This window comes from Petroclostridium xylanilyticum (assembly GCF_002252565.1).
Lineage (GTDB): Bacteria > Bacillota > Clostridia > SK-Y3 > SK-Y3 > Petroclostridium > Petroclostridium xylanilyticum.
In genome coordinates this window covers 1-230,686 of record NZ_NPML01000019.1, presented here as the reverse complement: position 1 = coordinate 230,686, position 230,686 = coordinate 1, and the positions used below count along the sequence as shown (strand labels likewise).

Here is a 230,686-nt window from a genome sequence, read left to right as displayed (position 1 = left end):
TAATAGGTGGCGCAGGAAGCACTTTTGGTCTGGATTACTATGTATTGCCTGTACTAAAGAAACTATGGAAGAAAATAGGAATTGTAAGAAAGTACTATCTATATGTAGACAATATCAGTTATCCGTTCAATAAACAAGTTAAACTTTGATATATTTGATATAATAGCGAAAAAAGTCCTCTTAAAGGATACTTTAAGAGGACTTTTTTGTGTTATCAGATATTTTAAAAAATATTATAGCAAATAAAAATGACAGAAAAATGTCAAAATGGTATAATGAATAAAGTATTATATTAATTATATTGAAGTAAAGGCTTGTTGCATTATGTTAATGAGGAAGGGTGGCGTACTTGAAAAGAAAGACCATCTTGATTTTAACCGTATTATTAACAGTTGGACTAACAGCTTGTACATCAAAAAGAATACATTATCAGGCAGGAAGCTATGAAGGAGTTGGGGAAGGTCATCATGGACCTATAAAAGTAATGATAACCACAGATCAATACAGGATAAAAGAAATTAAGATCATAGAAGAGTACGAAATGCCTGAGCTTAGCAAAATAGTATACGAAAAAATTCCAAAAAGGGTTATTAAAGCCAATAGGGCAGACGTAGATGTAGTAGCGGGAGCAACGTATACCAGTAAAGGGCTTATAGAGGCCATTACTGATGGACTTAGTAAGGCAAAGATAAAGGAAAAGTAGCAACAAGAGGTGGAGGTTATTGAAATTACAATATAAGATAACTTTATTTATGACCATTATATTAGTTATAGTTATTGGTGGAATAGGAATTTTAACCCATAAACAGCTGGAAAAGACAATTGAAACCCAGATGGGAAATAATGCAATGGATTTAGCAGTAACCATTGCAGCCATGGATACAATTAAAGAAACGTTAGCCACTACAAAAGACTACAGGATTATTCAAAATACTATAGAAAGTTTCAAGCACAAGACCCGGTTCCAATACATCATTGTTATGGATATGGATGGAATAAAATATTCATATCCTATTGAATACGACCTGGGGAAAAAATATATAAGTGGTGGAGAGGAGCGGGTGCTAAAAACAGGGGAAGCCTATGTCTCTAAGGACAAAAATGTTTTGATTTCTGCAATCAGGGCTTTTGCGCCTATCCATTATAATGGGAAGCAGGTAGGGGCAGTTTTAGTAGGACTTTTAACCAACAAAGTGTATGAAGAAATCAGGTCTCACATATTTATTTTTGAGCTGACGTTAGTTTTAGGCCTGTTAATTGGAGTTATTGGGGCTGCAATACTATCTTTTAACATTAAACAAACCATATTTGGATTAGAACCAAAGGAAATTGCATTGCTTTTAGGGCAGCGGGACATCATTTTGCAGAGTTTAAAAAATGGTATTTTGGCAATAGATCAAAAGGGAGATATAATATTATTTAATAAAGCTGCCAGGAAAATTTTTGGCTTCGAGTCCGATGACATAGGTAAAAATATCTCAAGTTTCAACTCTAATTATACCGATTCCATTATGGATGCATTAAAAACACAAAAATCCGTATATAATCAGGAAATCAGGATAAGTCCCGGCAAAACTTTGTTATGTAGTCATACCTTGCTGAGAAATCATAAAAAGGACATTATTGGGGTAGTATCTAGTTTTCAGGATTTGACCGAGGTAAAGCAAATGGCAGAAGAGTTAACTGGTATAAAGAAACTGACATCGGCTTTGAGAGCACAAAACCACGAATTTATGAATAAGCTTCATACTATATCTGGGTTGATCCAGCTGGGAGAATATGATAAAGCTATAAAATATATTTCAGACATATCTAATCAAAGACAAGAGATTTTGGGAATATTGAATTATAAAATAAGAAATGCACATATAGCCGGGATTCTTCTGGCAAAATATAATAAAGCTATAGAAGCAAAGATTAACTTGGTGATGGATCCTAACTCAAATTTAACGAAAATTCCTGAAAATATTACGGTGGATGAAATTTGTTCGGTGATTGGAAATTTAATTGAAAATGCTATAGATGAATTAGTGAAAGTTGAAAATGGTAAGATTATTGTTAAATTGATTTCAGATGATGAAGGTTTAAGGATATGGGTTGAAGACAATGGTCCCGGTATCCGTGAAGAGATCAAAGATAGGATTTTCGATAGAGGATTTACTACCAAAGCTAAAAGCAGGGGTTACGGACTTAATATTGTCAAGCAAATTGTAGATAATGCAGGAGGAACAATTAAACTTTTACAAGATAACGGAACAATCTGGGATATCTTTATACCAATGGAAAGGGGACGTTAAAGTGATCCAGGTTTTAATTGTAGAAGATGATCCAATGGTAAGAGAAATCAATGAAAAGTTTTTAAGAAAAATAGAAGGTTATACCGTCCATGATAGTGTTAACTCCATCGAAAGGGCAAAAGAGTCTATATTAAAAAGGAGGCCGGATTTGGTACTATTAGATGTCTTTTTCCCTCAGGGAAGAGGAATAGATCTATTAAAATGGATCCGTAAGGAGGACATAAAATGCGATGTCATATTGATCACGGCAGATAAAAGTATGAAAACTGTAGAGGAAGCCTTTCGCTATGGAGCAGTAGATTACCTGATAAAGCCCTTTACCTTTGACAGGTTTAAAGAAGCAATGCTGCAATATAAAAATAGAAAAAATAATTTGGAAAACATCACTAGTGTAGAACAGGATGTTATAGATAAATATATTTTAAATGAAAAAGTAACTGTATCAGAGGAAGATGATATTAGAGACATTAAGGGTTTTAATCCGCACACATATAAAAAAATCTTAGAAAGCATAGAGGAGATGCGTGGAGAAACCTTTACCGCCAGCCAAATTGCAAAAAAAATAGGTGTTTCCAGAATTACTGCCAGGAGATATTTGGACTATCTGGAAAGAAAACAAAAGGTTGTAGTTGAACCGGAATATGGAAACATAGGGCGACCCAAAAATAAATATAAATTAAAAGAAGAGTAGTAATTGATTGGTTGGAAGGAAAAGAAATAGTAGCAGAGTTTTAAGATGAGTATTTTAATTAGAAGTTTAACAAAAACAAAAAGGTTAAGAGCTCTGATAAAAATAACATTTATCAGAGCTTTTTCATTGTGCAGCTATTATCTTTTTTAATTATAGAATTTCTTATTACCAGTTGGGTTGGTAATATAACTTGTTTTGGAGGATGGCCGGGGTTTTTGATTTGTTCAAGCATAATTTCGGCAGCAACCTTTCCAAGTTCGTAGATGGGTACTCTTACAGTAGACAAAGGAGGCTCAACCATCTGGGCAAAATCATAATCATTATGTCCCATGATAGATAAATCTTCTGGGACCTTTAATCCAAGACTATATGCTGCTTTCATAACACCTATTGCTTTAAGGTCATCTGTTGCAAATATTGCTGTAGGAGGATTTTTCTGTTGCAATATTATTCTCGCTGCCTTTTCAGCGTCCTGCCACGAATATCCTCCATCTACAATAATGCTGTCGTCAACAGGAATTTCAGCGTGACGTAAAGCTATACAATAGCCGGAATATCTATCCTGGCTTACCACATATTTCAAAGGAGCATGAACACAACCAATTCGTCTGTGTCCTTGGCTGATCAGATAGGATACAGCTGCCATGCTATCGTTGATACTATCCGTATCTACGTGGTTAATCTGTGCACCTTCCGGGATAGCATCTTTTAGGACACGACCTATCAGTACAAAAGGAAATTTTATTTCTATCAATTTATTAATTAACTTATCATAGACACGTGAACCAAGAAGAATCACTCCTTGTATACTTCCGGCATCAATAAGGGACATACATTTATCAACTTCCGTCTTTTCATCTTCTGCCAAAGTCAATAACACTTCGTAATCAGAATTTTCAATAACACTACCTAGCCCCTGGAACATTATGGTAAAATATGGATTAACGAAAGCCAGCTGTGAAGAACGGGCAAGGACTACGGCAATGTTTTTTAACCTCCCAGAACCGAGGCTTTGAGCGATGATGTTAGGTTTATATCTAAGTTGTGCAATAGCCTTTTCAACTTTTTGTCGGATTTCCGGCGTTATATTCGGAGCGCCGTTAATTACCCTGGAAACAGTGGAAATAGATACTTGGGCTAACTTTGCAACATCTTTTATTGTAACGTTCATTTTATTCCACCTCTAATTATTGATTTAAGTCTATTATACAATAAGCACAAAAAAAAATAAATAGTTAAAAAAACGTTTTATAAACTTTATACAAAAACTGCAAAAAAATTAAGAAAACAAAGAAATCTCAAAATAATGAAGCGAGAATGGGAAAAGGATAATTTGAAAAAACGTTTTTTTAATGGTATACTGAGAATTGTAAAAAATAACTATACTTTTTGTAGGTAAAAAAGTTAATTAATATTTACAATTAGGATAATAGAAGAAAAAATGCATCTAAATATTTGAGTGAGGGGCTTAAGCATGAGTATTACAGGTTTTGAAGAAAAAATATATCATAAACTACAGCTTTTATATGGTACAGAAGAAGCGCAAGAATTTTATTGCAAATTGATAGAAGTGATTAATAGGTATAAAAATAAGCAACAGCAGGATAAAATAAAACGTTTTCATAAAGAACTATGGCTGGATGAGCGGGATGTCTTTTTAATAACCTATGGAGACCAGGTGAAAGAGCAAGGCGTCCCCCCGTTAAAAACTTTAGAACATTTCCTAAATAAGTATTTTAAAGGGGTAATATCTTTTGTCCATATACTTCCATTTTATCCTTATACCTCAGATGATGGCTTTTCTGTTAGCGATTATGCTAAAGTCAATCCGGAATTTGGAGAATGGGAGCATATTGAGGAAATTAGTAAGCAGTTTAACCTGATGTTTGATGCCGTTATTAATCATATCTCTTCAAAAAGTGAATGGTTTTGCAGATATCTAGAGGGTGATAAGGATTTTGACAATTTTTTCATTGAAATGGATAAAAATACGGATGTATCAAAAGTCACCAGACCCAGAACTTTGCCATTATTGACTAAATTTTCGAAAAACGGCGAAGAAAAGTACCTATGGACTACTTTTAGTGAAGACCAAATTGATTTAAATTATAAAAATGGCAATGTACTTATTGAAATTATTGACATCCTGTTATTCTACGCATCCAAAGGAGCAAAGGTAATCAGGTTGGATGCAATTGGATATCTATGGAAAGAAATTGGGACCAGTTGTATTCATTTGCCCCAGACCCATACGGTAATCCAATTGTTTAGGGATATCTTTGACATTGTTTATCCCGAAGTAATATTAATTACTGAAACGAATGTACCGCATAAAGATAACATCACCTATTTTGGAAATGGGTATAATGAAGCACAGATGGTATACCAGTTTAGTCTGGCACCCCTGGTTTTAAATGCATTCCATACCGGCAGTGCAATACACCTTATTGAATGGGCAAGCTCGCTGGAGCCATTAACTGAAAGGACGACTTTTTTCAATTTTCTGGCTTCTCACGATGGTATAGGTGTGGTGCCTGCAAAAGGTATTTTAACTGATGATGAAATAGATGATTTAACTAAAAAGGTTACCCAAAATGGAGGATATGTTTCCTATAAAACCAACAGTGATGAGACACAAAGCCCATATGAATTAAATATTACTTATTTTGATGCGCTATCAGACCATGATGATGCTGAAGATGTGAAGATTAAAAGATTTATTACTGCTCATTCAATTTTACTTTCTATGGTAGGTGTTCCTGCAGTATATATTCACAGTATCATGGGGTCACAAAATTACTATGAAGGTGTAAAGGAAACAGGAAGGTACAGGAGTATAAACCGTCAGAAATTCAATAGGAAAGATATTGAGCAGGAGTTGATGGACAGTCAATCTATCCGGTTTAAAGTATATACACAACTTTCAGAATTGATAAAAAAGCGTAAGCAGCAAAAGGCTTTTCACCCCAATGGAAAGCAGCAAGTTTTAAATATTGACCAGTCGGTATTTTCGCTGTTACGCACATCACCGGATGGAAAAGAAAGTATTATTTCACTTAATAACGTATCTGGTTCTCAAAAAGACGTTAGAATTAATATAAATGATTATCTTTTGACAGATGTAAATGAAGTTGTAGATGTGATATCAGGAACTAGTTTTAAACTGGATGCACAAAAAGGGATAAATATATTGCTGGAACCTTACCAGGTAATGTGGCTAAAAGTATAGTGAATCCCTATGCATTTAAAATCATAAAACAATATATAATAAGTTGTTTATATTGTTATAAAATATTGTTTTATGATTTTAATATATGCCAAGAGTAAGGACTTTTGGTAAAACAAACACAAAAAAGGAGGATTATTTATGTTTAAAAAGGTAATTGCATTTCTTTGTGCACTGAGCATTTTGCTAGTCACAGTAGCAGGATGTGCTACACAAAAGCAGGAAGGTAAAAAGCAAGAACCCGCAAAGGAACAAAAGGCTGATGAAGCATATAAAGGAAAACAAATGACCATCTATATTCGAATGATGGACATGCAGGACAAATGGTTTAGAGAAAATATCATCGTACCTTTTGAGAAAAAATATGGTGTAAAAATTACTGTAAACACTTTTGAAAAGGAAGCAGACCTTAAAAATATCCTGGAGCTGGATAAAGACAAAAAGACAATAGGGCTTGTAAAGACACCGCATATGATGCTAAACCCTCTTGTGAAATACGGTTTAATGGCAAGCCTGGAAGAAGCAGCAGGAGATAAAGTAAAAGAAGATTTAAAAGAATATACCGAACAGTCATTAGAACTTGCTACAATTGACGGTAAGGTATATTACATTCCAAGGAAGTTGGAAACTAATACGCTGTTATTCTTAAAGTCCAAAGTAAAAGATGCAGTAGATAATTGGGAAAAAATGAAAGAGCCTATTAACGAAATGTTTAAGAAAGAAAATGGTGTAGGACTTCCGGCTGATTACAAACTGGAAGCTGACCCAAATGAGTGGGATTGGTTTGATTTAGCAGTTGTAGGTTACTATTGGGCAAATACTGAATACGATGGAAAAAAAGAACCAAGAATAGCTCACAGGGCTAAGAAGTATGAAGGAACAACTGTGGAAATGCTCACAAAAATATATCAAATGGGCGGGAAACCTGAAGATGTATTAAAGATGAATACACAACTCGTAAAAGATATGTTTGGATGGGAAGTATTCTTTAAGAAAAATAACCTCTACAATCCGGCAATGTGGGAAGAAGCATGGAGCGGTGGCGGAATATGGAACGCCATGGCTGCAGGAAAAGTATATCTGGCATTCATGCATCAGATAGATGCCTTCTTTATCCATGGTGGTACCAATCCTGAAATGACAGGATATTTGGCAAATCCTGATGATATGGGCGTTGCTATTATGCCAAAAGGTGTTTCACTGGAAATGAAAGATGGAAAACCAGTAAGAGAAGGTGAGCATGCATCCCAGATGGCAGGATGGTGGTGGGGTATTCCAAAAGCTTCCCCGGATATGAAACTGTCCTACGAGCTGGCAAGATGGATTACAAATAAAGAAAACCATAAAAAAGAAGTTGAAACCTTTGGTATGATGCCGGTTAGAAAAGACATGATGGAAAATGTAAAAACAACATTCTCGGAACCATGGATGCAGGAAGTTTTCGATGTTGCAGCAAAACAGTCAAAAGCTGGAATGTATCCCGCACCTCAGGTTCAACAATGGCCGGCAATCAGCAATTTATATCTGGAAGCATGGTATGACATTGTAGTAGGAGATAATAATAAAGATATAGGTAAAGTTTTAGATTCGACTTATGCACCTAAGGCGGCAGAAGCTTTGAAATAATCAACGCAGTGTTTGAGGGGAGTTTTTTTACTTCCCTCAAACACTATGTATTCTTAACTCTCGAAAGGGGAAAAAATATGGAGAGAGCTATTGAAAGTAGAAGTAAGTTTAATAAATATTTTAGAATATTTAAGAAAAATCTATTTTTGTTTTGGACAATATTTCCGGCAGTATCCTATATTGGAATATTTTTTATTATCATAGCTTTTTTTCTGCTTAAGCTTTCGTTGACAAAATTCACTGGGGGGCAAGAAGTCATGGTGCCTACCCTTTCCAATTATATGAATATTATTAATAGTGCAGAATTTATGGATGCTTTGATAAGGACATTTATATTTGTACTTATCACTACACCGCTTCAGCTAGTATCAGGTTTATTGTTTGCTATGCTTATTAACAGGCAGTTTAAAGGAAGAGGGATTATCAGAAGTATTTTTTTACTTCCACTGGCTATTCCTACTATTGTTACCACGGCAACACTACTGCTCCTTTTTTCAAAAGGAGGGCACGCAACCAGTCTTTTAATGGGTGAGTATTCTTGGTTTCCACAGGTACTGAATAAAGAAATTTCATTTATTAACAATGAGTTTACTGCAATAGGCATTTCAATATTTGGTAAGGTATGGAGAGATACTCCTATATCCATGTTAATTCTCCTGGCAGGATTACAGTCTATTGACAATGACCAGTATGAAGCTGCCAGGACGATGGGTTCTGGAAGTGTAAAGAACTTTTTCTATATTACATTACCATTGCTAGTCCCGGCTATTTCTTCGGTTTTAGTACTGCGTTCTATAGAAGCGTGGAAAGAATTTATATTCCCTTATATTTTAGCGCCTTCTTTCCCGGTACTGGGAGTGTTGATAGAAAAATACTATGTTCAACTTATGGACCCAGGAACTGCTGCAGTGATTGGTATCATATTGATTGTTATCATCTTAATCGGAAGCGTTATCCTGAACTGGCTGCTGGAGCAGGTCAGAAAATATCTGGTTAAGGTGTAAGGAGGTTATAGGTTTGAGTTTGAATAGAAAGGCTTTTAATAAAGAAAAATTAATATGGCTGGCTTTAATCATTTTATGTATGTTGGTGGTCATATTTCCTATATATGTTATGTTTAAGTATTCTATCAGCGATAGAAGCAGCTGGATCACAGGAGGGAAATACCCTGTTCCATGGTGGCCTTATAAACCTACCTTTGAAATGTATAAATATTATTTAGGTGATAGACGATTCTGGGGAAATGGCCTTATGAGCTTGCAAATTGCACTGCTTACTGTAGCAATCTGCATGTTGATAGGTGCGCCGGCAGCTTATTCCCTGTCGCGTTTTAAATTTTCTGCCAAAGGAGTATTGGTATTTTTAATACTTTCTGTCAGATTATTTCCCGATATATCTTCGGTAATACCAGTAGCATATACATTTAATCTTTCGTTTTTATACAATTTACCTCCAGTGGTAAAAATTGCTCTGGCGCATTCAATATTAGGGCTGCCTTATGTTGTTTATATTGCCCAAGGGGTATTTGAAACTATTCCGGTAGATTTGGAAGAACAGGCTCACATTATGGGGGCAAGCAAGCTGTATGCATTTACCAGGATTGTGTTGCCGGTTGCCCTTCCGGGGCTGGCTGCGGGGGCAATATATGTTTTCCTGCTGTCGTGGAATGAGTTTATATTCTCATATTTTCTCACGGCAACTTCATCGGTAAGCGTTATTCCGTTGCCGGTATATTTAAAATCTCTGTTTGGAGCATTTTCTCCTAATCCTGTTTCGGTAACAACGTTGTCACTGCTTGTATCATTACCGGTAATTGTGTTTACGTTTTTTGTCCAAAAATATATGATATCAGGAGCTACTGCAGGAGCAGTAAAATAGTTTTAGATAAGGAGGATTTAGGGTGGCGAGTTTAAGTTTACAGAATATTTGTAAAAAATATCCTAATGGATTTAATGCAGTAAAAGATCTAAACCTTGAGATAAAGAATGGTGAATTTATTTCACTGGTAGGACCTTCCGGTTGTGGAAAGTCAACTACTTTGAGAATGATAGCCGGGCTTGAAGACATTACAAGTGGAAAATTGTATATAGGAGACAAGTTGGCAAATGACGTACAGGCCAAGGATAGAGGGCTAGCAATGGTATTTCAGAGCTATGCGTTATTTCCACATATGACTGTTGAAGCCAATATAGGTTTTGGTTTAAAAATTCGGAAGGTAGAAGAAAAAATAAAGCGAGAAAAAATTCAATGGGCATTAAAGCTTTTAGACCTGGAGGGACTGGAAAAAAGAAGGCCTTCCGAACTCTCGGGAGGACAAAGACAGAGAGTGGCATTGGGCCGTGCACTTGTGCTGGAGCCGGAGGTTTTGCTGCTGGATGAACCGCTCAGCAATCTTGATGCCAAGCTCAGGATAAAAATGAGGACCGAGCTTAAAAGAATTCATAAAAAATTAAAGGCGACTATTATTTATGTTACTCACGACCAAGCAGAAGCGATGACACTAAGTGATAGAATTGCAATCATGAATAAAGGTGAATTGATGCAGGTTGGCACACCTACTGAAATATATAACAGGCCAAATAATAAATTTGTAGCAGGATTTATTGGCAGTCCTCCAATGAACTTCTTGGAAGGAATCATTGAAATGGTTGGAGACAAATACGTTTTTGCTTGCGATGGAAATAAATATCTACTTCCAAAAGAAGTCAATCAAACCATTGAAGAAAAAATCAAGGGAAAAGAGGTTGTGATTGGAGTAAGGCCTGAAGATATAAATATTTCCCTTCAGCCATCAGATAACTGCTTAAAGGGCGTGTCTTCGGTTGTAGAAACTTTAGGGTCGGATGATTATATTGCAGTAGAAATGGGGAAAAACCTTATCAGTGTCCGTATCCAGCCTGAAAGTAATTTTCCTTTGGACCAGAATGTGTATATGACGTTTAACCCTAATAAAATTCATATATTTAACAAGGAAGAAAACTGATTAGTTTTCGTAGTAAGTATGATTTATTGAATAAGGAGAATTTTATGGAAACTTTTTATATCATATCTACTACCCACTGGGACAGGGAATGGTACCGGACCTTTAATGACTTTAGGATCCGTTTATGTGACTTAGTAGATCAATTACTGGAAATCCTTGATGCTGACCCGGAGTTTAAATGTTTTACTTTTGACGGTCAGACGGTCATTTTGGAGGATTATCTTGAAATATACCCTGAAAAAGAGGATAAAATTCGTCAGTATATAAAAGAAGGCAGAATCAGTATTGGGCCTTGGTATATCATTCCGGATGAATTCATACCGTCGGGAGAGTCTACCATCAGAAATCTACTAATGGGAGATAAAGTAGCCGGGAAGTTCGGTAAAAAGTTAATGTGCGGCTATTTACCAGACAACTTTGGTCATATTTCCCAGTTACCGCAAATTTTAAAAAATTTTCATATTGATAATGCACTATTCTTCAGAGGAATTGATAAAGAAAGAGCCGGGAAAAGCGAATTTTACTGGGAAGCGCCTGACGGGTCCAAAATTTTGTGTGAGCATCTGGTAGCCGGGTACTGGAATTTAAAAAGCTGGGGACACTTAGGGATGGAACCGGTAACCCAATTTAAAAAGCTCTGGGATGTCCTAAAAGATTCTGCATCTGTGCGGTCCTATCTTATGCTAAACGGATCGGATCATCTGTACCCGCAGCCGGATATGACGCAATTGATCAGGCAGGTAAGAGATACTTTCCCGGAAATCCAGGTAGTAAATGCTTCCATACAGGATTTTATAGATGGCATCAAGAAAGAAATTGATCCTGATAAATTAAAAACTATCCGGGGTGAATTGAGGGATGGAAAAGACGCACAGGTAAATCCTTCTGTGGAGTCTACCAGATGTTATGTAAAGCAGACCAATCATAAATGTGAGACAGAGCTTGAAAAGTATACCGAACCGCTAAGTGTATTCAGCTATATGCTGGGGGGGAAGTATCCCCAAAACTTTATCAACCAGGCGTGGAAGGAGCTAATCAAAAACCATCCCCATGACAGCATATGCGGCTGTTCTTCCGATGCAGTTATGGAAGATGTAATGACACGGTATAAGCATTCCTATGAGATAAGCAGCCGTATTTCTGAACTGGCCTTTGAAAATCTGGTATCCAGCATTTCGACAAAAGGTCTCAGAGAAGGGCAAAAGGCATTGATTGTTTATAATCCCTTAGGATGGTCAAGGACGGATATTATTGAGACGGTCGTAGGCTTTCCTATGCAGGAAAATGTGAAGGATGTAAGAATTTATGATGTTCAAGGCAACGAAATTGCTTATGAACTCATAGATGTTTTTGAAGAAGTGCTATTGAAGGAGTTTAAATATAAATCCAAGGAAAAACATCCCATGAGAAACTTTAAAATAAGATTTATAGCAAAGGATGTTCCACCGCTGGGATATAAGACATATATTGTTCATCCCTCAGTTTTAAGAGAGAAGAGAAAGTATCAGCAGTACCAGATGACCAAAAATTTTGAACAAAAAATTGAAAATGAATTTTATGCGATATTTCCGAAGGCAGATGGCACTGTTTCAATTTACGATAAGAAAAATGATCTTACCTACGAAAGAATGAATTTGTTTGAAGATAGGGGAGACTGCGGAGACGAATACCAGTATGCTAGTCCATTTGTAGATGAGGTATATTATCCTGTATTAAAAGGAGTTTCCATCGTGAATAATACACCGCTGCAGTCTACTTTAAAGATGGAACTGGAACTTAATATACCCGAAAGATTGGATGATAAATATTTTAAAAGAGATGGTAATAGGGTTTCCTGTCCAATAGTATCCTATATTACACTCTATCAGGGAATAAATCGTATTGACTTTAAGACAGTTGTGGAAAATAATGCTGCAGACCACATATTATGCGTCAAATTTCCTACGGATATAAAGGCAGACTATGATTATGCCCATAGTCCTTTTGACGTAATAAAAAGAAGCATAGAGGTAGATGAAGTCAAAGAAGAAGATAATGAGATTTTAACTCCTTTTAAACCTCTTCAACTATTTATGAGTATTCATGATGACAAGAAATTCCTGACGCTTGGCAACAAAGGGCTTTATGAGTACCAGGTAAAAAGAAGCACAAAAGGATTAGATGTATTGCTGACATTAATAAGGTCGGTACGGTGGATGTTCAGAGAAGTCTTAACCACTTCAAGAGATGGACAGCCGTGCACTACCCCAATTGTTTATACTCCTGACGCTCGGTGTGCAGGGACGCAGATATTTGAATATTCTCTTGTATTGCACAATAAGAGTGTTATAGAGGATAACACATATAAACAGGCCTATGAGTTTAACTATCCTTTGAGGGCAGCAGTAGCTGACAGGCATGAAAATGGTTTTTTACCACCCGAATATTCGTGGTTTACCATAAGCGATGATAGGCTCATTGTTTCAGCCTTGAAAAAATGTGAAAAGGATCAATCTTTAATATTAAGAATGTACAATATTGACCACGTGCCTATAGAATTTGAAATAGAGACAGCCATGGCTATAAAGGAAGCATATCAGTCCAACATGCTGGAAGAAAGTATAAAAATGCTTGAAGTGCGGGACAAAAAAATTTTGATTAGAGCAAAAGGCAGGGAAATTATTACTTTAAAGATTTATTATTAGTTTTTATTATAGAAAAACCTGGCTCTGTAAGGAGGATATATATGTCAAAGGTAAAGATTGCACTAATAGGTGCAGGACAGCGTGGAAAAGATGTGTATGGAGATTATGCGTTGCGTAATCCCCAGGAAGTACAGTTTGTAGCTGTAGCTGAGCCTGATGATGAAAAAAGGACAATATTTGCTGCAAATCATGAGATAAATGGTGAATTTCAGTTTAAATCCTGGGAAGAACTGTTGAACAGGCCACAGTTTTGTGATGCAGTTATTATTGCCGTCCAGGACCGCATGCATTATGAGCCTGCACTACTGGCGCTAAGACAGGGCTACCATGTTCTTTTGGAAAAACCGATGGCTACAGACCCTTTCCAGTGTATTCAATTGGGAAAGGCCGCCCAGGAATACAAAAGGATTTTCATGATATGTCATGTACTGCGCTATACACCGTTTTTCAGTACCATTAAAGAACTGATAGCCCAGAATAAAATTGGTAAGATCGTTTCCATTCAGTATAATGAAAATATCGGATTCTGGCATTTTGCCCACAGCTTTGTAAGAGGAAATTGGAGGAATTCTGAAGAATCAAGTCCAATCATTCTTGCTAAAAGCTGTCATGACATGGATATTTTATTGTGGCTGGCAGGCAGTGATTGCGAAAAGATTTCTTCCTTTGGAGAACTGTCTTATTTTAAAGTAGAGAATGCTCCGGAGGGGGCTGGAAACCGGTGTATCCAGGGTTGCAAAATAGAACATGAGTGTGCTTTTTCAGCAGTAAAACAGTACCTGGGAGACAATGTAGATTGGCCGACTTCTGTTATTAGTGAGGATAAAAGCCTAAAGGCCAGAATCAATGCCCTTAAAGAGGGTCCTTACGGCCGGTGTGTTTTCAAATGCGACAATAATGTAACAGACCACCAGGTAGTTATTGCTGAATTTAAAGGAGGCGTGACAGCTGCCTTTACCATGTGTGCTTTCACACCGGAAATTTCCAGAACCATAAAAATCATGGGTACTGCGGGGCAAATCGATGGCCACATGGAAAAAAATGAAATTATCATCACTCATTTTGCTTCCGGGCGGAAGGAAATCATTTACCCTGGTAAAATTTATGGAAGGCATGCAGGCGGAGATACCAGGTTAATGAAAGAATTTGCTGCCCTGGTTTCCAATAATGACGGTACACAGGCACTGACCTCGGCCGATATCTCTGTACAGAGCCATTTAATGGCTTTTGCAGCCGAAGAATCTCGTCTGAGCGGTAAGGTTATAAACATGCAGGAATATTATACAAACATTTCAAATCAAAACCGACCGGAATAATGTATATGCAATGAAGGCAAGGTCTACACAGGCTTTGCTTTCATTTCAACTTTAAAATCGCACATTTTTATTTGTAAAGACAATTAAAAAACTAAAAAAATTAAGCAGAGAGGGAGCATATATCATGGATACAGCAAAATACGCACATATTATTTCCCATACGCACTGGGACAGGGAATGGTATCTAAATAGTAAATATACCAATGAATGGCTGGTACCTTTCTTTGATAATTTATTCGAAATACTGGAAAAGGAACCACAGTACAAGTTTGTCCTGGATGGACAGACTTCCATGATTGAAGACTACTTTGACCAGCTTGAATTACAGGGAAAAAATGTAGACGAGTTTAAAAATAAAATTAAAAAGTACGCATCAGAGGAAAGATTGGTTATAGGACCTTATTATTTACAACCTGACTGGCAGTTAATAAGTGAAGAAGCGGTTGTAAGAAATCTCCTGATCGGCCACCGGATGGCACAAGAATTTGGAAAGGTGATGAAGGTCGGATGGCTTCTGGACAATTTTGGACAAATCTCCCAGACGCCACAGGTACACAAGGAATTTGATATGAAAGGTCTATTTGTATGGAGAGGAGTTGAAATGGACCCGACGGACATCAATTCAGAATTTTCATGGGAAGCTCCTGATGGGACTAAAATGACCTCGGTCTATTTTTTAAGCAGTTACAGAAATGCGATGAGGCTAGCGGAATATAGTAAAATCATGAACCAGAGGATAAAAAGTGAAGTAGAAAAACTGATGCCCTTTGCTACCACACCTAATGTCCTTTTGATGAACGGCTATGACCAGGAAATGATTCCCGATGACATTTTACCGTATATTCAAAACGGAAGAATGGATTTTGGTGATGTAAAAGTTGTACAGAGCACACCGGAAGAATATATGGAAGCTGTAAAAAAATATAATCCCCGATTAAAAGAGTTAAAAGGTGCTCTTTACAGCGGAAGGTTTATATCAGTATTCCCGGGCATTCTTTCCAGCAGGATGTATCTCAAGCTGCAAAACGACATTTGCCAGAGGGAACTGGAAAAATTTGCAGAGCCTCTTTCTACGATTTTATGGTGCTTGGGACAGGAATATAAGCAGGACATATTGACAAAATCGTGGAAATTGCTGTTAAAAAATCATCCCCATGACAGCATATGCGGTGTAAGCATCGATGATGTCCATACAGATATGGAAAAACGATTTGAAGAATCCTATTCACTATCTAACGGTTTGGCAAATAGTGCATTAAATATCCTGGTTTCTAACATCAACACAACAAAATGTGATAAAGCATTATCTGCATTTGTTGTATTAAATACATTACCGGAGAATAGGAGCAGTGTTATAGCGATAAAAGATGACATAGATTCAAAATACAGCATACAGGATGGCATGGGACGCTATATCCCCTATCAGAAAGATGAGACAGGGATAACGAAGGTATATGTAAAGGATGTTCCGGCATTGGGATACAAAACCATTTTCTTTGTTCTAGAGAAGCAGGAAGAAATTATCGATACGGGTATACAGGTCAATATCCGGGATAGGCTGATAGAAAATGAATTTTTAAAGGTGCAAATTAATGATGACGGAACTTTAAATATTGAAGATAAAATCACAAAAAACACATATACAAATATGGGGATTTTTGAAGACGGTGCCGACGCAGGGGATGAATACAACTATTCTTATCCGCAGCAGGACACAATCATCACAAGCAAAGATAAAGAGGCGAGAATCTGTTTTGTAGAAACAGGGCCGCTTAGAGCAAAGGTTAGAATAGAAACAGCGCTGGAAGTACCGGAAACATTATCACCGGACAGGAAGACAAGAAGCACATTCAAAAGGAGATTGCCCATTGTTACCTGGGTGACATTGGAGGTGGGTTCCCCTGTCTTGAAGTTCAAGACAAAGGTAAAGAATACGGTAAAAGACCACCGGTTAAGGATTCTTTTCCCTACAGGACTTTGCAGTGAGTATTCTTATGCAGAAACACAGTTTGATGTTACACAACACAAAATTGTTCCTGAAAGCTATGATGATTCCAATATACCTGAAAATGTAAAAAGAATTATTATTGGAGCAAGAGAACCGGAACCTATCACCATTTTCCCTCAGAGGGCCTTTGTTGACATTCATGACGGCGGAAAAGGAGTGGCTGTTTTAAATCAGGGATTGCCTGAGTATGAAATCCTAAAAGAGAAAAATACAATCGCTCTTACTTTATTCAGAGGAGTCAACTGGGTGGCAAGGCATGACCTACTGACCAGGATAGGAGATGCCGGGCCGGCAATATGTACCCCGGATGCACAGTGCTTGCGGACGATGGAATTTCGCTATGCCCTTTATTTGCATAAAGGGGATTGGAAAGAGGCTAAGGTACCCAAATATGCCGACTATTTCAATACGGAATTCCGGGTAGTAAGGACGGACCAACACCAGGGGGTACTGCCGGATGAACAGGGATTTATGCAATTAAAGGATGAATCTGGAAATTTAAAGGTTACAGCAGTTAAAAGAGCGGAAGATGGCAGCGGTTTCATTATAAGATTTTATAATACGACAGAGCAACAGGCAGAAGCAGGTATTTCGCTGGCACTTAAAATCAAAAATGCATACTATGTAAACCTAAATGAAGAAGTAAAAGAAAAGATTGAAGCTGTAGATGGGAATACCATTAAAGTCATCGCCGGGCCCAAGAAAATCATATCTGTAAAAATAGAGCCTGAGCGGCAATACAGCGCTTTAGAAGCAAAAAATGAAAGTGTACAAAGGGTAGACGGTGATATTGACCAGGAATATGATTTTAGTGAGTACCAGGCTGTAGAATTTATTACAGAAGAAGAGATTGAAAAGGAAGAAAAAAGAGCGGCAGAGACGGAAAGTGAATTAGCAGAAAAACAGCAATTGTTAGAAAGATATAAAGACGAAATAAAAGAATTAAAATTGATGGATGACAAGGGCTTAGTTGAGGTACAGTTTGAACTAAGCAAAATGGAACTGGATGTTGAAACCTACAGGAGAACTGCCCTTGAAGCCAGGTTATCAGCAGTTTTACTGCGTAAAAAATATATGGAAACGTATTGCACGCACCAAGCTTCATATGAAATGTTTATGGCCAAGGCAGATCAGCAGATAAGAGAAATTGGATATAAATTAAATGATGCAAGAGTAAGTAAAAGAGTCTACGAATATATAGTAGATGTTAGCAAACAAAATCTAAAAACTTCTTAAAAGTGAGAAGATGTTTTTTGAAAATGCTATTAGCTCCTGATTCATTTAAAGGTACTATGTCATCTATAGAAATAATAGAAAATCTTTCAGGAATAGCACATATGATATTTTATACAGAGATTTCGCACTTAAAAAGTTTTTAGGGCGATAGCCCGTTGATTTATAAGGATTCACGAATAGTCAATGGGAATATGATAATTTCCGATTTTTACTGGAAATTATAGAGAAAAAATTTGCAAAATAAAAGCATCCCTTTTATAATGTTTTTGCTAAAAACTTCACATAAAAAGGATGCTGATAGAATGAGCAAAAGTTATTTGAAACAATTACTCTACGGGCGTAGAAACTGTATTAATGTTTATAATAATGGCGTTTAATTTAATGCAATTATATTTTTTCCGGTGTATTAGAGGCTTTAGAAAGAAACGTATGCTACAGATAGATATTATTGAAGATATAAAAGATGAAAGATTTATAATAGAAGATGATTGGATAAATCCATTGTTTATGAAGACTTAATCCAAAACAAAAAACTGGAAATTGATTTTGCGAATTTTTGGGGTAGGGGGAGGTGTAACTATTTTTACAACCTATCGGTCTGTATTGTTGCCAAATTTTAAAGTAAATATAAAAAATAACAATTTAAGTAAAAATAAAATTTCCACTGGAATTTTGGTGCGAAATCTCTGTATTTTATAAAAAAATAGTTGACACGGAATAAAATTTATGCTATTCTATGAAAAGTAAATAAAACATATATTAATACTCGGAATTCTTATCAAGAGAGGTGGAGGGACTGACCCAAGGAAGCCCGGCAACCAGCGGTAATGTATGGTGCCAATTTCTGCAGCATGTTTAACATGTTGAGAGATAAGAGAGAAAACAAAACCTCTTCTTTTATCTTGAAGAGGTTTTTTTAATATACTTTTTATGCATTATAAAGTTGAAGGGGGGAGCTATTTGATAGAGATCAGGAAATTAAGTAAGATTTATAATACCCATGGTACAATGACTCATGCGTTACAAGATATCAATCTCACTATTAATGATGGAGATATATTTGGCATTATCGGGCTAAGTGGAGCCGGAAAATCGTCCTTGATTCGATGTATTAATCTACTTGAGAGGCCAACTTCTGGTGAAATATTGATAGATGACGTTGATTTAACAAAACTTAGTTCGGCATTTTTACGAGAGGTTAGAAAAAAGATAGGAATGATTTTTCAGCAGTTTAATCTTTTAATGAATTCAACAGTATATGATAATATTGCATTCCCTTTAAAAATATCCAAAGTACCAAAAAGAGAAATAGAAAAAAGGGTAGATGAACTCTTAGAACTTGTAGAACTTAAAGATAAAAAATATGCATATCCTTCACAATTGTCAGGTGGACAAAAGCAAAGGGTGGGAATAGCAAGAGCACTGGCCAATAAACCGGATATAATCCTTTCAGATGAGGCAACGTCGGCACTGGACCCTACAACTACAGAATCAATACTAAATCTTCTTAAAAATATCAATAAAGAATTTGGTATTACAATAGTAGTTATAACTCATGAAATGTCAGTCATAAAAAAAATATGTGATAGGGTAGCTGTTATGGAGAACGGAAGGATAGTTGAGGAAGGCAATGTAATTGATATCTTTTCAAATCCAAAGACACTAGTGGCAAGAAGATTTTTAAAAGATATGTTTGCAGAACTTCCTGAAGGTATTTTGCTTGATGACCGCAATCAGGAGGAAGAAATTTTAAGAGTTTCATTTGTAGGAGATAGTGCAACAAAACCTATCATTTCTTATATGATTAAGAAATTTAATATTGATGCTAATATCATCGCTGGTACTGTCGATAGGATACAAAATGCAGTGGTTGGAAATTTACTTATAAAGCTTGTTGGAGATAAGGAAAGTATTTCATCCGCAATAAACTATCTCACAGAAAATAAGCTAAGAATTGAGGTGTTAAAAAATAATGCCCCTTGAAGTACTAAATTATATAAAAAATTTATGGCAGCTATTGCTACCTTCTTTGTTAGAAACACTGTATATGGTTTTCTTTTCAACTTTATTTTCAGTAATACTGGGGCTTTTTCTTGGTATTATTCTAGTAATAACAGATAAAGGGCATATCTGGGAAAAACCTCAATTAAACAAAATATTGGGTTCGATAATTAATATAATGCGTTCAATACCTTTTATTATATTGATTATTGCCATATTTCCCCTATCTAGGTTGATTGTTGGGACGTCTATAGGTTCTACAGCAGCTATCATACCTTTATCAATTGCCGCTGCGCCCTTTGTTGCCAGGGTAATTGAGTCTTCTTTAAAGGAGGTGAGTTGGGGAGTAATTGAAGCATCTTTATCTGTTGGTGCAACTATACCTGAAATAATATTTAAAGTTATGATTCCTGAAGCTATGACATCATTGATACTTGGAATAACACTGACAATCATAAATATACTAGGATATTCTGCGATGGCAGGTGCTATTGGTGGAGGTGGATTGGGAGACCTTGCAATAAGATATGGCTATCAAAGGTTTCAAACAGATGTTCTTATAGCAACTATCATTATCCTGGTTATTTTGGTAGAAGTTATACAATTTATAGGAAACTTTTTTGCGAAGAAAGTTAATAAAAGATAAAAGGAGTAGATACGTCATGAAAAAAATAAATAAGTTTTTATCAATATTAATAATATTTTCAATTATAGTGTTAGCAGGTTGCTCAGCTACAGATTCAAATGTTGACAGTACTAATGCAAACAAAGCTGAAGAAAAAACTACGAAGTTGGTGGTTGGCGCGACACCTGTTCCCCACGCGGAAATATTAAATTTTGTAAAACCAATTCTTAAAGAAAAAGGTATTGAATTAGAAATAAAAGAGTTTACTGATTATACTACACCTAATATAGCATTAAACGATAAACAACTGGATGCAAATTTTTTTCAACATATACCATACATGGATGACTTCGCTAAAGAAAAGAATATTAAATTAGTGGCTGCTGCAAAGGTGCATGTAGAGCCTATGGGTGTATATTCAAATAAAATAAAGTCAATAGGTGAATTGAAAAATGATGCTTCTATTGCAATACCTAATGATGCAACAAATGAAGGAAGAGCATTACTACTTCTTCAAAAACAGGGGTTAATTAAACTAAAAGATGAAAAAAATCTTACGCAGACCCCAAAGGATATTATAGAAAATCCTAAAAATCTGAAATTTAAAGAATTAGAAGCAGCACAACTTCCTAGAGTTTTACAAGATGTTGATATTGCAGTTATTAACACGAATTACGCCCTTGAAGCAAAGTTGAATCCTACAAAGGATGCATTATTTATCGAAGATAAGGACTCCCCGTATGCCAATATATTAGCGGTGCGACCGGATAATGAAAAAGACCCTAAAATTATGGAACTTGTAAAAATATTAAATTCAGACGATGTGAAGAAGTTTATAAATGAAAAGTATAGTGGAGCCATCGTTCCCGCTTTTTAAACAAAATAATAACCATATGGCACATTCAAAATTACCATATGGTTATTTTTATTGAGGTTTTGATAATGCTATACATTATCCTTTTGGGTAAATTCCTGTTGCTGTAAGCAGCATTTTCCGGCCCAAAATAACGTCGTATTAACAGTGCTAGAGAAAACTAAAAGCTCTGATAAATGCTATATTTATCAGAGCTTTTCTACGCGGCAGATGAAAATGAGCGAAAGAAGTATGCAGCGCAGGTATTAAATAACTTCAAGAAAAGAATAACAGGTACTGTGCGTAAATGCAATAAGGATTGTACCATATTTTACAATTCAGGACATGTAGGCCCCGATATATGCCAGAGCCTGGATCTCTGTAATTTGGAGAGAAATCCAAGGCACAGGACTTTTCTTACTATGTAGGAAATTGTGCTTTGTTTACAAAGTGTAATTTACTATATATTTTCAGAGGTTTCTTCATAAATGTATGAGAAGTTTGCACTGCAGTATGAAATACGATGAATGGAGCGGTTTGGACTGATTGCTATGGTGGTTGTGACCCTTGGTGTTTAAAAAAATCCTTAATTTTCAAATAGATTTAAAAAATAATCAAAATTTTATTAATTTATGAGTAGAATATTGATAAAATAAAATCATATTTTTACTTTAAAAGTTCCCAAGTTTTTAAAGACGAACTGGCTTGGAAAGGAGGCTATAGGGAGATTTTAATTATGTAGTTGTTCTTTGAATCAAGCTGCTGTATACTGTAAAAAAATTTATTATTTAGAATATAAGTCATTCAACTTTCAAAAATTGACTTGATATTTTACAACGGATCACATTGAGGTGTGGTGGTCTTTGATTACATAATGCTGATGTTTTGAGAAGTGTATAGAAAAGTATCTTGTATGAAATGAAGTGGATAAAAATGTAGCTTTTGAAGCACATGGATTGGATGTAGAAAACATGACAGTTGAATGTGAAAATATATAAACATATTTTTGAAAAAGGATATATGAAGCTTCAAAAACCTTTAAAGGAGTATTTTAACGCTATAGAACAGGATGTGGAAATATGAAAAATAATATTGTAACACTAAGAGAGGTGCTAAAAGATGCAGAGGCAGGACATTATGCTGTCGGGTCCTTTTCACCCAGATATACGCCGCTGATAGGACCCATTTTAAATGTAGCCCAGAAAAACAGTTCGCCTGTTATTGTACAAATCTCGCAGAGGGAACTGATCCTGTACGGGATTACTCCAGGGGAGTTTGCTGGTGAGTTTTATAAATGTGTAGAAGAGAAGGACATTACCGTACCGGTAGTCTTGCACCTGGACCACACCAAAGAAATTAACTTAATTAAAAAGGCTGTAGACGCTGGGTTTAAATCCGTTATGATTGATGCTTCTGAAAAGAAGCTGGATGAAAATATAGCCATAACAGCGGCGGTGGTTGAATACGCCAAAAAGTTTGGAGTTTCTGTGGAAGCCGAGTTGGGCAAAATAGGTACTACAGACTTTGTAGAAAGTGATAATGATGAGGAGATGTATACCGTATCATAAAAATAGGTAATCAGAAGCAGTTTTCATTATGCTAAAAGAAATGCTATAATATTTATATAGCAGCAAAAGACGAAAAGATAAAGAGTGGCTGTTATTATATGAATCAAAATTAAACATAATGATAAAAAGAAGGTGCGAGTGTGAAGATAGTACAGGTGATAAAGGCATTTCAGTTTGTAGAATATTAAGATACAATTTATTTTCTAAATCGGTAGTTTAAAAGTAGCCAAAGCTTACAGCGGCGCTTTTATTAAAGACGGGAAATGGGGGAACTCATTTGTTCAATCTGTATAGTATTAAGAATAAGCTTATTGTCTTTTTTCTTATAATTATTATTATTCCTTCGACATTGATTACTTCTGTTATGTATTATCGTACAAAGATAATTTTAATGGAAAAAAAAGGGGATTCTATTATCAACAATTTACTCCGTACCAGTCGTGTAATGGATAGTATATTATCTGATGCTGAAGACCAACTAACTTCTTTAACTGCAAGTCCCGAATTTTACAATGAACTCAAAAAATTCTGCCGAAAAGATGATTACTCTCAGGATAGAGAAACTGAATATATCTGGAATAAGATTTTTACTCTTCAATCGTACCGCAGATACATTCAAGCTATATACATCTATCTTTATGATCAGAAAATAATGTTTACATCTTATAACAGCCGAAAAGTCTTAGAAGTTACTAAACCGAGCTATTATCATTGGCTAAGTATTCCGGTGAATACTGATACTAACAGCTCCGGGTGGGTGCTGTCACACGGCGTTACACCAAATGTTACCGACGTTGTAGGAAGTGTTTTTATACTAAAAAAGAAAATAAACAATATCTATGAAGGGAAGGCTATTGGTGAAGCTTGTATCGCTATCAACTTGCAAAGCATCAGATATAGTTTATTAGATAGTTCAAAGGAAGGTAAAGAAGGAGCAGCTTTAATACTTGATAATGACCAAATTATGCTATCTTCAGGAGATGTTAAAGATTTAGGTGAAAAAGCACCTTATTTTAACAGGATTTTAAATTTGAATCAGGGATATCTTTTAGATACGGTGCATGGGAAGAAAGTGCTGATTGGATATACCACTTCTAAATATACAGGATGGAAATATGTTTCTCTAATACCCTATAGTGATATGATATTGAATGTTGGCAAGGTAAGGAATTTAGCCATAGGTGTAAGTTTTTTATCGGCGGGATTGGCATTTTTTTTAGCATATATTTTTTCACAAAGCATTTATAAGCCTATCAAAACAATAGAAAATTCCATGAAATCTGTTCAGTCTGGAAACTTTAAAGTACAAATTACCGAAGAAAGAAAAGATGAATTCGGTTTGCTTAACAGGGGGTTTAACCAGATGGTTAATCAAATCCAAAAATTAATTGATGAATTGTATCATCAAAAGTTGTTATACAAAGAAGCTGAGGTAAAAAATTTACAGGCACAAATTAATCCCCATTTTTTATATAACACTTTAGACTCCATTCATTGGATGGCCCGGTTAAATAAAATGAAGATGGTAAGCGAGCTAACGTTTTCTTTATCTCACTTTTACAGATTAAGCTTGAGCGGTGGTAAAGAAGTGGTTACGGTAAAAGAAACGATTGACCTGATTAAAGAATATTTGAGTATCCAGAAAGTACGTTACGGAGATAAGTTTAATGTACATATGGATTTAGATGAAACCCTATTTGACTATAGTATTTTACATTTAATCATTCAGCCATTAGTAGAGAATTCCATATGTCATGGAATCGAAAAGAAAAAAGGGCAGGGTAATATTCGGGTAAAGCTATATTCCTTAGGCAAAAGTATGATGTTTACTATTCAGGATGATGGCGTAGGAATACCTGTTGAAAAATTAGAAAAAATTAATCAGGGTCTTAGAGGGCACCAACTGGCTGATGGTGAAAATTTTGCACTCGTAAATATCCATAAGAGAATCCAGTTATATTATGGAGAAGAATATGGGTTAAAAATCCAGAGCCGGGTAAATCAAGGTACCACTGTTCAGGTTTTGGTCCCTATACGGAAAAATTAAAAAGGGGGTAAGAGATTCGTGTATAAGCTTTTAATAGTTGATGATGAACAATGGATACGACAGGGGTTACGTGAAGTTATTGATTGGGAGATGTACGGTATTTCTGAAGTTTGGGAGGCTGAGGATGGAGGATGTGCACTTGATATAATACGAAAAAATCAACCCGATATCGTTATCACTGATATACGGATACCGGATGTTAATGGGTTGGAGCTTAGCACCATTTTAAAGCAGGAATATCCTCAGATAAAGGTTATTTTTATCAGTGGATACCAGGATTTTAATTATGCTAGAGAAGCAATTTCTTTAGGTGTTTATAATTATATTTTAAAACCTCTAAATGAAAATGAGGTTATAAAAACTGTGCAAAAATGTATAATCGATATAGAAAAGGAGAGATTGCAGCAGCGGGAAACAAATCAACCAAAAAACCGGTTTGAAGAATTAAAAGGCACCGGTATGAGAAAAATTATTAGGGAGGTGGTGGATTATGTAAATAAATATTATAATAAAAAAGTAAGCCTGGCTTCAGCAGCAGATTTCGTACATTTAAATCCATCTTACCTTAGCAAGCTGTTTTGTGAAGAAATGGGAGAACCATTTACGCGGTATTTAATGAAGGTTCGAATACAGAAGGCGAAAGAACTGCTGAAAGAACCCAGATATAAAATATATGAGGTAGGAGATAGGGTAGGCTATAGTGATATTAAATATTTTGTGAAAATATTTAAAGATATGGAAGGGATGACACCAGCCGAATATCGGGAAAAGTGTTTAACCTAAAGAACAAAAATAATAGAGTAAATACAATGAAAGTCCCCTTTCAATGATAATAGGGCTTTTATATAATAAAAGTACAGTAGAACTCGGTAAAAAAGAAAAAGAACCCACAATGCTCTAATGTAGGGAGGTGAAATAAGAACAAATCTGCCCTGATATTGTAAGTTCCTTGAAAATCAAACAATCTAAATTTATATCCTATATAAATAACACTAAGTATGTTACATTACTGTTATTTTGTTCGCGATTCACAGTTCTCAGTTCACAGAAATTAGCCAAGAAAATCCTGTGAACCGTGAACTGTGAACTAAAATAGAAAATGTAAAGTACTTAGTAATACTTATATATATATTATATTATCTCTGAAAAGAAAAAATCAAGTATTTCAGAAGAAGAAAATTTGACCGAGTTTTACAGGAATAAATGTAAGGGGGAAACAATATGTTGGGAAAAAACACCTTCAGGCTAGCGGCACTATTACTCTCTATGTTGTTAGTACTATCAACGGCATTGGTAGGCTGCGGTAGTCCGTCAAAAGAACAGAAGACCAATGAAACTCCTAAACAGTCGGATACCGATAAGACAGAAAGTACTCCAAAGCAGGGTAAACCGGTTGAAATAACTTACTGGTTTCCACATGGGAACAGTAGAGACAAAAATGCTCTGGAAAAAGCAGTTGATATATTCAATAAAGCAAATCCTGATATCAAAGTAACTGCTGAATTTGTTGGAGCTAGTGGAAGTGGACAGGGGATTACGGATAAATTAACTACGGCAATCAATGGTGGCAGTCCCCCGGATGTTGTTCTCTTTGACAGATTTATGGTAAGCCAGTGGGCTTCAGGAGGACTTTTTGAAGATTTGACAGACCTTGCTCAAGCTAACGGTGTTACAAAGGACATGTTCTATGATTTTGCCATTAAAGAAGCAAGCTATAAAGACAGAATATATGCCATGCCCTTTGATACGGACTGCCGTGTACTTTATTATAACAAGAAAATGTTTAAGGAAGCAGGGTTAGACCCAGAGAAACCTCCTTTGACCATAGCGGAACTGGATGAATATGCAGAGAAATTAACCAAGAAAGAGGGCAATCGATATAAGGTTATTGGATTTATTCCGTGGTTAAGCCAGGGATGGCTCTACACCTGGGGGTGGGCTTTCGGCGGCCAATTCCAGGATCAATCAGGAAAAATAACCGCTAACCACCCTGATATCGTTAAAGCATTGGAATGGGAAACTACATATGCAAAAAAATATGATATTGAGGCCATTACTAACTTCTCCAGTGCTTCTGGTGGTGATATCAACCCCTTTAGTGCAGGAATGGTTGCCATGATGATTAGTGGACCATGGGAAATAGCCGGTTTTAAAGAATTTAAGGACCTTGATTACGGTGTATCTTATATCCCGACTCCTACCGGATCTAATTTCAACTCATGGGCGGGTGGATGGTGCTATGTTATTCCAAAAGGGACTAAAAATAAGGAAGCATCATTCAAATTTGCTAAATTTATGTCAGTAGAAGAGGGTGCAAGGATTTATGGAGAAGATACTGTACATTTTATGAGTTACAAGGATTTAAATGACAAATTTACCTGGGTTAAAAATGAACCGAAAGCTAAAATATTCCTGGAATTATTCCCTAAATCTTACTGCCGTCCTGCCATTTCAAAAGGACAGCTGTTATGGGATGAGTTAGCTACAGCTACTGACAATGCGCTGCATGGAAAAGGAATGCCTAAGGAACTGTTGGATAAAGTAACTGAGAAAGTGAACAAGGAGTTAGGATTTTAACAGTAAAAAGCAATATAGCCGTAACCGGGCGGGAAATAATGATATTTCCCGCCTGAAATTCTATCGAAGGAGGCACATGAAAGCATGAGGCAAATAAGAGCTGGATTCTTCAATAAAAACAAGAAAGAGATTACTGGTTGGCTGTTTGCTTTCCCGTGGTTAGCCGGACTTATAACATTTTATATCTATCCTCTTATTTCATCTATATTTTACAGTTTTACAGCTTTTAAAGGAATCACTCCGGAAAAATTTAATGGCATTCAAAATTACATTGATTTAGTACATGATGGGATTTTCTGGATTTCACTTAAAAATACTTTTGTATATACTGTTTTAGTAGTACCGGCCAGTTTGATTTTTGGGATATTGCTGGCAATTATTTTAAATGTAAAAAGCGAGGGACAGGGGATATATCGTGTAATCACTTTTATTCCTACTCTTGTGCCTGTTGTTGCAGTATCTATCATATGGCAGTGGCTTCTTAACAGCCAGTTTGGCCTTGTTAATTATATTTTGTATAAAATAGGGTTGCCCGGGCCTCCCTGGTTTGGAAGCGAGTTGTGGGCAAAACCTTCAGTAGCTCTCATTTCCCTTTGGACGATTGGGACAACTGTTCTTATTTATTTAGCTGGACTGCAGGATATTCCAAAAGATTACTATGAAGCAGCCACAATTGATGGTTCCAGTGCATTTGGTAAGGTGATACATATTACACTGCCTTTATTAACGCCGGTTATTTTTTTCAATATTATCATGGGAATCATTGCTGCAGTGCAGCAATTTACTCTTCCCTTTGTTATTACTAACGGACAGGGGATTCCGGCGAACTCGATGATGTTTTATTCCATGTTATTATATAAAAATGCATTTCAATATTTTAAAATGGGCGCAGCGAATGCCATGGCATGGATCATGTTTGTGATGATCATGATTTTAACACTGATTGTTCAATATACGTCAAAAAAATGGGTCCATTATATGGGAGAATAGGAGGCGGTTATCATTGAAGAAACAATTAAAAGGATTAGTGAATAGCATTTCATACCATGTAGTCCTTATTAGCATAAGTATATTTTTCATGCTGCCATTTTACATAATGGTAGTTACTTCTTTTAAAACACAGGCTGAATGTTTTGTTTATCCGATAAAATGGCTGCCGGACCAGTGGAATCTTAAAGCATATTATGATATATTCAAAGTAATTCCTTTTGGGAAGTATTTTATAAACACTGTTTTTATTACTGGGGCAAATGTAATAGGAGTCGTATTAACCTGTCCCTTGGCTGCATATAGCCTGGCAAGACTCGAGTGGAAAGGACGTGACCTTTTATTTTTCCTTACCATTGCTGTAATGATGATTCCATATCAGGTAATTATGATTCCGATTTTTATTCTTTTTTCCAAGTTGAAGTTGGTAGGAACATACTGGCCTTTGATACTTCCTCAATACCTTGGTGTCCCTTTTTTTATTTTTCTACTTCGGCAGTTTTTTAAAGGGCTGCCTAAAGACCTTGAAGATGCAGCAAGGATTGACGGATGTTCTGAATTCAGTATATATTCAAAGGTCTTTCTTCCGCTTTGTAGACCGGCAATTCTGACTGTTGCAATCTTTCAGTTATTAAATTCATGGAATGACTTTACAGGTCCTTTGATTTATCTTACAAAAGCTAAAATGTATACGCTCCAGATAGGTTTACAACAATTTAAGAGTGTGCATATAACTAACTGGCCACCGATGATGGCTGCATCGGTTTTGATTTCACTACCTATTATCATACTATTTTTTATAGCACAAAAGCAGTTCATTGAAGGAGTCACCTTCACAGGTATAAAAGGATAAAGTGTTTTATAAAGTTAACTATTAAGCTTAAGGAAAACAGTTTTGCATTCACTAGAAATCCTTATGAAATTAAAACTTTTAAGCTGAAAATAAAGTAATTACTTAAGATTAAGGATTTATCCAACGTTAATATTTGGAGTTTATATTTATTAAGTTGTCAGCCTATAAAAGCCTAAATACATCATTCAAAATATATTTAGGCTTTTTCTGTATTTACTGAGGCCAGATAGCACCATAAGTCCTAAATTTTTTCTTAATGAACACAAAAACAAAGAAATGTGTAGAATATTCTATTCAAAATATTTACCAAAAAAGATAATATTGACTTGTAACAAAGAACAACAAAATAAATCTAAAGGAGGAGAATACAGTGAAGAAGTCAATTTTAAGGTTACAGGTCTCAATTATCTGTATTTCTTTGATTGCAACGCTAGCATTAGCCGGCTGCAGTTCTGCAAACAAAGAAAAGCCCAAGCAGGACCAGTCCGCGGCCCAGGAACAGACAAAGACTGCTGAAAAAAGTGCACCTGCAGCGGATAAAGAGAAAGCAGAAAAGAAGAAAATTGTTTTCTGGCATATTCAGTCTACTGGCAATGGTCCTAAAATAATACAAAATTCCGTTGACCGCTTCAAGGCTGAAAATCCTAATGTTGAAGTTGAAGTGGTACCTCTTCAGAATGACCCTTTCAAGACAAAGCTTAAGGTTGCCATGGGTGCCGGAAATCCACCGGATATCTTCCCTACTTGGTCAGGCGGACCACTCTATGAGTATGTAAAAGCCGGTCAGGTAGCAGACCTTACCGATATGATGAATAAGGACAACTATAAGGATTACTTCCTGGATGGTGCCATCAGTATGGTAACCTTTGATAATAAAATCTGGGGTGTTCCGGTAGAAAATATAGCTGTCGCCGGCATCTTCTATAATAAGAAAATTTTTGAAGAAAATGGCCTTTCTATACCAAAAACATATAATGAGCTTGTTGATATTGTAAAAAAATTAAAGGCTAAAGGGATTACTCCTTTTGCACTTGCCAATAAGACCAAATGGACGGGGTCAATGTATTATATGTATCTTGTAGACCGTATTGGAGGTCCGGATGTATTTAAGAAAGCTGCTACAAGGACAGGCGGTACTTTTGAAGATGAGGCCTTTGTCAAAGCAGGACAAATGGTACAGGAACTTGTAAAATTAGGGGCTTTTTCAGATGGTTACAATGGTTTGGATTATGATACCGGACAGTCCAGAACCTTGATGTATTCCGGGAAAGCTGCCATGGAACTTATGGGTACGTGGAATATCTTTACTGTAAAATCTGAAAACGAGAAGTTCTATAATGAAAACCTTGATTTCTTCCCATTTCCTGCGGTTGAAGGTGGAAAAGGAGATCCTAACAACGTAGTAGGTACGGTCGGTGATAACTTCTACTCTATATCCAAGAAAAGTAAAAACCCGGAAGACGCTTTCAAGGTTATCCAGTTTTTAATAGACGAAGAATCTGTAAAAGAGAGAGCGGCAGATGGCAAAATACCACCTATTAAAGGGTTTAAGCCGGAAAATCCTCTTCTCCAGAGAGTTATGGGCATGCTTGAAAAAGCACCTTCCGTACAATTGTGGTACGACCAGTACCTGCCTCCAGAACTGGGCGAATTGCATAAGGATACATGCCAGGCACTCTTCGGGCTTAGCATGACCCCGGAAGAAGTTGCAAAGAAAATGGAAGAAGGCGCTAAAAAGTTCTTCGGTAAATAAAAAATGTAAGACCTATATAAGGCTAAAAGGTGCCCCTTCTTTTATGATGGGGCACTTTATGAAGAAAGGAGGTCATTAAAATCAGTACAAAACAACTCTTATTAAAAAATAATACAAGATTGAAAGGAAATGAATATACCTCTACTATTATACTTTTTCTTTTACCAACATTATTCTTCCTTTTTGTTTTTGTTGTCTACCCTATATTCTCTTCCTTTCATATGAGCTTTCTAAAATGGAATGGCATTGATCCGGTAAAGGAGTTTATAGGCTTTGAAAATTGGTTTGAACTTTTAAAAGATAATATTTTCAGGCGGGCACTGGGAAATAATTTTATTATTGTCATACTTTCCATTGCAATCCAACTGCCTATCGGTATGGCCCTGGCTGTTCTTCTGGACAGCGGCGGCAGAAAACTGAATCTTTTTAAAACGGTATACTTTTTTCCCATGCTTATGTCATCGGTAGCTGTAGGTATATTATTTAAATATGTATATGACCCCCAGTTTGGTATTGTAACTGCATTTTTAAATGCGGTAGGATTAAAACGATTGGTTTTGAATTGGTTGGGTGAACCGGGTGTTGCGCTTTATTCAGTAATTGCCGTAATATGCTGGCAGTATATACCCTTCTACATGATTTATTTTCTCGCAGCCATGACATCTATTCCGGGAGAACTATTTGAAGCTGCATGGATAGATGGGGCTACACGCGGCCAGTATTTCTGGCAGATTGTCCTTCCGCTTCTCAAAGGAACTGTAAGGACAGCTGCAATACTTTCCCTTGTTGGTTCATTAAAATATTTTGACCTTATCTATGTCATGACTGAGGGAGGACCGGTAAATTCCACAGAGCTCATGGCAACTTATATGTATAAGAATGCTTTTACCACATTTAGGATGGGTTATGGAAGTACGGTTGCAATGGCACTTTTTCTGGTGGTTATGGTTACTTCCATTTTGGTATTTTCTATCACTAAAAGAGAGGAGAGGGGGTAGAAGATGAAAACAAAAGTTACGTTTAGGCAAGTCATTGTTTTCATATTAGCAGTTTTGTGGTTATGTATTGCCGGAGCTCCCTTTTTCTTCATGGTGCAAACAGGTTTTAAGCAACAATCTGAGTTGTTGTCAGGGCCTGTATGGGCTTTGCCGAAGGTCCCAACCCTTTCTAATTATGTGGGTGTATTGACGGGAAAATTTTTTATATTCTTCAGAAATAGTGTAGTAGTGGTAGCCGGTTCTGTTATCCTTATACTCTTGGTGAGTGCTATGTCTTCCTATGTGTTTTCCAGAATCAAGTTCAAGCTAAATACTGCGATTTTTGGGATTATTATTGCCGGAATGGCAATACCGGTTCATGTTACGTTGATACCGGTCTATTTACTTACCAATAAGCTGGGATTATACGATACTCTTCTGGCTTTAATAGGACCTTATGTAGCCTTAAACATTCCCATGTCAATTTTCATACTGACGGAGTTTATGAGGGATATTCCGAGAGAGCTTGAGGAATCAGCGCGCATAGACGGCTGCGGGCCAAAGGGAATTTTTTTTAGGATTATATTACCCCTTTCACGGCCGGGTCTTGTTACATTAGCAATATATAATGCGGTGTTTTTGTGGAATGAATTTATTTTTGTACTTGTATTGACCCAGAGTACAAATAACAGGACCCTTCCCCTGGGAATCTGGGAATACCAGGGGCAGTATGCAGCCAATATACCTATGATCATGGCACTGTTGACACTTGCTTCATTACCTATGATGATAGCCTACCTGGTCGGTCAGGAAAAGCTCATAAAAGGTATGATGGCAGGAGCCATAAAAGGATAGTAAAATATTTACTGTTGAATAGGGATTTGCTATAATTAGAAAAAGCAGTACTTTCTATAACTTTGTGACCGCGGCATGAAATTTATACATTTGCTTAAGGGGGAAGTAGTATGCATAGATCCCTGTTCCGATATGTAATATTGATGAGTTGCATACTGATAATACTGTCATCTCTATTAATCGGCTGCAGTAGAACGCAAGTTGAAGAAAAAAGGGATAAAGCAGGGAATACCGAAGCATTATCCAGGGAAAAAAGCATTACAAATAAGAAAAAAATCGTATTCTGGCACATTCAACTTAGTGACAGTGTCTCTGATGTTATCAAACGTAGAGCTGAGCATTTTATGGCAGATTATCCCGATGTTGAAGTTGAAATTGTTCCCTACTTAAATGAGCCGTATAAAATTAAGCTTGTCGTTGCCATGGGGACGAGGAATCCGCCGGATATTTTTTCTACATGGTCGGGAGGACCTCTTTATGAGTATATAAAAGCCGGTCAGGTAGCAGACCTTACTCCTATGATGGAAAAGGATAATTATAAGGATTACTTCCTTGATGCTGCAATAGACATGGTGACATTTGACGGGAAAATATGGGGGGTGCCGGTGGAAAATTCCGCTATAGCTGTAATATTTTATAACAAAAAAATATTTCAGGAAAACGATATCTCACCACCTAAAACCTATAATGAACTTCTTGAAACAGTCAAGAAACTAAGAAGTAAAGGAATTATTCCCTTTGCTCTTGCCAACAGGACCAAATGGCCCGGTTCAATGTATTATATGTATCTTGTAGACCGCATCGGAGGGCCTGATGTGTTTAAAAATGCTGCTGCAAGGTCGGGCGGTACTTTTGAGGATGAAGCATTTATTAAAGCGGGACAAAAGATACAGGAACTTGTGAAGCTGGGAGCTTTTTCTGATGGATTCAATGGCCTGGATTATGATACCGGACAATCAAGAAGCCTGATGTATTCCGGGAAAGCCGCTATGGAACTGATAGGTACATGGAATATTGCTACTATTAAGGATGAAAATAAAGAGTTTTATGAGAATAATCTGGATTTTTTCCCCTTTCCTGAGGTAGAAGGAGGAAAAGGTGAGCCCAATAACGCTATAGGTACATTGGGAGATGGTTTCTATTCCATATCCAGGACATGCAAATATCCAGAAGAAGCATTTCGCTTTATACAGTATTTAATAGATGAAGAAGCTGTAAAAGAGAGGACGGTACGTGGACGCATTTCCCCGGTAAAGAACTTTAAGACAGACGATCCCGTACTCCAGCGGGTTCTAAAACTTATTTCAACAGCACCATCTATACAACTTTGGTATGACCAGTATCTTCCTCCTGAACTTGGAGAAAAACACAAGGATACGTGCCAGGCACTCTTTGATGGTAGTATGACACCGGAACAAGCCGCCAAGGTCATGGAAGATGCAGCAAAGAATTTTTACAAAACCAAGAATTAGTTTAAGGTATTAAAAATGACAGGCGGACTTTGAATATCTGAACATTATAAGGCTTAAAGGGGGATTGGTTAATATGGAAAATCAAAATAGAAAGAAGGAGATGCTGTACCTGGATGCAACTCAGCCTGTGGACAAAAGAGTTGAGGATTTATTGTCCAGAATGAATCTGGACGAAAAAATTGCGCAGTTAAGTGGTATTTGGGTCTATGAAGTGCTGCAAGATATGAAGTTTTGTGATGAAAAAGCAAAAGAGCGCATGGAAAGTGGAATAGGACAGATTACCCGAATAGGCGGGGCAAGCAATTTAGAGCCCCAGGATTCAGCAAGGTTAGCAAATGAAATTCAAAAGTATTTAGTAGAAAATACAAGATTGGGGATACCTGCCATTGTCCACGAGGAATCCTGTAGTGGATATATGGCAAAAGGGGCTACCTGCTTTCCACAAACCATTGGTGTTGCAAGTACATGGGAGCCTGAGCTTGTTAAGGAGATGGGCTCTGTTATAAAGACACAAATGAAAGCGGCAGGGGCACACCAGGCGCTTGCACCTTTGATGGATGTCACAAGAGATGCGAGATGGGGAAGGGTGGAAGAAACCTTTGGGGAAGACCCCTATTTGGTATCACAAATGGGTGTCTCCTATATTAAGGGTATCCAGGGTGAGAGTTTAAAAGAAGGTATTATGGCTACAGGGAAACACTTTGTAGGATACGGAAACTCCGAAGGAGGTATGAACTGGGCCCCGGCACATATTCCAAAAAGGGAACTACATGAAGTATTTTTGCTGCCTTTTGAGGCTGCAGTAAAAGAAGCAAAATTGGCCTCCATCATGCCTGCCTATCATGAAATGGATGGAGTTCCCTGCCACAGCTCCAAAGAGCTCCTTACAGAAATTCTTAAGAATCACTGGGGTTTTGACGGGCTGGTAGTATCGGATTATTTTGCTATTAATATGCTTTATGATTACCATCGTTTAAAGAAAGACAAGGCACTGGCTGCCAAAACAGCTTTAGAAGCCGGTGTCGATATTGAGCTGCCAAGTACCGATTGTTATGGCCAACCTTTAAAAGAGGCAGTGCAAAGTGGGCTAGTTGAGGAATCTTTAATTGATGCAGTAGTTAGAAGGATTTTGAAAAAGAAGTTCCTATTAGGGCTGTTTGAGAATCCCTATGTAGATGTTCAAAAGGTATCCGGAGTATTTGACACTCCAGCCCAGCGGGAACTTGCCCATAAGATTGCCCAGCAGTCCATGGTATTGTTAAAGAATGAAAACAACCTGCTGCCATTAAAGAAAGACATTAAGTCTATTGCGGTGATCGGTCCTAACGCAGATAGCGTTAGAAATATTATCGGCGACTATGCTTACCCATGCCATATAGAAGCATTAGAAGAAATGCGTGCAAATTCAAGCATATTCAATACACCGGTACCCGATAAAGTGGAGTTAACGGACAATTTTGTTCCTATTATAAGCATATTGCAGGGGATAAAAGATAAAGTCTCTCCTGAAACCCAGGTCCGCTATGCAAAAGGGTGTGATATTACTGGAGATAATAAAGATGGATTCGGAGAGGCTGTAAAAGCTGCTAAAGATTCTGAAATTGCCATTGTAGTAGTTGGAGATAAAGCTGGTCTGACAGATGGGTGTACTACTGGAGAATCGCGGGATAGAGCTGATCTTAATCTGCCGGGTGTGCAGGAAGAACTGGTAAAAGCAATTTATGAAACAGGGACACCCGTTGTTGTCGTATTGGTGAACGGCAGGCCGCTTTCTATTAATTGGATAGACCAGCATGTTCCGGCTGTGCTGGAAGCATGGCTGCCGGGTGAAGAAGGGGCCAGGGCTGTAGCAGATGTCCTGTTCGGTGACTATAATCCCGGGGGAAAGCTGCCTATTTCTTTCCCAAGGTCTGTAGGACAAATTCCGGTATACTACTACCACAAACCGTCAGGAGGGCGTTCCCACTGGAAAGGAGATTATGTGGAAGTAAGTACAAAGCCCCTTTATCCGTTCGGCTACGGTTTAAGCTATACTACATTCGAGTACGGCAACCTGGAAATAGCACCAAGGCAAGTTAATATAGATGGGAAAGTAGAAATAAGTGTTGATATCCGGAATGCAGGACAATATAAAGGGGATGAAGTTGTACAGCTTTATGTACATGATGTACTTGCCAATGTAACAAGGCCTGTAAAGGAATTAAAAGGGTTTAAGAGGATAACCCTGGAACCGGGGGAAAGTAAAAGGGTGAGTTTCAATCTGTCCATTACCCAGCTTGGCTTCTACAATGAAGATATGAAATTTGTTGTAGAACCGGGAATAATAGAGGTGATGGTAGGCAGTTCCTCCGAAGACATAAAGCTGACCGGAGATTTTGAAATCATTGGGGAAGTAACAGATATAAGTAAATGTAAAACTTTTTCTACTCAAGTAGAGGTTAGATAAGTTAAACCAGATTTTAAGGGTACAATACAGCTATCTCAGCCTACATAAGGATGGGATAGCTATTTGTTTAATAAAAATAATATGTATGGTATAATCATAGATAGGGCAGGGAAAGGGGGGTACAGATGAACGGAAAGAGGATATATAAGTTTTTTATAGGTATGCCTTTAAAAGTAAAGCTCATTTTATTTTCTGCTCTGCAAATATTTATTCCGGTAATTGTTGTTGGAGCTTTTTCATATAATATTGCCACCCACATTCTTACTGATAAAGTGAGCCATTCTACCATTATCACACTGGAGCAGGCAGCAAGAAGCATAGAGTTGTTTATGAAAGATATCGAGGACCTTTCAGTATTTCTCGTATCGGATGATTCTGTCCAAAAATTGCTTAAAAAAGAGAATGAGAGTGATAAGGAGGGCACCTTGCTTCTCGACCAGGTATATAAAACACTGTTTAATCTTACCAACTCCAAAGAGCATATCAGCTTTATATGTATTTTGAAAGAACAAAATGGGCGGCAGTATTATGCAGGCCCCCCGGTTGCCGTTGGAGAAGGAAACTTCTCAAAACAGCAGTGGTATAAGAAAACCATTGAAATGGATGGAAGAACCTTGTGGGTAGATACATATAAAAATACCTTGTTTTCGAATATAGACCCTTACGTTTTTTCTCTTTCCTGTACCATTAATGATATATATAGAATCAAGAAGCGGCTGGGTGTCCTTTTAATTAATATCAAGGAGCAATCTCTCTACCAATTTTATGGTGGTGAATCCAATGACAACAATAGAGAAGTATTTATCGTGAATAAAGAAGGTTTGATTGTATCCCACAGGGATAAAGGACTTCTTTTGACAAAAGTAGATGATGGCTTAATTAGTAAAGGGTTATTAAAGGGAGACAAAGGGGTATTTACTTATCAAATGAATCATAGGAAGAAACTGGTAACTTATTATAAAATTCCCAAGCTGGACTGGATACTGGTCAGTGTTGTCTCAATGAATGCATTACTAAGAGAAAACAAGGTTATTGGGACGCTTACCCTGGTGGTGGTGATGGTTTCTATTGTGATAACTCTTTTCTTATCAATTTTACTGGCATCTACTATTTCCAGGCCTGTAGGAAAGCTGCTGGAGCAAATGAAGCAGGTCTCCGAAGGAAATTTTGATATCTATGTAGATTTTCACTATGGAGATGAAGTCAGTCAGTTAGGGGAAGGATTTAATTCTATGGTGAAAAAAATTGAGCAGTTGATTCATCAGGTATACCTCGAGCAAAAGCACCAGAAAGAAATTGAATTAAAAGCCCTCCAGGCTCAGATAAATCCGCACTTTTTATACAACACGCTGGAATCAATCAACTGGATGGCGCAGGAAATAGATGCTAAAGATATCAGTACCATGGTCAAAGCCCTGGCAAAGTTTTTCCGCATTAGCATCAGCAAAGGCCGGGATATTATCGATATTAAGGATGAAATTGAACATGTCAAGAATTATTTGATTATCCAAAAGATCCGATACCAGGATGTACTGCAGACGGAGATCATGGTTAGTGGCGACATATTGAATTATAAAATACCCAAATTAACTTTGCAGCCGCTGGTTGAAAATTCAATATATCACGGTATAAAAAATAAAAAAGGGAAAGGTACTATTTTGATCACCGGACGAAAAGATAAGAATGATATTGTGTTTGAAATTATTGATAACGGGATTGGAATGGATGAGAAAGAGATAGAACGTTTAAATCACTCGCTGAGAAATTATCAAGGAGAAGTACGGATTGGTTATGGAATTCGCAACGTTCACGAAAGGATTGTATTGAGGTTTGGGAAGGAATATGGACTGACATACTTTAAAAATATAGAGGGTGGGATTACAGTTGAAATCCGGTTACCTGCCTGTACTGATTTGGGGGAATGATGATGTATCGCGTAATGATTGTGGATGATGAACCAATTATTCGAAGGGGAATTAGAAACTCTATTGCATGGAATGAACATGAAATGGAAATAGTAGGGGAGGCGGCTAATGGGCAAGAAGCTCTGGATATAGCAGACCGGTTACAACCCGATATTGTGATTGCTGATATTTGTATGCCTGAAATTGATGGTCTGGAAATGAGTGAAAGACTTTTAATGAAATATCCGGACATTAAAATTATTATTCTCACCGGCTATGATGAATTTGAGTATGCCCAGAGAGCCTGTAAGTTAGGAGTTGTTGATTATGTACTTAAACCAACGGATGCAGACGACTTACTGGCTGTTTTAGAAAATACAAAAAAATCTATCAATTCTGAGCAAAATAGCAGGATAAAAATGAAAGAGCTGGAACAGCAGTTGCAAAAGCACATGCCTGTCATCCGGGAAAATTACCTGGTTCGTCTCATTACCGGAGTACAAACCCTTCAAGAATTAGATGACAATCAAAGGGTGCTGAACATCCAGGATAGGTGTGGAATCTTTCAAGTTGCAGTACTGGATTATGATTCTACCCTGGAGGATAGCAGCTTTACCGGACATGTGGAAATGCTGCACTTTGCTGTTAAAAATATCTGTAAAGAAATGATTGATGAACAAAATCTAGGATGGACTTTTTATAATGCACTAGGGCAAATTACTATATTGTTTTATTTTCAGGAAGAAAAAGAGGAACCGGCAAGATTGATTTTTGATCTAATGGATAAAATTCAGCAGATGATAAATAAAACGTTAAAGGCCGCTTTTTCTATAGGTATCGGAAGAGGGTATGAGCGGATTAAAAATATAAAAAGATCCTATGAAGAAGCAAAAGAAGCGTTGGAATACCGGTTTATCACAGGAGAGAACAGTATCTTGTTTATTGATGATGTACAGGCAGGGTGTCATGAGCCGAAGTGGAATGATCTATTAAAAATTGAAAAAGAGATACTGGTAAATATAAGCAAAGAAAAAGAAGATATCATACTTTTACTTTTAGACCGGTTTTTTGAACAAATAAAGAGTCAGCCTGCGATTACGCCACTATGGGCTAAAGCAAAGTGTTATGAATTAGTCAGCAATCTTTATCTAGCCTTTAATGACCTGGCTGCCCAGGAAAGAAGGCTGGAAAAGACACCTGACGAACTTTACCATGATATTCATCAATCTGTATCTCTCAGTAGTGCATTTGCTTTAGTAGAGAACTTTGTGCGCGAAATTTTAACCATCATTTCTCAAGCTAGAAATAACCGGACCAGGAAACTGATAGAAATGGGAAAAGAATACATTCAACAACATTTCAATGAAGAAATATCGGTGGCCGATATTGCTGGACACCTCTATGTGACGCCAAATTATTTTAGCAGGATATTTAAAAAAGAGACTGGAGAAGGATGTGTTGAGTATATCAACCGGGTACGGATGGAGGAAGCAAAAAAGCTGTTGAAGAGTACCTTGTACCTTACCTATGAAATTGGTAATATGGTGGGGTTTAAAGATGCAAATTATTTTAGCCTGGCCTTTAAAAAATATACAGGAATGTCACCGACTGAATACCGGGATAGCGGATTAGTATAAATAGCTGTTCAACCTGGTAAAAAAGTAGTATAATTTTGATATAAAGTCAAAATGCTAAATTAGATTTAAGTGTATAAATTAAAATTAAATGTTAATATCATTTTGTTTCATATAAAGTTGGGTATATAACTTAAAGTTTTAATTTTACAAGACAGATCTAATTTGCTTTATAAACGGGAGGATGAAATGAATTTTAATAAACCTGCGGAATTACCACTTAAACTTCATGAACAGCTGGATAATAGCAGACGAAGACAAATCCTGGCGGCAGTAGCAACAGGGACATTTATGTCTGCCTTGGATTCCAGCGTGGTGAATATTGCACTGCCTAAGATCGGCGCTTATTTTAAGGCCCCTTTGTCTATTATTGAATGGGTGGTTATGGCCTATTTGCTTATCATAAGCAGCCTTCTTCTTACCTATGGAAGAATGGGAGACATGTATGGACATAAAAAAATTTATATAACAGGTTTTATTATATTTACAGCAGGTTCCCTGCTTTGCGGGATGGTCCCGACTATTGCTGTTTTAATTATTTCCCGTGGTATTCAGGCCTTGGGGGCGGGGATGCTAATGTCCATGGGGCCGGCGATTATAACAGATACCACACCTCCGCAGCAGCGGGGTAAAGCGCTGGGAGTGAACGCTGTAGCAGTTGCAGTAGCCTTAACGACAGGACCTATCGTAGGAGGTTTTCTCACTTCACAGTTTGGATGGCAGAGTATTTTTTATATTAATTTGCCTGTTGGGGTAATAGGTATAATATGGGCAAGTAAAGTTATACCTGACAGCATAGAACGTGAGGTACAACCTTTTGACATAAAAGGAGCGGTTGTTATCTTTTTGGCATTAACCAGCTTATTAGTACCTTTAAGTTATACCGAGCAGTTTGGCTGGAAAAACCCTTATATTATAGCGGCATTGGTAATGGGTTTTATGTTGTTGTTGTTATTTGTATACATAGAGAAGCGCACAGCTTATCCTATGGTAGATTTAGCATTATTTAAAAATCGTCTTTTTTCCATGAGTAATGTATCGGCGTTATTAAATTATATGGCTCAATTTTCCGTTATACTGCTTATGCCCTTTTATCTGCAGCAGCTCAGGCAGTTGCCACCGTCGGAAGCCGGCTTAATGCTTATTCCCATGCCGCTTACCACCATGCTGGTTGCTCCCATTAGCGGGGCAATGTCTGACCGTTTTGACAGCCGTTATATAAGTTCTATAGGTATGGGGATAGTTGCCCTGGGAACCTGGCAGTTAAGCAATTTGAATATCAGTTCCACTAACTTTGAAATCGTCATAGGCCTGGCAACTGTAGGGCTGGGATCCGGTATGTTCCAGGCACCTAACAATAGTGCAATCATGGGGAGTGTTCCTGATAACAGGCGAGGTATCGCATCAGGCATGCTGGCTACCATGCGGAATATTGGTATGGTCTTGGGGGTAGCTGTATCGGGGGCAATTTTTAGCAACCATATGGGTTACCTGTATAAAGTACTTTCACAAAAAGGTATAACAGGTGTTGAACTAAGGAATCAGGCATTTACAGGTGCTTTTCACCTCGCTTATATTATGGCCTCCATATTAGCCTGGGTAGCTGTTGTAACTTCACTAGCCCGTGGTTCAACAAAATTGGAAAAAAAGATTTAAAAAATTTGATATATACATAAAATTTACAGTGGAATAGTTCACATAATATTGGTATAATATATATATAACACTAAGTATGTTACATTATTGTTATTTTGTTCACGGTTCACAATTCTCAGTTCACAGAAATTAGCCAAGAAAATCCTGTGAACCGTGAACTGTGAACTAAAATAGACAATGTAAAGTACTTAGTAATACTTATATAGATGACAAAATTAATGAAATATCAAGTGATGAAATAATAACAATTGGGCAATAATTTTATATTGAGAATGTATAGAGAAAAGCCTGTATCCATATGGCAACCGGGTATAGGCTTTTCTGTTGTCCAAAATATACTTGGATTTTTCAGATAATTCATTGGGTATTGACGTATAATATCATTGTAATGGTAAAAATTAACAATGTCATATGAAGTCTGTGGAGAGATTGCAGTGAAAGAAAAATTAAAACAATTTTGCAAGTCATTAAATATTGAATATGTAGGAATAGCTCCTCCCGGTCCTTATTTAGAGCTGGAAAAAATATTAAAGCAAAGGATAGGGCAGGAGCATTATACCGGGTTGGAAGAAAAGGATTTGAGAAAAAGGATAGACCCGAGACTGACGCTAGAGGACGTACAATCCATTATTGTATGTTTGTTCCCCTATTTCATCGGGCATGTAGAAAGTTCAAATATATCTAAATACGCCTATGCTATAGATTATCATTTAGTTGTAAAAGAGAAGCTGGAGAAAATAGCCGAGTTCTTAAGACAGCATATAAAAGACTTTCACTATAAATCCTTTGTAGACAGCGGTCCTTTAGTAGATAGATATCTTGCCTACCTGGCAGGGTTGGGTTACTTCGGAATAAACAATAACATCATTACAGAGAAGTATGGTTCCTATGTATTTATAGGATATATTCTAAACAATTATCCCTTTGAGTTTGATAAACCGTTGGAAAAGACCTGTGCAGCCTGCAGGGCATGTATTGAAAAGTGCCCCGGGCGGGCCATACTTGGTAATTACAAAATAGACCCAAGAAAATGTGCTTCTTATATCTCTCAAAAGAAGGAAGAGTTATCAGAATATGAGAAAGGTATTCTGATTAGAAGTAATAAGGTATTTGGTTGTGATATATGCCAGGATGTGTGTCCTCATAATCATAAAATAGAACCAACCAATATAGAGGAGTTTAAAGAGAGTCCCATATATAACCTTGACCATCAAGAACTTAAGAGTTTTTCCAACAAGGAATTCAAGAAAAAATACGGAAATAGGGCCTTTAGCTGGAGAGGAAAAAAGATAATTTCAAGAAATTTTGAGGTTATGAATGATAAATCTTAATGAAACAACTCCTCACAGACTCGAATTAACTTGGTTAAGAGATAGAAAAGAACCCTACAATTTAGGTGATAATGAATTCCACCTTGTTTTTACTGCAGATGATTTCGATGCTGCTTATGAGATGCATAAGAAAATGGGATGCATCTGTTATGAAAATAAGGCTATGGGAATTTATTTCATTAATGATCCTGATGGCTACTGGCTTGAAAAAGAGGTTAGCCCCACCTGGCCCCCCAAAGTTTCATTTCTTTAATAATTGATTTTAAGCTTTCTCCCTTTGGAGTGAGGGAATACTCTACAGTTGGGGGGACGGTAGGGTAAGCTGTACGATGGATAATGCCTTTTTCCTCTAATTCTTTCAACCGTTCAGAGAGCGTTTTGGGGCTAATCCCATGAAGTGACTTTCTTAATTCTCCAAACCTTTTTGTACCACCAAACAAGTCACGAATAATTAGAAATGTCCATTTACCGTTCAGAACATTTAATGCCTTTTCAATAGAGCATTCTATGCCTTCAGGGCAATCCGCTTCATACTTTTCGTACATACTTTTCTCCTTTCAATAGTAACTTTTTTGTAACTATATGACGAAAATGTAACTACTTTTCATAATATACCAAAAATGATATAATTGTCAATGAGTTTTCAGGTTTAGAAATGAGAAAATAGTGTAAGAAAGGTGCATATGTACAAATAAGTTTTAGGCAAAAGGAGAGAAAAAATTATGGCTTCAAATGTTTTATTTGCATCTGTGCAATATGACAAATATGATGTAGATGCAACACTTCCTGCAAAATTTGGAAGATTAATTGACAGGATGGGGATGGAAGAGGTAGTAAAAGGCAAATGGACTGTTATTAAGATGCATTTGGGAAGAAGAATGGGGTATACTACTATACATCCTTTGTTTGTTAAGATTCTGGTGGACAAACTAAAAGGATACGGGGCAAAAGTGTTTATTTCTGATCAGGAAGTTGAAGGAGCGAAAAACAGAGGGTATACTGAAGATTTCCTAGGTGTACCCATTGTTCCTGCATGTGGAGTTATGAACAAATATTACTATGAAAAGGAAGTGGATTTTAAGACCTTTAAAAATGTAGATGTAGCAGGTAACATTTATGATGCAGAAGTTATGATTAACCTTTCCCATGTAAAAGGTCATGGTGCATGTGGATATGGCGGTGCCTGTAAAAATATCGCTATGGGCTGCGTAACTGATAGGACTAGACAGCAGATTCATGGTCTGGAGGGTGGACTCGAGTGGAAAGAAGAACTTTGCACTCACTGTGAACTGTGTATTAACAGCTGCAACCATAATGCGAACAGTTTTAATAAAGAGGCTAAGTATGAAATCATTTTTCATCACTGCACTTATTGCCAGCACTGTGTCAAGGTCTGTCCTACCGGTGCAATTACCATGGATGCATACAGGTATGAGGATTTCCAGACAGGAATGGCAATTTGTACCGATGAAGTGCTGAAAACTTTTAAGCCGGGACACGTGTTCTATATTAATTTCCTAACAAATATTACTGCATTATGCGACTGTTGGGGACTTTCCACACCTGCTCTTGTGCCGGATATCGGTATTATGGCATCTCAGGATATCGTTGCCATTGAGAGAGCTTGTCTGGATGCAATCAAGGTTGAAAACTTACTTGAAGCGGGAGTTCCACAGGGGATGAAACTGGGAGAAACAGGACATCTCTTTCAAAGGTTACACGGAAAAAATCCTTTTGTACAGCTTAGAGAACTTGAAAAGAGAAATTTAGGAACTCAAGAATATAAGATCGAAGAGGTATATTAAACGATATGGCTCATGAGGGCCGGTTTGGATGTGTTTAATATACTTTCATCAGCTAAGTAAATTGGAGGAGGAGTTATGATGAATTTTGAATATTTTATGCCGTCTAGAATTCTATTTGGTCCGGGAAAATTAAACGAGCTTTCAAAAATAAAACTGCCTGGGAAAAAAGCACTAATTGTAATTTCAAATGGAACTTCCATGAGAAAGTACGGTTATCTAGACAGGGTGATATCGCTTCTCAAAGAGAATAATGTAGAAAGCGTCGTATTTGACAAGATTCTGCCTAATCCTGTAAAAAGCCATGTAATGGAAGGCGCGGAACTTGCAAAAACAGAAAACTGTGATTTCGTGATAGGACTTGGTGGGGGAAGCAGTATAGACTCTGCCAAAAGCATCGCTGTAATGGCAAAAAACCCCGGGGATTATTGGGATTATATTTCTGGGGGAACAGGAAAAGGAAAGCCTGTTGAGAACGGAGCCCTTCCAATAGTAGCGATCACTACGACTGCGGGCACCGGTACGGAGGCTGATCCGTGGACGGTTATAACGAAAGAAGATACAAATGAAAAAATTGGCTTTGGAGTGAAAGAGACATTTCCGTTTCTTTCTATTGTTGATCCCGAGTTGATGGTTTCGGTTCCTCCAAAGTTGACGGCTTATCAAGGGTTTGATGCCTTTTTCCATTCAGCCGAAGGATACATTGCCAGCATAGCAACTCCGATAAGTGATATGTACGCACTGAAGAGCATTGAACTTTTGGCAAAATATTTACCTGTTGCCGTTAACGACGGGAATAATATTGAAGCACGGACAAACGTAGCACTGGCAAATACCTTGGCGGGATTTGTAGAATCCACGTCAAGCTGTACATCCGAACACTCCATGGAGCATGCTCTCAGCGCTTTTCATCCGGATTTGCCCCATGGAGCAGGCCTTATAATGCTGTCCGAAGCATATTTTACATTTTTTGCGGACAAGGTCCCGGATCGGCTTGCAGACATGGCCAGGGCTATGGGAGAGGATGCAGACAGCTTGCCTGAAGCCGAAAGACCCAAAGCTTTCATTAGGGCACTGAAGAATCTGCAGAAAAAGTGTGGGGTTGACAACCTTAAGATGTCTGACTTTGGAATAAGAAGAGAAGATATACCCAAATTAGCTGAGAATGCAAGGCACACTATGGGAGGGCTTTTTGCAGTTGACCCGTACAAACTTTCTTTTGAAGAAACGGTAAAAATTCTGGAAAATGCTTATAAGTAAAGCATATAAATGGCTGAAGGTTGAAATTAAAGACTATAAAAACACTTATAACCCGAGCCGTCAAGGATAGCCTTCCTGATGACTTGGGTTATTTTTTAGTCCAAATTAAATTGCCGAAACTAAGCTTATTTTTCGTTTATATGATTTAATCCCTGGTCAAATATTTGCTTAATATGATCATCATCGAGGGAATAATATACTACTTTGCCCTCTTTTCTGTATTTTACCAATCTTGCGTGTTTTAAAACTCTTAGCTGATGGGATATTGCCGATTGGGTCATGCCCAGTACGGCAGCTATATCACAGACACACATTTCCGATGTAAAAAGGGCATAAAGTATTTTTATCCTGGTAGTATCCCCGAATACCTTAAATAATTCGGCAAGATCATACAGGTTTTCCTCATCAGGCATCTTTTCTTTAACTGCATTTACCACATCTTGATGTATCACATTACAATCACAGTTTTCAATATCTACTTTCTCATTAATCATTGCAGCCTCTCTCCCTACGTGTATGTTTGAATATATGCTCATTTGTTACATATTAATATTATTACTATTATTTAGCAGAGTCAAGAAAATAATAGTTCACAGCTTACAGTTAACAGTTTAGGGTAATAAAGGACATGTATTTGTTTTTTAAAGTCAAATTGCTTTTTATTAGTAGATACAAATGCAAAAAGAGACTGCTGAAAATGTTAGCAGTCTCAATTAGAAAAGAATTATTATTTTTTTTTTGATTTAACACTTTTTACTGTTTTTGATCATTCTTTAGCAGCAGGACCTGATTTGGTTGTGCAGCCGTAGCCATATCCATATCCACCAAAGCCCCAGAATAGCAATAAGAATAGAATGATAAACCAAAGTATTTCATCATTATCAAATAAATTGCTAAAGAAACTCATGTATACACACTCCTTAATTAATATTTTACATTTTTTTACATTATTAATACTTCGAATTATTTTTTAGCTGGATAGCCATAACCATATCCAGATCCAGAGCAGAAGAAAAGTAGGAATAGAATAATTAAGATTATAATCCATATCCATTCATATCCAAAACCGTAGAAGCTTTCAGTTCTAGTATCAGACATTTTATTGACCTCCTTTTTAGAATATTGGTATTTACAGTAACATCATATACGTATATTCATTTGATGGTTACTGTTTGCAGTTTAATGTTGCAGTGTAATAAATTGTTCAGTACGTGCTTAAATAAGGCACTAGACTATCTAGTGCCTTATTTAAGTAGTGTTATTTCTTTGGATAGCCGTAGCCATATCCACCAAAGCCCCAGAATAGGAATAAGAAAACTAAAATGAAAAACAATATTTCACTGTTGTCAAACAATCCGTATCCGTCAGCCATGCTGAGAACCTCCTTCTTAATGATTTGTTTAGGATTTACTCCTCACAATATACTATGACTTTGGTACCAAAAGTGTTACTATATATAATGCACTAATGATTTTACGACATATAGCTCAATAGCATAATAAAGTCTTAATAAATTTGTAATCAATTTTAATAATTTTGTAACAATTAAAGCAATTCAAAGAAAAAAAGTGGTATCCTTTTGTAATAAGACCTGATTCACATTAATCAATTTGGACTTATTAGAACAGCTATGATAAATTATTATGGTAAAATGAACAAAGCTGTAGTGAATATATAACAAGGAGGTATCTGAAAGAGTGTTAGAATTCCGTAGAATACTAAGCAGCAAGAAAGTTTTCGTACCGGTAGTTTTAAATATGTTAATAATTTCCATATTTAGTGTAATATATTTTTCTAATACTGCTTATGCAGTAAAGATAGATGGCAAAGAAATAGGAGTAGTAAAAAATAAGGAAGAATTGTATACGGCAATTCAAGAGATAGAAAATAGCATTAAAGATGAGTTGGGTACAGAAACAAAAATATCACAAGCCATAACCAGTGAAAAAATTTTTAAGTTAGCAGCTGAAATAACTCCTATGGATGTAATTAAATCAAGGCTGCAAGAAAATCTGGAAGTAAAAGTGGAAGCTTATTCATTGAACGTAGATGGTGAAGACCTGGTTTATTTAAAGGACAGGGAGTCAGCAGAAGAAATCTTAAATAGAATAAAAAGCCAATACTTACAGGATAAAAATAATAAAGAAATAAGTTTTGTTGAAAAAGTAGAAATACTTAGAAGAGATGTTGAAGCTGCTAAAATAAAAGATCTGGAAAGTGCCTATCAGTATATAGTAGAGGGCAGTAGCAAGCCCGAAAAATATGTTATTAAAGAAGGGGATACGACCTGGGATATTACAAAGAAACACAATATAACCCTGGATGAAATAAAACAGGCTAATCCGGGCATCAACCTGGATAGTCTCCAAATCGGACAAGAGCTGAACCTGGTTGCACCCAAACCATTTATAAATGTCAAGGTTGTAGAAACTATTGCATATGAAAAAGATATTGCATATGATACAAAATACCAGGAAACAGAGAATCTTTATCTGGGAGAAAGAAAGATACAGACAAAGGGAAAAGAAGGTAAAAAAAAGGTTGTAGAACAAGTAGTTAAAGTAAATAATATATTAACAGATAGAAATGTAATTAAGGAAGAAATCGTACAGCAACCTCAGACAGAAATTATTTTAAAAGGCACTAAGAAAAGACCTCAGACTGTAGCTTATGGTATTTTTAGAAATCCTGCCTCCGGGCCGCTAACTTCACGGTTTGGCCCAAGATGGGGGGAAAGGCATACAGGAATCGATATTGCTGCCCCTTTTGGCGCTCCAGTTGTAGCAGCTGATGGAGGAAAAGTCATTTATTCCGGTTTTAAGTCCGATAGCGGCTATGGAAATCTTATTATTATTGACCATGAAAATGGTTATAAAACCTATTATGCCCATAACAATACTTTAAAAGTAAAAGTAGGAGAAAGAGTGTATAAAGGGCAGGTCATTGCAACAGTGGGTGCTACAGGCAGGGTTACAGGACCTCATCTTCACTTTGAAGTAAGAAAAAATGACCAACCTGTAAATCCACTGCAGTTTATTAGAAATTAGTTGTGCTATATAAAATAACTTTTGCTAAATAACGTGTTATAAAAATTCAAAGGGCTTCTGTAAACGCAGAAGTCCTTTGAATTTTTGCTCCTCTAAGTTTTTCATAAAACTGTTAGAGGAAAGATTTGAAGCTTATGCCATTGTGGCTGCAAAAGCTCGGCATTCTCTTGCACAATTCATGCAGACGCGAGCGCAATTTTGTGATTCAGCATCAGGGAATCTTGCACATTCAGCTCCACAAGCTTCACAAATAGATGCACATAGGTTAGCAGCAGGTCTTGCAAACATACTATTACGTGCAATATATTTTGCAGTTAAACCGCAAATGTCTGCACAGTCACGCAATAGTTGAAGTTGTCTTAGTCTCATTTGAACATCTGGTCTTCTTTTTAAAAGGGTAGTCATGTGTTCACACACAGCTTCGCAATCTTGAATCGTTTTTACCAAGTGTTCGTGATGGATGCGATGAGAGTAAGGATATCCATAGTCAAAGACTCCAGGATACATGGGTGAATAATCTGCGAAATCGTCGGGCATTGAAATTCTCCTTTCTAAAACTAAAATTATTTGCATACAGTACTTACGCAATATCATTTATAGATTTTTGCGTAAGTACTGTTATATAATAATTATATGAATCTAATTATGTAAATGTGTATTATATAAATAAAAAATTCTAAAGATCGAGTTTACAGGCTCTAGGCTTTGTAGCTTAGTTATTGGAATCATATTTAAACTAGCATAATACATTAGGTTAAAATATTTCTAATTGTGCGATAAAAGTTAATGTGAATTTATATCATCCTGCCATTTTAAAATATTTACATGATCTTCATAATATCTTCATAATTGAGTATTACAATATGAATAGTAAGAATTAAGGAGTGAAGAAAATAGGGAAAGGGAAGGTGCCATATATGTTTAAATGGTTCGAAAGATTACTGGAAAAGATTGCAAAGGCGAATGGAGATAACTTTAAGGGGCAAAAACTTGATTGCTGTGAATTAAATAAGAAAGGAAGCAATGGAGGAGCCAACAAGTAATAACGAGTTAGATAGAGGAGAAACATAAGATATGTCTACATCGATATCTTTAGTTGCTTTTTTTGCAGGGTTAGTTTCTTTTCTTTCGCCTTGTATTATTCCAATGATAACCGTGTATTTCAGTCTTATCACCGGTATGTCAATGGAACAACTTACAAGTGCTAAGAAGAAAACTGCCACACAATTGCATATTATCATAAATACTTTATTATTCATTGCAGCTTTTACGCTTGTTTTTACCGTTGCAGGAGGAACAGCAGGGCAAGCGGCAAAGTTTCTTAATAAAAATATTAAGATATTCAATATATTAGGCGGTATCATGGTAATATTGCTTGCCCTCAAGATGCTGGGAGTATTTAAAGCAGTCACCCTAAAGAGTCGTAGATTGGAAAACCTATTTAACACTGATAAATTTACTTCTGCAAGATATCTTACTACTTTCCTTGTAGGAATATTCTTTGCAATTGCTTGTTCCCACTGCATAGGTCCCGTTCTGTATTCAATGCTGATATTCGCTGGAAGTACAGGCTCTGTGCACCAAGGTATGTTTACCATGTTTTCTTTCTCAATGGGATTAGCAGTTCCTTACTTAGTAGTGGGACTAACTTTGGAAAAATCAGCAAAGCTTTTACAAAAAGTGTCAAAGTATCAGAAATCCATATCCTACAGTGTAGGTGCTATACTGCTGTTTTTTGGAATTTTGATGGTGTTTAATAGATACACATTGCTGGTAGAACTTTTATATAAGGTTATCCCTATAAGAGCTCCTATAGGGATGTAGGAGGGAGAAGTTGATGAGGATATTATTTCATATATTTGGTGTTCCGGTTCATTTCTTTGGCGTAATGATTGCCTTAGGGATGCTGGCAGGAATATATGTAGCATATATAGAAGCTAAAAGAAAAGGCCTGGATACAGGGAAACTGTTTGATATCGTCCTTTACTCAGTTATTGCGGGAGTTATAGGTGCAAGGCTGTTTTATATAGTATTCTATAACTTATCCTATTATATCAAGAACCCTGTTGAAATTATAAAGATCAACGAAGGTGGTTTATCCATCCATGGGGGACTATTTACTGCATTTATTTTTGCCGTGATTTATGTTAAAAAGCATAGATTAAACTTTTTTAAATATGCGGATGCAATAGCCCCCGCAATCATATTAGGACAGGGGATAGGAAGAGTAGGCTGTGATGTGTTTGGAAAAGCTATGTCCATCCCATTGCCGTGGGGGGTAAGATATCAAGGACAGTTGGTACATCCGGCACAGGTGTATGAATTTGTTTTAAACTACCTGGTGTTTCTGATATTGTGGAGAAAGAGAAAAAATATAAAGTATGACGGACAAATATTTATATGGTATATTATCTTATTCTCTATTAACAGGGGAGTAGTAGAACTGTTTAGGATTAATCCTTTAATTATTGGCTGGTTTTCGGTAGCTCACCTGTTAAGTGTCCTGTTTATAATAGGTGCGTTGGTTTTAATGTATTTCATAAAGCGAGGCGTTTTTAGTACATCAACAGTGGACTCAACAATGGCTGTGGAAGGCAAGTCAAGCCTGGCAAAAGACATTTTGATTATATTGGGATTAATGATAATTTCAATGATTGTTTTCTATACCGTGCAATCGTAGACCAAAGAGGAAGCTATCATGAAACTCATAAAAAGCACATTACAAGATGAGAAGCTAAGGGCTTTAATTAGTGAACTTGAAAGAAAATTAACTGCTAAAGAGCATATTGATACTGAAGTTATTGAATTAAGTCAGAGAGTGGATAAGCGAATAGCGTCCACCATGAGAAGTAAATTAGATAAGAATAGGTAATATGGAGATGATGAATTAGAAGGGTGGTATGGGTATGGAATTTTTACAGGAGAATTGGTGGTATTTGCTCTTTGTTGGAGCAATGATGTTTATGATGTTTAGACGCGGAGGCTGCTGCGGAGGACACTCTTATGGAGGGTATAGTCATGGAGGAGATCATGGCAGTCATTATCCACCTAATACTAACCAGTCCAATACTCAGACAATGGATATGGTAAAAGACCCGGTATGTGGTATGTATATAAATCCCAATACTGCAATTCATGAGGTGATAAACGGAAAAACTTATTACTTCTGCAGTGAAGCTTGTAGAAATGAATTTCGTAAACGACAATAAGTTTTTAATTAACCATTTACACACTGAACTTATTAATAAGTATTTTTATATAAAGAAATGAGCTAGCTTGTATAAAAATTAAACCGGAGAAATCAAAATGGCAACATTTTATGATAAATTACTGATTGCGTTCATTATTACAGTTAGTCTAATTGGTTACGGAATCATTGGTGTATATGGGATGGGGATGGATAAAAAGATCTGTAAAACTTTGATAAAGGAGGGGTATGTATGGAGCAGGTCGGTAGAGTTGTAAAGACAGAGGGCAGGATGGCAGAAATTCAGATTCAACGTACCACGGCTTGCAGCGGTGATTGTGGAAAATGCAGTGGATGTGCTCCTACATCATTGACGGTAAAAGCTAGCAATGAAGTGAATGCTAAAGTTGGTCAAATGGTGAAAATAGATACCTCTACCAGTAATGTATTACTTGCAGCTTTCGGGGTATATATTGTTCCTATTGTGTTACTAATTGCAACATATATGACTGTCTATGGTTATATCACACTAAACAGTCTTCCGATAGATGCAGAGTTTATGGGAATTATAGCAGGACTTATTGTTTTAGTAATATCTTTTATTATTATCCGGTTTATAGATAAAACACTGGCAAAAAGCAATAAGTTTGAATTGAAAATTAAAAAGATTATACATTGACTGTTTGGATATCCAATTTATACCTCGCATGTATCATTAACAATCTACTAAAGAAACGGGGCGAAGAAAGTGAATAAGAAAAAAAGCAAGTTCTTACCTATAATCGCTATTGTTGTTGTAGGGGCATTCATTTTTACCATGTTACTTCCTACTATATTTGCTGCTTTAGGTACTGAAAAAGGCAGTTTGCCGGAATGGTCTCAAAACAAAAAGGATACTCTACAACAGGCAAATTCAATTGAGGCAGGCCCAACTGGGAATGAGGCAAAGTATTTTACAAGTAGTAAAGGGGGCAATGTAGATGTAGGTGTAATATTTATGAACCCTATTGTAAGCAATGAAGATTATTTGGTGTTTAAAGTTATGCTAAATACTCATTCAGTAGACTTGACAAAATACAGTAACTTAAATAAGTTTGTGGAACTGCAGGTAAGTGATAATGTTGTTATTAAAGATGGATTCATATGGGAAAGTGAAAGTAACGAAGGACATCATATAAGCGGGACTCTTAAAGTTAAGAATGACTATAACGGAAAGCCAATACTAACTGATGATACAGAATATTTAAAGCTGATATTTAAAAATATAGCTGATGTTAAAGAAAGAGAGCACATATATAAAAAGGATACTTTAAGATGAGGAGGTGAAAGATATGAATTGCCATGGAAATCATAATCATAAAGGAAATAATGGAGAACATAACCACAAAGGTCATATGTCACATATGTGGCTGATGATACTTTGCTGTGCCATACCATTAGTCCTGCTACTATTGTTACCTTTATTGAAGATTAATAACCCGGCTATACAGGGCTTGTTATCAGGAGCAGTATTTTTCCTGTGCCCTTTAATGCATCTTTTTATGTTACCTATGATGTTTAGAAAAGACAAAAACAAAGAAGAAAACCATAATCATCATTTAAATAATCAAATAGAAGCAAGAAACCAGGAGGGATAATATGAATTGTTGCGGCGGTGGTCACCAAAACCATCAAGGGCACGGCCATGATGGACATCAAGACGATAAACGTCCTACCGGTAACTTATTAATCATTATTGCTGTCATTGTGATTGCAGCAATTGCATTGTATTATGTGCGATAATTAATGCTGAATCTAAGCTTAAATGTGATATTTTAGAACAAAGAACTAATATATAAACCTCCGGGCTGTACCGGAGGTTTATATGTGTATATACTATTATGGATAAATTTAGGAATTTTATAAGTAAAGGTGAGTCTGTAAAGTAATGTGGGAGAAGGTTAAAAATCGCTATACCATTCTAAGTGTGTTTATAATTATAATAGCAGTTATTTTTGCATACAGGTTAATCCAGCTGCAAGTTATCAATGGAAAAGCATATGCAGAAGAGTCCGAGAGGAGATTACGTAGAGCGGTAGAAATAAAGGCCCCTAGAGGTGAAATTCTTGATAGGTTTGGGAGAGTCCTTGCAACTAACCGTATAGGATATTCCATTAATATTCAAAAAGTAGATATAAGTATAAGCGAATTTAATGATATGATTTTAAATTTAATAAATACTCTTGAAGTTAATAATGACACATATATAGATAGTTTGCCTATAACATACCCTCCATTTCAGTTTGATTTCCCTGGAAATGATGAAGCTACCAGAAAAGATAATGAGATAAAATGGAAACAAACTAAAAAATTTGATGCAAATGCTACTGCCGAGGAGGTTATGAGAAAACTAAGGCATACCTATAAAATTCCTGCTGAATACAGTGATCTGGATGCCAGAAAAGTAATTTCAGTCCGTTATGCCATGAGTGAACAGGGCTTTGGCACATATAGCAGCTTTACTGTGGCATCCGATGTAAGTATTAATACCGTGATGCAGATAGAAGAAAGAAATAGAGAATTTCCGGGGGTCAGTATTTTTGAAGAACCCATTAGAACCTACCCCAATCAGGAACTGGCTGCCCATGTTTTGGGTTATGTCGGGAGAATAAACGCAGATGAGTATAGTAAGCTCAAAGATAAGGGCTACGGCATGAATGACATACTGGGTAAAGCGGGTATGGAAAAATACCTGGAAGAATTTTTAAAAGGTAAGGATAGTAAAAAAGAAATAGAAATAAACGAACAGGGAAAATTAACTCAAGTTTTAGATAGTATGGCTCCGGTTCCAGGCAATGATGTAATTTTAACAATTGATGCAGAACTACAAAAAGTCGCAGAAACATCTTTAAGAAATACTATTGATAAGATACGTAACGGTGGATATGGAGAGGAATACAGTGATGCTAACAGTGGGGCAGTTGTAGCATTAGATGTAAATACGGGAGCAGTCCTTGCAATGGCAAGTTATCCAACTTACAACCCGTCAGAATTTTACAAGGATTATAAAAGATTAAGCAGTGATACATTACAACCTTTGTTTAACAGAGCCATAGCAGGTGCCTATCCACCGGGGTCTACCTTTAAAATGTTAACAGGGATTGCTGCGCTGGAAGAAGGAATAGTTACTCCTTATGATAAGATCTTAGATACAGGTATATATAAATTTTATAAGGGTTATCAGCCCGCTTGTTGGTTATGGACCAAAGCACGTGCAACTCATGGATATTTAAATATGGTTGGAGCCCTTCAGGTATCATGTAATATCTTTTTTTATGATGTAGGCAGAAGATTAACCATAGAAAAGATTTATGATTATGGAGTGAAATTTGGGCTTGGTGAGCTTACAGGTATAGAACTGGCCGGTGAAAGCAAGGGTATATTGGCGGGACCGGGACCACGTAAGAGAATTTTTAACAAACCATGGGTTCCGGGCGATACAATACAGGCTGCCATAGGCCAATCTGACCATATGTTTACACCTCTGCAGATAGCCAGCTATGTAAGCACCATAGCTAACGGCGGTACACGTTACAAGGTCCATATTGTAGACAAAGTAAAGACATACAATGACGGGAGAATAATAAAACAGACTGCTCCGGAAATCTTAGGTAAGATAGAGATGAAACCTGAAACTATAAAAACTATTTTTGAGGGGATGAGGGCAGTTACTGAGGAAGGAGGCACTGCAAGTGCCGTATTTAGAGATTTTCCCGTAACTGTAGCCGGAAAAACCGGTACGGCGCAAGCGTCTGGCGGTTCTGATCATGGATGGTTTGTAGGATTTGCACCTTATGATAATCCGCAAATAGCGGTGGCTGTTATTGTCGCACGAGGCGGCAGTGGGGGAAATGTGGCTCCTGTTGCCAGGGACATCTTTGCTGCATATTTAGGGGTTGATAAGGCTTTGGATAAAGAATTTCCTTTAAATCAAATTACAAGATAATGATTTACCTCATCTACTCAAATCTCCACAATTTCTTCACAATTTTTTCATAATATCTTCATAACCAAGTAGTACTATAGAAGCATAAGGAAATAATAATAAAAATAACTAGTAGATTTAAACGGGGAGTATTAGAAATTTAATAATAGAAAAAATATATTTAAGAAAGGGTGAGAATATGAAAAGAGAAAGAGTCTTTTGGTGGTTTGTACTGATTAGTTCTGTGCTTTTACTTATTGGATATAGTATATGGGGCTTTTCTAATATGAGATACGGGCGGACCGGACCGTTTGGGTATGGCTATTATGGAAGAGGAATGATGAACAGATGGTTCAATTTATATAACAAGCCTTTTGATAATAATAAAGATAGGTTGTCCATTAACCAAATTAGAAACAATGTCGATAAATATATTAAATATTACGATGACAATTTGGAAATAGCAGATATATTTGTATTTAAAGACAGTGACTATTACGTATCCATCGAGGAAAAAGATACGGGAAAAGGTGCCATGGAGCTGCTTGTAAATCCATATACAGGTGATATTTATCCCGAGTATGGACCGAATATGATGTGGAATGAAAAGTACGGCATGCATGGTCAAAGAGGGTTTGGAATGATGGGTATGATGATGGGGGGAGCGAGTTGGAATAGAGGTAACTGGTACTATAACGATCAAAATAATTTAAAGAAAGTAGACAGGGAAGATGCAATAAAAATTGCTGATAAATATGTGAAAAACAGCGAAGGTAAAGATTTTTCGGTAGTAGCTGAAGGCCATGAATTTTATGGTTATTATACATTTCATGTTAACAAAGGAAATAAAACAGTAGGCATGTTAAGTGTGAACTATTACACAGGAGATGTATGGTACCATACATGGCATGGCCAATTAGAAAAAATAATATCTCATGATGAAAAATAATGAAAGACCAGCTAATTAAAGTCAAGAGTTTTTAAGAAAAATTTTGAGAAATTTTTTTAGACTCCTGACGTTAATCAAAGGCATGACAACAAGACCACCTAAGTGAAGTAGACATAAAATAGCTGGTCTGAAATAATAAGTTGCTCTTTGAAAACTGAACATCAAGTACAAGTACTATTAAGCTGCTGTATGCTTTGCTGCAAGATTCTTCGCATGCTCTTGGGGGCTACGTAGCTGATAAGGCTTTCTATCCCTCAGAACAGCAAAAATATAATTAACAAGCTTACGCATAACAGCTCCCAAAGCTACTTTTTTAGGTTTGCTCCGGCACTTCTGTTGATAAAACTCCAGTAACACAGGGTTGCAAGCTGTCTTATCCCTCTTGGTACGGATATTGGCAAGAGCAATTGTAAAAAGCACCCTGCGAAGCAGCCTTGAACCCCTCTTAGACATCTTGTTACGTGTACCGGTAAACTCTCCGGACTGCATGACAGAGGGGTCAATGCCGAAATAAGCAACCAGCTTGCCCGGCTTTTTAAAGGCCGAAAAGTCGCCAATCTCCGCAAGAATGGTGGCAGCAGACAGAAGGCCTATGCCGGGAATGCTCTGCAAGAGTTCAAGCGTCAATGCAAGTACAGGCATGTCCTTTGCCAGGTCCTCATCAATCAGCTTATGGATGGCTTTAAGGACTTTCTCCAGGTTTTCCTCCAGGGTTCTGATCATGGAGATGTACACACCGAGCATGGCAATATTTGAGGAATTGTGAATGCTCAAAGGTTCAAAATCTCTGGCCTTGGAGACCAAAAGCTCATACTTTTCAGTTGCCCATTTAAGGCTTTTGTGGGACTTTTCCTGAATCATTGAAATCAGCTTGTTCCTGTCAGCCTTAAGAATATGGGCAGGCGTAGGATACTCCTCCAGGACTGCAAGAGCAGCCTTTGAAAAGATGTTGGGGAATACATCCTTAAAGTTTAGCATGAGTTGGTCAACAATACCCGTAAACCTGTTTTTGTAGGCAGTAAGCTCGTCAGAGAGCTTGTAGTACTGGCGGCAAAGGCTCCTTAAGCATTCAATATCCTCATCGAGGATATTAGTAGTTTTAAGCTCCTGAAATCTGTAGAGCAATGCAATTTTCCGGGCATCCACTTTATCATTTTTCACTTTTCTAATTCCAATATTTTTGATAGAATCAGTCTGGATGGGGTTTGTTACTGAAACCTCAAATCCAGCTTTACAAAGTGAATGGAAAAGGATTTTGTGATAGTGCCCGGTGGATTCCATGACGACGAAAGGCCTTGAATCAAAGTCCTTTTCCGTTTTTTTCAGCAATTCAACGGCTCTTTCAACGTCGGTACTGGAATCATGGCGAATCTTCATGCGGGCAATTACTTCATTGGATGGAGAAAGAATCGCCATCTCACTGAAGAACTTGCCCACATCAATGCCTGCAATGGGTCTGAAATTCATTAAAAATGCCTCCTTTACAAGATTGATGGACTTAAAAGCCTCCATTCCTTCCCATGTAAGCAAACAACCTTGCATGTGACACGAGGAACCAGCTTATTAGCTGGCCTCAACCAGCCAAATCATGTAGACTTACCGGAATGGATAAATACTCTTTCACACGGGTAATCGGCCCGCTAAGGTCCGTCCCAGGAGGTGATACACACACCTTCCAAGTCCGGAAGATATTATACATGATTTTCAAGGTTCAGGCCAACAGGTGCTGGCATAATGGCTAAGATGTGAAGCCGTATGATGTGCTTGATGTTTAGAAAAGTATGAAGTTTGAAGTGTTATGTTAACAATGATTTTTAATGGGTCGAACAGTGGCTTCGGTCACTGATTTAATACAATATTAATTGTACAAGGAGAGATTACTATGATGGGATATGGATATGGAATGATGGGAGGATGGATGTTTATGATGATTATTCCTTTGCTTTTAATCGGGATTATTGTATATGCAGCGGTTAAGCTGGCAAGTGGCAGTCAGTCCAATTATGCAGGCAAATATGGTGAAACAAACCGCGCCATGGAAATTTTAAATCAAAGATTTGCTAACGGAGAGATTAGCGAAGAAGAATACAAAAAGAAAAAAGATATGCTGAAATATTAAAATTGATACAGAGGAACTTTTTATAGTCTGATATGATGGTTAGAGTATTTTACAGCAAGATTGTTCTAGGCAGAGGTTAGATTAACTTTTTTCTGACCAAAGCCTAGTTTTATTTTAATAAATTGTGTAAAGTTTGATTCTTATCAAAAGTATACATTGAGATACGGATATGGATTTGTAACAGGGACGTATGGCGCGAACATCAAGAGGAGGACAATAAACAATGTAAAAAGCGGTGTTTTCAAATATACAGGTTACAGGTCTTTGACTTGGATATTGTAAAGAAAATAAGTATAAAAAATATTAAATAAAAAGAAAATAAGTAAAAAATGATTCTTAGACTGGCTGTTCAAATAAAAAAAATTGCATAAACAATAATTCATTGTTGACATATAGAAATATTATGATATAATATAACTATACCCCACCCATAGTGGGGAGGGAATACAAAAGGGGTGACAAAAAGATGCAAAAACAAACATTAAATATTACAGGAATGACCTGCGCATCTTGTGCTAAGGCAATTGAAAGAAGTGTTGGCAAAATAGAAGGAGTGCGCTTAGTAAATGTAAACTTTGCGACGGAGAAATTAGCAGTCGAGTTTGATGAAAGCAAAGCAAGTATTGAAAAAATTAAAGAAGCAGTAAAAAAAGCAGGATACAGTGCGCAGGAGGAACAGAATGATACTATAAGGGAGATCACTATTCCCATATCAGGAATGACCTGTGCATCCTGTGCAAAAGCAATTGAAAAGTCCATAGGTAAGCTGCCGGGAATAAGTGAAGTAAGTGTAAACTTTGCAACCGAAAAAGCAAAGGTAGTGTATGATTCTTCCAAAACAAGGATTTCAGAGATAAAAGATGCCGTGTCCAAGGCAGGCTATAAAGCATTGGAGATTGAAGCTGACAAACAGGTAGACCACGAAAGAGAACGTAGAGAAAAAGAAATGAGATCTTTGTGGATAAAATTTTTAGTATCAGCTATATTTACCGTACCACTGCTATATATCGCAATGGGGCATTTATTGGGATTAAAACTGCCAGAGATCATTATGCCTGAGATGTACCCGCTGAACTTTGCGTTAGTACAGCTAATCTTATCAATCCCTGTAGTGATAGCGGGCTATAAGTTCTATACTGTAGGGTTTAGTAGACTGATACGACGTGAACCCAACATGGATTCATTGATTGCTATGGGTACAGCTGCAGCATTCTTATATGGAATCTATGCAGTATACCAAATTGCAAATGGAAATTTTGAATATGCTAAAGACTTATATTTTGAAACAGCCGGAGTTATTATTGCATTAATCTTGCTAGGAAAATATCTGGAAGCTGTCACAAAAGGAAAAACTTCGGAAGCTATTAAAAAACTCATGGGACTTGCACCTAAAACAGCAGTGGTAATTCATGATGGAAAAGAGATGACTATTCCGATAGAGGAAGTAGAAGTAGGGGATATCGTCTTGGTAAAACCGGGGGAAAAAATTCCGGTTGATGGCGAGGTAATAGAAGGAAGGACATCAGTTGACGAGTCGATGCTTACCGGTGAAAGCATACCTGTAGAAAAGAATATAGGCAGTAAAGTAATCGGAGCAAGTATTAATAAAAACGGTACGATTAAGTTTAAGGCAACCAAGGTAGGTAAAGATACTGCCCTTGCCCAAATTATCAAACTGGTGGAAGATGCTCAAGGTTCTAAAGCACCTATAGCAAAATTAGCAGATATCATATCAGGATATTTTGTACCGGTTGTCATAGTAATTGCCATCATAGCAGGATTGGCTTGGTATTTGTCGGGAATGTCAGTGATTTTCTCACTTACCATATTTATAGCCGTACTAGTCATTGCATGCCCGTGTGCATTAGGCCTTGCGACACCAACGGCAATCATGGTTGGAACAGGTAAGGGAGCTGAACATGGCGTACTTATAAAAGGTGGGGAAGCATTGGAGACTGCCCATAAGATACAGACCATCGTATTTGACAAAACCGGGACCATTACGGAAGGTAAGCCTAAGGTAACTGATATACTCACAACTGGCGAAATTGACGAAAACGAATTATTGCAGTTATCGGCATCAGCAGAAAAAGGATCAGAACATCCATTGGGAGAAGCGATTGTCAACAGGGCAAAAGAAAAGAAGCTAGAATTTTTAAATGTTGAAAGTTTTGAAGCAATTCCCGGCCATGGAATAGAAGTCAAAATTCAAGGAAAAACAATGCTGTTGGGTAATAAGAAATTGATGAATGATAGAAATATAGAAATTACATTACAAAAAGAATCGGATAGATTGGCTGAAGAAGGAAAAACTCCAATGTTTGTCGCCATTGATAATAAACTGGCAGGAATCATAGCAGTGGCCGACGTAATGAAAGCAAGCAGTAAAAGGGCAATAGAAGTATTACACAGTATGGGCATTGAAGTAGCAATGATTACCGGCGACAATAGAAGGACCGCAGAGGCAATCGCAAAGCAGGTAGGAATAGATAGGGTATTGGCTGAAGTGCTGCCGCAGGATAAGGCCAATGAAGTAAAAAAGCTCCAGGCAGAAGGTAAAAAGGTGGCAATGGTAGGCGATGGAATCAATGATGCGCCAGCCCTGGCACAAGCGGATATAGGCATTGCGATTGGTTCCGGAACCGATGTTGCAATGGAATCAGCGGATATTGTATTAATGAGAAGTGATTTGATGGATGTACCGACTGCAATACAATTAAGCAAAAAGACCATTAGCAATATTAAGCAAAACTTATTCTGGGCTTTTGCGTACAACACAGCCGGTATTCCGGTGGCAGCCGGACTGCTGTACCTGTTTGGCGGGCCGTTGTTAAATCCAATCATAGCGGCAGCAGCCATGGCATTTAGTTCTATATCCGTATTAACGAATGCTTTAAGGCTAAAACAATTTAAGCCTTTGCATTAAATATATAGTTCGTGGTTGATCAGTATCATACATTATAAATAATTAATACAACTTCCTCGGATATTAAAAATATAAGTTTGCTATGCTGCATGTATGATATATGGTATTAACAACTGTGAACTACGAACGAATAACTAATAAAAAGAAAGGAAGGATTCATATGATGAAGAAAATATTTATTGAAGGAATGAGTTGTGCACATTGTGTAGGACATGTTGAGGAAGCATTAAAAGAAATATGTGGAGTAAAATCGGTATCGGTTAATTTGGAACAAAAGTTTGCAACAGTAGAGCTGGCCCATGAAGTAGCTGATGAAAAACTAAGGGCGGCAATAGATGAGGCTGGATATGAGGTTGTTAAAATAGAAGGGTAAATAAAAAACCATGTGCTGAAATGCGCATGGTTTTTTATTTACTAATTGCTAAGAAAAGGAAGGGGATTTATGTGAATACCGTTTTTCCTGTTTTTGTATTAATAGAATTCTTTTCGCTACGGGAGTGCGTTTGACTGTGTAACTATGAATCTTCATAGTTTCTTCATAACTTTTTTATAAGATCTTCATAATAGAGTAGTATTATGATATATAGAAAAGATATAAGTAGTGTTTGAGATTTTAAAATGCGGGTATTAGAAAGTTAATTATAGAAAAAATATGTAGAGAAAAAGAAAATGTAAGTATTAAGTGTAAACTAACCATTGGATATATTTAATCCGCTAGTAGTAGGAACTTATGGTGCAAATATTAACAGGAGAACAGTTAATAATGTAACCAAAGCTGGATTTTCAAATATTCAGGTCACAGACCTTTTGATGGACATTGTAAAGAAGATAACTATAAAGAATATAAAGTAATCCATGGGTGCATTTAATATGTTTGAAGAATATTATTAACAGGCTCTAAGCCTTTCCGCAACGTTCTTTCCATAATATTATTCTTCAAATATAAAATATACACCCGTAATTCATAGTTGACCAGCATGCTAAACATTGTGTAAAACAGGCTTTTATTTAAAAATAGAAAATGAAAAATAGAAGAAATTATTGACAAATACGTAAAATAACTTTAACTTTAATAGAAGGGTGAAGAATATCATCATGAAAACACACATAGTTAAATTAAAACAAAGTAATATGCTGTGTCATAGATGCGTGCTAAATGTTGTAAAAGCCCTCAGTCAAATACAAGGCATTCAAGAGCTGAGTGTCAATTTAGAGGAAAAAAGGATTAAGATTGCCTATAACGACCAGAATGTATCAAGAGAGATGATTAAAGAGATTGTTGATGAGGCTATAATCAAAGGAAAAGTAAAAAAGTTACCATAACTGGCTTGTATTTCTACATGAAGAGTAAGGCTTTAGGAGGGATATGGACGCAATGAAGGAAAAAATTTTATTGGTAGATGATGAAGTAAAACTGCTGGAAGTTGTAAAAGATTACCTTATAGTCGAGGGATATGATGTATATACAGCAGAGAGGGGTAAACAAGCCATCGAACTGTTTCATAAATTAAAGCCTGATTTTATTGTTCTTGACTTGATGCTTCCTGACTTATCAGGGGAAGAAATATGCAAGCAAATAAGAATGGAATCGGATGTACCTATATTGATGCTCACTGCTAAAAGCGGTGAAGAGGATAAGGTGCACGGTTTGTACATTGGTGCTGATGATTATCTGACTAAACCGTTTAGTCCCAGGGAGTTGATAGGAAGGGTCAGGGCTATTTTAAGAAGGACAAAAGGAAATATGATGGTGACGGATATTTTATCTTTTAACAATGGTGATTTAGAAATAGATATACCTAAGCATGTAGTCAAAAAAAGTGGACAGGTTGTCAACCTGACGCCAAATGAATACAATATTTTACTCTCTTTGGCTCAAAATCCGCAAAGGACCTTTTCGCGCAATCAGCTGATCAATGTTGCTTTAGGTTACGATTTTGAAGGATATGACCGGACAATCGATACCCATATTAAAAACATCAGGCAAAAAATTGAAGACGATATAAAAGAACCTAAATACATTGTAACAGTTTACGGAGTCGGATATAAATTTGTGGGGAATAGCCAATGATTAATATAAGTAAACAATTAAGAAAATATTTTATTTTAATTTCTATTATATCCGTTGTCTTTATTACCATCGTTTCAAATATCAGTATGAACTATTTTTTTACTAACTATGTTAAGGCATCTAGAAGCCAGGATGACCTTAAATTGGTGCAATATATAGAACGCCTGTATTCCGATGATGGTGGAGGGCTTGACAGTCGTTCGTTAATGAATATTCTGCACTATTCCTATAGTGAAGCAATAGAAGTTAAAATTAAAAATATAAAGAATGAAGTCGTATGGGAAAGCGGGATGTCCGACACAATGATGCACGGCATGATGGGAGGAAGGCGTTATCAGGACAGAAATGTGGTATATAAAGAATATCCTTTGAACTATCAGGGGCAGCAAGTAGGAATTATTGAAATAGGCAGGCCACAGAGTATTATAGTGACTTCACAGGATAGGGGCTTTGTATATACCATTAATGGAGTATATATTGCTGCTTTTATTTTTTCTATCATACTGGCTGCTATTTTAAGTTTGCACGTATCTAAAAAGTTTTTGCATCCCATATACCTCATTAAAGAAAATGCGAAGTTAATAGAGGAGGAAAAATATAAGCAGCTGTACGATATAGAGACAAATACCCTTGAGTTGCAGGATTTATCCATTTCAATAAAAGAACTTGCAGAAAAATTAGAATATCAGGATGCATTAAGAAAGAGATTAACATCTGACATTTCCCACGAACTGAGAACTCCTCTGGCAACATTACAGAGTCATATAGAAGCTTTTATGGACGGCATATGGCAGCCTACCCAGGAACGGTTGATGAGCATTCATGATGAAATTACCAGGCTCACAAAGCTTATAAAAGATCTTTCAGACTTATCTAAAATTGAGAGCGAAGAAGTCAGGTTAAATATGGATAAGGTCAATTTATCATCCTTATTAGATAACGTAGTAGATAATTTTGAGCCGCTGTTCATAAGCAAGGATATAAAGATTGTAAAAGATATACAGCAGGATGTAGAGATAATGGGCGACGCTGACCGGCTAAACCAGATTTTTATCAATGTTTTATCCAATGCCTATAAATATACAAATGAGAAGGGACAGATTACAACTACATTAAATGAGTACAAAGGTAAAGTTAGTATTATCATTGAAGATACCGGCATAGGTATTGAGAAAGAGGACCTGGTCCATATCTTTGAAAGATTTTACAGGGGAGATGTTTCACGGAGCCGGGAAACAGGGGGCTCCGGTATAGGGCTTACCATTACCAAAGCGCTGGTGGAAGCCCATAAGGGCACAATAAAAGTAGAGAGTGAGGTAAATAAAGGCACTAAAGTAATTATAAGTTTTAATAAATCTTCATAAGTTTTTCATAATCTCTCCATTAGTTCTTCATAATTGCCTATTATAATAAAGACATAAAAGCGATAAGAGATATCGCAAATAAAAATAAAGGAGGTCTTCAATTATGAAGAAAAAAATTACAGTACTTATCACAACATTATTGCTCATTACAGCGATCGCTGTACCGGTAGCGCTTGCTGCGGATGAAAAAGATTCCAAAGCATCAGACTTCTTTAATTCTATGTTCGATTTTCATAGGAAATGGGTAGACAAAGCAGTGGAAAAGGGTGACATTACAGAAGATGAAGCCAAACAATGGAATGAGCATTTTGATTACATGCAGAAATTCCATGAAGAGAACGGATTTGGCGGACAATGTGGAGGAGTTGGCGGACCTGGCAATGGTCCAGCAAATCAGAGTTACCGATCACAATTCAATAGAGGTATGATGGGTGGCTACGGCGGCATGATGGGCAGCTACTTTGATAATGAGCTATAATTCAAATAAGGAAACAAAAAACGGTTTTGAATAGCTGTTTTTTGTTTCTTTATTTGTGAAAGGAGAGTATGTTGTTGATTAGGCCAAGCATGGCAATAAAAAAAAGAATCTTCTTTTTACTTGTTTTCTTTACTTTGTCACTAACTGGGTTAATTGTACGAATAAGTTGGTTACAAGTATATGATGGTGAAAAACTTCAAAAAGAAGCTATAAAACAGCAGGTTCGTGACAGCATGATTAACTCCAGGAGAGGTTCCATCTTTGACCGTAACGGTAAGCCTCTTGCAGTAAGTGCTTCGGTAGAAACAGTTAGTGTTGCACCGAATGAAATAAAAAAGGCCGGCAATGCCGGGGAAATAGCTGGAAAGTTATCACAAATTTTAAATATGACTTATGAAGATGTATATAAGAAAATTACTAAAGAAAGTGATTATGAGATTATTAAAAGAAAGATTGATAAAAATCAAGCTGATGAGATTAGACAATATAGGTTGAAAGGTATCTATCTGGAAGAAGATTCAAAACGATATTATCCCTACGGCAATTTTGCAGCTCATATACTGGGAGCTGTGGGTGTTGACAATCAAGGGTTATTTGGGATAGAAGCAAAGTATGATAAGTATTTAAAAGGTTTACCCGGAAGGGTTATATCGGCAGCAGATGCAGCGGGGACAGAAATGCCATATCAATACGAAAGATATGTAGATCCGGAAGATGGGGCTAATGTAGTATTAACAATTGATGAAACGATTCAACATTTTGCTGAAAGACATTTGGAAACGGCATTGATGGAGAATAAAGTGGCAAATGGAGGAGTTGCCATTGTAATGGACCCCCAGACGGGAGATATACTTGCCATGGCAGTTAAGCCTGACTTTGATCTAAATAATCCTTTAGAGATACAGGATGAAAAAAGGAAAAAGGAATTAGAAAAGCTAAGTGGAAAAGATTTTACAGACCGGTACAGGGTTGAACTTCAAAAGATGTGGCGGAATAAGGCCATAGTTGACAGCTATGAACCGGGATCAACTTTTAAGATTATAACAGCAGCAGCTGCGCTGGAAGAAAATGCTGTGCAACTTGATGACCTATTTAATTGCATAGGCTATGCTGTGGTGGCAGGGCAAAGGATTAACTGCTGGAGGTATTACAGGCCACATGGAATACAAACTTTTGTGCAAGCAGTTCAAAATTCCTGCAATCCTGCATTTATTGAAGTAGCAGGCAAAATAGGGCCGGAAGTGTTCTACCGTTATGTGAAAGCCTTCGGATTTTTAGAAAGGACGGGCATTGATTTTGATGGAGAAATGGCCGGACTATTCCATAAACCTGCAGCATTTAATCAACTGGAGCTGGCGACAGCGTCCTTTGGACAGGGTTTTCAGGTTACCCCGCTTCAAATGATTAGTGCTATATCTGCAGTTGTAAACGATGGTTATTTGTTAAAACCAAGGTTGGTAAAACAGCTAACTGATAAAGAAGGAAATGTTATCAAAAATTTTGACCCGGAAGTCGTCCGGCAGGTCATATCAAAAGAAACTTCTGCTGTCCTTAGAGAAATTCTTGAGAGTGTAGTTTCTGAAGGGACAGGGAAAAATGCATACATAAAGGGGTATAGAGTGGCGGGAAAGACGGGAACATCCGAGAAACTCCCGAGAGGGCAAAAGAATTATATTGCTTCATTTGTCGGTTTCGCTCCTGCGGATGCTCCTAAAGCCGTTGTGCTTGTAATATTGGATGAACCTAAAGGGGACGATTACTTCGGTGGTGTTGTTGCTGCACCTGTTGCAGGTAAGATTCTTGATGATACATTAAATTACCTGGGAGTAGAGCCTAGATTCACCAAGGAAGAATTATTAATGATGGATGTTACTATCCCGGAAGTAAGAAATTTAGATGTAGAGCAAGCACAGCAGAAGATTAAAGAGATAAACTTAGCCTATAAAGTTGAAGGTTCCGGTAATACCGTTACCGATCAAACACCCAAACCGGGAACAAAACTTCCGGAAAAGTCTACAATTATATTATATACTGAAGATTCTAAACCAACAGCTAGTGTAGTAGTTCCGGATGTATTAAAAAAATCGGTTTTAGATGCTAATAAAATATTAAATGATGCAAGCTTGAATCTTAGGATAGTTGGTTCGGGGACGGTAACTGGCCGTAGCGGGGAAGTAAATGCTGCGTTATCAGTTAGTCAGGATCCGCCTGCAGGAACAGTGGTTGTTCCCGGTACGCCGGTAAATGTTGAATTCAGGCATACGGAAGTGGATTAGAATATAAAAACAGCTATTTAAGCTGTTTTTTTGTTTCTGTACTGGTTATAGACTGGTAAAGAAATTCACTATAACAAGAAATTTCCAGAATAGTAAAAAATATTAATAATGTTGCAAAGGATAGCGGGAATATTGCAGCAGAAGCGAATCAAAAAATGAATATTATTAAACAGTCATCAGAGGAGACTTCCGGCTTAGCAAGAGAACTTGGGGAAAAAGCACAGGAAATAGGCAATATTATTAATACGATTAAAAATATTGCCAAACAAACTTATTAGCGCTTAATGCTGCAATAGAATCAGCAAGAGCAGGAGAAGCAGGGGGTAGGGTTTGCAGTAGTAGCAGAAGAAATTAGAAAGTTGGCAGAAAATAATGATAATTCAGCTAAAGTAGTTGAAGGCATCATAGATGATATTTTAAATAATATACAATATGTAATTAATAAGACAATAGAATCCGGAGAGAATATTAACACAGCTAATTCCACTATGGAAAAAGTTTTTATACAATTAAATGGCATTGTCAATGGTATTGACAGTATCAATAAGAGAATTCAAAATATTGCGGCTGATATAGAACATCAAGGGGCATTGACGCAAGAACTTACGGTGACAATGCAGAATATCAGTGATTCAAATGCATCGATTAATGAGGGTATTCTGGCAATTGCTTCAGGGCTTGAGGGCCAGACAAATTCGTCCACAGAATTAAGCAAGACGGTGGAACAATTAAATAATATATCCGTAGAACTTTTTGAATTATCAAATAAATTTAGAATTACTGAAAAACAGTAGGATGAATTTATACATGGTAGTTTTTAAAAATCTATCCATTACACTTCTACATATTTTCTTCATAATTTCTTCATATTTTTTTAATATAATATATTATGAAAGTGATATAAAGCATGGTAATAACAACAATTTAAGCTGTTTTTGCTGCCTTTATATCACTTGTTTATTAATATTCGTATAACAAATTATGTAATAATTATGAAGGGGGGTAAATACTTAAAAACACACTAAATAGATAGAAATAATTTAATTTGATTTTTAAAGAAAAACATACCTGAAATTGATAAGTTTAATAGAATTGTTTCAGAATCTCTAAATCAATTATTTGTTAGGAGAGTAAGTCATGAGAAAAAGGATAATAATAAATATTTTCTTAGTTAGCTTATTTTTATTAACAAGTGTAACAGGTGTACCGGCATCTGCTAAAACTACTTCATATTTTTCGGATATTTCACAATCGGACTGGTCGGCGGCTTACATATCAAAATTAGTTGACTCGGGGAATATCAGTGGATATGCTGATGGTACATTTAAACCCAATAAAACAATAACAAAGGCAGAATTTGTGACTCTGCTTTTAAGGAGTTTGGACTATAAACAAGAAACAACGGAAAACGGGCACTGGGCTATGGACTATATCAGAAAAGCCGAATCTTTAGGAATTTTAGAGAAAAATGAATTTAATGATGCTGATTTAGATAAGCCCATTAACCGTGCAGAAGTGGCAAAAGTGATTATAAATGCTCTAGATGAAACTTATCCGGAAAATCTAAATAATTATAAACTTTACATCAATGACTTTGATAATATTCACCCTAATTACCAGGAGTATGTACTTAAAGCCTATGGAAAGGGATTGCTCGCCGGATATTCTGACGGTGAATTTAAGGGGGATAAAAATTTAACACGGGCTGAGGCCTTAGCAGTAATTATGAGGGTTATAGATAAAAATGAAAGGGTAATTCTAAAAGAACCGGTAAAACCTAGAGCTAAAGAAGTTATAGAAACGGCTTCAAAAGAAAAGGATAAGCGGCAGCTTATTGTACAAACCGCAATGAAATATTTAGGAGTTCCATACCGGTGGGGCGGAGCCAACCCTTCTGGATTTGATTCTTCGGGTATAATATGGTATACCTTTAAGGAAAACGGAATCCAGTTGCCACGTGTTTCTTTTGATATGTATAAAGTAGGAAGGCCAATTTCGAAAGAAGAGCTTCTTCCCGGTGATCTGGTATTCTTCGAGGGTTATGCGCCCGGACCTTCCCATGGAGTCATTTATATTGGGGATGGAAAGTTTGTACACTCTCCGCGTACCGGTAAGACAGTTTCAATAGGAAGAATTGATGATCCCTACTACTATGCTCCGAGATACTATGGGGCGCGGCGGGTTATTGAATAGGCTATCCGGGAAAATAGAAGTTTTATCTTGCTGTAAACAATGGTAAACTTAGCGGCTAAGTTCGTTGTTAATTGAAAAATATTTTGATAATTAAACCCAAGCCCTTATGTTATTAATGACACAAGGGCTTTTATACTTTGTACATTGTTGAAGACTAAGCAATATTTGTTCTTTGCTACTTCAACCCTAAACCTATTAGTTGTATCAAAATCTTCGATTTTATTCTTCACTTCTTCATATTTTCTTCACAAGCGCTTGCTATAATAAGCTGTAAAATTAGAGAGGACGTATATTTTATTTTTGAAAAATATTATGGAAAGGACGTAATTTATATATCAAATTGTTTACAAAAAATTCACAGTATTTTTATAGGTATAGTATATAATCAAAATACCAGTGAGTATTTTGCTCATATAAAATTTAACTTTTGAAAGGAGAAAAGGGATTTGTTAAAGGTAAGAAACTCCGGGGATAAAATTTTAGTTCTTTTAAGTGTGTTTTTTGTTTCAATATCATTATTTGTATACCAGGTTGTATTAACCAGAATATATTCTGCTATCCTCTGGTATCATTACGTATTTTTAATTACTTCCTTTGCAGTATTTGGATTGGGTATAGGAGGTATTATTGCTTATAGGCAGCAGGAAAAAAGAAGGGCAAATAAAGCCGAACCAAAAAGAAAAGCAGTACCGGATGCTGATGTACCTCCTATTCAATCCTTATATAAAGCATTGGTAGTACTTTCAATCTCCTATATATCGGTACTGGGAATAGTCTATATTCTACCTTATATTAACGGTTTATTGGTGTATGCCGTATTAGGGACTATACCTTTTATATTGGGTGGATATTATTTTTCTGTACTTTTCAGAGAACTTTCCGGAATAAGTAATAGACTGTATTTTGCTGACCTGCTGGGATCAGGATTGGGAAGCATCATTGTACTGCTATCACTAAATTATCTGGGGATGTATAGATCAGTTATTCTGATTTGTGTAATTGCTTCTTTAGCAGCATTACTGTTCGCAATCTTTTTAAAAAGAAAAAGTGCAGTTAACTATATTTTACCCGTGATATTTTTAGCAGGTCTTTTAATACCGGGTCAATATGTGAATTTCATTGAGCAGAATTTCAATGGGTTCACAACAAATGTTACAAAAACACTGGGAAAAATTGAAAAAGCGGGAGAAAAAGGTAAGATTGTCTATACCAAATGGAATGCCTTTTCAAGAACTGACGTTATAAAGGTTGAGGAAGACCCTGACCAGATGCTGGTAACAATCGATGGTGCTGCGAATGCGCCTATGTACAGATTTGATGGAAATACTGAAAGCCTTAATAAGTATAAGAAAGATACCGAATATATGCCTTTTTCGTTTGGAAAAAATGACAGTACGCTAATTATCGGGCCTGGAGGAGGAAGAGACGTACTATATGCACTTGCCGGTGGAAGTAAGGATATCACCGCTGTCGAAATTAATACTTCCAGCATAGACGCAGTAAGACATTTTAAAGATTATAACGGGAATATTTACGACAGACCTGAAGTACGGGTATACGGTGAGGATGGACGGAACTATATAAGAAAGACAAAAGATAAGTACGATGTCATATTTCTATCGCTGGTAATGACCAGTACTTCTCAGGGTGCCGGCTATGCGCTTTCTGAAAACTATATATATACTGTTGAGGCAATGCAGGACTACCTTGACCATCTTAAAGAGGACGGTAAACTAGCGTTTTTAACCCATGACCAGGAAGACCTGGGGAAAATAGTAGCAACTGCCATACTAGCATTAAAGAATAAGGGTATACCGGTTAAAGATGCACCTAAATATATGGCAATCTTTAAGAAAAATATGCCCCAGAGCCAGCATGGCGGGGAGCACATTCACAATCCCATGGTGATTATCAAAAATACGCCTTTTACACAAGAGCAGAGTAAAGAACTGGCACAGAAAGCAGTGGAAAATGGAAATATCCCTTTGTTTACACCCCACATCTATGAGCAGGGTCCTCTTGGTCATATAAAAGAAGAGCATATTTCCATGGCAGAATACCTGACAGGTTTTAGTTATAACGTAACGCCTGCAACAGACGACAGCCCGTATTTTTATAACTTTACCAAAGGAATTTCGCCTATATTACTCTTTATACTTTCTGCTGTGATAGTAGGGGGTATGGTTTTATTTATTCCTTATGTTGCCCAACATGGCGCTTCAAGGCCTGCGTTGTATTTTAGCGGCCTGGGTGCCGGGTTCATGCTGATAGAAATTCCTCTCATACAGAAATTTATACTGTACCTCGGTCATCCCGTGCTGGCATTTACCTATGTACTTGCAGCATTGCTGATAGGCTGCGGGTTGGGTGCCTTTATGAGCAGCAGTAAGTTGTTTAATAGAACTATTAAAAATGTATATATGCCTCCTGTATTAATTGTTATAATCAATATGATATTAATTGGTATATTGGGAGGTGTATTTAAAAATACTTCCGACTGGAGCCTGGTCAATAGAATTCTTATTTCATCCATCATCGTGATGATCCAGGGATTCTTTATGGGCATGCCTTTCCCGAGAGGACTTAAACTGTTAAGTGAAAGCGGAAGAAGCGATATCATTCCGGTTATGTGGGGTATTAACGGGGTAATGTCGGTAGTTGGTTCTGTGCTGTCCATTATATTATCTATGGAATTTGGCTTTAACGGTGCATTGATAGCAGGAGGAATTGCTTATATTTTAGTGAGTTTGCAAAATAAAATATAAGAGAAACTTCATTAAATAATAGCCTGCACGTTTCAATGGAGAAGTGTCAGGCTATTTTTACATCTTTTAGGAAAACATTTCAAGCTTTTTATATACTATTGACAAAACATCAATCTTATAGTAATATCTTACTAAACATATAAGAATTATATAAATTATCAGAATACTTAAATTTGACATCAAATGTTAACATTATATAAAAGTTAAGGCATCGAACAATTGAATAACATTCTTATCAAGAGCGGTGGAGGGAACGGCCCTTTGAAGCCCGGCAACCAGCATTAATGTATTGGTGCCAAGTCCGTCAGAGATATTCTGGAAGATGAGATTACAACTCCTATTCTCAACTGCAGAATAGGGGTTTTTTTAAGTTTTAAAAAGAAGGAGAATGCAATGATGAACATTGAAACGATTGTTGCCCAGGCAGGTATTGGTGCAGATTCTGAGAAAGGCTCCATTAGTGTTCCAATCTATCACAGTGCAACCTTTCGGCATATAGCTCTGGGTGTATCAACCGGATATGATTACAGCCGAACATCTAATCCAACCCGGAAGGTATTGGAGGATTTGGCAGCGGAGTTGGAAGGAGGGTGTGGAGGCTATGCTTTTGCTTCTGGTATGGCCGCTGTTACAGCAGTATTAATGATTTTTTCTAAAGGGGATCATTTAATTGTATCTGATGATTTATATGGTGGAACTTATAGGGTTTTAGACAAAATATTCTGTAGATATGGAATTACAGCCAGCTATGTGGATACGTCTAACGTCGAAGAAGTGATAGCAGCCATCCAGCCGGAAGTTACAAAAGCTATATTTATTGAAAGTCCTACCAATCCATTAATGAAAATCACCAACATCCGGGAGGTTGCTTCGGTAGCAAAAAGCAGAGGGATATTAACCATTGTAGACAACACCTTCATGACTCCCTATCTACAGCAGCCTATTAAGTTAGGTGCAGATATTGTTGTGCATAGTGCTACTAAGTATCTAGGCGGCCATAATGATGTTTTAGGAGGTATTGTCGTAGGAGCTACTCAAGAATTATGTGAAAAAATTAAATTTATTCAAAACTCTACAGGAGGAGTTTTAGGACCTCAGGACAGTTGGCTAATGATTAGAGGCATTAAAACATTAGCTGTCCGAATGGACCGGCAGCAGGATAATGCTTTTAAAATAGCAAAATGGCTCAAAGAGAGACCAGAGGTTAAAGAGGTCTATTATCCTGGTTTGCCAGGACACCCGGGTCATAATATTATAAGCGAACAGGCCAAAGGATATGGGGCGATGATCTCGTTTAAAGTAAAGCGTAAAGAATTTATCGAACGAATTATCAACAGGGTTAGGATTATATCTTTTGCAGAAAGTCTCGGCGGGGTGGAAAGCTTAATAACATATCCTGCCAAGCAAACCCACGGGGATATCCCAGAAGAAGTGAGAAACCGTATTGGTGTGACCGACGATTTGTTAAGATTATCTGTGGGTATAGAAAATGCTGATGATTTGCTAAAAGACCTGGAACAAGCTATGGAAGGAGGGAGAGCATGAGATATGGGACCAAGATTTTGCATAACGGTAATGAAACAGATCCGAATACAGGAGCCCTCAGTATCCCTATCTACCAGGTTTCCACATTTCATCAAGAAGATATCGATAGACCTGGCAAATATGATTATGCACGTTCCGGCAATCCTACCAGGGAAGCATTGGAGCGTACTATAGCAGCATTGGAAGGGGGAACCTATGGATATGCCTTTGCATCGGGAATGGCAGCAGTTTCATCAGTGCTGGCTATATTTCGGCCGGGGGATCATATCATAGCAGCAGAGGACCTTTATGGTGGAACATACCGGATTCTCACACGATTTTTCTGTGAATTTGGCATTGAAGTAACCTTTATAGATGCAACAGATGTAAATGCCATAGAGAAAGCTGTTAGAAACAATACCCGTGCTCTCTATCTGGAATCTCCGTCCAATCCTCTTTTAAAAATTACGGATTTAGGGGCAGCTGTAGATATTGCAAGGAGGCATAACCTTATAACCATCATTGATAATACCTTTATGTCTCCCTATTTCCAGCGGCCTCTGGATTTAGGCATTGATATTTCCATTCACAGCGCAACCAAGTTCATTGGAGGTCATAGTGATGTAATCGGGGGACTGGTAGTTACCAAACGGGAAGATCTTGCAAAAAAAATATATTTTGTTCAAAACGGGTATGGTGCAGTATTAGGACCCCAGGATTGCTGGCTTCTGCATAGAGGAATCAAAACTCTGAGAGCAAGGATGGAGATACAGCAGCAATCAGCTGATAAAATTGCCCGGTGGTTAAAAAATCAACCATGGGTGGAAGAGGTCTTTTATCCAGGGCTTGAAAGTCATAATGGATACGCTGTTCATGCGGCACAGGCAACCGGAGCAGGTGCAGTGCTTTCTTTTAAAACTGTCACAGAAAAAGTTGCAAAGAGTATCATGAAAAATGTAAAAATATGGTCAGTCGCAGTTAGCCTCGGTGGAGTAGAGTCTATCATGTCATACCCTGTGAAGATGTCCCATGCTTCTATGCCAGAAGAAGAGCGTAGGAGATTGGGAATTACAGATACATTGATCCGGTTATCAGCAGGATTGGAAGAAGTTGAGGATTTGATGGAAGATATAGAAAAAGGTGCAATACTGGTATGAAAATACGAATTTAATTGTATTATATAAATATTTATAAGGATAAGGAGATTGTTAATATGTTAGAACAAAAATTCAACGATTTAAAAAATTATATAAAAAGCCTGGGAAGCGTTGCAGTAGCATACTCCGGAGGTGTTGATAGTACCTTTTTAATAAAAGTTGCTCATGATGTTTTAGGGGAGAAAGCGATTGCTGTTACTGCCCGTTCTTCTACCTATCCTGAGAGGGAGTTTAATGAAGCAGTAGAATATATTAAGGATATTGGTGCACAACATATTGTTATCATTTCTGAAGAATTGGATATTGAAGGGTTTTCAAACAATCCTACAAATAGATGTTATTACTGTAAAAAAGAACTGTTTCGGAAGGTTGGGGAAGTAGCTAAAGAAAAAGGAATACAATATGTTGCCGATGGCTCCAATTATGATGACCTGAATGACTACAGGCCTGGTATGCAGGCAGCGAGGGAATTACAGGTAGTAAGTCCCCTAAAATACGCTAAGTTGACAAAAGAAGATATTCGAATACTGTCGAAACAACTTGGGCTGCCGACCTGGGATAAGCCTGCCTTTGCCTGTCTTTCATCAAGGTTTCCTTATGGACACAAGATTACCAGAGAAAAATTATCAATGGTTGAAAAAGCGGAACAATACCTCATGGACCTGGGTTTTAGACAGCTGCGCGTACGCCACCATGGAGAGACTGCCAGAATCGAAATAGGTGAACAGGAGTTTGACAGGTTTCTGGATAGAGCATTAATGCGTAAAGTAGCTGAAAAGTTAAAAAGCTTAGGTTTTACTTATGTGTGCCTGGATTTGGAAGGTTATCGTATCGGAAGTATGAATGAGGTATTATAGAAGATGAATTTAAAAAAGTCACGGCTATTTAAGGGAGTTTTTTTAAACATTTTATGATAATATTTGATCCAAGACAGGAAGGAAAAGTCTGGCATAAACTGGTTGATATATTATTTATAGCAGTAGTTGCAGTGGTTTACGGATTTAACGAGTGGGAAGAAAAGCTCCTGAAAATCTTGCAATGCTTAAAAGACTTGCATTAAATATGGTAAGAAAAGATGAAAAAAGACATCCGAAAAAAGCCTAAGGATAAGAAAAGTACATGCATTACTTGATGAAGAATATTTAGAATATATATTAAGAATAAATTTTGGATGAGACCGAAGAGGCTTAAAATGAATACTTTTACCTTACTGGGTGTCTCCAATAAGGAACACCTGGTTAGTAGAGTATTGCCTTTTTTAAGCTGTATCAGTCAAGACCCTGGGCGTGTCACGTACCTGTTCATTATAATACCAGGGGACACATCAATAAAAATTTGCCTGTCTTATATGATTAATGCTGTAATAGCATTTTTTAAAAAAACTTGTGAAAAGGTTTTAGCAGGAAATGAGTTCATGAATTTGCCGTGTGTATACGTAATCTCCGACTTTAAAACTCTCAATTATTCCTGTATAATATATATATCGATTCTTTACTTTTACGGTGATATGGGAGTTATTATGGAAAAAACATTTTGCAGATACAAGACCAATGAAAATAATTTTAATTTTGTCCATTCAGTTGCACAACCCCCGGGTGATTTTCCCGTGCATATCCATGATTTATACGAGCTGTATTATTTTATTTCGGGAGATGTTACCTACTACATTGAGGGACAGGCATACAATATTAAACGCAATGACATCCTCATTATCAACAACCGTGAGCTTCACAGACCCGTATTTAATTCAACCCGCCCCTACGAAAGAATGGTTATACATTTTAAACCGGAATATGTTTCTTTATTCCAAAGTAAAGAATATAATCTGTTATATTATTTTGAAAAAAGAAGGCTGGGACAATATAACAGAATCGAATCGGAAGATGTGCTGCAATTTGGTATAAACAAATATTTTAACCAAATTGAAAAATGTGCCACGGAAGAATCAGCCGAACGTCATGTAATGATTAAAACTGTTTTTGTCCAGATGTTGGTAGCACTGAATAAAATATTTGATCAAAAGAAAAATGTGGTCACAAGCTCTTTCGGATATGATAAGAAAATAAGTGCCATATTGGATTTTATTAATAATCATCTGGATGAAAAAATTACACTTGATACATTGGAACATAAGTTCTTTGTTAATAAATATTACCTGTGCCATCTTTTTAAGAAAAACACAGGCTTTACAGTAATTGAATACATCACTTACAAACGGATTATGAAAGCAAAGGAACTTTTGCTTGCCGGAATACCAGCCACTGAAGCGTGTCATTCCGTTGGCTTCTCCGATTACTCCAATTTTTATAAGGTATTTAAAAAAATTATAGGTGTATCTCCCAGAAATTTTACAAAATAGCTATCAAATTATAGATATCATTGCTTGTTTTTACATTTTATGATGTAGTTTTAATTCAAAAACAATTGGTAGCTCGTAATCTGTATCTACAATAAGATGCAATTTATATCAGAACCATTTAACAACCTTTTCTCAGGCAGTTCCATCTTCACGAACGCCTCTATATGTTTTTTTGCCCCAGTCTGTATCCAGATCACGACGCCCATCTGCTTCTTTATTTTCTCTTCCAGATAGAGATTGAATCGCTTTACCGTACAAATAGTGTTTTTTGTGGTATTACTCAAACACGCATTCTACCGTCTTTTTTGGGGTAAAATTATTTTTAGCCTATTCGCTTTCTATTTGCTATATCTGAATTTCGGAACATCTAAAAAGTATATAGATAATGTTCATGTAAAGGATGTCAAAAAAACTGACACGGGAAATGTGTTTGTGCCGGTAGGCCACGGAGATATTGATTGGAAGGGGCAGATGAACGATTTAAAAACCGATGGCTATGCAGGTAATATAGTCATCGAGACACACTGCAAACCATTATTGGAATTAACACGGAAGTCCGTAGAATATGTGCGCAATATTTGCAATATTTAAAGCAACAAAACCCAAGATTATATATAAATGTTGGGATATAATATCAATATAAATAATACCTTATCTTGAGCTTTTTAAGCATACCATTGAAATTGCTAAATTTAAGTATAATAGCTATAGACATTGCCATTATATAAGAAGGTCAAGAAAGAAATTTCATTGTAAACAGGTGAATATTATGGATAAAACATTAAACGCTGCCATTATAGGATGTGGGGCTATATTCAAAGTACATGCTGATGCAATTAGAGACAGTTCCTATGCACAGTTGGTTTCTGCAGTGGATATAGATGAACAAAAAGCGAGGGCGGCAACATTAGAATATGAATGTAGTTTTTATACGGATTATAGAGAATTGTTAAAGAATGAGAAAATAGATGTCGTGCATATCTGTACGCCTCATTATTTACATGCTCCTATGGCGATTGATGCAGTTAGAGCAGGAAAGCATGTGCTGGTGGAAAAACCTGTGGCGATCAATTTGGAGCAAGCGCAGGAAATGGCTGCAGAAGCGAAAAGAAACAATGTATATATAGGCGTCTGCTTTCAAAACCGGTACAATGATACAACGATTAGAGCAAAAGAAATACTGCAAAAGGGGTTATTAGGAAAAATTAGAGGAGTCAAAGGGATAGTAACCTGGCATAGAAATGAAGACTACTATACACAAAGTGGATGGAGAGGGAGCTTTGAAACTGAGGGTGGAGGCGTCCTCATTAACCAGGCCATCCATACACTGGATCTTATGCAGCTGCTGGCAGGTGAAGTGGAGGCAATAAAAGGTAATGTAGATACCCGTGTGCTTCAGGGAGTAATAGAGGTAGAAGATACTGCCGATGCGACAATATACTTTAAAAATGGGGCAGTAGGGCTATTTTATGCTACCAACTGCTATACTGCAAATTCACCTGTAGAGCTTGAGGTGCATTGTGAGAAAGGCTTATTAAAAGTGGATGATGACGGACTTTACATGATACATGATGGAAAAAAAGAGTGGCTGACCGGTAACCGTTACCAAACAGGATACAAAGATTACTGGGGCGGTAGTCATAAGAAGCTGATAGAGCATTTTTATCAATGTATAGTTGAACAGCGAGGTGAAGGATATATTACAGTTGAAGAAAGCATGGTATCACTTAAAATGATTGAGGGGATATACCGCTCGTCGGCAACAAATCAAAAATACTCTTTTGAACAACCTTGGTGATTGCATAATGGCATAAAATGATTGAGTTATTTGTAGCGGCGGCCCGCGGGGACTGGTGCACAATACCAGCTAACGGAATATATGAACCAATCCGATGGGTTCTCCTCTACAGAAAGTCAGTTGAGTGATGAGTTAAGTGTTGATATGCAACAGGTTGATGATTCTGCAATTGTCTAATAAACTAGGTGGGAGGATGAAATCATATGAAATTTTCAGTTTTTACAGTAGGTACTCCGGACTACAACCTGGAGGAAACGGTTATAAAGCTTAAGGAATTTGGCTATGATGGTGTGGAGTGGAGAGTGGCAGAGGCTTTGAAATCAGAACCCGATCCTATACCGCCAAAAGAACGATGGTATTGGTCTTACAATAAGAGCACGGTTGATATTGATACCATAGAAGAAAAAGCCGAATATGTAAAGTCTATTTGTGAAAAACATGGTATGGAAATTTGTGCTCTTGCTACTTATCTTACACCGGATCAGGCTGATAAAGTGGAAAGAGTGTTAAAAGCAGCAGTGATAATGGGGTGCCCCAGAATCAGAGTTAATGTTCCCGGATATAAAGGAGATGTAAATTACAATGATTTATTCAATAAAACGATTAGTGAAATCAAAGTACTAGAGCAGTTGGCTAAGAAATATAATGTAAAGATCAATTTTGAAATTCATATGGGTAACATTATTCCCAGTGCCAGTGCTGCCTACAGACTTGTCTCCAATTTTGACAGCAGGTATATCGGAGTTATCCACGATGCAGGCAATATGGTGCATGAAGGCTTTGAACAGTATAAAATGGGTGTTGAACTGTTAAATGACTATTTAGATCATGTACATGTCAAGAATGCACGATGGGTGAGGGATGAGAATATAAAAGAGCAGTACAACTGGAAGCCGGAGTGGTGCCCGATACCGGAAGGGATAGCAAATCTGAAAAGTTTAATAGAAGCATTAAAAGCAATAGGGTATGACGGTTATTTATCCTTTGAAGATTTTTCCAATGAAACAGCTACCGATGAAAAGCTAAAAAACAATCTGGAATACATAAAAGAATTATTGAAATGAAACTAAAAAGCTTACGGAACTAGTTCCGTAAGCTTTTTAAGATATCAAAATATTCAGGAAAAGAAATATTTACAGTCATTTTTTGTTTCTAATATAAGGAATGAAAAATGAAGGGAGAAAAACGTATGAATAACATTGTATTCCGTCCGTACTTTCAAAGGAAGAAGTAAATACTCTGATTAAAAGAAACAATAGCAGGTGAAATACATGTATGCTAGCATGAAAAAAATCTTTGATAAATTTTTTGACATAAATATTTTTCAAAAGTTAATAATTTCTTTTACTCTCATCATAGTTATTCCTTTATTTACTTCATATTACATTTCCAAGAGGACTATGGGTGAAGTAATCGTTAAACAAGTATATGGAGATACTTTGAATTCATTACAACTTGTAGCAAGTAGTGTAGATGAAATATTGGGTAGAATGATATCAGCTTCTTTATATGTAAGTCAGGATGAAAACATTAAACTAATTCTTCAAGCAGAGTCAAATATTAGTCTAATAGATGATAATATTGATCAACCAAAAAAAATGCTTGAAAGACTTAATAGAATTAATAAGGTTAATAATATGCTAGACAACATATCATTTAATACTATGGGAAGTAAATGCTATATTACCCTTATTACACCGTCAGGTGCAAAATACACTAATTGGCATTATGATGGGAAATTAGCAGAAGATTATTTATTACCATATATGAATGGTAAACTTATACCGTCAGATAATAGTGTCATATGGAAAGACATTGAAAAAAACTATGTTTATAATGATGTAAAGTCAAAGCCCTATGTTTTAACACTTATTAAAAACGTTAACGATGAGTGGTACAACCAAAAATATGGTACAATTATTATTAGTATTCCCGAAATAGAAATACGAAAATTTATATCTAGCAGCAATAATAATTATAAAAGATTTATCATAGATAAAAACATGAATATCATTTCAGATTCAAATGGTGAAAACATTACAAAGTCTTTTGAAGAAATTTATGACGGAGTAATTCCTAAAGAAAGAAAAGGATATTTTATTGACAAACTTAACAGTGGTAATAAAGTTCTTATCACATACTATAAAATTGATACTATGCAGTGGACAGTTATAGACATAAAGTCTTATGATTATATTACCCAGGAATTAACTCAAAGCAACAATAGGTTATTAATAGGAAATATTATTTGCATATTTGTTTTTCTTGGGGTAGCGGGTTTTATCGCAAGAAGTATTGCAAAGCCCATTAAGCTTTTAACAAAAGAGATGTTACTTACAGATTTAGAGTCTGTGTATCAACAAGTTAGAATAAAACGGCGGGATGAGATTGGTGTTTTGGAAGATAGTTTTAATACCATGAGGAAAAATATTCATAAGCTTATGCAAGAAAACCTAGAAAAGGAAAGAAAAAAAAGGGAAGCTGAATTAGAAGCGTTACAAGCACAGATTAGCCCTCACTTTCTATTTAATACATTAAATGCTGTTAGATGGGCGGCAATAAATAATAATAGCAAAAAAGCTGCTGATATGGTCTTGGCGTTAGGAAATCTTTTGAGGATGACAATTATAAAGAATAATGAATTAATTAGTATAGAACAGGAGATAGAGAATCTTAAATACTATATTGCTATTATAAAAATGAGACATGCTACCATGTTTGACGTTTTTTATGATATTGACGAAAGTATTAGAGATTTTCAAATTCCTAAGCTTTTATTACAGCCTTTAGTTGAAAATGCAATTTTACATGGATTTGAACAATTAAAGGTTGGGGGAAGAATCGATATAATAGGGACTGAGAAAAAGGATAAAATTTTAATATTAATTAAAGATAATGGAAAAGGAATGGATACTACTTTTTTATTAGAAGAAAAGAATATAAAAAGTCTAAAGTTTTCAGGAATAGGGATTGAGAATGTTAATGAGAGAATTAAAATACATTATGGCAAGGAATATGGTATTGTTATAAAAAGTGAACCTGGTAGAGGGACTACTGTAGAGGTGTGGCTTCCTAAAAAATTTGGAGAGGTGATAGAATGATTAAAACAATTATTGTTGATGATGATATTGAGATGTTACAGGGATTAGAAAACATTATTACATGGGAAGATTATGGATTCTCATTAGTAGGGAAAGCCGATAATGGTGCAGACGCATTAGAACTTGTCAAAACATATTTGCCCGAATTGATCATCACTGATATAACTATGCCTGTTATGAATGGCTTGATATTAATAAGAGAGGCAAAAGAAATTATTCCCGAAGTAAAAACTGTAATACTGACATGTCATGAGGATTTTTATTATGCTAAAGAGGCAATTGAGTTAGCAGTAGATGACTATCTTGTAAAAATTACTCTTACAGAAAAAGAATTAATAAGAACAATTTTAAAGATTAAAGAAAAAATAAAAATTCAGAAAATGCAAAAAGATACTGTTTTGCAAATGGACTATGAATTAAATAGTAGCAAGCATGTTATAAAGAATAAGTTTTTTATGGATATAGCAGAAGGTTTGAGCCTTCAGCAAAATTATCTGCATAAAAAGGCGGAATTTCTTAAGATTGATATTCCAAAAGATGAATACCGGGTAGTAGGACTTTTTATAGATAATTTTAATCATGCTATTAGAAAATGTCCAATAAAAGAACGTAATCTACTACAATACGCTATATCAAATATTCTTGAAGAAATGATACAGCCCATAAAGAACATAACATTTTTTTCATATAGTGATGACACATATATAATACTATATTGGGATAATGATAGCAACATAATAATAAAACAAAAAATGATGGATACGCTTAAAGAGTTCCAAGAAAAAATTGTTGAGTACCTCCATATTAGTATATCTGCCTGTATTAGTTCCTATTATACAAATATCACCAATTTGAAAAAAGCGCTTGATGAAGTAAGGGGACTTAGAAATGGATATTTTTATTTGGGAACAAGAACAATTATGACACCTCAACAATATCAGTTCAACAACATTTCCGAGTCATTGGCCAAAAAGTACTTGGACGATTTTAGAAATGCAATTAATACGTATGATAAGAGTATAATTAATCAATACCTTAAAGAATGGTATGAAGAAATTATTAAGAAAAACTATGAACCTAATAATGTAAAAGAATTATTTAAAAGAGTCTTTATTGATGTTGGTGCTTTGGCAAATAAACATGGAATTAAAGTTGATGAATTAGATTACGATGCTGATACATTTGAAACATATCAAAATAATTTAATATCAGCTGTAAATAATGTTTTATTAAGAATAGAACAAGAAAAGAATATTTCTTCGAGAAAAGAGATCAATGACGTTATAAAATATATTGAAAAAAATATTGGTGAACCAATCAATTGCGAGTTAATGGCTAACCATGTTAATATGAACAGCAGCTATTTTAGCAGGTTGTTTAAGCAGGAGGTAGGAGTTAGTTTCTCGGAATATTTAATAAATAAAAGAATAGAGAGGGCTACAGATTTACTGATAAATACAAATTTAACAATAGAAGAAATAGCGCAAGCAGTTGGAATTGAAAATGTAAGTTACTTTTACCGAATCTATAAGAAAGTAACAGGAAAGACACCAAGAGAGATAAGAGAAGCAAAGTAATAAAAAGATAATTTTAAGTAATAAAAGTACATTGTTTAATTAATTAAATAGTATTAAAATAAAATCAAGATAAGAGAAAGGCCAGTTGTAAAATGTCAAGGGGGGAATTGGAAATAAATTTTTTGATATATTTATTTACTTGTCAAGGTATAAGTAGAACGATTTGAGTTATTCAGAGTATCTCTCCAAAGATCTCTGTGAAGAGATCTTTGGAGAGATACTCTGGAATATAATTTTCAGAAATTAAAGGTCGAAAATATAAGGTTTGTAGCTGGAAATTTATTAACTTAAACCTTACAAATACTATTATATGAGAAGGAGAGTTCCAATGAATTCGTTCCACAATAAGCATTCTTTAGAACGAGGAGAAAATCTAACTGGTTTTTTATTTGTACTTCCTAGCTTTTTAGGTTTCATTGTGTTTGTATTAGTGCCGGTAATTTTCTCTTTAGGTTTAAGTTTTACAAAATGGAATTTTATCAGTGGTTTAAAAGCAATACAATTTGTCGGTATTAGTAATTATATTGAATTATTTAAAGATGAATGGTTTATTAGTTCTTTCAGAAATAATTTGGTTTTTACTTTTACAACTGTACCAATTACAGCATTTCTTGCACTTGTCTTAGCGGTCATAATCAATAAATATACCTATGGAAAAGATGTTATTAGAGTAATGGTATTTATACCATATATCTCGAGCGTAGTAGCAGTATGTATCGTATGGATGGTGTTGCTGCATCCTACGTATGGGCCAATAAATCAATTTTTAATGCAGTTGGGTATAAAAAATCCGCCAAGATGGCTATCAGATATGAACTGGGCACTTCCAGCAGTTATAATAATTACGATTTGGCAGCAATTAGGGTATTATATAATTGTATATATTGCAGGTTTAAATAGCATATCAAATGAGTTATATGAAGCTGCAGAAATTGATGGTGCTAATCTATTTCAGAAATTCTGGCATATTACGATCCCTATGGTATCACCTACAACTTTCTTTTTAGTGACAATGGGGATAATTGGTTCTTTTAAAGTATTTGATCAGATTAGTGTTTTAACTCAAGGTGGACCAGGTACTGCTACAACAGTGTTGGCTTATTATATCTATCGAACTGCATTTGAGTTTTTTAGAATGGGATATGCAAGTACGGTAGCCTGGATATTGTTCATATTAGTATTTATTATTACCATGTTCCAATGGAGAGCTCAGAAGAAATGGGTAACATATGAATAAGAGGAGAGGCAGGATTCATGAAAAATCAAGTAATTCTAAAAAGTATAATGACTGTGGTAATTTTTGTTATAGCATTTACAATGACGCTTCCTTTACTTTGGATGCTTTCTGCTTCCATGAAAGTGGAAACTGATGTTTTTAAATTTCCTATTGAATGGATTCCTAAAAGATGGAATGTTGTTAGTAATTATAAAGAAGTCTGGGGAAGTCAATATAATTTTGCCATGTATTATTGGAACTCAATAAAAATTACAGTGTTAGCTACCATCTGTCAAGTATTTGTTTCAGCTATGGGAGCTTATGGCTTTTCGAAGATAAATTTTAAGTTCAGAGATTCCTTATTTCTCTTATACCTTGCAACTATTATGATCCCTGAACAGGTAACTATTGTTCCCAGATTTATGATTTTTAAATGGTTGGGATTGTTTGATACTCATACAGGATTAGTGATGATGCTTTCTTTTAGTGTTTACGGAGTATTTCTGCTTAGACAATTTATGGTGGTTATACCTAATTCACTATCTGAATCAGCTAAAATTGATGGAGCGAATCATTTTAGAATTTTTATGCAAATTATATTGCCAATTACAAAACCAGCAATTGCAACACTTTCAATTTTAAAATTTGTGTGGACATGGAATGACTATCAACATCCGTTAATATTTTTGAGTTCAAAGGAAAAGTTTACATTACAGTTGGGAATGAAGCAATTTGCGTCAGAGTCAGGGGAATTCTATTCACTAATTATGACAGGTGCTGTAATGGCAATTATCCCGTTAATCATTGTTTTTATAATAGGACAGAAATATGTTATTGAAGGGATTACTATGGGAGCTGTTAAAGGTTGAGTGCGACACGTCGGTCGTATAGATAACATGTAGACTACCAGATTTACAATGCACTACAACAATGGTGCAAAAGACGTCATCCTAAAAGGGGTAAATGGTGGATAAATACAAAATACTTCCATAGTATAGGAAACAAAAACTGGGTGTTTGCAGCTAAAACAGACAAAAGAATTCATCTAAGATAAGTTCAAATCCCTGTACCGGCTGAAACGTTATAGCGAAGAGACTTTGAGTTGCTTGAGCGGAATGCGGTGAAAGTCGCACGTTCCGTTCTTAGGGGAGTGAGACTCGGTAACAAAGCTTACTTACTCGACTACATTTACTGTTAGGTAAATGATATTAATAAAACATTTTAGGAGGATGGTCAAATGCAAAGAATTAGTAAAAAGTTAGCCATTTTATTGTCTTTAATTCTATTGCTAAGTGCAGTAGGATGCAAAGCTGAACAGCCAAAGCAAACAGGCGAAGTAAAAAAGGAAGAACAAAAAGAAGTTCAAAAGCCAGTTACATTAAAATTTTATTCTTGGGAGTCGTATTTCAAAGATAACAACGAGAAAGTAATTAAAGCATTTCAAGAAAAAAATCCAAATATCAATGTAGAAGTGGAATATGTAGGTGATGGTAATAACAATGAATATTTGAAAAAGATTGATTTAATGTTATTATCAGGGCAGCAGGTTGACATCGTGATGCAAGCAAACTTTGTAGACCATATTGTAAGAGCTACAGCTGGAGTGCTTGAGCCTTTAGATGACTTTATGAAAGCAGAAGGAGTAAAATATGAAGATATCTTTACCTTTAATTCTAAAATAGATGGAAAAGCATACGGTTTTCCTGGAGATGTGAAATCATGGTTTGTTATGATCAATAAAAACCATTTAGATGAAGCTGGATTACCATTACCTCCACTAGATTGGACTTGGGAAGATTATAGAGAATATGCTAAGAAATTGACAAAAGGAGAAGGAAAAGACAAGCGTTATGGTTCATACTTTCACTCATGGGCTGATTACAACCTACTGGCGTTTTACACAGACCGTTTAGATAATCCTTTCGTCAAGAAAGACGGCTCTTTAAATTTTGATGATCCACTGTATAAAGAGTTTATGAAATTCAGATATGATATGGAAAATGTAGATAAATGTTCTACTCCATACTTTGAAGTAAAATCATTAAATTTGAATTATAGAAACCAGTTTTATAATGAAAAAATCAGTATGTTGCCAGTAGGTTCATGGATGATTTCTGAGATTAAAAATACAGAAAAATATCCTCATGATTTTATTACAGCTTTTGCACCATTACCAAGATGGAGCAAAGAAAGTCCAAAAGGACGGACAATCACAGAAGCTATGTATTATTGTGTAACAAATATCTCCAAGTTTAAAGAAGAAGCATATAAATTTATAAAGTTCTATACGACAGATGGAATGAGTATAAAAGGAACTGGAATGACAGCTCAAAAAGGCGGAGATAAGAACAAGATCTTAGATATTATGATGGGCGAAAATCCATCAAAGCTATATGATGTTGATTCCTTAAAGAAAGTATTTAATAATCCTGATTGGTTTGACAATGTATTTACAAATGTTCCTAAGTATCACGCAGAGTTGAAAAAAATGTTTGTTGAAGAGTCAGAAAAATACCTTGTTAATGGCATATCACTAGATGAAGCTATGAAGAATATTCAAAAAAGAGCACAAGAAATTGCTGATAAAAACAAATAATCTCTAATGCTTATATCAGTGAAGCTGCGGATTGATAATGTGGCTTCACTGATTTACTAGAAGATGAATTAAAAAAAGTAAAAAACTATTGATTTTTTTTAAAAGAAATGTTAATATTATATGCGAATATTTATAAATTATTTAGAGGTTATTGTAATGACTAAAGGTCAAATTGAAGCTAAAATAAGTGAGGCAGTAAGTAAGTTTGAAATAGAGTTTATGGGTAGAGGTCCCAAACAGATAAGGACTATAATTATACAGGACCTCATAATAGTAAGGTTAAAAGGGTTTCTTAGCCAGTCGGAGCAAAAATTAGCTGAGAATAGTCAGGGTGTTGAATTAATAAAAAAGTTACGGAGTACACTATTTGAAAATGCAAGAGAATATTTTGAAGCTTTAATTAAAGAAGTAATTGATATTAACATAATAAGTACTCATTCTGATGTTAGTACAAAAACCGGTGAAAAGATAATTGTAATAACAGTTGATGAGAATTTAGAAGAAAAACTTAATAGATAATTTTGGAAGACCGGGTGAAGGGTTGTAAAAACCAGTCACAGTGTAAGCCAATATTCATTAACTTTGTATAGGTTAACGAATATTGGCTTTTTGTTTTGGTTTTACAAAGTTTCTAAAAGGTTTTGGAAGACTAGCTGAAGGGTTTTAAAACCAGTCGCAATGTAGTCCAATGATGTTAAACATATAAAAAAATATTAGGGGGGACAGACTATATTGCTCTATTAGAAAAACTTATAAAAAAGTAAAATTTATTCAATTAATCACTAAGTGGAGGAGAGTGGGTATTATTATGCTAAACAGTAAAGTTAGTTTTGGAAACGGCGGAATAATCACGATAGAAAAAGAATTATGCCAAAACGCAAAAGAATTAATAATAAGTAAAAGCTTTTTTATACTCATGGAAAGGTTTTGTAATGTTATTGAGAAAGAAGAACCTCGTTACAGGAATTTTTTGGACAAATATTTTAATGATGAGGGATATGTTGATGTGTGGAGAATACCGTTATTGATCTTAGACCTGTATAACGGCGATATGTATTTACACCAAAAACTATTAGAAGATGGTAGTTTTAAATCTGAATTTATTAATTTTATAGGAAAGTTCTATAACTACTGTGTAGTCAAAGAAGAATTATTGTGTATAAACGAGAAACATTTTAATGACTATCATGAAAATATGCTTTTTTTAAAGAAAAATCAACACTTAGCCAATCTAATTCATGATACTTTCTGCAAAGTAATTGAAAATATTCATTCAGACAAAAAGAAGACAGGAGAAGTGATCTAAATGGAGAAAAATATATTAAAAAAATTTATACTTCCTAAAGAATTAGAAAATATATTAACAAAAGGTACAAAGGTTGTAATACCTGAAAACAGGGACCATCTGATTAGACTTGCGATGGGGGGAGAAGATAAGGACATTTTTGAGGTGGCTTACGATATACCGGGTAATGGCAGAGTCGTTGAGGCTACAGTTGCACGCTGCAAAAATGGAGCGGCAGTAAATTATACAGATATCTATATGAGAAGGCGAGATCCTGATTGTATGGTTGTAGCAGACAGGCGGGAAACGGATAAGCCTAGATATCAAGACCGATATGGAGAAAACTTTGAACCTTTACGCAACACAACTTTTGGCTGGCTGGAAAAACAAAACCTTATCGTTATGCCTTTTATGGCCGGTGGACAGGAACTTGGGTATCCGGCATTACTTGTAGCACCTGATAATGCAGGTTTTTTTGCTGCCGGGCTTGCAGATTTGCAGGGGTTTATACCTAAAGATAGCATACCTGACGGGTTTAAACCGAAAGCAATTATTTATCTTGCACCACCTTTTAGGCACACACATTTTAATCAAAAGCAAATAGTTGTCCATAACAGGCTTGACGGTATGCATGAACTTTTCTCATACAATCTTTACCCCGGCCCAAGTGCCAAAAAAGGCATTTATGGTGTATTGCTAAATATTGGTGAAGCAGAAGGCTGGGTAACGGTCCACGGTTCTACAGTCAGAGTTGTAACACCTTATGATAATATCATAACAATCATGCATGAAGGTGCCAGCGGTGGCGGAAAAAGCGAGATGATAGAACAAATACACAGAGAAATGGATGGAAGGATTGTACTTGGAAAACACACAGTAACAGGTGAAAAACTTTATCTTGAGCTAACAGACACTTGTGAGCTTCAACCGGTTACTGATGATATGGCGTTATGTCATCCTTCTTTGCAAAATGGAAGTAAAAAGTTAGTTGTAAAAGATGCAGAACAAGGATGGTTTTTAAGGATAAACCATATAAACAAATATGGGACCGACCCTCATTATGAAAAATTATGCATTCATCCGAAAGAACCTCTGATATTTTTAAATCTTGAAGGTATTCCAGGTTCTACATGCCTTATCTGGGAGCATACAATGGATGAACCAGGAAAGCCCTGTCCCAATCCAAGGGTTATTATGCCCAGACGGTTTGTCCCGAATGTAGTGGATGAACCTGTGGAGGTCGATATCAGAAGTTTTGGTGTGAGGACACCGTCTTGCACAAAGGAAAGGCCGAGTTATGGCATAATAGGATTTTTCCATGTATTGCCTCCAAGTCTTGCGTGGCTGTGGAGACTGGTAGCACCTAGAGGACATGATAATCCCAGTATTACAGATACTGTAGGAATGAGTAGTGAAGGTGTAGGGTCTTATTGGCCCTTTGCAACGGGGAAAATGGTTGATCAGGCAAATCTTTTGCTGGAGCAAATTATTAACACTACTAATACCAGGTATATACTTGTCCCAAATCAGCACGTAGGTGTTTATAAAGTTGGGTTTATGCCTCAATGGATAGCAAGAGAATATCTGGCCAGACGTGGAAGTGCTAAATTCAGGTCGGAACAGCTAGTTGCATCAAGGTGTTCACTTTTAGGTTATTCATTGGAAACTTTAAAAATTGATGGGAAATATTTATCTAAAGGCTTTTTACAGGTTAATTGTCAACCTGAGGTAGGAAATGAAGGATATGACGCCGGAGCAAAAATACTAACTGACTTTTTTAAGAAAGAACTTACAAAATTTATATCACCTGATTTAAATCCTTTAGGGAAGCAAATTATTGAATGCTGTATGAGTGATGGAACCCTTAAAGATTATTTAGAATTAATACCAATGAGAATTTAGGTTAATCAATAGAAAGGTGATCCGATGATTAACAGAAGAAAAAAAATATTGCAACCACCGGCCCAAATAGGGATAATAGGTGGAGGACAACTGGGAAGAATGCTGACAATGGCAGCTAAGAGGATGGGATACCATGTTACAATACTGGACCCCACCCCTGCTTCTCCGGCTGGACAGGTAGCAGATAACCAAATAATTGCTTCGTTTTCAGACCAAAATGCGATAAGAAGATTAGCAGAGCTGACCGATGTTGTTACTTATGAATTTGAACATATAGATGCTGATATATTATGCTGTTTGGAGTCGGAGGGGTACAGTGTGTATCCCTCTGGCAAAACATTAAAAAAGATTCAGGATAAATATAAACAAAAATCATTATTGAAAAGTGTTGGGTTGCCAGTACCTGCTTTTTCTAAAGTTAAAAGTAAAGAAGATATTATACAGAAATTTGAAGAGTTTGGAAATGCACTGGTATTGAAAACCTGTTCAGGCGGATATGATGGCAAAGGAAATGTTATTATAAGAGATAAAAAGGACATAGAAACAGTTTATAATACACTTAAAAAAAATGAATTGATGGTAGAACAATTTGTTGAGTTTACATGTGAATTATCAATAATAGCCGCTAGAGGGTTTGATGGAGAAATTGTATATTACCCTGTTGTCGAAAATATTCATAAAAACAGCATATTAAACTTAACCAGAGTACCTGCAAGTATAGATAATGATATTGAAACGGAAATTAAAAACATAGCAAAAAAAGTATTAGAAGTATTAGAGGATGTAGGGGTATTTTGTATAGAGATGTTTCTTAATTCAGATGGAAAAATATATATAAATGAAATAGCACCACGGCCTCATAATTCAGGACACTATACGATAGAAGGGTGCGTCACATCACAATTTGAACAGTTGATAAGGATTATTACGGGGATGCCGCTGGGTCCTGCCAAATTAATTTCTCCATGTGCGATGGTAAATATATTGGGAAATGATATGGTACAAGGTAAATATACCTTTGAAGGTATTGAGTCTGTGCTGGCAGAAGAGGGATGTTACCTTCATCTGTACGGTAAACACTCGACAGATGAACTGAAAAAAATTGGTCATATTACTGTTTTGGATGACTCTTTAAAAAAAGCGGAAGAAAAGGCATTAAAAGCACTTGAAAATATAAAAATCAAACCTTTATAAATTGGAGGGAAATAGGGTGGATTGCAAAGAGAGGAACGGTTGTTTTCCTAAGGTAGGAATAATAATGGGAAGTGATTCTGATTTTCCTGTTATGAGTGAAGCTGCTAAGGTACTTAAAGAATGTGGTATTGACTACGAAATAAATATTGTGTCGGCACACAGGACTCCGGATAAAATGCATAGCTATGCTAAAACAGCAGAAGAAAGAGGAATTGAAGTTATAATTGCAGGTGCCGGTGGCTCAGCACATCTGCCGGGTATGGTTGCTTCTTTAACGTGTATTCCGGTAATTGGAGTCCCGGTTAAATCCAGAAGTTTAGATGGAATGGACTCATTACTTTCCATAGTCCAAATGCCAAAAGGAGTGCCTGTAGCGACAGTAGCTATTAATGGTGCAGCTAATGCCGGGTTACTGGCTGCCAGGATGTTAAGCATTAAAGATTTAAAGATAAGAGAAAAATTGACCTTATATATGGAAAAAATAGATAAAGAAATAACTCAAGGGCTTGAAGAAATCATCAAATAAAATTGCTAGGGGATAATACATGAAAGAGGAAAAAATTTTTGGTATGTCACCAGAAACAGGCAGATGGATGTTTATTCCTTTAGGAATAATAATCTTTATGTGTCTAGGGACAATATATTCATGGAGTATTTTTAGAATACCTCTTGAAAATTTATTTAATATAGGTGCAACACAAAGTGGGTTACCATATATGCTGTTTTTAGCGGCATATGCAGTTTTAATGCCTATATCAGGGGGATTTATAGACAGATGTGGTCCCAGGACAATGATTATGGTAGGAGGAATGGCTGTTGGTATTGGATGGATTTTATCAGGATATGCCTGGAATATTAATATACTGGCAATAACATATGGTATAATTGCCGGTGGGGGTGTTGGGATAGTTTACGGGGTCCCAATTGCAGTAATTTCAAAATGGTTTCCTGATAAAAAAGGATTAGCAGTGGGTTTAACTTTATCAGGTTTTGGTCTATCTCCTTTTGTAACTGCACCTTTGGCCAGATTGCTTATAGATTTCTATGGTTTGCCTCAGACTTTTAAAATTTTAGGAATAACATTCTTAATCATTATTTTACTATTAGCATTACCTTTTAAATTTCCAAACCAAGAATCAATTATTGAAAATAAAAACCAAAGTAAAAATCATATGGAATTTTCAGATGTAGATACAAAAAAGATGCTAAAAACTTCAAGATTTTATGGACTTTGGATATGTTATACAATAGGGACGTTGATTGGACTTATGACTGTAGGAATAACAAGTGCAGTTGGAGAAGAAGTTATAAGGTTGGATTACAAAACTACTGCACTGACGGTATCATTATTTGCTATTTTTAATGGGGTTGGAAGGCCTTTATTTGGTTGGCTTACAGATAAATTATATCCCTTAAATGCTTCAATAATATCATATATAATAGTAATCTTGTCATCGGGTTTAATGTTAATGGCAAAGGAAGGGGCAGTCGTTTTGTATGTGTTTTCCTTTTCATTGTTTTGGTTGACACTTGGCGGTTGGTTGGCTATAGCCCCCACAGCTACTGCAATATTTTTTGGTCCCAAATATTACAGTAAGAATTATGGTTTTGTCTTTACTGCGTATGGTGCAGGGGCAATATTGGGAGTTTTAATTTCAGGAATATTGCGTGATGTTTTAGGAAGTTATATTTTTGTATTTTATCCAATAATTTTTCTTGCAATACTGGGATTGCTGATTGCAATATTTTTATTAAGATAATCAATTTATTTCAACTATGTTTGACAAAAAATAGGATATAATGTGGACAGAGGGAGTAACACCCTGTTTTGCAACAGGGAACAAAATCGTCAGTTCGGTTGTAATACCCGGTTTTGTTAAATTAATTGTTAAATTAATTTTAGTGAGACTCTGCACCCGACTTGTTAGGTTTGGATGCAGAGTTTTTTGTGTTTAAATACAGATATATTTCTCATTAATGAAAAATCAAATTATCAATGTGTATAGCAATTACTATTGATTTTAATTCAATCTAATTCAGATTATATGATGTCAGTCTGAAAGGGTGGTCAAAATGATACCTGTAGATAAAATTTTTTATTTGTTTTTTTGCAGGAATTTTTATTTTAATATAGAATATAATATAGTATAAAGTAATATGACCTGGTAATAATAGTTGCAGATAATTCATATTGGTAAATTGGTCATACCACTGAGCAGCATAAATGATTATCAAAATAGAAGTAACTTATGCTTTTGTGGATTGCTTCTATTCTACTCATTACTTTTATACTAATATTGGAGGTGCTTAGATGAATACCATATTAAAGCATGTTTCCGCACAGGTGCAATTAAATAAACAAATTGTAAACTGGGCAGAACACTCTGAAAAAGTATTAGATAATCTATATAACTTCAATAAAAATATTGCATTTTTAGGGTTGCCCTGGTCCGGGCATAAATATGCTTTACGAAAATATATAAAATATCTTTCACAAAAAGAGAAAGTAATTATTATTGATTCAGAGGGAGATATAAACCAGTACAAGCGATTTAAAAATTCAAAATATGTCAGACAATTTGAAAAAAAATATCATTTAAAACTGAGTGCAGGCGATTTCTTTTGCATACCAAATATTATAAGTGAGATGAATCAAAGAGGCATAAATATACTTAAAATTAAGTCAATTGATAGGATTATGTATGCAGGTGAACTTTTTGCTGTTATAATGAGAAAATTAGATACGGATAACCGATGTTATAATGAACGTTTGAATATAGTGCTCAATAAATTTACTATTGATTTAATTCCTGATGAAGAGTTCTCAAATACTTATTGTGGAATTCAAATGGAAAACTTTAAATATATTTTTCTTCATGAAACTTTGAGTAATATGCCTTTATCCATAATACGTTCAATAGGACACTATGTCCTCTTTAGACAAAACGATATCGATGCCTGTAATTTGGTAAAAATACTTGGGTTAAATAGAAATCTTTCTTTTGAGCTAACGAATATGGATGTAAAAAAATCTATTATCTTATAGGACTAGACTTGTGCAGTAAAATGAAAATATTTATACAGTAATCCCTAAATTTAGAGAAAGTAGCACCAATATCTATACTATTTTCAGCAAAAGGCTTAAAATCGAGGGTTATATATTTAAAAAGTCAAATGGCTAATGGCAAATGAGAAAAAACTTAATAAATAATTTTTGGAAGACCAGACGAAAGGTTAAAATACCAGTCGTAGTGTAAGCCAATGTTTATTAACTGGAATTGAGTTTACAAATATTGGCTTTTTATATTATGGACTTTAAGCAAGGACGGTGGGACGGTTTGTTATGTGTGTCATTTGCCCTAAGGACGTATTAACAAAAGGTAGAATTTAGAGTTTAGTGTGAGGAGGAGAGAAGTTATGTCAAATGAAAGTTCTATATTAAAAGGGCGAAAAGCAGCCCTTCTTACAATGATAATAGGAGTCTTACTTTATTTTATTGAAAGGGGTACGAATCATGAATGAAGCATATAGGAAAACAGCTACAGAGATCATGGAGAGTTTAAAGGTAACCTCTAAAGGATTAACGGATGAGGAGGTAGAAAAAAGAAGAACGGAATACGGATTCAACGAATTAACGGAAGTAGCTAGAAAAAGTGTGATTCAGGTTTTTCTAGAGCAGTTTAAAGATTTTTTGGTGTTGATATTAATTGGGGCTGCTATCATTTCGATGTTTTTTAATAAAATAGAAAGTGCAATTGTCATTCTTGTGGTGATTTTCATTAATGCCCTATTGGGTACTGCACAACACATTAAAGCGGAGGAATCTTTAAAGAGCTTGAAGGCGCTTTCTTCACCGGTAGCGAGAGTCTTAAGAAATGGACAGAAGCTAGAGATTCCTTCTAGAGAAGTGGTGGTAGGAGATATTTTATATTTAGAGGCGGGAGATTATGTCAGTGCTGATGGTAGAATTATTGAAAATCATAGTCTTCAAGTCAATGAAAGTTCCTTAACAGGGGAATCAGAAAGTGTGCTAAAAATAGCAGATGTCATAGATCAGGATGATGTAGCCCTTGGAGATAGAATAAATATGGTCTTTTCCGGAAGTTTTGTGACCTATGGAAGAGCCATTGCAGTTGCTACAGCGACCGGGATGAATACAGAAATAGGTAAAATTGCAACACTTTTAAAAAATGCAAAAGAAAAGAAAACCCCTCTACAAGCAAATTTAGATAATTTTGGTAGAAAATTAGCAGTTGTAATATTGGCTATATGTGCATTGATTTTTGCTCTCAATATATTTAGAGGGCATCTGTTGATTGAGTCTTTTATGTTTGCGGTATCTTTAGCGGTAGCGGCTATTCCTGAAGCGTTAAGTTCTATTGTGACGATTGTACTTGCCTTGGGAACGCAAAAGATGGCTCATGAAAATGCCATTGTTAGAAGATTGCATGCGGTGGAAAGTTTAGGTAGTGTTTCGGTTATTTGTTCCGATAAAACCGGAACTTTAACCCAAAATAAAATGACAGTGAAAAAAGTCTACGTAGATGACAAAGTGTTAGCTTCCGATGAATTAGACCAGGATAAAGCCTTGGAGAAAAGACTAGTATTGATGGCCTTGTTATGTAACGATGCAATCACTACTAATGATAAAGAAATTGGAGATCCAACAGAGGTCGCACTTGTTAATTTAGGGAGTATTTATGAACTGGATGAGTTAGAGATTAGAAAAAACTATCCAAGAACCGGAGAAATTCCTTTTGATTCAGACAGAAAGCTGATGAGCACTGTTCATAAGATCGATGGAAGAACGGTGATGATCACAAAAGGAGCTTTAGATGTGTTGCTCAAAAGAAGCATCAAAATAGAAAAATCCGTTGGAGTAGAGGAATTAACAGAGCAGCACAAAAAGGAGATAGAAAATGTAAATTTTGATTTTTCAAGAAACGGGTTGAGAGTTCTAGCTTTTGCCTATAAAGAGATCGAAGAGGGAAAAAAGATTGATGTAGAAGATGAAAAGGAATTAACCTTCATTGGAATGATTGCGATGATGGACCCACCAAGAGAAGAGTCGGCGAAAGCGGTAGCGAATTGTATTAGTGCAGGCATCAAAACTGTTATGATTACCGGGGACCATAAGATCACTGCTTCCGCCATTGCGAAGCAAATTGGCATATTACGAGATGAATCAGAAGCGATGGAGGGTTATGAATTAGATAAACTAAGTGATGAAGCGCTTAAAGATAAGGTAAAAGGTATTTCGGTTTATGCCCGGGTTTCACCAGAGCACAAAATAAGAATCGTAAGAGCTTGGCAGGAAAAAGGTAATGTGGTTGCCATGACGGGTGATGGAGTGAATGATGCGCCTGCGCTGAAACAGGCGGATATAGGGATTGCAATGGGAATTACAGGGACAGAGGTTGCTAAGGACGCAGCAGCCATGATATTAACGGATGATAATTTTTCTACCATCGTAAAAGCAGTTTCTAATGGTAGAAATATATATGCGAATATAAAAAACTCTATTAAATTCTTGCTTTCTGGAAATACAGCAGGAATCTTGTCTGTACTATATGCATCCCTAGCAGCATTGCCCAATCCTTTTGCGCCAGTTCATTTATTGTTTATTAATTTAGTGACAGATAGTCTTCCGGCTATTGCAATCGGTGTTGAGCCTCATAAGGAAAACGTGATGAAGGAAAAGCCTAGACATATAAATACGCCGATACTTAATCGATCCTTTGGATTGGAGGTGCTCATCGAGGGATTTTTAATTGCAGTAAGTACAATTATTGCGTTTTACATAGGATTAAATATAGGTGATGTGAAACTTGCAAGAACCATGGCCTTTGCAACCTTATGCCTGACAAGAATTTTACACGGATTTAACTGTAGGACAAAAGAATCCATCTTTAAAATAGGGATATTTTCCAATAAATATATTTGGATTGCTTTTGCGATCGGTTTGTTATTGCTAATTTCCGTATTGGAGTTTCAACCTTTAATGCGGATATTTGAAGTCGTTCCGCTTACTATCAATGAATATAAAATCATTTTTGGATTGGCGCTGGTGCCGTTTATTTTGGTGCAAATATATAAGTTATTGTTTGTGAACGGACCTAGGGAATAGTAAAAGTGGTTTCGAGCGTGCCCGGCGAAGCCGTAATTCGCTAACTGGTGCAAGTCCAGTCCAAGTAACCACCAAGGGGCTTGGTAGTCAAAGACCAGCGTCAACAGAGATGTGGACGTTGAAGCGTCTTGGAAAGCTTCGATAGAAGCCGACAAAATTTCAGACCGTAACAATATGTACATGGTTAATTACCATGTGGATGATGCTGAAGAGCAATGCCGGAGAGCATGGAAGCTTGTTTTCGAAAGTAAGATTGATGAGGTTTATAATTATTTCTTTGGGAAAATGATTAAAGCCGGAAAGAAGAGAGTAGAAGAGACTATAGAACAAACTGTTGAAGAAATACTGAACATTGCTTACCAATACAATATTGAGCAAAATGCAAAGGCGTTTGCCGATGATTTGAAAGTATTTTTTTACGTAGAAAAATATTTGCTTAGACCAAGAAAATAATGTATTATATAGATAGGCATAGTATGATAAATGATGGCATAAATGAAAAGAACGGTATATCAATTATAGAAGTAACTGTATAAGTTAGGGTGATAAAGTGCTTACTAAAGATCAGGAACTGAGATATTCAAGACAAATTATATTAAAGGACATCGGCTATAATGGACAGCAAAAACTTTTAAAATCCAGGGTACTTGTAATAGGAAGTGGGGGGCTGGGTTCACCGGTCCTTTATTATCTTGCAGCAGCCGGCGTTGGCACACTTGGGATGGTAGATTTTGACATAGTTGCCATCTCGAATTTGCAGAGGCAAATACTTCATTTTACAGAAGACATAGGAAAAAAAAAGGTGGATTCTGCAGAGGAAAAAATAAGAAAACTTAATCCGGATGTAAAAATAATAAAATATCCTTTTAGGATGAATATAGATAACATTGAAGAGATTATTCAAGACTACGACGTAATTGTAGACGCAGTAGATAATTTTACCGCAAGATATTTGGTCAGTGATTGCTGTTACTTTATGAAAAAACCTTTGGTAGAGGGGGCCGTACTTGGATTTGAAGGTATTCTTATGACAATCATACCTGACCATTCCCCGTGCTACAGGTGCCTGTATCCTGAACCGCCTCAGGACGGGGTAATTCCTACCTGTAATGACTTAGGCATACTGGGGGCAATTACGGGGACCATTGGTTCATTGCAAGCGCTTGAAGTGGTTAAAGTCCTTTTGGGGATTGGGGATACGCTTTCAGGACGAATCCTGTCATTTGACGGATTAAGTATGAATATCAGGGTGATTCCATGGAAGAAAAGGGAGACATGCCCGCTCTGTGGTAAAGAACCTACAGTAAAAGAACTGGTAGAGTATGAAATCAAATGCAAATCTAAAATTACATAATGGGTGTATATTTTTTAGTTGAAGAATATTATGGAAAGAACGTTGCGGAAAGGCTTAGAGCCTGTTAATCATATTCTTCAACTAAATTAAATGCACCCTTACATAATATATAGATAGCGTTAAAGATTTTACATTAACAATTATGCAGCAGTTAAATATTTGATAATAAAGCAAATGGGGTATAAATATGTTAGATTTATTGGATAAATTATATGAACAAAATTATTTAACTAAAGAAGAAATCGTATATATACTAAAGAATCTGGATGATGCGCATAAGAAAATCCTGTTTGATTATTCCCATAGCACCAGACTAAAGTATTATGGCAATAAAGTTTTCATGAGGGGGCTTATTGAGTTCTCCAATATATGCAAGCAGGATTGTCTCTACTGTGGTATTCGTGCGTCCAATAGGAAGGTTGATAGATACCGGCTTACCCCCGATGAGATCATAGAATGCTGCAGGGAAGGCTATCGGCTGGGCTATAGGACCTTCGTGCTGCAAAGCGGGGAAGATTTCTGGTATACAGAGGAAATATTGACAGGAATCATAAGAAAAATTAAAGAATTATTTCCTGATGTAGCGATTACCCTTTCCATAGGGGAAAGAAGTGAAGAGGTATATAGAAATCTTTTTGAAGCAGGTGCCGACCGGTTTTTACTAAGGCATGAAACAGCGTCCAGGCATTTGTATGAAAAATTGCACCCTACAATGAATTTTGATAACAGGATAAATTGTCTAAAGACACTAAAGAAAATCGGCTACCAAGTAGGAGCCGGGTTTATGGTTGGACTTCCTGAACAGACAGCAGAAGATTTGGCAGGAGACTTATGTTTCTTGAAAGAATTGGAGCCGGATATGATAGGGATAGGTCCCTTTATTCCCCACAGGGAAACGCCTTTAAAAGGTTCCAAAGGAGGTACAGTTGAAGATACACTTGTAATGCTGGCATTTGCGCGTTTGCTGGTACCGGATTGTCTGCTGCCGGCAACAACGGCAATGGGAACATTGCATCCAAAAGGAAGGGAATTAGCCTTAAAAGTAGGTGCAAATGTAGTAATGCCAAACCTTTCTCCAACAGCGGTGAGAGCTAAATATGAATTATATGAAAATAAGATTTGTACGGGAGATGAAGCAGCCCATTGCAGGCAGTGCATCGAAAGAAGGATTAACTCAGCAGGTTTTGAGGTGGATATGGGCAGGGGAGATAGCCTGAAGTCGAGAAACAGCATGCAAAGGGTATAGAATATTTTATATAGATTATTGGAATTAGAGATTAGATCACGGCGAGTCGAATGACTCGCCATTTTTATGGAATATATGTGATAAGGTGAGAAATATGTTATTTTATAATGTTTAAATAATACACTCTAACTTGTCCACTCATTCAAAATGAGAAAAACAAAATGTTATTTTAAGGCTGCTTTTAAGGCTCTTTGGACAGCTAACTTCCAGTTGTTTGAGCTAACGGTAGCTCCAGAGATAGAGTCCACTTCGTATGTTTGTTTCTCAAGCATTTTGCTTGCCAGATCTTTTCTAAACTGTTTTAAGTTAGGTCTTTTTTTGCCGTCGACCTCCTGACCGGCCCACTCGTCATAGTTTACTTCTTTGCCTTCAGTATCTAAACGTCTAAGTGTAATATCTGTCATCTTGCCGTCTTTGATCACTACAGTAGCATTCTCATTTCCGTACTGCCATTTATCACCGTCAGCTGTATACGTCCCATCTTTATAGCTGGTGCTTCCTGGTCCTGGTGAAGGCAATGGACTAGGAGAAGGAGATGGACTTGCTGCTGGAGAGGGTGATGGAGATGGAGAAGGTACTGGCGATGGAGACGGTGATGGTGTTGGTGATGCCTGTGGAGGAGTGGGTCTGGCCGGGGCACATGCACTCACAGAAAATATTACTAAAACAACCAGTACAATACTTAAAAGTCTTTTCATAACTTGCCTCCATTTCAAAATTTTAATATTGTAATATATTATTTTTAGTGGACAGTAAGTTAGTGTTAGAGTGTAGGTAAACACTATGATATTAGTTATGAGCAGATGTGATAATTTTATACAGAAAAAGTAATATTCTGATATAAGGAAAAAGCTCCACATTTCTGTGGAGCTTTCTTTGTATATTATTTGCGGTGAGGTTTGTTATTGTTATTATTATTCTCAGTAAATGCTTCTTGCGCACTCTCAAAATCACATTTTTGAGGTGGGAAGAACTCGTCAACCGGGAATCTGATTCTTTCAAACAATTCACAAGGATTGTCTTCAGTAGCTGCAATACATTCTTTCTCCGGTACACAGAAATCAAAAGCAGGAATGAGTAACTGAACATTTCGTTCAATTTTGATGATTGAGAACAATCCAAGAGTAACAAATACTCTTTTTCTTTCAACTCCTGCTACCAGGTCATCGTCAAAGCATCTGCATACACTTTCAGGTATTGCTGCCAGATCTACATTATCAGTTGGGAATAACCTGTCGGTAATATCAACCAATTTAGCTGCCAGGCATATTGGGTCAACAACTTCGACCTTAGCTTTTGGCAGATTGGTCTTTTGCCAGAGCTGCGGGTCGAAAGCACCCTCTTGGAACTTGGATTCAAAAATTCTAGCCTTACCTTCAGAACCAAAGAGCACAACTGTCTTATCAAAAGTGGCTAATCCTTCTACAGTTGTAGGTCTTCCAACACTGGTAAATGCATCCAAGGTAATCCTAAAGAAGAATTTCACATTAACTGTGAAAAATCCCCTGTTAAATGGAACGGGTTCCAGGTCAGGGAAGACCCAAATGATTTCAGCTTTCCTGCATTTAACGTTAATTGCCCTGTCAACGATTTCCTGGCCTCTTCTGGTCAAGAGAACCCTCAAGTCTTCCAGGCAGTCTTTTTCCCTACATGAATCATAGACTTTATCCGTTTGTATGCATACTGCTTCTTTAAATCCTGGTACACCTGCGATCGGTCCTGGTTTAAGTTTTTCGGACATATTTAACCCTCCTTATTACAAGAATTTTTAATGCAGAGTATTAAAGATTTATATACTCTTGTTACCATAATATTCTAGAATGATATTATGTGTGCTTTCCATACCAAAAAAATTGCAAGCAAAAAGAATAAAATTTTTTCATACTTATAATTAATCAACTTTAAAATTAAATATTTAGATATTAAAGTTGGTTAATTTCATCGATAACTACATTAATTTATTTTTAATTTTAATATTGCTTATCGATACTTTTATCTATAAATTTACTTTTCGCTTAGTAACCTTTTTGATATCAGAATCATAGTATATTGTGAGAAGTAAACCTAAAATAATTTAAAAAGGAGGTTCTCAATATGTCTGGAGGAGGATATGGACTATTTGACAACAGTGAAATATTATTTTTTATCCTAGTTTTCTTGTTCCTGTTCTGGGGATTCGGTGGCTATGGATACGGCTATCCAAAAAAGTAATAGAAAATAATTAAATAAGGAGGTTAGATGTATGAGTTTCTTGGGTAATTTATTTGATAACGATGAAATACTTTGGTTCATTATTTTATTCTTATTGCTGTTCTGGGGCTTTGGCGGATATGGCTACGGCTATGCAAGAAAAGCGGCTACTGATGCATGAGAATAATAAAATAAAGGGTTAACTGACAAAAAGAGAAACAATCCTCCGGGATTGTTTCTCTTTTAAGTTTCTGTTAATTCATGTTCAAAATATTCATTTTCTTCTTTTAAAATTTTAATAAAAATATCTACAATTTTCCCATTTAATTGCGTATCTTTTACGCGTTCTAATTCCTGGATTGCAAATTTTATGGGCAAGCCTTTACGATAAATTAAAAAATCCTCCATGAATTAATTAATATAGTTAACAGTTCTCAGTTCACAGTAGCAAACGATTTAATAGCTTTTACTGTGAACCGTGAACTGTGAACTTATTGACTTTATCTGCCATGTAAAATCATTATCAGTAATAGATACTTTATGCGTATTCCCTCAAAAACTTATTATTAAATTTAAATTAACCTGTTGTGCTGCTCGGTAAAAGTTTTTAGAGTAGCACAACAGGTTAAATTAGATTAATAAAGTAGTTGACAATTATTATTACCGGTGGTATAATACAAAGCATAGTAAACAAATCGGAATAGTAAAAATAAAAATAAATGGAGGTAATATTATGTCCAAGATTGCAAAAAATCTAACTGATTTAATTGGTAACACTCCGTTGCTGGAACTATCGAATTATAACAAAAATAATAATCTGCATGCAAAAGTGATTGCTAAGCTGGAGTATTTTAATCCTCTAGGAAGTGTGAAGGATAGAATTGGTTATGCAATGATTAAAGATGCGGAAGAAAAAGGATTAATTAATAAAGATTCAGTAATCATCGAGCCTACAAGCGGGAACACAGGTATTGCATTAGCTTTTACGGCAGCAGCAAGAGGTTATAAGCTTATACTTGTAATGCCTGAAACAATGAGTATAGAAAGAAGAAGTCTCTTAAAAGCTCTTGGGGCTGAATTGGTTTTAACTCCCGGTGTGGAAGGAATGAAAGGTGCAATAAAAAAAGCGGAGGAGCTGGCTTCCAAGACGCCAAATTCCTTTATTCCCCAACAGTTTAAAAACCCTGCCAATCCTGAAATCCATAGAAAAACAACTGCTGAAGAGATATGGAGAGACACAGAAGGCCAGGTTGATATATTCGTTGGCGGTGTAGGGACTGGTGGAACAATCACAGGTGTTGGAGAAGTGCTAAAACAAAAGAACCCAAACATTAAGATAATCGCTGTAGAACCAAATGACTCCCCGGTTTTATCAGGAGGAAATCCTGGACCTCATAAAATTCAAGGGATAGGTGCAGGTTTTGTTCCAGATATTTTAAATAAGGAAGTTATTGATGAAATTTTTAAAGTGAAAAATGAGGAAGCGTTTGAAACAGCCAGAAAGCTTGCTAAAGCTGAAGGATTATTAGTTGGCATATCCTCCGGGGCAGCAGCCTTTGCGGCTACTCAAATTGCAAAACGGCCGGAAAATCAAGGTAAGACAATTGTTGTTTTATTGCCGGATACCGGTGAAAGATATCTGTCTACAGTTCTTTTCCAGGAAGAACAGTGAACTTGCTCAGTTAAAGTTAAATAAAAACCCTCACCATAAATTTTTTTCCACGAAATCTGGTGAGGGTTAAAAATAAACAAAAAACATAGTAAACAGATATGAATATATTATTTTAGGAGAACTCAGATGAATATCAATAGAATCACTAAGGTTATAATGGTATTTTTTGTACTCATTTTTTTAGTAGGGACCTTTACTGCTTGTTCTGCTAAAAAAGAAGATGGAAATCTAACTGTAAGAATTGCTTATTTCCCAAATATAACACATTCGCAAGCGCTTATAGGTAAGGCAGAAGGTCAATTTCAAAAAGCTTTAGGTGATAACATTAAGATAGAGTGGAAACAGTTTAATGCAGGGTCATCGGAAATAGAAGCACTGCTGGCAGGTGAAATAGATATAGGATACATAGGTCCCGGGCCGGCAATTAATGGATATGTAAAATCAAAAGGTGAACTTCAGATAATATCTGGGGCGACAAATGCAGGAGCAATACTAGTTTCAAGAAAAGATACGGCAATTAAAGATATTAAAGATTTAAGCGGTAAGAGAATTGCTGTCCCACAGTTTGGCAATACGCAGGATTTAATTCTTAGATATCTTTTACAGCAGTATGGACTTAAATGTACTACGAAAGGTGGTACTGTTGAAATACGGCAGGCAGCAAACTCTGATATAAAGATACTCCTTGATAAAGGGGATATAGATGCAGCGTTAGTTCCCGAACCATGGGGATCTAGATTAGTAAAAGAAGTAAATGCGAACATCGTATTGGATTATGACCAGGTATGGAGAGACGGAAAATACGCTGCGGCTGTAGTCATTGTAAGGACAAAGTTTTTAAAGGAATATCCTGATATTGTAGAGAAATTTTTGAGGACTCATGTTGAGTTGACAGAGTACGTCAATGAAAATGTGGATAAAGCCAAAGAAACCGTAAATGCACAAATCAATGAATTGACTAAAAAATCATTGTCAAAAGATGTCCTAGATGAATCATTCAAAAGATTAGTGATCACAACCAATCCGGAAATAGATTCAATAAAAGAATTTATAACGCTTTCTATGAATATAAGAAATTTAAAACAAGCTCCAGATGCAGAAAATTTGTTGAATCTTGAGATTCTCAACAGGGTCTTAAAAGAAAAAGGAGTACAAGAGGTAAAGTAATAGATGGATAAAGACGGTGATTCTGTGAGGTGTTGATTTTGAGTTTAATTGTTAATGGTGTGAGCAAACAGTTTATAACCAGACATAAGAAAACCTATACCCTGGATAAAGTAACCCTTGAATTTAAACAAGGAGAATTTGTATGTCTTGTGGGCCCTTCAGGATGTGGTAAGTCAACACTATTAAATATTATAGCTGGACTGGAAAAAGCATCGGAAGGTACTGTCATATTAAATGGTAAAGAGGTAAAGGAAGCCGGTCCCGATAGGGCAGTAATGTTCCAAGAATCAGCATTATTTCCGTGGCTTAGCGTCATAGAAAATGTAGAGTTTGGAATGAAGATGGCCGGAATACCAAAAAATCAGCGAAGGGAAAAAGCGCTAAAATACCTTAAATTAGTTCATCTAACAAAGTTTCAAAACTCCTTTATCCATGAATTGTCGGGTGGTATGAGGCAAAGGGTGGCACTTGCCAGGGCTTTAACCCTTGATTCGGAAGTCTTGCTTATGGATGAGCCTTTTGCCGCATTGGACAGCCAGACAAAGAGCATCTTACGGTTGGAACTGCAGCGAATTTGGTGGGAGACCAAGAAAACAATCATATTTGTCACCCATGATGTAGAAGAAGCTGTACTGTTGGCCGACAGGGTGATAGTGATGGCTGCTAACCCGGGGAGAGTAAAAAAAGAATTTAATATACAGCTTGCCCGGCCAAGACAATTAGAAAGTCTGGATTTGACATACATGGTTGCCGATATCATGGGAGCATTGAAGGAGGAGGTGGAAAAGGTTGCAAAATCCGAGTACGATAGCGATTGGAATATTCAAAAGGACACTGTTCTATCTAATACTGATAATTATATGGGAATTGGTTTATAGAGTGGGTGTAGAGTTTTTAGGTATTTGGAAGCCGTATATCTTTCCTTCTCCAATTGACGTATTGAAAACCTTAGCCGGATTAATAATGGATAATACGCTTGGAATCGCTATCCTGGCAAGTTTAAAGAGAATTGCAGCTGGGTATCTCATTTCATTGGTAATAGGAGTAATACTGGGGCTTATGATTGTAAGATTTAAATATATAGATGAAAATCTTAGCTCATTAATTGTAGGACTTCAAACACTTCCCAACATTTGCTGGTTACCCTTTGCCATTCTCTGGTATGGACTTAATGAAAGTGCAATTATATTTGTGATAGCCATCGGCTCAACTTTTGCCATTACGATAGCCATTGAGTCTGGAATTAAAAATGTAAATCCGCTATATATCAGGGCTGCTAAAACGATGGGAGCAAGGGGAATAAAAACATATTGGAACATTATTATTCCTGCTGCACTACCGAGTATTATTTCAGGAATGAAACAGGGATGGTCATTTGCCTGGAGGGCATTAATGGCAGGCGAGATGATGTCAGCCTCAATAGGATTAGGACAGGTGCTGATGATGGGAAGAGAACTTGCAGACATAAGCCAGGTTATGGCTGTCATGATTGTAATTATAATACTTGGATTAATAGTAGATAAACTTTTCTTTGGCAGAATTGAATCTAACATAAGATACAGATGGGGATTGGATAGAATATGAAAATAAGAAAATACAAAAATAGGAGGATGGGACAATGAAGGTAAAATTAAACGGTAATTGGATAGAAGTGCAAGAAGGGGTGAACATAGCAGAATTTTTAGTAATCCAGAAAATTGAAATGCCGGATATGGTAACAGTACAGTTAAACGAACAAATCCTTTCTAAAGAAGAATATGAAAAAACCATTATCAAGGAAAATGATGAACTGGAGATGCTTTATTTCATGGGGGGTGGAAGCATTGGATTTTAATGAACAACAAATTGAAAGATATTCACGCCACATTATCTTACAGGAAGTTGGCGTAGAAGGACAGGAGAAATTACTGCAATCTAAAGTCCTTGTTATTGGGACTGGTGGCTTGGGAGCGCCGGCAGCGATGTTTTTGGCAGCAGCAGGGATAGGAACCATTGGTCTGGTGGATGGGGACGTAGTGGATTTATCCAATTTACAGAGGCAAATTATTCATCAAACAAAAGATATCGGAAAATTAAAAGTACAGTCAGGAAAAGAAACCATCAATGAAATGAATCCCGATGTCAATGTTATTACCTACAACACCTTTGTAGATTCTTCAAATATTTTAGATATTATAAAAGACCAGGATTATGACTTTATTATTGATGGGACCGACAATTTTGCGGCTAAATTCTTAATCAATGATGCCTGTGTTCTTGCACAAAAACCCTTTTCCCACGCAGGAATTATCCGTTTTCATGGGCAGCTGACCACCTACGTTCCAGGAGAAAATGCCCCGTGTTACCGGTGTATCTTTAAAGAGCCGCCACCAGAAGGGCTGGTGCCTACCTGCCGCGAAGCGGGGGTATTAGGTGTTATGGGAGGGGTAGTCGGAACATTGCAGGCGACGGAAGCCATTAAGTATATACTGGGACTGGGAGAATCCCTCTCAGGGTATCTTCTGACCTATGATGCACTGCGAATGGAATTTAGAAAAATAAAAGTAAGACATAATCCGGATTGCGGGGTTTGCGGAAAGGAACCAATCATTAAAAATTTAATTGATTACAGCAGGCCGGTTTGTGATCTGAAAAGTGGCACCTTAAAGGGGTGATTGAATGGTTGTTGTTTTATCAAAGGAAAATTATGAAAAGATTATCTCTCATGCAAAAAAAGAATTTCCTTATGAGTGCTGCGGACTGCTGGGAGGCAAAAAGAAAGAGGGCTTAATTTTAATCCGGGAGATTTATGCAGTGAAAAATGTAGATCAAAGCAGCGAGCATTTTTCTATGGACCCAAAAGAACAGTTTGCAGTAGTAAAACAAATGAGAAAAGAAGGTCTGGAACTTCTGGGAAATTATCATTCTCATCCTTATACTCCTTCAAGGCCTTCGGAAGAAGATAAGAGATTAGCCTTTGATGCTGAGGCGGTTTACGGAATATTGTCCTTAGAAAAAGAAGAACCAGTTTTTAATATATTCAAAATTGATAAAAACAAAAATGTAGAAAAACTCGAAGTGGAAATTGTGTAATAGGGGAGGGGTATTGTGTTAAGGATACCGGAACAGATAAGGCAGGATATAAAAGAATATAAGAATAGGGTCAATGGGTATAAAAAGGGAAGCATAGAGGCAATCCGGTTTAAAACCTTTAGAGTCCCCATGGGAGTATATGAACAAAGGAAAAAAGAAACCTACATGACCCGGGTGAGGGTGGCAGGCGGAGTTATCAGCCTACAGCAGCTTCAAAAAATCAGTGAAGTGGCAGACCGGTACGCCCATGGAAAAGTTCATTTCACCACAAGGCAGGATGTCCAGCTTCACGGGGTAACCATTGAAGATACGGTAAATATTATGGAAGAACTTTTGGAAGTAGGCATGGTTACAAGAGGGACAGGAGGAAACACCCCTAGAAATGTAGCTTGCTCTCCTCTTTCCGGGGTAGCTGTGGACGAGGTATTTGATGTTACACCTTATGCAGTTGAGACTACTAATTATCTTTTGCAGGATCCAACGGTTTATAATCTTCCCAGAAAATTTAAAATTGCCTATTCCAATAGTCGGGAAGACACAGCCAATGCAACCATTGCTGATTTAGGGTTTATCGCTAAAATACAGGCAGGAAAAAAGGCTTTTGAAGTTTATGGCGGCGGAGGCCTGGGTGGAAACTCCAGGGTGTCTTTAAAATTGGAAGAGACAATTCCGGCGGAGGAAGTACTTTATCATGTGCAGGCAATGAAAGAGTTATTTGAAAAGGAAGGGGACCGGAGCAACAAACATAAAGCGAGAATACGGCACATTGTGCATAGGATAGGCGAAGAAGAATTCAGAAAAATGTACAGGCAACAGGTGGAAAAAGTAAAAAGCGAAAGAAAATTAGAGCTTGAAGTACCGGAGGAAAATACGCAAAAAACAGTTGGGAAGACGGCACAGTCCAGAAGCAATCTTCTATTTGAGCAAAAAGAAAAAGGGCTTTATTCGGTATATATTCATCCTGAAAATGGAAACTTAAGTACAAATAATTTAAACAAAATTCTTTCGTTTCTAAATAATTTAGGATATGCGATTTCCATCCGGTTAACCAGTACCCAGGGATTCTTCGTAAGGGATTTAAATGGAGAAGATGCAGACAGATTGCTTGATATCATTTCGGAATTCATTTCTCCTTTTGATATTGACAATTCCGTAGCCTGTGCAGGAGCTGCCACATGCCAGTTAGGTTTATGCTTATCGCAAAATCTTTTATCTGCAATAAAAGAGCGGTTTAAAAATGCAGAGGATGAAGTAAAAGAGGCTCTTCCCAAAATCTTTATTTCAGGATGTCCAAATTCCTGCGGGCAACATCAAAAAGGAAGAATTGGTTTTTCCGGAAAGGCGCAAAGGACAGAACATGGCCTGATTCCCATGTATACAGTTTATTTTGGAGGAAATGTAGGAGCAGATAAAGCAGTGCTTGGAACTCCCCAGGGAGATCTTCCGGCTAAAAGAATTCCTGAGTTTCTTTATACCCTGGCAAATTTAAAACAAAAATCCGGAAATTCTTCTTTCGAAGAATTTTTAGAAAAAGAAAAAGAAACGATAGCGCAGCTCATAAAAGAATATGGTGATGTTGAATCAATAGAAAAAAATTCTGACTTATATTTTGATTTTGGAGCTGAGGAGGAATTTTCTCTAAAAGGAAGAGGGCCGGGGGAATGCAGTGCAGGGGTGTTGGATGTCATCCAGCTTGACTTATCCAATGCAGATAGGTATATAGAAGAATTTAAAGCTGATGCACAGTCATTAAAGTTATATCAGGCGGGACTTTCTGCTGCAAGGGCACTTTTGATCCTGAAAGGAATTGATACCAATAAAGAAAGAGAGATATTTGAAGAATTTAACAAGCACTTTATAGAAACAGGCTATGTGAAAAGAAGTATACAGAAATTAATAGATAATTTTATAGATTTTAAATTGGGAGATTTGGAAAGTCTTTCAGAATACTACAGCGAAGTTGAATATCTGGTTTCAAGAGTAAAGGCATTATATTCTTCTTTAAATTCACAACTGGAAATTACACTACCTAAAGAAGATGTACAAGAGCAAAATATATCCGATTCACATAAAGAAAAAGAAAATTTAAAAGGAAAAGTTGTAGATTTTAGAGGAGTAAAATGTCCAATCAACTTTGTAAAAGTAAAAATTGAACTATCCAAAATCGCCCCGGGAGAAACCATTGGTTTTTATTTAGACGACGGAGAACCTATACAAAATGTCCCTAAAAGTGTTGAAGCAGAAGGGCATGAAATAGTATCCATTGATGCAGGTTATGATGGATACAACCTTTTAACTGTAAAGAAAAAAGTATAAGCAGGCAGAAGGCAATTGTGAAAAGAAGGGGGAGCCATGGAAAATCAACGGTCAAGTAATGTAATGTGGCATCATGCAAGTGTTACAAAAGAAGACAGGGAAAGGCTATTAAAGCAAAAGGGATTGCTGCTCTGGTTTACAGGTTTATCGGGAGCAGGGAAATCCACAATAGCCAATGCGCTGGAAAAAAGGCTTTTTGAAATGGGAAAGCTGACCTACCTGCTGGATGGAGACAATATAAGACACGGGTTAAACAGAGACTTAGGGTTTAGTGTGGAGGACCGGAAGGAAAATATAAGAAGAATAGGAGAAGTAGGCAAACTTTTTGTGGATGCCGGAATCATCACCCTTGCTACTTTTATTTCTCCTTTAAAAGAAGACCGCCAAAAGGTCAGAGAGCTTCTCAAAGAAAATTTTATAGAGATTTTTGTAGACTGCTCTCTGGAAGTATGTGAATCCCGGGACCCAAAAAACTTATATAGAAAAGCAAGAAGAGGAGAAATAAAGGAATTTACCGGTATCAGTTCACCCTATGAAAAACCTGAAAACCCTGAAATTACGATTAGTACAGATAAACAGACCATTGAAGAATGTGTAGATAGAATTATAAGGTATTTAGGGATTGAATCTTAATACGAGGGGGATTATATGACTTTAGAATTGAAAACCCTTGAAAGTGATATTCTGATTATCGGTGGAGGAGCGGCAGGCTGCTATAGTGCCATCACCATTGCAGAACAGTCAAAGGCAAAGGTGATTATAGCAGATAAGGCCAATATTAAGCGAAGCGGCTGTCTTGCAGCAGGAGTAAATGCACTTAATGCTTATATTACCGAAGGAGAAACGCCCGAATCCTATGTGGACTATGTAAGAAAGGATTCCGAAGGAGTGGTCAGGGAAGATTTAGTATATACCATTGCAAAAAGACTTAACAAAGTGACTGAAAAAATTGAAAGTCTGGGCCTTACCATATTGAAAGATGAAGCAGGCAACTACGTCTCCAGAGGCAAAAGAAGCATTAAGATTAACGGTGAAAACATTAAACCTATTCTTGCAGAAGCGGTACGGCAAAAGGAAAATATACAGGTTTTAAACAGAGTAAACATAATTGACTATATCGTAAAGGGTAAGAGAGTCATAGGGGCTTACGGATTCTCTCTTGAGGAAAACATCTTCTATGTGATTTATGCCAAAGCAGTGATTTGTACCACCGGGGGAGCGTCGGGACTATACAAACCTAATAATCCCGGATTTTCAAGACATAAGATGTGGTATAGTCCTTTTAATACAGGAGCGGGATATGCAATGGGAATCAGGGCCGGTGCAGAAATGACAACCTTTGAGATGCGGTTTATTGCTTTAAGGTGCAAAGATACAATCGCACCCACCGGGACCATTGCTCAGGGAATCAGGGCAAAGCAGATAAACAGCCGGGGAGAAGACTATGTGAAGAAATATGGTAACCCTTCCACCTCAATGCGTCTGTATGCCACTGTATCAGAAAATAAGAGCGGTAAAGGCCCTTGCTATTTACAGACCCGGGGAATTACAAGAGAGCAGCAGGAAGAATTATACAAGGCATATCTCAACATGGCACCTGCCCAAACGCTAAAATGGGTAGAAGCCGGCAGGGGTCCCAGGGATGAGGACGTGGAGATAGAGGGGACAGAGCCTTATATTGTAGGAGGACATACTGCAAGCGGGTATTGGGTGGACACCAGAAGGGCCACCACCCTTGAGGGACTGTATGCTGCAGGGGATGTAGCCGGAGGAAGTCCTAAAAAATATGTTACCGGGTGTTTTGCAGAAGGTGAAATTGCTGCTATGTCAGCCCTTGAATATATAACCGGCAAAAGTATAGAAAGACTTGATACTTCAAAAATAGAGGAAAAACTTCAAAGCGTAAACCGGTTCCTGGAAGAAGGAGAAAGCTTGTACAGCATAGAAGAGGTTGAAGAAGCTATGCAAAAGGTAATGGATGAATACGCCGGAGGGATTTCTGCAGGTTACGTCGTAAATGCCAATAAATTAAAAATAGCCGGACAGCGTATTGAAGAACTGATAGAAATAAGCAAAAACTTAAAAGCAAAAGATTTGCATCAGCTCTTATTTATTCATGAAATCATAGACCGCCTGGATATCTGCAAAGTACTTATTTGCCATCTGGAGGCAAGGAAGGAAACAAGGTGGCCCTGTTATCAGGAAAATGCGGATTATCCCGAAAAAGATGATGAGCATTGGCGAAAATATGTGAATTCACGTTACGAGGACGGAAAATTAGAAATTGTATTCAGAGATTTGATAGGAAGAGATGAAATCTATGAGCATTAGAATAGACAAAGAAAAATGCATGGCCTGCGGGAAATGCCTTAACGTCTGTCCGGGAAATCTTTTGTACAGGGATAATTTGAACAAGGCTTTTATAAAATACCCAAAGGAATGCTGGGGGTGTACAGCCTGCCTTAAAGAATGCCCGGCAGGTGCCATAAAGTACTATCTTGGAGCGGACATAGGCGGAAAAGGGGCATTTTTATATACAAAAAAAGAAAAGGACTTTTTACATTGGTTTATTGTTAAAGCCAGTGGAGAAGAACAAATGATAATCATTAACCAAAAGGAATCCAATAAGTATTGAGGAGGTAGAACCTATGGAACATTTAGACCGGTTAGAAGCACAGAGTATTTATATATTAAGAGAGGCATATAAAAAGTTTGGCAAATTGGGCATGTTGTGGTCCATCGGAAAGGATTCAACCGTATTGTTATGGCTGGCTAAAAAAGCATTTTTCGGGCATTGTCCGTTTCCCTTCATTCATGTAGATACTACTTACAAAATTCCCGAAATGATAGCCTACAGAGACAGAATTGCTAAAGAATATAATCTGGACCTTATTGTACACAAAAATGAAGAGGCGCTTAAAGCCGGAATGGGACCGGAACAGGGGAGGCTGGTGTGCTGCAAGGCACTCAAAACCGATGCCCTCCAGCAGGTAGTAAAAAAATATGAATTTGAAGGATTGATTTTAGGGATCAGAAGAGATGAGGAAGGTTCCCGTTCAAAGGAAAGGGTATTTAGTGAAAGAAATAGGGATTCGGAATGGGATTACACCAATCAGCCTCCCGAATTATGGGACCAGTTTAAAACAGATTTTCCAAAAGGTAATCACATCCGTGTGCATCCAATTTTACATTGGAACGAGATTGATATCTGGGCATATATAAAGAGAGAGAATATTCCGCTGGTTGACCTTTATTTTGCTAAAGATGGAAGAAGATACAGGAGTCTTGGCTGCGCACCTTGTACAGGGCAGATAGAATCAACGGCAACCACTATTGATGAAATTATAGAAGAATTAAAACACACAAAGGTGAGCGAGCGTGCAGGAAGAGCACAGGACCAGGAAGATGCACACGCAATGCAAAAGCTTCGAAAAGATGGGTATATGTGAGGAGGGAGGCATATTATGTCCGGTATAAGAGAAACGTTAAAAATTGTTGTAGTAGGTCATGTAGACCATGGGAAATCGACATTGATTGGAAGACTCCTTTATGATACAAAATCATTGCCTGAAGGTGCTATTGAGAGAGTCAAAAGAATTTCCAAAGAAAAAGGGAAGCCTTTTGAGTATGCATATCTTTTAGATGCCTTTGAAGAAGAACAGCGGCAGGGAATTACAATAGACACAACCCAGCTGCAGTTTCATACCGAAAGAAGAGACTATGTAATCATAGACGCACCGGGACATAAAGAATTTCTAAAGAATATGGTATCGGGGGCAGCCAGTGCAGAGGCGGCACTTTTGCTGGTAGATGCCTATGAAGGTGTCCAGGAACAGTCCAAAAGGCATGGCTACATCCTTTCTCTTCTTGGAATCCAAAAAGTATATGTTATCGTAAATAAAATGGACCTGGTAGATTATTCGGAGGAAAGATTCAATCAAATCCGTAATGAAATGAATGAGTTTTTAAATAATCTGGGTGTATATCCCCAGAAGTATATTCCGGTATCTGCATTTTTAGGGGAAAATATGACCGTTCCATCTGAAAAAATGCCATGGTATGATGGAGAACCTATCCTTAAAGCCATAGACCTTTTTGAAAAAGACAAGGAACTTAGCGATAAACCTTTAAGGTTTCCCATCCAGGATGTATATAAATTTGATGACAGGAGAATCATTGCCGGGAGAATAGAAACCGGACAATTAAAGGTGGGTGATGAAATACTTATTTCCCCAGGTAATAAGGTGACCCGCGTAAAGACCATAGAGTACTGGGTAGAAAAAGACAAAAGAGATAGTGTACAGGCGGGAATGTCTGTGGGCATTACCGTGGAAGATGAATTCTTCAACAAAAGAGGAGAGCTCATTTCCCACAAAGAGGATGTACCTTTTATTGGAGAGCTTTTCAAAGCAAATCTGTTCTGGCTGGGTAAACAGGATTTGGTAAAAAATAAAAAATATAAACTTAAGTTAACCACCCAGGAAGTGGAATGTGAAATTTTTTCTATTGATAAAGTGGTAGACGCTTCAACCCTTGAAACCATTGAAAATGCAAGTGAAGTAAAAATAAATGATGTGGCGAAAGTGACCATAAAAACAAAACAAGCTGTTTGCTTTGATAAATTTAAAGATAATCAAAACACCGGTAGATTTGTTATTGTAGATGGGTTTGATGTAAGCGGTGGAGGAATTATTGTAGCACCTGTTGAGGATGCCGGAAATATTACACAATTGGAAGACCATATCAGAATTTTTATGGGATGCTTAAAAATGGATATTTCTAAAAAGGGAAGATATGGTTTGAGAACGGTAGTAGATATTGCAATTAATTCTACAGACCATGAGGTAACACTGGAGGATATAGCGAAAAGGCAGAATATACCCGATACTTATTTAGAGCAGATTCTTCCTGCACTTATAAAAGCGGGGTTAGTGAAAAGTATAGAGGGCACACGGAAAAGGTATGTTTTAGGAGAGCGTGCTTTAAGCATAACAGTAGGTGAGGTGTTGCAGACGTTTGAAGAAAGCTTATCCATTATTGATGAAAGTATTACAGAAGCCAATATAAAAAACGGCGTGGAAAATAGTTTAGCGGTGAATGTATGGGAAAAGATTAATGAAAGTATTAATGCTATCGTTGGCGCCATTGCATTAGAGGATTTAGTGCGGGAGTATAAAAAATCTAATAGCAATTCAGCTAACATGTACTATATTTAACTGTTAACAATGATATGTATTTTTGTTATACAAAGTATACCTTAAGTTACTATTTTAAATATTTGAATAGAATGTTTTTAAAAAGATGATAATAAATAAGAATTCTATTTCAATTACAGGAGGTATACTTTTATGCAAGGTAGGGTAGAGAAAAAGAATCAACACCTTTCCGGTGTAAAATGCGTGGTAAATACTTGCCACTACTATGCTGAAGGAGATTACTGCAACGCCGCAAAAATTGAAATTCAGCCACGAAATGCACATAATTCACAGGAAACCGACTGCGCAACTTTTATGCCCAGGTAAATTAGAAAATATTAAAGGAATAGTTCACTTTGAACTATTCCTTTAATATTTTCTAATAATCATATTTTTACGCCAATGCAAACTGCTTTGCAACTTCAGCTGCTGAGGCAGCATCAGGTGTATAGGCATCAGCTCCTATTTCTCTTGCAAAGGTTTCGGTGACAGGGGCACCACCCACCATTACTTTGACCTGGTCTCTTAATCCGGCTTCTTTTAATGCCTCTATTACCACCCTTTGTTCAGACATTGTAGTGGTTAAAAGAGCGGAAAGTGCTACAATTTTTGGTTGATGTTCCTTTACAGCTTCAACAAATTTTTCTTTAGGAACATCTATACCCAGGTCAATTACTTCCAAACCGGCCCCAACCATCATCATTCCAACAAGATTTTTTCCGATATCATGAAGGTCACCCTTTACAGTCCCCAATACAACCTTACCAATAGGTTTTACACCGGTTTCAACTAACTTAGGTTTAAGTATATTCAAACCTGCGTGCATAGCACGGGCAGCTATAAGCACTTCAGGTACATACACTTCATTGTTTTTAAATTTTGATCCAATAATTCCCATTCCTGCCAGAAGTCCATCATTCAGTATTGCCGCAGGCGCAATTCCTTGATTTAACGCTTCCTGGGTTTTAGCACCCACTACTTTAGCACTACCTTTTTGTAAAGCTTCAGATATTTCTAACAAAATTCCCATCTTCATATCCTCCATTTACATATCATACTTTTTAGGCTCAAATTTATCTGATTCATTCTCTTCCAGCATTTGTTGGATAAAGGTTTCTTCATCAGCAGGTATTAATTCCAGTTGACTTTCAATGGTATCCAGCCACATTGAATCTTTTTCTTCAACAAACACTTTTTTGTCGGCGATAGCTTTTCTTAATTCATCTATAGTTACCTGAGCAGCCCTTTTAGTCCTATTGAAATGACCATTTTCCTTAATCATTTCCCCGGCAATTTTTACAACAACATCAGGACGCAATATATATGCCTGAGGGTCCAGTTTGCTGTCTGAGTCACTTAATAGGTCACGTATGAGTATTGAATATTTACTACCTTTTGCCGTAGCAGTATTCATCAATCTACAGTCATAGGCCAGTTGTTCCAATGAAACGGTAGGCGCCATACCGCCTAAAAGTTTGATGTTCTGTACAGATTCATTACTCCAGAGGTCAGCCAGAGCAGCAGCGATATTACCAACCGGACTTAAATGAGCACAGGCGCTGGACTTACCTTCCATAGAAATTGGGGAGCCGGTAATTGCCTTAATATATACTCCTTCATATCCGCAATCCTTGTGAGGTCCTACAGCACCTTCTTCAAAGGCTACAAGGCTTCTTACGGCAGTCATTACCCTAACTACTGCTGCGAATACTCTAGGCACATATCCACGGTCAGCCAGTACCATTGCCGTATTACCAAATCCACATGCCGTATCGCCCGCTGCAATGGTACCGGTCTTATCAGCGATATCGACAATAGCTTGCCACAGCTTGGACATATCTTTTGTTCCTAAAATGCTAAGTGCAAATAAGGATTTTGAAATGTCACAGAACATGATTGCATCATCATGAATTTCCTTACCGCCGATTGATTCAATAGAAAGGAAATCCGCACCTGCGTTTGCACAACCTTCAAAGGTCTTCAACATGTTTTCCCAGTGTTCCCCGTGCCACATGTGTGTTACTTCCTTGCCTTCCCTTATATCATTTGGAGTGATTCTTAAGGCGCTTTTTAAGCCATGTTTAGCTTCATATTCATACATTACATCCCTGACAGTCTTGGTAATTTCTATTCCCCATGCAGGGTTGAAGGTCATCGGAGGAAGCAGTTCAATTTCCGCCACAAATCCCGGCACGTGTAATTCTTTTGCACGCTTACATATGTCTTCGATGATGCCTTTATACTGTCTTAAAACCTCAGGCATTGTTTGTTTTGTTACGCTCATTGGAGGCAACGTAAAATTAACCTCCGGAAGAATTTGTCCACCACCTATTACCATTCCGTTTTTACAGGTTACCGGATTTTTTGAAGAGCCATAAACAAGCTCATCTACATTTTTATAAACCAGATCATTAAATTTTTTATTTGACATTTTTCCTCACTCCTTTTTTGAACTTTATGGCTTGATTTTAATACGGTTTTAAAATTTGCTCTTGTAAAATTTATATATTTTTTGCAATATATCATAAAGTTGATTAAACATATAAAAATAGTATGAAAAATCATGAAAAAGTACAATAAAATTAAGCACCGGCAGACCTGTGCCGCCGATACCGGGAATTCAATGCCCGCCTGCACAACAACTTGTTCCACCGCATGAGATGCACATGATGACCAAAAAACCTATGGAAAATATATAGGGTATTAGTTATAATCTAAAAAGGAGTAAAGAATATTATCTTATTCTTTACTCCTAATTTTATACCGTATTTCCAACTATTTCTGATTCAGAATCATAACTTCTTTTGGCGGCAGCTTTAAAGTGTTGTTTATAATTTTATTGCTGACCAAGTCTATATACTCACCAGGGGGAAGTATAATATTTATCTCACTGTTGTTATGATTTAGAATAAATAAATATTCTTTTCCATCTTTTACACGCGGCATAACCTCTACGCCTTCCGGTACATCCAGGGGTGGAACTATATTATCAATCCGGCAGATGTACTTTAGAAATTCTTTAATAAAATCCTGTTCCGGCTGGGTAGCGATATAATATGCCTTCCCTTTGCCAAAGCTATTTTCAGTTATGCAAGGATATCCGGCATAATAATCCTCAGTAAATACAGCCAGTATTCTTGCCGTGTCAGTATGGACTACATCACACCATAGATTGCAATTATATTCTCCGCTGGCTTTTCCCAAATATTGAGTAACTTTAAATTTATTATTCATATGGGGCTCCAGCGCATCGAATTCTTCTACTTTTATACCCAGAACATCTTTCAAAGGTCCTGGATAGCCGCCGGGAAATACTCCGTCGTTTTCATCTACGATGCCGCTAAAGAAGGTGGTAATAAAAGTACCGCCTTTGGAAACAAAACTTTCAATGTTTTCTTTAACACCCGGTTTAACCATATGCATAAGAGGAGCAATTACAAGGCTGTATTTGCTCAAGTCGCCATTGACAGGTACAATATCTACAGGAATGTTCAAATCAAAAAGGGCATTATAATAATTTCTTATCTGCTCCATATATTTCAAATTTTCACTTGGTCCGGGTGTATATTCGACAGCCCACCAGTTTTCATAGTCGAAAAGAATAGCTGTTTTTGCAGAAACTGTTGAGTCAAGAATTTCACTTAAACCTTTTAACTCATTTCCCAGTTTTTCAACTTCTCTATACACCCTGGAATTTTCATTTCCTGTATGGGTGACCATTGCACTGTGAAATTTTTCTGCACCTTTGAGCGATTGTCTCCACTGGAAAAACATGATGGCGTCTGCGCCATGAGCCATTGCCTGGTAACTCCATAATCTCATAACACCGGGACGTTTATTGGTATTGACCGGACGCCAGTTTACCTGACTGGGAGCCTGTTCCATTAAAATAAAAGGCTTTCCATTTTTTAGCCCTCTCATGATATCATGATTAAGCGCAGCCCACCCTGGATGATAGCCTGGTTCGGGGTTGGGATAGCTGTCCCATGATATTACGTCTATGTTTTCAGCCCATTTGAAGTAGTCCAGGGGTTTAAAGTCAGACATAAAATTAGTAGTAATAGGGATATCCGGAGTAACTTCCCGGAGTATTTCCTTCTCACCCATGTACAATTCTAAGATACTATCCGACATAAATCTCCGGTAGTCCAGCACCTGGCCGGGATTATTTTGAGCGGTAGTTGCCCTTGGAGGGAGAATTTCATCCCAGTCATAGTAGTGCTGGCTCCAGAAATTTGTACCCCAGGCTTTGTTTACATTTTCAATTGACCCATACTTTTTTTTCAGCCACTTTCTAAATGTTGCAGCACAATTATCACAATAGCATGAGGGAGTGTGACATGCGTATTCGTTGTTAACATGCCATAGAGCAAGTGCCGGGTGGCCTTTATATCTTTCCGCCAGCATCCGTACTAATTTTTGCCCTAATCTTCTATAAGATATGCTATTAGGACAGTAGGACTGACGGGAACCATAGCTTAATCTATTTCCTTTGATATCAACAGGCAATACATCGCTATATTTTTGTGAAAGCCATGCCGGCTGTGCAGCTGTAGCAGTCGCTAAATCTGCATATATACCATTCTGGGCAAGCAAGTCCATCAGCTTATCCAACCATTCAAAGTTATAGGTATCTTCGTTTGGCTGCAGTGATGCCCAGCTGAATATTCCAATGCTTACCAGATTTACTCCAGCCTTTTGCATCAACCTCATATCATCCAGCCATATTTCTTCAGACCATTGTTCAGGATTATAATCTCCACCGTAAAAAATATGTGGGAGCTTTTTGCTAATCACCAATATTCCCCCTTGATCATCAAAATTTATTGTAAGTTGTAATTATATTCATATTATAAAGCATATAAATATACCAGACAATAAAAGGATTTTAAGAGGAATATGAAAATATTAAAGTTCGGCTCTATATTTATTCATGATTTCACTAAACAGTTCTCCGGGAGTTGGAGGAGTATAAGTGATGGCATTGGCACCGGCTTCAATGGTTTCCATTATTGACTCATCAGTTGGTCCACCCGTTGCAATGATAGGAACCTGAGGATACTGCCGTCGGATAGTCCTTACAATATTGGCTGTATTTGCTGCCCCAGATACGTTAAAAATGCTTGCTCCCGCTTTTAACCTACCTTCCAAGTCTGCTTTTTCAGAGACTACGGTAACGACAATAGGAATATCAATGGAATCCGCCATTTCCCTAATTACTTCATTAGAAGTAGGGGCATTTACAACGACACCTATTGCTCCTTGAAATTCTGCATGAAGTGCAAGATTGATAGCTCTTTTACCGGTAGTAATTCCCCCTCCTACACCACAAATGACCGGAACATCAGCTGCAGTCATAATGGCTTGTGTGATCACCGGTTGAGGTGTAAAGGGATAAACAGCAATAATAGCATCGGTATTAATATTTTTAATAATGGCAACATCAGTTGTAAAAACGAGGGAACGAATTTTCTTTCCATTAATTTTAATTCCACTGGCATTTTCAATGACTTGAGGGATATGAATCATATGTCTTCTAAGGATACCTGTCACATTTGGAACAAATTTTTCATCCATATTACAATCCGCTCCTTCAACATCGTATTTAGTTTATTTTAACATATCAGTAATAATGTCTCAATATGTATAGACAGTTATCGGCCTAGAAAATGGCATTTTTAAAGTGAATATAAGGTATAAACAGGATACATACTAAATCAGGAAGTAAAAGCTTGAAGATTTTTGCGCTGTTATTTAATAAAACTGATAGAGATGTAATGAGGAAGCTTTAGTTATATTGCTAGGTAAAAATTTACATGAAATAGAATATTAAAAATTCTTTAAAAATAATTCAAAAAAATGGCGGGAATTATTTTATTTAAAGAGGATAACATAATATATGAAGTCTATTTTCATAGATGATTCTAGAATAAAATGGAAAGGATGATCACTTTGCAACTTAAAGATATAATGACCAGTAAAGTTGTATATGTAAGTCCTGATACACCTGTAGAACAGGTTGCCCAGTTAATGCAAAAGCATAACGTAGGTTCTATACCGGTTTGTGACGCAAGTGGTATCAAAGGAATTGTAACAGATAGGGATATTGTTGTAAGAAATGTCGCTCATGGTACCGACCCTAAGACTTTAAAAGCCAGTGATGTAATGACTTCCCAGGTAACTACTGCTTCTCCTACAATGGACGTAAGAGAGGCATCAAGAATGATGGCACAAAAACAGATTAGAAGACTTCCTGTCGTAGAAAATAACATGCTGGTTGGAATGGTTGCTTTAGGGGACTTAGCTGTTAATCCAAGCTTTGATACGGAAGCTTCAGAAGCATTAAGTGAGATTTCCACTCCGTCTCACCCGTACAGGGTTTAATTAAATGCAGAATTACAAATAGAAAAGTTCAGAACTGTCAGGTTCAAAGTGGGCAGCAGCAGCTAGGGTGCTGTCCATTTTTAATTCGATATGAGTTAGCAAATACATATTAATATGATATAATATATTTTGGGACGGTGATGGTATGAGAAGGATCAATATGAGAAGCATTGCCAGGATATTAAGGGGTTTGATGAGAAAAGCAAGAACAGAAGCAGGCAGAAAAGAAATACGGTTTAAGTTTAATGATAAATTGAAATCTTCCAAGGGAATAGAAGGTATTATTGATAAGTTAAAAATAATGTACAACTATTTTTTTGACCCGGAAGTATCAATTTATAAAAAGTTAATTATTGGGGCAATTTTACTATATTTCATAAATCCTGCCGATGTAATGCCTGATTTGCTCCCGGGAATTGGATTTATAGATGACACGGTAGCGGTTCTTTATGGATGGAATTTACTCAAGGAAGAGCTTGAAAACTATATTGATAGTAAAAGATCGGGTGTTGTAAATGAAGATGGTAAAATAATTTCGGATGTAGAATATTCGGTGGATGAAGAAAGCTAGGATTTGGAACTTAGAGTTCAATAATAAGAATAAAACTTAAGAAAAATTCTCCGAATTCCAAACTCCAGGCTGAAGTAGGGAGGCAAAAATGGATCCAACAACATTGAAAAATGAACTTTCAAATTCAAAACATCCGTTAGCGTTGACAGGCGCAGGGATAAGTGTGGCCAGCGGACTGCCCACTTTTGATATTTCATGGAATGATATACCGGTAAGGGACATATTGACGAGGGAATTTTTTTTAAATCAACCGAACATATTTTACGATCTATATAGAGAAATACTCAGATGGAATGACGTGCAGCCTAACTCTGCACACAGAGCATTGGCAAAGTACAGTGTGGCAATTATTACGCAGAATATTGACGGGCTCCATCAAAAAGCAGGCAGTAAAAATGTGCTGGAGCTTCACGGCAATTTAAGAGATTTAATTTGTGAAAAATGTAGAAGAATATATCCATCGGGTAAAGCCTTGGAAGAGAAGATTCCCCACTGCACATGCGGCAGTATGTTAAGACCGGATGTAGTATTGTTTGGCGACCAGATACATGACTGGGAACAGGCTGTAGAACAGGCACAAAAATGTGATTTAATGCTTGTCATAGGCACAAGCCTCCAGGTAGCTCCGGCCAACCTGCTTCCCGGTATAGCCCAAAGAAATGGAGCAAAAGTGGTAATTATAAATGAGGATAGTGAGAGTTTGTTTAAAAAACTTTTAGATTCCGGAACAAAAAAACAATAAAAATAGATTTTATAAGCCTAAAATCACCCTCCATGGGGTGATTTTCCGGGCAAGCTCGGCACAAATAATGATGAAAATATGCTTGATTGCTCAGGGCTTCGACATGGGGACGGTTCCTCAGTCGCATGAAAAGCGCATTCGACAGACGAACCGTCCCCAAGTCGCATCCCTTCTTCCTGCTAAACCGGACTTTTTTGTGGTTTCGGTTTTACTCCCCACTGTCCACTATCCACTTCCCACTATTTTCATATTAGCCTCAATCTCAATTAATATTTCTGATTAATATAACTATCTATCACCGACTTAATTTTTTCATCTCTAAATACTCCTTCTTCTACCAGTCGATCTTTAATTTTTTCATTTTTCGAATGCAAAATAACATTTTCATAGTCTTTTAGAACAATTTCAAATAACTTGTTTTTCAGGTTGGGTGAATTTACTTTCACATAATACGCATCCACACCTGTATAATCAAGAATTTCTAAAATCTTCATTGTTACATTGTCTTTTTTTGAATAATAGTAGTTGGCTTTCTCCAGGAAATCCTCTTTCTGAAGGCTTCCGTTAGGCGATTCGTGTGCACGTTTCTGGCAGTATTTCGCCAGAACATTATAATACTGATAGTTGAACAGTCCCTTTTTGATATTATCCACCCTTTGAAAAGGTTTTGTGTTCATGGATTGGATATAATAGTAATTGCTTTCTATAAACTCTTCTTTTGTAAGATCTCCTTTCTTGTACTGGTCGATTAAGCTTTGACGGTTTGCAAAAAATTCATCAAATATGTTTCTAGACATGCTATCACTCCAGTTCCTTTCAACCCGTACCATTATTATAACATATTTTTATTTAAAAATATTTATTACCTTATGTACAAATATTAAGGTGTTAAAATGACAACTGCCAACATACATATGTATTATAATACATAAGTTTATAGTTCACGGTTAACAGTTTACAGAATTGTTTGAATAACATTCTTGCGATAGTACCAAAAACGGTTAACCGTAAACTATAAACATCAATTATATAATATTTTATATCTTAAAAAATGAATAAGAAACCTAATAGGAATTGCAACAAACTAATAGCTTGCTCTGCAGGAAAAGGAGGTTATTAAACACAATGACAAAATTTGCAGACCTCATTAAGAAAGATAGGGAAGAGAGAAGAAAGCAGCATTTTGAAGGAACATTTTTAGATTATCTTGAGGTATTAAAAGAAAATCCTTCTCTATGTATGCTGGCACATCAAAGAATGTATGAGACAATTGTAAGTAAGGGAGTTGAAATAATTAATACGGAGGAGAATCCGAGGTTAAGGAGGATTTATGGCAATGATGTCATCAAGAAGTATAATTTCTTCAAAGATGACTTCTTTGGTATTGATAAGACTTTAATGAAAATTGTGAGATATTTTCATGCAGCAGCCATGAAAGGGGAGGAATCACGCCAGGTGCTTTACCTCGTAGGGCCGGTAGGGGCAGGAAAATCATCTATCATGGAGGTATTAAAGAAAGCTCTGGAAATGAGCCCTCCAATATATGCAATTAAAGGTTGCCCTATGAGAGAGGAGCCGCTTCATCTTATTCCGAAACACCTGAGAAAGCAGTTTGAGGATCTACTGGGGGTACAGATAGAAGGAGAACTATGTCCTATTTGCCGGTACAGGCTGAAAGAGGAATATAATGGAGAATTTGAAAGATTCCCTGTGGAAACGGTAGACTTTAGCATCCGGTCAAGAAAAGGGATAGGAGTCGTTCCGCCTGTTGACCCTAATAACCAGGATACTTCTGTGCTTATTGGTTCAGTAGATATATCCAAGCTGGACTTGTACTCTGAAGACGACCCGAGGGTATTGTCTTTGAATGGGGCTTTCAATGTTGGCAATAGAGGAATCGTAGAATTTATCGAGGTTTTTAAAAATGAGGTGGAATACCTCCATACCATGATAACGGCAACACAGGAAAAAAGTATTCCTTCTCCCGGCAAAGGTGCCATGATATACTTTGACGGTATTATTTTGGCCCATTCCAATGAGGCTGAATGGAATAAATTTAAAGCAGACCATACCAATGAAGCAATCCTGGACAGAATAGTAAAGATTGAGATTCCTTATTGTCTTGAATTAAATGAAGAAATAAAGATTTATAACAAGATTTTAAACAAGAGTAAATTTAATGCCCATATTGCGCCTCATACCATAGAAGTGGCTTCCATGTTTGCGATTTTGACACGACTGACACCATCACCTAAGGTAGATCCTATGACCAAGCTTAAAATATATAATGGTGAGGAGATTGTTGAAAAGGGTACTACAAAGAAAGTAGATATACTGGAACTCAGGGAAGAAGCACCCCGGGAAGGAATGACAGGAATATCTACAAGATTTATCATGAAGGCATTGGATACTGCACTCGCAGAGTCGGAACATAATTGCATTAATCCGATTATCGTTCTTGAGACGCTGGTGAAGTCTGTGAAAGAGCTGGCAATTAGTGATGACGACAAGAAAAAGTATCTGAACTTCCTGCAGGATTCAATAAAGAAGGAATATCATAAAATACTTGAAAAAGAAGTCACAAAAGCATTTATACATGGTTATAGGGAACAGGCAGAAGATTTGTTCAACAATTACCTGGACCATGCAGAAGCATATGTAAACAAAACAAAGATTAAAGATAGAAGTACCGGTGAAGAGTTAGAACCGGATGAAAAATTCTTAAGGTCCATTGAAGAACAGATAGGTATTACCGAAACTGCAGCGCGCGGATTCCGGCAGGATGTCACGGCTTATATGTTCTTTGTAATGAGGAGCGGTGGCAAGGTAGATTATTCCTGCTATGAACCTTTAAGGGAAGCGATAGAAAAGAAGTTGACGGCTTCTGTAAAAGAGTTGAGTAGAATAATTACCCGTACGAAGGTTAGAGATAAAGAACAGAATGAGAAATATAATGCAATGGTGGAAGAAATGAAAAGAAACGGATACTGCGACCACTGCTGTAATGTAATTCTCAAATATGCTGCGAATAATTTGTGGAAAGACTGATGTGAATGGAGTGAGTATATGGCTATATTTCGGGAATTCGATAGCAGGGGACGGGACCGGTCGGCAGAGGATAGGAGAAGACATAGAGAGTTGGTGGAGGATTCCATTAAGAGAAATATAGGTAATATTATTGCAGAAGAGAGTATTATTGGACAAAGTAAAGATAAAAAAGTAAAAATCCCTATTAGGGGACTCAAGGAATATCAATTCATTTATGGAAAGAATAAACCGGGAGTGGGTTCAGGAGATGGCAGCGAAAAACGGGGAGATAAAATAAGCAGCGATGATATGCAAAAGGGACAAGGACAGGGGCAGGCAGGAAGCAATGAAGGTGAGGATATCTATGAAACTGAGATAACTATAGAAGAATTGATTAACTATTTATTTGAAGATTTGAATCTGCCTTTTATGGAACGGAAGAAATTTAATGAGATAGAATCTGAAAAAATCTTTAAAAAGTTAGGCTATCAACGTAAGGGGATTCGGCCACGTCTAGCTAAAAAAAGATCTGTTGTTGAAAAAATTAAAAGGGAAAAAGCATACAAGAGAGGAAAAAAAGAAAACCCTGAATTATATGAACAACAGGAAGAGAGAGAAAGATTTCCTTTTAAAGAAGATGATTTAAGGTATTATCGCTTACGGCAGGATGTAAAACGGGAATCGAATGCAGTAGTAATTTGCATTATGGATACCTCCGGGTCAATGGATATTACAAAGAAATATCTTGCAAGAAGCTTTTATTTCCTTTTATACCAGTTTATAAGGTTAAAGTATGTAAATGTAGAAATCGTGTTTGTAGCCCATTCGACAGTTGCCAAGGAAGTGACGGAAGATGAATTCTTCCATAGGGGCGAATCGGGAGGCACATACATCAGCAGTGGTTACCAGAAAGCCCTTGAAATTATTGAAAAAAGGTACGATCCTGCAATATGGAATATATACGCATTTCATTGCAGCGATGGTGATAACTGGGCAGAAGATAATCCAAAAGCTGTAGAACTTGCCAAAAAACTGTGCGAAACGTGCAACCTGTTTGGATACGGAGAGATTATGCTTGGTTACTATACGCCAATTAGTACCATTAGGGAAGAATTTGCCTCAAAGGTAAAATATCCGAATTTTTCAATTGTTACCATGTCAAAGAAGGAGGATGTTATTCCTGCTCTTAGAAAATTATTAGATAAAGAAAAGGCATTCAAGGAATAACAATTTGCTTATGATGGAGTATACTATTAAGCAGTTGGAAGATTGGAATAATAAAATTGAAGAAGTTGTAAAAGATGAGGGTTTAGATTGTTATCCGCAGGAGTTTGAAATTTGCAGTTATGAGGATATGCTTTGTTATGAGGCTTATGTGGGGATGCCATCCCATTACCCGCACTGGAGCTACGGCAAGGCCTATGAAAAGAAAAAGACACTCTATACGTATAATTTAGAAGGCTTACCTTATGAAATGGTGATTAATTCAAATCCGTGTATTGCATACCTTATGAGAGATAATACCTTACTCCTGCAGATTCTTACCATTGCCCACGTCTACGGACATAATGATTTTTTCAAAAATAACCGGTTATTTGTAGAAGGCACTTTGGCAGAGTCCACGGTTGAAATGTTCAAAAACCATGCCGGTAGAGTAAGAAATTACATCCAGGACCCCAGCATTGGCTACGAGAAGGTAGAACGTATACTGGATGCGGCACATGCATTACGATTTCAGACGACCAGAGTGATAGGGAATAAAAAGTTATCTGAAGAAGAAAAAAAGAAAAAACTTCTTGATAAATATTATGAGGAAATAAAAGTGAATGGTCTATTAGACAAAAGAAAGGATGTACCTTTTCCAAATCTGACCAAGATTCCTTTAGAACCTACCGAAGATATTATGGAATTTATAATACAGTATAGTAATCTAGAGGAATGGGAAAAAGATATCTTAAGGATTGTGGTAGAAGAAACAAAATATTTCATTCCTCAGATTGAGACAAAGATTATGAATGAGGGCTGGGCCAGCTACTGGCACTACAGGATTTTAAACAAGTTGGAATTACCACAGGACCTTCATATGGAGTTTTTGAGCCGGCACAATCAGGTCATCAGACCCTTTTTAGGTGCCCTTAATCCTTATTATCTGGGGTTTAAGATTTTTGAAGATATTGAAAAACGTTTCGGAAAAGATAAAATATTTGAGGTCCGCCACTTGGAGAGGGATGAATCATTTATCAGAAGGTATCTTACGCAAGAACTTTGCAGTGAGATGAATTTATTTGAATATGCCAAGAAAGGAAGCAATTATGTAATCGAGGAAGTATCCGATGAGGAGGGGTGGAAGAAAATAAGAGATACTATCGTAAAGAATATAGGCATGGCAACAATTCCATGTATTAAAGTAGTTGAAATGTCGCCCAAAGACCGTTCTTTACTATTGGTCCATGAATATGAGGGGAGAGAACTGGAGCTGACATATGCTTATGAAACACTAAAATATCTCTCTATACTCTGGGGCGGAAAGGTAATGTTGAGGACTGTTATTGACCGGGTGAGAAAGCTCATTGTATGTGATGAGAATAAGAGGATATCGATGAATGGAGCATGAAGTAAAAAATAGTCATATCTTTAGATTAGATATGACTATTTTGACATATGAGGACTTGTAAGGACCTTAGATGCCTTGACAGCATATTTAAGAAAGTTAACCTTCTTATTAATAAATACTTTTTTTCCTAATTTTGTATTGAAAAGCTTCACCAGCCTGTCATAGTCATTATTATTGAATTTTTCCATTTCGCGCCTCAGTGCCAGAGAGTCAAAGTAACTATTCCTTAGCTTTTTAATTTCCCTTTCATATTTACTTTTACCGCATATATCCATACCGGCATATATCCCGCTCAGTATGGTTCCTGTCTGTCCGAATCCCAGAAATGGCATAGTGGTACCAAAACAGTTACCCACAAAAAAGATATTGTCTATCTTACACTTCTTAGCGATACCTAGCTGGTAGTCCGTAATCTGGAACTGGTCGGTTATTCGAAATCTAAAGTTAAAGCTGTTTAACAAATTGTCCCACAGCCGGTCTATATAATACTTTTTATTATGCTCATAATTAGGGTAAGCAATTACTACATTTGCTTCCTTCTGGTTAAATGGGATTAAATACGCATATCCCTGTGGGGCAAAATTATTGTTTAACCATGCGATTACAGTGTTAGGATCAAAATCTCCTTCGATTGTAGCGCCTTTAAGGTTGACAGGAACGTGAGCAGTATAATTGTTAAATTTCTCGGAATAACTTCCATCTCCTGTAGCTAATACTACCTTATCATAGTTTTTAAGGAGGTCTTCCACCGTTCTATCACTATTAAAAATAATTCTCTTTTTTATGTTAGCAGCAATTTGCTTTTCTAAAGATTGCTCATGCCTTCCCCGTATGGTGATGTAACCGATAAAGTCTTGAATTGTTGCAGTTTCTTTTGGAGACTTAATGATTATTTTATTAATCACATTCGCTGCTTTAAGGTACAAGCCGTACTCTTTTGCCAATAATGAAAAAATATCTTGAACGGGGCGGTCAAGTATTTCCATGATGATTTCACCATTAACAAACCGGTCTCCAACGCAACTCCTATTTTCATATATGTCAAAGTTATATCCGTATTTCTCTAAAATATATGCGCAGCATAAGCCGGACAAACCCGCGCCCATAATGGCTGTACGCATTTATACACCACCCTTCATTAATATTCTGAAATATTCTGAGTACAATCATAGTTTATGTAGAATAATAATTATTAGTCGGGAACAAGAGCAAAATATTACTTTACGAATAAAGAAATACAACATATACTATAAGTAACATATTTTCAGTTCGGGGTTAGATTATCAGGTGTTATTCTCCGGACTCCGAGCTCCGAACTCCGAACTATTATTTTGGAGCGTGAACTTATGACAAAAAACATTCCAGTGAAAAAGAACGAATATTATGAAATGGATATACATAGCATGGGACATGAAGGTGAAGGAGTAGGGAGGATAGAAAATTTTACGGTATTTGTACCCCATGCATTGCCTGGAGACAGGATTAAAGTAAAAATTGTAAAAGTAAAGAGCAGCTATGCCTATGGCAAGTTAATAGATATTATCAGTCCGTCAGAAAACAGGGTTAATCCTATGTGCCCTATGCATGTAAAATGCGGAGGATGTCAGCTGCAGCACCTTGCATATCCGGAACAATTAAAATTAAAAAAGCAAAAGGTAATCGATAACCTTGAGCGTATAGGCAAGCTTGAGAACATTGTTGTGCATGATGCCATAGGAATGAGCCGACCGGAAAGATACAGGAACAAGGCTCAGTTTCCGGTGGGTACGGATGAAGCAACGAAACAGATCCAGGTGGGCTTCTATGCTCCAAAAAGCCACAGGATTATAGAGACGGATACCTGCTATATACAGCATAAAATAAATGATAAAATCATCACGCAGTTAAAGCTGTGGATGAAAAATAACAATGTTGCCTCTTATGATGAAAATACAGGAAAAGGGCTGGTACGGCATATTTTTACCCGTGTGGGGTTCAAGACGGGAGAAATCATGGTAGTACTGGTGACAAACGGGACTCATATACCGAACAAAGAACAGTTTATTGACATGATTAGAAGTACTAGTGCTGATGTGAAGAGTATTATTCAGAACATTAATACTAAAGCTACTAATGTAATCCTCGGACAGGAAAATAGGGTACTGTGGGGCTCGGATAGCATCATAGATTATATTGGGGACGTAAAGTTTAATATTTCCCCCATGTCTTTTTACCAGGTTAACCCCGTACAGACTGAAGTTCTATATAATAAGGCGCTGGAATATGCTGGCCTGAAAGGGACTGAGACGGTGTTTGACTTATACTGTGGTATTGGCACAATATCACTATTTCTTGCCAAAAAGGCAAAAAAAGTAGTAGGTGTGGAAATTGTCCCTGAGGCCATTGAAGACGCAAAGCAAAATGCCAAAATAAATAATATTGATAATGTAGAATTTTATGTAGGGGCAGCAGAAGAAATAATTCCCAGATTATATAAGCAGGGATACAAAGCGGATGTGGTAGTGGTAGATCCTCCCCGCAAAGGCTGTGATGAAGTTTTGCTGGATGCCATTGCTAAAATGCAGGTAGAAAAAATCGTATATGTATCCTGTAATCCCAGTACTTTAGCAAGAGATTTAAGATTTCTCGAAGATAGAGGATATAAGGCAATAGAAGTGCAGCCGGTGGACATGTTTCCTCATACGAGCCATACAGAATGTGTTTGTCTAATAGTGAGGAATGACAAGGGTTTTAGGGATTTATAAAATAAAAAAGGGGTGGTTTTTCCACCCTCTTTCCACCCTAATTTTATTGTGGGTGGCAAATTTTTTCGAATATATCAACCGTATTCTTTGACATTTTTTCTGTTGCGTGTGTGTAGGTGTCCATTGTAGTTGCAAGCCTGGAATGACCAAGCCTTTTCTGAACATCCTTCATGTTTGCACCATTTTCAATTAACAGGGTGGCATGAGTATGCCGCAAAGCATGGAAGTTGAATTGAATCATCAATTCATAATTTATTACCCTGCTGCAATATTTAATGGTTTCGGGTGTGACCAAAGTTCCATCTTCCTTGGTGCAAACAAAATGAATTTGTGAATCAGTGGTTTTATAATCTTTTGTACCATCAACCGAATAAATCCTGTCATTCTTGTCTTTATAGTAATAATTATAAAATTGACCGCATTTTAAGCGGTTTTCAGCTTGCCATTTTTTATGCTGTTTCAGGACATTAACCAAAGTATCACCAATTGGTATTTTGCGAACTGATGAAACAGTTTTTGTTGTTCCAAAATACCATTGCTTTCCTTTTTTAATCAGGATTTTATTAATATCAATATCTTTATTATCCAAGTCAATATCATCCCAAGTTAAAGCACAGCATTCACCAACCCTTGTTCCAGTATGGTATGCAATTTGTAATGGAATATAGAAAGAACTTCCCTGGGGGAATCTTTCAATAATCCTTTTAAATTCATCCTGGGTGATTACCTTCCTATCAGTTTCAGCCTTGATATTTTCATTCTTTGGAAGCTTTACATACTGCATTGGGTTTTCCCTGATAAATTTATAAGGGAAAACTGCTGCTTTAAATGAACCTGAAAGCACTGACATAATATTAACCAGGTAATGCCTTGTAAAACCCATATTGGACTTTTCATTCACAAATTGCTGAAGAACAGCAGGAGTAATAGACTTTAGTTTATATGAACCAAGGGCTGGTTTAATGTGGTTCTCAATAATTCTTTTATATCCATCAATAGTGTTATACTTGCAGTTCATTTCAACATAGTTTTTAAGCCAATAATCCATATAATCAGCAACAGATATTTCACTTGGTTCAAAGAATAAACCGGCATTTTCATATTCCTGAAGTGCTTTCCTTAAAGCTGCTTCAGCTTCCTTTTTCGTTTTTCCACCTTTTCTTTCAATCTTCTTTCTCTTCCCATTAACTTTACCTAAATCAAAATAGTAATACCAGTTGTTACCACGTTTCCTTACTCCACCTTGCATAAGTAAAAACCACCTTTGGGTGCATTTAATCTAGTTGATGAATAATATTCCAAGGAAAGAATTTCATTTGAAAAGAGACAAAAAAATAGTCTAAGATACCCATGTAAATTAAATTTTAAAAAGGGGTGTCTTAGACTATGATCAAAAATACCAATGAGATTTTAACACAAAATCTCATAAAAGTCGAAGGTATTTTAAGGAATTTTGTTGAGGAAGCAATAAAAAAAGAGCACGAAGGACAGCTAACCATCAATAGTATTGAGAAGATGGTAGGCGCAACAATTAAAGCAGTAACGCAATTGATACTATGTATGGCAGGGGCGTTACTTACCAATATTGTAGTAACTAAAGTTGATGAATATTGCAGCTGCGGAAAGAAACTGATCACAGTAAAGAAAAATTCACAAACCAATATATTATCAATGTTTGGGCACATCCCAGTTACACGAGATATTGTTCATTGCAGGAGATGTCATAAGGGCTATGGTGTTATTGATAAACTTATTGAAATTGATGATAAGCATCGGATTACAAAGGCAATGGTAGAAGTGATAACCTATGTAGCACAACTGCTTCCATCTTTTGAAAGAGCATCGGAAGTTTTGAAAAAGCTATTAAAAGTAGAGGTAAGTCCAACCCAAATACAGATTGTATCTGAAGAAATTGGTAAAAAAGTATTTGAAAAAGAGATGGAAAAAGCACAACAAGCTTATGAAAAACCGGAAATAGCAGCACCAGAACTACCACCGGCTAAGCGAAAAGACGGGAAGCTATATATATTTACCGATGGAATGCAGTTAAATACAAGGATAGAGCAAAACGGTACGACTTGGCGTGAAATGAAGTTAGGGTTGGTGTTTACTGATAAGGATGTAATTAAGCGCGGAGAAGATAATATCAAAATTGTAAAAAAGGAATATGTATCATATTTTGGAAGCGTCACAGAATTTAAAAAGGCAATATTTGCAGCAGCCGCCAGAGCAGGTTACGGTAAACTAAAAGAAGTAGTTGTCATAGGAGATGGAGCACAGTGGATATGGAACATGTGCGACGAATTATTTCCGGATGCAGTAAGGATACTTGACTACTATCACTTAAGTGAGAATGTTCATCAGTATGCAAAAATACTATATCCTGAAGATGAGATAAACCGTAAAAGGTGGGTAAAAGAAGTAATGGATAGAGTAAACAATGATGAAATTGAAGAAGCAATTAAAATTGTAAACAAGGTTAAGATTAAAAAGTTACCAGACAATGTAGTAAATCTTCCAACATATATGGAAAACAACCGAGAGCGAATACGCTATAAAACTTTTAAAGAAAAAGGCTATTATATAGGCAGCGGAGCGATAGAAAGTGGTAACAAAATGGTGATTGGACAAAGGATGAAACAGGCGGGAATGCGTTGGAGTATCAATGGTGGACAGTATATAGCTGCATTACGTGCAAAGTATGAAAGTCACAAATGGGATGACGTTGTAAAAGTAGTGAACGAATAGTATGAAATAATATCCATGTAAAAAAATGTATATAACAATCGGGTAACTATACCCATTTTTACTGGAAGATTTATCACATATGTGAAAAAGTATCTTCTACTGTAAACTAGACGGTAATTTTTCAGATAATGGGTCATATATAATTTATGCACCCGATGCAGCGGTTTTAGAGAAGTCCGGTTACGAGTGGGCAAAATAACACGTAAATATTAAAGAGAAAAAAATCGAGGGAAGCCCAAGTAAAGGCTTCCTTTTTTCATGTTGTTTTTATGAAGAGGGAGGTGAAAGACGATGGCGACCAGAGGAAGAAAACCAAAGCCAACAGCCCTTAAGGTACTCGAGGGAAATCCCGGTAAGCGTCCACTTAACATGAATGAGCCAAAACCGGAGAAAAAGGCTCCGAAGTGCCCTTCCTGGCTTGAGCCGGAGGCAAAGAAGGAGTGGCGCAGAATGTCCAAGCAGCTTGAGGAACTGGGGGTGCTGACACAGGTGGATGCCGCAGCCTTTGCAGGCTATTGCCAGGCCTATGCACGCTGGAAGGAGGCGGAGGAATTTCTCTCCAAGCACGGTACCATTTTTAAGACACCGTCGGGATATATCCAGCAGGTGCCGCAGGTATCCATCGCCCAGACCTACCTTAAGATAATGAGGGATTTCTGTTCCGAATTTGGACTTACGCCTTCCAGCCGCTCCAGAATTGCCGTTGATAATGCCATGAAAGACAGCGCCGACCCCATGGAAAAGCTGCTTATGAGGAGGCATAACGGGTAATGTATGACGATAGGAAAGCGCAGCATGCGGTGGACTTTATCCAAAATCTGAAGCACACCAAGGGCATCTGGTATGGGGTGCCCTTTGAACTCCTCCCCTGGCAGGACAAAATCATCCGGGATATTTTTGGAACGGTCAAGGAAAACGGGTACAGGCAGTATAACACCGCGTATGTGGAAATACCGAAAAAGCAAGGTAAAAGTGAGCTGGCTGCAGCGGTGGCTCTCTACCTCACCTGCGCTGATGGTGAATGGGGTGCGGAAGTTTACGGTTGTGCTTCTGACAGGCAGCAGGCCTCCATTGTTTTTGATGTTGCGGTGGATATGGTGGAGCAGTGTCCGGCCCTGAAAAAGAGAATCAAACCGGTGCTCTCTCAGAAACGGCTAGTATATACACCGCTCAACAGCTTTTATCAGGTACTCTCGGCTGAAGCCTATACCAAGCATGGACTAAACGTCCATGGTGTGGTATTCGATGAGCTGCATGCCCAACCAACAAGGGAACTGTACGATGTTATGACCAAAGGTTCCGGTGATGCCCGGATGCAGCCATTGTTTTTCCTCATAACTACCGCAGGGACTGACCGTAACAGCATCTGCTGGGAGATCCACCAAAAGGCGGAGGATATTTTAAAGGGGCGGAAAATTGACCCTACCTTTTATCCTGTCATCTACGGCATTGATGATAATGACGACTGGACAGATGAAAGAAACTGGTACAAGGCTAACCCTTCACTTGGCGTAACGGTGGATATTGAAAAGCTGCGGGATGCCTTTAACAGCGCTAAAGATAATCCAGCTGAGGAAAACCTATTCCGGCAGCTTAGGTTAAACCAATGGGTGAAGCAGTCGGTCAGGTGGATGCAGATGGACAAATGGGATGCCTGCACCTTTCCCGTTAATGCGGAGGAACTCCGAGGGCGAATTTGCTATGGAGGCTTAGACTTATCCTCTACGACAGACATAACTGCCTTCGTGCTGGTATTTCCACCGGAGGCGGAGGAGGACAAGTATCAGGTGCTACCCTTTTTCTGGATTCCGGAGGAGAACCTTCAGATTCGGGTGCGGCGTGACCATGTGCCCTATGATGTGTGGGAAAGACAAGGGTATCTTAAAACCACTGAGGGAAATGTTGTGCACTATGGCTTCATTGAAGCCTTTATTGAAGAACTGGGCACCAAATATAACATCAAAGAAATTGCCTTTGACCGCTGGGGGGCGGTCCAGATGGTGCAAAACCTTGAGGGCATGGGCTTTACGGTAGTGCCCTTCGGGCAAGGGTATAAGGATATGTCACCGCCCACCAAGGAACTTATGAAGCTGGTACTGGAAGGGAAAATCGCCCATGGCGGACACCCGGTGCTGCGCTGGATGATGGACAATATCTATGTTAAAACCGACCCGGCAGGCAATATCAAGCCGGACAAAGAAAAAAGCACCGAGCGTATTGACGGTGCTGTTGCGCTTATAATGGCTCTCGATAGAGCAGTTAGGCATCAGAAAAGAGGGTCTGTGTATGACAACAGAGGGATTCTTGTGCTATAGAATTTTTATTTGTTAATTTCCTCTATTTTTCGAACAACCCTCATGGTAGCATTTCCAACATATTTGTAAACAGTGGCTGATGTTACAAATTCAGCAGAGCAGGATTTTGGCATGTCTTTTTGCGTATCGGGCTGATAGCCAAAAGGTTCTAAGATAGTTTTTACCATCCGTCCCAGTGCCTGTTTTGTGAAATTATCAGTTAAATCAAAAGTAGGTGATGGGAGATTTTTATAATAATTTTCTACTTCTTGAATGCAGGCAGATAAAGCTGGTTTGTCTGCTTCGGTTGCGTCTATCATTGCGATAATGTTATCGTCCTTTGACAGGATGTTTTCAAAAATATGGATTGCTTCCGGATTGCCGTCATATTTTTTACAGTTTGGGTTTTGGGCAATAAAATCCCTAAATGATGCTTTCATAGGTTATCCCTCCTAAAAAAGATTTTTACATATGTATTATCACATATGTAAAAATAAATGTCAACACTATAGAAAAACTTTAATTTATTTTTTATTGAAGATTTGAGGGCTTCAGGTATAAATATTCTAAGTCCCTTCATCGTTGCTGTTGTATCTTACGAAGAATATTGCTATAATAATAACAGCAAAAAGGGAAAGGAGATTTATTATGCCTAACATTAAGCCGATTTCCGATTTAAGGAATTACAATGAAGTGTTGCGCAGCATAGAGGAGGGTTCACCGGTCTTTTTAACAAAAAATGGCCGTGGCCGCTATGTGGTTATGGATATGCAGGAATATGAAAAAATGCAGGCAAAATTAAAATTGCTTACTGAACTTGCTAAAGGTGAAAAGGCGGGGCAGGAAAATGGATGGCTAACCATTGATGAACTAGAAGCATCCCTGGGGGTAACGAATGGTTAATCTTAAAATCTCGCCCAAAGCGCAAAAGGATATGCTGGAGATAAAAGAATATATCTCCGAGGAATTAGGTAATCCTACAGCAGCAACGAATGTGCTGGCCAAAATCACCAAACGATTCAGAGATCTTATGGAATTCCCGTTGATTGGAGCGCCCTTGTCCTCTGTTATTAAAATTGAAACAAGCTATCATTACCTTGTGTGTGGGCAATATACAGCTTTTTACCGTTATGAAAATGATACTGTATATGTGGACAGAGTGCTATATGGCAGACGAGATTTTATGCGAATCCTCTTTGGGGATGTTGCAGAGGAAGAAGACAACTGATTATCAAATATAAGATTTTTGATTGGTAAGAGCATCGCTTAGACGGTGCTTTTTTTATGCCTATTTTTCAGGAGGAACGAGCATGAAACTATCGATATTATCAAGATTTTTTCAACCAAGAGCAGGTCCTAACGACAGGCGGGACAATCCTATAAGCGACAGGCTGAAGGCATTCCTGCTGGGAGAGGATATCGGTACAGGTATGGCTTCTACTGCAGGTGTCAGGGTAAATGAGGAAACCGCAATGCGCGTAACTGGCGTTTATGCCTGTGTCCGAGTGATTGCCGAGACGGTGGCCAGCCTGCCCCTGCCCTTGTACAGGAGGCTTGACCGGGGCAAGGAAAAGGTTACTACCCATCCTTTATATTCAATACTTCACGATATGCCCAATCCGGAGATGACCAGCTTTACCTTCCGGGAGGTGCTAATGACCCAGCTTTTATTGTGGGGAAACGCTTATGCGCAGATAGTACGGGGAAAGGGCGGACAGGTGCTGGAACTATGGCCGCTTTCGCCCGCAGGCATGGAGATCATCCGGGATGAGAAAACCAAGCAGCTGGTTTACAGGCATACAGAAGGTATGAAAACCACTGAGTACAAGCCTGAACAAATATTCCATATTCCGGGTTTAGGCTTTGACGGGGTGAAAGGTTTATCTCCAATTGCCATGGCGAGAGAAGCCATCGGGCTTGCGCTGGCGACCGAAGAATTCGGCGCGAGGTTTTTCGGCAACGGGGCGCGCCCGGGAGGAATCCTTGAGCATCCAGGGGTGGTAAAGGACCCGGAGAAGCTGAGAAAATCCTGGGAGGAGGTATATAAAGGGCTTCAGAACTCCCACAAGATAGCAGTTCTTGAGGAGGGCATGAAGTACCATGAAATCGGCATACCGCCGGAGGATGCACAGTTTCTTGAAACCCGCAAATTCCAGCTTAACGAAATTTGCCGTATCTTTAGGGTACCACCCCACCTTGTAGGAGACTTGGAGAGGGCTACTTTCTCAAATATCGAGCATCAGAGCATCGACTTTGTGGTGCATACCATCAGGCCATGGCTGGTGCGCTGGGAGCAGGCTATTATAAAAGATTTGCTGCTGCCCGAGGAAAGGAAGCTGTATTTCCCTAAATTCAACGTTGACGGACTTTTAAGAGGCGACTTCAAAACAAGGATGGAAGGCTATGCCATTGGCCGCCAGAACGGCTGGTACAGCGCCAACGACATCCGCGAACTGGAGGATATGAACCCGATCCCTGAGGAAGCAGGCGGCGACCTTTACCTTGTGAACGGCAACATGCTGCCAGTCTCTCTGGTGGGCAGTAAAACAGAGGGAGGTGAAAACTTAAATGGACAAACAGAAAAGAAGACAGGCTGAGCCAGCGCAGCTGGAGAGAAGAACGGTATCCATGACGGAGCTCAGGGTACTTAGCGAGGGTGATGAAGAAGCGACAAAGCCCATCATTGAGGGCCATGCCGCTGTTTTCAACCAGTGGTCGGAGGAGCTTGGCGGCATGTTTTCCTTCCGGGAAAAGGTAATGCCGGGCGCCTTCAAGGAGACCATTCAGGTGGATGACATACGGGCGCTGTTTAACCATGATCCAAACTATGTGCTGGGCAGGAACCGTTCAGGCACTCTTGAACTTAAGGAAACGCAAAAGGGGCTTTTGGTAAGGATAACACCTCCGGAAACGCAATGGGCAAAAGATTTGTTAGTCAGCATAGACCGAGGAGACATTTCGCAAATGTCCTTCGGTTTTTTAGTTATTGAGGACCGTTGGGGCACCGAGGACGGCGGTGATATCAGGGAGCTTCATAAGGTAAAGCTTTTTGACGTTTCTCCGGTAACCTTTCCGGCATACCCCCAGACTGATGTCGGCGTAAGAGGCGCCCTTTTAAGCTATGAGAGGCATTTAAAGGAAGTGTCCGAGGCGGAGGAGTCTCGCGCAAGGCAGCGGTTGGAACTGATAAAACGGAAAATACAACTATTTTGACAGGAGGTAAAAGTGCTATGAACAAAATCAAGGAAATGGAAGCACGTAAAAAGGATGCAAGGCTTAGGGCCCTTGCCATTCTTGAGAAGGCTCAGGCTGAAGGCCGATTTCTGACTGAGGAAGAGGAAAAGTTGGTCAAGCAGCTTGAGGAGGAAATGAAAAGATGGGACGACACAATTGCCCGCACCAGGGCGCTGATGGAGGAAGAGGAGCAGCCGGAGGAAAGGGACATGGAGCCTGCAAGGCCCAATCCCAAGGCGACGGTAGCTTTAGGAGAGCAACGCTTTGCCAGCTTCGGCGAGCAGATGTTGGCTGTGTACCGGGCGGCGGCGCCGGATGGCCGTATTGACCCGAGGCTTACCACAAGAGCCGCCAGCGGTCTTTCCGAGAGCGTACCCTCTGACGGCGGTTTTCTGGTCCAGCAGGACTTTGTCACAGACCTTTTAAAGCGCACCTATGAGACAGGGGTTCTCGCTTCAAGGGTCAGTAAGATTCCCTTGTCCACCAACGCCAACGGGCTGAAAATCAACGGCGTAGACGAGACAAGCCGCGCCAACGGCGCACGCTGGGGTGGCATTCAGACCTACTGGGAGAACGAGGCTGACCAGCTTATCGCCTCCAAGCCCAAATTCAGAGTGATGGATTTGTCCCTGAAGAAATTGACCGGCCTTTGCTACGCAACCGACGAGCTCCTGCAGGATGCGGCAGCCTTGGAGAGTGTACTCCGTCAGGGCTTTGCCGAGGAATTCGGCTTTAAGATAGATGATGCCATCCTGACAGGTACCGGTACCGGGCAGCCCCTTGGCATTCTGAATAGCGATGCCTTGGTGAAGGTGTCTAAGGAAAACGGCCAGACCGAGCTGATCAGGGTGGAAAACCTCTTCAACATGTGGTCAAGACTCTGGGGTAGAAGTAGGACAAATGCTGTGTGGTATATCAATCAGGAGATTGAGCCGCTCTTATTTACCATGAAAATCGGTGATGTGCCGGTATATATCCCGGCAGGTGGACTTTCGGAAGCACCTTATGCGACACTTTTCGGAAGACCGGTAGTACCTCTTGAACAGTGCTCGGCAGCAGGGGAGGTGGGAGACATCATCCTGGCGGATATGTCTCAGTACCTTTTAATCGACAAGGGCGGTATCAATGCGGCTTCCTCCATCCATGTAAGGTTCCTGTATGACGAGAACGTTTACAGGTTCATTTACAGGGTAGACGGGCAGCCCATCTGGAATAAGCCCTTGCAGCCATATAAGGGCAGCGCGTCAGTATCACCCTTTGTGGCGCTTGCCAGCAGAAAATAATAGTAGTGAGTAGAGAAATCCGCTTGTCACATTGATAAGCGGATTTCTCATAAGCAAAGGAGGAGATTTCAATGTATAAACCCTATCATGTAGTCAATGCACTGCCACCGGCGGCAGATGTTTTTGCCGGTACGGTTTTTACCGACGTTATAAACCTCAAAAATTGGGAGCATGTGAGTTTCTTGATACAATGCGGCGCAGGCGCGGTTGGAACCTCTACCATTACTGTGGAGGCCTGCGACGATACGACACCTACCAACACAGAAGCAATTCCCTTCACATATCATGAATGTATTTTTGGAGATACCTTCAGCGAAGTGAGACAGGCAGAAGCATCTGGTTTTACCACTGCTGCAGCGGCGAATAAGGTGTACAAAATCGAGGTGGATGCCCAGGCTCTTGCAAAATCAGGTTACAGCTATGTGCGCCTGAAATCGGTGGAGGTTACCGATGATCCGGTAGTCGGTGGCGTTATTGCCATCCTCACCGGAGGAAGGTATGTGCAGGAGGTCAGCGACTCGGTTTTAGTTTAATACAGGCGGTGAAGGCAAATGAATTTAATATTGATAGAAGGGCCTGAGCTTGAGCCTGTATCCTTAGAGGAAGCTAAGTTGCACTTGAGGGTGGATGGGACAGAGGAGGATGCACTCATTTCCGCCCTCATTTCCACCGCCCGGGAATTTTGTGAGAGCTTTACCGGCAGAAGCTTTGCACTGCAGACCTTTGAATATGTTTCCGGGCCCTTTTTTTCAAACTGCGGTATTATCAAGCTGCCAATGCCGCCACTCATTGAACTGGTTTCCTTCAAGTACCTCAATGCAAATGGAGAAGAGATAATGCTGATAGAAGACAGCGGGTTCTATGCAGTCAAAAGCCTTGAGCCCGCTGTTTTATGCCCTATACCTGCCACAGGCTGGCCGCTGGACTGTGCACTACGGCCGGACGCAGTTAAAATACGCTTTAAGGCAGGCTATAGCGAGGTGCCCAAAAGCATAAAACAGGCCATGCTGCTTTTAATCGGCCATTTTTATGAGCACAGGGAAGCGGTCAACATAGGCGGTGGTACGGTCGGAGGCGGCGAAATAAAGGAGCTTCCGCTTGCGGTATCCTCACTGCTTCGACCCTTTTGGGTACCAAGGTGGTGATCTGGATGAGGATTGGTGAATTACGGCACAGGATTACACTGCAAAAATTAAACCCTTCAAGGGACAGTTTTGGTGCGGAGGACCCGGAATGGGTGGATGTTGCCACTGTATGGGCAGCCATTTACCCTATCTCCGGCCGGGAATATTTTGCCGCACAACAGGTTAATGCAGAAATTTCGACAAAAATCATCATACGTTATCGTACCGGAGTAGAATCGAAAATGCGAGTGACATATGGAGAACGTACCTTTGAAATTCTAGCGGTGATACACTTTCAGGAAAAGAAAAAGGAACTGCAGCTGATGTGTAGGGAGGTGGTGTGATGGCGAGGGCCTATTCGGCAAAGGCAAAGAAAATATCCGCCAGTGTTGAAGGTGCCGAGGAGGTTATACAGATGTTAAAGGACATGGGCAAGGCTGCGGAGGAAGTTCTAGAGCAGGCGGCGGATGCAGGCGGAAGGTTAGCCCTTCTTGAAACGAAAAGGCGGTGCCCGGTTAGGACAGGCCGCCTTAAAGAGAGCCTGCACTTACAAAACGGGAAAAAGACTGAAATAAAAGCGGATGTAAAAATACAGCCAGGGAAAAAGGAGTATTATGGAACCTTCGTGGAACTTGGAACAAAGCGGATGCCTGCACGCCCCTTTATGCGCCCTGCTGTAGATGAGAACAAAGAGAGGATTTCTGAAGCGGTGACAAAGGAAGTATCCAGGGCATTAGGGAGGATTCGGTAAATGAAGCTTGAGGAAGGTTTGTATGTGCATCTAAAAAATTATCCTGATCTTAAAAGCCTTGTCGAGGATAGGATATATCCCCTTGTTATGCCCCAGAATTGCAAACTTCCAGCAATCACTTACCAGAAAGTATCAGGCAGCCGGCAGCACTGCCTGCAGAGAGATACCGGCTTTACCACGCCTGTGTTTCAGATTTCCTGCTGGGCGCAAAATTACGCCCAGTTAAAGGCTGTGAGTGAGCAGGTACGGTTTGCCTTGCAAAATTTTTCTGGGCTTATGGGTGGTAACGGAGGTGTAGAGGTTAACGCGATACTTCTCCAAGGCGAGATGGAAGGCTTTGACCCAGATACAAAAATATATTACGCGCATTTTGACTTCGAATTCCAATATATTGAGCCGATTTAATCTTCTCAAAATTGAGGAGATTAGGTTTTAAGAAAGGAGAGAAAAGACAATGGCCATATCAGGAAAGAGCGGGAAGTTGGTTATAGGGACAAATACAGTGACAGAGATAAAGAACTGGTCTTTAGATCTTGGCTTGGATACCATTGATACCACTGCTCTTGGTGATGAGTGGAAGACCTTTATTTCAGGTCTTAAGGAATGGTCGGCCAGCGCAGAGGGAAGCTGGAACATTGCAGTAGACACGATGGGTCAGAAGGCAATCCAAGATGCGTATTTAAGTGGTAGTCTAGTAAGTCTCAAACTTTATGTAGATGCCACGCACTACTATTCAGGTGATGCATATATTTCCTCATTGGGGATTGAAGATCCGGTGGATGATACCGTGAATGTATCCTTTGAATTCCAAGGTACCGGTGTACTGGCATATACTTAAGGCGGTGATAAATGATGGCACTTTCAGGTAGCGTGGGAGCGGTCTTTATTCAAACAGAAGATGCTCCCATTTCTTTTGAGGATGAACCTACTGTTGCAAATGAGAGTTATACAAGCTACACCATTGCTAATGAAATACTGAGATACTGGGCTAAAAATTCAGAGGTGCTCGTAAAAGTCAACGGCAGTCCAATAACACAAGGCTTTTCCGTTGAATACTGTGGCGGTGTTGTAGTGTTTCAGACACCCCGCAGCCAGGAGGATGTGGTGACCGTCAGCGGCATGAGCCTTCTTGTCGGGCAGCATGGAGGCTTTTTCAACTGGTCAGCTGACCTGGAAATGGACACATCCGATGTGACTACCTTTCAGAGTGGTGGCTGGAAGGAAAATTTACCGACTATTAAGGGTTTTTCAGCCAGCGCGGAAAAATACTGGGGAGATGCGGAATTTTTCTCAAGACTCGGGCAGGAGATTATTGTCGCTTTGTATGTTGATTCGAGCACTTCACAGCGAAGGTATGAGGGGTATGGCATCATATCTTCTGACGGCATTGAAACAGCAGTAGAGGAAGTAATCAATGAATCTATTGAAATTCAGGGCACAGGCCCGCTGTATTACAGGGAGGGATAAGCAATGAGCAAACCATATATAATTCTTGAACTGGACAGGCCAAGAAGGCTGCGCTACGGAATGAACGCTCTTGTTACCATTGAGGAATTGACTGGCAAGCCTATCAGCAAGCTTGACCTCAATGCGGTAAGCATAAAGGATTTACGCGCTATCATCTACGCAGGGCTGGTGCATGAGGATAAGGAACTTACCCCGGAAAAGGTAGGGGAGCTCATCGATGAGCATGGGGATATGGAAAATGTGGCGAAGAAACTGGGCGAGGCGATGACAGCAGCCTTTGGCAAGGGAAAGGGATCAGGGCCGGAGGCGGTAAACAGGGAGTAGACTATGAGGAACTTCTTGTTACCGCAACCGGCCTTTTAGGTTTAAAGCCAAAGGAAGTCTGGGAGCTTACGCCCCACGAAATCATGTTAATGACAGAAGGATATTTAAGGAAACGACAGCAGCAGGTGCAGGATATGCTGTATATTTCCTGGCATGTGGAGGCCTTTGCCCGGCAGAAGAAGCTGCCAAAGCTTGAAGTTATATTAAAAACAAGGGCAAAACAGATAAAAAAACGTGAAACGGATATGGATGAACTCATACAGACAGCTAAAAGGAAAGGACTCAAAGGGCCTTGGGATAGGTAACCGAGGCTTTTTTTATGTGCTTTTGGGGAAGGAGGTGGCTTAAGCTTGGCGGTTATCCGGAATATTGTAGTTAAGATCGCAGCAGATATTTCAGCTCTGCAAAAGGGCCTTCAGGATGCCCAGGGACAGCTTCAAAAGGTGTCCAGGGAATTTACCAATATTGGTAAGACCTTGACTGCCGGTGTCACAGTTCCGCTTGTAGGGGCAGGGGCGGTTGCCCTAAAAACAGCAGCCGACTTTGAACAATCCATGGCCAATGCAGCTAGCGTTTCCGGTGCGACGGCAGAGGAATTCGAAAGAATGAAGGAAGTCGCCCGGGAAATGGGCAAATCTACGGTGTTTTCTGCCAGTGAAGCTGCCGATGCCATGTACTACATGGCCTCTGCCGGGTATAAGGCCGAACAGATGGCCCAGTCCATAAAACCAATCCTTGACCTTGCCGCTGCGACCCAGAGTGACCTTGCCTTCAGCACCGATACGGTTATCGCTACCCTAAACCAGTTCGGGCTTGGCGCGCAGGACGCAAGTAGGGTGACAAACGTATTTGCGGCGGCCATTGGCAATTCCCAGGCGACCTTGGACAAACTGAGCTATTCCATGCGTTATGTGGGCCCGGTAGCCAACAGCCTGGGCTATTCTATTGAACAAACCACAGCAGCCCTGGGGCTTTTATATAACGCGGGCTTTCAGGGAGAACAGGCAGGTACTATCCTGCGAGGCGCTTTGTCAAGGCTTATGAAGCCCACAAAAGAGATAACCGACACCCTTAAAGAGATGGGCCTTACCTATGAGCAAGTAAATCCGGCGACAAGGTCTATTGCAGACATTGTTAAGGTGCTGGGCGATCACTCTATCACCACTGCTCAAGCCATCAGCATCTTCGGTCAGGAAGCTGGCCCAGGTATGATGGCTTTAATATCCCAGGGGAGTAACGCTCTCCTTGACATGGAAAGCAAGCTCACTGGGACAAATGCCGCTGCTACCATGGCCAAAAAGCAGCTTGATACCTTTCAGGGCAGCATGAAGCTATTGAAGTCGGCTTTAGAGGAGGTCGCTATCCAATTCGGCAATATCCTCATCCCCATACTTAGGGATTTTGTCACAAAGTATATCCAACCTGCTGTAGAATGGTTTTCAAGCCTGGACGATGGAGTGAAGAAGACTATTGTAACCATAGCCGCTTTAGCTGCGGCTATTGGCCCGGTATTTCTCATTATCGGCGGTGTAGCCAGCGGCATTAGTGCCCTGGTTGGCGCCTTTGCCAAGCTTACCGGCGGCATCAGTGCCATAGTTAGTGGACTAAAAGCATTATCGGGAGCTTTTACCTTCTTAACTAATCCTATAGGGATAATCATTGCAGTAATTGCTGCCTTAGTTGCTAGTGTCATTTACCTCTGGAAAACTAACGAAGGTTTCAGGAATGCTGTAACTGACCTATGGAATGCCATCGCAAACATCATGAATTCGGTCATGAACACCATTACCAGTGCCTTTAATACGGTATGGAGGAATGTTACGTCCGTCTGGAATAACCTGCTTTACACCATCACCAGTGTGGGGACAAATATCGGAAATAGCGTGGCGGTCATAATGAACAACATTCGAAACAGTGTGATGAATGTGGTCAGAGAAGCCTTCAACTGGGGTGCAAATCTTGTAGGTAACCTGATAAACGGGATCAAATCCATGATCAGTAAAGCCGGTGAAGCAGCCAAAAGCGTGGCCTCCAAGATCTCATCTTACCTGGGCTTTCATTCCCCTACAGAAGAAGGGCCCGGAGCTGAGGCAGACAGGTGGATGCCAAACCTCATTGAGATGATGTTAAGTAGTCTTAAGTCGAAACTACCCAAGCTGGATTCTGTTCTTGGTGCTGCCTTTAGCCCTGTTTATGAAGCTCCGGCACTTTCGCCCGCAGTAAATAGTGGTGGTGGAGCGAGTGGGCCTATCAATATCACTATTACCGGTAATTACATCCGGGATGAAGTGGATATTGAGAGAATTGCTTCCCAATTGGTAAGGAAACTAAACCTTTTGGGGGTGTATGTATAATGTCCTTGATTTTGACCATTGCCGGAGAGGATAAAACGGCTATTTTAAAATCAAAGACCCTTCACATCAAAAGGTGTGCGGAAGGGCGGAACGAATGCAGCTTTTCTCTGATAACACCATATGCAACATACAGCCCGCCTATTGGCGCAGAAGTAATTGTAACCCTGGATAATAGACTTTGCTTTGGCGGGGTTATCAAGGAGAGACGGCTTAAGCGGTTAAACAGCCGGGGAGTCATATACTCGAGTATTAAGGTTTCCTGCCAGGGCTATAACCATATCCCTAGACGCCGGACCATCCAATATAATCCTGATAACATTTCTGCAGGGCAGGCTGTACGCTACATGATAGAAAATGTGCTTTCAGAGGAAGGGATTACCGAGGGGGTTATCGAAGATGGCATCACCCTGTATAACTACGATGCCAATTGTAAACCCATCCGGGATATCTTAGACGATCTTGCAGAAGCCTGCGGCTTTAAATGGTATATAGACGACCATAAGGCCCTTCACTTTCTCCGTGAGGAGGAGGTAATCGAGGCTCCATATTCTTTGATAGAAGGCGGGGCATTCACTGATTTTGGAGAGGTGGAAGTTACCGACACCCTTGAAGGCTACCGCAACAAACAGTTTGTTAAAAGCGGCGACATGGTGGTGGTTGTTGAGAACAAGAATGAAATTCAGGCAAGGGCGACAGTGGAAGGCGGTACTGGTGTATACGGCGAGGTAATGGAGAACACTACTGTCCAAAGCAATGCTGATGCACTAGCCCTTGCCGACGAACTTCTAAGCCGCTATGGACAGCATATCCCTGCTACCCTCTCCTTTTCCACCTTCACCTGGGGCTTTGATGGGGGGCAGCGGTTACATGTGGATCTTCCGTCCTTCGGGGCTTCAGGTAGTTATCTTATTGAACAGTTGGACATTACCGACATGGGGAATGGGACTTTCAAGTTTAGTATAGACTCCGTTAAGAAGAATTTTGAAAAATCGAGTAAGCGCAAGGAAAACTGGGTGGATTATTTTCACAATATTATCAAGGAAGTGAAAACAGCCAAGAGAAGTTCTTCAGGAAATGAAGGAGCCCTTGTTTACAGCAGTTCAGCCTTGACAATAACCTCGACACCCCAGGTTACTTTAAACTTATCCCCCAGTGTTTCAGAAATGACCCACCTTTATCTGGCTTTTACCATAACCGGGACAGCCAATGTGGCCTCGCAATTAACAGTAGACCTTCAATACAACGGAAACGTACTTAGAACCTATAAACACACCCTTGCAGTGGGCTACAACACCTTTTCGGTGTCTACCATTATTGCCTCAGTCAAGGCCGGAGGACATTCGGTAAAGCTTTTGGCCAGTGTTAGCAGCGGGACATTAAGCGTAGGTGAGGGCGGCCATGAAGGGTATATCCGAGCTGTTGGTATGGCAGGCATAGGAACAGCCCCGCCAGAGGCCAATGTGGTTGAGCCCTTATCCTACTTTGATGTAGGCAGCGGCAGGGTGTTGACTATTGATTTGGTTACTATAACAGAGGATGTTGGCTCTCAGGTTGTAGAAACTGTTGAAAGCACAGAACCGCCTGCCGGGGATATAACCCCTGTTTGCAATATTTCTCTTACACAGGTAGCGGTACAGTGCAATTTTACACCGGAAGAAGCAGTGCTGTTTGAGCAGGATAGTGTAACCACTATATTTGATGGGATGATGAAGCCTGTCAATGAGAAGGTGACCGAAATGAACCAACAGGACCTTGAGGGTGGGAAACTGTACACTGCGATCATGGCAGATACCAATGATTTCCCAGTTATTGAAAGCGTGGTGGTCAGGTTGTGAGTGGATATATATTAAAAGAGACCTTTCCTTCCTTTCAGAACAATTACACAGTCAATAAGGATATGCAAGGAACTCCGGCCTATTTCTCCGATGGTGGAAACGATGCCTTTGACAGCTGGGGATATTTTCAAATAACAAATGCAGAAGTCACAGTCGTAACGAACCTGCCATTTACACAGCGCAATGGACCAGATGGGACGATATATACGGAGGAGTTTCAGCATGACGGAGAAACCTGGGAGTTAAAGCAGGGCTGGGTGGTTCCCGGTATCTTTGCTATGCAAGTTTTGCAAATCACCGGAGAAGATAAGCCCTTCAAGTTCAAATTAAGCGGAAATTATGGGAGTGATAGTTCCTCTCAGTATGGTAGGGTTACAACCCAATATGGGGAGGTTTACCTGACTACCTTCTGGAATAACGATGGAGGCAAGGATGCGGCGGGGGGAGACCCTCAGGTTACATGGACCGTAGTGCCCTATGACCCGGGGTTGACGGCTACCGATGTGCCACCGGCCACTTCCAGCAGGAGTGGAGATAACGAAACGGGCACGACGGTAGCCATGACTCATGGTTGCCTTGTGTTTATTCAATGGGGATATACAACTGTTCAGGCGGTACAGGATTTTATTATCCAGAGCTTTGAAAGAGACAATATTATAAAGTATCTCGTCGTTGATGGAACGGAGGTTAAAAGGTGGGATGAGGGATTATCCCATTATATTAGTGTTGGCCAGGCACCCCCAACGAAGGCCATGTTTCTAGAGCATGGCATGAAGACAATTCCTGCTTCCCGGACGGGACTCATTATGACAAATCCGGTCCTTCATTGCTGGACAGACGATTTAAGCGGCAGGGCAAGGTTTTTGATAGAAAAGGTTGTACCAAAGCCCAAACTTCTCAAGATGGTCACAGACTATATCTTACCTACCGGGGCAAAGAGTGTAGAGGTTGTAGCCAATACCGCGGGAAGTGCGATCCTTAAGCTTATTTTAAGTATCGACGGCGGGGTAACCTGGAAAGCCTGGAATAGTTCCCAATGGCTAGCGGTCAATACAGAAAGCCTCACAGAAGTGGAAAGTATGGGGATGACCAAGGAAACTATAAACGGAATTACCGAGACTGCATGGGATGCTATTATCAGCCCGGGAGGAACCATTCGGTTTGGAATATTCAGAAGCCAAACTGCTACGGCAGATACCTGTGAAGTGGATTCCATCCGAGTGAATTTTAAATAGGTTTGTGGAGGTGATACGGTGCTTAAGAACTATGTGAGAAACTTTGAGACACAGCAAACCGTTACAATGGAAAAGTTAAAACCTGAAATAATTCCTGTCAAAGGCCATGCCAAGATTGAACTGTTCAACAGTCTTACTGGAAAGAAAACCCTCGAGGCTGAAACAGAAAACGTCATTAATTCAGTGCTGGCAAAAGAGGCGTTTTTGACTACTTTTGACAGCCTCATTGGATGGGACTCATTAGGAAGCTCCGCTCGAAGGTCATATTTTCAGGATATTGTACTCACCAACTACACAGGGGCCGAAAGTGCAGATAATTTCTATGTGGCGGGGGATATAGTTGGTTGGGCAAGAAAGCAGGGGCCTTATGTAGGAGCTGATACAAAGCGTGGAACGATAAACATTGCAGAGTCTATAAGGGATTATGGGCAATTTAAGTTTGTATTTGACTGGCCAACCCATGCCGGTAATGGGACATTCAGGACTATCTGGTGGACAGGACAGTATAACTCCTACATGCCAACTATAGATTTTTATAGCCTATATGATTACAGCGTAAGCGGATCTATTCAAACAAGCTACAGAGCATGCATCGGACCTGGTTTTGCCATATATATTCCGCAAAACACAGGGGTTATTCTGGTAAGAAAGATGTCTTACAATGACATGAGCTACCCAGACTACTACAGTAGTTCGCTTTCGTCTGATACTTTGGATTTAAGCTATATCGATACAAAAATTCAGGCCATTCACTGGGATGGAATGTATTTTTGGCTGTATGGAGATACCAATGGCAGGTATTATAAGTGTGATGAAAGCTTTGCGGTTCTATGCGAATTCGATGCGCCCCCGGCAGCTTACAGCAGGTCTACGAGACAGAATATTACCACCTTTAACGGAAAGTTTTTCAGTTATACCTATGAGGCGAACAATAACTGGTCCTTTAGGCGTTACAATCATGAAGGCATCTTGGAGAGTGAGTTAAACCTCTATGGTGCTACAGGAGTTTCCGATCCGGGCAGCACTTATATTGTGGGGGAAGCAAAGTGCATCCTATTTCACAGCTCAAACCTTTCAAGGGTTGCTATGTTGGACTCTTATGGAAATACTTTAAAACATACTGTTTCAGCATACTCTTTTGGCAGTCTTTATGGGCCTCTTATGTATGACCGGAAGCATAACCTCTTCTGGAGCCGGTATTCATATTCCGGTAATTACCGATTATATTGCTTACAGCCCATGTGGTACCCCGGGGCACAAACCCTGCTTGCTGCGCCGGTTACCAAGACCAACACCAACACCATGAAAATTACTTATACCTTCCAGGTTAACTTGCCAGTATTTTAGATAGATTGGCTGGTTTCAGAAAGGAGGAGCGCCTGATGGAGCAGCACGGATGTATCCAGGAGCAACGCATCCGGGATTTGGAGACTGGGATGACTGAAACTCGGGTATATGTCAAGATGATTAAAGAGGATATCCATGAAATTAAAGCATCCATAAAAGAAATACGTGGTTCACCGGAAAAGCAAAACGAAACAACGATGAAGGCCTGGCAGACTGTGATGATTGAACTCATCAAGCTGGCAGGCCTTTGTATTGCCATTTTAGGGGCAATCGTTGGAGCCATCAAGTTGATGGGCAAATGAAGGGAGGAGCATATACATTATGAAGAAATCGGTGTATTTGAGTCCGTCCACCCAAGAGCATAACGCAGGTTACGGCAATTACGGGACGGAAGAGCAAAGGATGAACGAGGTGGCGGACGTTACCCAGAGGGTGCTGGAGAGGTATGGGGTGACGGTTTATAGGAACAAGCCGGACTGGTCGCTTGCCCAGGTTGTGGCTGACAGCAATGCAAAGAGACCGGATGTTCATTTCGCGATTCACAGCAATGCCGGGGGAGGCCGGGGCTGTGAGGTTTATTGTCACAGGTTCGGAGGCGGCGGCGAAAAATTAGCAAGAGCAGTTTATGAGGAATTATCGCCTTTGACTCCTGTTGGAGACAGAGGTGTCAAGGAGGGGTATAACTTTTACGGTCCTGGCAAGCACATGTACGAACTGGCGTATACTTTCGCACCAGCAGCGCTTGTCGAGATAGCCTTTCATGACAACCCTGACGATGCCAAGTGGATTATATCCCACATCGAGGCAATTGGTATCGCCTTGGCAAAAGGGATACTGAAATACTTCAATATACCATACAAGGAGGACAGTCCTAATTTGGACAGAGAGCTAAAGCTGCTTCAGGAATTCGGCATCCTTGAGTCGCCGGAGTACTGGAGGCAGAATGCAGTAAAAGGAAGAACAGTAGCAGGTGAATACGCCGCCATCCTGATTCAAAGGGTAGCGGCTTTATTATTGAAGGGAGGAATTTAACTATGCAGCAGTCAAGATGGAGAAGCCCGGTGGCATGGTCGGCGCTTGCGGCCTTGGTGTTATTCATACTGAAAACCTATGGGCTTTTAGCGCCCATTGGGCTCACCGAGGACAGCTTTAAGGAGCTGACGACTTTGCTTTTTGCGGCTTTGACTTCCTTTGGGATTTTCAATAATCCTACCAGCAGGGACAGCTTTTAGGCCGGGAGGCGGTGAATATGACGGTAAACCAGAGCGTTGAATACCTTTTAAGCAAAGAGCTATTGAAAAAGCTGCTGGCAGAAGGGTTTATTACGGAAGAAGAATTCATCAAGATTGATGCTGAAAATAGAAAAACTTTTGCCAAATGATAATCTTAAGCTTGCCTTCCAGCTCAAACAGAGTTAACCTGCCTGACCTGAAGGGAGGTCAAAGCATTGAAAAGAAGGAAGCTGAAGGTTTACGAGGCTCCGGGCTGCACAGCAAGGAATATTCCATGCATCAGACTGCAGGGGAGGTGGCTTTTTAACTTGGGGTTTAAGGTCGGAGACAGCATAGACGTTAGCGAAGAGGGAGGACGGCTCGTCATTGAATTATTAAAGGTTGCCGAGGATACTGCCAGATATGCGCTTGACGAAATTAACAAGAAAAAGGAAACGTAATGGCTTGGGGGAACACCCAGGCCATATTTTTTGTCCTTAAAAATATGTTCCCGCAAGGGATTAACTTGCTTTGAGAGAGTCGAAGAGTTAACATGTGACACTGACCTTGGAAGGGAGGGAAAAGCAAATGAAGAAGGTTACAACAATAGCGGCCAAAACGAGGGAAGAAATACAAGGCAGGCCGCAAGAAGCAAGGCTTAGGGTTTGCGCCTACTGCAGGGTCAGCTCCAATTCCAATGAGCAAATGGAATCCTTCGAAACACAGGTGGCTTATTACACTAAGTACATTAATAGCAGGCCGGAGTGGGAGTTTGCAAATGTTTATGCGGATGGCGGCATTTCCGGGACAGGCAGAGAGCATCGCACAGAGTTTAACAGGATGCTAAAGGATTGTCAAAACGGCAAGATAGACCTTATCGTTACTAAATCCATTTCCAGGTTTGCCAGAAATACGGCGGACTGCTTGGAGGCGGTGCGCTTTCTTAAAAGCCTTGGCGTGGCAGTGTTTTTTGAAAGGGAAAACATCAATACGCAGGATAGCGAAAGCGAGCTTATATTAAGCGTACTTTCAAGTATTGCACAGGAGGAGAGCCGCAGCATATCGGAAAACATCCGCTGGTCGCTAAAGAAAAAGTTCAGGCAGGGAAAAGTTACGGTAACTACAAAACGCTTTCTTGGCTATGATACCAGTGAAAGCGGGGAATTATTGATAAATCCTGCTGAAGCTGAAATCGTAAGAAGAATTTTCAGGGAATATATCGCCGGGAAAAGTATCCGGGAGATTAAAAGAGGCCTTGAAGGTGACGGTATCAAGACCGTTACAGGACTTGACAAGTGGCCGGAGGCAACCTTGAGGGGTGTTTTAACAAACGAAAAGTATTATGGCGATGCCATCCTTCAGAAAACTTACACAGTGGATTATTTGACCCATAAAAAGAAAAAGAACAGGGGTGAGGTGCCCCTGTACCATGTGAAGGGCAATCATGAGCCAATCATATCTAAAGAAGAATTTGACCTGGTGCAAAAGCTCATGGCTGAACGGGCGGCCAAATACGGAAACCTGCCGGAGCACCGGGAAAGATACGCTAGCCAGTATGTTTTCAGCGGCCGGCTTATTTGTGGCAATTGCGGATCAACTTTTAAGCGCCGGACATGGAACAGTAAATCGAAAGCCAAACAAATCGTCTGGCAGTGCAGCACTTATATAAAGGAAGGAAAAAATCAATGCGGCATGAAAGCGCTGGATGACATTACACTGAAGAAGGTATTCCTTCGGGTTTTTAACCGGCTTTACAGAAATAAAGAGGCTATTTTAAAGCCCTTTATGGAGAATGTGCAAAAGGTGCTGCTTGATGAGCTAAAGAGCGAGCCTGTAAAAGCTATTGATGCAAGGATTGAGTATATAACAGGGCGGATGAAACAGCTTATCCGCCTGCAAATTAAAGAGAATATTGCCCCTGAGGTATTCCAGAGGGAGTACGGGAAACTGAAAGCCGAGCTAGATAAATTAAGGGAAGAAAGAAACAGCTACGGCTCACTGGATGACAGGTGCGAGGAGCTCCTGAAACGGACAGAAAAGCTTTATGAATATCTTCAGGGGATGGAGGATATACTGACGGAATTTGATGATGATGTTTTTAAAGCATTGGTGGAGCGTATTTTGGTTATATCTCCCACCCATCTTAAATTTGAACTCAAGAATGGACTTGTGCTTGAAGAGAAGTTTATTAAGAAAAAAGGAATTCATGGTCTAAGGTAAGGGGGTCGAGGTTATGCGCAAGGTGGTTTCGGTGATTCCTGCAAAACCCATGCAGGTTATAAAGGGGCTGCCTGCTCAAGCGAAAAAGCGGGTTTGTGCCTATTGCCGCGTAAGTACCGATACGGAAGAACAGCTTTCAAGCTACGAGGCGCAGGTTACTTATTACGAGGATTACATCAAAAAGCGCCCGGATTGGGAGTTTGCAGGGATATATGCCGATGAAGTGCGCCCAGACTAGGGCTTTGTTTAAAGTAGAATTTATGGAACTACACTGCAAGATAACGCAGTAGTCAACCTATCTTACTGCAAGGGGAAACCCGATACAGGAACATAGCATGATAGGAAAGCGACAAGTTGGCTTAGGACAAAAGCCACGACTTATGTTGCAATGACAAGTGGATATGAGGATAAGATTGTATTTATCGAATGTGAGGTCTAAGCTGCCATTGCGTAGGGTCTAAGGAAATGTCCTGATACCTTAGCTGTAACATCTATATGTACCTTCGTCGCATATAGAGTTATCAATAAATTACAGAGCAGGCACGAGAACGTGTTATAACAGACTGAAAGCATATCCGACAATCCACATTTCCAAGAAACAAAGCTAAACTGGGGATTACCTAAGCAAGTTTCACTTGTATGGTAACAGAGTTTCCATAGTAGTCCGAGATGAGTAAGGCTCATTACATGGCGAAGGGAAACAGTTAATAAATTTCAAAATTAGAAAGTTGAAAGGCAGGAGAATCCTGAATGAAACCAACAGCTGAAATTTTGGAGCGTATCAATAAAAATTCAAATGAGCACAAAGATGGAGTATATACTCGCTTATACCGTTATCTTTTAAGGGAAGATATTTATTACAGTGCATACCAAAAATTATATTCCAATAAAGGAGCATCAACTGAAGGTATTGATAATGATACTGCTGATGGATTTGGAAAGAAATATGTAGAAAGTTCAATAGAAGAATTAAGCAATAATACTTATAAACCCAAGCCGGTACGCAGAGAATATATCAAGAAATCCAATGGGAAAATGCGACCTTTAGGAATACCGTCATTTAGAGATAAGCTATTACAAGAAGTTATGCGTAGATTTTTAGAAGCTATTTATGAACCGATTTTTAGTGATTTTTCACATGGATTTAGACCTAATAGAAGTTGTCACACTGCATTAAAGCAGACACTTCCATATTTCAAAGGTGCAAGATGGTTTATAGAAGGAGATATAAAAGGCTGTTTTGATAATATTGACCATGATAAGCTTATTGAAATATTACAAAGAAAAATTAAAGACAGTAAGTTTATAAACATTATTCGTAGTTTTCTAAAGGCAGGATATATAGAGGATTTCAGATATAACCAAACATATTCTGGAACACCTCAAGGAGGGATTTTATCCCCAATACTTGCCAATATTTATCTGAATGAATTGGATAATAAAATCATGGAGATTAAACAAAACTTCGATAAGCCGGCAACAAGGTGTGTAAATCCAACATACGACGAGATTAGAGGGAAAAGATATTGGTTACAGCAGAAACTTAAAAATGCTACTGATGAAGAAAAACCGGTTCTGATTTCAAGAATTAATGAATATAGTAAGAAACTTTTGAAATTACCCTATAAATCACAAACGGATAAAAATATAGCTTTTGTAAGATATGCTGATGACTTTTTAATAGCAGTAAGAGGAAATAAAGAAGATTGCATTAAAATTAAAGAACAATTAAGAGAATTTCTAAATGATGAATTAAAGCTTACCTTAAGTGATGAAAAGACTTTGATTACTCACAGTAGTGAAAAAGTTAGGTTCTTAGGATATGACATTTCAGTTAGACGTAATCAACAAATATCAACTAATTCATTAGGACACAAGAAACGTCAGCTGAATGGCACTGTAGAATTATTAGTTCCTTTAGAGAAGATAGAAAAGTTTATGTTTGATAAAGGTATCATTAGACAGAGCAAAGCTAAAAAGTTTCACCCGATACACAGAAAAGGATGGCTATATCTCCCAGACCAAGAAATCTTGGAAAGATACAATGCTGAAATTCGTGGAATACTCAATTATTACCACCTAGCCAACAATTATAATAAACTTAATTATTTTCAATACTTGATGGAATATAGCTGCCTTGCAACTTTAGCAGGAAAGCATAATTCTTCAATAAGTAAAGTAATTGACAAATATAAAAGCGGCAAAGGTTGGGCAATAAAATATAAAACAGAAAAAGGTAAAACACGAGAAAAGAGAATTGTAAAACTTCAAGATTGCAAAGGGTTCTGTGATGATAATATTGTTAGACACATTTATTCTGTAAATACCAATGCTACTATTAGAGCAAGACTGCAAGCAGGAGTTTGCGAGCTTTGCGGTAGCAGGGGAAAGTCTAATTATGAGGTTCACCATGTTTCAAGTGTAAAGGGACTAGAAGGCAATAAGCTTTGGGAGCAGATAATGAAAATCAAAAATAGAAAAACATTAGTGGTATGCGAGGATTGCCATAAGGCAATACATAGTTAATTTGAATTTTAAAATGATATGGTAATTATTAACGGAGAGCCGTATACGTCGAGAGGTGTACGTACGGTTCGGTGGCGAGGGATTTTGTGCCCTTAGCCTATGGAATTACAGGGACTAACACAAAAAACAGAGTGGAATTTAAAAGAATGATAGATGACTGCATGGCCGGCAGGATTGACCTGATTATTACAAAGTCAATTTCAAGGTTTGCGAGAAACACTCTGGATTGCCTTAAATATGTGCGGCTCTTAAAGGAGAAGGGTATAGCGGTATATTTTGAAAAGGAAAACATTGATACCTTGGATGCTAAAGGAGAAGTTTTGCTCACCATTCTTTCATCGTTGGCGCAAGATGAGTCGAGGTCGATTTCGGAAAACAGCCGGTGGGGAATTGTGCGCAGGTTCCAGCAGGGCAAGGTCAGGGTTAATCACAAAAAATTCATGGGCTATGATAAGGATGAAAATGGAGAGTTGGTGATAAATGAGAAGGAAGCGGAAATTGTCCGGCGGGTTTTTGAAGAATACCTGAAGGGTAAAAGCTGCTATAAGATTGCAGAAGGCCTTGAAGCAGATGGCATCCTTACAGCTACAGGTGGAAGGAAGTGGCATGAATCGGTCATTAAAAAGATGCTGCAAAACGAAAAATATGCCGGGGATGCGCTTTTGCAGAAGACTATCACAGTGGATTTTCTCACCCATAAGCGGATCATAAACAAGGGGCATGTTCAGCAGTACTATGTGGAAAACAGCCATCCACCCATTATATCGAAGGAAACCTTTGAAAGGGCGCAGCAGGAAATGGAGCGGAGGCGCAAACTGAAAGGTGTTACTGATGAAAACCGCAGCAGGCACAGCAACAAATATGCCTTTTCAGGAAAGATTATTTGCGGCGAGTGCGGTTCGCGGTTCCGGAGAGTCCGCTGGGGTCAGGGGGAGAAGTATAAAAAGTATGTGTGGGTGTGCAGAAACCGGGATGAAAAGGGGCCGGAAGGCTGCAGCATGAAGGCGGTGGATGAAGAAAAGCTTAAGCAAGCCTTTGTCCGGATGGTTAATCGGCAGATAAAGGATCCAGAAAGGTTTATCTCAAGAATGCTTGAGAATATAGAAAAAGTTTTTGCGGAGAGGGCCAATTCTGTTGATGTTACTGCTATTGATAAGCGGCTGGATGAACTCCGGGAAGAAATGGAGCGGCTTGTGAAGCTCAATGTTAAGGCCAATCTTGACGCGGATATTTACGGCGAGGAATATGCCAGGATAACCGGAGAGATGGAGGAGCTAAGGCAGCAACGTTCGGCCTTTACTCAGGCAGAGTTTAAGCGGAAAGATACCCTTGCAAGGGTTAGGGAGATAGAAAAAATGCTTAGGGGACAGGAAATTGTGAAGGGGTTTGATGAGGATTTGTTTACTTCACTGGTGGAGAGAATACGGGTAAAGTCACTGGTGGAGGTGGTGTTTGTGTTGAAGGCGGGGGTTGAGGTAAGGGAGATACTATAATAACCCAAATTGCATGAAAATTATGGTATAATATTGGTGTGTTTGGTTGTACAACCAGTACACTGTTTTTATGAAAGTTAATTTGCGCGAGATAGGGGGGAGGATATGCTCAATTTATCGACCGATATTTTGAAACAGCTTCGGGATGCAATTTGTAGGCCGGAAGGGACTATAGAATTCAAATATTCTTCAGATAGTTTATTTGATCCAAACGATCCAGGAGGCGTCATATTTGAAATACCAGCAGGGGCCCATTACTTTAAAATTGAAAAAAAGTTCATGAGCTTGGTATTTTATCATTTCTCACCAGGTACAGAGACAAGAGTCGCTACTATTGATTTGGAAAAAGTAAAGCAAGCACCAAAAGTATATATAGCTTTTACTTGGAGTCCTAAAGAAATAAATGCGTATGTAGGTCCATACATAGAAGGTGGAGAACTAACAAAAGTTACCGGTGAAATGTCATCTACTAAAATTAGAATTACAAAAAATGGTGATATCATACGAATTGGAGATTCTGGGATTGAGATAGGTCATTATAGTTTTTTTGTTGGAGGTAAGCCAATACTTCAACCTACTGCAATTGAAGCGTGGAAAAATACACTTATGGCAATACAAATATTGCAGAAAGGTTCGTCGGAAGATGGATATATTTTTGAAACCGTTATGTCCAATTTATCTATTGCGACTTTAGTGACAGGCTTTGAGGTTTATTGCAAAACAAGATTTATTGAATTGGAACAAGAAGGCATTAAGCCTAATATTGAAGCCTTAGTGACCAGTTGTTTTTCTAAAGAAGAACTTGATAAACAGTTCCCGGAGAACTTAAGGGATAAGGCGGCAAATGAGAATAAGACATTTTTAGAGATAATTGCTGAGAAAAAGATAAACTTCCAAAATTATAAGGAGAACAAAAAAGCATATAATAAAGCATATAATATTAAGTTCGGTGAAATCGGCTTAACATCTGAAGAACTTTCCTTTTTGCAAAAAATTATTCGATTTCGCCATAGGATTATTCATGTTTCTCCCTTTATTGGAATGTTAAATCAACCCGAAGTCCCACCGGAGGAACCGATATTTTCTAGCAAAGAATTGGTTAGAAGAGCAATGGAATGCTTTGATAAATTTATTAACAATCTTCATCAGACCACTTTAACATAGGTCAAGTCACCTTTTGGTATAAAACTCCTCTAATCGACCAATTTTGTGTAATAGGTCAGCGTAAAGAATTAATGTGAGTACATAAACATATCCCATGTGTTTTCTTTTAAGTGCTTTTCACCGCTCAAAGCACGTGGAGTGCGTGGTATTGATGCAAAATGTAAAAAATAAATAAGAGCCTGAAAAACGGCTTGAATACAGGGTTTTCCGGTGATTTGCCATCTGCCGAAAATGTGTTTTCTGGCGGCGGAGATACCGGGAAACCCTGTATTTTTATGTGTGTGATTGTTCGTGGAAACACATCCACAGCCTTCCGGGGCGGCTTCCGGCGGGCGGGGTTGTGTAGACGGAAAAGACGGCGGTTGATTGTTCGAGGGAACATATCAGAAAGTTTAATGACTTGAAAAAGAGAAAAAGAAATGTAAACCAATTTAACCGTTTTTGGCTTGATATTATTCGCTTAAACGTATACAATATTAATTGTTAATAATTGCAAATTTGGGTGGAACACTATGGTAACTGATTACATGTCTGTAAATGAAGCTTCGAAAAAGTGGGGTATCTCCGTCAGGCGCATACAAAAGCTGTGTGCGGAAAACAGAATAGATGGTGCTGTGCGTTTTAGCCGTGTATGGGCAATACCAAGAGACGCCCAAAAACCCATTGATGGCAGACTTAAGTCACAAAGAGAGAGGAAACAAAACAGAGCATGAAAATGCGGGAGGTGACAAAATGCTTCCAATATATCTGGCGATGCTTGACGGCGAAGAGGATAAAAATAAATTTGAATTGCTTTATGTTACATACAGGAAGCTTATGTTCTATGTCGCCAACCGCATCCTAAATGATGAACGGCTCGCGGAGGACGCTGTACATCAGACGTTTTTGAAAATTCTTGAGAATTTCGATAAAGTGGGGGAAATTTCCTGTCACAAAACTAAGAGCTACATTGTTACTATGGTTAGAAACACCGCCATCAATTTATATAACCAAAGAAAAAGGCGCACAACAATTCCCCTTGAGGATGTGGAATACTGTATAACAACCGAACCAATAAGCGTTACGGAGGATTTAGATCATCTTGCAAGGGCGGTATTGAAGTTGCCTGTTATATATAAAGATGTGCTGACACTGAAATATGTTCAAGAGTTTTCAAATGAAGAAATAGCAAAGATGTTGGATATATCTGAGGCGACGGTTAGGAAGCGGCTTGAGCGCACAAAACGCAGGCTTGAGGAAATTCTGGAAAGGGAGGAAAGCGCCGATGTCAATTAGTTTTACGGAAGACATGCTTAAAGAAGCCGTTATTCAAGCGGACATATATGAGATAGAAACCCTGCCTACAGACGATGAAATAGAGTATGAGTTCTCAAATGAGTTTAAACGAAAGATGAAAAAGCTTATACGCCAAAGCAAAACAAGAAGCCCGGTTGGAGCAATGGCTTTTTTGCGTAGGCGTGCGGTCGCTTTTGTTGCTGCAATCATTATTCTGTTTGCGTCCGCAATGAGCGTATCGGCTGTACGTACCGCGGTATTTGAATTCATAACCGAGGTGTACGAAAAATTCACTCATATATTCTTTAATGAAAGCCGGTCATCTCAGGATGCGGCCGATGGATTTGCCATATATGAACCGGCCTATATACCGGAAGGATTTAAACTGGTCAATAAAAACACCGACGGCCTTGTTCTGCTGGAATATGAAAAGGAAAATGATTTTATATCCTACAGCCAACAGTGCCTTGAAAACGTTTCAATCAACATAAATACAGAAGGTGTAAAACTGGAAGAACTTGAGTTCAAAGGTTTACCGGCCAAGTATTATTCCAATCAGGGCGTTCAAAACCTGCTCTGGTACGATGATAAGTATATGTATATGGTGTCATCAACACTGGATAGAGACATCGTGTTTAAGATTGCGGAAAGCGTTGAAATTACAGGCAGGGAGTTAAGTCCATAAAGTACAGAAAATTTCTCTGAAAAATTTTTTATTTCCTGTCACAAAAACCTCCTTTGATTTGTTTTATTTAATGGGAACAAAAAACGAGGGAGATGATTCCGTTGAGCTATTTAAGGCGATATACGTTTATTAGTTGAATTGTTCTTTGCCAAACAGTGTTAAAAAACAAAAAGGAGGTTTCTACCATGAGAAAAATAATTTGTATAGTGCTAGCGATTGCAATTATAGCCTCATTTTCAGTAGTTCCGTGCTTTGCAGCAAACAGTAATGCGGATATCAAGGACAAAGATGCCTTGAAAGAGGCGAGCATAATGAAGCTGTTTGATGAGCGACAAAAACTGTTCTTTAATAAACCGGTTGACATTTCAAAGCTTAATGAAATAGATATTAAACTCAATTCTCTAGGAGTTGAGTTTCTGACACTTGAAGAAGTTGAAAGACAATTTCCAGAAGCAAAAGCGATAAAGGATAAGGCATTAAAAGGAGAAACCGCAAACAAGGCATCTGCAGGAACAGATGTTATTGCAAATGTAGTTACGCCAAGTTCAAACGTTAATACATGGGCATCCTATCGCTATTCTAATCAGTATTACAACGGTAAATACTACAATGTTCAGAAACTAATTGCCCAGCCTATCTCGGAAGACTCAGGCTTATGGGAAGAAGGACAGAGGACAGTGAATTTTAGCTTAAACTGGAAAGCGGGCATAACCAATTTAATTGAATCCATTGTATTGTCTGCAGCAGGTTCAATAGCAACTACCCCTATTACTGTTTATGATGCATTATCATCTGTCTGGGATGGGCTTAAAACGGTTTCAGATATTGACCCATCTGATGTAACCTATAGATGGGAAACACAAACAACGGCTGTTTTTACATATGTAAGACTGGAAAGTCAGAGTGATGACTATCAGTGGCTGTCACACATATCAACAAAATGTGTTACGGAAGTTGCATATATTGTTGATGTAGACAGCTGGAGACAAAATGGAACAGGCTCATGGGTTGTTTATCCGGATTTGGAGGCCGATACAAGATATTTATACCATACTCCCACATATTATAATAGCACATCGAGGGCTCTTTGGGCATACAATAATGTCAGTGGCACATATCACGATGCAATAAGCGAAATCACAATTTCAGGGCCGGAAAGCAAGAAAGTCCAGACTATATATCCATGCTATCCGCAATTTCCACTACACTGTGAGTAGAGAAGGGTATTTATTATGAAAAAATCACACATTATATTATTATTGGTTCTAATTTTTGCAGTAATCGGTTTTTTTGTTCTTCAGTCCTGTAGTTTTTCACTAGCACTTGTCAGAGCTGGTTTGAATATAGGTGATGTTGAGGATATTGAGCACAGCTATGACAGTGTCATGAAGGAATTTAAAGTTATAAAAACCAGTTCAAAAAAGCATGAGATAGTGCTTGCTCTGGTTACTAAAGATTCTATGGGCTTTTGGGAGGTGAAAAAAACCAGCGAAGCGACTTCTGTCAGGCCAAATCTTGTTGGTATTGCATGGATAAGGAGTGCCGGAGCAAAAAGATTTACCCATACAGAGAATGCAATATTTGAAAATGAGTGGCATTATGTCTATTATGGAACTAATGCAGCTAAGCTTATAGAGTTTATTCCCGGGCAAATTCCGTGTAATGTTACGGTGAATATACGCCAGGCAGGACAGAAATTCTGGATTCACTTAATATCATTCTCTGAACCGGATGTGATAAGCAATATAAATATAGAAGCTTTGCTGAAGGAAAACAAGTGTATTCCTTTTTAAAGCTTTAATGGCTACCAAGGATACAGCAAGCACTTGATTTACAGAATCATTAACTGTTTGGGGTAGCCTATAAGAACTTCTGGCAGTTTTTTGATGGTTTCAGGAAAAACTTGAGTTCAAAGGGTTAACGGCTAAGTATTATTCCAATCAGGGCGTTCAAAACCTGCTCTGATACGACGAATACCTGCATATGATATCCTCTACGCTGGACAGGGACGCAGTGTTCAGGAACGCCGAAAACATTGAAATGACGGGCACGGACATAAGCTCATAGGAATTCAAGAAAATTCATAAAAATTTTATTTTTTTCCTGTCACAAAAACCTCTTCTGATTTGTTTTATTAGTAAGAACAAAAATCAGAGGAGGTTTTCTCTATGTTAAAGAAAAAGTTTTTATCCGCAGCATTGGGCATGCTACTTCTTCTGACCGTGTCAGCACCGACAGTGTTGGCCGCAGGAGAAGCAAACGTAGCACCGGAGTCAATAGTGTCCATTCAGTATGTTTACATCAACCAGGCAAGCACCTCACTCACTATTTCATCAAGCGGAACGGCCACTATATATGGGTATGTGCAAAAAACACCGGCCGGAAAAAACATTTATCTCACGTCTACTTTGCAGCGTTATTCTAACGGATCATGGTCAAACGTGAAAAGCTGGTCTAAATCTTCAACATCTTCGTCGGCATCCATACTGGAAACATATCAAGTAAGCAGTGGGACTTACAGGGTTGAGACATATTACTATGTATCCGGCGACGGCGGATACGAGTCGGGCACGATTTACAGCAAGACTGTAACTTATTAGAACAATGATATCGTTTTGTTGATAAAATTTAAATCTATTTAAATAAAAATTAGAGAGGAGATATTACCATGAAAAATATTTTTAAGAAAGCATCATTACTTTTATTAGTAAGCTTTTTGGTGATTTCATTTCTTTCATCAGCAACTTACGCAATTGAAAACACAGGAGCAAAAGATCTAAAGCAAGACATAAGTAAAACAAAAAATATAGAAAAGATTTATAATATTGGTCAGTATAAAGAATTTGGCGATTATCTCTATAACTACTTCAATAATCTGTATAAGATATTGGAGACTGGGGATATATCAAATTTCAAGCAATCTTCATCTGATATCAATACTTATATAATTCTTAAAGACTTAGAGTATAAAAGTAATCTGTACAATATATTCCATAATGGCATTAAAAATATATCAGTAGATCAATTTATTATTAAAGAAGTTAAGGAAAACACTGATGATATTGACGTTATTGTTTATGTTAATGTATCTTATGTTTTTAATAAAAATGAAAATAGTTCAATGGGCGCTCTATATAAAGTTAAATTAAGGAAAGGAAACGACGATTTTGCTGTTATTGGAATAGATACTACAAGTATTGACATCCAAATAGTCAAAGATACTATAAAAGCTAAAATGTCCAGTATCAATAACAGCATCAATGGTAATTTAGAAGAACTCAAGATTGTTGATGATTTATATAGCAAGCGAAATGAAAAATTACCGGAAGAAAAGCAAAAAGCTGATAATGCTGCCAAGTTAAACACATCTTTGAATCTAGGAAATGTTGTTGTAAACAGTTCCTCTCTAAGTACAACATTGGTTAATGTAAGTTATACAGCATCAGATTCCCGTTATTATGGTTGGTGGTTTGGAGATCATTACGAGAACTACATATTTAAAAGAGCAAGCCTTGATTGCACTAATTTTGCTTCACAATGTATTTGGAGCGGATATGGCGGTTGCAGTGGTTATGATATTTCTGACATTGGATATGATTCAAGTTATTATAATAATTCAACTGCGCAAGCGTTAAGAGCAAGGGTGGCTAATAATTATAGGCAAACAAGTCAATGGTATGGTAGAAATTATGATTCACCATATGGTGACCCTATAACAAACTTTTGTAGCGTATCAAATCTTTGGAATTATGCCACTTCAAATACTGGTAACGGTCCTAAAGCTGACGGATATAATAATAATTCAGTATATACAAATTTAAGCACTCCTATGAAACAGGGTGATATTCTGCAATTTTACAATCCCGATACTCAGACATGGTATCATTCTGTTATAGTTGTTACTACAACTGATTATACAGTTTCACAATACACAAATGTAAGAGTGGCACAGCATGAAAGTGAATACTACTGGAGACCTCTAGATGAATTAATTCAATATTTTGGAGGAAGCACATGTAAAATGAGACTATTAAGACCCAAAAGTACTACTTTTGCTTCCTAATCCACTTATTTTTCATATGTTAGGATTATATGCCGTTTAGTTATAGTTAGTCGACCAAAATATGTATCGTAGGGGTATCTAATAACGCTAGATACTCCTACAATATTAATATATTATAATTACAAAATTAACTGTTAAGGAGGGCAATTATAATGTATAAAATGTGTAAGAGCTTATTTATTTTTATTACTTTGTTGATTGTATTATCTGGATGTGCTTCAGTTAATAAAAATAATAATGTTTCTAATGGTAAAACGGAAAGTAGTGAATTTATTAACTACAATATTGGAAGGAATCCCAATATGTTTATTATGAATTCCAAGGGGGATACAATATATTATAAATCTTTTGTCACGGTAAATAATGAAAGATTGTACCAAGGTTTATACTCAAAAAAGATTGACGGAAAAGGAAGAAAGTTACTATATAATGATTTCGAAGGCTTTTTGAATGTATATAATGATTTATTGTACTTTACAGATACAAAAGGACAATTAGTTGAATTAAATATGGCTTCTCTTAAAGCAAACATTATTGATGGCAATGATAAATACCATATTTACGGTCCTTTGGTCATAAACGATATACTGTTTTATAATAGAATTGATAACAACGATAAATGTGATCTGATAGCATATTACATTAAAGAAAAAAGGGCTATTGAGGTTGCACAAGATATTTATTGGAGATTTCTAAGCAATTATAAGGATAATATATGTTTCCTTGATAAAAATAAAAATATAAATATTTGGAATGCAACTTCCAAAGAAATTACTTCATATGGTTTTTTTGATATGGAAATATTACAAATGTTAAATGATGGAAGTGTAATAGGTTATAAAAACAAAAGTTATATAAGGAGTTTAAATGGAGAGACATCTGTATTATTTGAAATAGAAAATATGTTTAATTCCATAATAATTGATAACTGCATATACGTTTCTACTGTTGATAAACATAATTATACACAAATATTTAGATATTCATTAAAAACCAATAAATTGGATAAAATTGTAAGTACAGATTTCCCGTTAATAGGGTACTGTGGCAAATACTTATTCTGTTCTTCAGATTCCGGTATGGGTGATCTTTTAATTGTTAACACAGATAATGGAGAAATTAAAACTTTTGATGATAGGTTCAATTGACGACATTTGTTTTAATTAAACGTATTAACATAAAACATTGCAGAAGATTCATTGGAAAAGTTGGACATAACTATAAAAAAGGAGTAAATAAAAAGTGAATTACCGGATAAACAAGATAAGAAATATAACGTTTATTTTACTTTTAGTAGTTGCTCTTTCTAATATGACTGCATGTCAAAAGGCAAATAACTGTGTTTTGTCAATAGGAAGTGCAACAAAATGACAAGAAAAATGCAACACCCCACCAAACCAACTTTGTTAAATTATGGTTTATATAATTATGTCTTACCCTTTAGGCAACGGTCTGCTTGATATGAAGTCAAGAGTCGCTACGCTTCTGCTCTTGACTTCATATCATCTGCCATGCTTTGTAGAAATTACCGAGGGGCTGAAGGGAAGAGTGATACAACATTTAATAACGCCCCGTCAAAAATCCATTGTAGCATGGCAGACCGCAGACCTGGTTCACTAACCGCGTAAAGTTTAAATCTCAGGGCATCAGCTAAAAAGTGATACAACTTAGAGAGTTCCGCTGCGTTATCCTCTGTTTACTGTTTTCTCATGAGTGAATTCACCAGCCGGTCACTGGGACCATCGAAGACAATTAGGTGACTGTGATGGATAATACGATCTATAATGGCGCTGGTTAATTTTTCATCATAGAAAATACTGTTCCATTTGCTGAATTCCAGGTTTGTAGTTATAATCATACTCTTACGCTCATAACAGTCGGAAATAACCTGGAATAAAAGTTGAGACCCCTCCCTTTCAAAGGGGATAAACCCCCATTCATCGCAAATCAAGAGCTCTGCTTTGTCCAGTTGCTTTAAGAACCGTTTGAGGCTGCCGTCTGCCTTTGCATCCAGAAGCTGATTGACAAGGGATGCCGTCCTGAAAAATCGGACATGCCTGCCCTGGTTGCATGCTTCCACACCGATGGCAGTAGCAAGGTGCGTTTTCCCCAGTCCAACAGGCCCATAGAGAATAAGATTCTCCTTTTTATCAATGAATGAGGCATTTCTCAATGTCTCTATATCAATACTGTTTGGGATACTCATCTTTTCAAAACGGTAATTCCCAAAGGTCTTTATCACGTCAAACCGGGCCTGCTTGAGCATGTGGTTTCTACGGTTCCGTTCCCGGGCTTCCACTTCCATAGCTAATAGTTTCGCAAGAAACTCTTCATGTGTTTGTGCCTGGATATCTTTGTAGTTTTGGACAATCCGGGAACCAAGTTTCAAGGTGCTGCAATATTTCGCTATTAGTTCATACATGCTGAACACCTCCCGGACAGCAGATTATCATATATGGCATTATCAACAGTATAAGGCGCGACAGCAGGAGTCTCCGCGTTAAGCAAGATGTCCTGGACTTGTGTATGCATACAGACCATCGTGTAATATTTGGCCCATATACTGTCCAAATCTTTTATCCCTCTCTCAATACAGAATCTAAAAGCTTCAATTGCTGTATCGAGTTCACTTTGCTTCAACATTTTCACCAATAGTCGCAAAGCACCTTTTTTCTGTTCATAGTCGCAGACTTTAAGGTAATCCTGGAGAGTTTGCGGCAACTCCCGGAAGAAACCGGTATACTTTAAGGCAGTTGGCCGACGGCTCATCAGCTCAAGATATGGCCCCCACTTCATTGACTCTTTCTGCTCTCCATACAGACGGTCATGTATCTGGACTGTATTATATTGTTCATCCATAATTACAACCGAGAAGGCGTCTGCTTTTATCATTAGTTCTCTCTGGGCATATTGCGGCCCGGAGGAGTATTTTCTGTTGTCAAAGTTCAATTTGCCATATTTGTCAGCCTTTACTTTTTCGATGCGGTATATTTCATATTCAGCTTTTGGAATAGCCCTCATTGCTCTTTTGTCTTCTTCAAATAAATTATTGATGAGTAGATCCTTTTTGTAGTGCTCCCTTCGCATGTCTTCATCACATTCGGCAAGCAGTTGACGGTTGAATTCCCGGATATCCTTAAACTCCGGTACTGGCACCAGCATATTTCTCCTGGAATATCCAACCTTGTTTTCAACGTGCCCTTTTTCGTGTCCACTGTCAGGATTACAGAAATTGCTTTCAAAGCCATAGTGCATTTGGAACCGTGCAAAGGCTTCAGTAACTTTTCTTTCCCCATGTGCCAGTATTTTTTTGACAATGGTTTTGTCATTGTCAAACCAGATACAGGTAGGGACTTTCCCCATGTGTTTAAAAATGTCTTTTATTCCCTGCAACAAGCATTCTATATTAGCACCTTTGAAGAGCTGTATGTACCCTCCATTGCTGTATGGAAACGACATGGTAACATAATACCCTTCATACCTTATACCGTTTTCTAAAAAAACAGCTTCACCGAAATCCGCCTGTGCCTCACCGGCAGGGTGATCTAAAGGAATATACCCTTGAGCGCATTGAACCAAAGTTTTCTTTTTCTGGCTTACATACCTTGCAACAGTCCGGTAGGACAGGTTGAATTCATCATTGTATTTATACTTCAGTTTTTTAAAAATTCTTTTTGCCGTATGTCTCTGTTTTCTTGGTGCGCTAATGTCGTTCTCCAACCATCCATCAATATCCGCCTTGAATTTATCAATCAAAGCTTCTCTTGTTCTGTTAACGACAGGTTGGGACCAATCCTCCTGATCAATATATTTCCGGACAGTCCTGAAATTATATCCGGTTACCCTCGTTATCTCCCTAAGAGATAGGCCTTTCTTTTCGAATAAATCCTTGATATACTTTATATCAGTCATTGTTAGCATCCTTTCTAATACCCCCCTTTTAGTGTAGACAACTAAAAGGGTACTATTATTATGGGGTGCTGGCAATGGCTATTTTATTTTCCATCATGTTGGTAGAAGTGACTTTCTTATTCCTGATACCGATGATGGAATCGGTAGCAGTGACAGTTTTATAGATGTGATTTCGTTGTAAAATATTTGCAATCTTACCAGCTCAACTGCTGCATTTTTATGTGGCAATTTGCTGTATTTTTATTTTACAACAAACACAAAAATAACAAAGTGCCTGACACTGTCGTGAGCAAGCCTTCAACAACAAGGGATGCATTTCATGAAAAAACGCAATCTGAAAATTACTTTGACTGGAAGAATGGTGTTAAAACAAAAGATATACTAGATTATTTAAATGTACCAATCGAGGAAAGAAAAAAAGAGATAGAATCCATATCTTCCGTTTTTGACAAAGGCAATACAATATATCTTAAAACAAAAAATGGAAATCATAAAGCGTCAATAAGCGATAAACGAGCCGAAACCGTTAATCACTATGGGAGAGCCTTGGATAGAAGATATACATATATTCACGGCTTTTTGTTTTATGATACTATTGAAAACAGAGAAATTAATGTAACAAATATAGTTGATTTAAAAGACTATGAAACCGATCATGTTAATGGTCTTGAAGTTGATTACTGTCAAAATAAAGTATTAATTTTGTTTCTGCCTCGGATAAATGTCTCGGAGTTGCTCAAGTTGCGTGACCGTTTACAGGTATGTTAATATCTTTCCAAAAGAAAAATTTTGGGAGGATATGAAGAGAGCTTTGAGTTGTTATGTTAAATGTGCCAACATTTAACCCTCAAAGTGTCAATCGTCATTTTTAAATAGGTGACTTTCTCGAATTGCTATAATTTACCATTGCTAAAATATTTTGCAGATTATCAAATTATTTTGGGGGTCTTCCACCCCCAAACCCCTGGAATACCTGCTAAGATGATTCAAATAAACAGCTATTTGAATCATCTTAGCAGGTTTAGAAATACTATCATAACTTGCAAACGTAATACTACCTGAATTACGATATGCTCCTATTTTAATTTTATAAACTTACCTATTTTAAAATAAGAATTGACACCTTGACTTTTCGCAGATAGAATTGCGCGTCGGGGCGTTTTATTGCAGGGACAAACGTATGCTGGAAACATATCGTACAGGCGGTGATGTTCATGCTCAGACCACTTCAGTTATTTACCGCATTCCTTTTGAGGAGGCGGCAGACAAAAATGCCCTGCATTATAAAGAGCGCAGAACCATCGCAAAGAACTGCAATTTCGGTGTGTTCTACGGACTGTTTCCCACTGGTTTACAGAGGACACTAAAATTTAAAGCTGGCTTAAACCCAACTTTGGCCGAATGTGAGACCATCATTCAAAACTTGAAGGCCGGATATCCCGGTCTTGTCCGATGGCATGATGAAGTTAAAAAGCGAGTTGCTGCAAGCTGCTATACAGAAACATGGCTGGGCAGGCGAAGATACCTGCTGGGAATTCGGTCATCCGATTGGGGCAAGAAGTCTTTTGCCGAGCGGTGCGCATTAAATACACCTATTCAGGGTACAGCGGCAGATATTTTAAAGCTTGCCTGCGGGCGCATCATCAGTGGACTTCCCGAAAGGCTCTGGCTGAAACCTCTACTACAGATACATGACGAGCTGGTTTTTGAATTGCCGGAAGATAAGGTGTATGAAGCAGTTGCCTTTATAAAAAAGTGTATGGAAACACAACCCTTCCCTGAATTTGATGTACCTATCGTGGCAGAAGCCTCGATAGGCAGAAATTTTGGAGAAATGAAAGAAATGGAGGATTGATATTATGACTAATTTACAGGTTTTTAAGAATACAGAATTTGGAGAACTTAAAGTACTTGTTATTGATGGAAAGGAATTCTTCCCTGCAACAGATTGTGCAAGAATGCTGGGATATAGTAACCCTCGCGATGCGATACAACGCCATTGCAAACCAGACGGGGTCGTGAAACACGACGGGGTCACCTTAACTACAAATCAATATGGTATCTCAACTGAACAGCATGTTGAACGGACTTATATTACAGAAGGAAATCTATATCGCCTTATTATACGCAGTAAACTTCCTGCAGCCGAACGCTTTGAAAAATGGGTCTTTGATGAAGTGCTGCCTACGATCAGAAAACATGGAGTCTATGCTACGGATAAAGTTATCGAAGAGATGATTTCCAATCCAGAGTATGGTATCAGACTTTTCTCCGAACTGAAGGCAGAACGCGACAGACGGAAAGCTTTGGAAATAGAAAACGCAAAGAATAAACAGATTATCAGCGAGTTAAAGCCCAAGGCAAGCTATTACGATCTCATATTGCAAAATAAGAGCCTTGTGCCGATCAGCAAGATTGCCAAGGATTACGGAATGTCTGGCCGCGCTTTCAATAAGCTGCTTCATGAGCTTGGAGTACAGTACAAAATGGGAAACTGCTGGCTTTTATATCAGGAGTACGCCGATCAAGGATACACGCAATCCAAGACCCATGCTATTGATGCAGAAAGAAGCGTAATGCACACATATTGGACACAAAAAGGAAGGTTATTTATTTATGACCTTCTCAAAAACAAGAAAGGTATATTGCCTGTAATCGAACGTGAACAGAAAAGCGCATAGGCAGGGGGTAATACCATGAGTATCAGCAAGTTTAACGCGGAAGGATATTACGACCCCACACCCTATGAAGCACTGCTTAGGATTGAGCGGGAAGCCAAGAAAGCGCCTTACAGACCGATGATGTTCATCTGCAGCCCATATGCTGGGGATACGGAACGCAATATCCGTAAGGCTCAGGGGTACTGCCGCTATGCGGTGAGCAAGAATTGCATACCTATTGCTCCGCATCTCTTGTTTCCGCAGTTTATGGACGACGATGACGAACAAATGCGGTATCTAGGCTTGTTCTTTGGCATGGTACTGATGTCAAAGTGTTCTGAAGTGTGGGTATTTGGCAGAAATATTACTAAAGGAATGTCCATTGAGATTGAGAAGGCAAAACAGCGCTGCATTCCGATACGGTATTTCAATGAACGATGCGAGGAGGTGCGGCGTCAGTGAGCATCTCATTCCCTCAGGAACTGGCTGACCGGAAGCAATGGATATGCTGGCGTCTGGAACCAAACATAAAGGACGGAAAAGACAGTAAAATCCCTTACAATCCCTTAACCGGCAGAAAAGCCTCAAGCACTAGCCCAAACGACTGGTCGACTCTTGACGATGCAATTGCAGCTAAAGAACAGTATCTCTATACTGGATTGGGTTTTGTATTCGCAAAAGGCGGAGGCTTAGTAGGAGTTGATATCGATCACTGCCGCGACAAAAACACTGGAGAATTAAACGATACCGCCAAGGCTATCCTTGAGCGGTTTCCGTCCTATACGGAAATCAGTCCTTCAGGAACCGGGCTTCATATCTTCTATAAAGGGGAGATGCCTGCCAAAGGAAATAAAAATACAAGAACCGGCGTTGAAATGTATGCCCACAGCAGATATTTCGCAATGACTGGCGATCAACTGCCCGGGACTCCTGACAGCATTGCCGAAGATAACGGAGCACTGGCCTGGATACATGAGAACTTTATCAAAAGCAAGAAGCGGAGAGAAAAAAGCAAGAAAGACCGTAAGAATTTTAAGCTAGAACCGCTTACGGATGAGGAAATATTGGAAAAAGCCCGGACAGCTGAAAACCATAAGGGATTTAACCTGCTATGGGAAGGAAAATGGCAGGAAGCTGGATATCCCAGCCAATCCGAAGCCGACCTTGCCCTTTGCTGTATGCTGGCTTTCTGGTCAAGCAAAAACAAAGAGCAGATGGACAGGCTGTTTAGAAAGTCCGGGTTATTCCGGGAAAAATGGGATACGGTGCACCATGCAAGCGGAGCAACATATGGGCAGGAGACACTGGATAAGGCCATCGAAGCTACAGAGAACGTATATAGCCGCGAAAGCGAGTCGGTTATCTTTGAACATGAGGGCAGGTATTACCGCATCAGAGGCGAAAGCGTCTATCCTATAACAAATTTTATCATTCAGCCGGTGGAGATGATTGTATCAGAAGATGAAACGCAGATGACTGCCGATCTTGTTACAATCCGCGATGAAATATACCGCCAGACCTTTATGACCACCGACTTCAATAATATCCAAAAGTTCAAAAATATCTTGAACCGCCGGACAATATCCTTAGGCTATTTTGGCTCTGAAGGGGATTTAGAACTGCTGAAAGGATATATATCCGAATTGGAGTGGGTACGGAAAGCAGGGGTAAAGGCTCTTGGAATTTATGAGCATGGCGGACGGATGGTCTATGTTTCAACGGATGGTGCCATTGAAGCCGGAGGCAGCATTGTTGAAGATATTGTGCAGCTTGATAAGTATAAAAGCATAACAACCGATATCCTTACCTTTGAGCCATTGACAAAGGAAAAGCTTGTCAGGCTTGGAGAGTGGATTCTCAGCTATAACGAACCCATAAAAACGGTGTCAGTAATGGCATGGGTAGCCGGATGCTTTATTAAACCGCATCTTAAAAAAACAGGCATTAAGTTTCCGCACTTATTGCTTGTCGGAGAACAGGGCAGCGGAAAGAGTAATACATTGGAGCGGGTTATCCTGCCGGTATTTTCATGCAGTAAAATCCGTGCGGCTACACAGGTCACTGCATTTACATTGATGAAGGAATCCGCATCCTCAAATCTGATACCGCAGCTGATGGATGAGTTCAAACCTTCAAAGATAGACAAATTAAGGCTAAATGCCTTATACAACCATCTTCGTGATGCATATGACGGGCATGAAGGTGTTCGCGGCCGGGCGGATCAAAGCGCTGTTATTTATGAGCTATTGGCACCTATCATTGTAGCTGGTGAGGAATCGCCAGATGAAGCGGCTATCAGGGAACGAAGTATAGAATTGCTTTTCAGTAAGAAGGACTTAAAACCAGCCATCCATAGGCAAGGTTCAAGCCTGCCTGGGAAGCCTTGTCGGAGGAAGAACAGTTTATATTGACAGAATTTTTTGTTAATGATGTGAGCAAGACGGAAGCCGTAGCAAACATCGGAGAGAAGCTGTTTCTTGAAAGAGCACAGGTGTACCGCAGGAAAGACAAGGCACTTAATCATCTGGCACTGCTTTTATACGGGAAGTAGTTTAAGATAACATCATTTTGCATATAAATAGGAAACCCACTTAGATAGAGCAATCTACCTAAGTGGGTATTTTTTATGGCCTACTGTATTGCGCTTAATATAAGCTCGTAGGATCTCTTACTTTTTAGTATAAGTTATTTCAAAAGAAAATCAATTGGATTTTGAAAAAATGCACTAATTGACGCATAAATCTTGACAACAAGCATATAATATAGTATCATTGTATCACAAAGAGGTGATGCAATGAATCAGCAGTATAATCAGAATTATACCCGGGAGCAGATTGATGAGATTTTGGCAATGATACAAGACTGTATTAGAGAGGACAGATTCATTATATCAAAAAATGAGAATAGACAAGAAAACATAGATTTTATAAATGAATATAATCTAAGCAGCAGAAGGCAAAAAGAGATTTTACTAAAAATAAAAACAGAAGATTTCTGCCATTCATTGCAAAATACAAAAATAGGATTTGAACATGAGGTTTTATATGTATTTTGTCCCCAGGTTACGTTATTTAACTTTGATGGCATCGAGGAGCTAGTTGATATATATACGAAATTTAATTTAATTGATAGTGAGAGTGGAAAACGAGTGGTTGTCATATCGTTTCATAAGCGAAACAAGCCTATTGATTATCTTTTCCGATGATCAATCAGAAAGTTTGAAAGGAGGACGCCTTATGAACAGGAATAAGACATTTTGCGAGGAATGCAGAAGAGATGTCGAATACATGGTAGAAACTGCAACAATTAAGGGTAAGCTTAAAGGCGAAGAATATGAGTATACCGGAAAGAAGGCTGTTTGTACGGAATGTGGAAGCGAAGTCTATGTAGCGGATATAGAGGACGAAAATCTGAAGGCTTTGTATGACATGTACCGTCAAAAAAACGGCATTATTTCGCTGGAGAAGATATTAGAAATACCTCAGAAATACAATATTGGGAAACGTCCGCTGTCATTGCTTTTAGGCTGGGGAGAAATGACTTTTTCGAGATATTGTGAAGGTGATATGCCTACAAAACAGTACTCGGACATCCTTCAAAAGATTTATGATGATCCGGCATATTATAAAGAATTACTGGAGAAAAATAAGGATAATTTAAAATCTCCGCAGGCATATGAAAAAAGTAAGCGGAAGGTGCAGGAACTGCTTGGAGAAGAAAACAACACAGGCTCAAAGATCGATTTAATTATCCAATATCTGCTTTATAAATGCGAGGACATTACTCCATTGGCTTTACAAAAGGCGTTATATTATGTCCAGGGCTTTTATTACGCTTTTGAAGGACGGTTTCTTTTTGATGAAGACTGTGAGGCATGGGTTCATGGACCGGTTTACAGAGATGTGTATAACAGGTATTCATCTTATCGGTTTGACCCCATTGAAAGTGTTGAAGCTTTCGATGAATCAGTTTTTACAACCTCTGAAAAAGCGATACTGGATAGTGTTATTAAAAATTTCTGCTGTTATAGCGGAAAAACATTAGAAAAGTTTACGCATCTGGAGAAACCATGGCGGCATACCAGAGACGGTTTGCCGGTGGATGCGCATTCTAATCGTGTAATACCAAAAGAATTGATCGGGGAATATTTTGTTGCTGTGAAAGAAAAATTCCGCATGCTCACTCCTGGAGATATAGAAGGATACTCGAAAGCTATCTTTGAACAAATAAACTGATGTTTTTACATTCCTTTTAGATGAGATTTTTATGAGATGCAAAACACAGAAATCAAATATATAATGATACTGTGGAAAAATGACATAACGATTCATAAGCCCTTCGGGGCTTTTTCTTAGTGCGCCCGGCATGGGCGATAACTAGGCGGTGAAAGTCCGCTGTGGGCTTGGTAGTGGGAACCACTAGCTGAACCGCAAGGGTGTCCATCGCGAGGTGGAATCTGAAGGAAGTGGTAGGCAAAATCTCGGTCTGATGAACAAAAACCAGATAAGAGGCTGAATTGGGGCGGACGAGTTTGCTAAACAAAACGAAGTCCAACACTACCCGAACTCCATACAGTAAATCTGGCAGATAGACGAGATGAAGGTTATCGTTCTTACCCGGGGAGGTCTCAAGGACGAGTCATTAAAGTGAACTCCGAAATGACAACCCATACAGTGATGTATGGCTGAACCTTGAGAAGTCAGCAGAGGTCATAGTACTTATCTAGTCATGAATAGATAAGGAAGGACCGAACATTAGGAGGTTTTGGAAATCTTATGAACTCGAAAGATATGCAAAGACTGCAGACAACTCAACAAAGAGGCTATCCGCTCAATCAAGAAATGGAATTTCAAGAGACAGCGGAAGTGCATAGTATATCATCGGCGTCAAAAGATAGAAGAAACAATGTACAAAGATACACCAGTAATCTGCTTGAAATGATACTAGACCGAGAAAACATGAAAGAAGCATACAAGCGAGTAGTTGCAAATAAAGGAAGCCATGGAGTCGATGGGATGGAAGTAGATGAACTTCTACCGTATCTCAAAGAAAACTGGCCGACCATAAAGCAACAATTACTGGAAGGAAAGTATAAACCACAACCAGTGCTGAGAGTAGAAATACCAAAACCAGATGGAGGAACAAGACTACTAGGAATACCTACAGTACTAGACAGACTAATACAACAAGCAATAGCCCAAATACTAAGTGGAATATACGACCATACATTCTCGGAAAATAGCTATGGATTCAGACCAGGACGCAGTGCAAAAGATGCAGTAACAGCCGCAGAAGTATATATAAACGAAGGATGCACATGGGTAGTAGATATAGACTTAGAAAAGTTCTTTGACAGAGTAAACCACGACATACTGATGACTAAATTAGAAAAGCGGATAGGAGACAAAAGAGTACTGAAGCTGATACGAAGATACTTAGAATCAGGAGTAATGATAAATGGAATCAAAGTAGCAACAGAAGAAGGGACACCACAAGGAGGGCCATTAAGTCCGCTATTAGCAAACATAATGTTAGATGAACTAGACAAAGAACTAGAAAGAAGAGGGCATAAATTCTGTCGGTATGCAGATGATTGCAACATATACGTAAAAAGCAGGTCAGCAGGAAACAGAGTAATGAAAAGCATAAAGAAATTCATAGAAACCAAATTAAAACTAAAAGTCAATGAAGCAAAAAGTGCTGTAGATAGACCATGGAAAAGAAAGTTCTTAGGATTCTCGTTTTACACAAAAGAAAACGAAGTAAGAATAAGAATCCATGAAAAATCCATCAAAAGGCTTAAGGAAAAAGTAAGAGAAATAACCAATCGAAACAAGGGAATAAGTATGGAATATAGAATACGTAGATTGAATCAGATAACGACAGGATGGGTTAACTACTTTGGATTAGCAGATGCGAAAAGAATAATGAAAGCCCTTGACGAATGGATAAGGCGTAGACTAAGAGCATGTATATGGAAACAATGGAAGAAGATAAAAACAAAATACGATAATCTAGTAAAATTAGGATTAGAAAAACAGAAAGCCTGGATATACGCTAATACGAGAAAAGGCTACTGGAGAATATCCAATAGCCAAATACTCAATATGACTCTTACAAATAAATACTTCGAAGACATAGGTTACAAGAGTTTATCAAAGAGGTATCTAATTGTACATTAAATCTTAATGAACCGCCGTATACCGAACGGTACGTACGGTGGTGTGAGAGGACGCTGAATAAAATAATTATTCAGCTTCTACTCGATTGCCATAAAACGGGAGGAAGGAAAGATGTGCGATAAATGTTTTGGCAGTAATGGAAGAAATGGCTGCAATATCCTGACTGTACGCAAGTGTCAGCAAGATAAATGTTCCTTCTATAAAAGCACCCAAGATTTAGAGAAAGACAGGAAAAAAGCTTATCTTTTGCTTGCAGCTTTACCAGCCGATATGCAGCGGTATATTTCGGATAAGTAATATAACGGCAGGATGCCATGGGTGAAAAACAATTGTGCTGTTTAGTATTCCAGATGAGATTTTTATGAGATGAAATTCAGTAAAAAGCCAAATATAATGGTATTGTGAAAAGTTATGAATAAGCCTTCATGGGATGAACCCGCGAGGGCTTTTTTTATACCCGTAAAGGAGGTGGCCAGATGCCAAGAAAGCCAAAAAGGCCTTGCTCCTTTCCCGGTTGTCCTGAGTTAACGGACGGAAGGTACTGTGACACGCATCAAAGGCAAGTTAATGCTCATTACAACAAATATGAACGAGGTCCCCAAACAAGAAAACGTTATGCCCGGAGATGGAGACGCATCCGGGACAGATATATCTCAGAGCATCCGCTTTGCGAGGAGTGCCAAAAGTACGGAAAGCTTACGCCAGCCGAAGAGGTGCATCATATTATTCCTTTGGCTAAAGGCGGAACCAATGCAGACAGCAACCTTATGAGTCTGTGCAAGCAATGCCACTCTTCGATCACTGCCCGCGAAGGAGAGCGGTGGGCAAGACGGTAGGGGGGTCAAAATCTCTGGAGGAGATGTTTCGTGCAACGGGCGGGGGGTCACGCGCGAAAAATCGCAGTTTCAAACGGGGTATATCCCCCGTTTATTTTTACAGGAATCGAGGTGATGCGTATGGCAAAAGACGGTACCAACCGCGGCGGGGCGCGTATTGGAGCAGGACAGAAGAAAAAGCCGCTGGCGGATAAGATTTTGGAAGGAAACCCTGGCAGGCGAAAGCTTATGGTAATGGAGTTTACGGACGCTGTGGAACTGGAAGGACAGAGCATGCCGCCACCGAGGGATTATCTTGCTGCAAAGCAGAAGAACGGCAAAACAACACTGGCGGTGGAAATATACGAAAAAACATGGCAGTGGCTTAAGGAACGCAGGTGTGTTCATCTTATACCTGCGCAGCTTATAGAGCAGTATGCCCAGAGCGTGGCGCGGTGGATCCAGTGCGAGGAATGTATCACCGAATTTGGCTTTCTTGCCAAGCATCCGACGACCGGCAATGCCATCCCGTCACCTTATGTGGCCATGAGTCAAAGCTTCATGAAACAGGCCAATAACCTTTGGTATCAGATTTACCAAGTCGTGCGGGAAAACTGCGCCAGCGAATTTAAAGGGGCAACTCCCCACGACGACGTGATGGAAAAACTCCTGACGGCAAGGAGGGGTGGTTGATTTGAACATACAGAAAATCAGAGCCGAGCTGTTAAATCCCGCCGTCTACAATCCGCGCAAGGATTTAAAACCCGGCGATAAGGAATATGAAAAGCTGAAACGGTCAATAGAGGAATTTGGCTATGTGGAGCCTGTTATCTGGAACCAAAAGACAGGTAATGTGGTAGGCGGGCATCAACGCTTAAAGGTTTTGCTGGACTTGGGACAGACTGAGATAGACTGCGTCGTTGTAGATCTTGACCCGCAGAGAGAAAAAGCGCTTAATCTTGCCCTCAATAAGATTCAGGGAGAGTGGGACGAGAATAAACTGGCCGAGCTAATGGCTGAGTTGGACGCAGGTGCATTTGATGTTTCGCTTACAGGGTTTGACGCTTCTGAAATAGACGAACTGCTTAACCGATGGTATTCCAAAGAGGCGGTACAAGACAGCTTTGACATAGATAAAGCGCATGAGGAAATCATGCAGCACGAGCCGGTAACGAAGCGGGGCGATATCTGGCTTCTTGGGAATCATCGTTTGATGTGCGGCGACTCTACGAAGGATGAGGATTTTGAGAAGTTAATGGACGGATGTCACGCACAGATGGCAGTGACTTCCCCACCATATGGGGTAGGTAAAGAATATGAAAAAGCCGGGATTGAGCCATGGTTTGAAACAGTACGCCCAGTGATTAGAAATTTGTGCAGGTATGCAGATATTGTCTGCTGGAATTTAGGTGATTTATATGCAACCGGCTCCCAGTTTATTGAACCAACCAGCGTGTACAGCGTGAATATGTTTTTGGACAACGGCTACCGACCTATCTGGATCCGCATTTGGAAGAAACAAGGGCAGAACTTTGGTGTAGGCCCTTATCACCTTGTTTCAAACAAGCCGGTTCAGCAGTATGAGTATATTTCGGCCTTCAGCAATAAAGGAGAAGTTGAGGAATATAACGATCAGGAATATGTATGGCTTTCAGCCTTTGCGGGACACAGTTATAAATTTGTGAAACGGCTTACAAAGGAAGAACGCAAGAAATGGGGCTATGCTGGCATATGGGAGATGACGACTGTCCGGGCAAACAAGGAACATCCGGCAATGTTTCCTGTGGAGCTTCCATGGCGGTGCATCAAAATGCACAGCGATAAGGGCGGTATTGTGCTTGAACCGTTCTCCGGCAGCGGAACCACTATAATTGCGGCTGAACAGACTGAGCGTAAATGCTATGCGATGGAGTTATCCCCTATTTACTGTGATTTAGCTGTTAAGCGCTGGGAGGAATTCACCGGTGAAAAAGCCATCAAACTGGAGGGTTAAGATTTATGGATATACTGAAAATACCAGCAGAAAAATTAAAACTTTCGAAATATAACCCGCGGAAGGACTTAAAGCCGGGCGACCCTGAATATGAAAAACTACGCCGATCCATTGAAGAGTTTGGATATGTAGAGCCGGTCATATGGAACAAACGAACCGGGAATATTGTCGGCGGACATCAGCGGTATAAAGTACTAACAGCTTTGGGGTATCAGGAGATCGACTGCGTTGTGGTTGATTTGGATGATCAGCGGGAAAAGGCGCTCAATGTCGCTTTGAATAAAATCAGCGGCGAGTTTGATATTCCGCTTTTGACCGATCTGCTAATGGGCTTGAATGAAGATGGCTTTGACATTTCTCTTACCGGGTTTGATGCCGCGGAAATCGATGAGTTGTTCCGCGATAAAACAACCACAAATGTCAAAGAGGATAATTTCGATGCAGAAAAGGCAGCAGCAGAGATTAAAGCTCCGGTTACCAAAAAGGGCGATATATGGATGCTTGGCGACCACCGGCTGATGTGCGGTGATAGCACCCTGCTTTCAGATGTGCAAAAACTGATGGCTGGCCAAAAGGCGAGGTTTGTTTTCACTGACCCGCCTTGGAACGTGGATTATGGTTCAGATACCAAGCATCCGAGCTGGAAGCCAAGGCAAATTCTAAATGACAAGATGAGCACCGAAGAATTCGGCGCTTTTTTATTGCGCACTTTTAATTGCATGAAAGAGGTTTCTGAAGCCGGATGCATGACCTATGTGGTAATGAGTGCTCAGGAATGGGGCAGTTTGATGAACGTCATGCGTGAGGTAGGGTATCACTGGTCGAGCACAATTATATGGAAAAAGGACAGCCTTGTATTATCCAGAAAGGACTATCATACCCAGTACGAGCCGATTTGGTACGGCTGGCTTGAAGGGACGCGACTTTGCCCGCTTAAAGACCGAAAACAGTCAGATGTTTGGGAGATCCCCCGTCCTAAAGTATCGGAGGAGCACCCCACCATGAAGCCGGTTTCGCTTGTAGCAAAGGCAATGCTCAACAGTTCCCATACTGGAGATTTAGCCCTTGACCTGTTCGGTGGATCCGGTACGACAATGATTGCGGCGCAGCAGACCGGGCGGGTTTGTTTTATGATGGAGCTTGACCCGAAATACTGCGATGTGATTGTAAAGCGCTATGTTTCACAATTTGGAGCAGATTCAGTATTCTTGGTGTCAGGTAGCGAAAAAATACCTTACGCGGAAACACAGATTGCTTAAAAATGTCCTTGCTTTCCCCTCAAAACAGAGCGTTAATGTACCCCACCAAAAAGGAAAGGTGGGATTTTTTATGGGAATCAGAAATGCTTTAGCTTGTTTGAGGGGAGGTGTATGGCATGAACAATAACAGCTTTCGCTTTTCACAGAAGGTTGTCGGTCAGGAGAGAAAAGCCATTGCCTCAGTCATAGCTGAAGCCCTTGAAGGCCAGGTGCGCTATACTGGAGCACCGGGGTTTATGTATGAGGTTAACGACGAGAAATCCGCTGGCAGCTGGACGGTTGACAGGGACAGTGTGGTTCACTCACCGAAAATCAGTCTTAATGAAATCAAAAGCATCCGTCCCGTTATTGACGCGCTGAATATGGCGGGCTTATCAGCAGAGGGAACCATGACAATTACTCTTTTTTTGGAGGGCTTTAGCGAGATAAGCCTTGAAAACCTTAATAATATGCTGGCCAGCAAAGAGACATTGATAAAGAAAGCGATGTCGATTGAACGGGAACTTGAAGTATTAACTGAAAATGATGAGATTTCCTTCTCTTTCTGGAACGCGACCCTAAATGCCGATGAGGTGCAGACATATATAACGCTGGCAAAGCAAATGGCAGAACAGGCAAAAGCACAGAAGCGAGTGCTGCGCAACGAAAAACCAGCAGATAATGAAAAATATGCTTTTCGCTGTTTCCTGCTTAGGCTGGGATTTATAGGTGATAACTTCAAAACTGAACGCAAGGTGCTGCTTTCAAGACTGGTTGGAAACGGGGCGTACCGGAAAGGCAGAGCAAAGGCGGTGGACGAAAATGAATAATTTTCATAGCACTGCTTTCTTTGTCAAGCATCCGTTTAGGATTGAGGATCTAAAAGTGCCGCATCGGCATGATATGAGGAAACGATTTACAGTTGTAAAAACAATTGAGCTTTCAAAAATTGACTATGATAACTTCGTTGCCGACCTGTGCGTTGACCGCACATTTATTGAGGAAAACAAAGGGTTTTGTCACATTAATGAGGATGGAGTGTGGCTTTGCTTGCTGGTTAAGCAACGGGGACAGCCTGACGGAGTGCTGGTAATGCCGGACGGTAGTGATTATCCAAAGTACGCTGCATATTATCCTGGAGAGGAGGACGAGCAATGAGTGTAAGAGGCTTTCCTTCAAAAGAAACAGTCCTCCGCCTTAAAGAGCAATATCCGCCGGGAACACGAGTTGAGCTTATATGCATGGATGATCCGTACTCTATGCTGAAACCGGGAGACCGAGGTACAGTTTCTTTTGTGGACGATATCGGTACCATTCATATCAACTGGGACTGCGGTTCTTCTCTGGGTGCAGCTTATGGTGTAGATATGATCAAAAAGCTGTAAATGTTCTCAAATTAAGATGCGAAAAATCGTCCAAAATCCAGCGGAAACTCATGCAGAATTGCCTTGCTATCCTGTGTTTTCAATGGCCTAATGTACACTGCCAAAAGGCAGAAAACACAGAGAAAGCGAGGAGAAAACGCAATGCTTACAACGAGATTTGGAATCGAGGTAGAATTGACGGGGATTACAAGGAAACAGGCGTCCAAAACTGCAGCAGCTTTTCTTGGAGGAAGGATTGAATCCAGTGGAGATTATTACGATACCCAAAAGGTTATAGCACCGGATGGACGGATATGGAAATTCATGAGCGACGGGAGCATCCGGACTCAGAAAAAGGAAAGCGGCCGGATTGTAGCGGCAGGCCGGGAATATAGTGTCGAGTTGGTAAGTCCGATACTGACGTACCGCGAGGATATTGAAATCCTGCAGGAATTGATAAGGAGGCTTCGCAAGGCTGGAGGTTTTGCAAACACAAGCTGCGGAATCCATATCCACATAGACGGGGCAAATCACACGCCGCGAAGCATCCGCAATTTTATCAACATTATAGCCAGCAAGAATGACCTTTTCTATAAAGCATTGCAGATAGCACCGGACAGGATGCGGTTTTGCAAAAAGATGGATGCAGCACTGGTTGAGAAGATGAACCGGCGTAAGCCCAAAACTATGGCGGCGATTGAAAGTATATGGTACGAAGGTTACAGCGAAAGCCGAAGCACTCATTACCACAACAGCAGGTACCATTTTTTGAACCTGCACAGCTTTTTTAACGGCAATAGGACGATTGAGCTTCGAGGATTTAACAGCGAACTTCATGCGGGAAAAATCAGAAGCTACATAGTGCTTGCCCTTGCGCTAAACCATCAAGCATTAACCCAAAAATGTGCTTCCAGCAAGAAACCGCAGGTTGAAAACGAGAAATTTGCCATGCGGACATACCTCAACCGCATAGGGCTTATCGGCGACGAGTTCAAAAACTGCCGGGAGCACCTTTGCAAACATCTCGATGGCAACGCGGCATGGCGGTTTCGGGCAGCATAGATAACCGGGCGCTGGGGGCGCAGAGCCGCCCCTAGCCTGCGGTAAACACAAGGAGGATGATATGATGAGCGAAGAAAAAGGAACAATATATTTAGCATACGGAAGCAATCTGAATTTAAGGCAGATGGCATACCGCTGCCCAACGGCAAAAGTGCTGGGGAGTGCAAAACTCACAGGATACCGGCTGTTATTCAGAGGAGGGAATGGCGGCGCAGTAGCGACAATAGAAAAACAAAAAGGTGAAAGTGTACCGATACTGCTTTGGAGAATCATGCCTAATGACGAGGAAGCGCTGGACCGATATGAAGGTTATCCGCATCTATACAGGAAAGAAACAGTTAAGGTGCGTTTCAAAGGGCAGTGGGTGTCCGCAATGGTGTATATCATGAATGAAGGCAGACCACTGGGAGCACCGGGTCGTTACTATTACGAGGTGATTCGGCAGGGATATATAGACGCGGGTTTTGATATTTCAGTTCTCAATAAAGCGGTACGCGATTCAGTTTCAGCGGCAGAGAAGTCTGAGGTGTAGGACATGGGTAACGAAAATCTGATAACTGATAAGATTTATCGGCAAATTATGGCCATACGGGACAGCGGTGCCTGCAATATGTTTGACTTGCCAAGAGTGCAGGAGGAGGCATATAAAAAGGGTTTTTATGAATTGGTGGTATTTCTTAATGAACATAAGAAAGAATATGCCGAGTTTATCCTGACAGGCAAACGATAACGTTAATAACGTAACAGGCTTCATAGAAATCCACTAATGAGAGGAACTTCATCCATGAGGTTCCTTTTTTCTTGTTCAATTTTAGAAAGGAGGCGGCAAAGCTGCGGAAGTTAAAACGGTATAAACCAACAAAGTTTATGGCCGAAGGTTCCCGATACGACAAGGAAGCGGCGGATGCCGCTGTTACTTTTATAAACTGCTTGAAGCATACCAAGGGCGAATGGTATGGGATGCCTTTTGAACTCATTGACTGGCAGGAGCAGATTGTCCGGGATATATTCGGCGTCTTGAAACCGAACGGATACCGGCAGTTCAACACCGCCTATGTAGAAATCCCAAAAAAGCAGGGGAAGAGCGAGCTTGCGGCGGCAATTGCTCTATACCTGACCTGCGGCGATTTCGAGCATGGCGGCGAGGTTTATGGGTGTGCGTCTGACCGTCAGCAGGCATCCATTGTTTTCGACGTTGCTGTAGACATGGTGGAACAGTGTCCGGCATTAAAGTCCCGGATTAAACCGATGCTGTCGCAGAAGCGGCTGGTATATAAACCGCTAGGCAGTTTTTATCAGGTGCTTTCAGCGGAGGCATACACGAAGCATGGTTTAAATGTCCATGGTGTGGTTTTTGACGAACTTCATGCCCAGCCAAATCGGGATCTTTATGATGTAATGCTACACGGATCCGGCGATGCAAGGAAGCAGCCGCTGTTTTTCCTGATCACGACGGCAGGTACAGACAGGAACTCCATCTGCTGGGAAGTGCATCAAAAGGCAGAGGATATCCTGCAGGGGCGTAAGATAGATCCGACTTTCTACCCTGTTATCTACAGCGCAGCCGATACTGACAACTGGACAAGTGAAAAGGTGTGGAGAAAGGTCAATCCGTCATTAGGCATTACAGTGGACATCGAAAAACTGAGGGTGGCTTGTGAAAATGCCAAGCAAAACCCCGCAGAGGAAAATTTATTCCGTCAGCTCCGCTTAAATCAGTGGGTGAAGCAATCGGTGCGCTGGATGCCTATGGACAAATGGGACAGGTGCGCCTTCCCCGTCGATGCGGAAAGCTTGCGCGGTCGCATCTGCTACGGCGGGCTTGACCTGTCATCCACCACCGATATTACCGCCTTTGTACTGGTGTTTCCGCCGCTGGATGAATCGGACAAATATCAGATCCTGCCTTTCTTCTGGATTCCAGAGGACAATATCGACCAGCGTGTGCGGCGGGATCATGTGCCATATGATGTTTGGGAGCGGCAGGGCTTTTTATACACCACTGAGGGTAATGTGGTTCATTATGGTTTCATCGAGACTTTTATTGAGGAGCTTGGCATGAAATACAATATCAGAGAAATCGCCTTCGACCGCTGGGGCGCGGTGCAGATGACGCAGAACCTAGAAAGCATGGGCTTTACGGTTGTTCCCTTCGGTCAGGGCTTCAAGGACATGTCGCCGCCCACAAAAGAGCTGATGAAGCTGACTTTGGAGGAGCGCATCGCCCATGGCGGGCATCCGGTGCTCAGATGGATGATGGACAATATCTTTGTCAAAACCGATCCGGCCGGAAACATAAAGCCTGATAAAGAAAAGTCCAGCGAGAGAATAGACGGCGCTGTTGCGCTTATTATGGCGCTTGACCGCGCTTTAAGGCATGGAGGAGATGACCGCAACGGATCAATTTATGATGAAAGGGGGCTGCTGATCATATGAGTGTATTTTCCCGCTTATTCAAAGCAAGGGATAAGCCGAAAAACAGCTTGTTCGGCAATGCATACAGCTTTTTCTTTGGTGGTACATCCAGCGGAAAGACTGTCAATGAGCGGACAGCCATGCAGACAACGGCAGTGTATGCCTGTGTAAGGATACTGGCCGAGGCCATCGCTGGACTTCCGCTTCATGTGTACCGGTACAAGGGAGACGGTGGCAAAGAAAAAGCGCTAACCCACCCGCTATATTACCTGCTCCATGACGAACCAAATCCTGAGATGACTTCATTCGTGTTCCGAGAAACGCTGATGAGTCATCTTCTTTTATGGGGAAATGCTTACGCTCAGATTATCAGGGACGGTTCCGGACGAGTGCTGGCGCTTTATCCTCTTTTGCCAAACAAAATGACGGTAGACAGGGCTCCAAACGGAGAACTGTACTACACCTACCGGCGGGACAGCGATGAGAGCAAGGTTAATCCAAAAGCAGGCCTTATATACCTGCGAAGTGACGAGGTGCTTCACATCCCGGGACTCGGTTTTGACGGGCTGATCGGATACTCCCCTATTGCGATGGCCAAGAACGCCATAGGCATGGCCATCGCCTGCGAGGAGTACGGTGCGTCCTTCTTCGCCAACGGTGCAAATCCGGGTGGCGTTCTGGAACATCCCGGCGTATTAAAGGATCCGGCAAAAGTGCGTGAAAGCTGGAACGCTGTCTATCAAGGCAGTGCCAACGCTCACCGCATTGCAGTTCTGGAAGAGGGTATGAAGTTTCAGCCAATTGGCATTCCGCCCGAACAAGCACAGTTTTTGGAGACAAGGAAATTTCAGATAAACGAAATTGCTCGGATATTCCGCGTGCCTCCCCATATGGTAGGAGACCTCGAAAAATCAAGCTTTTCAAACATCGAGCAGCAGTCTCTGGAATTTGTCAAATACACGCTTGACCCGTGGGTGGTGCGCTGGGAACAGGCTCTCCAAAAAGCGCTGCTTTTACCGTCGGAGAAGCGGACATACTTTGTCAAATTCAATGTAGATGGCCTTCTGCGCGGGGATTATGCAAGCCGCATGAATGGCTATGCTGTAGCCCGCCAGAACGGCTGGATGAGCGCCAACGATATCCGCGAGCTTGAGGACATGAACCGGATCCCAGAGGAGTTGGGCGGTGACCTGTATCTCGTCAACGGTAATATGACCAAGCTTGCCGATGCTGGAGCATTTGCAGGCAAAACCAATGTTGAAACGGAGGGATCAAAAAGATGAACAAGTCACAAAAACCAAGGCCGGTTCGCCGATTTTGGAACTGGATACAAAATGATGATGGCAGCCGGACATTATATCTTGACGGACCTATTGCCGAGGAAAGCTGGCTGGGAGACGAGGTGACCCCCAAACAATTCAAATCAGAGCTGCTGTCCGGAGAGGGTGATATAACGATCTGGATCAACAGCCCGGGCGGCGATATATTTGCAGCCAATCAAATTTACAACATGCTGATGGATTACAAAGGCAAAGTAACCGTAAAAATTGACGGTATTGCGGCCAGCGCCGCTTCGGTCATTGCCATGGCTGGTGGCGACGTTTTTATGTCACCTGTCAGCATGATGATGATCCACAACCCAATGACAATAGCCATAGGTGATACAGAGGAAATGGAGAAAGCTATCGCAATGCTGGAGGAAATAAAGGAATCCATCATCAACGCCTATGAGCTGAAAACCGGACTTTCCCGGACAAAAATATCGCACCTTATGGATGCGGAAAGCTGGTTTAACGCAAGAAAAGCGGTGGAACTTGGCTTTGCCGATGGCATTCTGTTTATGGAGGATGAATCTTTCCCATCCGAATTTGAAGTATCAGGAGGAATGATTTTCAGCAGGCAGGCAGTGACAAATTCCATCCTGCAAAAGCTTAAACCAAAAGAAAAACCAAAAGGAACCCCGATTGAGTCGCTTGAAAAGCGGCTTTTTTTATGTTCGTCCGGCATGTTTACTGAGCCGATGGGTTGAAAGAAACCCTGTCGCCTAACCAGCGGGAAGACAACCTGTAAGCAAGGGCGTCACTGGCCAACGGTGAGGTCTGAAGGAAGCTGAAGGGGGAATCTGGAACATAGCGCAAGCGAACCGAGGTTGGCTCGTCAGGTGGGTAACCTTGCATAAAGTGGGAAAGCCCGAAAGCTGGATAACCTGAGGGGTTAAGACGGATGCGTTCAGGTTCAGGCAGGTAAACTTAACCGGAGAAGCCCGGCATCATCCCTTAGAGAGGGTAGGCCCAAACAAGTGGAAACACAAGTGCGGGACGAAGTGATGTGGGGTGGCAGATGACTCCGTAGTAGTGACAAACTCTCGACCAATGAAAGCTGGTAACAGACCGGAGGACAAAACCGGGAGGACACTGCACCCAGTTGCAGTGGGGTACAGCAAGCCAAAAGCAGCTGTACTTGCGAAGGGAGGAAGATAAATCAAAGAATGCAACCAAAGTAGACAAAGGACGGGAAGAGAAGACAACTTTGGCTGGAAGGCCAAAGGGAACGGCTGAACCGGGGGTGACGAACCTGCTGGGCAGTACGTCCGCTCAGCCGGAGTAGAGTGGCTGGAGAGGTAAGATTGCCAATGAGCTAGAGACGCCTGGAAAGCACATGAAGGAACCGGCGCGAAATCCTGAACTACAGAGGAAGCATAGCGAAATGGGGTGAAGTGATTGAAGAAATGGTATAGCCTAATAGACAAAGTATACCGGATGGACAACCTGGAAAAAGCATACAAAGCCGTTAAAGCCAACAATGGCGCCCCCGGAGTAGACGGGGAGACCGTGGAAGCCCGCGGCCAAAACCGGCAAGAAAGGCAAAGCCAACTTCAACACGAACACAAAACCGGCATTGACGAACCCCAACGGGTGCTGCGGGTAGAAATACCCAAAGCGGACGGCAGTAAACGCCCGCTGGGTATACCCACAGTAAGGGACCGGATAGTCCAACAAGCCCTCCTAAACATCCTACAACCAATCTTTGAACCCGACTTTCACCCATCAAGCTATGGATACAGACCTGGGCGCTCCTGTCACCAGGCAGTAGCCAAGGCGGAAATGTTCATAAACAAATACGGACTGAATCATGTCGTCGACATGGACCTATCCAAATGCTTTGACCGGCTGGACCATGAACTAATCCTGGAAGGAGTCAACCGTAGAATCAGTGACGGAAGTATCCTGAGACTGATAAAGAAATTTCTGACTGCTGGAGTAATGAAAGACGGAACATGGGAAGAAACAGACTTGGGGAGCCCGCAAGGCGGAGTTATCTCTCCCCTATTGACAAATATCTACCTGGACAGATTCGACCAGGAGATGAAGAAACGTGGCATAAGAATCGTCCGCTACGCGGACGATATACTGCTCTTTGCCCGGACCTACCAGGAAGCAAAGAAATATCAGCAGATAGCTACAGAGTTCTTGGAAAAGGAATTATAACTAGTAGTCAACAGGGAAAGACCCACCTAACTGACAACCAAAAGGGTGTAGCCTACCTTGGCTTCGTAATCTACTCCAAGCACGTGACAATTAGCCCCAAGAAACTGAAAAGTTTCAAGAAAAAGATACGGGAGATGACTCCCAGAAATCACGGAATGAACGTAGAGGAGATGGTCAAACTCCTAAATCCCGTATTGCGGGGATGGGCAAACTACTTCCGGATAGCCAACTGTAAGGGAATATTCAAAGAACTGATGGGATGGATAAGGCGCCGGCTGCGAATGAAGAAAATGAAGGAATGGAAAACCTGGAAGGGACTGCACAAGATGCTAAGAAGACGCGGTTACAAGGGTACATTTGAGAAAATTTCCATGACCACATGGAAAAACTCAGCCAGTCCTTTAATAAGCATGGCGTTGCCGAACAGCTGGTTTGATGAACTAGGACTAATAAACCTGGAAAAATATAATGTCGGCATTTTGCATCATTATAAGCAATAGTGACTGAGATTTATCAGGAGCCGTATACGAGGCCCGTACGTACGGTTCTGTGAGAAGGATAAAGCCGAAGCAAATTACTTCGGCTTTACCTTACTCGATTAAAACCGTAAGGAGGATTTGATTATGAGCAAAATACTGGAACTGCGTGAGAAACGCGCGAAAGTATGGGAAGCTGCTAAGGCTTTTCTCGACAGCAAACGCGGGAACGACGGGCTGCTTTCACCGGAGGACACCGCAACTTATGAGAAAATGGAAGCCGACGTAATTGCACTAGGCAAAGAAATCGAACGGCTCGAGCGTCAGGCTGCCATAGATCTGGAACTGTCAAAACCGCTGAATATCCCCATTACAGACAAACCCGCTTCCATATCTGGCAATAATGAAAAAACCGGACGTGCCAGCGATGAGTACAGGCAGTCTTTCTGGAACATGATGCGCGGCAGGCGCAAATATGATGTGCATAACGCGCTGCAGATCGGAGAGGACACCGAAGGTGGATATCTTGTCCCCGATGACTTTGAGCGTACTCTTGTGGAAGCGCTGGAGGAGGAGAATATCTTTAGGCAGATTGCCAATGTTATTACCACGTCCAGCGGCGACAAGAAAATTCCTGTGGTGGCAAGCAAGGGCACTGCATCCTGGGTGGATGAGGAAGGTCAGATTCCGGAAAGCGACGACTCCTTTGCACAGGTATCCATCGGCGCATATAAGCTGGCGACCATGATCAAGGTGTCCGAGGAACTCTTAAATGACAGCGTATTCAACCTTGAGCAGTATATCGCCAGGGAGTTCGCCCGCCGTATCGGGGCCAAAGAGGAGGAAGCTTTTTTTGTCGGCGACGGTTCCGGCAAGCCCACGGGAATTTTGGCCAATAACGGAGGCGGCGAGGTGGGAGTGACCGCGGCAAGCGCGACAGCCATTACTCTTGACGAGATCATGGACTTGTTCTACAGCATAAAGTCTCCTTATCGCAGGAACGCTGTATTCATTATGAACGATGCTACAATAAAGGCCATAAGGAAGCTTAAAGACAACAACGGTCAGTATCTCTGGCAGCCTTCCGTTGCCGCCGGAACACCGGACACCATCCTCAACCGCCCGGTCAGGACATCGGCCTACATGCCTGCCATTGCCGCCGGAGCCAAGACGATCGTGTTCGGAGATTTTTCCTACTATTGGGTAGCAGACCGCCAGGGCAGGGTCTTCAAACGCCTTAACGAGCTTTATGCCGCTACCGGGCAGGTAGGTTTCATGGCAACCCAGCGCGTGGACGGAAAGCTGGTGCTGGCCGAGGCAGTTAAGATACTACAGCAGAAGGCGTCATAAAGGGAGGTGCGGGCATGAGCGTGATTGACAGCTTGCTTCCGAAGGTCAAGGCAAACCTTGTTCTAGAGCATAACGAGGATGACGATTTACTGAAAGGGTACATCCGCGCCGCCGTTTCCTATGCCGAGAGCTACCAGCACGTATCCGAGGGTTGGTATTCGGAAAATCTTATGCCGCCTACTACTGAGCAGGCTGTCATCATGCTGTCGAGCCATTTCTACGAAAGCAGGGATGGCTCGACGGCCGGTTTTTTCGGTGATAGCGTACAGGCAGGACAGCAGGTATGGAATACAGTAAACATGCTCCTCCGCCTCGACCGGAAATGGGGAATGTAAAGGCTATAAATCCTGCACGTTCATTTTGTCAAGAGCCTTTTTACGCCTTTGTTTTCCCCTGCAGGCGAAGTAAATCACAAGCAAAATGACAGTTGGGATATTGTAGGTAAAGAAGAAAGCGGCTGTCGCGCCTACCCATCCAAAGGCACTGGTGTTTGAATTTCCATAGGTGGTGGCTGACCATTCATAGATTTGATAACCCGAACCGGCAAGTGCGACACAGAAGCAAATGACAGGAAGCATTAATCCCAACCATTTATTATCATTTTTAGACAGAAAAATCTGTAGCAATATAAAACCCGCAAAGATGACGAGTGCTGCAGGAACTAAAATTGCAATATTTCTCACTGTACTGCCTCCTTTATTTTTTTGTACTCATTAATTAGGATTTTGGCAGTGTCAAAATCAATTTTGTCATTTACTGCCAATCGCTTAATCAGTGCGATATATGGATCGTTTTCTGTATCTTCAGTGATTTTTATTTTTTGAATTAATTTGTCAAGCCGCAGGCGTACTGTGGGATACGTTACTCCGTATTGGCGAGCGATTTCCTTAAGAGATCCAGAGGCTTGAAGAAAATTTTTAATGAACACCAGATCTTCATCTTCGAGGTTTGACATCCAATCAGGAACAATTTCGATGGCCATATGAGCACCTCCTTTAATAATATTAAGTTTATACCTTAATATTATTAAAATCAAGAGGAAAGCGCAACTTTATTTTTGTATAAAATAACATTTGGAAGGAGGCATTTGATGAGTTTCGGGAAAATGAGCACTTTCGTGGATATCATCTCAACCAACCCGGTTAAGGACAGTGAGGGTTTTGCTGAAAAAGGTGATGTCATTCTCGCTTCGGTAAGGGCATACAAGGAAGACAGGCATGGCAGTGAAAAATGGGCAAACAGGGCGGCGTTTTCGCAGGCGTCTGCCCTGTTTCGCTTCCGTAAGATACCTAACCTGGAAGTTACCACAGATCTTGTACTCGTTTGCAGCGATGGCAGGTACAACATTGTAAGTGTAGAGGATGTGAAGGGGCGCGGAATGTATATTGAGGTGCTTGCGGAGAAGGTGAAATCAAGCAAAGCATAAAAGGAGGTGGCTGCAACGTGGCTAAGGTGGAAGTTAAAATCCCGGAAGAGTTCCTGCTCAGGCTTTCCAGACTTGGAGAAAGAACAGACGAAATCATACCCAAGGTATTAGAAGCAGGTGGAGAAGTGGTACTTTCCAAAGTAAAGTCCAACCTGCAGTCGGTTATCGTGTTTATGCTAATCTAAAAATGGACCCCGGTTATAATTGAAAAATCCCCCCCTGACAGGTAAACTCTCTTATGTAAAACATGCATAAGAGGGGGCAAGAGGAGTTGATTAAGTTGAGCCAGAAGCAGCAAATTATCATAGCAGCATATTTGGAAAATAAAGCAAAAAAGGCTATAGCAAGGGAGTTGCCACTGTTGTAAATACAGTAAATAATCTATTGAGCAAAGGAGCTGAGGCCTATATAAAAGCTGAATATGATCCAGGAGATGTATGTGAATTTGATTGGGGTGAAGTAAAATTATACATAGATAATGAGTATAAAGTTTTGCAGTTGTCTACTTTTACAAGTGCAAAGGGTAATTTTAGATATGCAAGATTATTTACAAAGCAGGATACGGCATGTTTTCAAGAATCTCATGCATTGTTTTTTGATAAGATATCCGGGGTTTACAGGACAATGGTTTATGACAACACAAGGGTTGCAGTAAAAAAATTTGTTGGGACACATGAGAAGGAGCCTACTGAGGCATTACTAAGGCTGTCCATATACTATGGCTTTAAATTCAGGTTCTGCAACATACGTTCCGGAAATGAGAAAGGCCATGTGGAGCGGAGTGTGGAGTACATCCGCAGGAAAGCATTCGCATTTAAGGATCATTTCAGTTCAATAGAGGAAGCAAATGAATATCTTGAAAAAGTATGTGACCAATTGAATAACAGGAAACAAAAGCTTAACGATAATAAGACTGCTTTTGAAATATTGGAAGAAGAACGTGAGGGGTTATTACCCAAAATGCCTATGTATGATGCTGCAAGGATTGTAGAGCCCCGTGTTGATAAGTATTCCACTATAATTATTGATACATGTCATTATTCTGTCCCTGACATGTACGTAGGTAAAAAAATATTTACCAAGGTATATTCAAACAAAATCCTATGTTTTTATGAAGGGGTCAAAATAGCAGAACATAACAGGAGATATGGGTTTAACGAGTGGGATATCAAGATAGAGCATTATGTGAACACATTAAAGAGAAAGCCGGGAGCTCTAGCCAGCAGCACAGCAATGCATCAGGCAGATCCCAGGCTTCAACAAATCTACAGTAGGTATTATATCAAAAGGGAGAAGCAATTCATAGAGTTGCTGGAATTAATTTCACAAAAAAGTATAGAAGAAGTTGAAGAAGCAATTTCAGCTTTAGAAAAGATAAGCCCTCTTGATGTAACGACCGAAAAGATAAAGGCAATTTGCAACCGCTCACAGGATGTAACCTTAACAGGAAGCAGCGCAGAATATAATGCCAAAGTCTGTGAAATAACTGCAAAAGCTGAGGAAATGCTTGAAAAATTTAAATATCTGATACCCACTTCTTCTGAAGAATTTACGAAGGAGACAGTAATTATATGAGTATAAAAGATAAGAAGGAAATGTATAAGGATATAGAAAGGTATGCAACATTTTTAAGACTTCCAGCCATAAGGAAATACTTCGAAGAGGAGGCAAAAGAATCAAGTACAAGAGATGTAAGCTATGAAGAGTATTTATTACGGCTATTAGAGAGGGAGCATGATCTAAGGCAAGAACATGCAAAGCAGAACAGGATAAGGCTTGCCGGTTTCCCGTATAAAAAATATATTGAAGATTTAAAGGTTGAGGATTTACCAGAGGATGCCCAAAAGAAACTTAAGACGCTAAGTTCTCTTGAATTTATATCTACCGGTCAAAACGTGATACTCGCAGGGAATCCCGGTACAGGTAAAACCCATCTTGCGATAGGATTGGGCATAAAAGCTTGCCTTAAAGGCTATAAGGTGCTTTTTACGGCAGTGCCTATACTGATAAACCAGCTTAAAGAGAGCCGTTCAGAGAAAAGCTTGCGGGCCTTTGAAAATAGGTTTGAGAAATATGATCTGGTTATAGCAGATGAACTAGGTTACATTTCCTTTGATAAGGAAGGATCTGAACTGCTGTTTACCAATCTATCATTAAGAGCCGGGAGAAAATCAACAATTATAACTACTAATTTATCGTTTGAAAGGTGGGGAGAGATATTTAAGGATCCTGTCATGACAGCTGCAATGATTGACAGACTAACTCACAAAGCTTACATAGTGAATATGAACGGTAACTCATTCAGGCTCAAAGAGACAAGAGAATGGATGCAGAAACAATAATTTTAACAACCATGTCATAAGAAGGGGTGGTGAATAGTTTAAGAAGTTTATTTAAGGCTACCTGAAACTCGGGAGAAAAAAGTTTTTTAAGTGCGGTTTACAATGAGAGGTTCCTGTATGATAGCCTGTTAAGGCGCCAGCCGCCCATCTCCCTCTATGCTCGAACTTCATAGCCATACTTCGAGGGGGTGGGGGCTGGCCCCATCGGCTGGCTAATCATCGAGGGGAGGCTTGTTGTCAACTGGATTCTTGAAAAAGTTTTTTCCCTATGTGAAAGGAACATGTTAATGTTAATTATTTACACTAATGTCATCTTTAAGGGGGGTAAAATTTAATTATAAAAAGGTCCATTTTTCACTTGACAAATACAGTTATCGGAAGCGGTACTAAATATCCGTCCAGAGCAACCGGTGAACTGGTAAATGCTCTGGGACTCTCTCCTACCAAGCAGGATAGGGATGGAAACCACAATATTAAAATCGGCTTTTCGGAGCCAAGAAAAGACGGGGAAAGCAACGCAAAAATCGCTAATATTATCGAATACGGCAAGTCCGGGCAGCCTCCAAGACCTTTTCTGAAGCCTGGAAAATCGGCTTCGAGGAAGTCTTGCATCGAAGCAATGAAATCAAGACTGGAACAGGAGTTGGGTCGTATATGAGCATATTGTCAGAATTAAATTCGTTATTGGATGTTTTGGGCATCCCCATTGAAACCGGAGAGTTTAGCGGTGTACCGCCGGATGGGTACCTTGTCATTACCCCGATGACAGATACATTTGAGGTTTTTGCAGACAACCGGCCTCAGGCTGAAACCCAGGAGGTACGGTTGTCTTTATTTATAAAGGGAAACTACACTGCCCGCAAAAACCAGATAGTTAACACATTGCTTCAAGCGGGCTTTACCATTACCGATAGGCGATATATAGGCCATGAGGACGATACCGGCTATCACCACTATGCCATTGATGTGGCAAAAGAATATGAAGTAAAGGAGGAATGAGAGGCATGGCCACAATCGGACTGGACAGGTTATATTATGCCAAAATAACCGAGAATGAAAACGGAGAAGAAACCTATGACACGCCTGTTCCGCTGGCTAAGGCGATTACGGCGGAGCTTTCGGTGGAGTTGGCCGAGGCGACGCTTTATGCCGATGACGGAGCGGCAGAAGTGGTCAAGGAATTTCAAAGCGGCACCATGACTCTTGGTGTTGCGGACATTGGAGTTGCCGCTGCAGAGGTTTTGACGGGAGCCACCCTTGACGACAACAAGGTGCTGATTTCAGCCAGCGAGGATGGAGGCGCTCCTGTGGCAATCGGTTTCAGAGCCAAGAAAGCTAACGGTAAGTACAGGTACTTCTGGCTGTACAGGGTAAAATTCGGCATCCCGGCGACAAATCTACAGACGAAAGGTGATAGTATTACCTTTTCGACACCCACCATTGAAGGGACAGTCATGAGACGTAACAAACCGGATGGCCAAGGTAAGCATCCTTGGAAGGCAGAAGTCAGCGAGGACGATCCCGGTGTATTGCCTGAAACCATTACCGGCTGGTATACGCAGGTATATGAACCTATCTTCGCCGTGGGAGGAGGCGGCGAATAATGGAGGATACGGATAGAAGCTCAAGCATCAACATCGGCGGCGAGGAATATCAGCTTATTCTAACCACCAAGGCGACAAAAGAAATCGCTAAAAGGTACGGCGGACTTGAGAATCTCGGCGCCAAGCTGATGAAAACAGAGAACTTTGAAATGGCGCTGGACGAAGTGGTATGGCTGATTACGCTGCTGGCCAACCAGAGCATTCTGATACACAACCTGAAAAATAAGGATAAGCGGGAGCTTCTGACAGAGGAGGCGGTGGAGCTTCTTACATCCCCGCTGGAGCTGGCGGCATACAAAGACGCAATCATGGAAGCGATGTTCAAAGGTACCAAAAGAAACGTTGAAAGTGAAGATGACTTAAAAAACACACCGGCCGAGTGAGCGATGAGGAATTGTTCACTCGGCTTTTGTATTACGGCACAGTTCAGCTAAACCGTACAGAGGAAGAAGTATGGCTCATGCCCATTGGGTACCTACTCGACTTATGGGAGTGTCATAAGCAGTTTTTAGGGCTGGCTAAACCGAAGCGTATGCTGACTATTGATGATGTGATACCTTATGGAATTTAAAGATTTTGCAGGAAAGGAGGCGGTTATGTGGCAGACAATTTTGGCTTGAAGATCGGGATTGAAGGCGAAAAGGAATTTAAAAACGCCATTCGGGAAATCAATCAAAGCTTCAAGGTGCTGGGCAGCGAAATGAACCTGGTCGCATCTCAGTTTGACAAGCAGGATAAGTCAATTGAAGCTGTTACAGCAAGAAACAAGGTGCTTAACAAAGAGATCGAATTGCAGAAAGAAAAAATAGCTACTTTGGAGAAAGCGCTTGCCAATGCCGCCTCCTCTTTCGGAGAAACCGACCGGCGTACTCAGTCGTGGCAAATACAGCTTAATAATGCCAAAGCTGAACTGAACAAAATGGAGCGCGAGCTGGAGGTAAACAACAAAGCGCTGGACAATGCGGGAAAAGAGTTTAACGAAGCTGAAAAACAGGCGGACGAATTCGGCAGCGAGATTAAAAAAGCCGCGGAACAGGCGGATGACGCGGGCGGGCGCTTTGAGAAACTGGGCGGCGTTTTGAAAGGAATCGGCGTGGCCATGGGCGCGGCTATGGCGGCGATAGGTACGGCGGCAGTAGGCGCGGGCAAGGCGCTGGTGGATATGTCGGTAAATTCCGCTGCCTATGCCGATGAAATTCTAACCGCTTCAACCGTAACCGGCATGTCCACCGACAGCCTGCAGGCGTACAAGTACGCGGCGGAGCTTGTGGATGTGTCCTTGGACACCTTAACCGGCAGCATGGCAAGGAACGTCAGATCCATGTCTTCCGCACGGAAAGGCACCGGCGAGGTTGCGGACGCTTACCGGAAGCTCGGCGTTTCGGTCACAGATATGAGCGGCAATCTGCGCGACAGCGAAGCCGTATACTGGGAAACCATAGATGCTCTCGGCAAGGTGTCCAATGAAACCGAGCGCGACGCGCTGGCCATGCAAATTTTCGGAAAAAGCGCGCAGGAACTCAATCCCCTGATTGCGCAGGGTTCGGCAGGGATAGCGGAGCTGACCGAGGAAGCAAAGCGCATGGGCGCGGTCATGAGCGAGGATTCGCTGAACGCTCTCGGGAAATTCGACGACAGCATCCAGCGGCTCAAGGCGGGCGGCGAGGCGGCCAAGAACATGCTGGGCACAGTGCTGCTTCCCCAGCTTCAGATATTGGCCGACGACGGCGTTGCGCTTCTTGGGGAATTTACTCGTGGATTATCTGAAGCAAATGGCGACTGGACAAAGATAAGCGAAGTCATCGGCAATACGGTGGGAAGCCTTGTGGGCATGCTGATGGAAAACCTGCCGAACCTCATTCAGGTGGGCTTGGATATCGTCACCTCCATCGGCGGCGCTATTGTGGACAATCTGCCGGTTATTATTGACGCGGCAGTGCGGATTGTCATGACGCTGCTGCAGGCTTTGATTGACGCCCTGCCGCAGATAACAGAAGGCGCTTTGCAGCTTGTTATGGCGCTGGTGCAAGGAATCATTGACAACCTTCCCGCTTTGGTGGAAGCAGCAGTGCAAATGATTGTGACGCTGGCATCCGGCATCGGGGAGGCGCTTCCGGAGCTGATCCCGGCTGTCGTTGAAGCTATTATCCTTATCTGCGAAACGCTTATTAACAACATGGATCAAATTTTAGATGCGGCCTTTGCCATTATCGAGGGACTGGCGCAGGGACTCTTGAACGCATTGCCAAAGCTTATCGAGGCCCTGCCGAGGATTATCGCGTCGATCATTGATTTCGTGACAAGCAACCTGCCTAAGATCGTAGAACTTGGAATTACGCTTATCGTACAGCTTGCTGCCGGGCTTGTAAAAGCCATTCCCGAACTAGTAAAGTCTTTGCCTCAGATTATTGCGGCTATTATAGAAGGTTTGGGCAAGGCGGTTGTTTCGGTGGTTGAGATCGGTAAGAACATTGTAAAAGGCATCTGGGAAGGCATTAAAAGCCTCGGAAGCTGGATCAAGGACAAGGTTTCTGGTTTCTTTTCCGGTATTGTTGATGGAGTAAAGAATTTCCTCGGAATCAGATCTCCGTCAACTGTTTTTGAAGGCATTGGCGGCAATATGGCACTGGGTATTGGCGAGGGATTCGACAAGGCTATGGCCAGAGTGGCAAACGATATGCAAAATGCGGTGCCGACGGACTTTAATATATCCCCTGACATTAACATAAGCGGTCGTAGCGGATCAAGCGGTTTAGCTTCCGGCCCGCTGGTCGTGGTGCAGCAGATGATTGTACGTGGCGAAGACGACATCCGTAAGATTTCACAGGAGTTATATAATCTGATGCAGACCGGCTCAAGGGCGCAGGGACGTTTTATAACAGCGTAATGGAGGGAAGCATATGGGATTTATCTACAATGGAATATCGTCACAAAGCATGAAAATACGGGCAAGACTTACCAAATGGCAGGTCTCCCCTGCCCTTCGCAATTCCTTTGAAACTGTGCCTGGCAAAGCTGGTATTGCGGATTTTGGGTGCGATATATCCGAACGAAACATAATAATTATCTGCAGTGTGCTTCCCCAGCGTAGTTTTGCCGAGCTTGTATCGGTTCTTGATAATGTTGCAGAGTGGTTGAATCCGGAAAACGGGCTTAAACAACTTGTTCTCGATGATTTGCCCGACCGATATTTCATGGCGCGGCTTTCGGAAGCGGTTGACTGCGAGCGGCTACTGCGGACAGCCGGCAGCTTTGAACTTCGGTTTGTTTGTCCAGACCCATATGCTTACGCGCTGGAAGATGAGGTGTTTGTCCTCTCTGAAACAGGTTTACACGAGTTGGAGCGGGTTAAAGGAAATGCAGATTCCAATCCGGTTTATCTCTTGAAGGGTTTGATCTCTACGTCCTCATCAAGCTATATTTCACTTATTACGAACGGAGAGGAATTGCGGATTGTCGGCTCATTATCTGAAGGCGAAACTCTTGTTATCGACTCCACCATGGTAACGGCTAAGGTTATAGATGAAACAGGCGGCACCTTGAGAAATGGTCTTTCCAGCTTGCAGGATCTGAATTTTCCGATTCTCAGAAAAGGTGTTAATAATATTGAGATTGCTGCAGCAAACGCGACATTTACTGAGTTAAAAATACAGGCAAAAAGCAGATGGAGGTGATAACATGGCGATAAAATCAATCCTAACGAGCCAAGAGGATTTTACCGGAGAGTTTCCTATAACCGCGCGGACGTCCGCTTTATGGCGTTTCAACGAAAGCGCGCCGGACGAAAATCTGCAGCTTATGGACTCATCGGGGCATGGCAGACATTTTACCATCTCCGGCTGGTCAGGAACATCAGCAAACCTTATTGCTGGAAGATTCGGACGATACTTCAGGCAAAACATCGTTAACCCGACTTCTGAAAAGACCCATCTTATAGCAGAAAATGACGGAAGCTTTTTCAGCAATCTGGGTGAAAAGATTGTTGTAGGCGGTTGGATTAATCCTACCACCTATTCGGTCGGACAGACATATATACCCATATTCAATACTCGCCAAGGACCCGGTCAGCCAATTTTTTATGTTTCGCTTTATCAAGGAAGACTTAGGCTGATGTTGTATAACTCCTCCGGTACACTAATCTACGACCAGAGTGAAACGGCTTCCATTACCTTGAAAAATGGCGGCTGGTATTTTATTGCCTCCATCATTGAAGTTAACAACAAAAAGGTACAGAACATCATATGCGATCGCAGCGACGGGGCAACTTGGGTGTCGCCTGTGCGTTCCTTTTCGGGAGAGCTGAACCGGGAGTGTACTGCAAACATTATTATGGGCATGCACGCAAATACCTACTACTATGCCGGAGGCTTCGACGACTGGTTTCTGGAAACGGATTCTCAGCTTACAGCAGACGATTTGCTGTTGTATTTTAAGTCGTCTTTACATGCAAACGGTGGGGATGCAGCTTCGGACGTAGATGCTTTGACAGAGCCTGGTACAGTCACCCTTAAAGTAACAGATGGCGAGTATCCTGCAAGTGGCGTACTTTATACAAAGGCAGTTCCCTGTGCTTTATCAGGCAGCGGTCGTGTAGCTGTTACAAGTGAATACACTGCAGGTGTTACGTCAGTGTCTTTAGTAGAGACCAGCACAAGCGATGATCTTGAAGAATGGTCGGCATGGCAGGCTGTGGGAACCAGCGGTGAGCTTCAATCTCCAAATCGGCAATATATAAGGTTCCGGGTTACCCTTACCAGCAGCGATCCGTTGAGGACGCCACAACTGCTGGAAATACAGCTTTATGATATACCGAAAGCGCCATATGAGAAGTTAGGCTTTGCCCGCCCTGTGGTTTTGGATAAAAACGGAGCATGGGAAGCTGTTCTTGAAAATGCCTATGATATTATTGTCACTGGCGAAGTGAACGGTGCGGACACGCTGGAGTTCAAACTTCCATTCCATGATCCAAAAAGAAGCGCGCTGGAAAACGAAAAGCAGGTGCAGATCGTAAATGACATTTACCGGATCCGTACCTTGACGGACAATAAAAGTGAGGACGGGCGTGTTATCACGCAAGTATATGCTGAAGCGGTATTTTACGATCTGTCTTTCAGTGCGGAAAAAGAACCTATGGACTTCAACGCAGATACCGCTGATGTTCCGATGCAATATGCACTCCTTGGTACAGGCTGGACAGTAGGAAATGTTACTGTCACTACGAAACGGACATGGCAGTGTACAGAAAAAAATGCCTTATCCATTCTTCGAGCCGTACAGAACATCTATGGCGGCGACCTTGTGTTTGACAGTGCCAACCGTCAGGTACACCTTTTGACTTTCAGCGGTACCGACAGCGGAGCGCTTTTTTCATATAGAAAGAACCTGAAAAGTATTCAGCGGGTAGTAGATACACGAGAGTTAGTGACAAGACTATATGCTTATGGTAAGGACGGAATGACATTTGCTTCAATTAACGCAGGCAAGGAATATGTGGAAGATTACAGTTTTTCCAGTGAAGTAAGGGTATCGACGCTTGACTGTTCGTCGTTTACAAATCCGTATCAGATGTTGGAATATGCAAAAATGCGGCTTGCAGAATATTCGAAGCCTCGCGTTTCATATGTGCTGTCGGCAATGGATTTATCTGCACTGACCGGTTATGAGCATGAAGCATGGAAACTGGGCGATATTGTAACGGTAGATGATAAAGAACTAGGTCTTTTGGTAAAGACACGCGTCGTGCGAAGACAGTATAACCTGCAGGAACCTTGGAAAACAGTAATCGAACTTTCTACCAAATTACGTGAGCTCGGTGACTCTTCTGCACAATGGGACAAGGCAGCAGATGCGCTGTCCTCTGCTGAACTGCTAAACCGTCAAGAAATCAAGGATATGGTACCTTTCAACCATCTGCGCAATTCCCGGGCAGATGACGGTTTTGCCTACTGGATAAATTCCGGTTTTGAAGTGGATACTGAAAATGGTGTTTCGGGAACTGCTTCCTTCAAGGCTGTCGGTGTACTAGGTATGACAAAGAGCCTGTCGCAGACGGTATACCCGGCAACGCGCAAAAGCTACACCTTTTCAGCGCAGATTGCGTCTGAAAACCTCGAAAAGGGTGAAAACGGCCAGGTGGGCGTAGAAGTGGTCATTGAATACGAGGACGGTACAACAGAAACGAGGTTTATAGACCTGATTTGAGGGTGGTGGATATGGCATATTTCAATCAGATTGTACACAGTTTTTCTCCGAAAAGTATCAGCAGAGTCAAGACTATCACCATCAGGCTGTGCATCACTGACTGCACTGGCACAGTGTACTTTACTGATTTATTGCTTCAAGGCGGCTCGGTTTCCACCGGATGGGTCGGGCATGTATGTGAAATCCAGTGGACATTAGACGGGTAGGTGAAATGGATGCAGTTTTCAAGGTTTGCGGAAACCATACAACTAAAAAGCAACAATCATGTGGCTGGCGTTACTGTGACGCTTAAGATTTCCGACTGCACTGGAACAATCTATTTTACCGACCTGCAATTTCAGGAAGGAGATCAATTGACAGGCTACACCGTCCACACGAGTAAAATGCTTACGAAGATGCAGGAAAACGGGCAGCCAGTTCCGCCCCGGCATTATAACGGTGTGGTGCGGACAGCGGAGACTGTAATTTTATTCAACCTGGGTAAAACTTCTGCTGGTCTTGACTGCTATATCTATCCTATACAGGATATGACCGCAGGGAGTATTGAACTTTCACAGGGGATGGGTGCGCATAAGGTAAGATTTCTTGACCCGGTTAACGCAGGCGATGAGCTGGCGCTTAAGGCATCCACCCGCCAATGCCTTAAAAACGGAAGTCCCACTCGAAAGGATGGTTTTTATCAATATTCTGCGGCATGGGACAGCAAACATATGGTGAAGCTGGAAGAGAGAAAATCGGCGCGGGTGCTCTTTGAATTTCAGGAGATGCAAGAAGGCGGTGACCGGTTGTGAGGGATTTCTTAAAAGGTAAGCGGTGCATGGTGTGGAGTTTTATGGGAAATGCCCGAATGTATGAGGCACTTAGAGATTACGGCGACCGCTTTGATACGGTGGGCATTTTTACTTTTGAGGTTGACGCAACAGGCACAATCACTGAAACCGGTACCAGCATCAGCAGCATGCTTCCGTATATTCAGAAATGGCCGCATATTAAATGGCTGCTCACTATTATGAATCATGGAATAGCCAGTATTTTTAGTGCTCTTCGCAACAACGAAAACGGTGCAAAGGATAAGTTTCTTAATGAGATTATCCGAATAATGGACAAATATCCATGGTGTGCAGGGGTAGATATTGACCTGGAGCGCGGAGGCGGTTATGAAAACAAGGATGCGGCGAATGCACTATTTAGGGATATATACAATACAGTTAAGTATTATGATTCAACAAAGCTTGTAAACATCTGCCTGCCGGGCATGACCGGTGTTCAAGGCTCGGTGGGCGGTGAAAACTGGTGTGTTTATGCCGATCTTAACGACTATTGCGATACTGCCGCCATCATGAGTTACGGCATGGCATGGGCGGGTTCTGCTCCCGGCCCGGTATCTCCTCGTGACTGGCTTGAGGGCATATATGATTATGCTGTCTCCGTTATGTCACCGGACAAGATATTCATGGGGTTACCCGCTTATGGCTGGAACTGGAGGATCCATGATACACCTGAAAACCTCGGAATAACCTATCGAGGAGTGTCTAATACCTACTATGCGGCAAAATACTGGATGACTGGGGTTTACAATTTCACAGGCGATGCACCGCCCCAGCCGTTTATTCCAATTGTGGCTTACTGGGATGACTATAACAAAGTACCTTGGGCTCTTCCTCATGTATATGACTATATGGAAGGATGGGATGCTGTATCCTGGGAATATCCGCTGCTAAAAGGGGTTTATAACAGGCGAAGATATTTGACAAGTTATGGCAAGGAGCAGAAAGCGGAGTTCGGAACCATTTATATTGACAGGAACGGAGTTCCGGATGAATATGAAGGAAATGTCATTATTACTGATGAGATGGCCTCACTTGGAGATGACCAGGCGTCAGCAGAGTACCGTTTCGAGATAACAGAAGCGGGATATTACGATATTGCAGTACAGCTTTGCTTTCCTTACTGGGACAAAAATGCGATTATCGTTTCCCTTGATGGTAACTCAAAGACTTTCAGTGAGAACCGTTTATGGTGGCCATACTGGAGAAGAGTTTGCTGGTTGACACTTGCAAAAGGTGTATTTCTTCAAGAGGGAACGCATGCTGTCAGCATAAGTGGTGGTGTACCGGGAGTCCAGTTTTACGGTTTTAGAGTTTGCAGTGGATTTTCAGAATATCCCTTTGCCGGTGAAGCCAGCTTTATGCTCTCTCCTCGTCGGTTCAAGGATGTAAATGGTGTGATGGTTGAGCCGGATCGAGGGTTTAAACTGACATTTGAAATGTTGCGAAGAAAACCCGATTCGGCGCTTATTTGGTATGAGGATTTTCGGGACAGGAACATCCTGCCTGAAAACTACTGGACTGTGCTGAATGGTGAATGGGATGTTTGGCAGGACCCAGGCAGCACAGAAAGTCGCCGATATTCCCAGCTCGAGGGATATGGCAAACTTGTATGGAAATATGACGGGTTTTCCGATATTCATATCCGGGCAAGGCTGGCTTTCCCTCAAAATAGCAGTGGACGGGCTGGGGTGTTCCTTGGGGATATTTTCTGCTGCTTAAATTATGACACACAAAGAGTCGAGCTTTATCAAGGCACTTCCTTGCTTGGCAGCTACTCTACCAGTTTCTCAAAAACTGCAGATGCCGATCTTCGTGCTAATCCGAATATGTATACTATAGAGATGCGAAAACGCGGCAATAAGGTAAGAGTATATTCCGGTGCAGCTTCAAGCTTGTGCTTCACAGTGAATGTAAACGGTGGTAGTGGTTATGCAGGGTATTGTTCGGACAACAGGACGGTATGTGAGCTGCTGCGGCTGGGCGATGCGTGGGTATATGAACCATATGAGCGTTTTGATGTGGAACTTCCAGATGGCACTATAACCAGCTTTGGCAGGCTTGCTCGCACTGGTGTCACGTGGGATGATGAATTTCAGGTGTTTTCAGTAAATAGCGATGTGGAGGAACCGGATACCCGGAGTGAGGAGATTTCGCTGGACTATGATTTCTTCCACTCGCAGCTTTTGGCGCTTTCCTGCGGCAATGACTATGAAGTAAAAATTATACCGAAAGACATCAATATCTGGATATCCCGTCTTTTCCTCGGAGATGCAGACGGTTTTTCTATTCTGTATTATCAGGATGTGGATAGCCTTGTTTACTGGGCAAACGAAGCGGCTTATCGCTGGAAGCTGCGAGGCATAGCCATCTGGTCGCTTGGGCAGGAGGATATGCGGCTGTGGGAGGCGCTTCCGAAACAAATATAGGTTAGAAGTTTTTTATTCAGCGCTTTGCTTAAAGGCAGGGCGCTTTTTTGTATGCAAAATTCAAGAAACGGAGGTTTAAGAAAATGAAAACGGTATGGAACTGGGTACAAGCGGTTTTTACTACTATCGGCGGTTTCCTTGGCTGGTTTCTTGGCGGGCTGGATGGATTTCTGTATGCGCTGATCGCCTTTGTGGCTATCGACTACCTGACCGGCGTGATGTGCGCGATTGCGGACAGGAAGCTTTCAAGTGAAGTCGGGGCCAAGGGCATCTTCAAGAAAGTGCTCATTTTTGTGTTGGTGGGTGTGGGACATATTATTGACAGTCAAGTTCTCGGTAACGGCGGGGCAATCCGGACGGCGGTGATTTTCTTTTACCTAAGCAACGAGGGTATTTCAATTCTTGAGAATGCAGCACATATAGGACTGCCCATTCCTGAAAAGCTGAAGAACGCATTGGAACAACTACATGGCCGCTCAAATGAGGAGGATGAAAAGAAATGAAGCTTTTTACCAAATACATGACGCGAAACGATTGCTATACGGCCGGTCGGAAAATCACGCCTAAAGGAATCATGGTACATTCGACGGCTGTGCCGGGCGTAATGGCGGCCGACTGGTTTTCCCTCTGGAATAAGTCTTACAAAGCCGGTGAAATAAACAGGCAGGTCTGTGTTCACGCCTTTGTAGACGATAAAGAGGTTTGGCAATACCTGCCTTGGGATCATCGCGGGTGGCATGCAGGAGGCGCAGCCAACAATACCCATATTGGCTTTGAAATCTGTGAGCCTGCCGGGTTTTCGTATAAATCCGGCTCGGTAATGGTGGGTTATGATGCAGCAAAGCAGGAAGATTATTTCCGCAAAGCATGGCAGAATGCGGTTGAACTCTGTGTTATGCTCTGCAGGGAGTACGGTCTTGATGAGAATGATATCATCTGCCACTGCGAAGGGTATAAGCTGGGTATTGCCAGCAACCATGCTGATGTGATGCACTGGTTCCCCAAACATGGGGAGAGTATGGACACCTTCCGCAAAGCAGTGAAAAAAGCACTGGAGAACAACACAGATAACAATACGGATATTGGAATTGGCGACCTGGTGGAGTTTAAGGACAGCGCAAAAAACTACTCCCCCGGCAGTGTGGCAATTCCATTGTGGGTCAAAAATGACTATTACCACAGGGTTACGCAGACTTTATATGGAGGAAAGCCGGTTGTAAAAGGCGGCAAAGAATGTGTTTTGCTTGGCAAAAAGGTTAAGAAATCTGGCGGTCAAGAAATTGCAGGCATAAATACTTGGGTAGCAAAAGAAAACCTTGTAATTGTAAACAGCATTCCTGATAACAAGAGCAATAGAACCTATACAGTGCAAAAAGGCGACAACTTATGGAGAATAGCGGAAAAAGAACTCGGCAGAGGAACAAGATACCCGGAGATTAAGAAACTTAATGGCCTGACTTCAGATACTATTTATCCTGGACAAGTTTTGAAATTGCCGGAATAACGATAAAGGACAGCCAAACAAGGCTGTCCTAAGTTTTTATAGGAGGTGCTTGGATGATTGAGGCGGCTAATCATATATCATATAGCCCGCAGGACATTAACCATACAAAGATAACACAGGAAGAACTTCAAAGAGAGGTTGATTACTGGCGGGCATACAAAATTCTGCAGAGGATGCTTAAAGCAGGACTGATTTCAGAGGAAGAATTCAACAAAATCGACAAGTTGAACCGCAAAACTTTCTCGCCAATGTATGCACAGCTTATGGCTTAATTGGCTTGCTATTAACGGCACACAGAGGTAACATGTCACATACCCGAAGGAGGTGAAAACAGTGGGAAAGGTAACGAGGATTGATGGGAACAATGCTCTTCAAGCTTTCAAGCCAAAGGTGAGGGTAGCGGCTTATTGCAGGGTTTCAACCGACAGTGATGAACAAATGGCAAGCCTGGAAGCACAAAAGAGCCATTATGAATCCCATATAAAAGCAAATCCTGATTGGGAATTTGCAGGGATTTATTATGATGAAGGCATTTCAGGCACAAAAAAGGAAAACCGAACTGGACTTTTAAGACTGCTTGCAGATTGTGAAAACAAGAGGATTGACTTTATTATAACCAAGTCAGTCAGCAGATTTGCCAGAAACACAACCGACTGCATTGAAATGGTGCGAAAACTTACCGATCTCGGTGTTTTCATCTATTTCGAGAAAGAGAATATAAATACGCAGCGCATGGAAGGCGAATTAGTGCTGACAATTCTGAGCAGCCTTGCGGAAAACGAATCCCTATCCATTGCTGAGAATAGTAAATGGTCTATCAGGCGCAGGTTTCAAAACGGAACATACAAGATTTCATATCCTCCCTATGGCTACGATTATGCGGATGGAAAGCTATTTATCAATAAAGAACAAGCTGAAATTGTAAAGCGAATTTTTTCTGAGGCTTTGGCTGGTAAAGGCACACAGAAAATTGCAGATGGATTAAATTTAGATAAAATCCTCACAAAGAGAGGTTCACATTGGACAGCGACCACTATCCGTGGCATTTTAAGCAATGAAAAATATACTGGGGATGTCATTTTGCAAAAGACCTATACAGATGAAAATTTTAAGCGGCATTATAATCGTGGGGAAAAAGATCAATACATGATAAAAGATCATCATGAAGCCATTATATCCCATGAGGAATTTGAAGCCGCCCAAGAGATATTAAAGCAAAGAGGAAAAGAAAAAGGTGTAATCAAGGGAAGCAGCAAGTATCAAAAACGCTACCCTTTCTCTGGGAAAATCAAATGCGCAGAATGTGGCAGCAGTTTTAAGCGTCGAATTCATGGAAGTGGTGACCGTAAATATATTGCTTGGTGCTGCACAAAGCATATAAAGGACGCTTCGTCTTGTTCAATGAAGTTTATTAGGGAGGATACGATCCATCAGGCCTTTGTTGTGATGATCAATAAGCTTATTTTCGGTCATAAGTTCATTCTAAGACCATTGCTACAAAGCTTAAAGAAAACAAATTACTCAGATAATATAGCGAAGATTCAGGAGTTGGAAACTAAAATCAAAGAAAATACAGAGCGGGTTCAGGTTATTATGGGACTTATGGCCAAAGGATATCTGGAACCCGCTCTTTTTAATACACAAAAAAACGAGTTGAGCAAGGAAGCAGCCTTATTAAAAGAACAAAAAGAAGCCATAAACCGCGCAATCAATGGGAGTCAGACTATCCTTGTTGAGGTTGAGAAGCTTCTTAAATTTACATCGAAGGCTGAAAAGCAGATTGATGCATTTGACAGCGAAATATTTGAGGACTTTATTGAAGAAATCATTGTGTTTTCACAGGAGGAAATAGGTTTAAAAATGAAATGCGGGTTGAACCTTAGGGAAAGGTTGGTGAGATGTTGAGCCATATACCTTTTGGATATTCCATTCAAAACGGCAGGGCTGTCGTTAATGAAAAGGAAGCGCTTAAGATTAAGGAACTATTTGAGGCTTATCTTTCCGGGCTTTCTTTAACCGAGGCGGCCAAAAAAGCGGGTATTAAGCGCTACCACACATCTATTGCAAGAATGCTGAAAGATAAACGGTATGTTGAGGATAAATTCTATCCGCCTATTATCAACAGGGACATATTCGAAGAAGCACAATTGGAAAGGCGCAGGCGAGCTGAGGCGCTTGGCAGGATTTATGAACACAAGGGAAATGAAAAGAAATGCCTGAATTTTAAGTTTCATGCTTCAATGCCAGATAAACTATACGACGATCCATTTCAGCAGGCAGAGTATGCTTATAGTCTTATTAAGAGCGAGGTGATTTTAGATGACAACGAGGAATGTTACGGTAATTCCTGCTCGTAAACCGATTGGGAATAGTGCAAAGGCTGAGGAATTGCCTAAGCTTCGGGTAGCAGCCTATTGCCGCGTATCTACGGACAGCGAGGAGCAGGCAACCAGTTATGAAGCACAGATTGAGCATTACACAAACTACATTAAAAGCAATCCCGAATGGGAGTTAGCCGGTATATTTGCGGATGAAGGTATTACCGGAACCAATACGAAAAAGCGTGAAGAGTTTAACCGAATGATAGAAGAATGCATGCAGGGTAAAATCGATATGATAATTACAAAATCTATTAGCCGGTTTGCAAGAAATACGCTGGACTGCCTAAAGTACATAAGGCAGCTTAAAGAAAAAAATATTCCGGTTTACTTTGAAAAGGAAAATATAAACACGCTGGATTCAAAAGGGGAAATTCTGTTGACCATTATGGCATCTTTAGCGCAGCAAGAAAGCCAATCGTTAAGCCAGAATGTAAAACTGGGTATTCAATACCGATATCAGCAAGGAAAAATCCATATTAATCACAACCGGTTTCTTGGCTATACAAAGGATAAGGATGGCAATTTAGTTATCGTGCCAGAAGAAGCTGAAATCGTCAAACGCATTTACAAAGAATACCTTGAAGGTTCCAGCATGCTGCAGATAGCAAGGGGCCTGGAAGCTGATGGAATACTGACTGGTGCAGGCAATCCAAGATGGCATACCAGCACCATCAATAAGATTTTGAGGAATGAAAAGTATATCGGTGATGCATTGTTGCAGAAAACCTATACAGTAGATTTTTTATCAAAGAAAAGGGTACCCAATAATGGTATAGTTCCACAATACTATGTAGAAAACAGTCATGAACCCATAATTCCGCGTGAAATTTTTATGCAAGTTCAGGAACAGCTTGTCAGAAGAAGATGTGTGCATATAAGTAAGAATGGAAAGAAGAGAAACTATAGCAATAATCATCCTTTATCACAGATGGTTTTCTGCGGTAACTGTCATGAAATATTTCGCAGGGTTCATTGGAATAACCGAGGGAAGAAATCAATCGTATGGAGATGCGTCAGCCGATTGGAAAACACTGGTTTGTTTTGTACCGCTTCCACTATACTCGAAGATACGCTAAAAGAGAAGATTGTAAAAGCCATAAATGTAGCGGTCAGCGGGAAAAACTCTTTTCTGGCTATACTGAAAAAGAATATTAAAACCGTATTAAGCGAGGATTTGGATGAGAGTACGGTAGATATTGATAAAAGGCTGGAAGAACTCCAAACAGAATTAATTCAAAAGGCAAATTCAAAGGGAGCATACGATAATATTGTCAATGAGATTTACCGGTTACGAGATTTAAAGCAAGAAACACTTTCAAGAAACGCTCTCCGCCAAGATAAGAGGGATAGGATTGCTGAGATGACAGACTTCCTTAACACGCAAACCGGTGATATTACGGAGTTCGATGATAAACTGGTTAGAAAACTGGTTGAAAAAGCGACTGTATATGGTGACAGGATAGTGGTTGAGTTTAAGTCGGGGTTGGAATTAGAAGTGAAACTATAGGATTTCAAAAAGATTGCCGCCAGTTGAGGAGGAAACCCTTCTTAATTGGCGGCATTTTGCTTTATACAAATATATAAACAAATATATAGACAAATAAATAATTTGCATATATAATTGTGATGAGGTGGTGAATTATGGATATTAGAATAGACAGCTTAATTCCCTTTGATTCATTAAAAAACAATATAGACCATGTGTTTTCTGTTGTTGAGAAGAACGGAAAAGTTGTTCTGCTTAAAGATAATAAGCCAGCTTATATAATCTTAAAATATGATGAAAATAGTTTAGCTGATACAGAAATGGGCATGCAAGAAATGCCTAATTATACGCTTCATGAAGCCATGCGAATTGTCTTATCAGAGGCAGAAAACAAAACGATGCATGCAGCTGAACTTGCCGATGAGATATATAGGCGTAGGATGTATTTAAAAAAGGATGGCAGTAAAGCGGAATATACACAGATAAGGGCAAGATGCGGGCATTACCCGGATATGTTTGAAGCACTGCCGGGAAACTACATAAAACTGAAGGAGGATTAGAATGTATATCTGTAATGACCCCGTTTGTGATCCAATTTGCGATTTTTGCTGGTTTTGTGAACATGACGAAAATGGTGTACCTAAATGCTGCACAAAGGGAAAGATTGAGGAATTTGATGATGGTTTAGGATATTGTGATGAATTTAAATGTAGTATACATGAAAAATAGCCATGATGTGCATTTTGAAGTGATTTATCCTTACCAACAGATTTTTTCTGAAACATATTTATCAGTGAAAACTGATTATAATTGATTGTTAAGACGAAAGGGATGATAACGATTGGCTCAAATACAATCATTGATGCGAGCTGTAATAGATTTTTATAATTTTAACAACAAAAATACTCCCGTAGTAATCACGAGAGTAAAAGAACACGACAGTGAAAGCATGTTCATGGTCAGGTTAGAAAGAGCGATTTTTGACTCATGCGATGAAGACTGCAAGGCAACTCCATCTAGATATGCAATATGGGGAGAAGACATTCGTAGCCTTAGTATTTCTGCAAAAGAAGCAATGAAAAATGGGAATATCGAACAGGCAGAAAAATTAATGAATCAAGTTATTAATAGTATGGGCGCGTTTATAGATGCTCAATTGATACTCAGCAATTTACCTGGAAACATTAACTTTGTAAAATCCAAAGATATTATTAAATCCTATATTGCCAGCCTACAAGGAAACAACGAGGTATCAGATCCTGAAAAGGACTATTTAATCGACAGCATGAAAGAGATAATGAGCAGTATCGAGTAAAGCGATTGATTAATAAAAGAGCTATTCATCAAGCAAACAGAAGGCGGAATTTAATTCCTTATCAAATAGAGTCAACAAGATGATAAAAAGAGATGAAGGTGATAAATATGCCGGAACATTTACTTGTAACAATAGGAAAAGCTCGATTTAGCGATTCTGAGAGACATTTTATTCCTTTTGTTAATAACACAGAACAAGATAAATTTCTTAACGATATTGAAAACACGCCTCATGCTTTTGTTTTAGCCTGCTTGATGGATAGGCAGATTAAAGCAGAGCGGGCATGGTCAATCCCTTTTAAAATAAAGGAAATTGTAGGAAGCTTTAATATTGATGATTTAGCTAGTGTTTCGCTAGAAGAGTACAAGAATATTTTTAATAGGAATATATTACATAGATTTAACGATATAATGGCAGAAGTGTTTTATTCCGCAGTTCAGGATATTAAAGTGAAGTATAATGGGGATGCTTCGCTAATATGGAGTAATAATCCCAGCAGCGCAAAAGTGGTTTATGAATTTTTGCAGTTTAAAGGAAGCGGAAAGAAAATTGCCACAATGGCAGCTAATATTCTTGCCAGGCAATTTAAAATCCCGTTTTCTGATTATTACTCAATTGACATATCCCCAGACGTACATATTTTAAGAGTAATGCGAAGGACAGGTTTGGTTGACAGTAACGCTGATTTAGATTCAATTATCTATAAGGCAAGAGAGCTAAATCCTGAGTTTCCTGGGATAATAGATTTTTCATGCTGGGAGATTGGACGTACTTGGTGCAGGCCGAGTAATCCTAATTGCAACGAATGTATAATTAATTCTGAATGCAAGAAAGTAATACAAGATTAGGAAAATGATTTGGAATAGCTAAGAAATATAACTGCGAATGAGCTGACAAATTAATCTGTGTAATCCCCTTGACAAAGTCAGTCTAACATATTAGACTAAAGTTAGTCTAATATGTTAGACTGGAGGTATGGTTAATGGAAAAAGAACTGAAGCTCAGTAATGCGGATTACCGTTTGCTTTCGATTGTATGGGATTCGGAGCCTATTGCTTCACCCGAGTTGTGCAAGCTGACGGAAACACAGCTTGGCTGGAAACGAACTACAACCTACACCGTATTAAAGCGACTCTGCGACAAGGGAGTTTTGCAGAATGAGAGTACAATTGTCACTTCGAAAATTAAGCGTGAACACATTCAGGCAGTTGAAAGCCGTCAGGTTATAAGCCGGGTTTTTGAAGGTTCATTGCCGAAATTTATTGCAGCTTTTTTAGGAGAGGAAAAAATCAGCGATAACGAGGCAGAACAAATTAAGCAGATTATCGATGAGTACAGGAGGCAAAAGTAATGGTAGAAGTATTTTTGAAAATACTCAACATGAGCATTACTGCTTCATATGTATTCATTGCTGTGCTCATCTTGCGACTGCTGTTGAGACGAGCTCCGAAGCGGATCTCATATATGCTCTGGAGCGTTCTTTTATTTCGGCTGGTCTGCCCGGTTTCATTTTCATCAGTCTTCTCTCTTTTTAATTTTTTTAATGCGCCTATTGCAGATAGCGGGGGTATTGAATACATTTCAAAGGGCAATGGGCTTACGGTTGTACCGCAGATACGCTCTGATGCTATCTATTTTAGCAAAACGGTTAGTCCGATGATTACTCAGGCTGTGGAGACAACAAGCGCTAATCCAATGCAGGTATTCTTATCTATCGGCACTTGGGTTTGGCTTGTTGGTATGGTTGTTATGTTCATAATAGTGTTGTTTCCTACCTACGGCTCAAGAGAAGGGTTTCAACGGCAACTCTACTAAACGGCAATGTTTTTGAAACCGACGAGATATCTTCTCCTTTTGTGTGTGGTTTCTTTAAGCCGAAGATCTATTTGCCTGTTGGAATCAATGAAACGGAACGTGAATATGTTTTGCTCCACGAACGGACTCATATTCTTCGAAAGGATCATATCATCAAGCCGCTAGCATTTTTTGCCCTGTCCATCCACTGGTTCAATCCACTTATGTGGTTAGCCTTCTGCCTGATGAGCCGAGATATGGAGATGAGCTGTGATGAACGGGTGGTGTGCGAACTTGATCACGAGGGAAAGGTCCTGTATGGCGAGACCCTGTTGCGGCTGGCGATAAGACGTCCCATTCTGGCCGGAAGCCCGCTGGCTTTCGGTGAAAGTACAACGAAAAGCCGGATTAAAAATGTACTTCACTATAAAAAGCCAGCTTTTTGGATTGTATACGTAGCAGTACTTGCAGTGGCTATCGGGACGATATTCCTGTTGACAAATCCAGCCAAGTTCCTCGACCTTCCAGATGCTACTTCTATTTTGTCTGTGGAAATGGAGCAGTTTAATGAGGGTGTGAGCGTTGGATCTGTAACCTTGAGAGACAACACTGATGTAGAAATGGTTTTGTCCGCTTTATCCGGGGCGAAAAAAACAATGCGTAAATCAGTAAACGATACTCCAACGCAAAAGAATTACCTCATAATAAGACTCATTCTTGAGGAGGAGATGAGAAAGCTGTATTTGTATTCGAAAGGCGGCAGTTACTATATTGAAGAGCCGTATGCTGGGGTGTATAAAAGTAACAGGTCAGCGAGTGTTGAAATATACAAAATATACAATGCAAATGGAAATATACAAGAAAATATTAAGGATGTGCAAGACAGAAAGTCGAAAGATGATGTTTTTAACACTTTAAATGAAGAAAGTGTCGGAGATAATCATGAAAATAAAAATATACTTTCAAAAGAAGAAATTATTCAATTAGTGGAAAGTATTGATCCATATCAATTGAAACCTACAATGTCACCAAAAGAAAGATATGACTTGAGGACGGAAATATACAGCAAAATTCCTGAAGACAAAATTCATAATTTTTCCTATGCCATTCAATCCAGCGCATTACAGCTTTATGGTATTGTGTGTGATGATAGATATATTGAGCTTATTGATAAGAATCATCCAAGATGGGATGCTTATGATAAAAATAATTTATTTGGGATAGTAACTGTATTATCAGGAGTTGAGCAATATGTGGATTATAAGCCTTTGCAGGAAGATATTGACGCTGTAAAAAAACTGTGTAGTGAAGGTCTTGAGGAACGGAACATATTAAAAATAATTGATGCGAACAGGATACTGCAAGATCTGTCTAGACACTTAATACAAGTACCATATCGTGGAGAAGGGGAAGAAAAAGTAGATTATGGTGATATCCATAACCTATACTTCAAGGCGACTAAAACGCTTGAAGGTGCTCATAATTTATTAAGTGCTAATTGAATAAAATTTGTGCCCAAAGCCATTAATTTAAACCGGTAATTGCAGACAGGATGAGATAGCATGAAATAATTGAAAGATATATGGCCAAAATCACGTGAAGTGCGTATTGTTGATGCAAAATGTAAAAAAACAGAGGGGAGATTGAAAAACGGCTTGAATACAGGGTTTTCCGGTGATTTGCCACCCGCCGAAAATGTGTTTTTTGGCGGTGGAGATACCTGAAAGCCCTGTTTTTTTGTTTGCATAACTGTTCGAGGAAACACATCCACAGCCTTTCGGGGCTGCCTTTGGCAGGTGGGGTTGTGATGACGGAAAAGACGGGGTTTGAAAGAATTTGATGTGTTCGCGGGAACATCTCTATAACTTGGATCTTTTTGTGCTTTAACAAGATCAATTTGATCTGCCAAAATACAATTTAATTCATATTTTGCTATTGACATATGTGGTTGAACGCGATAGACTTTAATTAGGTCTATTGAAATAAACCCAAGGAGGCAACTATATGGAAAAATATAAGCTGTTTGATGCGGAATACAAATTTGCCAGTATAATCTGGGACAATGAACCGATCAATTCCACCGAGCTTGTAAAGCTGTGCGCGGATAAACTCGGCTGGAAAAAGTCAACCACCTACACTGTATTAAAAAAGCTTTGCGAGCGCGGTATTCTGCAAAACAAGGATGCGACCGTTACTTCATTGGTTAAGCGTGAAGATGTGCAGAGATATGAAAGCAGGGCTGTGTTGGAAAAAACATTTGACGGGTCGCTGCCGAAATTTCTGACTGCCTTCCTGAGCGGCCGCAAGCTTTCCGAACAGGAGGCCGAGGAACTGAAGCGGATTATAGAGGAGGCGGTGAAATGAGCTTGCTGCAAGATTTATTTATAAATATTTTGAACATGAGCATCACCGCTTCATATGTGGCTATTGGTGTTATTCTTGTCCGCCTGCTGCTTAAAAAAGCGCCGAAGGTTTTTTCCTATATTCTTTGGATACCGGTGCTTTTCCGTCTAGTATGCCCATTTTCTTTCGGTTCAGCTTTTAGTTTTTTCAATCTGATAAACATGAATGCGAAGCAAGGAATCGGAGTATATGAGCTTGTACCGCAGAATATAGGGGTGATGCATACGCCTGCGATTCAGTCCGGCATTGGCAGCATTGACAGCGCGGTGAATGCTTCTCTGCCTCCCGCCATTCCGGTAGCAAGCGTGAATCCCATGGAAATATGGATGGCTGTTTTGAGCCTTATTTGGATTTTTGGCGTTATTGCGCTGCTGATTTATAGTATTGTTTCTTATGTAAAAATCAAAGGAAAGCTTCAGACCGCGACCCGCGTAGAGGCCGATGTCTTTGAAACTGATGCCATCGGAACAGCCTTCGTATGCGGCTTTATCCGTCCGAAAATCTATGTGCCTGCAAATATTGGGGATGCCAACCTGTCCTACATACTGGAACACGAGCGAACCCATATCCGCAGGAAGGATTATCTGATCAAGCCTCTTGCTTTTCTTGCGCTCATCCTTCACTGGTTCAATCCGCTTATGTGGCTGTGCTTTGCGCTCATGAGCCGGGACATGGAAATGTCCTGCGATGAAAGCGTGCTGAGTAAGTTGGGTGACGGCGCAAAGGGAGGCTATTCCAGTTCACTCCTGTCGCTGTCAGTCAAAAGGAAAGGAATTTTGACAGCGAATCCTTTAGCTTTCGGTGAGAGCCATGTAAAGACCAGGATAAAAAATATAGTCAATTTTAAGAAACCTGCATTTTGGGTCATAGTGGTTGCGGTTATGGCTGTTTGCGCTGCTGCGATTGCTTTTGCCGCAAATCCTCCTAAAGGAGGAACAATTTCAGAGGAAGACAAAAGAAAACTTACAGATGTTGTCAGTGAATACTACATGAAGGCTGATCCGGCCAACAAGGGAACTCTTAAGATTTATAATATAAAAAAATTTGGCAGTAGTTACCTGGTATTAACTCAAAAATATAGAGGAGAAGGCGAGAGCTTTTCTGTTTTATTTTTAGCAGATAGCGGTTTTAATATAGTGGCTAAAGCTTCAGGGGATATACCCATAAGTCCTTGTTTCTCGGCAAATGTTGTAAAGTATCAGGGGAAAAGTATAGTTTACGGAAATTTTAAAAACAAGAAATGGAATCCTCAAACAGACCTCGCAACAGATGTGCAAATTGACTTTATTAAGATTACGTTTGAGGACGGCACTTATGTCATGGAACAGGTTTCTATGGATAAAGGATATATTGTCGTAGTTGATACTCTCTCAAATATTCGAAATATAGAAGTATATAACAGCAAGGGAGAGTTGCAAAGCGATCTTATAAATGAAAGCGCTTGTTCGGAATATGATTTTATAGATGTTATAGATGAAAAAAACCCCGATGGAATTGCAAGCCTAATTAATACCCCCGGTACAGAAGGGATTGCAAAACTCGTAGAAGAAAACCTTGCTGTTATAATGTCCTCACCAAAAAAAGCTTCAAATCCTAATGCCTATATTCAAGAACACCAGAAAGAATATGAAAATATCAAAAAGTTTGGCGGAGAGAAAGCCCTGCAATATATGTTGTCTCAGTTTGAAAGCGGTAACGTTGATGGTCTCCGCGGCGTTATCATGATGCAGCTATGCAAGGAGCTTCTGGGACTTCGAAACAATGTGACCGACGAAACGCTCACTCCACAGGAATGGTATGACGCTCTGTCAATCAGGCAGGAAATCAAGCTGCCCGATTATGTGTATGATGGTGTTGATCCCATAGAAAAGCTGGTTTACGCTACGGAAATTGAAAAGAACTCTCAACCTCAACGAGGATTTACGATAGTTGCACCAAAAATTTTCGGAAGCTATGAAGAAGACGGTCTATTAAAAGTATTTGTGACCACCTTCAGCGCAACCTACAAGCTATATGGCAATGTGCTGGATGAGGTTGGTGGTAGCGTCGTTCCATCGGCCATTACTTATAAAAAGGATAATAGCGGTAATTACGTGCTAGAAAAATATGAGCAGGCAAAAGATGGTGCAGACTGGCAACCATCCATCAAAAAGTTCTGCACGATGCCTGTATCGGGAAAGAAAATACCGGGGCTTGCCGATAAAATAATTGACCATTATGGGAATCGTGATGACATACGCACTCTACAGTGGGAAAACCTATTCAAGCATTTAAAGGCAAACGGTATCAAAGACGCGACTCTTTTTAATTCCCGCGGCGAGATTGAGTTTTCTATGAGCAATCCCCAATACATCAATTAAAAAATTACGATTATCTATTTATTTTATACAATGTGAAGTATATAGAAGACCGGCGCAATCGCCGGTCGATTTGTTTCCTTGAACGTTCGTTTTCGGGAAAAATGCTAAAAACCCATTGATATGTTCCCGCAAACGTAAGGTTCAAATAACAGCCAAAGACATCAATCCGAGCAGCTCATTCCACGTTGAGTGCATAGTTCTGATAAAACGTGCCGAAAGCCGCATGGGATAAGGATTTCCTGGGATTTTGAAGAGCGGTTTTTGAAAGGAAAAAATGATGATAAAAAATGGATTTCCGGTTAAAAGAGATATATAGATGATAAAAGTATCAAACAGCAGATGCATCATACAATAATTTGTTATTGCATGATAGTAGAATATTGCGAACTTATTAACTATTTTTAGGCAAGGAGTGCAGTTAAATAAAATTGCACTCCTTTTTGTTAAAAGTGCTTGACTTGGAGTTAACTCCAAGTGATAAGCTATTCTGTGTAGGTGATCCTATGACAATACTAATTAGAGTTAACTCTGTCATGAAATACTAATTATAAAATGGAGGATTTAATATGAGTTTTAACATGTATGTACCTACAAGAGTTTTATTCGGAGCAGGCCAATTAAGTAATTTGCATGCACAAAAAATGCCTGGTAAAAAAGCTATGATTGTTATTTCAAAGGGAAAATCTGCAAAAGCAAACGGATATCTTACAAGAACAGAAGAACAATTGCAGTTAGCAGGAGTAGAATCCGTGGTGTTTGATAAGGTAGAAGCAAATCCATTGAAATCAACGGTCATGGCGGGGGCTGCCTTTGCAAAAGAAAACCAGTGCGATTTTATTGTTGCATTGGGCGGTGGCAGTACTATGGACGCATCAAAGGCTATTGCAACTATGGCAACGAATGACGGTGATTGTTGGGACTATGTCCATGGTGGAAGCGGAAAAGAAATGCCAATAGAAAATAAACCGCTCCCTATAATCGCAATTACTACTACAGCAGGTTCAGGCTCCGAGGTTGATCCATGGGGCGTTGTTACGAATGAAGAAAAGCATGAAAAAATAGGGTTCGGCGGTATTGACGAGCTGTTTCCGGTTTTAGCAATTGTCGATCCCGAGCTTATGCTTACTGTGCCGCCGAAATATACTGCTTATCAAGGTTTTGATGCGCTGTTTCATAGCGTAGAAGGCTATGTTTCTAAATTCACCAATCTTATGAGCGATATGTATGCAATTACTGCTATTGAAAATATAGCACGAAACCTTCCAAAAGCAGTAAAAGACGGAAATGACATTGACGCACGCGAAAAGGTTGCTTTCGGCAATACGCTTTCCGGTGTAGTGATGTGTGTAGGGGCTGTTACCAGCCAGCATTCCTTGGAACATGCCATGTCGGCCTACCATCAGGAGCTTCCCCATGGAGCAGGCCTTATTATGATTAGCAAGGCATATTTCACACATCTCATTAACAAGCATGTATGTGATGACAGATTTGTTCAGATGGCTAAAGCTATGGGAATGGAAGATGCAAAAGAGCCGATGGACTTTATTACTATGTTAGTAAAATTACAGGAAGATTGCGGAGTTGCAGACCTCAAGATGTCCGATTATGGAATCAGGCCGGAAGAATTTGAAACACTGGCTAAAAACGCAAAGGAAACTATGGGTGGACTGTTCCTGTGCGACAGAAGCGAACTCAGCATTGAGGATTGTGTTGCCATCTATGAGGCTTCCTACAAGTAAAAATTAAAATTTTCAAGCAAAGACAGGCAGCCTGTTAAAGATATGTGCTCGGCTACGCCTCCATTGATGAACTGACCTGTCTTTGCTGGTTAACAATAAAGATGCAAAACTTTTATAGGAGAAAAACAAGATGAAAAAAATATTATCTTTGGCAATCGCTTTGATGATGGCTTTCACCCTCGCTGCTTGTAGCGGTAATAACGATAGTCCAAGCGACAATTCCAAACAGGAGCAGCAGCCTACTATGCCTATTGAGAGCGAATCTGCTGATGTAGAAAACGAAAGCCCGCCGCCAGAAACTGAGGCTGCAGGTCCACCAACTGAAATAGTGGATAATAAACCTGTTGAAAGGGAACCAGCTGTGTCACTAAATGAATCGAATGACCAAAGCACTTCGGTAGGTACAGAAAGCAGCAGTGAGACTAAGGATAACAAGGAAAGTTTAGGTGCTATGGAAGATGTTAGAATAAAATTAACTTTTAACAACGAGGAAGTAATTGTGAAAATGTATGATAATCCAACAAGCAGGGATTTTTTAACATTACTCCCATTAACATTAACATTAGAAGATTATGCAGGAACCGAAAAAATTAGTAGTTTAGCAAAAAGATTATCTACAGAAGATGCACCACCAGGCAGTGATCCTTCAGTTGGAGATTTCACTTATTACTCTCCTTGGGGAAATTTGGCTATATTTTATAGAGATTTTGGTTATGCAAATGGACTTATTATATTGGGTAAGATTGAATCTGGCATAGAAAAGCTTGCAAGTATTCGCGGTGATTTTACGGTTACAATTGAAAAAATTAACTAAATTCGTTGCTGCTTTCCTCTATGATTTCCATGTGCCTTATACGAAAAATCTTGCCGAACAGGGCATCCACATGGTCATTGCACGCAAGCATAGAAAGAAGAATATTAAAGATTTGTTTGAAATTACAAGTGTAAAGCCGGTAGTAAATTAGGTGGAATGACATCCAATATTTCAGTAGAAAGAAAAATTTAATTTAAAGGAGAATAAAACATGAACAAATCAAAAAATTTAAGTGAAAGTGTAATGTTCCCGAAAGGTGAAAAAATTACGAATGACTATTTTATAGGGACAGCATGGCTTGAAATGCTGGTTTCTAATGACAGCATCTTTAATTGCCCGATATACAATGTAACTTTCGAGCCAGGCGCAAGAAATAATTGGCATAAACATCCAGGTGGGCAGATTCTGCTTGTTACAGGCGGCAAAGGATATTATCAGGAAGAAGGCAAGCCTGTACAGGTGCTTCACGCAGGGGATGTAGTAAAGATCAATCCGGCTGTAAAACACTGGCATGGTGCTACACCGGATAGCTGGTTTACACATATCGGAATAACAACAAATCCTCAAAAGGGAGACGCCGAATGGTTAGAACCCGTAACGGATGAAGAATATATGGATTGTTCAGTCTAAAATTAAAAATAAATCAAGGAAACAATCCATGAAATTCGCCAAGTTTAAAATAGCGGAAATTTTGATTTTTAAACTTGGCGAATTATAACAATTTAAAATAACATTAATTTTAGGGAAAAGCTGGATGACTCGCAGGGTGAATTGTCATTTAGCTTATCTTACGGATCGATGTAGTCGACTTGGAAAGTGAGTAAGGATTTCTCTTTTTCTGAGAGCTTGACTTGGAGCTAACTTCAAGTGTTATGATATCGGATGTCAGGAGGTGAAACTGTATGACGATTGCAGAAGTAAGTGAAAAATTTAATGTTTCACAGGATACACTCCGCTATTATGAACGCATCGGACTGATTCCTCGTGTGAACCGTAATAAAAGCGGAATCAGGGATTATACTGAAGAAGACTGTAAGTGGGTCGAGTTTATCATATGTATGCGGAATGCAGGTCTTCCGATTGAAGTATTGATTGAGTATGTCGAGTTGTTTCAACAGGGTGATGCGACCATTGAGGCCAGAAAAGAACTTTTGACCGAGCAGCGTAAGCAGTTAATTGCAAGAATGGAAGATATGCAGAAAACACTGGAACGCCTGAATTATAAAATTGCAGTATATGAACAGATAGTAGTTGAAAAAGAAAAAGAACTAAAGAGATCGGAGAATTAATTTTATGGGCAAAAATGTATTGGTGCTGTCTGCCAGTTCGAGGAAAGGCGGAAATTCCGAGTAAAATGAGTATTGAGCAATCAAACTATGCAGCTTGCAAAATCAAAGGAGGATTTAGTATGCAAAACATAATTTTAAACAATGGTGTTGAGATGCCTATACTGGGCTTTGGAGTTTATCAGATTGCTGATGCGAAGGAATGCGAACAGTGTGTTTATGATGCGATCATGGCAGGCTATCGTTTGATTGATACCGCTGCTGCTTATCTAAACGAAGAGGCGGTTGGCAGAGCAATCAAACACAGTGGCGTACCGAGAGAGGAACTGTTTATTACGACTAAGCTCTGGATTCAGGATGCCGGTTACGAGAGTGCAAAAAGAGCCTTCGAGAAATCGCTGAAAAGATTGCAATTGGATTATTTGGATTTGTATTTAATCCATCAGCCATTTGGCGATGTATATGGTTCTTGGCGAGCTATGGAGGAACTGTATCGTGAGGGGAAAATTAGGGCGATTGGGGTTAGTAACTTTCAGATGGATCGTCTGGTGGATTTAATACTTCATAATGAAGTGGTTCCTGCCATAAATCAAATTGAAACACACCCATTCTGCCAGCAAATAGAAAGTGCTAAACTGATGAAAGAGTACAATGTACAGATAGAATCCTGGGGACCTTTTGCAGAAGGAAGAAATAACATGTTCCAGAATGAAGTTTTGTTATCACTGGCTGAAAAATATAGCAAATCAGTGGCACAGGTAATTTTACGCTGGTTGATACAAAGAGGAGTGGTTGCGATTCCGAAGTCTGTACACAAAGAAAGAATTATTGAAAACTTTAATATTTTTGATTTTAAATTAAGCCAAGAAGACATGGAGAAGATTGCATCACTAGACACGAAAAAAAGCAGCTTCTTTTCACATAATGATCCAGAAATCGTGAAATGGCTAGATACTGCTAAATTTGATATTTAATAGGTAGAATAGAAAAGATGCTTGATTAGAAAGGGAAAGGAAATGACAAATTCTAAGAGCCTTATCGCTTATTTTTCACGCAAAGGAAATAGTTATGTGGCAGGCAGTATTGTAAACCTGCCAATTGGAAACACAGAAGTAATAGCAAAGAAAATACAGGAATTAACAGGAAGCGACATGTTCCAAATCAAAACAGTAAAATCTTATCCGGAAGATTATACGGAAACAACAAATGTAGCACAGGAAGAAAAGAGAAAAAATGCCAGACCAAAGCTTACAGAAATAGTAGAAGAAATGAATTCTTATGATGTGATTTATATCGGATATCCGAATTGGTGGGGAACGATGCCGATGGCGGTATTTACATTTTTAGAGTCGTATGATTTTTCAGGAAAGACCATTATTCCATTTTGCACACATGAAGGTAGTGGAATGGGAAGTAGTGAACGCGACATCAAGAAACTTTGCCCAAATGCAAAGGTATTATCCGGGTTGGCTATTAGAGGCGGCAGTGTTGACAGAGCAGACAAAGATGTTGCAAACTGGCTAAAAAAACTTAATTTGATACCATAAACGAAAGGGGGAAATAGAATTGGAAAAACGTAAATTAGGAAACAGTGGTTTTGAGGTTTCTGCAATCGGGCTCGGCTGCATGGGAATGAGCCATGGTTATGGTCCGGCATCAGACAAGAAAGAGATGATTTCATTGATCCATGCGGCCATTGACCGCGGTGTTACTTTCTTCGATACCGCTGAAGTATATGGTCCATATGTGAATGAGGAGTTGGTAGGTGAAGCCCTTGCTCCATTCAAGGGAAAGGTGGTCATCGCTACCAAGTTTGGCATCAAAATGGTAGATGGCAAGCAGGTGCTTGACAGCAAGCGGTCGACCATTAGGCAATCAGTGGAAGGCTCGCTCAAACGCCTTAAAGTCGAAGCCATTGACCTGTACTATCAGCATCGTGTTGACCCAAATGTGCCTATCGAGGAAGTAGCTGGAGTAATACAAGACCTAATCAAGGAAGGGAAGATCAGATATTGGGGACTTTCTGAAGCAGGAGTGCAAACGATTCGCCGCGCACACGCGGTTCAGCCGCTCACTGCAATTCAAAGTGAATATTCAATGATGTGGAGAAGTCCTGAAGAAGAACTGCTGCCTACCCTGGAGGAACTCGGAATCGGCTTCGTTCCATTCAGCCCGCTGGGCAAGGGTTTCCTTACCGGAAAAATTGATAAGAATGCAACATTTGTTAGCTCCGACTTCCGCAGCATTGTTCCCCGCTTTAAACCGGAGAATCTCGAAGCAAATCAGGTCTTAGTGGAACTTATCAAGAAGGTTGCTGCAGGGAAAAACGCAACGCCGGCTCAAATCGCTCTGGCGTGGGTGCTTGCACAAAAGCCATGGATTGTTCCGATTCCAGGAACACGCAAATTGGAGCGCCTGGAAGAAAATCTTGGCGCAGCGGACATTGAGCTGACTCCCGAGGAGCTAAGTGATTTGAACGACGCGCTCTCGAAGATCAAGATTTCGGGAGAACGCTACCCAGCAGGTTCAGAATACGCAAATAGAACGGGTAAATAACGGGTAGTTTTAACACATGCTGCCTTTTTTTATATAGGCTATAAATCGAATAAGGAATCCTCACTACGGAATTAGCGGAATAAGATGCTGCTGCTTTTTTTTATTAAGGAAATAGCTTGCGCAAAATTTCTGTGGATAAGTATTGGCAAAGGATATAGGATTTTGAGATAATAAATAATCATGAAGACAAAAGGGATTATCAAACAAATATTTCAAGAACATTTTAATAGATTTTGGGAAGCTAAGAAAGAAAAGTTTCCAGAAAAAATGAGAGAACACTTACTCAGTGAAGTCTTAAAAATGCTATATTGTGGAGATGTGACGTTAGGTTTTGTAGCATATATTTGCATGCAATGTTTTGAGAAGATTAAAGTAGGCTTTAGTTGAAAAAGTAGGTTTTGCAATAAGTGTGGGAAAAAATATATAAGTGGAAGAATTTATAGGGAAGCTGATGATGCACATACCGCCAAAGCATTTTAAGATGGTGAGAAGAT

At 39.4% G+C, this 230,686-nt stretch carries 230 protein-coding genes, 6 pseudogenes and 2 riboswitches (1 of these 238 cut by a window edge); of the genes and pseudogenes, 213 read left to right on the top strand and 23 right to left on the bottom strand.

The annotated features are described in order from the left end of the window. From CIB29_RS13325 to CIB29_RS13310, 4 genes are all read left to right on the top strand, one after another. A protein-coding gene (locus CIB29_RS13325) for an NAD(P)/FAD-dependent oxidoreductase (protein ID WP_094550450.1) crosses the window boundary here: on the top strand, positions 1-149 show its final stretch. Its footprint begins 1,780 nt before the window's first position; 149 of the gene's 1,929 nt are visible here — the last part of the coding sequence; its start codon lies beyond the left edge, outside the window; its stop codon occupies positions 147-149. Positions 150-349: 200 nt separating this feature from the next. After that, on the top strand, positions 350-703 hold the full coding sequence (locus tag CIB29_RS13320; RefSeq protein WP_094550448.1) for an FMN-binding protein: 354 nt from the start codon (positions 350-352) through the stop codon (positions 701-703). A 19-nt stretch (positions 704-722) separates the two neighbouring features. Further along, the gene (locus tag CIB29_RS13315) at positions 723-2,297 is read left to right on the top strand and encodes an ATP-binding protein (protein ID WP_094550446.1); all 1,575 of its coding nucleotides are present in this window, start codon (positions 723-725) and stop codon (positions 2,295-2,297) included. 1 nt (position 2,298) lies between these two features. After that, positions 2,299-2,988 carry a response regulator gene (locus tag CIB29_RS13310; RefSeq protein WP_094550444.1) on the top strand — a complete coding sequence of 230 codons (690 nt, stop codon included), beginning with the start codon at positions 2,299-2,301 and terminating at the stop codon, positions 2,986-2,988. A 112-nt stretch (positions 2,989-3,100) separates the two neighbouring features. Here the strand turns inward: CIB29_RS13310 and CIB29_RS13305 are convergent, their stop codons facing one another. Further along, positions 3,101-4,159, bottom strand: a complete 1,059-nt coding sequence (locus CIB29_RS13305; protein ID WP_094550443.1) for a LacI family DNA-binding transcriptional regulator — start codon at positions 4,157-4,159, stop codon at positions 3,101-3,103. A 303-nt stretch (positions 4,160-4,462) separates the two neighbouring features. On the opposite strand from CIB29_RS13305, the gene CIB29_RS13300 reads away from it, so the two are divergent. The 27 genes and pseudogenes from CIB29_RS13300 to CIB29_RS13165 all read left to right on the top strand — a co-directional run. Further along, a complete protein-coding gene (locus CIB29_RS13300) occupies positions 4,463-6,217 on the top strand; it encodes a sugar phosphorylase (RefSeq protein WP_094550441.1) in 1,755 nt (584 codons plus the stop codon). Between the two features lie 138 nt (positions 6,218-6,355). Beyond that, positions 6,356-7,840 carry an extracellular solute-binding protein gene (locus tag CIB29_RS13295; protein ID WP_094550439.1) on the top strand — a complete coding sequence of 495 codons (1,485 nt, stop codon included), beginning with the start codon at positions 6,356-6,358 and terminating at the stop codon, positions 7,838-7,840. Positions 7,841-7,917: 77 nt separating this feature from the next. Then, complete coding sequence (locus CIB29_RS13290; protein ID WP_094550437.1) at positions 7,918-8,844, top strand: carbohydrate ABC transporter permease; 927 nt, start codon at positions 7,918-7,920, stop codon at positions 8,842-8,844. Positions 8,845-8,857: 13 nt separating this feature from the next. Further along, positions 8,858-9,718 carry a carbohydrate ABC transporter permease gene (locus CIB29_RS13285; protein WP_094550435.1) on the top strand — a complete coding sequence of 287 codons (861 nt, stop codon included), beginning with the start codon at positions 8,858-8,860 and terminating at the stop codon, positions 9,716-9,718. 22 nt (positions 9,719-9,740) lie between these two features. Beyond that, positions 9,741-10,823: an ABC transporter ATP-binding protein gene (locus tag CIB29_RS13280; protein WP_094550433.1), complete on the top strand. Its 1,083-nt coding sequence runs from the start codon at positions 9,741-9,743 to the stop codon at positions 10,821-10,823. A 44-nt stretch (positions 10,824-10,867) separates the two neighbouring features. Further along, positions 10,868-13,507, top strand: a complete 2,640-nt coding sequence (locus CIB29_RS13275; RefSeq protein WP_094550431.1) for an alpha-mannosidase — start codon at positions 10,868-10,870, stop codon at positions 13,505-13,507. Between the two features lie 41 nt (positions 13,508-13,548). Further along, positions 13,549-14,823 carry a Gfo/Idh/MocA family protein gene (locus CIB29_RS13270; protein ID WP_094550429.1) on the top strand — a complete coding sequence of 425 codons (1,275 nt, stop codon included), beginning with the start codon at positions 13,549-13,551 and terminating at the stop codon, positions 14,821-14,823. 124 nt (positions 14,824-14,947) lie between these two features. Next, on the top strand, positions 14,948-18,067 hold the full coding sequence (locus tag CIB29_RS13265; protein WP_094550427.1) for an alpha-mannosidase: 3,120 nt from the start codon (positions 14,948-14,950) through the stop codon (positions 18,065-18,067). A gap of 772 nt (positions 18,068-18,839) precedes the next feature. Further along, positions 18,840-18,944: riboswitch (SAM riboswitch) on the top strand. An 83-nt stretch (positions 18,945-19,027) separates the two neighbouring features. Then, positions 19,028-20,050: a methionine ABC transporter ATP-binding protein gene (locus tag CIB29_RS13255; protein WP_094550425.1), complete on the top strand. Its 1,023-nt coding sequence runs from the start codon at positions 19,028-19,030 to the stop codon at positions 20,048-20,050. Next, a complete protein-coding gene (locus CIB29_RS13250) occupies positions 20,040-20,714 on the top strand; it encodes a methionine ABC transporter permease (protein WP_094550423.1) in 675 nt (224 codons plus the stop codon). The genes CIB29_RS13255 and CIB29_RS13250 overlap by 11 nt, the downstream gene beginning before the upstream one ends. 16 nt (positions 20,715-20,730) lie before the next feature. Further along, the gene (locus CIB29_RS13245; RefSeq protein WP_094550421.1) at positions 20,731-21,570 is read left to right on the top strand and encodes a MetQ/NlpA family ABC transporter substrate-binding protein; all 840 of its coding nucleotides are present in this window, start codon (positions 20,731-20,733) and stop codon (positions 21,568-21,570) included. A gap of 1,055 nt (positions 21,571-22,625) precedes the next feature. Continuing rightward, on the top strand, positions 22,626-23,114 hold the full coding sequence (locus tag CIB29_RS13240; protein WP_094550419.1) for a class II fructose-bisphosphate aldolase: 489 nt from the start codon (positions 22,626-22,628) through the stop codon (positions 23,112-23,114). Positions 23,115-23,391: 277 nt separating this feature from the next. Then, a complete protein-coding gene (locus tag CIB29_RS13235; protein WP_094550417.1) occupies positions 23,392-25,161 on the top strand; it encodes a sensor histidine kinase in 1,770 nt (589 codons plus the stop codon). A gap of 18 nt (positions 25,162-25,179) precedes the next feature. Beyond that, on the top strand, positions 25,180-25,944 hold the full coding sequence (locus CIB29_RS13230; protein ID WP_094550415.1) for a response regulator transcription factor: 765 nt from the start codon (positions 25,180-25,182) through the stop codon (positions 25,942-25,944). Between the two features lie 438 nt (positions 25,945-26,382). After that, positions 26,383-27,738, top strand: coding sequence for an ABC transporter substrate-binding protein (locus CIB29_RS13225; protein WP_094550413.1), 1,356 nt, complete (start codon positions 26,383-26,385; stop codon positions 27,736-27,738). An 84-nt stretch (positions 27,739-27,822) separates the two neighbouring features. Beyond that, positions 27,823-28,728: a carbohydrate ABC transporter permease gene (locus tag CIB29_RS13220; RefSeq protein ID WP_094550411.1), complete on the top strand. Its 906-nt coding sequence runs from the start codon at positions 27,823-27,825 to the stop codon at positions 28,726-28,728. A 13-nt stretch (positions 28,729-28,741) separates the two neighbouring features. Further along, a complete protein-coding gene (locus CIB29_RS13215) occupies positions 28,742-29,578 on the top strand; it encodes a carbohydrate ABC transporter permease (RefSeq protein WP_242965223.1) in 837 nt (278 codons plus the stop codon). Between the two features lie 370 nt (positions 29,579-29,948). After that, positions 29,949-31,331: an extracellular solute-binding protein gene (locus CIB29_RS13210; protein WP_242965222.1), complete on the top strand. Its 1,383-nt coding sequence runs from the start codon at positions 29,949-29,951 to the stop codon at positions 31,329-31,331. Positions 31,332-31,552: 221 nt separating this feature from the next. Beyond that, positions 31,553-32,329 (top strand): carbohydrate ABC transporter permease, encoded by a 777-nt coding sequence (locus CIB29_RS13205; protein ID WP_198543883.1) that lies wholly within the window; start codon positions 31,553-31,555, stop codon positions 32,327-32,329. Positions 32,330-32,332: 3 nt separating this feature from the next. After that, positions 32,333-33,163, top strand: a complete 831-nt coding sequence (locus CIB29_RS13200) for a carbohydrate ABC transporter permease (RefSeq protein ID WP_094550407.1) — start codon at positions 32,333-32,335, stop codon at positions 33,161-33,163. 110 nt (positions 33,164-33,273) lie between these two features. Beyond that, on the top strand, positions 33,274-34,635 hold the full coding sequence (locus CIB29_RS13195; protein WP_094550405.1) for an extracellular solute-binding protein: 1,362 nt from the start codon (positions 33,274-33,276) through the stop codon (positions 34,633-34,635). A 73-nt stretch (positions 34,636-34,708) separates the two neighbouring features. Next, positions 34,709-37,081 (top strand): glycoside hydrolase family 3 N-terminal domain-containing protein, encoded by a 2,373-nt coding sequence (locus tag CIB29_RS13190; protein WP_198543882.1) that lies wholly within the window; start codon positions 34,709-34,711, stop codon positions 37,079-37,081. A gap of 125 nt (positions 37,082-37,206) precedes the next feature. Beyond that, positions 37,207-39,006, top strand: coding sequence for a sensor histidine kinase (locus CIB29_RS13185; RefSeq protein WP_094550403.1), 1,800 nt, complete (start codon positions 37,207-37,209; stop codon positions 39,004-39,006). After that, the gene (locus tag CIB29_RS13180; protein ID WP_094550401.1) at positions 39,003-40,622 is read left to right on the top strand and encodes a response regulator; all 1,620 of its coding nucleotides are present in this window, start codon (positions 39,003-39,005) and stop codon (positions 40,620-40,622) included. The genes CIB29_RS13185 and CIB29_RS13180 overlap by 4 nt, the downstream gene beginning before the upstream one ends. A 186-nt stretch (positions 40,623-40,808) precedes the next feature. Continuing rightward, positions 40,809-42,275 carry an MFS transporter gene (locus CIB29_RS13175; RefSeq protein ID WP_094550399.1) on the top strand — a complete coding sequence of 489 codons (1,467 nt, stop codon included), beginning with the start codon at positions 40,809-40,811 and terminating at the stop codon, positions 42,273-42,275. 434 nt (positions 42,276-42,709) lie between these two features. Beyond that, positions 42,710-43,606: a tRNA epoxyqueuosine(34) reductase QueG gene (queG, locus tag CIB29_RS13170; RefSeq protein WP_242965221.1), complete on the top strand. Its 897-nt coding sequence runs from the start codon at positions 42,710-42,712 to the stop codon at positions 43,604-43,606. Between the two features lie 7 nt (positions 43,607-43,613). Next, a pseudogene (locus tag CIB29_RS13165) lies at positions 43,614-43,859 on the top strand (VOC family protein); the annotation flags it as partial. Here the strand turns inward: CIB29_RS13165 and CIB29_RS13160 are convergent. Then, positions 43,822-44,151: a winged helix-turn-helix transcriptional regulator gene (locus CIB29_RS13160; RefSeq protein ID WP_094550395.1), complete on the bottom strand. Its 330-nt coding sequence runs from the start codon at positions 44,149-44,151 to the stop codon at positions 43,822-43,824. The pseudogene CIB29_RS13165 and the gene CIB29_RS13160 overlap by 38 nt on opposite strands. 177 nt (positions 44,152-44,328) lie before the next feature. Between CIB29_RS13160 and CIB29_RS13155 the strand changes: the two genes are divergently transcribed. After that, positions 44,329-45,411 carry a DUF362 domain-containing protein gene (locus tag CIB29_RS13155; protein ID WP_094550393.1) on the top strand — a complete coding sequence of 361 codons (1,083 nt, stop codon included), beginning with the start codon at positions 44,329-44,331 and terminating at the stop codon, positions 45,409-45,411. Between the two features lie 78 nt (positions 45,412-45,489). Further along, a complete protein-coding gene (locus tag CIB29_RS13150) occupies positions 45,490-46,668 on the top strand; it encodes an iron-containing alcohol dehydrogenase (RefSeq protein ID WP_198543914.1) in 1,179 nt (392 codons plus the stop codon). Between the two features lie 125 nt (positions 46,669-46,793). Here the strand turns inward: CIB29_RS13150 and CIB29_RS13145 are convergent, their stop codons facing one another. From CIB29_RS13145 to CIB29_RS19510, 3 genes are all read right to left on the bottom strand, one after another. Beyond that, a complete protein-coding gene (locus CIB29_RS13145; RefSeq protein WP_094550389.1) occupies positions 46,794-47,162 on the bottom strand; it encodes an ArsR/SmtB family transcription factor in 369 nt (122 codons plus the stop codon). Between the two features lie 272 nt (positions 47,163-47,434). Continuing rightward, entirely contained in the window at positions 47,435-47,575 is a 141-nt protein-coding gene (locus CIB29_RS18965; protein ID WP_198543920.1) for a hypothetical protein, read from the bottom strand. 56 nt (positions 47,576-47,631) lie between these two features. Beyond that, the gene (locus CIB29_RS19510) at positions 47,632-47,766 is read right to left on the bottom strand and encodes a hypothetical protein (protein WP_278335859.1); all 135 of its coding nucleotides are present in this window, start codon (positions 47,764-47,766) and stop codon (positions 47,632-47,634) included. A 599-nt stretch (positions 47,767-48,365) separates the two neighbouring features. Between CIB29_RS19510 and CIB29_RS13140 the strand changes: the two genes are divergently transcribed. Beyond that, a complete protein-coding gene (locus CIB29_RS13140; protein WP_094550387.1) occupies positions 48,366-49,715 on the top strand; it encodes a peptidoglycan DD-metalloendopeptidase family protein in 1,350 nt (449 codons plus the stop codon). A 132-nt stretch (positions 49,716-49,847) separates the two neighbouring features. Here the strand turns inward: CIB29_RS13140 and CIB29_RS13135 are convergent, their stop codons facing one another. Next, positions 49,848-50,252, bottom strand: coding sequence for a four-helix bundle copper-binding protein (locus tag CIB29_RS13135; RefSeq protein WP_198543881.1), 405 nt, complete (start codon positions 50,250-50,252; stop codon positions 49,848-49,850). 380 nt (positions 50,253-50,632) lie between these two features. On the opposite strand from CIB29_RS13135, the gene CIB29_RS19505 reads away from it, so the two are divergent. The 12 genes from CIB29_RS19505 to CIB29_RS13095 all read left to right on the top strand — a co-directional run bounded on the left by CIB29_RS19505 (position 50,633) and on the right by CIB29_RS13095 (position 57,815). Further along, complete coding sequence (locus tag CIB29_RS19505) at positions 50,633-50,758, top strand: LDCC motif putative metal-binding protein (RefSeq protein WP_278335858.1); 126 nt, start codon at positions 50,633-50,635, stop codon at positions 50,756-50,758. Positions 50,759-50,789: 31 nt separating this feature from the next. Beyond that, positions 50,790-51,539, top strand: coding sequence for a cytochrome c biogenesis CcdA family protein (locus CIB29_RS13130; protein WP_198543880.1), 750 nt, complete (start codon positions 50,790-50,792; stop codon positions 51,537-51,539). 13 nt (positions 51,540-51,552) lie between these two features. Further along, entirely contained in the window at positions 51,553-52,395 is an 843-nt protein-coding gene (gene lgt / locus CIB29_RS13125; protein WP_094550386.1) for a prolipoprotein diacylglyceryl transferase, read from the top strand. A gap of 18 nt (positions 52,396-52,413) precedes the next feature. Beyond that, positions 52,414-52,587, top strand: coding sequence for a hypothetical protein (locus CIB29_RS18625; RefSeq protein ID WP_157910304.1), 174 nt, complete (start codon positions 52,414-52,416; stop codon positions 52,585-52,587). Between the two features lie 34 nt (positions 52,588-52,621). Further along, positions 52,622-52,924, top strand: a complete 303-nt coding sequence (locus CIB29_RS13120) for a YHS domain-containing protein (RefSeq protein ID WP_198543879.1) — start codon at positions 52,622-52,624, stop codon at positions 52,922-52,924. Between the two features lie 97 nt (positions 52,925-53,021). Beyond that, positions 53,022-53,180 (top strand): hypothetical protein, encoded by a 159-nt coding sequence (locus CIB29_RS18620; protein WP_157910303.1) that lies wholly within the window; start codon positions 53,022-53,024, stop codon positions 53,178-53,180. Then, the gene (locus tag CIB29_RS13115; protein WP_094550384.1) at positions 53,156-53,581 is read left to right on the top strand and encodes a SoxR reducing system RseC family protein; all 426 of its coding nucleotides are present in this window, start codon (positions 53,156-53,158) and stop codon (positions 53,579-53,581) included. Before CIB29_RS18620 ends, CIB29_RS13115 begins: the two co-directional genes overlap by 25 nt. A gap of 69 nt (positions 53,582-53,650) precedes the next feature. Next, positions 53,651-54,220, top strand: coding sequence for a hypothetical protein (locus CIB29_RS13110; protein WP_094550383.1), 570 nt, complete (start codon positions 53,651-53,653; stop codon positions 54,218-54,220). A gap of 13 nt (positions 54,221-54,233) precedes the next feature. Continuing rightward, positions 54,234-54,539 carry a hypothetical protein gene (locus CIB29_RS13105; RefSeq protein WP_094550381.1) on the top strand — a complete coding sequence of 102 codons (306 nt, stop codon included), beginning with the start codon at positions 54,234-54,236 and terminating at the stop codon, positions 54,537-54,539. A gap of 1 nt (position 54,540) precedes the next feature. After that, on the top strand, positions 54,541-54,684 hold the full coding sequence (locus tag CIB29_RS18615; RefSeq protein WP_157910302.1) for a hypothetical protein: 144 nt from the start codon (positions 54,541-54,543) through the stop codon (positions 54,682-54,684). Positions 54,685-54,868: 184 nt separating this feature from the next. Continuing rightward, positions 54,869-56,887 (top strand): penicillin-binding protein 2, encoded by a 2,019-nt coding sequence (gene mrdA / locus CIB29_RS13100; protein WP_198543878.1) that lies wholly within the window; start codon positions 54,869-54,871, stop codon positions 56,885-56,887. Between the two features lie 178 nt (positions 56,888-57,065). After that, positions 57,066-57,815 (top strand): hypothetical protein, encoded by a 750-nt coding sequence (locus CIB29_RS13095; RefSeq protein WP_094550377.1) that lies wholly within the window; start codon positions 57,066-57,068, stop codon positions 57,813-57,815. A 177-nt stretch (positions 57,816-57,992) separates the two neighbouring features. On the opposite strand, the gene CIB29_RS13090 is transcribed toward CIB29_RS13095, so the two are convergent. Continuing rightward, positions 57,993-59,282, bottom strand: a complete 1,290-nt coding sequence (locus tag CIB29_RS13090; protein WP_094547847.1) for an IS110 family RNA-guided transposase — start codon at positions 59,280-59,282, stop codon at positions 57,993-57,995. Positions 59,283-59,697: 415 nt separating this feature from the next. On the opposite strand from CIB29_RS13090, the gene CIB29_RS13085 reads away from it, so the two are divergent. The 37 genes and pseudogenes from CIB29_RS13085 (at position 59,698) to hydE (ending at position 102,443) form a co-directional block, all read left to right on the top strand. Next, positions 59,698-59,934, top strand: coding sequence for an SHOCT domain-containing protein (locus tag CIB29_RS13085; protein ID WP_094550375.1), 237 nt, complete (start codon positions 59,698-59,700; stop codon positions 59,932-59,934). A gap of 466 nt (positions 59,935-60,400) precedes the next feature. After that, on the top strand, positions 60,401-62,860 hold the full coding sequence (locus tag CIB29_RS13080) for a heavy metal translocating P-type ATPase (protein ID WP_094550373.1): 2,460 nt from the start codon (positions 60,401-60,403) through the stop codon (positions 62,858-62,860). Positions 62,861-63,020: 160 nt separating this feature from the next. Further along, the gene (locus tag CIB29_RS13075) at positions 63,021-63,233 is read left to right on the top strand and encodes a heavy-metal-associated domain-containing protein (RefSeq protein ID WP_094550371.1); all 213 of its coding nucleotides are present in this window, start codon (positions 63,021-63,023) and stop codon (positions 63,231-63,233) included. 323 nt (positions 63,234-63,556) lie between these two features. After that, positions 63,557-63,712: a hypothetical protein gene (locus CIB29_RS18960; RefSeq protein ID WP_198543877.1), complete on the top strand. Its 156-nt coding sequence runs from the start codon at positions 63,557-63,559 to the stop codon at positions 63,710-63,712. 243 nt (positions 63,713-63,955) lie between these two features. After that, a complete protein-coding gene (locus CIB29_RS13070) occupies positions 63,956-64,183 on the top strand; it encodes a heavy-metal-associated domain-containing protein (RefSeq protein WP_094550369.1) in 228 nt (75 codons plus the stop codon). Between the two features lie 52 nt (positions 64,184-64,235). Continuing rightward, positions 64,236-64,931, top strand: coding sequence for a response regulator transcription factor (locus CIB29_RS13065; protein ID WP_094550367.1), 696 nt, complete (start codon positions 64,236-64,238; stop codon positions 64,929-64,931). Further along, entirely contained in the window at positions 64,928-66,295 is a 1,368-nt protein-coding gene (locus CIB29_RS13060; RefSeq protein ID WP_094550366.1) for a sensor histidine kinase, read from the top strand. Before CIB29_RS13065 ends, CIB29_RS13060 begins: the two co-directional genes overlap by 4 nt. A 103-nt stretch (positions 66,296-66,398) precedes the next feature. Beyond that, complete coding sequence (locus tag CIB29_RS13055; RefSeq protein WP_094550364.1) at positions 66,399-66,773, top strand: DUF2680 domain-containing protein; 375 nt, start codon at positions 66,399-66,401, stop codon at positions 66,771-66,773. 74 nt (positions 66,774-66,847) lie between these two features. Then, positions 66,848-69,049, top strand: coding sequence for a stage V sporulation protein D (locus tag CIB29_RS13050; RefSeq protein WP_198543875.1), 2,202 nt, complete (start codon positions 66,848-66,850; stop codon positions 69,047-69,049). A gap of 257 nt (positions 69,050-69,306) precedes the next feature. After that, positions 69,307-69,421: pseudogene (locus CIB29_RS19655) on the top strand (methyl-accepting chemotaxis protein); the annotation flags it as partial. Further along, entirely contained in the window at positions 69,409-69,843 is a 435-nt protein-coding gene (locus tag CIB29_RS18955; RefSeq protein WP_198543874.1) for a methyl-accepting chemotaxis domain-containing protein, read from the top strand. The pseudogene CIB29_RS19655 and the gene CIB29_RS18955, both read left to right, overlap by 13 nt. A 343-nt stretch (positions 69,844-70,186) precedes the next feature. Beyond that, a complete protein-coding gene (locus CIB29_RS13040; RefSeq protein WP_094550360.1) occupies positions 70,187-71,242 on the top strand; it encodes an S-layer homology domain-containing protein in 1,056 nt (351 codons plus the stop codon). A gap of 446 nt (positions 71,243-71,688) precedes the next feature. Beyond that, entirely contained in the window at positions 71,689-74,007 is a 2,319-nt protein-coding gene (locus CIB29_RS13035; RefSeq protein WP_198543873.1) for a spermine/spermidine synthase domain-containing protein, read from the top strand. Between the two features lie 229 nt (positions 74,008-74,236). Next, positions 74,237-74,336, top strand: a riboswitch (SAM riboswitch). A 67-nt stretch (positions 74,337-74,403) separates the two neighbouring features. Continuing rightward, a complete protein-coding gene (locus CIB29_RS13030) occupies positions 74,404-75,552 on the top strand; it encodes a trans-sulfuration enzyme family protein (protein ID WP_094551100.1) in 1,149 nt (382 codons plus the stop codon). Beyond that, positions 75,549-76,688 carry a trans-sulfuration enzyme family protein gene (locus CIB29_RS13025; RefSeq protein WP_094550358.1) on the top strand — a complete coding sequence of 380 codons (1,140 nt, stop codon included), beginning with the start codon at positions 75,549-75,551 and terminating at the stop codon, positions 76,686-76,688. Before CIB29_RS13030 ends, CIB29_RS13025 begins: the two co-directional genes overlap by 4 nt. Positions 76,689-76,744: 56 nt before the next feature. Beyond that, entirely contained in the window at positions 76,745-77,545 is an 801-nt protein-coding gene (gene larE / locus CIB29_RS13020; RefSeq protein WP_094550356.1) for an ATP-dependent sacrificial sulfur transferase LarE, read from the top strand. A gap of 53 nt (positions 77,546-77,598) precedes the next feature. After that, complete coding sequence (locus CIB29_RS13015; protein WP_094550354.1) at positions 77,599-77,748, top strand: transposase family protein; 150 nt, start codon at positions 77,599-77,601, stop codon at positions 77,746-77,748. 459 nt (positions 77,749-78,207) lie between these two features. Continuing rightward, positions 78,208-79,047 carry an AraC family transcriptional regulator gene (locus tag CIB29_RS13010; RefSeq protein WP_094551098.1) on the top strand — a complete coding sequence of 280 codons (840 nt, stop codon included), beginning with the start codon at positions 78,208-78,210 and terminating at the stop codon, positions 79,045-79,047. Positions 79,048-79,389: 342 nt separating this feature from the next. Continuing rightward, on the top strand, positions 79,390-79,638 hold the full coding sequence (locus CIB29_RS18950; RefSeq protein WP_094550352.1) for a sugar phosphate isomerase/epimerase family protein: 249 nt from the start codon (positions 79,390-79,392) through the stop codon (positions 79,636-79,638). Positions 79,639-79,816: 178 nt separating this feature from the next. Next, complete coding sequence (locus tag CIB29_RS12995; RefSeq protein ID WP_094550350.1) at positions 79,817-80,845, top strand: Gfo/Idh/MocA family protein; 1,029 nt, start codon at positions 79,817-79,819, stop codon at positions 80,843-80,845. A gap of 203 nt (positions 80,846-81,048) precedes the next feature. Next, on the top strand, positions 81,049-81,909 hold the full coding sequence (locus CIB29_RS12990) for a sugar phosphate isomerase/epimerase family protein (protein ID WP_094550348.1): 861 nt from the start codon (positions 81,049-81,051) through the stop codon (positions 81,907-81,909). Between the two features lie 207 nt (positions 81,910-82,116). Then, the gene (locus CIB29_RS12985) at positions 82,117-83,946 is read left to right on the top strand and encodes a sensor histidine kinase (protein ID WP_094550346.1); all 1,830 of its coding nucleotides are present in this window, start codon (positions 82,117-82,119) and stop codon (positions 83,944-83,946) included. Continuing rightward, complete coding sequence (locus CIB29_RS12980) at positions 83,943-85,523, top strand: response regulator transcription factor (protein ID WP_094550344.1); 1,581 nt, start codon at positions 83,943-83,945, stop codon at positions 85,521-85,523. Before CIB29_RS12985 ends, CIB29_RS12980 begins: the two co-directional genes overlap by 4 nt. Before the next feature lie 328 nt (positions 85,524-85,851). Next, complete coding sequence (locus tag CIB29_RS12975; RefSeq protein WP_094550342.1) at positions 85,852-86,760, top strand: carbohydrate ABC transporter permease; 909 nt, start codon at positions 85,852-85,854, stop codon at positions 86,758-86,760. A 17-nt stretch (positions 86,761-86,777) separates the two neighbouring features. Further along, positions 86,778-87,608: a carbohydrate ABC transporter permease gene (locus CIB29_RS12970; RefSeq protein ID WP_094550340.1), complete on the top strand. Its 831-nt coding sequence runs from the start codon at positions 86,778-86,780 to the stop codon at positions 87,606-87,608. A gap of 368 nt (positions 87,609-87,976) precedes the next feature. Continuing rightward, positions 87,977-89,335: an ABC transporter substrate-binding protein gene (locus tag CIB29_RS12965; RefSeq protein WP_094550338.1), complete on the top strand. Its 1,359-nt coding sequence runs from the start codon at positions 87,977-87,979 to the stop codon at positions 89,333-89,335. 156 nt (positions 89,336-89,491) lie between these two features. Beyond that, complete coding sequence (locus tag CIB29_RS12960) at positions 89,492-89,854, top strand: Na-translocating system protein MpsC family protein (RefSeq protein ID WP_094550336.1); 363 nt, start codon at positions 89,492-89,494, stop codon at positions 89,852-89,854. A gap of 289 nt (positions 89,855-90,143) precedes the next feature. Then, complete coding sequence (locus CIB29_RS12955; RefSeq protein WP_157910300.1) at positions 90,144-90,641, top strand: hypothetical protein; 498 nt, start codon at positions 90,144-90,146, stop codon at positions 90,639-90,641. After that, positions 90,642-92,522 carry a DUF4914 family protein gene (locus tag CIB29_RS12950; RefSeq protein WP_094550332.1) on the top strand — a complete coding sequence of 627 codons (1,881 nt, stop codon included), beginning with the start codon at positions 90,642-90,644 and terminating at the stop codon, positions 92,520-92,522. A 24-nt stretch (positions 92,523-92,546) separates the two neighbouring features. Continuing rightward, positions 92,547-93,716, top strand: coding sequence for a 5-(carboxyamino)imidazole ribonucleotide synthase (locus CIB29_RS12945; protein ID WP_242965220.1), 1,170 nt, complete (start codon positions 92,547-92,549; stop codon positions 93,714-93,716). Between the two features lie 64 nt (positions 93,717-93,780). Next, positions 93,781-94,242, top strand: coding sequence for a 5-(carboxyamino)imidazole ribonucleotide mutase (gene purE / locus CIB29_RS12940; RefSeq protein ID WP_094551094.1), 462 nt, complete (start codon positions 93,781-93,783; stop codon positions 94,240-94,242). 19 nt (positions 94,243-94,261) lie between these two features. Further along, positions 94,262-95,476, top strand: a complete 1,215-nt coding sequence (locus CIB29_RS12935; protein ID WP_094550330.1) for an L-lactate MFS transporter — start codon at positions 94,262-94,264, stop codon at positions 95,474-95,476. 551 nt (positions 95,477-96,027) lie between these two features. Further along, positions 96,028-96,762 (top strand): hypothetical protein, encoded by a 735-nt coding sequence (locus CIB29_RS12930; protein WP_094550328.1) that lies wholly within the window; start codon positions 96,028-96,030, stop codon positions 96,760-96,762. Positions 96,763-97,230: 468 nt separating this feature from the next. Continuing rightward, positions 97,231-99,843, top strand: a complete 2,613-nt coding sequence (locus CIB29_RS12925) for a cation-translocating P-type ATPase (protein ID WP_094550326.1) — start codon at positions 97,231-97,233, stop codon at positions 99,841-99,843. A 111-nt stretch (positions 99,844-99,954) separates the two neighbouring features. After that, the gene (locus CIB29_RS12920; protein ID WP_094550324.1) at positions 99,955-100,296 is read left to right on the top strand and encodes a hypothetical protein; all 342 of its coding nucleotides are present in this window, start codon (positions 99,955-99,957) and stop codon (positions 100,294-100,296) included. A 97-nt stretch (positions 100,297-100,393) separates the two neighbouring features. After that, positions 100,394-101,197: a HesA/MoeB/ThiF family protein gene (locus CIB29_RS12915; RefSeq protein ID WP_094550322.1), complete on the top strand. Its 804-nt coding sequence runs from the start codon at positions 100,394-100,396 to the stop codon at positions 101,195-101,197. 187 nt (positions 101,198-101,384) lie between these two features. Further along, the gene (hydE, locus tag CIB29_RS12910; protein WP_094550320.1) at positions 101,385-102,443 is read left to right on the top strand and encodes a [FeFe] hydrogenase H-cluster radical SAM maturase HydE; all 1,059 of its coding nucleotides are present in this window, start codon (positions 101,385-101,387) and stop codon (positions 102,441-102,443) included. 164 nt (positions 102,444-102,607) lie between these two features. On the opposite strand, the gene CIB29_RS12905 is transcribed toward hydE, so the two are convergent. Beyond that, positions 102,608-103,141 (bottom strand): FMN-binding protein, encoded by a 534-nt coding sequence (locus CIB29_RS12905; protein WP_198543872.1) that lies wholly within the window; start codon positions 103,139-103,141, stop codon positions 102,608-102,610. 185 nt (positions 103,142-103,326) lie between these two features. Then, positions 103,327-104,184: a hypothetical protein gene (locus tag CIB29_RS12900; RefSeq protein ID WP_198543871.1), complete on the bottom strand. Its 858-nt coding sequence runs from the start codon at positions 104,182-104,184 to the stop codon at positions 103,327-103,329. Between the two features lie 501 nt (positions 104,185-104,685). Here CIB29_RS12900 and CIB29_RS19490 point away from each other — a divergent pair. Then, positions 104,686-104,814 (top strand): hypothetical protein, encoded by a 129-nt coding sequence (locus CIB29_RS19490; protein ID WP_278335853.1) that lies wholly within the window; start codon positions 104,686-104,688, stop codon positions 104,812-104,814. Between the two features lie 62 nt (positions 104,815-104,876). Here the strand turns inward: CIB29_RS19490 and CIB29_RS18945 are convergent, their stop codons facing one another. Further along, a complete protein-coding gene (locus CIB29_RS18945) occupies positions 104,877-105,041 on the bottom strand; it encodes a hypothetical protein (RefSeq protein ID WP_198543870.1) in 165 nt (54 codons plus the stop codon). 325 nt (positions 105,042-105,366) lie between these two features. Here CIB29_RS18945 and cysK point away from each other — a divergent pair, with 325 nt between their 5' ends. From cysK to CIB29_RS12830, 14 genes are all read left to right on the top strand, one after another. Further along, complete coding sequence (gene cysK / locus CIB29_RS12895) at positions 105,367-106,305, top strand: cysteine synthase A (RefSeq protein ID WP_094550318.1); 939 nt, start codon at positions 105,367-105,369, stop codon at positions 106,303-106,305. A 126-nt stretch (positions 106,306-106,431) separates the two neighbouring features. Next, a complete protein-coding gene (locus CIB29_RS12890) occupies positions 106,432-107,472 on the top strand; it encodes an aliphatic sulfonate ABC transporter substrate-binding protein (RefSeq protein WP_094550316.1) in 1,041 nt (346 codons plus the stop codon). Between the two features lie 38 nt (positions 107,473-107,510). Beyond that, on the top strand, positions 107,511-108,350 hold the full coding sequence (locus tag CIB29_RS12885; protein ID WP_094550314.1) for an ABC transporter ATP-binding protein: 840 nt from the start codon (positions 107,511-107,513) through the stop codon (positions 108,348-108,350). Continuing rightward, positions 108,340-109,056, top strand: a complete 717-nt coding sequence (locus CIB29_RS12880) for an ABC transporter permease (RefSeq protein ID WP_242965219.1) — start codon at positions 108,340-108,342, stop codon at positions 109,054-109,056. Before CIB29_RS12885 ends, CIB29_RS12880 begins: the two co-directional genes overlap by 11 nt. A 34-nt stretch (positions 109,057-109,090) precedes the next feature. Further along, on the top strand, positions 109,091-109,306 hold the full coding sequence (thiS, locus tag CIB29_RS12875; protein WP_094550313.1) for a sulfur carrier protein ThiS: 216 nt from the start codon (positions 109,091-109,093) through the stop codon (positions 109,304-109,306). Further along, complete coding sequence (locus tag CIB29_RS12870; protein ID WP_094550311.1) at positions 109,296-110,126, top strand: HesA/MoeB/ThiF family protein; 831 nt, start codon at positions 109,296-109,298, stop codon at positions 110,124-110,126. Before thiS ends, CIB29_RS12870 begins: the two co-directional genes overlap by 11 nt. A gap of 4 nt (positions 110,127-110,130) precedes the next feature. Further along, on the top strand, positions 110,131-110,544 hold the full coding sequence (locus tag CIB29_RS12865) for a M67 family metallopeptidase (RefSeq protein WP_094550309.1): 414 nt from the start codon (positions 110,131-110,133) through the stop codon (positions 110,542-110,544). Between the two features lie 15 nt (positions 110,545-110,559). Then, a complete protein-coding gene (locus tag CIB29_RS12860; RefSeq protein ID WP_094550307.1) occupies positions 110,560-112,860 on the top strand; it encodes a sulfurtransferase TusA family protein in 2,301 nt (766 codons plus the stop codon). 36 nt (positions 112,861-112,896) lie between these two features. Then, positions 112,897-113,493, top strand: a complete 597-nt coding sequence (gene cysC, locus CIB29_RS12855; RefSeq protein ID WP_094550305.1) for an adenylyl-sulfate kinase — start codon at positions 112,897-112,899, stop codon at positions 113,491-113,493. A 15-nt stretch (positions 113,494-113,508) separates the two neighbouring features. Beyond that, complete coding sequence (locus tag CIB29_RS12850; protein WP_094550303.1) at positions 113,509-115,191, top strand: adenylyl-sulfate reductase subunit alpha; 1,683 nt, start codon at positions 113,509-113,511, stop codon at positions 115,189-115,191. Next, entirely contained in the window at positions 115,181-115,495 is a 315-nt protein-coding gene (locus tag CIB29_RS12845; RefSeq protein ID WP_094550301.1) for a 4Fe-4S dicluster domain-containing protein, read from the top strand. The genes CIB29_RS12850 and CIB29_RS12845 overlap by 11 nt, the downstream gene beginning before the upstream one ends. A 13-nt stretch (positions 115,496-115,508) precedes the next feature. Further along, positions 115,509-116,309: a sulfate adenylyltransferase subunit CysD gene (gene cysD / locus CIB29_RS12840; protein ID WP_094550300.1), complete on the top strand. Its 801-nt coding sequence runs from the start codon at positions 115,509-115,511 to the stop codon at positions 116,307-116,309. A gap of 15 nt (positions 116,310-116,324) precedes the next feature. Next, positions 116,325-118,076, top strand: a complete 1,752-nt coding sequence (locus CIB29_RS12835; RefSeq protein WP_094550298.1) for an Rrf2 family transcriptional regulator — start codon at positions 116,325-116,327, stop codon at positions 118,074-118,076. Positions 118,077-118,208: 132 nt separating this feature from the next. Then, positions 118,209-118,382, top strand: a complete 174-nt coding sequence (locus tag CIB29_RS12830; protein ID WP_094550296.1) for a DUF1540 domain-containing protein — start codon at positions 118,209-118,211, stop codon at positions 118,380-118,382. A 67-nt stretch (positions 118,383-118,449) separates the two neighbouring features. Here CIB29_RS12830 and CIB29_RS12825 read toward each other — a convergent pair whose 3' ends face one another. From CIB29_RS12825 to CIB29_RS12805, 4 genes are all read right to left on the bottom strand, one after another. After that, complete coding sequence (locus tag CIB29_RS12825) at positions 118,450-119,085, bottom strand: corrinoid protein (protein ID WP_094550294.1); 636 nt, start codon at positions 119,083-119,085, stop codon at positions 118,450-118,452. Between the two features lie 15 nt (positions 119,086-119,100). After that, positions 119,101-120,486, bottom strand: a complete 1,386-nt coding sequence (locus CIB29_RS12820; RefSeq protein ID WP_094550292.1) for a methyltransferase MtaB domain-containing protein — start codon at positions 120,484-120,486, stop codon at positions 119,101-119,103. Between the two features lie 344 nt (positions 120,487-120,830). After that, on the bottom strand, positions 120,831-122,852 hold the full coding sequence (locus CIB29_RS12810) for a beta-galactosidase (protein WP_094550288.1): 2,022 nt from the start codon (positions 122,850-122,852) through the stop codon (positions 120,831-120,833). Between the two features lie 111 nt (positions 122,853-122,963). Further along, the gene (locus CIB29_RS12805) at positions 122,964-123,632 is read right to left on the bottom strand and encodes a hydrolase (RefSeq protein ID WP_094550286.1); all 669 of its coding nucleotides are present in this window, start codon (positions 123,630-123,632) and stop codon (positions 122,964-122,966) included. A 375-nt stretch (positions 123,633-124,007) separates the two neighbouring features. Between CIB29_RS12805 and CIB29_RS12800 the strand changes: the two genes are divergently transcribed. The 3 genes from CIB29_RS12800 (at position 124,008) to CIB29_RS12790 (ending at position 125,752) form a co-directional block, all read left to right on the top strand. After that, on the top strand, positions 124,008-124,439 hold the full coding sequence (locus CIB29_RS12800; protein ID WP_094550284.1) for a CBS domain-containing protein: 432 nt from the start codon (positions 124,008-124,010) through the stop codon (positions 124,437-124,439). A 145-nt stretch (positions 124,440-124,584) separates the two neighbouring features. Beyond that, complete coding sequence (locus CIB29_RS12795) at positions 124,585-125,010, top strand: YkvA family protein (protein WP_094550282.1); 426 nt, start codon at positions 124,585-124,587, stop codon at positions 125,008-125,010. 88 nt (positions 125,011-125,098) lie between these two features. After that, a complete protein-coding gene (locus tag CIB29_RS12790; RefSeq protein ID WP_094550280.1) occupies positions 125,099-125,752 on the top strand; it encodes an SIR2 family NAD-dependent protein deacylase in 654 nt (217 codons plus the stop codon). Between the two features lie 266 nt (positions 125,753-126,018). On the opposite strand, the gene CIB29_RS12785 is transcribed toward CIB29_RS12790, so the two are convergent. Next, positions 126,019-126,549, bottom strand: a complete 531-nt coding sequence (locus CIB29_RS12785) for a DUF6648 family protein (protein ID WP_094550278.1) — start codon at positions 126,547-126,549, stop codon at positions 126,019-126,021. 328 nt (positions 126,550-126,877) lie between these two features. Between CIB29_RS12785 and CIB29_RS12780 the strand changes: the two genes are divergently transcribed. From CIB29_RS12780 to CIB29_RS12770, 3 genes are read left to right on the top strand one after another with little or no spacing between them, the layout of a single operon-like run. Next, positions 126,878-128,800, top strand: coding sequence for a PrkA family serine protein kinase (locus tag CIB29_RS12780; RefSeq protein ID WP_094550276.1), 1,923 nt, complete (start codon positions 126,878-126,880; stop codon positions 128,798-128,800). Positions 128,801-128,818: 18 nt separating this feature from the next. Continuing rightward, positions 128,819-130,006 carry a sporulation protein YhbH gene (gene yhbH / locus CIB29_RS12775; protein WP_094550274.1) on the top strand — a complete coding sequence of 396 codons (1,188 nt, stop codon included), beginning with the start codon at positions 128,819-128,821 and terminating at the stop codon, positions 130,004-130,006. 13 nt (positions 130,007-130,019) lie between these two features. After that, complete coding sequence (locus CIB29_RS12770) at positions 130,020-131,393, top strand: SpoVR family protein (RefSeq protein WP_198543910.1); 1,374 nt, start codon at positions 130,020-130,022, stop codon at positions 131,391-131,393. Between the two features lie 35 nt (positions 131,394-131,428). On the opposite strand, the gene CIB29_RS12765 is transcribed toward CIB29_RS12770, so the two are convergent. Further along, positions 131,429-132,514, bottom strand: coding sequence for an NAD(P)/FAD-dependent oxidoreductase (locus CIB29_RS12765; protein WP_094550270.1), 1,086 nt, complete (start codon positions 132,512-132,514; stop codon positions 131,429-131,431). 225 nt (positions 132,515-132,739) lie between these two features. On the opposite strand from CIB29_RS12765, the gene rlmD reads away from it, so the two are divergent. After that, positions 132,740-134,137 carry a 23S rRNA (uracil(1939)-C(5))-methyltransferase RlmD gene (rlmD, locus tag CIB29_RS12760; protein WP_094550268.1) on the top strand — a complete coding sequence of 466 codons (1,398 nt, stop codon included), beginning with the start codon at positions 132,740-132,742 and terminating at the stop codon, positions 134,135-134,137. A gap of 43 nt (positions 134,138-134,180) precedes the next feature. Here the strand turns inward: rlmD and CIB29_RS12755 are convergent, their stop codons facing one another. Further along, a complete protein-coding gene (locus CIB29_RS12755) occupies positions 134,181-135,386 on the bottom strand; it encodes a tyrosine-type recombinase/integrase (RefSeq protein WP_094550266.1) in 1,206 nt (401 codons plus the stop codon). Between the two features lie 137 nt (positions 135,387-135,523). On the opposite strand from CIB29_RS12755, the gene CIB29_RS12750 reads away from it, so the two are divergent. The 3 genes from CIB29_RS12750 (at position 135,524) to CIB29_RS12740 (ending at position 139,200) form a co-directional block, all read left to right on the top strand. After that, positions 135,524-136,885 carry an ISKra4 family transposase gene (locus CIB29_RS12750; RefSeq protein ID WP_094548756.1) on the top strand — a complete coding sequence of 454 codons (1,362 nt, stop codon included), beginning with the start codon at positions 135,524-135,526 and terminating at the stop codon, positions 136,883-136,885. Positions 136,886-137,176: 291 nt separating this feature from the next. After that, positions 137,177-137,656 (top strand): phage terminase small subunit P27 family, encoded by a 480-nt coding sequence (locus CIB29_RS12745; protein WP_094550264.1) that lies wholly within the window; start codon positions 137,177-137,179, stop codon positions 137,654-137,656. Then, positions 137,656-139,200: a terminase large subunit gene (locus tag CIB29_RS12740; protein ID WP_094550262.1), complete on the top strand. Its 1,545-nt coding sequence runs from the start codon at positions 137,656-137,658 to the stop codon at positions 139,198-139,200. The genes CIB29_RS12745 and CIB29_RS12740 overlap by 1 nt, the downstream gene beginning before the upstream one ends. Positions 139,201-139,205: 5 nt before the next feature. Here the strand turns inward: CIB29_RS12740 and CIB29_RS12735 are convergent, their stop codons facing one another. Beyond that, positions 139,206-139,619 (bottom strand): hypothetical protein, encoded by a 414-nt coding sequence (locus tag CIB29_RS12735; protein ID WP_094550260.1) that lies wholly within the window; start codon positions 139,617-139,619, stop codon positions 139,206-139,208. 208 nt (positions 139,620-139,827) lie between these two features. Between CIB29_RS12735 and CIB29_RS12730 the strand changes: the two genes are divergently transcribed. The 37 genes from CIB29_RS12730 (at position 139,828) to CIB29_RS18940 (ending at position 170,390) form a co-directional block, all read left to right on the top strand. Continuing rightward, positions 139,828-140,082 (top strand): type II toxin-antitoxin system prevent-host-death family antitoxin, encoded by a 255-nt coding sequence (locus CIB29_RS12730; protein ID WP_094550259.1) that lies wholly within the window; start codon positions 139,828-139,830, stop codon positions 140,080-140,082. Further along, positions 140,075-140,407, top strand: a complete 333-nt coding sequence (locus CIB29_RS12725; protein WP_094550257.1) for a type II toxin-antitoxin system RelE/ParE family toxin — start codon at positions 140,075-140,077, stop codon at positions 140,405-140,407. Before CIB29_RS12730 ends, CIB29_RS12725 begins: the two co-directional genes overlap by 8 nt. Positions 140,408-140,489: 82 nt before the next feature. Next, a complete protein-coding gene (locus CIB29_RS12720; protein ID WP_094550255.1) occupies positions 140,490-141,776 on the top strand; it encodes a phage portal protein in 1,287 nt (428 codons plus the stop codon). Next, complete coding sequence (locus tag CIB29_RS12715; protein ID WP_094550253.1) at positions 141,748-142,392, top strand: HK97 family phage prohead protease; 645 nt, start codon at positions 141,748-141,750, stop codon at positions 142,390-142,392. The genes CIB29_RS12720 and CIB29_RS12715 overlap by 29 nt, the downstream gene beginning before the upstream one ends. Positions 142,393-142,409: 17 nt before the next feature. After that, on the top strand, positions 142,410-143,696 hold the full coding sequence (locus tag CIB29_RS12710) for a phage major capsid protein (RefSeq protein WP_094550251.1): 1,287 nt from the start codon (positions 142,410-142,412) through the stop codon (positions 143,694-143,696). 173 nt (positions 143,697-143,869) lie between these two features. Beyond that, positions 143,870-144,229: a hypothetical protein gene (locus tag CIB29_RS12705; RefSeq protein WP_157910299.1), complete on the top strand. Its 360-nt coding sequence runs from the start codon at positions 143,870-143,872 to the stop codon at positions 144,227-144,229. An 18-nt stretch (positions 144,230-144,247) separates the two neighbouring features. Further along, complete coding sequence (locus CIB29_RS12700) at positions 144,248-144,841, top strand: head-tail connector protein (protein WP_094550247.1); 594 nt, start codon at positions 144,248-144,250, stop codon at positions 144,839-144,841. 5 nt (positions 144,842-144,846) lie between these two features. Beyond that, entirely contained in the window at positions 144,847-145,164 is a 318-nt protein-coding gene (locus CIB29_RS12695) for a phage head closure protein (RefSeq protein WP_094550245.1), read from the top strand. After that, entirely contained in the window at positions 145,164-145,571 is a 408-nt protein-coding gene (locus CIB29_RS12690) for an HK97-gp10 family putative phage morphogenesis protein (protein ID WP_094550243.1), read from the top strand. Before CIB29_RS12695 ends, CIB29_RS12690 begins: the two co-directional genes overlap by 1 nt. Beyond that, positions 145,572-145,976 (top strand): tail completion protein gp17, encoded by a 405-nt coding sequence (gene gp17 / locus CIB29_RS12685; RefSeq protein ID WP_094550241.1) that lies wholly within the window; start codon positions 145,572-145,574, stop codon positions 145,974-145,976. 49 nt (positions 145,977-146,025) lie between these two features. Continuing rightward, entirely contained in the window at positions 146,026-146,409 is a 384-nt protein-coding gene (locus CIB29_RS12680; protein WP_094550239.1) for a phage tail tube protein, read from the top strand. A gap of 11 nt (positions 146,410-146,420) precedes the next feature. Continuing rightward, a complete protein-coding gene (locus tag CIB29_RS12675; protein WP_094550237.1) occupies positions 146,421-147,038 on the top strand; it encodes a phage tail protein in 618 nt (205 codons plus the stop codon). A gap of 3 nt (positions 147,039-147,041) precedes the next feature. Beyond that, positions 147,042-147,362, top strand: coding sequence for a hypothetical protein (locus CIB29_RS12670; RefSeq protein WP_094550235.1), 321 nt, complete (start codon positions 147,042-147,044; stop codon positions 147,360-147,362). After that, positions 147,332-147,667 carry a phage tail assembly chaperone gene (locus CIB29_RS12665; protein WP_094550233.1) on the top strand — a complete coding sequence of 112 codons (336 nt, stop codon included), beginning with the start codon at positions 147,332-147,334 and terminating at the stop codon, positions 147,665-147,667. Before CIB29_RS12670 ends, CIB29_RS12665 begins: the two co-directional genes overlap by 31 nt. 249 nt (positions 147,668-147,916) lie before the next feature. Beyond that, entirely contained in the window at positions 147,917-149,716 is a 1,800-nt protein-coding gene (locus CIB29_RS12660) for a phage tail tape measure protein (protein ID WP_242965250.1), read from the top strand. Further along, positions 149,716-151,551, top strand: a complete 1,836-nt coding sequence (locus CIB29_RS12655) for a hypothetical protein (protein WP_094550229.1) — start codon at positions 149,716-149,718, stop codon at positions 151,549-151,551. The genes CIB29_RS12660 and CIB29_RS12655 overlap by 1 nt, the downstream gene beginning before the upstream one ends. Beyond that, positions 151,548-152,786 carry a hypothetical protein gene (locus tag CIB29_RS12650; protein ID WP_094550227.1) on the top strand — a complete coding sequence of 413 codons (1,239 nt, stop codon included), beginning with the start codon at positions 151,548-151,550 and terminating at the stop codon, positions 152,784-152,786. Before CIB29_RS12655 ends, CIB29_RS12650 begins: the two co-directional genes overlap by 4 nt. A gap of 18 nt (positions 152,787-152,804) precedes the next feature. Beyond that, on the top strand, positions 152,805-154,133 hold the full coding sequence (locus CIB29_RS12645) for a hypothetical protein (protein ID WP_094550225.1): 1,329 nt from the start codon (positions 152,805-152,807) through the stop codon (positions 154,131-154,133). A gap of 35 nt (positions 154,134-154,168) precedes the next feature. Further along, entirely contained in the window at positions 154,169-154,435 is a 267-nt protein-coding gene (locus CIB29_RS12640) for a hypothetical protein (RefSeq protein WP_094550224.1), read from the top strand. Between the two features lie 19 nt (positions 154,436-154,454). Continuing rightward, positions 154,455-155,165: an N-acetylmuramoyl-L-alanine amidase family protein gene (locus CIB29_RS12635; protein ID WP_094550222.1), complete on the top strand. Its 711-nt coding sequence runs from the start codon at positions 154,455-154,457 to the stop codon at positions 155,163-155,165. Positions 155,166-155,167: 2 nt separating this feature from the next. Then, positions 155,168-155,365, top strand: a complete 198-nt coding sequence (locus tag CIB29_RS12630; protein WP_094550220.1) for a holin — start codon at positions 155,168-155,170, stop codon at positions 155,363-155,365. Positions 155,366-155,382: 17 nt separating this feature from the next. Further along, complete coding sequence (locus CIB29_RS19485) at positions 155,383-155,514, top strand: SHOCT domain-containing protein (RefSeq protein WP_278335852.1); 132 nt, start codon at positions 155,383-155,385, stop codon at positions 155,512-155,514. 66 nt (positions 155,515-155,580) lie between these two features. Beyond that, entirely contained in the window at positions 155,581-155,805 is a 225-nt protein-coding gene (locus CIB29_RS12625) for a SymE family type I addiction module toxin (RefSeq protein ID WP_094550218.1), read from the top strand. Between the two features lie 127 nt (positions 155,806-155,932). Beyond that, positions 155,933-157,564, top strand: a complete 1,632-nt coding sequence (locus tag CIB29_RS12620) for a recombinase family protein (protein ID WP_094550216.1) — start codon at positions 155,933-155,935, stop codon at positions 157,562-157,564. Between the two features lie 13 nt (positions 157,565-157,577). After that, positions 157,578-157,802, top strand: coding sequence for a recombinase family protein (locus CIB29_RS12615; protein ID WP_094550214.1), 225 nt, complete (start codon positions 157,578-157,580; stop codon positions 157,800-157,802). 512 nt (positions 157,803-158,314) lie between these two features. Further along, positions 158,315-160,090: a group II intron reverse transcriptase/maturase gene (gene ltrA / locus CIB29_RS12610; RefSeq protein ID WP_094550212.1), complete on the top strand. Its 1,776-nt coding sequence runs from the start codon at positions 158,315-158,317 to the stop codon at positions 160,088-160,090. Between the two features lie 86 nt (positions 160,091-160,176). Next, positions 160,177-161,583, top strand: a complete 1,407-nt coding sequence (locus CIB29_RS12605) for a recombinase family protein (protein ID WP_242965217.1) — start codon at positions 160,177-160,179, stop codon at positions 161,581-161,583. Positions 161,584-161,688: 105 nt separating this feature from the next. After that, positions 161,689-162,747 carry a hypothetical protein gene (locus CIB29_RS12600; protein ID WP_242965216.1) on the top strand — a complete coding sequence of 353 codons (1,059 nt, stop codon included), beginning with the start codon at positions 161,689-161,691 and terminating at the stop codon, positions 162,745-162,747. Between the two features lie 512 nt (positions 162,748-163,259). Further along, positions 163,260-163,460, top strand: coding sequence for a MerR family transcriptional regulator (locus tag CIB29_RS12595; RefSeq protein ID WP_078697925.1), 201 nt, complete (start codon positions 163,260-163,262; stop codon positions 163,458-163,460). Positions 163,461-163,479: 19 nt separating this feature from the next. Beyond that, positions 163,480-164,022, top strand: coding sequence for an RNA polymerase sigma factor (locus CIB29_RS12590; RefSeq protein WP_094550210.1), 543 nt, complete (start codon positions 163,480-163,482; stop codon positions 164,020-164,022). Continuing rightward, complete coding sequence (locus tag CIB29_RS12585) at positions 164,012-164,707, top strand: DUF4367 domain-containing protein (RefSeq protein ID WP_094550208.1); 696 nt, start codon at positions 164,012-164,014, stop codon at positions 164,705-164,707. The genes CIB29_RS12590 and CIB29_RS12585 overlap by 11 nt, the downstream gene beginning before the upstream one ends. Positions 164,708-164,892: 185 nt before the next feature. After that, positions 164,893-165,924: a hypothetical protein gene (locus CIB29_RS12580; protein ID WP_094550206.1), complete on the top strand. Its 1,032-nt coding sequence runs from the start codon at positions 164,893-164,895 to the stop codon at positions 165,922-165,924. A 15-nt stretch (positions 165,925-165,939) separates the two neighbouring features. Then, positions 165,940-166,500: a hypothetical protein gene (locus CIB29_RS18605; protein WP_157910298.1), complete on the top strand. Its 561-nt coding sequence runs from the start codon at positions 165,940-165,942 to the stop codon at positions 166,498-166,500. 429 nt (positions 166,501-166,929) lie between these two features. Further along, positions 166,930-167,307 carry a hypothetical protein gene (locus CIB29_RS12575; RefSeq protein ID WP_242965215.1) on the top strand — a complete coding sequence of 126 codons (378 nt, stop codon included), beginning with the start codon at positions 166,930-166,932 and terminating at the stop codon, positions 167,305-167,307. Positions 167,308-167,375: 68 nt separating this feature from the next. Continuing rightward, entirely contained in the window at positions 167,376-168,770 is a 1,395-nt protein-coding gene (locus tag CIB29_RS12570; protein ID WP_094550202.1) for an amidase domain-containing protein, read from the top strand. Positions 168,771-168,922: 152 nt separating this feature from the next. Beyond that, positions 168,923-169,918 (top strand): hypothetical protein, encoded by a 996-nt coding sequence (locus tag CIB29_RS12565; RefSeq protein ID WP_094550200.1) that lies wholly within the window; start codon positions 168,923-168,925, stop codon positions 169,916-169,918. A 265-nt stretch (positions 169,919-170,183) separates the two neighbouring features. Beyond that, positions 170,184-170,390, top strand: a complete 207-nt coding sequence (locus CIB29_RS18940) for a hypothetical protein (RefSeq protein WP_198543869.1) — start codon at positions 170,184-170,186, stop codon at positions 170,388-170,390. Between the two features lie 76 nt (positions 170,391-170,466). On the opposite strand, the gene istB (CIB29_RS12560) is transcribed toward CIB29_RS18940, so the two are convergent. Together istB (CIB29_RS12560) and istA are read right to left on the bottom strand one after the other, a co-directional pair. Continuing rightward, positions 170,467-171,192, bottom strand: a complete 726-nt coding sequence (gene istB / locus CIB29_RS12560) for an IS21-like element helper ATPase IstB (protein WP_094550198.1) — start codon at positions 171,190-171,192, stop codon at positions 170,467-170,469. After that, positions 171,185-172,691 (bottom strand): annotated as a pseudogene (istA, locus tag CIB29_RS12555) (IS21 family transposase). The gene istB (CIB29_RS12560) and the pseudogene istA overlap by 8 nt, the downstream one beginning before the upstream one ends. Positions 172,692-172,901: 210 nt before the next feature. Between istA and CIB29_RS12550 the strand changes: the two are divergent. From CIB29_RS12550 to CIB29_RS12420, 28 genes and pseudogenes are all read left to right on the top strand, one after another. Beyond that, a complete protein-coding gene (locus CIB29_RS12550; protein WP_094550194.1) occupies positions 172,902-173,450 on the top strand; it encodes a hypothetical protein in 549 nt (182 codons plus the stop codon). Between the two features lie 355 nt (positions 173,451-173,805). Further along, positions 173,806-174,537 (top strand): annotated as a pseudogene (locus CIB29_RS12545) (DNA polymerase); the annotation flags it as partial. A 4-nt stretch (positions 174,538-174,541) separates the two neighbouring features. Further along, on the top strand, positions 174,542-175,363 hold the full coding sequence (locus CIB29_RS12540) for a phage antirepressor (RefSeq protein ID WP_094550192.1): 822 nt from the start codon (positions 174,542-174,544) through the stop codon (positions 175,361-175,363). A 15-nt stretch (positions 175,364-175,378) separates the two neighbouring features. Next, the gene (locus CIB29_RS12535; RefSeq protein ID WP_094550190.1) at positions 175,379-175,804 is read left to right on the top strand and encodes a DUF7768 domain-containing protein; all 426 of its coding nucleotides are present in this window, start codon (positions 175,379-175,381) and stop codon (positions 175,802-175,804) included. Then, positions 175,801-177,753: a phage NrS-1 polymerase family protein gene (locus CIB29_RS12530; protein WP_242965213.1), complete on the top strand. Its 1,953-nt coding sequence runs from the start codon at positions 175,801-175,803 to the stop codon at positions 177,751-177,753. Before CIB29_RS12535 ends, CIB29_RS12530 begins: the two co-directional genes overlap by 4 nt. Beyond that, positions 177,726-177,893 (top strand): hypothetical protein, encoded by a 168-nt coding sequence (locus tag CIB29_RS12525; protein WP_242965212.1) that lies wholly within the window; start codon positions 177,726-177,728, stop codon positions 177,891-177,893. The genes CIB29_RS12530 and CIB29_RS12525 overlap by 28 nt, the downstream gene beginning before the upstream one ends. Before the next feature lie 243 nt (positions 177,894-178,136). Beyond that, positions 178,137-178,547 carry a hypothetical protein gene (locus CIB29_RS12520; RefSeq protein ID WP_094550188.1) on the top strand — a complete coding sequence of 137 codons (411 nt, stop codon included), beginning with the start codon at positions 178,137-178,139 and terminating at the stop codon, positions 178,545-178,547. Between the two features lie 31 nt (positions 178,548-178,578). Then, entirely contained in the window at positions 178,579-179,577 is a 999-nt protein-coding gene (locus CIB29_RS12515; RefSeq protein ID WP_094550186.1) for a type II TA system antitoxin MqsA family protein, read from the top strand. Between the two features lie 540 nt (positions 179,578-180,117). Next, entirely contained in the window at positions 180,118-181,524 is a 1,407-nt protein-coding gene (gene ltrA, locus CIB29_RS12510) for a group II intron reverse transcriptase/maturase (protein WP_094546069.1), read from the top strand. 111 nt (positions 181,525-181,635) lie between these two features. Beyond that, positions 181,636-181,821, top strand: a complete 186-nt coding sequence (locus tag CIB29_RS12505) for a hypothetical protein (protein ID WP_094550184.1) — start codon at positions 181,636-181,638, stop codon at positions 181,819-181,821. Between the two features lie 179 nt (positions 181,822-182,000). Next, complete coding sequence (locus CIB29_RS12500; protein WP_094550182.1) at positions 182,001-182,360, top strand: HNH endonuclease; 360 nt, start codon at positions 182,001-182,003, stop codon at positions 182,358-182,360. A 120-nt stretch (positions 182,361-182,480) separates the two neighbouring features. Continuing rightward, positions 182,481-183,032 (top strand): P27 family phage terminase small subunit, encoded by a 552-nt coding sequence (locus CIB29_RS12495; RefSeq protein ID WP_094551086.1) that lies wholly within the window; start codon positions 182,481-182,483, stop codon positions 183,030-183,032. 1 nt (position 183,033) lies between these two features. Further along, positions 183,034-184,332 carry a site-specific DNA-methyltransferase gene (locus CIB29_RS12490; protein ID WP_094550180.1) on the top strand — a complete coding sequence of 433 codons (1,299 nt, stop codon included), beginning with the start codon at positions 183,034-183,036 and terminating at the stop codon, positions 184,330-184,332. 5 nt (positions 184,333-184,337) lie between these two features. Beyond that, positions 184,338-185,591: a site-specific DNA-methyltransferase gene (locus tag CIB29_RS12485; protein WP_094550178.1), complete on the top strand. Its 1,254-nt coding sequence runs from the start codon at positions 184,338-184,340 to the stop codon at positions 185,589-185,591. A gap of 116 nt (positions 185,592-185,707) precedes the next feature. Next, on the top strand, positions 185,708-186,400 hold the full coding sequence (locus CIB29_RS12480) for a virulence factor (RefSeq protein ID WP_094550176.1): 693 nt from the start codon (positions 185,708-185,710) through the stop codon (positions 186,398-186,400). Then, positions 186,393-186,728, top strand: coding sequence for a DUF6329 domain-containing protein (locus CIB29_RS12475; protein ID WP_094550174.1), 336 nt, complete (start codon positions 186,393-186,395; stop codon positions 186,726-186,728). The genes CIB29_RS12480 and CIB29_RS12475 overlap by 8 nt, the downstream gene beginning before the upstream one ends. Further along, complete coding sequence (locus CIB29_RS12470; RefSeq protein WP_094550172.1) at positions 186,725-186,955, top strand: DUF4314 domain-containing protein; 231 nt, start codon at positions 186,725-186,727, stop codon at positions 186,953-186,955. Before CIB29_RS12475 ends, CIB29_RS12470 begins: the two co-directional genes overlap by 4 nt. Before the next feature lie 141 nt (positions 186,956-187,096). Beyond that, entirely contained in the window at positions 187,097-187,996 is a 900-nt protein-coding gene (locus CIB29_RS12465) for an amidoligase family protein (RefSeq protein WP_094550170.1), read from the top strand. Positions 187,997-188,060: 64 nt separating this feature from the next. Beyond that, positions 188,061-188,528, top strand: coding sequence for a gamma-glutamylcyclotransferase family protein (locus tag CIB29_RS12460; protein ID WP_094550168.1), 468 nt, complete (start codon positions 188,061-188,063; stop codon positions 188,526-188,528). A gap of 3 nt (positions 188,529-188,531) precedes the next feature. Beyond that, the gene (locus tag CIB29_RS12455) at positions 188,532-188,726 is read left to right on the top strand and encodes a DUF5049 domain-containing protein (protein WP_015051377.1); all 195 of its coding nucleotides are present in this window, start codon (positions 188,532-188,534) and stop codon (positions 188,724-188,726) included. Positions 188,727-188,827: 101 nt separating this feature from the next. Further along, positions 188,828-190,432: a terminase large subunit gene (locus tag CIB29_RS12450; RefSeq protein ID WP_198543909.1), complete on the top strand. Its 1,605-nt coding sequence runs from the start codon at positions 188,828-188,830 to the stop codon at positions 190,430-190,432. After that, entirely contained in the window at positions 190,429-191,694 is a 1,266-nt protein-coding gene (locus CIB29_RS12445) for a phage portal protein (protein WP_094550164.1), read from the top strand. Before CIB29_RS12450 ends, CIB29_RS12445 begins: the two co-directional genes overlap by 4 nt. After that, complete coding sequence (locus tag CIB29_RS12440; RefSeq protein ID WP_094550162.1) at positions 191,691-192,440, top strand: head maturation protease, ClpP-related; 750 nt, start codon at positions 191,691-191,693, stop codon at positions 192,438-192,440. The genes CIB29_RS12445 and CIB29_RS12440 overlap by 4 nt, the downstream gene beginning before the upstream one ends. 395 nt (positions 192,441-192,835) lie before the next feature. After that, positions 192,836-193,018 (top strand): hypothetical protein, encoded by a 183-nt coding sequence (locus tag CIB29_RS18600; protein ID WP_094550160.1) that lies wholly within the window; start codon positions 192,836-192,838, stop codon positions 193,016-193,018. Between the two features lie 152 nt (positions 193,019-193,170). Beyond that, a complete protein-coding gene (ltrA, locus tag CIB29_RS19260; protein WP_242965249.1) occupies positions 193,171-193,899 on the top strand; it encodes a group II intron reverse transcriptase/maturase in 729 nt (242 codons plus the stop codon). A gap of 155 nt (positions 193,900-194,054) precedes the next feature. After that, positions 194,055-194,399 carry a group II intron maturase-specific domain-containing protein gene (locus tag CIB29_RS19255; protein WP_242965211.1) on the top strand — a complete coding sequence of 115 codons (345 nt, stop codon included), beginning with the start codon at positions 194,055-194,057 and terminating at the stop codon, positions 194,397-194,399. A gap of 123 nt (positions 194,400-194,522) precedes the next feature. Beyond that, positions 194,523-195,725: a phage major capsid protein gene (locus CIB29_RS12425; protein WP_094550158.1), complete on the top strand. Its 1,203-nt coding sequence runs from the start codon at positions 194,523-194,525 to the stop codon at positions 195,723-195,725. A gap of 14 nt (positions 195,726-195,739) precedes the next feature. Beyond that, complete coding sequence (locus CIB29_RS12420) at positions 195,740-196,060, top strand: head-tail connector protein (RefSeq protein WP_094550156.1); 321 nt, start codon at positions 195,740-195,742, stop codon at positions 196,058-196,060. A 3-nt stretch (positions 196,061-196,063) separates the two neighbouring features. Here the strand turns inward: CIB29_RS12420 and CIB29_RS12415 are convergent, their stop codons facing one another. Continuing rightward, positions 196,064-196,408: a hypothetical protein gene (locus CIB29_RS12415; RefSeq protein ID WP_094550154.1), complete on the bottom strand. Its 345-nt coding sequence runs from the start codon at positions 196,406-196,408 to the stop codon at positions 196,064-196,066. Beyond that, positions 196,405-196,707, bottom strand: a complete 303-nt coding sequence (locus tag CIB29_RS12410; RefSeq protein ID WP_094550152.1) for a DUF2089 family protein — start codon at positions 196,705-196,707, stop codon at positions 196,405-196,407. The genes CIB29_RS12415 and CIB29_RS12410 overlap by 4 nt, the downstream gene beginning before the upstream one ends. A gap of 108 nt (positions 196,708-196,815) precedes the next feature. On the opposite strand from CIB29_RS12410, the gene CIB29_RS12405 reads away from it, so the two are divergent. The 28 genes and pseudogenes from CIB29_RS12405 (at position 196,816) to CIB29_RS19475 (ending at position 220,536) form a co-directional block, all read left to right on the top strand. Then, positions 196,816-197,151 carry a head-tail adaptor protein gene (locus CIB29_RS12405; protein ID WP_094550150.1) on the top strand — a complete coding sequence of 112 codons (336 nt, stop codon included), beginning with the start codon at positions 196,816-196,818 and terminating at the stop codon, positions 197,149-197,151. 17 nt (positions 197,152-197,168) lie between these two features. Next, positions 197,169-197,318, top strand: a pseudogene (locus CIB29_RS18410) (HK97 gp10 family phage protein); the annotation flags it as partial. 217 nt (positions 197,319-197,535) lie between these two features. Then, positions 197,536-198,726 (top strand): Mu transposase domain-containing protein, encoded by a 1,191-nt coding sequence (locus tag CIB29_RS12400; protein WP_094550148.1) that lies wholly within the window; start codon positions 197,536-197,538, stop codon positions 198,724-198,726. Then, positions 198,723-199,493: an IS21-like element helper ATPase IstB gene (istB, locus tag CIB29_RS12395; protein WP_094549724.1), complete on the top strand. Its 771-nt coding sequence runs from the start codon at positions 198,723-198,725 to the stop codon at positions 199,491-199,493. The genes CIB29_RS12400 and istB (CIB29_RS12395) overlap by 4 nt, the downstream gene beginning before the upstream one ends. Before the next feature lie 367 nt (positions 199,494-199,860). Next, positions 199,861-200,151 (top strand): annotated as a pseudogene (locus CIB29_RS12390) (HK97 gp10 family phage protein); the annotation flags it as partial. After that, entirely contained in the window at positions 200,148-200,492 is a 345-nt protein-coding gene (locus CIB29_RS12385) for a hypothetical protein (protein ID WP_094550146.1), read from the top strand. The pseudogene CIB29_RS12390 and the gene CIB29_RS12385, both read left to right, overlap by 4 nt. A 5-nt stretch (positions 200,493-200,497) precedes the next feature. After that, a complete protein-coding gene (locus tag CIB29_RS12380; protein WP_094551084.1) occupies positions 200,498-201,097 on the top strand; it encodes a major tail protein in 600 nt (199 codons plus the stop codon). Beyond that, entirely contained in the window at positions 201,097-201,480 is a 384-nt protein-coding gene (locus CIB29_RS12375; protein ID WP_094550144.1) for a hypothetical protein, read from the top strand. Before CIB29_RS12380 ends, CIB29_RS12375 begins: the two co-directional genes overlap by 1 nt. Further along, positions 201,477-201,668, top strand: coding sequence for a hypothetical protein (locus tag CIB29_RS19250; RefSeq protein WP_094550143.1), 192 nt, complete (start codon positions 201,477-201,479; stop codon positions 201,666-201,668). The genes CIB29_RS12375 and CIB29_RS19250 overlap by 4 nt, the downstream gene beginning before the upstream one ends. A 27-nt stretch (positions 201,669-201,695) precedes the next feature. Next, positions 201,696-203,984, top strand: coding sequence for a phage tail protein (locus CIB29_RS12365; RefSeq protein WP_094550141.1), 2,289 nt, complete (start codon positions 201,696-201,698; stop codon positions 203,982-203,984). Between the two features lie 13 nt (positions 203,985-203,997). Next, positions 203,998-204,771 (top strand): distal tail protein Dit, encoded by a 774-nt coding sequence (locus CIB29_RS12360; RefSeq protein ID WP_094550139.1) that lies wholly within the window; start codon positions 203,998-204,000, stop codon positions 204,769-204,771. A 124-nt stretch (positions 204,772-204,895) separates the two neighbouring features. Then, positions 204,896-207,298 carry a phage tail spike protein gene (locus CIB29_RS12355; protein ID WP_479724525.1) on the top strand — a complete coding sequence of 801 codons (2,403 nt, stop codon included), beginning with the start codon at positions 204,896-204,898 and terminating at the stop codon, positions 207,296-207,298. Positions 207,299-207,309: 11 nt separating this feature from the next. After that, the gene (locus tag CIB29_RS12350) at positions 207,310-207,504 is read left to right on the top strand and encodes a hypothetical protein (RefSeq protein ID WP_094550135.1); all 195 of its coding nucleotides are present in this window, start codon (positions 207,310-207,312) and stop codon (positions 207,502-207,504) included. 9 nt (positions 207,505-207,513) lie between these two features. Continuing rightward, a complete protein-coding gene (locus tag CIB29_RS12345) occupies positions 207,514-208,089 on the top strand; it encodes a hypothetical protein (RefSeq protein ID WP_094550133.1) in 576 nt (191 codons plus the stop codon). Continuing rightward, positions 208,086-210,554, top strand: coding sequence for a glycosyl hydrolase family 18 protein (locus tag CIB29_RS12340; RefSeq protein WP_094550131.1), 2,469 nt, complete (start codon positions 208,086-208,088; stop codon positions 210,552-210,554). Before CIB29_RS12345 ends, CIB29_RS12340 begins: the two co-directional genes overlap by 4 nt. 83 nt (positions 210,555-210,637) lie before the next feature. Beyond that, positions 210,638-211,057, top strand: a complete 420-nt coding sequence (locus CIB29_RS12335) for a phage holin family protein (protein WP_094550129.1) — start codon at positions 210,638-210,640, stop codon at positions 211,055-211,057. After that, on the top strand, positions 211,054-212,058 hold the full coding sequence (locus CIB29_RS12330) for an N-acetylmuramoyl-L-alanine amidase (protein WP_094550127.1): 1,005 nt from the start codon (positions 211,054-211,056) through the stop codon (positions 212,056-212,058). The genes CIB29_RS12335 and CIB29_RS12330 overlap by 4 nt, the downstream gene beginning before the upstream one ends. A 53-nt stretch (positions 212,059-212,111) precedes the next feature. Continuing rightward, complete coding sequence (locus tag CIB29_RS12325; protein ID WP_094550125.1) at positions 212,112-212,330, top strand: SHOCT domain-containing protein; 219 nt, start codon at positions 212,112-212,114, stop codon at positions 212,328-212,330. A gap of 61 nt (positions 212,331-212,391) precedes the next feature. Then, positions 212,392-213,963, top strand: coding sequence for a recombinase family protein (locus CIB29_RS12320; protein ID WP_094550123.1), 1,572 nt, complete (start codon positions 212,392-212,394; stop codon positions 213,961-213,963). Then, positions 213,957-214,415, top strand: coding sequence for a recombinase (locus CIB29_RS12315; protein ID WP_094550121.1), 459 nt, complete (start codon positions 213,957-213,959; stop codon positions 214,413-214,415). Before CIB29_RS12320 ends, CIB29_RS12315 begins: the two co-directional genes overlap by 7 nt. Continuing rightward, positions 214,378-215,946: a recombinase family protein gene (locus CIB29_RS12310; RefSeq protein ID WP_094550120.1), complete on the top strand. Its 1,569-nt coding sequence runs from the start codon at positions 214,378-214,380 to the stop codon at positions 215,944-215,946. Before CIB29_RS12315 ends, CIB29_RS12310 begins: the two co-directional genes overlap by 38 nt. 134 nt (positions 215,947-216,080) lie before the next feature. After that, complete coding sequence (locus CIB29_RS12305) at positions 216,081-216,485, top strand: hypothetical protein (protein WP_094550118.1); 405 nt, start codon at positions 216,081-216,083, stop codon at positions 216,483-216,485. Between the two features lies 1 nt (position 216,486). After that, complete coding sequence (locus CIB29_RS18595; protein WP_157910297.1) at positions 216,487-216,654, top strand: hypothetical protein; 168 nt, start codon at positions 216,487-216,489, stop codon at positions 216,652-216,654. A gap of 112 nt (positions 216,655-216,766) precedes the next feature. Then, complete coding sequence (locus tag CIB29_RS12300) at positions 216,767-217,240, top strand: hypothetical protein (protein ID WP_242965210.1); 474 nt, start codon at positions 216,767-216,769, stop codon at positions 217,238-217,240. Positions 217,241-217,332: 92 nt separating this feature from the next. After that, entirely contained in the window at positions 217,333-218,088 is a 756-nt protein-coding gene (locus CIB29_RS12295; RefSeq protein WP_242965208.1) for an endonuclease III domain-containing protein, read from the top strand. Between the two features lie 134 nt (positions 218,089-218,222). Continuing rightward, complete coding sequence (locus CIB29_RS12290; protein WP_094550114.1) at positions 218,223-218,591, top strand: BlaI/MecI/CopY family transcriptional regulator; 369 nt, start codon at positions 218,223-218,225, stop codon at positions 218,589-218,591. Then, entirely contained in the window at positions 218,591-219,055 is a 465-nt protein-coding gene (locus CIB29_RS19480) for a M56 family metallopeptidase (protein WP_094550112.1), read from the top strand. Before CIB29_RS12290 ends, CIB29_RS19480 begins: the two co-directional genes overlap by 1 nt. Next, positions 218,968-220,536 carry a M56 family metallopeptidase gene (locus CIB29_RS19475; protein ID WP_198543868.1) on the top strand — a complete coding sequence of 523 codons (1,569 nt, stop codon included), beginning with the start codon at positions 218,968-218,970 and terminating at the stop codon, positions 220,534-220,536. Before CIB29_RS19480 ends, CIB29_RS19475 begins: the two co-directional genes overlap by 88 nt. On the opposite strand, the gene CIB29_RS18935 is transcribed toward CIB29_RS19475, so the two are convergent. Next, the gene (locus CIB29_RS18935) at positions 220,512-220,976 is read right to left on the bottom strand and encodes a hypothetical protein (protein ID WP_198543867.1); all 465 of its coding nucleotides are present in this window, start codon (positions 220,974-220,976) and stop codon (positions 220,512-220,514) included. The two genes, CIB29_RS19475 and CIB29_RS18935, sit on opposite strands and share 25 nt — an antisense overlap. Before the next feature lie 62 nt (positions 220,977-221,038). Here CIB29_RS18935 and CIB29_RS12275 point away from each other — a divergent pair, with 62 nt between their 5' ends. From CIB29_RS12275 to CIB29_RS19765, 12 genes are all read left to right on the top strand, one after another. After that, positions 221,039-221,398, top strand: a complete 360-nt coding sequence (locus tag CIB29_RS12275) for a BlaI/MecI/CopY family transcriptional regulator (RefSeq protein ID WP_094550108.1) — start codon at positions 221,039-221,041, stop codon at positions 221,396-221,398. After that, a complete protein-coding gene (locus CIB29_RS19235) occupies positions 221,395-223,797 on the top strand; it encodes a M56 family metallopeptidase (protein ID WP_242965206.1) in 2,403 nt (800 codons plus the stop codon). Before CIB29_RS12275 ends, CIB29_RS19235 begins: the two co-directional genes overlap by 4 nt. Positions 223,798-224,363: 566 nt before the next feature. Continuing rightward, the gene (locus CIB29_RS12260; protein WP_094550106.1) at positions 224,364-225,536 is read left to right on the top strand and encodes an iron-containing alcohol dehydrogenase; all 1,173 of its coding nucleotides are present in this window, start codon (positions 224,364-224,366) and stop codon (positions 225,534-225,536) included. Between the two features lie 130 nt (positions 225,537-225,666). Continuing rightward, positions 225,667-226,350, top strand: a complete 684-nt coding sequence (locus CIB29_RS19230; RefSeq protein WP_242965205.1) for a cyclophilin-like fold protein — start codon at positions 225,667-225,669, stop codon at positions 226,348-226,350. Further along, positions 226,334-226,501 carry a hypothetical protein gene (locus CIB29_RS18585; protein WP_157910294.1) on the top strand — a complete coding sequence of 56 codons (168 nt, stop codon included), beginning with the start codon at positions 226,334-226,336 and terminating at the stop codon, positions 226,499-226,501. Before CIB29_RS19230 ends, CIB29_RS18585 begins: the two co-directional genes overlap by 17 nt. Before the next feature lie 59 nt (positions 226,502-226,560). Next, on the top strand, positions 226,561-226,980 hold the full coding sequence (locus CIB29_RS12250; RefSeq protein WP_094550104.1) for a cupin domain-containing protein: 420 nt from the start codon (positions 226,561-226,563) through the stop codon (positions 226,978-226,980). A 272-nt stretch (positions 226,981-227,252) separates the two neighbouring features. Continuing rightward, positions 227,253-227,639 carry a MerR family transcriptional regulator gene (locus CIB29_RS12245; RefSeq protein WP_094550102.1) on the top strand — a complete coding sequence of 129 codons (387 nt, stop codon included), beginning with the start codon at positions 227,253-227,255 and terminating at the stop codon, positions 227,637-227,639. A 119-nt stretch (positions 227,640-227,758) separates the two neighbouring features. After that, a complete protein-coding gene (locus CIB29_RS12240) occupies positions 227,759-228,610 on the top strand; it encodes an aldo/keto reductase (protein ID WP_094550100.1) in 852 nt (283 codons plus the stop codon). A gap of 42 nt (positions 228,611-228,652) precedes the next feature. Then, a complete protein-coding gene (locus tag CIB29_RS12235) occupies positions 228,653-229,183 on the top strand; it encodes a flavodoxin (protein ID WP_094550098.1) in 531 nt (176 codons plus the stop codon). 19 nt (positions 229,184-229,202) lie between these two features. Beyond that, the gene (locus CIB29_RS12230) at positions 229,203-230,192 is read left to right on the top strand and encodes an aldo/keto reductase (RefSeq protein WP_094550096.1); all 990 of its coding nucleotides are present in this window, start codon (positions 229,203-229,205) and stop codon (positions 230,190-230,192) included. Between the two features lie 180 nt (positions 230,193-230,372). After that, a complete protein-coding gene (locus tag CIB29_RS12225) occupies positions 230,373-230,579 on the top strand; it encodes a transposase zinc-binding domain-containing protein (protein WP_094550094.1) in 207 nt (68 codons plus the stop codon). A gap of 40 nt (positions 230,580-230,619) precedes the next feature. Next, the coding region (locus CIB29_RS19765) for a transposase (protein WP_198543908.1) at positions 230,620-230,686 on the top strand (67 nt) is incomplete at its 3' end.

Bases quoted from the DNA above. Each gene is read 5' to 3' on its own strand.
- CIB29_RS13200 (WP_094550407.1), top strand. From the start codon at position 32,333: ATGAAAACAAAAGTTACGTTTAGGCAAGTCATTGTTTTCATATTAGCA.
- CIB29_RS12635 (WP_094550222.1), top strand. From the start codon at position 154,455: ATGAAGAAATCGGTGTATTTGAGTCCGTCCACCCAAGAGCATAACGCA.
- CIB29_RS13290 (WP_094550437.1), top strand. From the start codon at position 7,918: ATGGAGAGAGCTATTGAAAGTAGAAGTAAGTTTAATAAATATTTTAGA.
- CIB29_RS12585 (WP_094550208.1), top strand. From the start codon at position 164,012: ATGTCAATTAGTTTTACGGAAGACATGCTTAAAGAAGCCGTTATTCAA.
- CIB29_RS12640 (WP_094550224.1), top strand. From the start codon at position 154,169: ATGGAGCAGCACGGATGTATCCAGGAGCAACGCATCCGGGATTTGGAG.
- CIB29_RS12930 (WP_094550328.1), top strand. From the start codon at position 96,028: ATGAATACCATATTAAAGCATGTTTCCGCACAGGTGCAATTAAATAAA.
- CIB29_RS12305 (WP_094550118.1), top strand. From the start codon at position 216,081: ATGGATATTAGAATAGACAGCTTAATTCCCTTTGATTCATTAAAAAAC.
- CIB29_RS12580 (WP_094550206.1), top strand. From the start codon at position 164,893: ATGAGAAAAATAATTTGTATAGTGCTAGCGATTGCAATTATAGCCTCA.
- CIB29_RS13120 (WP_198543879.1), top strand. From the start codon at position 52,622: ATGGAATTTTTACAGGAGAATTGGTGGTATTTGCTCTTTGTTGGAGCA.
- CIB29_RS18620 (WP_157910303.1), top strand. From the start codon at position 53,022: ATGGCAACATTTTATGATAAATTACTGATTGCGTTCATTATTACAGTT.
- ltrA (WP_094546069.1), top strand. From the start codon at position 180,118: ATGAACTCGAAAGATATGCAAAGACTGCAGACAACTCAACAAAGAGGC.
- CIB29_RS12985 (WP_094550346.1), top strand. From the start codon at position 82,117: ATGTATGCTAGCATGAAAAAAATCTTTGATAAATTTTTTGACATAAAT.
- cysC (WP_094550305.1), top strand. From the start codon at position 112,897: ATGGAAAATCAACGGTCAAGTAATGTAATGTGGCATCATGCAAGTGTT.
- CIB29_RS12780 (WP_094550276.1), top strand. From the start codon at position 126,878: ATGACAAAATTTGCAGACCTCATTAAGAAAGATAGGGAAGAGAGAAGA.
- CIB29_RS12410 (WP_094550152.1), bottom strand. From the start codon at position 196,707: ATGGCCATCGAAATTGTTCCTGATTGGATGTCAAACCTCGAAGATGAA.
- lgt (WP_094550386.1), top strand. From the start codon at position 51,553: ATGAGGATATTATTTCATATATTTGGTGTTCCGGTTCATTTCTTTGGC.
- CIB29_RS12425 (WP_094550158.1), top strand. From the start codon at position 194,523: ATGAGCAAAATACTGGAACTGCGTGAGAAACGCGCGAAAGTATGGGAA.
- CIB29_RS12500 (WP_094550182.1), top strand. From the start codon at position 182,001: ATGCCAAGAAAGCCAAAAAGGCCTTGCTCCTTTCCCGGTTGTCCTGAG.
- CIB29_RS13250 (WP_094550423.1), top strand. From the start codon at position 20,040: ATGCCCCTTGAAGTACTAAATTATATAAAAAATTTATGGCAGCTATTG.
- CIB29_RS12550 (WP_094550194.1), top strand. From the start codon at position 172,902: ATGTGGCAATTTGCTGTATTTTTATTTTACAACAAACACAAAAATAAC.
- CIB29_RS13060 (WP_094550366.1), top strand. From the start codon at position 64,928: ATGATTAATATAAGTAAACAATTAAGAAAATATTTTATTTTAATTTCT.
- CIB29_RS13275 (WP_094550431.1), top strand. From the start codon at position 10,868: ATGGAAACTTTTTATATCATATCTACTACCCACTGGGACAGGGAATGG.
- CIB29_RS12965 (WP_094550338.1), top strand. From the start codon at position 87,977: ATGCAAAGAATTAGTAAAAAGTTAGCCATTTTATTGTCTTTAATTCTA.
- CIB29_RS12950 (WP_094550332.1), top strand. From the start codon at position 90,642: ATGGAGAAAAATATATTAAAAAAATTTATACTTCCTAAAGAATTAGAA.
- CIB29_RS13175 (WP_094550399.1), top strand. From the start codon at position 40,809: ATGAATTTTAATAAACCTGCGGAATTACCACTTAAACTTCATGAACAG.
- CIB29_RS13265 (WP_094550427.1), top strand. From the start codon at position 14,948: ATGGATACAGCAAAATACGCACATATTATTTCCCATACGCACTGGGAC.
- CIB29_RS12785 (WP_094550278.1), bottom strand. From the start codon at position 126,549: ATGTCTAGAAACATATTTGATGAATTTTTTGCAAACCGTCAAAGCTTA.
- CIB29_RS12310 (WP_094550120.1), top strand. From the start codon at position 214,378: ATGACAACGAGGAATGTTACGGTAATTCCTGCTCGTAAACCGATTGGG.
- istB (WP_094549724.1), top strand. From the start codon at position 198,723: ATGAGTATAAAAGATAAGAAGGAAATGTATAAGGATATAGAAAGGTAT.
- CIB29_RS12655 (WP_094550229.1), top strand. From the start codon at position 149,716: ATGTCCTTGATTTTGACCATTGCCGGAGAGGATAAAACGGCTATTTTA.
- cysK (WP_094550318.1), top strand. From the start codon at position 105,367: ATGTCCAAGATTGCAAAAAATCTAACTGATTTAATTGGTAACACTCCG.
- CIB29_RS12275 (WP_094550108.1), top strand. From the start codon at position 221,039: ATGGAAAAATATAAGCTGTTTGATGCGGAATACAAATTTGCCAGTATA.
- CIB29_RS12235 (WP_094550098.1), top strand. From the start codon at position 228,653: ATGACAAATTCTAAGAGCCTTATCGCTTATTTTTCACGCAAAGGAAAT.
- CIB29_RS13195 (WP_094550405.1), top strand. From the start codon at position 33,274: ATGCATAGATCCCTGTTCCGATATGTAATATTGATGAGTTGCATACTG.
- CIB29_RS12385 (WP_094550146.1), top strand. From the start codon at position 200,148: ATGAGCATATTGTCAGAATTAAATTCGTTATTGGATGTTTTGGGCATC.
- CIB29_RS12835 (WP_094550298.1), top strand. From the start codon at position 116,325: ATGTCCGGTATAAGAGAAACGTTAAAAATTGTTGTAGTAGGTCATGTA.
- CIB29_RS12975 (WP_094550342.1), top strand. From the start codon at position 85,852: ATGAATTCGTTCCACAATAAGCATTCTTTAGAACGAGGAGAAAATCTA.
- CIB29_RS13025 (WP_094550358.1), top strand. From the start codon at position 75,549: ATGAGATATGGGACCAAGATTTTGCATAACGGTAATGAAACAGATCCG.
- CIB29_RS12420 (WP_094550156.1), top strand. From the start codon at position 195,740: ATGAGCGTGATTGACAGCTTGCTTCCGAAGGTCAAGGCAAACCTTGTT.
- CIB29_RS12825 (WP_094550294.1), bottom strand. From the start codon at position 119,085: ATGGGAATTTTGTTAGAAATATCTGAAGCTTTACAAAAAGGTAGTGCT.
- rlmD (WP_094550268.1), top strand. From the start codon at position 132,740: ATGACAAAAAACATTCCAGTGAAAAAGAACGAATATTATGAAATGGAT.
- CIB29_RS18595 (WP_157910297.1), top strand. From the start codon at position 216,487: ATGTATATCTGTAATGACCCCGTTTGTGATCCAATTTGCGATTTTTGC.
- CIB29_RS18935 (WP_198543867.1), bottom strand. From the start codon at position 220,976: ATGTCAATAGCAAAATATGAATTAAATTGTATTTTGGCAGATCAAATT.
- CIB29_RS13270 (WP_094550429.1), top strand. From the start codon at position 13,549: ATGTCAAAGGTAAAGATTGCACTAATAGGTGCAGGACAGCGTGGAAAA.
- CIB29_RS12515 (WP_094550186.1), top strand. From the start codon at position 178,579: ATGAACAGGAATAAGACATTTTGCGAGGAATGCAGAAGAGATGTCGAA.
- CIB29_RS12290 (WP_094550114.1), top strand. From the start codon at position 218,223: ATGGAAAAAGAACTGAAGCTCAGTAATGCGGATTACCGTTTGCTTTCG.
- CIB29_RS12535 (WP_094550190.1), top strand. From the start codon at position 175,379: ATGAGTATCAGCAAGTTTAACGCGGAAGGATATTACGACCCCACACCC.
- CIB29_RS12595 (WP_078697925.1), top strand. From the start codon at position 163,260: ATGGTAACTGATTACATGTCTGTAAATGAAGCTTCGAAAAAGTGGGGT.
- cysD (WP_094550300.1), top strand. From the start codon at position 115,509: ATGGAACATTTAGACCGGTTAGAAGCACAGAGTATTTATATATTAAGA.
- thiS (WP_094550313.1), top strand. From the start codon at position 109,091: ATGAAGGTAAAATTAAACGGTAATTGGATAGAAGTGCAAGAAGGGGTG.
- CIB29_RS13155 (WP_094550393.1), top strand. From the start codon at position 44,329: ATGGCTTCAAATGTTTTATTTGCATCTGTGCAATATGACAAATATGAT.
- CIB29_RS13115 (WP_094550384.1), top strand. From the start codon at position 53,156: ATGGAGCAGGTCGGTAGAGTTGTAAAGACAGAGGGCAGGATGGCAGAA.
- CIB29_RS12740 (WP_094550262.1), top strand. From the start codon at position 137,656: ATGTATGACGATAGGAAAGCGCAGCATGCGGTGGACTTTATCCAAAAT.
- CIB29_RS12445 (WP_094550164.1), top strand. From the start codon at position 190,429: ATGAGTGTATTTTCCCGCTTATTCAAAGCAAGGGATAAGCCGAAAAAC.
- CIB29_RS12990 (WP_094550348.1), top strand. From the start codon at position 81,049: ATGAAATTTTCAGTTTTTACAGTAGGTACTCCGGACTACAACCTGGAG.
- CIB29_RS12480 (WP_094550176.1), top strand. From the start codon at position 185,708: ATGAACAATAACAGCTTTCGCTTTTCACAGAAGGTTGTCGGTCAGGAG.
- CIB29_RS13295 (WP_094550439.1), top strand. From the start codon at position 6,356: ATGTTTAAAAAGGTAATTGCATTTCTTTGTGCACTGAGCATTTTGCTA.
- CIB29_RS13090 (WP_094547847.1), bottom strand. From the start codon at position 59,282: ATGAATTTCAGACCCATTGCAGGCATTGATGTGGGCAAGTTCTTCAGT.
- CIB29_RS12485 (WP_094550178.1), top strand. From the start codon at position 184,338: ATGGATATACTGAAAATACCAGCAGAAAAATTAAAACTTTCGAAATAT.
- CIB29_RS13220 (WP_094550411.1), top strand. From the start codon at position 27,823: ATGAGGCAAATAAGAGCTGGATTCTTCAATAAAAACAAGAAAGAGATT.
- CIB29_RS13070 (WP_094550369.1), top strand. From the start codon at position 63,956: ATGAAAACACACATAGTTAAATTAAAACAAAGTAATATGCTGTGTCAT.
- CIB29_RS18625 (WP_157910304.1), top strand. From the start codon at position 52,414: ATGAAACTCATAAAAAGCACATTACAAGATGAGAAGCTAAGGGCTTTA.
- CIB29_RS12350 (WP_094550135.1), top strand. From the start codon at position 207,310: ATGGCATATTTCAATCAGATTGTACACAGTTTTTCTCCGAAAAGTATC.
- CIB29_RS12335 (WP_094550129.1), top strand. From the start codon at position 210,638: ATGAAAACGGTATGGAACTGGGTACAAGCGGTTTTTACTACTATCGGC.
- CIB29_RS12225 (WP_094550094.1), top strand. From the start codon at position 230,373: ATGAAGACAAAAGGGATTATCAAACAAATATTTCAAGAACATTTTAAT.
- CIB29_RS13130 (WP_198543880.1), top strand. From the start codon at position 50,790: ATGTCTACATCGATATCTTTAGTTGCTTTTTTTGCAGGGTTAGTTTCT.
- CIB29_RS13300 (WP_094550441.1), top strand. From the start codon at position 4,463: ATGAGTATTACAGGTTTTGAAGAAAAAATATATCATAAACTACAGCTT.
- CIB29_RS12240 (WP_094550100.1), top strand. From the start codon at position 227,759: ATGCAAAACATAATTTTAAACAATGGTGTTGAGATGCCTATACTGGGC.
- CIB29_RS13190 (WP_198543882.1), top strand. From the start codon at position 34,709: ATGGAAAATCAAAATAGAAAGAAGGAGATGCTGTACCTGGATGCAACT.
- CIB29_RS19230 (WP_242965205.1), top strand. From the start codon at position 225,667: ATGAAAAAAATATTATCTTTGGCAATCGCTTTGATGATGGCTTTCACC.
- CIB29_RS12945 (WP_242965220.1), top strand. From the start codon at position 92,547: ATGATTAACAGAAGAAAAAAAATATTGCAACCACCGGCCCAAATAGGG.
- CIB29_RS12730 (WP_094550259.1), top strand. From the start codon at position 139,828: ATGCCTAACATTAAGCCGATTTCCGATTTAAGGAATTACAATGAAGTG.
- CIB29_RS12455 (WP_015051377.1), top strand. From the start codon at position 188,532: ATGGGTAACGAAAATCTGATAACTGATAAGATTTATCGGCAAATTATG.
- CIB29_RS12845 (WP_094550301.1), top strand. From the start codon at position 115,181: ATGAGCATTAGAATAGACAAAGAAAAATGCATGGCCTGCGGGAAATGC.
- CIB29_RS12720 (WP_094550255.1), top strand. From the start codon at position 140,490: ATGAAACTATCGATATTATCAAGATTTTTTCAACCAAGAGCAGGTCCT.
- CIB29_RS12970 (WP_094550340.1), top strand. From the start codon at position 86,778: ATGAAAAATCAAGTAATTCTAAAAAGTATAATGACTGTGGTAATTTTT.
- CIB29_RS19235 (WP_242965206.1), top strand. From the start codon at position 221,395: ATGAGCTTGCTGCAAGATTTATTTATAAATATTTTGAACATGAGCATC.
- CIB29_RS12980 (WP_094550344.1), top strand. From the start codon at position 83,943: ATGATTAAAACAATTATTGTTGATGATGATATTGAGATGTTACAGGGA.
- CIB29_RS12890 (WP_094550316.1), top strand. From the start codon at position 106,432: ATGAATATCAATAGAATCACTAAGGTTATAATGGTATTTTTTGTACTC.
- CIB29_RS12805 (WP_094550286.1), bottom strand. From the start codon at position 123,632: ATGGATGAAAAATTTGTTCCAAATGTGACAGGTATCCTTAGAAGACAT.
- CIB29_RS12505 (WP_094550184.1), top strand. From the start codon at position 181,636: ATGTGCGATAAATGTTTTGGCAGTAATGGAAGAAATGGCTGCAATATC.
- CIB29_RS12690 (WP_094550243.1), top strand. From the start codon at position 145,164: ATGGCGAGGGCCTATTCGGCAAAGGCAAAGAAAATATCCGCCAGTGTT.
- CIB29_RS13030 (WP_094551100.1), top strand. From the start codon at position 74,404: ATGAACATTGAAACGATTGTTGCCCAGGCAGGTATTGGTGCAGATTCT.
- CIB29_RS12765 (WP_094550270.1), bottom strand. From the start codon at position 132,514: ATGCGTACAGCCATTATGGGCGCGGGTTTGTCCGGCTTATGCTGCGCA.
- CIB29_RS18965 (WP_198543920.1), bottom strand. From the start codon at position 47,575: ATGAGTTTCTTTAGCAATTTATTTGATAATGATGAAATACTTTGGTTT.
- CIB29_RS18945 (WP_198543870.1), bottom strand. From the start codon at position 105,041: ATGGAGGATTTTTTAATTTATCGTAAAGGCTTGCCCATAAAATTTGCA.
- CIB29_RS12260 (WP_094550106.1), top strand. From the start codon at position 224,364: ATGAGTTTTAACATGTATGTACCTACAAGAGTTTTATTCGGAGCAGGC.
- CIB29_RS12245 (WP_094550102.1), top strand. From the start codon at position 227,253: ATGACGATTGCAGAAGTAAGTGAAAAATTTAATGTTTCACAGGATACA.
- CIB29_RS13055 (WP_094550364.1), top strand. From the start codon at position 66,399: ATGAAGAAAAAAATTACAGTACTTATCACAACATTATTGCTCATTACA.
- CIB29_RS13105 (WP_094550381.1), top strand. From the start codon at position 54,234: ATGAATTGCCATGGAAATCATAATCATAAAGGAAATAATGGAGAACAT.
- CIB29_RS19255 (WP_242965211.1), top strand. From the start codon at position 194,055: ATGAACGTAGAGGAGATGGTCAAACTCCTAAATCCCGTATTGCGGGGA.
- CIB29_RS12790 (WP_094550280.1), top strand. From the start codon at position 125,099: ATGGATCCAACAACATTGAAAAATGAACTTTCAAATTCAAAACATCCG.
- CIB29_RS13225 (WP_094550413.1), top strand. From the start codon at position 26,383: ATGTTGGGAAAAAACACCTTCAGGCTAGCGGCACTATTACTCTCTATG.
- CIB29_RS13040 (WP_094550360.1), top strand. From the start codon at position 70,187: ATGAGAAAAAGGATAATAATAAATATTTTCTTAGTTAGCTTATTTTTA.
- CIB29_RS12440 (WP_094550162.1), top strand. From the start codon at position 191,691: ATGAACAAGTCACAAAAACCAAGGCCGGTTCGCCGATTTTGGAACTGG.
- CIB29_RS19480 (WP_094550112.1), top strand. From the start codon at position 218,591: ATGGTAGAAGTATTTTTGAAAATACTCAACATGAGCATTACTGCTTCA.
- CIB29_RS13245 (WP_094550421.1), top strand. From the start codon at position 20,731: ATGAAAAAAATAAATAAGTTTTTATCAATATTAATAATATTTTCAATT.
- CIB29_RS12900 (WP_198543871.1), bottom strand. From the start codon at position 104,184: ATGTCCGAAAAACTTAAACCAGGACCGATCGCAGGTGTACCAGGATTT.
- CIB29_RS12695 (WP_094550245.1), top strand. From the start codon at position 144,847: ATGAGGATTGGTGAATTACGGCACAGGATTACACTGCAAAAATTAAAC.
- CIB29_RS12460 (WP_094550168.1), top strand. From the start codon at position 188,061: ATGAGCGAAGAAAAAGGAACAATATATTTAGCATACGGAAGCAATCTG.
- CIB29_RS13095 (WP_094550377.1), top strand. From the start codon at position 57,066: ATGAAAAGAGAAAGAGTCTTTTGGTGGTTTGTACTGATTAGTTCTGTG.
- ltrA (WP_242965249.1), top strand. From the start codon at position 193,171: ATGGACAACCTGGAAAAAGCATACAAAGCCGTTAAAGCCAACAATGGC.
- CIB29_RS13075 (WP_094550371.1), top strand. From the start codon at position 63,021: ATGATGAAGAAAATATTTATTGAAGGAATGAGTTGTGCACATTGTGTA.
- CIB29_RS12620 (WP_094550216.1), top strand. From the start codon at position 155,933: ATGAAGAAGGTTACAACAATAGCGGCCAAAACGAGGGAAGAAATACAA.
- CIB29_RS13135 (WP_198543881.1), bottom strand. From the start codon at position 50,252: ATGCCCGACGATTTCGCAGATTATTCACCCATGTATCCTGGAGTCTTT.
- yhbH (WP_094550274.1), top strand. From the start codon at position 128,819: ATGGCTATATTTCGGGAATTCGATAGCAGGGGACGGGACCGGTCGGCA.
- CIB29_RS12345 (WP_094550133.1), top strand. From the start codon at position 207,514: ATGCAGTTTTCAAGGTTTGCGGAAACCATACAACTAAAAAGCAACAAT.
- CIB29_RS12355 (WP_479724525.1), top strand. From the start codon at position 204,896: ATGGACTCATCGGGGCATGGCAGACATTTTACCATCTCCGGCTGGTCA.
- CIB29_RS13065 (WP_094550367.1), top strand. From the start codon at position 64,236: ATGAAGGAAAAAATTTTATTGGTAGATGATGAAGTAAAACTGCTGGAA.
- CIB29_RS13240 (WP_094550419.1), top strand. From the start codon at position 22,626: ATGAAAAATAATATTGTAACACTAAGAGAGGTGCTAAAAGATGCAGAG.
- CIB29_RS12250 (WP_094550104.1), top strand. From the start codon at position 226,561: ATGAACAAATCAAAAAATTTAAGTGAAAGTGTAATGTTCCCGAAAGGT.
- CIB29_RS12495 (WP_094551086.1), top strand. From the start codon at position 182,481: ATGGCAAAAGACGGTACCAACCGCGGCGGGGCGCGTATTGGAGCAGGA.
- CIB29_RS12630 (WP_094550220.1), top strand. From the start codon at position 155,168: ATGCAGCAGTCAAGATGGAGAAGCCCGGTGGCATGGTCGGCGCTTGCG.
- purE (WP_094551094.1), top strand. From the start codon at position 93,781: ATGGGAAGTGATTCTGATTTTCCTGTTATGAGTGAAGCTGCTAAGGTA.
- CIB29_RS12745 (WP_094550264.1), top strand. From the start codon at position 137,177: ATGGCGACCAGAGGAAGAAAACCAAAGCCAACAGCCCTTAAGGTACTC.
- CIB29_RS12470 (WP_094550172.1), top strand. From the start codon at position 186,725: ATGAGTGTAAGAGGCTTTCCTTCAAAAGAAACAGTCCTCCGCCTTAAA.
- CIB29_RS12590 (WP_094550210.1), top strand. From the start codon at position 163,480: ATGCTTCCAATATATCTGGCGATGCTTGACGGCGAAGAGGATAAAAAT.
- CIB29_RS18615 (WP_157910302.1), top strand. From the start codon at position 54,541: ATGAATTGTTGCGGCGGTGGTCACCAAAACCATCAAGGGCACGGCCAT.
- CIB29_RS13015 (WP_094550354.1), top strand. From the start codon at position 77,599: ATGATAATATTTGATCCAAGACAGGAAGGAAAAGTCTGGCATAAACTG.
- CIB29_RS12615 (WP_094550214.1), top strand. From the start codon at position 157,578: ATGCGCAAGGTGGTTTCGGTGATTCCTGCAAAACCCATGCAGGTTATA.
- CIB29_RS12295 (WP_242965208.1), top strand. From the start codon at position 217,333: ATGAAGGTGATAAATATGCCGGAACATTTACTTGTAACAATAGGAAAA.
- CIB29_RS12570 (WP_094550202.1), top strand. From the start codon at position 167,376: ATGAAAAATATTTTTAAGAAAGCATCATTACTTTTATTAGTAAGCTTT.
- CIB29_RS12600 (WP_242965216.1), top strand. From the start codon at position 161,689: ATGCTCAATTTATCGACCGATATTTTGAAACAGCTTCGGGATGCAATT.
- CIB29_RS19490 (WP_278335853.1), top strand. From the start codon at position 104,686: ATGAGTTTCTTGGGTAATTTATTTGATAACGATGAAATACTTTGGTTC.
- CIB29_RS12315 (WP_094550121.1), top strand. From the start codon at position 213,957: ATGTTGAGCCATATACCTTTTGGATATTCCATTCAAAACGGCAGGGCT.
- CIB29_RS12360 (WP_094550139.1), top strand. From the start codon at position 203,998: ATGGGATTTATCTACAATGGAATATCGTCACAAAGCATGAAAATACGG.
- CIB29_RS18940 (WP_198543869.1), top strand. From the start codon at position 170,184: ATGGTTTATATAATTATGTCTTACCCTTTAGGCAACGGTCTGCTTGAT.
- CIB29_RS12820 (WP_094550292.1), bottom strand. From the start codon at position 120,486: ATGTCAAATAAAAAATTTAATGATCTGGTTTATAAAAATGTAGATGAG.
- CIB29_RS12865 (WP_094550309.1), top strand. From the start codon at position 110,131: ATGGTTGTTGTTTTATCAAAGGAAAATTATGAAAAGATTATCTCTCAT.
- CIB29_RS13305 (WP_094550443.1), bottom strand. From the start codon at position 4,159: ATGAACGTTACAATAAAAGATGTTGCAAAGTTAGCCCAAGTATCTATT.
- CIB29_RS12700 (WP_094550247.1), top strand. From the start codon at position 144,248: ATGAATTTAATATTGATAGAAGGGCCTGAGCTTGAGCCTGTATCCTTA.
- CIB29_RS12660 (WP_242965250.1), top strand. From the start codon at position 147,917: ATGGCCAATGCAGCTAGCGTTTCCGGTGCGACGGCAGAGGAATTCGAA.
- CIB29_RS12925 (WP_094550326.1), top strand. From the start codon at position 97,231: ATGAATGAAGCATATAGGAAAACAGCTACAGAGATCATGGAGAGTTTA.
- CIB29_RS12710 (WP_094550251.1), top strand. From the start codon at position 142,410: ATGAACAAAATCAAGGAAATGGAAGCACGTAAAAAGGATGCAAGGCTT.
- CIB29_RS13145 (WP_094550389.1), bottom strand. From the start codon at position 47,162: ATGATTAATGAGAAAGTAGATATTGAAAACTGTGATTGTAATGTGATA.
- CIB29_RS13080 (WP_094550373.1), top strand. From the start codon at position 60,401: ATGCAAAAACAAACATTAAATATTACAGGAATGACCTGCGCATCTTGT.
- CIB29_RS12380 (WP_094551084.1), top strand. From the start codon at position 200,498: ATGGCCACAATCGGACTGGACAGGTTATATTATGCCAAAATAACCGAG.
- CIB29_RS12795 (WP_094550282.1), top strand. From the start codon at position 124,585: ATGAGAAGGATCAATATGAGAAGCATTGCCAGGATATTAAGGGGTTTG.
- gp17 (WP_094550241.1), top strand. From the start codon at position 145,572: ATGAAGCTTGAGGAAGGTTTGTATGTGCATCTAAAAAATTATCCTGAT.
- istB (WP_094550198.1), bottom strand. From the start codon at position 171,192: ATGTATGAACTAATAGCGAAATATTGCAGCACCTTGAAACTTGGTTCC.
- CIB29_RS12960 (WP_094550336.1), top strand. From the start codon at position 89,492: ATGACTAAAGGTCAAATTGAAGCTAAAATAAGTGAGGCAGTAAGTAAG.
- CIB29_RS13150 (WP_198543914.1), top strand. From the start codon at position 45,490: ATGAATTTTGAATATTTTATGCCGTCTAGAATTCTATTTGGTCCGGGA.
- larE (WP_094550356.1), top strand. From the start codon at position 76,745: ATGTTAGAACAAAAATTCAACGATTTAAAAAATTATATAAAAAGCCTG.
- CIB29_RS19485 (WP_278335852.1), top strand. From the start codon at position 155,383: ATGACGGTAAACCAGAGCGTTGAATACCTTTTAAGCAAAGAGCTATTG.
- ltrA (WP_094550212.1), top strand. From the start codon at position 158,315: ATGAAACCAACAGCTGAAATTTTGGAGCGTATCAATAAAAATTCAAAT.
- CIB29_RS12670 (WP_094550235.1), top strand. From the start codon at position 147,042: ATGAGCAAACCATATATAATTCTTGAACTGGACAGGCCAAGAAGGCTG.
- CIB29_RS19505 (WP_278335858.1), top strand. From the start codon at position 50,633: ATGTTTAAATGGTTCGAAAGATTACTGGAAAAGATTGCAAAGGCGAAT.
- CIB29_RS12465 (WP_094550170.1), top strand. From the start codon at position 187,097: ATGCTTACAACGAGATTTGGAATCGAGGTAGAATTGACGGGGATTACA.
- CIB29_RS13185 (WP_094550403.1), top strand. From the start codon at position 37,207: ATGAACGGAAAGAGGATATATAAGTTTTTTATAGGTATGCCTTTAAAA.
- CIB29_RS12405 (WP_094550150.1), top strand. From the start codon at position 196,816: ATGAGTTTCGGGAAAATGAGCACTTTCGTGGATATCATCTCAACCAAC.
- CIB29_RS12725 (WP_094550257.1), top strand. From the start codon at position 140,075: ATGGTTAATCTTAAAATCTCGCCCAAAGCGCAAAAGGATATGCTGGAG.
- CIB29_RS12680 (WP_094550239.1), top strand. From the start codon at position 146,026: ATGGCCATATCAGGAAAGAGCGGGAAGTTGGTTATAGGGACAAATACA.
- CIB29_RS12735 (WP_094550260.1), bottom strand. From the start codon at position 139,619: ATGAAAGCATCATTTAGGGATTTTATTGCCCAAAACCCAAACTGTAAA.
- CIB29_RS12905 (WP_198543872.1), bottom strand. From the start codon at position 103,141: ATGAAAAGACTTTTAAGTATTGTACTGGTTGTTTTAGTAATATTTTCT.
- CIB29_RS12955 (WP_157910300.1), top strand. From the start codon at position 90,144: ATGCTAAACAGTAAAGTTAGTTTTGGAAACGGCGGAATAATCACGATA.
- CIB29_RS12675 (WP_094550237.1), top strand. From the start codon at position 146,421: ATGATGGCACTTTCAGGTAGCGTGGGAGCGGTCTTTATTCAAACAGAA.
- CIB29_RS13085 (WP_094550375.1), top strand. From the start codon at position 59,698: ATGATGGGATATGGATATGGAATGATGGGAGGATGGATGTTTATGATG.
- CIB29_RS12565 (WP_094550200.1), top strand. From the start codon at position 168,923: ATGTATAAAATGTGTAAGAGCTTATTTATTTTTATTACTTTGTTGATT.
- CIB29_RS12540 (WP_094550192.1), top strand. From the start codon at position 174,542: ATGACTAATTTACAGGTTTTTAAGAATACAGAATTTGGAGAACTTAAA.
- CIB29_RS12520 (WP_094550188.1), top strand. From the start codon at position 178,137: ATGAATCAGCAGTATAATCAGAATTATACCCGGGAGCAGATTGATGAG.
- CIB29_RS12935 (WP_094550330.1), top strand. From the start codon at position 94,262: ATGAAAGAGGAAAAAATTTTTGGTATGTCACCAGAAACAGGCAGATGG.
- hydE (WP_094550320.1), top strand. From the start codon at position 101,385: ATGTTAGATTTATTGGATAAATTATATGAACAAAATTATTTAACTAAA.
- CIB29_RS12850 (WP_094550303.1), top strand. From the start codon at position 113,509: ATGACTTTAGAATTGAAAACCCTTGAAAGTGATATTCTGATTATCGGT.
- CIB29_RS12375 (WP_094550144.1), top strand. From the start codon at position 201,097: ATGGAGGATACGGATAGAAGCTCAAGCATCAACATCGGCGGCGAGGAA.
- CIB29_RS19510 (WP_278335859.1), bottom strand. From the start codon at position 47,766: ATGTCTGATACTAGAACTGAAAGCTTCTACGGTTTTGGATATGAATGG.
- CIB29_RS12755 (WP_094550266.1), bottom strand. From the start codon at position 135,386: ATGCAAGGTGGAGTAAGGAAACGTGGTAACAACTGGTATTACTATTTT.
- CIB29_RS12750 (WP_094548756.1), top strand. From the start codon at position 135,524: ATGATCAAAAATACCAATGAGATTTTAACACAAAATCTCATAAAAGTC.
- CIB29_RS12715 (WP_094550253.1), top strand. From the start codon at position 141,748: ATGGACAAACAGAAAAGAAGACAGGCTGAGCCAGCGCAGCTGGAGAGA.
- CIB29_RS12475 (WP_094550174.1), top strand. From the start codon at position 186,393: ATGAATAATTTTCATAGCACTGCTTTCTTTGTCAAGCATCCGTTTAGG.
- CIB29_RS18605 (WP_157910298.1), top strand. From the start codon at position 165,940: ATGAAAAAATCACACATTATATTATTATTGGTTCTAATTTTTGCAGTA.
- CIB29_RS12325 (WP_094550125.1), top strand. From the start codon at position 212,112: ATGATTGAGGCGGCTAATCATATATCATATAGCCCGCAGGACATTAAC.
- CIB29_RS12330 (WP_094550127.1), top strand. From the start codon at position 211,054: ATGAAGCTTTTTACCAAATACATGACGCGAAACGATTGCTATACGGCC.
- CIB29_RS13160 (WP_094550395.1), bottom strand. From the start codon at position 44,151: ATGTACGAAAAGTATGAAGCGGATTGCCCTGAAGGCATAGAATGCTCT.
- CIB29_RS12995 (WP_094550350.1), top strand. From the start codon at position 79,817: ATGGATAAAACATTAAACGCTGCCATTATAGGATGTGGGGCTATATTC.
- CIB29_RS13010 (WP_094551098.1), top strand. From the start codon at position 78,208: ATGGAAAAAACATTTTGCAGATACAAGACCAATGAAAATAATTTTAAT.
- CIB29_RS12770 (WP_198543910.1), top strand. From the start codon at position 130,020: ATGGAGTATACTATTAAGCAGTTGGAAGATTGGAATAATAAAATTGAA.
- CIB29_RS13205 (WP_198543883.1), top strand. From the start codon at position 31,553: ATGAGCTTTCTAAAATGGAATGGCATTGATCCGGTAAAGGAGTTTATA.
- CIB29_RS12830 (WP_094550296.1), top strand. From the start codon at position 118,209: ATGCAAGGTAGGGTAGAGAAAAAGAATCAACACCTTTCCGGTGTAAAA.
- CIB29_RS13180 (WP_094550401.1), top strand. From the start codon at position 39,003: ATGATGATGTATCGCGTAATGATTGTGGATGATGAACCAATTATTCGA.